Source organism: Paraburkholderia domus, from assembly GCF_905220705.1.
GTDB classification, from domain to species: domain Bacteria; phylum Pseudomonadota; class Gammaproteobacteria; order Burkholderiales; family Burkholderiaceae; genus Paraburkholderia; species Paraburkholderia domus.
Genome location: NZ_CAJNAT010000006.1, coordinates 57,672 through 288,357 on the forward strand (window position 1 = coordinate 57,672; position 230,686 = coordinate 288,357).

Below are 230,686 nucleotides of genomic sequence, written 5' to 3' on the forward strand. Positions count from 1 at the left end.
AAAAATTGAATGGCGAATAACGAAAAGCACAAATAAAAAAAGCGCTGTTGGATATCAATCCAACAGCGCTTTCGTCTGGGCACTTAGTGCCTCATGTCTCCTCGTTCTCCACCTGCAAAATTCGTGGTGCATCAGAACTGCATGAAGATTAAACGAGCACCTAACTGCTTACAACTAGCAATTACCCTAGTGGTGCACTGCGGCACAAAATTGGGGCACGTTTGTGTGGCTTGGGTTGTACAGCCCGTCGCAACGCACAAAGCAGGATCCAGTGTGATCGACTTCAAAACCGCCGAATTGTATCGGATGCCGAAGCAATTTAAAAATACGCGGCGCTTCAGGCCCGCAACGGCCTCACTCTCGCCACGATCTCACCGACAATGCCGCGCCGGAACGCCAGCACGCAAGCGATGAAAATCACGCCAGTAACGATGGTCACGGATTCGCCCAGCGACCGGAACCAATCGACGCCCGTCGACGAAGCGAGCGCCGTGCCGATATCGCCCAAACGGTCTTCGAGCGCAACGATCAGCGCCGCGCCGAGCAGCGGCCCGAACAGCGTGCCCATGCCGCCGACGAGCGTCATCAGGATCACGAGGCCCGACATCGTCCAGTACGCGTCGCTCAGCGTCTCGAAGCCTTGCACCAGCACCTTGAGAGAGCCCGCCAGACCAGCGAGCCCCGCAGACAGAATGAACGCCAGCAGCTTGAAGCGATCGGTGTCGTAACCGAGCGATACGGCGCGCGGCTCGTTCTCCTTGATCGCCACCAGCACCTGCCCGAACGGCGAGTGCACGATCCGCACGATCAGCAGGAACGCCAGCACCATCACCGCCAGCACCACAAAATACAGCGTCACATCCGACGAGAGATCCAGCAAGCCGAACAGCTTCCCGCGCGGCACGCCTTGCAGGCCGTCCTCACCGTGCGTGAACGGCGCCTGCAGGAACACGAAGTAGACCATTTGCGCGAGCGCCAGCGTCACCATCGCAAAGTAGATGCCCTGCCGACGGATCGCAAACAGCCCGACCACCAGCCCGAGCAGCGTTGCCGCAGCGGTGCCGGCCAGCACGCCCAGTTCCGGAGAGAAGCCTAGCGTCTGCATCGCATAGCCGGTGACGTAACCGGCCGAAGCGAGAAACATCGCATGACCGAACGAGAGCAAGCCGGTGTAGCCGATCAGCAGATTGAAGGCCGCCGCGAACAAGGCGAAGCACAGCACCTTCATGACGAATAGCGGATAGATGCCGAGCACGGGCACCGCGAGAAGCGCGATCAACAGCAGACCGTAGAGCACTTTTCTCTGCATCATTTTTCCTTGCCGAAGAGACCCGCCGGGCGCACCAGCAGCACGAGCGCCATGATCACGAAGACGACGGTCGCGGACGCTTCCGGGTAAAACACACGCGTCAGCCCTTCGATCACCCCAAGCAACAGGCCGGTAAGAATCGAGCCCATGATCGAACCCATGCCGCCGATCACGACCACTGCGAACACCGTGATGATCATCGGCTGGCCCATTAGCGGCGAGACCTGAATCACCGGCGCGGCGAGCACGCCGGCGAACGCCGCCAGCGCGACACCAAAGCCATACGTGAGCGTGATCATCAGCGGCACGTTGACACCGAACGCCTCGACCAGCTTCGGGTTTTCGGTGCCCGCGCGCAGATAGGCGCCGAGGCGCGTTTTTTCGATCACAAACCACGTTGCGAAGCAGACCGTGAGCGACGCCACCACCACCCACGCCCGATAGTTCGGCAGGAACATGAAGCCGAGATCGGTCGCACCGGAGAGTGCCGACGGCACGTCGTACGGTTGCCCAGACGAACCGTAGATCGAACGGAACACGCCTTCGACAACCAGCGTGAGTCCGAAGGTGAGCAGCAGCCCGTACAGGTGATCGAGCTTGTACAGCCAGCGCAGCATCGAGCGTTCGATCAGGATGCCGAACACGCCGACGATCAGCGGCGCGAGCACCAGCATCACCCAATACGGCAGACCGAAATACGAGAAGCCCATCCACGCGAGCATCGCGCCGAGCATGAACAGCGCGCCATGCGCGAAGTTGATCACGTTGAGCAAGCCGAAGATCACCGCAAGGCCCAGGCTCAGAATCGCGTAGAACGAGCCGTTCACGAGCCCCAGCAACAGCTGGCTCAGCATTGCCGGTAGCGGAACGCCAAAGATTTCCATTGAAGCCTTAATCCCTTAAGCCATCGCCAGGGTGAGATCGCTTACGCACGATCCAGCCGGCGTGCGACCGGCGAGCCATCCGCACGATCGCAAACGGCATGTGAAGCGGTTCGCCGTCAGTCTGTGTACCATCGAGGCGCTATGCATCGCCCACCAGGTATAGCAGACAGACGGTCATGTGGTTATCAGCCTGCCCTTATTTCCACAACGCGCAGCGCGTTTCAGCCTTGGTCGTGAACGCCTGCTCGCCGGGGATCGTCGCAGTGATCTTGTAGTAGTCCCACGGCTCTTTGGATTCGGCCGGCGTCTTCACCTGCATCAGGTACATATCGTGGATCATGCTGCCGTCCTGACGGATGTAGCCCTTCGCGTAGAAGTCGTCGATCTTGGCCTTCTTCAGTTGCGCCATCACCTTGTCGGAATCGGTCGAACCGACCGCCTGCACGGCCTTCAGGTAAGTCATGGTCGCCGAGTAGTCGGCGGCCTGCAGGCTCGACGGCATCTTCTTCATCTTGTCGAAGTAGCGCCGCGCCCACGCGCGCGTGGTGGCGTCCTTGTTCCAATACCAACTGTCTGTCAGCACCAGGCCTTGGGTCGTTTCCAGACCCAGACTGTGGACATCGTCGATAAACATCAGTAGTGCGGCCAGTTTCATCGTCTTCGTGATGCCGAATTCCTTGGCAGCCTTGATCGAGTTGATCGTGTCGCCGCCCGCGTTGGCGAGGCCGAGAATTTGCGCCTTCGACGCTTGCGCCTGCAACAGGAACGACGAGAAGTCCGATGCCGACAGCGGGTGACGCACGGCGCCCAGTACCTGACCACCGTTGGCCTTCACCACGTCCGACGTATTCTTTTCGAGCGCCTTGCCGAACGCGTAGTCAGCCGTCAGGAAGTACCACGTCTTGCCACCCTGCTTCGTCACCGCCGAACCCGTGCCCTTGGCGAGCGCCGTCGTGTCGTATGCATAGTGGATCGTGTACGGCGTGCATTGCTCGTTGGTCAGGGTGTCGGCGCCCGCGCCGATGCTGATATAGACCTTGTGCTTCTCACCGGCCACCGTATTCATCGACAGCCCGGTTGCCGAATTCGTGCCGCCGATCAGCAGATCGACGCCGTCGCGATCGAACCATTCGCGCGCCCGCGACGCAGCGATGTCCGCCTTGTTCTGGTGATCGGCATAAACCACCGAGATCGGCTTGCCATTGACCTTGCCGCCGAAGTCGGCCACGGCCATGCGGATCGCCTCGAGACCGCCCTGGCCGTCAATATCCGCATACAGACCCGACATGTCGGTGATGAAGCCGATCTTCACGGCATCGTCAGCGGCCTGCGCGCTGCCCATCGTCAACGCGGCGCCGGCGGCAACCGCAAAACACAGTGTGGCAAGTCGCGCGAGTGGGTTCTTTTTCATTCCTGTCTCCTTGATTCTTCGCTTGTGGTTATCAGAGGCAATCGGACGCTTTTTTATACGCCCAGTAGGTCGTGCAGTATCGGCATCTTGCTTTCGAGTTCACTGGATTCGAAGTGTTCGACGATGCCGCCGTGCTCCATCACGTAGAAGCGATCGGCGAGCGGCGCGGCAAAGCGGAAATTCTGTTCGACCATCACGACGGTGTAGCCGCGCGCCTTGAGCGTCATGATCATGCGGGCGAGCGCCTGCACGATCACCGGCGCAAGGCCTTCCGAGATTTCGTCGAGTAGCAGCAAACTCGCGCCGGTGCGCAGAATCCGCGCGACGGCCAGCATCTGCTGTTCGCCGCCCGAGAGCCGCGTGCCTTGGCTCATGCGGCGTTCCTGCAGATTCGGAAACATCGAATAGATTTCTTCGAGCGACATCATGTGCGCCTTGTCGCCGACGGGTGGCGGCAACAGCAGATTTTCCTCACACGAGAGGCTCGAAAAAATCCCCCGCTCTTCCGGGCAATAACCGATGCCGCAATGGGCGATGCGATGGGTGGGCAGGTTGATGGTCTCGCGCCCGCCGATGCGGATCGAACCGGTGCGCCGGCCGGTCAGCCCCATGATCGCGCGCAGTGTGGTGGTGCGCCCCGCGCCGTTACGGCCCAACAGCGTGACGACTTCGCCGCGGTTTACCGTCAAATCGACGCCATGCAGGATATGGGACTCCCCGTACCATGCCTGCAAACCCGCGATCTCCAGCGCGGGGGCACCGCCAGCCGTACCGCTCACTTCGAGGCTTTCACGCTCGGCAATCGTATTCATGCGTGGGCTCCGGCGAGCGCCGCATCGGCGCTGCCCATATAGGCTTGCATCACGAGCGGATTTTTCGACACCTCGGCGTAGCTGCCTTCGGCGAGCACTTCACCCCGTTGCAGCACGGTAATGGTGTCGGAGATGCCGGCGATCACGTTCATGTTGTGCTCGACCATCAGAATCGTGCGTCCGCTCGATACTTTTTTGATCAACGCGGTAACGCGATCGACGTCTTCATGGCCCATGCCTTGCGTCGGTTCGTCGAGCAGCATCAGCTCCGGCTCCATGGCGAGCGTGGTGGCAATTTCCAGCGCGCGTTTGCGGCCGTATGAAAGCTCGACGGTCAAAACATCGGCGAAATCGGTCAAGCCCACCTGGGTAAGCAAATCCATCGCGCGGTCGTCAAGCTGACGCAGCGTGCGTTCGCTCTTCCAGAAATGAAATGCTGTGCCGAGCACGCGCTGCAAACCGATACGCACATTCTGCAATGCTGTCAGATGCGGAAATACAGCAGAGATCTGAAACGAGCGGATGATGCCGCGCCGCGCGATTTGCGCCGGCCGTTCGTTGGTGATGTCGATACCGTTAAAGACGATCTGGCCCGCCGTCGGCTCGAGGAATTTGGTGAGCAGATTGAAGCAGGTGGTCTTGCCTGCCCCATTAGGGCCGATCAGCGCATGGATCGAGCCACGGCGCACGCGCAGGTTCACACCGTTCACGGCGATGAAGCCTTTGAACTCGCGGGTGAGGCCGCGCGTTTCGAGAATCGTATCGCCGAGAATCATGTTCCCTTCCATACGGAGTAAGGCGAAGCATTACGATCTTTCGCGCAAACGGCTGCGCGACTTTGTGTGACGGCGGCACCCCCGTGCCGCTCGTTGGCGTGCTGCACCAATCCGGACGGTAGTCCATGGGGCGGCACGCAGCATGGCTGCCATTGTCGCGCCAATGATGCAGCGCATTCATCGGGATTTGCACTTAGTGGATGACAACTGCCTGAGGCAGGCTCGCCGCATGCTCAAACGGCATCCGCACCTTGCTCGGGGGCGTGCATGAGGATGGTCGAACAGTGCTTCGACCCTGCTCAAGGCACGCCAGGGGGAAGTCCGAGGCACGCGTCGCAGCCTCGGCTTCCACTGTCATACGGTGTGTCACACGGCGGACATGGACGACGCAGCGCTCGTCTGGACCAGAACGCTGCCGGCCAGGCGTGCGCGGCGGTCTTCACGGATCATGTCGCTGGCGCGTTCAGCGATCATCAGCGTCGGCGAATTGGTGTTGCCCGAGGTGATGGACGGCATGACGGAAGCATCGACGACGCGCAGACCGTCAACTCCGATAACTCGTAGGCGGTTGTCGACTACCGCGCCGGGATCGTCGACGGCACCCATTCGGCAGGTGCCCACCGGATGAAAGATGGTGGTGCCGACCGCGCCTGCGGCCTGCTGAAGTTCTTCTTCGGTCTGGTACTGAACCCCGGGCAGAATCTCTTGCGGCCGATAGCGCGCGAGCGCGGGCGCTGCGGCAATACGGCGCGTGAGACGCAGTGCGTTGGCCGCGACGTGCCGGTCGTAGTCCGTCGACAGATAATTCGGCGCGATCAACGGTGGCGCCGAGGCATCGGTCGAATCGATGTGAATGCTGCCGCGCGAGGTCGGGCGCAACTGACACACCGACGCCGTGAACGCATTGAAACGATGCAGCGGCTCACCGAAGCGGTCGAGCGAGAGCGGTTGCACGTGATACTCGAGGTCTGGGCGAGTGAGTGAGCGATCATCCGGATCCGATTTGGCGAAGGCGCCGAGTTGCGACGGCGACATCGACATGGGACCACTTTGAAAGAGTGCGTACTGCATGCCAATCATCAGCTTGCCCCACCAATGGGCGGAGGCAGTATTGAGCGTGCGCACGCCGTCTACTTTGTAGGCCATGCGCAATTGCAGATGGTCCTGCAGATTTTCGCCAACGCCGGGCAGATCCTTCACGACCTCGATGCCGAGATTTTGCAACCGTGTGCCGTTGCCGATGCCGGACAGTTCGAGCAATTGCGGCGAGTTGACTGCGCCCGAACTGAGGATCACTTCGCAACGGGCTTTGGCGAGATAGTCGGTGTTATCGCCGCGATACTCGACACCGGTGCAGCGGCGTCCTTCGAACACGACGCGCTGGGTGTGCGCACCGGTGATGACGGTGAGATTCGGGCGCTTGAGCGCTGGACGCAAGAATGCTTTCGACGCGTTCCAACGGATACCGCGTTTCTGATTGACGTCGAAGTAGCCAACGCCGGTGTTGTCGCCGCGGTTGAAGTCGTCGGTGGCGGGTATGCCGGCTTGTTGTGCGGCTTGTGAAAACTCTTCGAGGATCTTCCATTTCAGGCGCTGCTTTTCGACGCGCCATGGGCCGCCTGCGCCATGCGATTCGGACGCGCCGGCGTGATGATCTTCGCTGCGTTTGAAGATGGGCAGGACCGAGTTCCAGGACCAGGAGGCGTCGTTGGTGACGCGGGCCCATTCATCATAGTCCTCGCGCTGGCCGCGCATGTAGATCATGCCGTTGATTGATGAGCTGCCGCCTAATACTCTGCCCCGTGGGTATGAGAGGGAGCGGCCGTTCAGGCCGGGTTCTGATTGGGTTTTGTAAAGCCAATCCGTACGGGGATTGCCAATGCAGTAGAGATAGCCTACAGGCACGTGGATCCAGTGGTAGTCGTCTTTGCCGCCGGCTTCTAACAGTAGGACTTGTGTTTCTGGATCTTCGGTCAGGCGGTTGGCCAGGACGCAGCCTGCCGTGCCGGCGCCGACTATGATGTAGTCGAATTCGCCTTCCAGGCGGGGGGGCGCCAGTGGCGTTTTTTCGGTGTTGCTCATTGTTTCGTCTCCTAAGCTTTTTTGCCTGCTCGGCGGTTTTTTCTGTGCGCTTACGGTGTTGGCCTTTCCTTGTTTTCTTAGTGGTCTATTAGTGTTGCCCCTGTGCGGGGCGGCACTTACTTTCTTTGCCGCCGCAAAGAAAGATAAGCAAAGAAAGCGGCTCAACCCGCCAATTCTTATGCGGGTCCCCCGCGCAGTCGCGGTAGTGGAGCATCTGGAATCTGTGTTCTCGCAAATTCAGCTCTGGTGACAAGGCAATCATTCTTCCGGCGACGCTGCGCGCGCCGAACAGCACTTCATAAAAACGTTGGTTCACTTGGCGCCCACTCCGTTCACGTATGTCAGCTGCCCGATGCTTCACTCAGCACCCCGTACCCACACTTGCTCGCTGTCAACTGCATCCGCTTGCGCAACGTACCACCAAGCGATCAGGCGCCTCGCCGAGGCGAAGCCGATGGCCCCACCACACCCAACCAAAGCCCCAGGTCTCCCTGGCAGACCCATCCGCGACGCACGTAGTGCGGAGTGGGAGCTGATGAATCCTTTGTCACTCACGCTGAAGGCGCGAGGGCTCGGATTCCAGATGCACCACTGCCTCCTCCAAGCCAAGGGACCCGCTTATGAGCTGGCGGGTTGAGCCGCTTTCTTTGCTTATCTTTCTTTGCGGCGGCAAAGAAAGTAAGTGCCGCCCCGCACAGGGGCAACGCTAATAGACCATTAACAAATCAAGGAAAGGCCAACGCCGTAGGCAAACAACCCCAAAGCGCCCCGCAGGCAAAAAAAACCCTATTTCGCCACAGGCATAGTGAACTCAGCCCCCTTGGCGATGCTATCCGGCCACCGCTGCATGATGCTCTTATACCGCGTATAAAACCGAACACCCTCCTCCCCATAGGCATGGTGATCACCAAAAAGAGACCTCTTCCACCCACCAAAAGAATGCCAGGCCATAGGCACAGGAATCGGCACATTAATGCCAACCATCCCAATCTGGATCTGCCGCGAAAAAGCCCGAGCCACCCCACCGTCGGAGGTAAACAACGACACCCCATTAGCAAACTCGTTAGCGTTAATCAGCCCGACAGCAGAAGCAAAATCCGGCACCCGCACGACACACAGCACCGGACCAAAAATCTCTTCGCGATAAATCTTCATCTCGGTCGAGACGTCGTCGAACAAAGTGCCACCGAGAAAGAACCCCTTCTCATGCCCAGCCACCTGATGGCCGCGCCCATCGACAACCAGCTTCGCACCAGCCGCAACGCCGGCATCGATATAACCCGTCACTTTCTCGCGATGCGCCGCCGTCACCAACGGCCCCATCTCGGCTTCCGATTCCATCCCGTTGAGAATCTTCAGGCTCTTCACCCGCGGTGTCAGTCGCTCGATCAATTCATCGGCAATATGCCCCACCGCAACCGCCACCGAAATCGCCATGCACCGCTCGCCCGCGGAACCATAGGCAGCGCCGATCAACGCATCGACAGCCTGATCGAGGTCCGCGTCCGGCATCACCACGAGGTGGTTCTTCGCACCGCCCAAAGCCTGCACGCGCTTGCCGTGCTTGGTGCCTTCCGTATAGATGTACTCGGCAATCGGCGTCGAACCGACAAACGACAACGCGCTCACCTCGGGATGCACAAGCAATGCATCAACCGCCACCTTGTCGCCATGCACGACATTGAACACGCCATCCGGCAAACCCGCTTCTTTCAGCAGTTCAGCCAATCGGTTCGAGACAGACGGATCACGCTCCGACGGCTTCAGCACGAACGTGTTGCCGCAGGCAATCGCCACCGGGAACATCCAGCACGGCACCATCATCGGGAAATTGAACGGCGTAATGCCGGCCACCACACCCAGCGGTTGACGCAAATTCCAGTTGTCGATGCCGCCGCCAATCTGGTCGGTAAAGTCGGTCTTCAGCAAATTCGGAATGCCGCACGCGAACTCGACGATCTCAATGCCGCGCATCACCTCGCCCTTCGCATCCGAAAACACCTTGCCGTGCTCGCGGGTGATCAACTCCGCCAGTTCGTCATGGTGACGGTCGAGCAATTCCTTGAACTTGAACAGCACGCGCGCCCGCTTGATCGGCGCGGTTTCGCTCCATGCCGGAAACGCAGCACCGGCGGCGGCGACCGCCGCGTCGACTTCAGCGACGCTCGCCAGCGGCACGCGGGCGCTCACGCTGCCAAGCGCAGGATTGAAGACGTCACCAAAGCGGCCGCTCGTGCCCTCGACTTTCTTGCCATTGATGAAATGGGTTAGCGCGCGTGCACTCGTCTCGCTCCGGACAGCATCGTCCTGATATGTCTCGCTCATCTTCGTGTCCTCTTTCTGTGAATGTCTTCCGCCACCGCAAACGGCGTGATGAACGCAAGCGTACGGCGCTTCGGGGCGACAAATCCAATGAGTAATGCTCAACAGCGCTATAAGCCGAGCTAATATCAGGATATGGATCTGACTCTGCTACGGGCGTTCGTTACCGTCGCACGCGAGGGCAATCTCACGCGTGCCGCGGTCCACCTTCACCTGACCCAACCTGCCGTCAGCCTGCAAATCAAGCACTTGCAGGAGACGCTCGGCGTGACGCTGTTCACGCGGACGTCGCACGGGCTTTCGCTGACACGCGACGGCCAGGCCCTGTTGCCCCATGCGGAACGCGCGCTGGGCGCCGCGAGCGACGTGCAGCGCGCGGCGGCGGCGCTGCGCCACGAAGTGCGCGGTCGCTTGCGGATCGGCACGATTCTCGACCCGGCTTTTCTGCGCCTCGGCGGATTTCTCAAGCAACTGGTGGAAACCTGGCCGCACATCGAAACGGCGCTGCGCCACGGCATGTCGGGCTGGGTGCTGGAGCAGGTGCGCGCGGGCGAGTTGGATGTCGGCTACTACATCGGCTTGCCGTCCGACGACGATACGCGTGACGTCGCCGCCTTCCACGCCGTCACGCTCACCCACTTCCAGTACCGCGTGCTGGCGCCGGCCGGCTGGAAAGACCGCGTGAAAGGCGCGCGCGACTGGCGTTCGCTCGCCGCACTGCCCTGGATCTGGACGCCGCCCGCATCTGCGCACAATAGATTGTTGTCGCGCTGCTTTGGTGAAGCCGGCGTAAAACCGGTTAAGGTAGCGGAAGTGGACCAGGAGCCGTCGATGCTCGATCTGGTCAAATCAGGTGTCGGTCTTACGCTCGCGCGTGATGCCACGGCGATCGCCGAAGCTCACGCGCACGCGTTGACCATCGTAGAAGGTGTCACCGTGCCGACCCAGCTCAGCTTTATTACGCTAGCGGAGCGCAAAGACGAACCGGTGATTGCCGCAGCATTGAAGTTGATCGAGCAGCAGTGGGCGGTATGACCGCGGCATGAGGGCCGGTCTGAGTGCACAACCGAAGCGATATGAGCCACTCTCATGACAGCCGCTCACCGTGCGGCCGCTGGTCTGGCCCACAGGCTCGTCCGTGCTGACCGCCCCTGGCGGTCGTACGTGCTGCTCACATTGGCAGGCCATTCTCGTCGGCCCCGGCATCTGAAACGACACCGTCACGCGCTTTTTGTTAGATTGGGGGTTCGCGCTCACGCGCCGGCTCCGCATCGTTTTGTTCCGCCTGATTTTGTCCTTCCCGGCAGCTTCGCCCCGGCAACACCGGAAGCCGCCGACCACTCCATCCTTCGACAGGAGCCTGACATGGCACGCAACATTGAAATCAAAGCCCGCGCCCAGCATTTCGAGCAACTGCGCGAACGCGCCGCGAAGCTCGCGCCGGACGCGCCGCTGATCTTCCGCCAGCAGGACTTTTTCTACGATGTGCCGCGCGGGCGCCTGAAGCTGCGCCAGTTCGACGACGGCACGCCGGCCGAACTGATCTTCTATCAGCGCGACGACCGCGACGGCCCGAAGGCGTCGTATTACACGCGTAGCCCGGTGACCAACCCTGAAGCGATGCACGCGTTGCTCGCCACGGCACTGACCACGCGCGGCATCGTGACGAAGGAACGTCACGTTTATCTGACGGGCCGTACGCGGATTCATCTGGACCGCGTCGATGGTCTCGGCGACTTCATCGAGCTCGAAGTCCTGCTGGCTCAAGAGGACGACGAAGAAGGCGGCCACGCCGAAGCGCACGCGATGTTCGCGACCCTCGGCGTGCCGGAATCGGACCTGGTGGCGGTGGCCTACGTCGATTTGCTGAACCCGGACAGCGAACCGAAGCAAGCTGCGTAAAACTGATGCATCGCGGGTCGCGGCAGAATCAATCCGGGAACAGCGGCCCCCAAAGACCCAAAACGCCAGAAAGGCGGGAAGCTGCCGCATCAAGCGGCGGCGGCCCCCGGCGACAGATGGCCGAGCGGCAACGGTCCATTGCGCTTGAACGTGGTCAACACGATATTGGAGCGCACGCTGTCGACGCCCGGCACACGCATCAACTTCTTCATCACGAACGTCGAGAGGTAATTCAGATCGGGGGCCACGATGCGCAGCAGATAATCGGCGTCGCCGACCACCGCGTGGCATTCCAGAACTTCCGGTAGCACCTCGATCTGCTGCTGGAATTGCTCGATGATCGAGTCGCCGTGATGCTTCAACTTCAGGCTCGTAAAAGCCGTCACGCCGAGCCCGAGTTTTTCCGGACGCAGCACGACGCGATAACCGTCCACCACACCGACCTGCTCCAACCGCTGCAAGCGCCGCCCGATCTGCGACGGCGACAGCGGTACCTGCTCAGCCAATTGCTGATGGGTGGCCCGGCCAAAGCGCTGTAGAACGTCCAGCAGCGCGAGATCGAAGTGATCGAGTTCTAACATGATCGATATCCGCATTTAGACCGTGATTAATGCACGATTATTGCATATCAAAGCACCATAGCGCTGTCATTGCGCCCTTTCCGCACGTCTGCCGCTCTACACTTGCATCACCGTTTCAACCCGCAGTCACCGTAGAGCGCGCAGCAATATGTCCACAGCCAACACCGCCAAACTCAAAGAGCAATTCGATGCCGGTCTCGAAACCCGCGCCGATTTCACCATCGACCAGCCAACCGAACGATACGGCGCAGTCGACCACGCTGTATGGCAACAGCTTTATGCACGCCAGACCGCGCTGCTCAAGGGTCGTGTGTGCGATGAGTTTCTGGCAGGCGTCGACTGTATCGGCATGCCGCCCGACCGGGTGCCCTTCTTCGACGAAATCAACGCAAAACTAACGCCCGCAACGGGTTGGCAAATCGTCGCCGTGCCCGGACTCGTGCCCGACCAGGTGTTCTTCGAACATCTGGCGAACCGCCGCTTTCCCGTGACATGGTGGATGCGCCGCCCCGACCAGCTCGATTATCTGCAGGAGCCGGACTGTTTTCACGATCTGTTCGGCCACGTGCCGCTGCTAATCAATCCGGTGTTTGCAAACTACATGCACGCGTATGGCCGCGCCGCGCTCGCCGCTAATGATGCCGGCGCGCTGCCACTGCTCGCGCGGCTCTATTGGTACACAGTCGAGTTCGGCCTGATCCGCGACGCGGCGAGTCCGAACGGCGTGAAGATCTACGGTGCAGGCATCGTCTCGAGCAAAGGCGAGACGCTCTACAGCCAGCAGAGCGCGGCACCGAACCGGCTCGGCTTCGATCTCGAACGGGTGATGCGCACGCGCTACCGCATCGACACGTTCCAGAAAACCTACTTCGTGATCGACGACTTCACACAATTGTTCGGCGTCACGCAAACCGACTTCGCGCCGCTACTGGCGAAGCTGGCCGCAGAGCCGGCGTTCGCGGCAGGCGACGTGCTCAAGCGCGATCGCGTCATCACGCGCGGCACGCAGGAAGGCTGGCAAACCGACGGCGATATCTGACGACCCAAGCTGAACAGGCCGACAGCAGGCTAATGGCATCCGTGAAAAAATAGCGGATGCGCACGCCCACCGGCGCGCCTGTTCAGATCAACGAGGTAGCACCATGATTAACAAACTGACTTCCGAAGAACGCGCAACGCAGGTCGCGGAACTGCACGGCTGGCAAGCCGTGGCGGGACGCGACGCGATCCAGCGCCATTTCAAATTCGCCGACTTCAACGAAGCATTCGGCTTCATGACGCGCGTGGCGATCAAGGCTCAGGAGATGGACCACCACCCGGAATGGTTCAACGTGTACAACAAGGTGGAGATCACGCTGTCGACGCACGAAGCCAATGGTTTGACCGAGCGGGACATCAAATTGGCACGATTTATCGACACTATTACAGTGTAATACAAGCGCTCAGGTGCACTAATGCACCCCGAATCGAATGATTTGACGGAAATGAAAGGACATTGCAGGCAATTCGACGCCCAAACCTTCAGTTCTACAGGCTATTATTAAGGCGCACGTAAGAATCCCACGCAAGCCTTGCAATCCCGTCCAAACGATCCGGCGATAGCGTCTGCTGACGCTGTACAATCATCAGCGCATACGGCTTGGAGAGCGCGCTTGCCTCCTTGCACAGAACGAGTTCGTCGCCGCTCGAAGGTGAGCGGGCGCGCCAGAAGTTGATCGCGGCTTCCAGTTCGTGAATCGTTATCTCGGACATGACTTCGTGATCGCTCGTTGGCCGCATTAACGCTGCTCGATAGCTGCTTCGTGGTCACTTCGTGCCAGTTCGGCATGGCCATGCCGCACGCTGCCTGTGCAGCAGGCGCCCCGGCGAACCGCTTGCCCAGACGCCTAAACCCATTGTACTTGAGCGAAATCCATGCGACTCCTTCTGATCGAAGATGACCGCCCCATCGCACGCGGCATCCAAAGCAGTCTCGAACAAGCCGGCTTCACCGTCGACATGGTCCATGACGGCATTTTCGCCGAACAGGCCCTCACCCAAAACCGCCACGAACTGGTGATCCTCGATCTGGGCCTGCCCGGTATCGACGGTATGACACTGCTCGCGCGCTTCCGTCAGAGCAATCGTCACACGCCGGTGATCATCCTCACCGCGCGCGACGAGTTGAACGACCGCGTGCAAGGTCTGAATTCCGGCGCGGACGACTACATGCTGAAGCCGTTCGAACCCACCGAACTCGAAGCGCGCATTCGTGCGGTCATGCGCCGCAGTGGCCCGCACGGCGATATGCCGCGTCCGGAAGTCTCGCTGGGCGGTGTGCGCCTGTCGGGCGTCGATCGCCGTATTTTCAACGACGACAAGCCGCTCGAACTGTCGCCGCGCGAATTCGCGGTGCTCGAAATGCTGCTGCTGCGCCACGGCCGCGTGGTTAGCAAGGCTCAGTTGCAAGACCATCTGACGCACTTCGGCGGCGATCTCGGCGATACCGCGATTGAAGTCTATGTGCACCGGGTGCGTAAAAAGCTCGAGAACTGCCGTGTCGAAATCGTCACGGTGCGCGGCTTCGGTTACCTGTTGCAGGAAATCCGCCAGGCCGCATAATCGTCGCAAGGGCCGCGATCTGTGTTGCGGCCTGACAGCGCCGGGCCGGCGCCGCGCACACGGTGCGTAAATCGCCGGCATCCGGCGAATTTTCACGGCGCCACGGTGCTTTTCGCCGTTGCCTCTTTCCCGCGCGTTCGATCATGCCCCAGCCGGCCGCCAATAGTCTGCGCCGCACGCTGCTGCGGCGCCTCGCTGCTCCCCTTTCGCTGCTCGCACTGATGAGCGGCCTGATCGCTTACTGGCTGGCGTGGCAGTACACGCAGCACGTGGTCGACCGCTCGCTCGCCGATCTCGCCACCGCGATCTCCAAACAGATCCAGATTGCCGGCCCCGACGCCAAGGTGACGGTGCCGCCGCTCGCGCAGGCCATGTTCTCCGATCCGGTCGAACAACTCGTCTATCGGATCAGCAACGGCGACACCGAAATCGCCGGCGACCACAATCTGCCGCTGCAGGGCACTAGCGTGCGACGTATGCATTACGCGTACGTATTCGAAACACAGCACGACGGTGTGACGGTGCGCGTGGCGCAAGTACGCGTCGACCAGCCCACCGGCAATCCGATCGTCGTCGAAGTGGGTCAGCCGGTGCATCACCGTTTTCGCATCGCTGCCGAGTTTCTGGTCGCGATCATGATGCCGCTGCTGTTGCTACTGCTGGCGGGCTGGGTCATCGTGTGGCGCGTCGTCAATCAACAGCTCAATCCACTGACCGACCTCGCGGATTCGTTGAATCGGCAAACCCACACATCGCTCGAACCGGTGGACGAGACCTATGTTCCAGTCGAGATCCGGCCGCTCACCGGCGCGTTGAACGCGCTGCTCGATCGTCTGAAAACCGCCCTCGACGGCCAGCGCAAATTTATCGCCGACGCCGCGCATCAGCTGCGCACGCCACTCACCGCTGTCAAGCTGCATGCGGAACAGGCCGCGGTCGCACGCGACCCGCAGCAGACGCTTGCCGCGGTCCGTGAACTGCGCGCTGCGGCCGATCGCGCCGTGCGGCTGTCGAATCAGTTGCTTTCGCTGGCGCGCGCGGAGCCGGGCGAACAGGCGGCACGTTTCGTCAACGTGGATATGGCCGCGCTCGCTTTCGATACCGGTGCGGAATGGGTGCCTCGTGCGTTGACTTTCCACGTCGACCTGGGCTTCCAGCGCCTCGACGATCCTGCCAACGATCACCCGTTAATGGCGCGCGGCAATCCGGTGCTGCTGCACGAAGTCATCGCCAATCTGCTGGATAACGCGCTCAAGTACGTGCCGCCATCGCGCTTCGATGGCGGTCGCATTACCGTGACGGTCTCGCAAACGGTGATAGACGATCGGCGCATGGCCGAGATCGCCGTCGAAGACAATGGGCCAGGTGTGCCGCTTACGCAGCAAGCCGATCTGTTCAAACGGTTCTTCCGTGGCGACGGTCAGAGTGAGGCCGGCGTGGATAGCGGTGCCGGTCTCGGTCTCGCGATTGTCCACGACATCATGGTGCTGCATCACGGCAGCGTGCATTACGAGGATGCGCCGGAAGGCGGTGCGCGCTTCATCGTGCGTATTCCGCTGATAGCGGCCAGCGTTCAACGCGACGTCGATCCCGAGGCGCGGCGCCCGGCAAAAAAATCGGCGCACTCGGCGCCGATCGATATCTGACTCTGCAGTGGTTCGAAGTCCTGCCGCGGGCTGCCTTGAGTTCACTTACGTTCAACTCAGGCAACCCGCGTTTCATTTCTTCTTCGTTTTTTTCGCCGACGTCTTCACTTTGCTGGCCAATTTGTCGGACTTGGAAGCGCCCTTTTCTTTCTCGGCCGGTGCCAGCATCGTGCCGCGGCACTTACGAGCGCCGCAACGGCATTCGTATTCCTTCTTGAGCTTCTTGGTCTGGCGCGCGTCGATGACGAGACCGTAGTCGTAAAAGATCTCCTCACCTTCAGCGATGTCGCGCAATGCATGCACGTACACGTGACCGTCGATCTCTTCGGCTTCGCAGTTCGGCGCGCATGAATGGTTGATCCAGCGCGCGCTGTTGCCGTCCACTTTACCGTCGATCACCTTGCCGCTATCGAGCGCGAAGTAGAACGTGTGATTCGGTTCGTCCGGATTATGCGGATGACGGCGCAATGCTTCCTTCCAGGAGATCCGCTCACCCTTGTATTCGATCAGCCGTTCGCCGGCCGCAATCGGCTCGGTGGCAAACACGCCTTTGCCGTGCACACCCGAACGGCGCACGGCGATCCTGCGTGAACTCATTGAATGAATCCTTGTGAAGAACTGGGGGTGAAGATCCGGCAGCCGCCAGAAATGCCCGCGTCTAACGCGCTGCTTTTTCTGACGCGGATAGCAAACGCGGCGCCTTGCGAGCGCCGCGTCGACCTGTGACGCTCATGCGCCACATCCGGCATCCTACACGCTCAAGATGGCTTCGTTCAACCATCAATAAGACGTACGCGCTCAAGGCGCATTGGCAGGTTCACCGTTGTCCGAAGGAAATGTCGCCGAACAGTGCTTTTTGCTCGCGCGGCTGTGAACGCCAGTACTGCGGCGGCGCTACGACAGTCGCGCCGAGTTGCGCCGCGGCATGCCACGGCCAGCGCGGGTTGTACAACAGCGCGCGAGCCAGCGCGATCAGATCAGCATCGCCCTCTTCGATCAGTTGTTCAGCATGCAGCGGATCGGTAATCAGGCCCACGCCGATGGTAGTGAGGCCCGTCGCCTGTTTGACGGCTCTCGCGAACGGGATCTGGTAGCCCGGCTCAAGCGGAATCTTCTGCAACGGCGAGACACCGCCGGACGATACGTCGATCCAGTCGCAGCCGCGCTTTTTCAACTCCTGCGCGAACGCGATCGTGTCCTCGAGCGTCCAGCCGCCTTCGACCCAGTCGGTCGCCGAGACACGCACGCCAACCGGTTTGTCGGCGGGAAACGCTGCGCGCACGACGTCGAAGATCTCGAGTGGAAAGCGCATGCGGTTCTCGAGCGAACCGCCATATTCGTCGCTGCGTTGATTGGCGATCGGCGACAGGAACTGATGCAGCAAATAGCCGTGTGCCGCGTGCACTTCCAGTGCGTCGACGCCGAGGCGCGCGGCGCGGCGCGCAGAGGCCGCGAAGGCTTCGCGGATCCGGTTCAATGCGGGCGTGTCGAGTGCAAGCGGGGGCTCTTCACCCGCTTTGTGCGGCAACGCTGACGGCGCATGTGGCAGCCAGCCGCCTTGCGAGACCGGAATCAGCTGGCCGCCTTCCCAAGGTGCCTGACTCGACGCCTTGCGCCCCGCATGCGCCAACTGTATCGCGACGCGAATAGGCGAATGCTTGCGGATTGCGGCGAGAACGGGCACAAGTGCGGCTTCGGTGGCGTCGTCCCACAGTCCGAGATCGCCCGGCGTGATGCGGCCATCCGGTTCAACGGAGGTCGCCTCGATGCACAACAGGCCGGCGCCGGATAACGCGAGACTGCCAAGATGGATCATGTGCCACGCCGTCGCCTCGCCACGTTCGGCGGAATACTGGCACATCGGAGAGACGACGATACGATTAGGAAGCGTCACGCTACGCAGCGTGAGCGGAGAAAAGAGCGCGCTCATGGATTACGCCTAGTAAATACCAAAGAGCGAACGAGCATAGCACCGCGGATGATTGTCTGCAGGTGCCCGCAGATCAGGGTTTCGGCTCAACCTGATCGAGCCACTCGCTGAACATCCGGCGCGCGGCGGCTTCCAGCGTCGGACCGAACTGCGCAGTCTCGGCCCGCAACTGACGCGCATCGATACCGTGGCCGGCAATCTCACCGGCGTTACCGATCAACCAGGGCTCGAACCGGTCGGCGCGAATCTCCGGATGACATTGCAGGCCCAGCACGTGACCGCCCCAGGCGAACGCCTGGTTTTCGCACGCAGGCGTCGAGGCGAGACGCGTGGCGTTGTCGGGAAGATCGAACGTGTCGCCGTGCCAATGCAGCATCGATGTGTGCGCGCCGTCCAGATGACGCACCGGTGAAACACGGCCCGCATCGGTGAGCGTAAGCGGTGTCCAGCCGAGTTCGGTATGGCCTGCGGGATAGACGCGCGCACCGAGCGCACGCGCGATCAATTGCGCGCCGAGGCAGATGCCGAGCGTCGGCAAACCGGCGGCAATCCGCCTTTCGATCATGGAAAGCAACGGTACGAGCGTCGGGTAAAGCGCGTCGTCGGTTGCACTGATCGGGCCGCCGAGTACGACCATGAGCGATGCGGCAACCGGGTTCGGTGCTTCGATACGGGCAAAGCCGACGTCGAGATAGCGCACCGGGCGACCACGTTCGCCGAGCTCCAGCTCAAGACTGCCCAGATCCTCGAAGTGCACGTGGCGAATGGCCAGAACTTCGCGATTCATCAGCCTGTCCCACCTTCAGGTTGACTAAAGACTTGCCGCTACACGGCGCGAACCGGCCAGCGGACGGCAATCGCCGCCCGCCGGAACCCGGCTTGGCAGTGTAGCGGATTGTCCCGGAAGAAGCCGCCTTATTGGGCGAAGATCTTCCAGGTCTTCTTCTGGGTGGCAACGTCGGCCGCTTCGTACACCGAGCAATCGAGACGCAGATCCGTGTCCGACATATTCATGTCGAGCAGCCCGCAGTGATGCGGCGTCTTCTTCGGATTCTTGCTCGGCTCGAAGTGCGTGCAGCTCAGGCACATGCGGTGCGGCGGAATGGTGCCCTGCGCTTCCAGCTGGTGGATGGTCTTGAGCAGCGTGCGATAGAACAGCGTCTGCTCTTCGTCGCGCAGCGTGCCGACCGCTTTGGCCAAGAAGTCCGGCCATTGCGCAGCGCGCTTGGCGGCGGTGCGGCCGCGCGCCGTCAGACGGACCGCGAGGGCGCGACCGTCGTCGAGGGCACGGCGCTTTTCGACCAAGCCCTTGGTCTCGAGCGTGCTCACGGCATCGCTGGTGGTCGCGGCCGTCAGGGCCGTTTCACGGGCGATTTCGCCAAGACGCATCGGGCCCTTGCGCTGCATCAGCAAGACCAGAATTTCGCCTTGGGTCGGCGTAAGGCCTGCGCCCTCCGCCCATTCCCAAGCCTGGCTCCGCATCGCCGTGCTCAATCGCAATAGGCTGTGGGTCACTCGCCCGGTTGCCTTTTCTCCGTATACGCCTTCGCTCATAATCTTCGTTTGGTTTATTAAAGCTTGCGTGCGATGCCGGCAGAACCTCTGCCAAGCACACCCGTAGCCTGTGTGGGGTAGCCTCGCCCAAAAGCAGACGAGACGGTTTCTACTATCTCAAAAATTTACCGCCTTGCAAGCCAAAGGCAGCGAAAACGACATTCTATGCGAGACCGGCCAATCGTACAGCTAAGTTATCCAACACAAGCTGTGGATAACCATGGGAAAACACAGGGGATGGCGTGTGTGCCGATTCTTGATAAGCCACGTGCCACCTCTGCCCTTACAAAAGTTGTCCTCGTTTACCGGCACCGATGCGCCTCGGATCAGCCCAGTTATAGTTTACATAGCGCGTTGACTTTTCAGGGAATTATTCAGTTGTCCACAGGCAGATGCAATGCTTGTTAACTACTACTACGTTTGTATACGTAAACTTTAGAAAAACCTAAAGCCCCGCGAGCTGGAAATTTATTTACGAAAAAAAACCCGCACGAAGCGGGTCTTCCTTACGGTTTAACGTAAGCAATCCTGTATCTGGCTAGGCTCGCCACTGCAGACACTGCTGCCTTACAGCTTCGTGCAAGGATTTTTCCTGGTCGAAGACGCCGCGTAGCCACGTCGCGTCATTCACCTGCCCACGCGCGATCGCACCGATTTCGGCAAGCGCTTTGCCCGAACCCAATGCTTCGGCGTGCGGCGCAATCAGATCCAGCGTTTCGAGGATGTCTTCGGAAATCGTCTTGCGTTCGCTCGTTTGCGGATTGATGCAGTTGCCGGCCAGACCGAAGCGACATGCTTCAAAACGGTTGAACGTGTAGACAAGGTAATCGTCTTCCTTCGGCGTGATCGGCTTGTCGAGCAGCAAATGCCGTGCAAGCGTCTGGATGTAGCAGGCAATCGCCGCGGCGCGATCCACTGAAAACGGCGTATCCATCACGCGCACTTCGATCGTCCCGAAACCCGGCTTCGGCCGGATGTCCCAGTAAAAATCCTTCATGCTGTTGACCACGCCGGTGTGAACCATCTTCGAGAAATACTCTTCGAAGCTGTCCCACGTCAGCACGAACGGCGCTCGGCCGGACAGCGGAAACGCGAACACGGAATTCAGGCGTGCCGAATGAAAACCGGTGTCCACACCTTGCACGAACGGGGATGAAGCCGACAATGCGATGAAATGCGGAATGAAGCGCGACATGGAATGCAGCAGATACAGCGCGCTATTCGGATTCGGACAGCCGATGTGCACGTGCTGGCCGAACACCGTAAATTGCTTGGCAAGGTAACCGTACAACTCCGAAAGATACTGAAAGCGCGGTGTATCGACGATCTGCCGTTCGCTCCATTGCTGGAACGCATGTGTGCCGCCGCCGCACAAGCCGACGTTCAGGTGATCGGCCGCGGAAACCAGCGTGTCGCGGATCTTACGCAAATCGGTGACGGCCTGTTCGTGCGTCGTGCAAATACCAGTCGACAACTCGATCATGCTTTCGGTTATTTCCGGCGTGATGTTGCCGGGAATTTTTTCGTCCTTGATGAGGCGCATCAGATCCGAGCCGGCTTTGGTCAGATCATAGTCGTGCGTATTGACGATCTGCATTTCGAGTTCGACACCGAATGTGAACGGTTTCGAATCGATGAAGGGTTCGAGTGACATGGCGTCCCCTAAGTCAGGTCGGCCGGTGTGTGTCACATGCGTGTGTCACACACCGGCCGTTTTTTAAGCGAATAAGCTGGATAAAGCGCGCAAATCACGCGCCTGAAGAATCGAGTGGCGGTGCGCGCTTACTCTTCGCGCCGTTCGGCCACCAGTGCAAGGCTGCGGTACACGAGCCACGGGCCGAGAATCTGCAGCACGAAGATCGAACACATCACGATGGCCCGCAATTGCGGATCGAAATTCGGATAAAGGTTGTACGTATCGTCGACGAGCAGGTACGCGAGCGCCGACATGGGCGATAACGACAGACCGAGCGCCATGCCCTGCTTCCAGTTCAAGCCGCTCGGCTTGGCGAATGCCATCACGCCCACCAGTTTCGCAACCAGACGCGCAACAATCAGACCCAGCGCCGCGACACCGCCGAGCGCGATGTCTTTCCATTCGAATGAAGTTAGCGTCAACACGAACAGAATCACGGTCAACAACCAGCCGGCCGTGCCGAAATGTTCCGGCCACAACTGCGGACGCGCTTCAAGATTCTTCACGATGATGCCTGCGGCCAGCAATGCAAGAATGGTGGAAAGCTTGAACACATGCGCCACCGCAATGGCCAGCAGCACGAGGCCGAACAGCGCGACGAACGAATGCTCGTCCTGCATGTTCAGGCGTCGATAAAAAAACGTGCAGGTGCGTGCCAACAGATAGGCCAGCACGAGCGAGCCGACCAGCAGATAGAGCGGCTGCAGAATCGTGGCGTATACGTTGCCATAAACCTCCTGATGCAACCAGCTGGAGACAAGCTTTTCGATCACCACCGCATACATGCTGTTCAGCGCGGTAAGGGTCAACAAACGTTGGGTCACCTGGCCTTCCGCACGCAACTCGGTTTTGAGCTGGATCACCATCGCCGGCGAAGTCGCCATGGCAATCGCGGCGAGCACCGTTGCCACGATCAGCGGCACCTTCAGGAACAACAAAACCGGCAAAACCAGCGCGAATGTCAGCGTGGCTTCGGCGATGCTCGACAGGATCAGCCAGGGATTGCGGCGAATCCAGCGCAGATCGAGCCGGCTGCCAAGTTCGAATAACAACAAACCCAGTGCGACATCAAGCAACGGCCGCGCGGCGCTTGCGGAATCCGCGTCGATCACGCCGAAACCCGCTGCGCCTGCTACCAGACCGATGACTGCATAGCCGGAAATGCGCGGCAAACGCCATGCGCGATAGCAGAGTTCGCCGCACAGACCCGCGGCGAGCAATGCAAGACCAGCCCAAAAAATGGCGTCAGGAGTGAGGGGCCAGGCTGGAAAAAATGAAAACGCCGACTTCATTGTGATGGGTTCTCCTTGGCAGCAACGGCAGACGACACGAACCGGTGCAAACACCGGCGAGCGGATGGGCGCATGAGGCGCTCACTGTCGCGATCGCTTCGCGTGATCAGCGTTGCGAGTTTTCAATGATCGGAAGATCTGAATGCGCAGCAGCCGCAGGGAGCGCGGCGCATTCTGGGGTGCGGCCGCAGCAACCGGCACGGCACGGTGAAAGAACGCCGTCGACTTTGAATCAGATTCTGATTGAGCGGCACCGTTCCATTGCAGCATGTGCCGCCAGAGGCGAAGCACGACGCGAAAAGAACGGCGATTGTGCCATAGCTTTTTCAGGCTTGACCGAAAACACAGGAACATGCAGGCAAAACGGTAAAAACGTACGTTATCTTCGTGCGATGAGGAAAAAGCGACCGTTTTAAAAACGGGTCTGGCTCCCATAGGGTACACAGTCGACGTGGCAGATGTGTTTTTTGGGGCACAGACGGAGGTGTTTTTCAGCGATTTTTGACGCTTCTGATTCGACGATCACGCTCGATCTCGCGATGGCCTTTCTGTTTACAGGTTTACTGTATGTATACGTAGTAACAGTTAACAAGGTGCCTCGTTTTCTGTGGATAACCCCAGTTTACCGAATCAATTCATGAGGTTGCCGCTCGCATAACAGGATGCACAGCGTGTGCGGCAGCGGCGGGTATACAAGGGTAACTTTTCGGGATTTTCGGCGGCACCAAAGTTACCCCGTTTACGTCCACAACGGTTCCACATGAGTTGCGTCGGTAAACGGTGCGGTTATCCACAAGTTTCAGTGGATAACTTTTTTGGCCGCCGATGTTCAGCGCGCGAGGTTAACTCGCTGTGCCTTGACGCAACGCGCGTAAGAGGAAGCGAGCAGGATCGATGTCTTCGGCCAAATCCCGTTCGAGCGGCCATGGTTCGCCTTCAATCTGCGAGGCGATCAACTCGGCTCCCAGCGCTGCCCATACCAGGCCACGCGAACCGAAAGCGAATGCGCCATACAAGCCGTCGACGCGTGGCAAATCGAGCGGCCATGCGCCACGTAGGCGTTGGGCGTCGCGCGTCGATGCGGCTTCGTCTGCGAAGTTGCCGATCATCGGCATCCGGTCGCTCGTGACGCAGCGAAACGCTACGCGCCCGGCGAGCGCCGCCGCCTGCGCCGAATCGACGATGCCGTCAAAAGCCGGCAGCATCTGCGCGACACGCTCGAGGTTTTCCAGATGGCCATCCGGCCGCAGCGAGGTGTCGGGGTCGTCGAGTTCGTAGGTGGCGCCGGTCAGCGTGACGCCGTTGGGAAGTGGGACGGCGTAACCAACGCCCATCACCGGCATCCCGAGCGGCGGCACAGTGCCCGGCGGCAGCAAAGTCAGCTGGCCGCGGATGCTGCGGGTTGGCGCGTGCTGCAAACCGGCGAGGCGTGCGGCGTCGTGTGCGCTCGCGACAATGACCACCGGCGCGCGCGCGATGGCCTGCCCTGCTGCGTCGAAGACGGTCCATTGATTGCCGGAGCGCTCGAGGCGCGCCACATCGACGCCGAAGCGGCGTTCGAGCAGCCCGCCCGCCGCTGCACACTGCGCGGCGCAAAGCGATGCCGGATCGATCCAGCCCCCATGCGGAAAAAACCAGCCGGTACGCGTGAGTGGCATACCGGCGAGCCTTTGTGCTTCGCTCAGCGAGACGGGCGTCACATATTCCGAGGGGTAACCGAACGCCGCGATTGCCTCGCTTATCGAGCGTGCTTCTTCGTCGTCCGAGGCGATCTGCAACAGCCCTGGCGCGCCGCGCAATGGATGGTGGCCAAGCCGCTCGAGCGCAGCCCAGTGTCTCAGCGTGTAGAGAAAGCCCGCACGCGTGACGCGCGAAGCAACGCTGTCGTCGCGCGAGATCATGGGATGAAACACGCCGGCCGGATTACCTGAGGCGTCCTGCGCCACCGATGCGTGGCGCTCCAACGACGTAACGCGCCAACCGCGCGAGGCCAGCCGTTCGATTGTCGCGCAGCCCGCGAGCCCGGTGCCGATCACGATCGCATGCCGTTCTTCGACCTCAAGCGGCGCGGGCGGCTCATAGCGGCGCACGCGCCAGCGTGGCGCGAAATGGCCAACCAGCATCGCGCGTTTCCAGCCGAAACCGTCAATTTTTTGGTACACAAAGCCGTTTTGCGTCAACGCGCGTTTGATGTCGCCGGCGCTGCTATAGGTCGAGAATGTGGCACCCTCACCGGCCAGCCGAGCGAGCGCTTTGAAGATCGCAGGCGTCCACATTTCCGGATTTCTGGCGGGCGCGAAGCCGTCGAGATAGAACGCATCGGCGCGCAACCTCAACGCCGGCAAGCTGTCCACGGCATCGGCAAACACGAGCGTCAGCGTGACCCGTCCGCCCTCGAATTCGAGCCGGTGCGTGCCGGGGACGAGTATCGGCCATTCAGCGGCCAGCGTTTCTGCCAGCGCGGCAATTTCCGGATCTGAAATCGTTGCCGCATTGACGCTGCGTAAATCGGCTTGAGTAAACGGATGCTTCTCGGTCGAGACGAAGTGCAACCGCTCGCAGCGCGCCGGATCGGCGCGCCAGGCGGCCCAGGTTGTCAGGAAGTTGATGCCCATGCCGAAGCCGGTTTCGAGCACAGTGAAGACGCGGCGGCGTTGCCATCGCTCCGGCAGCGCATTGCCGCGGAGGAACACGTATTCAGCCTGCTCGAGACCGCCGACGGCACTGTGATAGATGTCGTCGTAGAGCGGCGAAAAAAGTGTGCCGTTGTCGCGAAACGCGAGGACGGCGGGGATTAGCGGATCGGTCATGCGCGGCGATAAATAACGCTCGAAAGAGCGAATCAGACGTTACCGCCAGCGCGCGCAGCTCGCCGGGCGGCGAAAAAGACGCGCGGCAACGTTGGCAAAAACCAACGCTAAGCCCCGTCCCTACTGGGTTTCAGCCTTCAATTGAGGCTCGCGAAGAGGAAAAAGAAGGGTTTCCCTCTATATCTGCCCCCGGAACCGCTTAATTCTTCGAAACCCTTATCCTGATTGGGTTTGCGCTGCGCTATCATAGCAAGCGCCGCGAAGGGAGCGGCAGCACGGCCGACGGGCAGTCAACTGCCCGGCGCTATGTCCGGAGGGGATCCGGCGCCGCAGCTGCTCGACGGCGCGGCCCGCGCACGTATAATCGGCGCGTTCGCGCTGTTCGTGTCAACCTAAACTCAGAAAGGAACCTTAATGAACAAACAGGAACTGATCGACGCCGTCGCAGGACAGACCGGCGCCAGCAAGGCTCAAACCGGTGAGACGCTGGACACGTTGCTTGAAGTGATCAAGAAGTCTGTGTCGAAGGGTGACGCGGTCCAGTTGATCGGCTTCGGCAGCTTCGGTTCGGGCAAGCGCGCAGCACGTACGGGTCGTAACCCCAAGACCGGCGAAACTATCAAGATCCCGGCCGCCAAGACCGTCAAGTTCACGGCTGGTAAGGCGTTCAAGGACGCAGTCAACAAGCGCTAAGCAGATTACTGCCTGGCAGTTGACACCCGCCAACGGCGGGTTTTTTTTCGCCTGCGATTTTTGTTCTGGCCGCGACGAGCGTCGCAGCCAAACCATCAGCGCCAGGCGGAAAGGCCGCTCAGTCGTGGCGATGCACGATTTCACCGTGGCCATGGTCGTCGTGGTCGTGACCATGATGATCGTGGTCATGGTCGTCTTCGTCGAAGTCCCATGCCGGGAACGGATCGGCGAATTGTTGCCACGCTTGCGGGCCCGCCGCATATTCCTCATCGGTCACGAGGCACGCGTCGAACTTCGCTTGCCAGACAACCGGGTCGATGCCGACGCCGATCATCACCAGTTCCTGGCGACGATCGCCGATGCTCAGGTCGTCCGGATCGCCGTACCAGTCGGCGGCGATTTCGGCGGCCAGCTCATCATCGCCGTCCGGCCATTCACTGCGATCCTGAGCGGCCCACCACATGCCCGCCGGACCGTGCCGGCAAGCGCCGCCCGCCTGTGACAGCGAACCGGCGATGTCGTTACGCGTTGCCAGCCAGAAGAAACCCTTGCTGCGCAAGACGCCCTTCCACTCCTGATGCAGCAGTGCCCACAGGCGCTCAGGGTGAAACGGCCGCCGCGCACGGTAAATGAAATTGCCGATGCCGAATTCGTCCGCTTCGCCGTGATGGGCATGACCGTGTTCATGTTGGTGATTAAGCGACGCGAGCCAGCCCGGTGCGCTCGACGCCTCGTCGAAATCGAAACGCCCGGTATTCAGCACTTCGGCAAGCGGCACCTCGCCAAAACGGCTCAACACTTGCACTGCACGCGGATTGATGCGGGCGAGGATGCGCTGCAAACGCGTGAGTTCATCGGTGCTCACCAGATCGGCCTTGTTCACCACCAGTACGTCGCAGAATTCGATCTGCTCGATCAGCAATTCGACCAGCGTCCGATCGTCCTCCTCGGTGGCGGCGATGCCCCGTTCGGAGAGCGCGTCGGCCGAACCATAGTCGCGCAGGAAGTTGAACGCATCGACCACCGTCACCATCGTATCGAGCCGGGCGACGTCGGACAGCGACGCGCCGTCGTCGTCGACGAAGGTGAACGTTTCGGCAATCGGCATCGGTTCGGCCACCCCGGTCGACTCGATCAGGATCGCGTCGAAGCGCTTTTCGCCCGCAAGCCGCTTGATCTCGATCAACAAGTCGTCGCGCAACGTGCAGCAGATGCAACCGTTCGACAATTCGACGAGCTGCTCTTCGACATGCGAGAGCGCCGCGGCATCGCGCACGAGGGTTGCGTCGATATTGATCGCGGCCAGATCGTTGACGATCACGGCGACGCGCAAACCGGCACGATTCGCGAGGATATGGTTCAGGAGCGTGGTCTTGCCGGCGCCCAGAAAACCGGAGAGCACGGTGACGGGCAGTAGCGGCTGGTTCATCGCAGTACGGAAAGACAAGAGGATTGGAAAGCGCGCCGGGCTTGGGGTCGCATGACCCCGGGACCAGAAGATGGCCGAATGCCGACGGCAGCACGAAGCCGCATTGTGCATCAAAACGGGTGATGGCCGGGCGACGGGCCGGATCGGGAAGCGCGGGAGTCGGTGCGTGAGCTTAGTGCGCAGCCGGCATCAGATTCCACTTGCGCAGGATCGCGGCGATCTGCATCGCGTACTTATCACGCAGCGCCGGTGTCTCGGAGTGATATGCGCCGACCGCTTGCCAGGTATTGCCGTACTTGTTCATCTGGCGGCGCAGATGCCACGCCGCGATATAGACGTTCTTGCAGGGCTCCATCAGCGTGCCTTGCGAGATGCCGTATTGCGCGAGTACCGGCAGATGGACCGAGTTGATCTGCATGACGCCGTAGTCGGTCGAGCCGTTGGCGTTCTTATGCAACGCGTCTGGACGATTGTGTGACTCTTGCCACGCAATTGCGCGCAGAATCAAGGGGTTGACCTTCTGATACTTCGCCGCTTCGTCAAAGCAATCGGCGCGCGCGGACCCTGCTGCGATCAGCACGGCAAGTCCTGCGGCGGCGGTGACGAAGGTTCGTTTCATCGGTCAAGACGACTAAACAAATCGCAAGGGTAAGGTTTGGTAAGCCAATGCATCGGCCATAGTTCAGTCCCTGGAAGCCGGTGAGGCTCACTGGCTGGGCCTTTGTCGGGCATCGGGGAAAACCCGTGTTCGTAAGTCGCTTCCGGCACCTCGAACGGCTCGTATCATACCGGCAGACCTACATGCGTCAAGTTGGCTAACCGACATAGTCACGCGGAAAACGAAGCGCTTCTGTGGTTCCGCGCACAGAAGCTTATTTGCTTTCAATTACTTGACAGTTTGTGACGGTCTTTAGAGTAATCGCACCGGGCCGTTTGTTTTGTGACAAATCCGACATGAAAAACTGTTACTGTTCATTTTTTTCGGACATTGGATGGTCGGCATCCGCGGCGTTGATCGCCTGTGAGGCCGGCTGGCAGACCGACAGGGCGGCGGCCTGCTCAAATGTTCGCACTGCATGACCGTCGGCGGCTACGGCCGTCGGCATCGATCCCACATTCCATGAGAAGAAATCGTATGGCATTGCGTCGCGTCGCAACGGCGCTGCTGGTGGCTGGATTGATCACCGCGCAGACAGCACAGGCTCAGGTGACACTCAACTTCGTGAACGCCGATATCGACCAGGTGGCCAAGGCGATCGGCGCCGCAACCGGCAAAACGATCATCGTCGACCCGCGTGTGAAGGGTCAACTGAACCTCGTGTCGGAAAATGCGGTGCCTGAAGATCAGGCACTCAAGACCTTGCAGTCCGCTTTGCGGATGCAGGGTTTCGCGCTGGTGCAGGATCACGGCGTGCTGAAAGTCGTGCCCGAGGCCGATGCCAAGCTGCAAGGCGTGCCGACCTACGTCGGCAATACGCCGGTTGCGCGTGGCGATCAGGTGGTCACCCAGGTTTTTGTGCTGAAGAATGAATCGGCCAATAATCTGCTGCCGGTCTTGCGTCCGCTGATCTCGCCGAACAATACCGTGGCGGCCTACCCGGCCAACAACACGATTGTCGTGACCGATTACGCCGACAACGTGCGGCGTATCGCGCAGATCATCGCGGGTGTCGATACGGCCGCGGGCCAGTCGGTGTCGGTGGTGCCGCTGAAGAACGCGAATGCGATTGATATCGCCCAGCAACTGACCAAGATGCTTGACCCGGGGTCGATCGGCAGTACCGACGCGACGCTGAAGGTGTCGGTCACCGCGGATCCGCGTACCAACTCGTTGCTGATTCGTGCGTCGAACGTCGCGCGTCTGGCGGCGGCAAAGCAGTTGGCGAAGGAGCTCGACGCACCGACCACCATACCCGGCAACATGCACGTCGTGGCGCTGCGCAACGCGGACGCGACGAAGCTCGCGAAGACCCTGCGCGGGATGCTCGGCAAAGGCAGTGACACAGGCTCGTCGGGCGGCTCGAGCGAAGCGAATTCGTTCAACCAGAACGGCGGTGGAGGTGGTGGGTTGGGTAGCAATTCGACGGGCGCGTCGGGTACGCCGCCGCTGCCGTCGGGTGGACTCGGAAGCAGCTCGACGGCGTCGCCGATGGGCGGCAGCGGGGGAGGATACGGCTCGAACAGCGGTTCCGGCGACCAGATCGGCAGCGACAAGAGCAAGAGCGACGACAATCAGCCAGGCGGCATGATCCAGGCGGACGCTGCCACCAACTCACTGATCATCACGGCGGCCGAGCCGGTGTACCGCAACCTGCGGGCGGTGATCGACCAGCTCGATGCGCGGCGCGCACAGGTCTATATCGAGGCGCTGATCGTCGAGTTGAACTCCACTACGAACGCGAATCTCGGCATTCAGTGGCAGGTGGCAAACGGTTCGGTCTTTGCCGGCACCAACCTCTCGACCGGCTCCAGCAACAGCATCATCAATCTGACCGCGGCGGCGGCGGTGACGGCGACGAACCCTGTGGGTCTGGCGGGAGCGCTCACGGGTCTCCAGCAGGGGCTCAACGTCGGCTGGGTGCACAACATTTTCGGTGTGCAGGGACTCGGCGCGCTGTTGCAGGCGTTGTCGCAGACCGCCGACGCGAACGTGCTGTCAACACCTAACCTCATCACGCTCGACAACGAGGAAGCCAAGATCGTTGTCGGTACGAACGTGCCGATCCAGACCGGCTCGTATTCGAACCTCACGAGCGCCACTGCGACCTCGGCGTTCAATACCTACGACCGCGTCGACGTGGGTCTGACGCTGCACATCAAACCGCAGATCACCGACGGTGGGATTCTCAAGCTGCAGCTCTACACGGAAGACTCGGCGATCGTGAACGGCACGACCAACGCGACGACCAACCCGGCCGGCCCGGAGTTCACCAAGCGTTCGATCCAGTCGACGGTGCTTGCCGACAACGGCGAGATCATCGTGCTGGGCGGCCTGATGCAGGACAACTACCAGGTCAGCAACAGCAAGGTGCCGCTGCTGGGCGATATTCCGTGGCTCGGCCAGTTGTTTCGCTCGGAACAAAAGACCCGCCAGAAGACCAACCTGATGGTGTTCCTGCGCCCCGTGATCATCACCGATCGCGATACCGCACAGGCCGTGACGTCGAACCGTTACGACTACGTGCAGGGCGTGACGGGCGCGTACAAGTCGGACAACAATCTGATCAAGGACAAGGACGATCCGGTGGTTCCGCCGATGCCGCTCGGCCCGAGCCAGGGTGGTTCGCCGGCGATGAATCTGTTCAATCTCGACCAGATGCGCCGTCAGCAGATGGCGCCGCCGCAGAGTGGCTCTCCTGTTCCGGTCACGAACGGTGGCGCTGTGCAGACGAACCCTGCTGGACAGTCGAACCCGGTCACGAACGGCGGCGCTGTGCAGACAAATCCCGCTGTGCAGACAAACCCGGTACCGGTGGGGCCATCCACCGCATCACCTGGAGTGCAGCCGTGAGCACGCCGTCCACGCCGCCGTCAGTTTCAGGATCGTCGGCAGCGGCGCAAGCCTCGGCGATTCCGCCTGCAGTCGTGACGGAACATGCCGAGCGCAGCGCGCCGTCGGCGGTCGCCGCGAGGCTCGTGCCCTACGGCTTCGCCCGCAGCGGCCAGATTCTGGTCGCACATCAGCACGCCGACGGTCTCGAAGTCTGGATCAGCGAACGCACCAGCGATGCTGCGCTGGCCGAGGTCGCGCGTAACTTCGGCGCGTTGTCCGTTGTCCGTTTGCCCGCCGACGAACTCGCGCAGGCGATCAACCAGGCGTATGCGCGTCAGGACGGCAGCGCGGCGCAAGTGGTCGGCGAGGTGGAAGGCGAAGTCGATCTGTCGCGATTGATGCAGGACATCCCCGAGGTCGAGGATCTGCTCGAATCGGAAGACGACGCGCCGATCATCCGCATGATCAACGCGCTGCTTACGCAAGCGGCGCGTGAACAGGCCTCGGATATTCACATTGAGCCGTTCGAGACGTCTTCTGTGGTGCGCTTCCGTGTCGACGGCACGCTGCGCGATGTGGTGCGGCCGAAGAAGGCGTTGCACGGCGCGCTGATCTCGCGGATCAAGATCATGGCGCAGCTCGACATTGCCGAGAAGCGCCTGCCGCAAGACGGCCGTATCACGCTGCGTGTCGGCGGACGTCCGGTCGACGTGCGTGTCTCGACGCTGCCCACCGGTCACGGCGAGCGCGCGGTGCTGCGTCTGCTGGAAAAGGACGCATCGCGCCTGAATCTCGAAGCGCTCGGCATGGCGCCCGACACGCTCGTCAAATTCGACAAGCTGATCGGCAAACCGCACGGCATCGTGCTGGTAACAGGCCCGACCGGCTCGGGTAAGACGACCACGCTGTATGCGTCGATGTCGCGGCTCGAAACCGCGACGACCAACATTATGACGGTCGAAGATCCGATCGAATACGACCTCTCCGGCATCGGCCAGACACAGGTCAACGAGCGGATCGGCATGACCTTCGCGCGGGCGCTGCGTTCGATTCTGCGGCAGGACCCGGACGTCATCATGATCGGTGAAATCCGTGATCTGGAAACCGCGCAGATCGCGGTGCAGGCATCGCTCACCGGTCACCTTGTGTTGGCGACGTTGCACACGAACGACGCGGCGTCCGCCGTCACGCGTTTGACCGACATGGGTGTTGAGCCGTATCTGCTGGCGTCGTCGCTGCTCGGTGTGCTGGCGCAGCGGCTGGTGCGGCGGCTGTGCCCGGTGTGCCGCGAAGAGCGCGTCGAAGAGGATGGCAGCGTGCGCTGGCATCCGGTCGGCTGCGACAGGTGCGGCCAGTCCGGCTATGCGGGCCGGCGCGGCGTATACGAACTGCTTTTGATCGACGACGAAATCCGCGCGCTGGTTCACCGCAATGCATCCGATGCGGAAATTCTTGCTTCGGGCCGTGCGCAAGGCATGCGTACGCTGCGCGAAGACGCGGACCGCTGGCTCGCATCCGGGCTGACGTCGCTCGAAGAAGTGATCCGTGTAACGGGCGGAGCATAAGCGCATGCCGGCATTTCGTTTCGAAGCGATCGACGCGGCGGGCAAAGCGCAAAAAGGCGTGCTCGACGCGGACAGCGCGCGCGGCGCGCGGACCAATCTGCGTTCGCAAGGACTGACGCCACTCGTCGTCGAACCGGCTGCGACGCGCACACGCGGCGAGCGCAATCAACGCCTGTCGATGGGACGGCGTTTGTCGCAGCGCGAGCAGGCGATTCTCACGCGGCAACTGGCCAGCCTGCTAATCGCCGGCTTGCCGCTCGACGAAGCGCTTTCGGTGCTGACCGAGCAATCGGAGCGCGACTACATTCGCGAGCTGATGGCGTCGATTCGCGCCGAAGTGCTTGGCGGCCATTCGCTCGCGAATGCGTTGACGCAACATCCTAAAGACTTCCCCGAGATCTATCGCGCGCTGGTGGCTGCCGGTGAACATACCGGCAAGCTCGGTCTCGTGCTCTCGCGTCTGGCTGATTACATCGAGCAACGCAACGCGCTCAAGCAGAAGATCGTGCTCGCGTTCACCTACCCGGCGATCGTGACGCTCATCGCCTTCGGCATCGTCACGTTTCTATTGAGCTACGTGGTGCCGCAAGTGGTGAACGTGTTCGCCAGCACCAAACAGCAGCTGCCGATTCTCACCATCATGATGATGGCGCTGTCCGGTTTCGTGCGGCACTGGTGGTGGGCGATGCTGCTCGGCGTGGCCGTGCTGGTGTATCTGGTGCGCTCGATCCTGAAGCAGCCCGGCCCGCGCCTCGCCTTCGACCGCTGGCTGTTGACCGCCCCGCTGCTTGGCAAACTCGTGCGTGGCTACAACACGGTCCGCTTTGCCAGCACGCTAGGCATTCTGACGGCAGCAGGCGTGCCGATTCTGCGCGCGCTGCAAGCCGCCGCCGAGACGCTCAGCAACAACGCGATGCGCGAGAACATCGACGATGCGATCGTGCGTGTGCGCGAAGGCACGTCCTTGTCGCGCGCGCTCGGCAATACGAAGACATTTCCGCCGGTGCTGGTTCACCTGATCCGTTCGGGTGAAGCGACCGGCGACGTGACGACCATGCTCGACCGCGCAGCTGACGGCGAAGCACGCGAGCTGGAGCGTCGCACGATGTTCCTGACGAGCCTGCTCGAGCCGTTGCTGATTCTGGCGATGGGAGGGGTGGTGCTGGTGATCGTGCTGGCGGTGATGCTGCCGATCATCGAGTTGAACAACCTGGTGCAGTAAAGCGGAGAGGTTTTTCGATTGCGCGGCTGCGGCGGTTAATGTGGGAGCCGCTGTGGGAGCCGCCGCGGCCGTTACGCAATCAGCTGACGCGAGGGAGAACGCCTGGGTCAGCGTACGTAGATCGTGGGACCTGCCGGATTGGCTGGCAGGAACACTTCGGAATGCGCGCCATTGCGGTCGATGATGATCGAGCGGGCGCGGACTTCGGAGAGCTTGGCGCCTTGCATGAGCGCGCTGCCGAGCGATACCGCATGCGGCGGTTCGCCGCCGACGCTGACGATGGCTGCGGCCCCTTCCCGCAAAGCAAGGATGCCGAACAGATGCACGTCCTGGTTGGCGCTGCGGGTGAGCTGCCCGCCGAACAGCGTGGCGGCCTGTTCGGTCGAGACCTGCGCGTGCGCGGCGGCAGCGGGCAACGGCGCGCCCGACGTCGTGGAGATCGTGATGACCCAGTAGGTCAGCGTCGCGCAGAATACGGCGAACAGCGCGAGCGACAGAAGGCGGATTTGGATGGCGTTCATGCGCATATTGTACGGACTATTGTGAAAATTGCGTTGTGGGAAAGTGCCCCTAACTTGGCGCTTCGCACCAGGTTCCCCCGAGGGGAGGCGAGAAACTTGGGGTGGCCCGGCGTTTTCTCGCAACCCTTCAACTGCATGACATTAAAATGACCGGCCGGGCGCGTTCAATGGCACCGTGATTGCCTGCCGCGCACATCCCGCCCGATCGAAATTTCACCTGAAAAGAGGTAGCAACTTATGCAACTGTCGACCACTCGCCGTACCGAAATCGCGGGTCCGCGCAGCCGTCGTCAACGCGGTTTCACGCTGATTGAAATCATGGTCGTGATCGCGATTCTGGGCATTCTGGCGGCGTTGATCGTGCCGAAAATCATGAGTCGTCCGGACGAAGCGCGGCGCGTGGCCGCCAAGCAGGACATTGGCACCGTGATGCAGGCGCTGAAACTCTACCGTCTCGACAACGGCCGTTATCCGACTCAGGAGCAAGGCCTGCGCGCGCTGATCGAAAAGCCGAGCACAGACCCCGTGCCGAATAACTGGAAGGACGGCGGCTACCTCGAACGTCTGCCGAACGATCCGTGGGGCAATACCTATCAGTATCTGAACCCGGGCGTGCATGGCGAAATCGACGTATTCAGTTACGGCGCGGACGGCAAACCGGGCGGCGAAGGCAACGACGCCGACATAGGTTCGTGGCAGTAGTCCGGTAGTTCAATGGTTTATTGAGCGCAGTTGATTGTCAGGCGCGCCGGATCGCCCTGCTCTTTGGCGATCCACCGCGCGTTTTATCGACGCATTGTTTTTCTGATCTTTAGTTGATCGTTCGTGGCCGGCACTATGCGACTGTCCGCTTGCAAGTCCTCTGTGGACACTTCGTGTACGGCATCACTGCCGGGCACGGCGTGCGTCGGCGCGCGCGTGCACGGCCCGCGTGGCGCACGCCGTTTCAGCGCAGGCGGCCCGAAGCGTGCGGCAGGTTTCACGCTGCTGGAAATGATGGTGGTGCTGGTCATCGCGGGCATTCTGGTATCGCTGACCGCGCTGACGATGACGCGCAACCCGCGCACCGATCTGAACGAAGAAGCGCAGCGTCTCGCGCTGCTGTTCGAGTCGGCCGGCGACGAAGCCCAGGTGCGCGCACGGCCGATCGCGTGGCAGCCGCTCGATGGCGGTTTCCGCTTCGATCAACGTACCGAAGACGGCTGGCGTCCGCTGCGTGACGACCTGCTCGGGCCGCGCAACTGGGAAGGTGGTGTGACCGGCGTAACGATCAGCTACCCAGGGTCGGATTCGCACCCGAGCCGTGTCGTGTTCGGCACCGAAGCGATCGACGTGCCCGTGCAGATCACGCTGTTTTCGGCGGCGGGGCGCGCGACGATCGTCGGCACCGGCAACGGCCGCTATGAGGTGCACTGAGATGCGTCGTTGCAGGGACATGGGAGCGCGCGTATCGCAGTGTGATTCGCAGCGCGGGTTTACGATGATCGAAGTGCTGGTGGCGCTGGCGATCATCGCGATTGCGTTGGCGGCATCGTTGCGCGCGGTCGGGAGTCTGGCGAGCGGCGAAGCCGATCTGCATCAACGGCTATTGGCGGGATGGAGTGCGGACAATACGTTGGCGCAATTGCATTTGACGCATGGCTGGCCAAACGTCGGCTCGACGAGTTTTGACTGTTCGCAGGGCAATTTGCAGCTGATTTGCACCGAGCATGTGACGGCGACGCCGAATCCGGTGTTTCGTCGAGTGGAAGTGATGGTGACGATGCCGGGGCGTTCCGGCAATCTTGCCCAGATGGTGACGGTGGTCGCGAATGAAAACAACCGTTCCCTCTAAGCGCCGCGGCCGATCGGGCGCGCGTGGTTTCACGCTGATCGAGTTGCTGGTTGCGATTGCGATCATGGCGGTGATTGCCGTGTTGTCGTGGCGCGGCTTGGACCAGATCATTCGTGGCCGGCAGACGATTACGAACGCGATGGAAGACGAGCGCGTTTTTGCGCAGTTGTTCGACCAGATGCGAATCGATGCGCGGCAGGCCGCGTCGGATGATGAGTCAGGACAGGCGGCCGTGTCGGTGTCAGGCAGCGTGTTGCAGATCGTGCGCGAGATGGTGCTGCCGGGCACGGCACCGCGTTTGCAGGTGGTGAGGTATCGCGTGTCTGAGGGGCGCGTGGTCCGGTACGCATCGCCGCCGTTGGGGAATGTGGGCGAGCTGCGGCGCGCGCTGCGCGGTGGCGAGGGAGAGGGCTGGACGGCGGTACCGCTGATGGGGGGCGTCGGTGCTATTTCTGCTCGCCTTTATGTGCCCAAGGTTGGCTGGACCACCCAGATGAAGGATGTGCAGAGTGCTATTACGGAGAACGACAATAATTTGAAGGTGCCCCAGTTGGGGAATGCGCCGCTGCCGCGGTCGGTGACTGGGCTGGAAGTGAGTGTTGGGGCTAAGTCGTTGGCGCAGCCTGTTACGCGGGTTTTTCTCGTCGGAGAATGAGATGAAGGTTTTTTTGTTGTCTCCGCGACGCTCTGGGTCTTCGGTGTTTTTATTGTCTTCGCGACGCGCTGTGTCTGTGCGCCTGCGGCGGTGGCTTTCGTTCTGTTCTTTGCCTGTTCGGCGTTTTTTTCTGTGCGCTTATGGGGTTGGCCTTTCCTTGTTTTGTTATCGGTCTATTGGCGTCGCCCCTGTGCGGGGCGGGCACCTACTTTTCTTTGCCGCCGCAAAGAAAAGTAGGCAAAAGAAAGCGGCTCAAACCGCTAATGCTAAGCGGGTCCCCCGCGCAGCTAACGGCAGTGGTGCATCTGGAATCCGTGCCCTCGCACATTCAGCTTTCGTGACAAGGCAGTCATCCGTTCCGGTGAGCGCGCAGCGCGAGGCGGGAAGTATGACTGCCTTGTCACTCCGGGTTGAGGGTACGGGGGCACAGATTCCAGATGTACCACTACCCCCTCCAAGCCAGGGGACCCGCTTAAGAGCTAGCGGTTTGAGCTGCTTTCTTTTGCCTACTTTTCTTTGCAGCAGGCAAAGAAAAGTAGGTGCCCCCCCGCACAGGGGGAACGCCAATAGACCGATAAGAAAACAAGGAAAGGCCAACGCCGTAAGCGCACAGGCAGGAAAGCTGCCGCGGCCAGTACAAGGAAAGGCCAGCCCCGCAGGCACACAGGCAAAAAGGCAGCCGCAGGCAAAACAACAAGGCGTAGCAATCATCAGCGCCCTACTAGTAGTCGCGCTATCAGCGATCTTAGTATCGGGCATGCTCTGGCGCCAGCAAGTCCAAATCCGAAGGATAGAAAACCAGCGCCTCCTATCCCAGGCGCTATGGGTCTCACGAGGCGCACTGGACTGGACGCGCCTGATCCTCCGCTCGGAGGGCGACACCTCGGCAGGCATCACCTACCTAGGTGGCTTATGGGGCGTCCCCATCGCCAAAACGCGCCTGTCGGATTTCCTCGGGCAAATAGGTGAAGTCAGAGCCGAGCAAGGCCAGGAAACCTATCTCTCAGGTTCAATCGAAGACGCCCAGGCAAAATTCAACCTCCGCAACCTGGTCTCGAGCCCAGCGCCCGGCGTCATGCAGCTGGACACGGAGCAGATCGGCGCCTATCAGCGTCTGCTCGTATCCCTGGGTGTGAACAGCCAACTGGCGAAAGCCACCGCCCTGCAGGTACGCGCAAGTCTCGCTCAATCGGCGACACGTTTTCAGCAGGTCACGTCCACCGCCGGGACAACGACGGCCCCGGTCACCGCGGGCGGCGGCGCCACCGGCGGCAGCTTCACCGACAAACCCGGTATGGAAGACGGCGACGACAACGCGGCGGTCGCGCCGCTGCAAATGATCAGCGTCGATTCGCTGCTCGATATCCCCGGCTATACGCCGGAAATGGTCGCGCGCTTGCGGCCGTTCGTCACCGTGCTGCCGACGGTATCGGCAGTCAACATGAATACGGCCTCCGCCGAAGTGATCGCGGCGATCGTGCCGGGGATGAGTCTGTCCTCCGCGCAAGCCTTCGTCGCGCGTCGGCAGACAGTGTTTTTCCATAACGTCAGCGATGTGCAACTCGCCTTGCGCGGCGCGGGCGTACAGACGGTCGAGATCGATCCGGGCGAAATGGACGTCAACTCGAACTACTTTCTGATCCACGGCCGCGTGCAGCACGAACGCGCGGAAGTGGACCGCACGACCCTCGTCTATCGCGACGCATTGACTCACACTACGCGTATCGTGCGGATACAAGACCAATTATGAATAACGCCTTTCCCAGAGAGAGTGGCCTTTGAGCACGCTGATCGTCCTATTGCCGCCGCGTGACCCGGCGGTGCCGTCGCAGGAATGGCAACTGCCGGACTTGCCGTTCCTGTTGCTCGACAAATCGGGCCGCACCCAACGCGCAGGCCGCTCGGCGCTTGCGCTGCTGCCGCGCGCTTCGTCGACGGTGCTGATGGTCGCCGCCCGCGACCTGCTGATGATGCCCGCCAAGCTGCCGCCATTGCGCGGTCCGAGGTTGCGTCAGGCATTGCCGAATATCGTCGAGGATCAGTTGATCCAGGACCCGCAAACCTGCCACATCGCCGTCGACCCGCAACCGGTGGCCGGCGGCCGGCAGTTGCTCGCGATCATCGACCGCGGCTGGTTCCGCTTTATCTGCGAGGGCTTTGCCGCAGCCGGCCACCGCAGCTTGCGCGCCGTGCCGGTCACGCGTTGCCTGCCGCAAGCAGTCGCGCTCGATACACCCGCCGAAGTTGCGGAAATGGTCAACGCGGGTGAGCCGGTCATAGCGGGCTCGGCGAGCGTCGCGACGTCGTTGCCAGGCGTGGCGCCGATTGTCGCGCCGGGCGTCGCGTCGGCGGTGCCGATGGTGGCAGCCGTGCTCGGTGCCGTCGTCCAGACCGCGCCCGCATTGCTGCTCGAAGGCGCGATCGAAAGCGCGATGAGCAACGGTGCGCCACGCGTCGAACTGGCTATCGCGCGCGGCGTGCAAGGCGAAGGGCTGGCGGTGCCGGCTAGCGCCGTGAACGCGACGCTCAGCGCGCTCGCCGGCGCCGCGCCGGTCTCGCTGTACATGCTGACCGAGGTGCCGGGCAACGAGCCGAGTCTCGCAGCAACCAGCCCGGCAAAGCTGGCTGCCTACGTGCACGGGGCGAGCCCGTTGCCGTTCGAACAACTCGCGCGCCGCGCGCTGACGTGCCGCTTCGACCTGTGTCAGTTCGAGTTCGCCTCGCAGCCGTGGCGGCTCGACCGCGCGACGCTGCGGCGTCTGCGCCTGCCGGTCATGCTGGCGGTCGGCGCGCTGGTGATCGCGATTGTCGGCGCGAATGTGCAATGGTTGATGCTCTCGCGCCAACGCGACGCGATCAACACGCAGATGACCGAGCAGCTCCTCAACGCCTTCCCCAAGACGACGGTCGTGCTGGATGCGCCCGATCAGATGTCGCGCCAGTTGCAGCAGTTGCGCGTGGCGGCGGGCGAATTGTCGCCAGACGATTTTCTATCGCTCGCCGATGGCCTGGCGCGTTCGTTGGCGCCGGTGCCGGTCAACGGCATCGCCGCGCTTGATTATCACGATCGGCGGCTCGATGTGACCTTCAAGCCCGAAGTGAAACTCGATGCCGATTTCACCAAGCGCCTCGCGCGCAACGGCCTGACCGGCGCGATCGACAGCAACACCGGCAAGTGGACCATCAGGAACGGACAATGAAAGCTGAACTCGCCCAAAGCTGGGCTGGATTCTGGGACCAGCGCACCGAGCGCGAAAAAACGCTGCTGACATGGGGCGGCGGGGTGCTGGCCGTGGTGATCGCGTGGTCGGTGCTGTGGGCGCCGGCCCAAGACGGCCGCGCGCGTCTGCATGAATCGCTGCCCACCTTGCAGCGTCAGTTGGCACAGATGACCGCGCAGTCGAATGAAGCGCGCCAGCTCTCCGCGGCGGCTCAAGGTGTCGCGCCGACCGGCGCTGCGCTAAAGGACGCGCTCACCGCCTCGCTCAGCGATCACGGTCTTGCCGCGACCCAGGTGCAGGTGATCGGTAACGCCGTGCAGATCCAGATGAAGAACGTGTCGTTCCCCCTGTGGACGAGCTGGGTCGACGACGCGCGCAAGCAGTTCAAGGTGCAGGTCGCCGAGGCGCACGTGACTGCGCTCAAGGAAGACGGCCAGGTGGATCTGACGGCATCGTTGCAGCCGTCTACCGCGAAATGACCGCGCCGTTACAGGATCTCGCATGACTTACTGGATGCGGCGCCTACGCGTCGCGCTACCCTGGCTGGTGGTCGCCGTGCTGGCGAGCGCGGCCGTGATGCTCGCGTTGTTGCCGGCCGCCTGGATCACGCCGCAGTTCGCCAAACAGACCCGTGGTCACGTCAATCTCGTCGACCCGGCCGGCTCGCTGTGGCACGGCTCGGCCACGCTGATGCTCGCCGCCGGTTCCGACATGAGCGCGGCGACCCTGCTGCCGGGGCGCATCGAATGGCACACCGCTTTCTGGCCGCTCTTCACCGGCCGTGTGCGGATGATCATGCGGCACAGCGAAGCAATGCCCGACCCGATCACCGTCGACGCGACCCTGCGCAGCGCGACCGTCACGCCGGGCGCGATGGCGGTGCCGGCTTCGCTGCTGAGCGGCCTCGGCGCGCCGTTCAATACGCTCGATCTGCAAGGTGACGTGCGCCTGGCATGGTCGGATTGGCGCAGCTTCAATCAGGAAGCCTTCGGCCAGCTGACTGTGACCCTGAACGACGTCAGTTCTCGCGTCTCGCTGGTCAAGCCGCTGGGTTCTTATCGGCTGCTGTTCCAGGCGCAGGGTGCGTCGTCCACGCTGGATCTGACGACGCTCAAGGGGCCGCTGATGCTGACCGGCAACGGCAGCGTGTCGTCAGCCTCGACATCGTTTCATGGGACGGCCAGCTCCGCCCCGGAAGCGCGCGACAACCTCGCGGGACTCCTGAATCTGTTGGGCCGGCCAAGCGGACCGGATACGGTCGCGCTGACGTTCGCACACTAAGGTTCGTTCATTGAGGCGCGGGTTGTAAAAAAAGAGGCATGGCCGCATTGCGCGGCCATGCCTCTTTTGCTTTCCTTTGGCGAATCGCGCGCCTAGTTGCTCTGCGCCGGTTGCGGCGTGGCCCCGCTTTGCGCCACAGGCGTCGCCGACGCTGCCGGCAGCGGCGCGGGCGCCGCCATGTCGCCCGTTTCGCGGTTCATTTGCGACGCATCCCAGCCGCCGCCGAGTGCCTTCACCAGACCCACCGACGACACCATCCGCTGCCCTGCGAGGCTCTCCAGCTTTTGCTCAGCCAGGAAAGCCGTGGTTTGCGCGGTCAGCACGTTGACGTAGCCGACAGTGCCCGCCTTGTACTCGTTCGTGACGATGGCAAGCGCCTGACGCGCTGAATCCACTGCTTGCCGCTGCACGACGATCTCCTGTTCGAGGATGCGCTGCGAGGCAAGATTGTCCTCGACGTCCTGGAACGCAGCCAGAATCGTTTGACGGTAGGTGGCGACGTCCTGATCGTAGGCAGCGCGAGCGGCTTCGGTCTTGGCCTCGCGCAAGCCGGCGTCGAAGATCGTGCCGGCGAGTTGCGGGCCGAGTGTCCAGAACCGCGACGGCAAGGTCAGCAGCTGCGAGAACACCGAATTCTGGAACCCGCCGGTGGCCGACAGCGTGAGCGACGGGAAGAACGCCGCGATCGCGACGCCGATCTGTTCGTTCGCCGCTGCCGCCTTGCGCTCGGCTGACGCGATATCCGGACGCCGCTCGAGCAGCGCCGACGGCATCTGCGCGGGCACGGCAGGCGGCGTGGCGGCCAACGGCATTGGGGGAATCGAGAAGGTCGAGGCCGGTTCGCCGACGAGGACGGCGATCGCATGTTCGTCCTGAGCGCGCTGCACGCCATTGTCGATCGCGGCGGCTTGTGCCGATTGCAACTGCGTTTGCGCCTGAATCACGTCGGAGCGCGCGGCGACGCCTGCCGCGTACTGGTTCTGCGTGAGCTGCAGCGAGCGCTGATAGGCCGCGACGGTGTCGTCCAGCAGCTTCTGCGTGGAGTCGAGCGAGCGCAGTGAGAAATAGGTTTGCGCGAGCGTGGCCTGGGCGGAGAGCCGCGCGTTCGCCAGATCGGCAGCGGCGCCCTGCTGGCCGGCTTTCTGCGAATTCACCGAGCGTGTGACCGAACCCCACAGGTCCGGCTCCCAACTTGCGTCGAGTTGCACGTTGTAGCTGTTGCTGATGCCGGAGCGGCTCGAGGTGGTAGTCGAGTTGCTACTGGACGACGCGCCATAGCCGGAACGCGTAACGCCCGCCGATGCACCGACGGTCGGGAAATACGCCGCGCGCGCCTCGCCGACCAGCGCGCGAGCCTGCCGGTAGGCGGCGGCAAATTGGGCGATGGTCTGGTTCGACGCGTTCAGCTTGTCTTCGAGCGCGTTGAGTTGCGGGTCCTGGTAGATGGTCCACCAGTCGCCGCGGTCTTGCTGATCGGCCGGCTGGGCGACTTTCCAGCCAGGCGCGGCTTCCTTGTAGGAAGCGGGAATCTCGGCTGCGGGCCGTTTGTAGTCAGGGCCGACCGCGCAACTGGCCAGCAAGGTGGCGAGGGCCGCCGCCACGGCGATAGTCAGGGCGCGCGGCGCGAGCGCCCGCGCGCGCGCGATTCGTTCAAACTGCATGCAATGGATTCCTTCTGGACGCCGCAGTGCGGCCAATGGCGGCACTCCTGGCCGGGCGAGATCATGGCTCTGCCGGAATGTTAGCGTATGGACCGCTTGGACGCGGGAAACTGAAAGGGTAATGCGGGGGGAGGCGGAGGTGTGTTACTTAGGGCGGCGGAATGGTTACGCGCTGTTACCGGCTTCATTGCCTGTGGCGACGCAAAACGCCGCGCAGGCAACGAACGCCGGTGCTGTGCGAGGGAATTAAACCCGCGAATCCGAGGACGTAGTCTGCCGACAGGCCAGCTTGCCAGCCGCAGCCCGGCACGGCGCACCTGAGCGCGCCTGGCAAGCGCTCCCTGGGTTTGCGTCAGTGACTGTAGCGGCACTGGCCACTGCCATAGCGGACCCCGCCAATTTCACGGGGGCGGCCTTAACCCCCTTCTGCCCTCGCCGATGTTCCACCCATGCAAACACCGCGACCCCCACCGATCCACCGGGCAGCACGAACAGCACGGCGAACAACGCGAGTTTCCACCAGCGATGCGGCCCTTGAAAGCTGTTCAGCGCGGAATCGGTCAGGGAGCGGCTCAGGCCGCCAAGGGTGTTTTTGAGGTACAGCATCGGGAAAATCCTTTTCGCACGGCGCCATTGCGACGTGCAGACAATCGGTCAGAACATGGTCTCGGGTGGCGCGGGTCGCGCGTAACTCGTTGCCTACAATAATATTGACTATGCAATTAAATTTCAAGATACTTTGGCACGCGCGCAGTCGCGGTGTTGTTTTTGCGCTGTTCGCGCTACGCGAAATGGAGTTTGACTTGTCTGCCTAGGCAGCTAGAATCCATTCTGCTTGACGATGTTCCCGGATACACGATGACTGAAGGCCCTTACAACGCGGACGAGATTCACCTCGAATCGAGTCTTGGCTATTACCTGACGAAAGCGCGAAACGTGCTTGTCGAGCGGATGGACCGTGCGGTCAAACCGTTAGGACTGACCGCCCAGCAGATTGGCGTGATTCTGGTGTTGTCGGCACAACGTGCGAGCACGCCGTTCGAGTTGTCGCGCGTCATGTCATACGACAGCGGATCGATGACGCGCCTGCTCGATCGCCTTGAAAAGAAAGGCTTTATAGTGCGCACGCGCAGCGACGCCGACCGTCGGATGGTCAAGCTGCAACTGACGCCGCAGGGCCACGAAGCCGCGCAGCAATTGCCCAGTCTGGGCGCCGTCGTGCTGAATGAGCAATTGCGCGGATTTTCTGCCGCGGACCACGCCGCCTTGCTCGACCTGCTCGGCCGTTTCATTGCAAACGGCATCGGCGAGGGAGCAAGCGCGTGTTGCGGCCTCGGGCCCCCGCAGGAATCGCTGGAAGACTCACCCGAAGTGCCGCCGCCAGATCACGGCGAGCAGTAACCAGGAGGCGTTTTTAGAAGCGCCGTTGTTTGAAAATGTCTGTCTGGGCAGAGGGTGATCCGGCATGTAAGAGCGCCATTTGGAGGGTGCGATAAAGCTGCCGCGACAAGCTTTCCCAGCTGAGGAGAAACACACATGGCTGCCACGGCTCCCGCCGAAGCCCCACCTGCCGCCGGACTGGCCCCGCTCAAAGGCGGGGCGCTGGCATTGCTCACCGTCGGCCTCGCGCTCGGCACGTTCATGGAAGTGCTCGACACATCGATCGCGAACGTCGCTGTGCCGACCATTTCCGGCAGCCTCGGCGTGGCGACCAGTCAGGGCACCTGGGTCATCTCATCGTATTCGGTAGCTTCGGCTATTGCGGTGCCGCTGACCGGGTGGCTTGCGCGGCGCGTCGGCGAAGTGCGGTTGTTCACGCTGTCCGTTCTACTGTTCACGATCGCCTCGGCGCTGTGCGGCTTCGCGCACAACTTCGAGTCGCTGATCGCGTTCCGGCTCCTGCAAGGGCTCGTTTCCGGACCGATGGTTCCGCTCTCGCAGACGATTCTGATGCGCTCGTACCCACCGGAGAAGCGCGGGCTCGCGCTTGGCCTCTGGGCGATGACTGTGATTTGCGCGCCGATTTTCGGACCCGTGATGGGCGGCTATATCACGGACAACTACACGTGGCCGTGGATCTTCTATATCAACGTACCGATCGGGGTGTTCTCAGCGGTGTGCGCGTTTCTGCTGCTGCGCGGCCGCGAGACCAAGGTCACCAAACAGCGTATCGACGCGGTCGGACTCACGTTGCTTGTGATCGGCGTGTCGTGCCTGCAGATGGTTCTAGACCTCGGCAAGGATCGCGACTGGTTCAACTCAACGTTTATCGTCGTGCTGGCGATCATCGCGGTTGTGTCGATTGCGTTCATGCTGGCGTGGGAGACGACGGAGAAGGAGCCCGTTGTCGATCTCTCGCTATTCAAGGATCGGAACTTCGCGCTTGGCGTGGTGATTATTTCGTTCGGGTTTATGGCGTTCTTCGGGTCGGTGGTGATTTTCCCGCTCTGGCTGCAAACAGTGATGGGTTACACCGCTGGGCTCGCCGGTTTGGCGACGGCACCGGTCGGTATTCTTGCGCTGTTTTTGTCGCCGATGATCGGCAAGAACATGCATCGGCTAAACCTTCGCGTAGTGGCGAGTTTTGCGTTCATCGTGTTTGCGTTTGTGTCGTTCTGGAACTCGACTTTTACGCTCGATGTGCCGTTCAATCATGTGATCTGGCCGCGGTTGGTGCAAGGGATTGGGGTCGCCTGTTTCTTTGTGCCGATGACGACTATCACGCTGTCCAGCGTGTCGGATGAGCGGCTCGCCAGTGCTTCCGGGTTGTCGAACTTTTTTCGGACTCTGTCCGGGGCTATTGGGACGGCTATTAGTACGACTTACTGGGAGAACGACACGATTTACCATCATGCGATGTTGACCGATTCGGTGAACGTCTATGCGGCTAATACCAATGCTTATACCAATGCGTTGGCCGGGCTTGGGCTCTCTGGGGATAGCCTCACCGCTCAGTTGAATCAGGTCGTTACGGCGCAGGCTTATATGATGGCCACTAATGATTTTTTCCGCATCTCTTGTGCGGCGTTTCTTGTGTTGGCTGTGCTTGTTTGGGTTACTAAACCCAGGAAGGGGGTTGGGGCTTCTATGGGGCATTGAGGTTTGGGTTTTTGCCTGCTCGGCGCTTTTGTCTGTTTGCCTGTGGCGTTGGCCTTTCCTTGTTTTCTTAGTGGTCTATTAGCGTCGCCCCTGTGCGGGGCGGGCACCTACTTTTCTTTGCATGCCGCAAAGAAAAGTAGGCAAAAGAAAGCGGGTCACACCGCCAATTCTTAAGCGGGTCCCCCGCACAGTTGCGGTAGTGGTGCATCTGGAATCTGTGTTCTCGCACATTCGGCGTCAGTGACACAGCAGTCATTCTTCCGGCGGCGCTGCGCGCGCCGACGCGTCGTTCTTAAAAACGGTCGCGGCGTTTTTTTGTGGCGAGTTTCTCAGTACTACGCTCGCGTTTGGTGCGTGAGCGCTTTCTCCTCGCCGACTGCGTTACCGGTTTTCTCCCTCCCTCACTGGGTTACCTCTTCCCCTCTCGTTCCCGGGACCGATTGTCCCCGCGATGCGTCCGAGGGCGTCGCTGCCGGCGCAGGTTGCGACGGGTTCCCGCCGCTCTGCGGCGCGCCCGGGGAGGTGCCTCGTACGTATTCCTTGAAGTCGGCGCCCGCCTCCCATGGGTTCGGTTTGCAACCCATCGCGCCATCACAATGTGCCGCAAATCCAATCGTCGCAGTGCCGTCCGGGTTCGGTGTGCGCGTGATCTGATACGCCAAGGCGCGCTTGCCACCCTCCGGGCCCGCAGTCTGGATCAGCGTGTCAGTCGCGGACTCGATCTTGTACTTCGAATGACTCGTTACCCACGTCTGCGCACGCTGCCACCAGACGTCACACTCGGTTTTTGTCGAACACGTCAACGGCGTTGTCGCAATCTGCATGACGTCCGGATCGACCTGCCCCTGCGTCGAACATCCCGCCGCCCCCACCAGGCACAGTACGGCCAATAGACCTTTTTTCATCACGTTGAAGCCTCCCTCTCTCGAGCGGGTCATCCAAGTTGGACCGCATCCCGAGCAGGGTGTTTCATAGGCATCGACGAATCGCCAAACAAGTGGAGATTTTGCCGGTGTGGTCGGAGGTCCGGCTCGGCTTTCCGTAGACGTTACCTATGCGCAATGAAAAAGCGGCCTCCAAGGCCGCTTCCTGTTTCACAAATGAAAATGCCGTTCAGTGTTAACCGAACGGCATTAGCCTACTTCCTGCTTCGTCGTTTAGACGCTAAACCGGTTCAACGTGTACGCGCGGTATGCCGCGACGAATGCGTCGAATGAACCCACCTCTTCATGTTCAAGTTTGGCCTGCTCTGCAAGCGACTGCGCAGCAAGGTCGGTGAACTCCTTGGTCTGCGCAGCATCCAGCGGACGCGAGCGGAAATAGGCGGCGTGCGCTTCGCTTTGCTCGAGGCCGAACTCGAGGAAGCTCTGCTGTTTGTCGCGCATCGTCTGCATTACGCGTGCAGACGGCGTCAGCGATGCATCCGCCAATTTCGCGCGCTGAACCGCTACGGCGCGCGCGTGCTCGTCGCCACCGTGCAATGCGTCGAGCGTGGCCGCAGCTGCGTCGATCTTGACGAGCAATTCGTTCGACCAATCGATCATCGCGATCGGGCTGCCGTCGCGCGTCAGTTCGAGGCCCGGCTTGCGGCCTTCCATCGTTACGCGGCCAAAGTTCTGATTTGCCTCCGCATACGCTTCCGGTGGCAGCGGCGCGCTGTCGTCGAGCGCACAGACCAGCAGGTAAGCGTCCAGAAAACGAGACGTCTCCAGCGAAATGCCAATCGGCTCGAATGGATCGATGTCCATGCAGCGTACTTCGACGTACTGCACGCCGCGCGCAGCCAACGCATGCAGCGGACGCTCGCCCGGATGCGTGACGCGCTTCGGACGGATCGTCGAATAGAACTCGTTCTCGATCTGTAGCACGTTCGTGTTGATCTGCACCCACTCGCCGTCGCGCTGTGTGCCGATCGCTTCATACGCGGGATACGGCTGGCTCACGGCCTTCGAGAGCGCGTCGAGGTAGCCCGGTAGTGTGTTGTAGTCGGCGTGCAGCGCGGCTTGCGCGGTCGTGTTCGAGTAGCCGAGATCGCTCATGCGCAAGCTGGTCGCGTACGGGCGATACAGCGTGTCGGCGTCGAACGTGTCGAGCGTGTGTTTGCGATCGCGGAGGAATCGGCGATCCAGCGCCGGCGACGCACCGAACAGGTACATCAGCAGCCAGTTTGTGCGGCGGAAATTGCGGATCAGCGCAAGGTAACGGTCGGACTGGTAATCGACGGCGTTTGCCGTGGATTGCTGGTCGGCATGCAATACCCGCCACACTTCTTCGTTCAGCGAATAGTTGTAGTGGATGCCTGCAATGCACTGCATTGTGCGGCCGTAACGGAGCGCCAGGCCAATGCGGTACACGTACTTCAGTTTGCCGATATTCGAGGTGCCGTAATGCGCGATCGGAATACCGTCGTCCGTTTCGGGCAGCAGGCCCGGCATCGAGTTGTTCCACAAGATCTCGTCGCCGAGTTCGGCGTAGACGAAACGATGCAGCGTATCGAGCTTCTCAAGCGTGGTCGCGACGTCGTGCTCAGCCGGCGTGATCAGTTCGAGCAGCGCTTCGGAATAATCGGTGGTGAGCGACGGATGCGTGAGCGCGGACCCAAGCGTGCGCGGATGCGGCGTCATGGCGAGCCCGCCGTCATGCGTCACGCGCAGGCTTTCCTTTTCGATGCCGCGCAGGCCGCGTATCAGCGCGTCGCGCTGCGGGCCTGAGGTCAGCACGGACAGGCGGTGCGATAACGCGTCGTTCGTACGGGAAGGTGTCGTGTTTGGCATTGATGCAAGTCGGGCGTTGTCGGCCGCCATGTGCCGCTTCACTGCATACATGCAGCACTGCGCGGTTGACAACGTTCGGCGGAATTTTCGGGTAGCGGGCACTTTAACATCTCGCCACGACGGCTGCTTGAGGCCGCTTCGGCGGGCCCTCGGACGACACAACCCGGCCTATTTTCAGGACGAAACGGCCGGCCCTGCTCCCCCGAGTACCACGCGCGCTCAGCCGCCGCGCGCGGCGCCGGCCCGATCCGCCACCTCATTCCATAGATGCATAGCCGCATACGCACGCCACGGCCGCCACGCGTCGGTGCGAGTGCGTTGCTGCGTGGGTCGCACGAGCGAGGGGTCGCGCGCGCAGATCGACTGCATCAGCACGAGATCCCATGCAGGCCAGGCGTCAGCGTCACGCCATGCACGCATGGCCACATACTCGACTGTCCACGGACCGATGCCAGGCAGTGCGAGCAACGCTGCGCGCAGGCTGTCGGCATCGGCGACGTTGCTATCGAGCGGTACGTCGCCCGAAGCAACCGCCTGGGCGAAGCCTTGCAAGGCCGCTACGCGTTTACCCGGCATGCCGATCTTTTCCAGATCCACAGCCGCCAGTGCGGCAGGCGTCGGAAAGCGCCACGCGGTGTTCTCATGCGGATGACCTTCAATGCGCTCGCCGGCACGCTGCACGAGCCGTCCGATGATGGTCGTCGCCGCCTTCACGCTGACCTGTTGCCCGACGATAGCGCGCACCACCAGCTCGAAGCCGGACCACGCGCCCGGTACGCGCAAGCCCGGCACGGCTTCGATCAACGGCGCGAGCCATGGGTCGGCGGCCAGTTCGTTGCCGATCTTCTTCGGGTCGGCGCGCAGGTCGAACATCCTCGCGATCGGCGCGGCGAGCGCGTCGGCATGACGGCTCGCGGGACCTTCGATGTCCGCGACGATGCAGCGCTTGCGCGGATGCAGGCGCACGCTCAGCGTGCCGCTGTCGCCGGCCCAGTCGATTGCGCGGCGGTAGGCGCCGTCTTCGACCGCTTCGACGCCCGGCGTCGCGCGGCCGCCGAAAAAGCGCAGCAGGCGCGGCCAGTCGAAGGGTGGTTTGAACGGCAGTTCGAGTGTTGCGACGTCGTCAAGCGTACTCACGCGGCGTGGTCCAGGTTGGTGGTGGTGGCAATGGCCGCGTGCTCGCGGCGCTTGGATTCATCGCGCGAAACGTCGCCTGCGTGCTGGGCTTCGTTGTCGAGCAACGCGGCCTTGCGCGGCAGGCCCCAGCGATACCCCGCCAGCGCCCCGCCCTTTTGCACGACGCGATGGCATGGAATCGCCAACGCGACCGGATTCGTCGCGCATGCGCTTGCCACAGCGCGCACCGCCCGGGGTGAGCCGACGGCTTCCGCGATCTGGGAATAGCTGCGCGTCTCACCGTAGGGAATGCGCCGCAGCGCGTCCCATACGCGCTGCCGGAACGCGGTGGCGGCGATATCCAGAGGCAGGTCGAAGTCCTGGCGAGTGCCGCGTAGATAAGCGTCGATCTGCGCGATAAACGGTGCAAGCCGCGCCGCGTCTTCGACCAGATCGGCGTTGATGAACTCGCCGCGCAAATCGTTGGCGAGTATCGCGGCATCGTCGCCGAAACCGATTTTGCAGATGCCTTTGTCGGTTGCGGCGACCAGCACGAAGCCGAGGGAGGTCGGCGCGCTGGCGTAGCGCACGGTGAGTCCGGCGCCTTTGCGGCGAAACGCGGACGGCGCCATGCCCAATTCCGCCGAGGCGCTGTCGTACATCCGCGACGGTGAGCCAAAACCGGCGTCCAGCGTGGCGCGCGTCACGTCAGACCCGCTGTGCAGCGCATCGCGTAACGCGGCGCCGCGCTGCGCGGCTTGATACTGCCGGGGCGACACGCCCACCACGCGCTTGAACAGGCGTTGCAGGTGGAACGGGCTGACGTGCACCGCGTCGCTCAATTGCGCGAGCGTGAGGCGTTGCTGCGGATCGGCATCCAGTGCGGCACACGCGCGATTGACGATTTCCAGCTCACGCGGCAGGCCGCCGGGCTGGCAACGCTTGCAATCGCGATAGCCCGCGGCGCGCGCGGCGTTTGCATCGGTGAAGAAAGCGACGTTTTCGCGGCGCGGCTGGCGCGACGCGCACGACGGGCGGCAAAACACGCCCGTCGTTTTGACGGCGTAGAAGAACGCGCCGTCGGCCTGCGGCTCGCGGCGGGTGACGGCTTCCCAACGTTCGGCGTCGGTGGTCCAGCTAGTGGTGCCGACGGCGGTTTCGCTGCCGGTGTCGATAGGGTCGGTGCGGTTCATGATGGTCCCGGAAAGGCGGTGTCGATGCTCACCAATGTAGGCCGCATGCCAACACACTACGCTCCGGTTCTTGCTCTGTCATTGCGCTTCCTCGTAGACCCGAAGCCCCGCCAGGCGCTCGTTTCGCCTCAAACTGCGACAATTTGGCACGATATCGGGTTTTCCCTTAAAAAGTTATTGCGTCGCACCAACCTCATGTGTATATTAGTCCTTGTCTCCTCCATGTCTCCTCCTGATATGGATTCAGCCCGCTCCACATAGAGCGGGCTTTTTTTCGTCTGAACATCTGATCCGGCCCTCCGCGGTCGGCTCATGCCCGCTCTCGCTGCGCCGCCCTTTCTTCTACACTGGTGGCTAATCACCCGTTCTGCGAACCAGCCAAGGGGCGTTCGACATGAAAATCCACATTCGCGAAATCGATCACATCGTCATTCGGGCGTCGAACGTTCCGGAAATGACGCGCTTTTATTGCGAGGTGCTCGGTTGCAGCGTCGAGAAGGAGCAGCCTGATCTGGGCTTGACGCAATTGCGCGCGGGGCGCTCGCTGATCGATCTGTTAAAGGTCGGCGGGAAGCTCGATCATCCCGAAAACGGTGTGCCCGGCGCGGGGCGGAATATGGACCACGTGTGTTTGCGCGTTGACCCGTTCGACGCCGAGGCGCTCACGGCGCATCTGGCCGAACACGGCGCGCGGCCGGGCGAGGCGGCGTTGCGCTATGGCGCGGATGGGTTTGGTCAGTCGCTGTATCTGTTCGACCCGGAAGGCAATATGGTCGAACTCAAAGGGCCGCCCGAAGCGGCGCGCGTGACGTCCTTATAGCAACGGGCGTGGCCGCCGCCCACCGGCCGGTGCAATACGCTGGCGTCAAGGCAGACACGCGCCTACCGGCGTAGACAAACCCACGCGGTACTTGCGACGGCGGTACCAGCGCTACTTGCCTTGTCAGGCAATATCAGGCGTTGGCGGGCGCCTTCAACACCGTCCACTCGATCTTCACCGCATCAGCGTCGGCACTGCCGAGCCATGCTTCGCCGTCCTGCACGGTGCACTGCAGACGCATGGTTCGCTCGGCCAGCTTGCCGAGCGCGGCGGCGATGTCTTCGCCGAGCGTCCATACCGTCACATTGCGCATGCGTTCGACCTTGCTACGCACCCCTTGCCACCAGATGTCCGACGTGCGGCCGCCATAGGCGATCACGATCACTTCGTTCGAGCGGCCACTCGCCTTGGCGATGCGCCGTTCGTCCGGCTGCCCGACTTCGATCCATGTTTCGATCGCGCCGGTGAGGTCCTTCTGCCAGAGGTCCGGTTCGTCGACGTCCGACAAACCTTTGCAGAATTCGAGGCGTTCCTGCGCGAACAGCGCAAACGCGGCGACGCGGACCATCATCCGTTCGTCGGTTTCCGAGGGATGGCGGGCGATCGTCAGGGAATGGTCGGCGTAGTAGTGCCGGTCCATGTTGGCGATCTGAAGTTCCGCCTTGTAAATCGTCGATTTGAGAGCCATGCCGTTACTAAACCAGGCGCTCGCTCCACCGGAGCGAACAGAAAAAGAGTCGTCGACGGCGCGTTGCCGTTTTCCGTGTTTGTTATACATCGCATGTTCCTCCCGAGCCGAACGTCGGCTGCTATTGCAACTATCGCAATAGGAGAAGCATTTATCGCGCCACTACCGGCTCGAAAGCAGTGCCATAGACCTCGGCAGCGGCCTCCCGCAAGGCTTCGAGCACGACCGAGGCCGCCGGCGAAAGCAGATGCGACTGGCGCGTGATGATACCGAATGTATCCATTCTGCACGGTAAATCGATCGGTACCTGTTTGAGAACACCGTACTGTTGGTACTGGCGCGCCACTTCAACAGGTAAAACCGCCAACATGTCGCTTTGAAGTAATAAGCTTGAAATCGCCAGAAAATTGTTCGTATTGACTACATTCTGGGGTGGATTGAGTCCGATCTGCGAAAACATCAGATCAAAACGATGACGCAGAACACTGCCCGGTGGGTGCAAAACCCAGCTCGCATTGACGATGCCCCGCAGTGTCAAACCTGTTTCATTTTCGAGAGGATGGCCGGGACGCGCCACCACACACAGGGGCTCGTCGGCGAGCGGTTCGTAGCGGACTTCGTCATTGAACTGGTTTTGCCGTTCCAATACCCGGCCGATCATGATATCCAGTTCGCCCTCGGCGAGCCTCGGCAGCATGACGTCTGACGTTTCCACCTCCGCCCAGATCTGCAACTGGGGATACCGTTCCTTCACGCTGGCGATGGCGCGCGGCACCATCGTCGCGGCGGCCGCGGCGATCACGCCAATGCGCACCTGGCCGGCCAGACCGGCGCGCAGTGCCGAGATTTCCTCGTGCGCGTGGCTGAGATTCGAGAGCACCATGCGCGCGTGACGGATCATCACCTCGCCGTACAACGTGGCGCGCATACCATGCGGCGTGCGGTCGAACAGACTGACCTCCAGCATGTCCTCCAGCTCTTTCAGGAGCCGTGACGCGGCGGGCTGGGTCATGCCGAGCACGTCGGCGGCACGCCGGACATTACCCTCCTCTTCCATCGCCGCGAGCAGCTGCAACTGTCGCGTCTTCAGCCTCGCTCGCACGAACCAGTTCGAGTAGCTACGCGTCATGGCCAGTCTCCCTATGCGGCTTGAAACTGTCTCTCGGACGATTTGCCGTCCTTAAGTCTCCATCATGCCATATCGGAATTGATATCGGTATGGCCTAAAAAGGGATTGGAAAGTTATTGGGGCGGCTCATACCATTCGTGGGCTTTCTCACCACTCACCCCGACGCTCATCCACGCCCCGGCTGACGCCGCCGTGAATCCCCGTGCTGCAAATAAACGAAACCAACGCAGCCTTTAAACCTCAGCAACTACGTTGCATGGGACCGGAGTAAGCGCTAAAGCGCTAACTCCGGATCGACAGGAGACAAGTATGACCAGCAAGCTTCGCCGTTTGACGCTATCCGCGATCGCCGCCGCGGCGCTCGCCGCACCCTTTGCCGCGCAATTCTCCGCGCACGCGGATCAGCCGCTCAAAGTCGGCTTCCTCGTGAAGATGCCGGAACAGGCCTGGTTCATCAACGAACAGAAAGCCGCCACCGCGCTCGGCCAGAAGGACGGCTTCTCGGTGGTCAACATCGGCACGCCGGACGGCGAAAAAGTGCTGGCCGCAATCGATAACCTCGGCGCTCAAGGCGCCAAAGGCTTCGTGATCTGCGCGCCCGACGTGCGACTCGGACCGGCGATCGAGGCGCGCGCGAAGCGCTACAACATGAAGTTCGTCACCGTCGACGATCAACTGGTCGACTCCACCGGCAAGCCGCTGCCGAACGTGCCGCATCTGGGCATGTCCGCGTTCAAGATCGGCAATCAGGTCGGCACCGCGATCTCCGAAGAGATGAAGCGCCGCGGCTGGAAGCCGGAAGAAGTCGGCGCGCTGCGCATCACGAACTACGAACTGCCGACCGCCAAACTGCGCACCGACGGCGCAACGGAATCGCTGTTGGCCGGCGGCTTCAAGAAGGAAAACATCTTCGACGCCCCGCAAAAGACCACCGATGACGAAGGCGGTTTCAACGCGTCGTCGCCGGTGCTCGCACAGCATCCGAACATCAAGAAGTGGGTGATCTTCGCGCTCAACGAGGAAAGCGTGCTGGGCGGCGTTCGCGCGACTGAACAACTGCACATTCCGGCGGCGGATGTGATCGGCGTCGGCATCAACGGCGCGGGCGAAGCGTTTGCCGAGTTCCAGAAGAAGGAACCGACTGGCTTCTACGGCACGATCGCCGTGAGCTCGACGATGCACGGCAAGGAGAGCACGGAGAACCTCGTCGAGTGGATCAAGGACGGTAAGCAGCCGCCCGCCGACACGCAAACGACCGGCAAGCTGATGGTGCGCAGCAACTGGCAGGACGTGCGTAAAGAGCTCGGAATTTAAGGGGTATTCGAGTCTGCACGCTGCGGGCCGTATCACGCTAAGGCTATAACGCTATCGCGAGAGCGGCCCGCACAGATTGTCCACCCGCTAGAGGCTTTCGATGACGGTTTCTCACACTGGCGAAACGGCGCCGCCCGCGCAAGCGCCCTCGCCTACCCTTACGCCGGCTGATCCGTATCTGCGACTCGACGGCATCACCGTGCGCTTTCCCGGCGTGCTCGCGCTCGACCAGGTATCGCTCGACGTGCGGCGCGGCGAAGTACACGGCTTGATGGGCGAAAACGGCGCCGGCAAATCCACGTTGCTCAAGGTGCTGTCCGGTGTGAATCAGCCGGCGGCGGGCACGCTGTCGCTCGATGGCGTCGAGCAGCAGTTCGTCACCACCAGGGCGGCCATCGCGGCGGGCGTCGCGATCATCTATCAGGAACTGCATCTGGTGCCCGAACTGACAGTTGCTGAAAACCTGATGCTCGGTGCCCTGCCCAACCGCTTCGGCGTGCTCGATGAGAAGGCGCTCGTTGCACGTGCGGTGCGTGAGTTGGAACGACTCGGCGAAACAATCGATCCATCGCAGCAAGTGAAGAATCTCTCGATCGGTCAGCGGCAGATGATCGAGATCGGCAAGGCGCTCATGCGCGATGCGCGAGTGATCGCATTCGACGAACCGACCAGTTCGTTGTCGTCACGCGAAACCACGCAGCTGTTTCGGATCATCCGTGCATTGAAGGCCGAGGGCCGCGCGATCATCTACGTCACGCATCGCATGGACGAAGTCTACGAACTGTGCGACCGCGTGACCGTGTTTCGCGACGGCCGCCACATCGACACGATCGAAGCCGGCGGCGGACTCGATCGCGATCGTCTGATCAGCTGCATGGTGGGCCGTTCGATCGCCGATGTGTACGGCTACCGCTCACGCGAACTCGGTGGCGTGCAACTCGACGTCAAGGACTTGATGGGACGTGGCTTACGTGAACCGGCTTCGTTCAACGCACGTAAAGGCGAAATCCTCGGCTTCTTCGGTTTGGTCGGCGCGGGACGATCCGAGTTGATGAAGCTCATCTACGGCGCGGTCAAACCGGCTTCCGGCGAGATCATGCTCAAAGGCAAGCGCGTGCGCTTCGCCACGCCGCGCGATGCCGTGCGTGCCGGCGTCGCACTGTGTCCGGAAGATCGCAAGCAGGAAGGCATTGTCTCGATCGCCTCGGTGTCGGACAACCTCAACATCAGTTGCCGTCGCCACTTCAGTCGCTTCAGCGTGCTCAACGGCCGCAAGGAAGCACAGACCACCCGGGAGTTCATCGGCAAGCTAGCGATCAAGACACGCAACGGCGACACGCCAATCGGCACGCTCTCCGGCGGCAATCAGCAGAAGGTCATCCTGTCGCGCTGGCTCGCTGAAGACATCGACGTGTTCCTGATGGACGAGCCCACGCGTGGCATCGACGTCGGCGCGCGCAGCGAGATTTACGGCTTGCTGTATGGGCTGGCCGAAGCCGGACGCACGGTCATCGTCGTATCGAGTGATCTGGCCGAAGTGATCGGCGTAGCGGATCGCGTGATCGTGATGAAGGAAGGCCGCATTGTCGGCAATCTGCCGAAGGCGCAGGCCACGCCCGATGCGCTGATCAAGCTCGCGCTGCCTCGCTAGGAATGCCGCGCTCATCAGGCAACTCAAGGCAACTCAAGGCAACCGACGGCAACTGAATCGCGCCATTGAAAACGGAATAGACATTATGCACACACCCTCAACCGAACCTTCTACGCCAGCCGTCGCTTCCGCGGGCCTAGGCGCGCGCGCCGCGCGCACCTGGGACCTGATCAACAAGTCCGGCATCGTGATGGTGTTCGTCATCCTGTTTGCGGTTTTGTCGTTCACCGTGCCGGATTTTTTAAGCTCGCGAAACATTCAGGGCTTGCTGCTTTCCGTCACGCTGATCGGTTCGATCTCCGTGACGATGATGTTCGTGCTCGCGCTGGGCGAAGTGGATCTGTCGGTGGCGTCGATCGTTGCGTTCGCGGGTGTGGTTGCGTCCACCTTGATCACCGCGACGCATAGCGTGACGCTCGGCATCGCCGCCGGGGTGCTCGCGGGTGGCGCGGTCGGGCTGGTCAACGGCGTGCTGGTCGCGCGCTACAAGATCAACTCGCTGATCGTCACGCTAGCGATGATGGAGGTCGTGCGCGGTCTCGCCTACATCACGTCGAACGGCGACGCGGTGATGATTTCAGAGGAGCGTTTCTTCGACCTCGGCGGTGGCGCATTCCTCGGCATTTCGTATCCGATCTGGAGCAACATTGTCGGCTTCGTGCTGTTCGGCTTTCTGCTGAAGAAAACCGTATTCGGCAAGAACGTGCTGGCCGTTGGCGGCAATAGCGAGGCCGCTTTGCTGGCGGGCTTGCCGGTCACGCGTATCAAGATCACAGTGTTCGTATTGCAAGGCCTCGTAACGGGGTTTGCGGGCGTGATGCTGGCGTCGCGCATGAGTCTCGGCGACCCGAAAACGTCGGTTGGTCTCGAACTCGGCGTGATCTCCGCATGCGTGCTCGGCGGCGTCTCGCTGACTGGCGGCGTCGCAACGATTTCCGGTGTGCTGGTCGGCGTGTTGATCATGGGCTCCGTGCAGGACGCAATGAGCCTGATGAATGTGCCGACCTTTTACCAATACCTGATTCGCGGCGGGATTCTGCTGCTCGCAGTGCTGTTCGATCAGTACCGCCGCAGCAAGCGCGTGCACTGACGCTGACGCACGCCCCGAGCTAGGCGCCCCCCTACATGCTTGCCAACAGGAGATTTCATGGCTGATTCCAACCAGACTAAAAAGCCGCTGCGCAGCCAGGCGTGGTTTGGCCTCAAAGACCGCGACGGCTTTCTGCATCGCTCGTGGATGAAGAACCAGGGCATTCCGCACGACGAATTCGACGGACGCCCGGTGATCGGCATCTGCAATACGTGGTCCGAACTGACGCCTTGCAACGCGCATTTTCGCGAGCTCGCCGAGTACGTGAAAAAAGGCGTGCACGAAGCGGGTGGCTTGCCGCTCGAGTTTCCGGTGATGTCGCTCGGCGAAACCAATTTGCGGCCTACGGCCATGCTGTTCCGCAATCTCGCTTCAATGGATGTCGAGGAGTCGATTCGCGGCAATCCGATGGACGGCGTGATCCTGCTGGTCGGTTGCGATAAGACGACGCCCGCGCTGCTGATGGGCGCGGCGTCGTGCAACCTGCCTGCGCTTGCCGTTTCCGGTGGCCCCATGCTCAATGGCCGCTTTCGAGGCAAGAACATCGGCTCGGGCACGGGTGTCTGGCAGATGTCCGAGGAAGTGCGCGCCGGCACGATGACGCAGGAAGAATTCACCGAAGCCGAGTCATGCATGAACCGCTCGCGCGGCCACTGCATGACGATGGGCACGGCGTCGACGATGGCCTCGATGGTCGAATCGCTCGGCATGGGCTTGCCGCACAACGCGGCGATTCCCGCGGTCGATGCGCGCCGGCAGGTGCTCGCGCATCTGGCTGGCCGGCGCATCGTCGATATGGTCCGCGAGGATCTGACGATGGACAAGATCCTCACGCGCCAGGCGTTCGAAAACGCGATCCGCACGAACGCGGCGATCGGCGGCTCGACCAATGCGGTTGTGCATCTGATTGCGCTGGCCAAGCGCATTGGCGTGGAGCTTTCGCTGGAAGACTGGGAGCTCGGCTCGAACGTGCCGTGCCTGGTGAATCTGCAGCCGTCGGGCGAATACCTGATGGAAGACTTTTACTATGCCGGCGGCCTGCCTGCGGTGCTCAAGCAACTCGGCGAGCAAGGCCTGCTGCATCGTGAAGCGCTGACGGTGAACGGCAAGACGATCTGGGACAACGTGCGCAATGCGCCGAATCACGATGAGAAGGTCATCACGACGTTCGCCGAGCCGTTCAAGCCGAAGGCCGGCATTGCGGTGCTCAAGGGCAACCTGGCGCCGAACGGCGCGGTGATCAAGCCGTCGGCCGCGACGCCAAAGCTGCTGAAGCATCGCGGCCGTGCGGTGGTGTTCGAGAATATCGAGGAATTCCACGCGAAGATCGACGACGAATCGCTCGACATCGACGAGCACTGCATCATGGTGCTCAAAGGCGCGGGGCCGAAGGGTTATCCGGGCTTTGCGGAAGTCGGCAACATGCCGCTGCCGAAGAAGGTGCTGCAAAAGGGCATCACGGACATGGTGCGCATTTCGGACGGCCGCATGAGCGGCACCGCCTATGGCTCGGTGGTGCTGCATGTATCGCCGGAAGCGGCCGCAGGCGGGCCGCTTGCGTTCGTGCAAACCGGCGACATGATCGAACTCGACGTCGATGCCCGCCGTCTTCATCTGGATGTCACCGACGAAGAACTCGCGCGTCGCCGCGCTGCCTGGCAGCCACCTGCGCCGCCCGCACGCGGTTACTACAAGCTCTACGTCGAACATGTGCTGCAAGCGGACCAGGGCGCGGATCTCGACTTCCTGGTCGGATCGAGCGGCGCGCCGGTGCCGCGCGACTCGCATTGATCGCCGTTTGAGCGGCTGGACGGTTCTCCCTGCGCTTTGCGAGAAGGCGTATTGCCGATGCGGATCGAAAGCCCGCATCGGTTTTTTTATCTGCATCACGTCACAGAAAAAGCGGGCGGAAATAAAAATGGCCGGGCAATCGATGCCCAGCCGATTTTTAACTCACAGGTTCACCACCCCCGGCTTTTTTAGTCAGAGGGTTTATGGCGTAACTCAAAACCCGTCAAACCCCGGCGTTTAGCCGGGGCGTTGGCGTTTAGCTTATTGTTTGATAAATCGATCGTTTGCCCAGAGGCCTTGCGTATCGCTATTGGCAGAATTCACGAATTCGACATCATGGCCGACCACACGCACAACGCGGAAACTCGAGTTTTCCGGCGTGGAAACGCACTGATATCCGGAGAAGAATTCCTGCATCTTTTGCTGTTCACCGGCTTGCGCATGTTGGTCGGCGGCGTCGAGTTTATCCTTCGACAGACAGCCATAAGCGTTGGCCTTGAACTGGATCGTTTGCTGCGGCTTGACCATGGCGTCTTGCGCCTGAACAGAAGCGGCAGCCAATCCCGCAATGGCGAAAACAAGGGCGATTCGCATTTTCATATTTTCCTCCGGTGCGGGTTGAATTACTCAGGTTAGCTATGTATTTAACTTTAACGTCGAACCCGCACCTTGCACTCTAGGAGAACGCGAGAGAACGACAAGCACATCTTGTGTGCGGTCGCAACAGCGGCGAATTGTCGCACCACCTGTCGCACCTGCTTAAACCTTAAGCAGCAGCTTAAACAGGGCGGATTGAAACGGATAACTAAAAGATGGGCAGGGCGCACCGCTTTAACCAGTAAAGCTTTGCGGCGCGTATTGGCGTAAACGAGAGGCATCAATTAAGTGATTTACTACAATTAGCGGATGCATTTGGTGCATTGCACACAAAGTCATTCACCCGACTAATCAAAAATCACGAAATAACGGTGTATGTGCAGAAGAGAAACGGTGCCAGGTGTGCCAAGCGACGCAGCGCGGCGTCTCTGGATGGTGCAGCTTGAGGTCACTCGCCGTGCTGGGTGGCCTTGAAGAACTCGGACTGGAACATGCACATGCGCAACGCATTGTGATAGCGGCCATTGCCGAAAAACTCCTCGATCAACTCGGCCTCGTGCCGGAAACCGCACTTCTCGTAGACGTGGATGGCAGCCGTATTCGACTTGTCGACGATCAGGTAGACCTTGCGCAGATTCAGCACCGAAAACGCATAGTCGATCGCGAGCTGCGTGGCGACGGTGGCATAGCCGCGGCCCTGCGCATGCGGCGCGATGATGATCTGGAACTCACCACGCCGGTGGATATAGTCCAGCTCGATCAACTCGACGACGCCCACGGTTTCGCCCGCGTTATCGATCGCCACGAAACGGCGCTCGCGCAGATCGTGCACGTGCTGGTCGTACAGCTGGGTCAGTTCAGAGAACGTTTCATAGGGCTCTTCGAACCAGTAACGCATGATCTTTGCGTTGTTGTTCACTTCATGGACGAAGCGCAGATCGGTGCGCTCGAGCGGGCGGAGGGTCAGTTCGCTGCTGCGTTCGATAGTCATTGGATTCCCCTTGAGAATTATTGATTTGAGTGCGCAAGCTCCATGTGAGCGATCGAGCTTGCGTGTCCTGTTAGTCCAGGCCCAACGCAGGGAGTTCTTGCAACGTCTGGCTCCGGCGCTGCGCGTTCTTGCAACGCGCGAGGCGCCGCGCGGGTTCGGCAAGGGTGGGGCGTCGCGTTGTCGCAGGCCGGTTATCGCAAATTTGTGAGGGGCTCGGCACCGTGTGGGCACATGCGGTGCTCTACAATGAATTCAGGCTCTTGCGATGGAGGCTACCGTGATCGAGCACTTGATATTAGGCGCCTTTCTGGTCATCCCGCTGCTTATCGTCGCGTTTCTTTTCTCTGACGAATTGTGGCAAGAACATCGGCATCTGCACGAGATGGATCCCATGCCCGCGAAATCCCGCCGTATCGACTGGCGGCATCCGCTGCGCCGCTCGCGGCATCGGCTTTGAGCCGGTTAACCCGCCGCGTGGGTGAGTGCCCTGCAAACGTCGCTGCGAGACGGGGCCGGCTCGCGAATTCGACCCGCACATAAAAAAGCCTGCCGTTTCGGGCAGGCTAAAAAGAGATCCACACTCAATGCCTTGCGGGTACAAGGCATTCGCCAGTCTAGCCGCACGGCGGGTCCCGCTGGTTTCACCGGCCATTACACATATTACGGGGTGTGACCAGTTGCGCCGCGCCCGCTCTCAGTGGGCGCGCCAATGGTCGCGGATGCGCTTGGCCAGCGCTTCGAGCGTGGCTGCATCGGCGACCTCGCGTGCGTGCATGCGCAGCGGCTGTCCTTCCCAGCGCGGGATCACGTGAAAATGCACATGCGGCACCGTTTGCCCCGCTGCGGCGCCGTTGAACTGTCCGATGAACACGCCGTCGGGGCGCAAGGCCGCGCGAACGGCAATGGCGAGCTTCTGCGCCATGCGCATGCAGGCTACCGTCGAGGCATCCGACAGGTCGAAAATCTCGACCGCCGCTTCCTTCGGCACGACCAGCACGTGACCGTCGGCTTGCGGCATCAGGTCCATGAAGGCCAGCGCAGCGTCGCTTTCCGCCACTTTGATGCAGGGTAGTTCGCCGCGCAGAATTTTCGCGAAGGGATTGCTGTCGTCGTAGTTCATCACGCGTCCTCTAGGTTGCCGGATGTATCAAGGTGGAGATGCTGTCGGCGATATTGTCCACCACCTCTGTTACAACGTGCAGTTACAGCGCGCGCGCTGCGCGTTTGATTGCTTGAGGCGGCTGACCGAATGCGCGCAGAAAGGCGCGCCGCATCCGTTCGGTATCGATGAAACCGGTTTCGGCAGCGACGGCTTCCATTGAGTGACGACCCGCTTCGAGCATGGCGCGCGCGGCTTCCACGCGCAGCGCCTCGATGGCCTTGGCAGGCGACTGGCGCGTTTCGTCGCGAAAGGCGCGGCTGAACTGACGTGGACTCAGATGCGCGACATCGGCGAGCTGTTCGACCGTCAACGGCTCGCGCAGATGGTTCTTTGCGTACGAAAGCGCGTCCTGAATGCGGTCGGACTTCGGTTCCAGATCGAGCATGGCCGAGAACTGTGACTGGCCGCCGGTGCGCCGGTGATAGACCACGAGCTTCTTGGCGATGGCGCGCGAGACTTCGACGCCAAGATCGCTTTCGACCAGCGCCAGACACAGATCGATACACGCGGTCATGCCGGCCGAGGTCCACACCGAGCCATCGACGATAAAGATGCGGTCTTCGTCAATCCGCGTATCGGGGAAGCGCCGCTGCAATTCGCGGGCGTGGTACCAGTGAGTCGTGGCATGCCGGCCGTCGAGGATGCCTGCTTCGGCCAGCACGAAGGCGCCGGTGCAGATGCTGGTGGTACGGCGCGAGGCGGCGAGGGCGTCGTTCAGAAACGCCCGCAATGCCGCTGAGGACGGCTCGATCTGCATCGCGCCCGTGACGACCACCGTGTCATACGCCGGATCGCCTAACGGTTGTGTTGCGATCTCGACGCCCGACGAACTGCGCACCATCCCGCCCTGTTCGGAGATGACTTCCACCGCGTATTCCGGTTGCCCGGCCTCGAGGTTCGCCAACTCGAACACGGAGATCGCCACCATATCGAGGATCTGGAAACCGGGAAAAACCACCACGCCGATGCGTTTCATCGCAATGTCTCAAAACGAGGTAAATACGACATTTGAGACAAGAGGCTACGCGCCTAGACTTGCCTCGTCAACACCGCGATGCCCACAAAAAAGGCACAGCGGCGGAAATTCCAGGTTTTCCCCATTCATCGATCAGGCCTCAGGCGTGACGCGCAAAGCCCGCAAGGAGAGCTTCACATGGCAACGCAAGCAAACAAGGGTACGGCATTGATCACGGGCGCATCGTCGGGCATCGGCGCGGTTTATGCGGACCGCCTCGCGCGCCGCGGTTACGACCTGATTCTGGTGGCGCGCGACGTCAAACGTCTGACCGGCGTGGCCGAGCGCCTTGCCGGCGAAACCGGCCGGCATGTCGATATCGTTGCCGCCGATCTCACCGAAAAAGCCGACACGCGCCGCATCGAAGAGCGTCTGCGGACCGACCGCAAAATCACGATGCTGGTCAACAACGCGGGCGTCGGCGCGACGGCTTCGCTGATCGACTCGGACGTGGATCAGCTCGAAAGCATGATCGACCTGAATGTGACGGCACTGACGCGCCTGACGGCAGCGGTCGTGCCGGGTTTCGTGGAACGGGGCAACGGTATCGTGATCAATATCTCGTCGATCGTCGCGCTGTCGCCGGAGACGCTGAACGGCACCTACAGCGGCACCAAGTGCTACGTGTTGAACCTGACGCAGTCGCTGCATCATGAAGTGGGCGGCAAGGGCGTGCAGCTGCAGGCTGTGCTGCCGGGCGCCACCAGCACCGCGTTCTGGGATCGCGCGGGTCTTGCGGTCGAACATCTGCCGACGCAGATCGTGATGACCGCCGAGGACATGGTTGACGCCGCGCTCGTGGGCCTCGACCAGCATGAACTCGTGACGATCCCGTCCTTGCCGGACGCGGCCGATTGGGAGCGCTTCAACACCGCTCGCCAGCATCTCGGGCCGAACCTGTCGCATAAGCTGCCGGCTGCACGTTATGCGCGCGGATCAGCGGCGGCTTAGTGAGCGCTTGAGGCTGCGTGGAGTGAGTGCGCTTCGCGCAGCCAACCGGTCAAAAATGGCGGCGAAGCGCGTGTGGGTGTGGTCTTGTGGCAAGGCGGGTCAACTGCTCACCGCCACCTGATTCTTCCCATCCCGTTTCGCCCGATACAGCCCCACATCGGCGGCTTCGATCAGCGTCGTCACCGGTTCAGTTGCGGACGGCACGATCGTCGCCGCGCCGATGCTGATCGTCACGACGCCGCTCGTCGAACCTGCATGCGGAATGGCGAGTCCTTCGATTGCAATGCGGATTTTTTCAGCGAGCAAGCGCAATCCACCTGACGACGCACCCGGCAACACCACCGCGAACTCTTCACCGCCGAACCGCGCCGCGAGGTCGGGCGAGCGTCCGAGGCACGACTCGACAGTGTGCGCGACGCGTTTAAGCACTTCGTCGCCGGCAACGTGTCCATAGGTGTCGTTGTAGGCCTTGAAGTTATCCACATCGATCATTAGAAAGCCAAGGCCGGTTTTGTCGCGCGTGCCGCGACGCCATTCGGCGGCCAGATACTGATCGAGGTAACGTCGATTCGACAAACCCGTCAAACCATCCGAATGCGTGAGCCGCTGCAATTCCAGATTGGTCGCGAGCAATTGCTGTTGCGACTGACGTAGCGCCTGATAGGCCTCGTCGCGCTGCAACAGATTCAGATACGAGCGTGAGTGGTAGCGAATCCGCGCGATCAACTCGATGCGATCCGGCAGCTTGACCAGATAGTCGTTGGCGCCTGCCGCGAAGGCCGCGCTCTTCACCAGCGGCTCTTCCTTGGTCGACAGCACGATGATCGGAATATCGCGCGTTGCCGGATTCTGCCGGTATTGCCGCACGAGAGTGAGGCCGTCGGTGCCGGGCATCACAAGGTCTTGCAGAATCACCGTCGCGCGCGTTTCCTCGGCGCAGCGCACCGCCTCTTCAGGCGACGCGCAGTAGTGGAAGTCGACGCTCCCTTCGCCGGCCAGCGCCTGGCGAATCGCCTCGGCGATGATCGCCTGATCGTCGACCAGCAACACCATAATCGGGCACTCGGCCGCGGGCGGATTGCCGAGGATGCGCGCCAACGCGTCATCGATGGCGCTATTCGGCGCGTCCTCCGCATACGCCTGCGCATTCGCGTCGTGTTCAGCGAAGGCCGGCGCGGTGCCGTTCTGATGCGGTTTGGAAGTGTCCATGTTGGTCAGCCAGAATAAATGTCAATGAATCGTAGCGGGCTAAGGTGCGGGTAGTGTGCGCCTACCTGGCCTTAGCGTGCACCGACGGCAGCGACGAGCGCAGCGGCAATGCGGGGCAGAGGCAGGATCGCGGCGGCGGCGTCGAGCGCTGCGGCCGCCTTCGGCATGCCGTACACGGCAGAGGTTGCCTCGTCCTGCGCGATCGTGTGATAGCCCTTGGTCCGCATTGCCTTGAGGCCGATCGCTCCATCGCGCCCCATGCCGGTCAGCAGCACACCGAATGCCCGCGCTTGCCAGCGCGCCACGACACTATGAAAAAATACGTCGACGGAAGGCCGGTAGGGCGTCTCGGCCGGCTCCTTCGTATAGCCGAGCACGTTCGGCAGCTTCAGGTGCAGATGATCGTCGGTGGCGGCGAGCAGCGCCACGCCGGCTTGCGGCCGGTCGCCGTCGCTGGCGATTCGCACGGGCAGCGCCGATTGCTGGTTGAGCCAGTCGGCCATGCCGGCGGCGAACGCCGCGTCGACGTGCTGGACGATGACGATTGCGGCCGGAAAATCCTTCGGCAAGCCGGCGAGCAAAGTGGCGAGTGCCGCCGGCCCGCCCGCCGAGGCACCGATCGCAACCAGCGGCGTGTCGCGATTCGTCACGCTTTGGGGCCCCGCCGCAGCTGCGGCGCCAGGCGCGTTGCGCTCGGTGACCAGCGCGGCGATGCGGTCGATCTTCGCGATCAGGGTGGCGATGCTCTTGTGCGCGTCCGGACCGCTCAGCGAGGGCGTATCCACCGCATCGAGCGCGCCCGCGCCCATCGCTTCGTAGACCCGCCACGCGTTCGCGCCCACGTCGACGGTGACGATCAGGATGGCGCACGGCGCGTGCGCCATGATGCGGCGCGTGGCTTCGATGCCGTCGACATTCGGCATCACCAGGTCCATCAACACGATGTCGGGCCGCTGCGCGGTGCAGAAATCGACCGCCTGCTGGCCGTCCTGCGCAACCCACAGCACCTCGTAGTCGTGGCGCGCCGCAAGCGCGCGGCGCAGCGCCTCGACGGCGAGCGGCAGGTCGTTGACGATTCCGATTTTCATCCGTTGTACCCGTGGGTTTAACCGTAAGCTTCGCCGATCAGATCACGCACTGCATCGAGCAGTGCTTCGTCGTGGAAACTGCCTTTCGCCAAATAGTAGTCCGCGCCTGCGTTCAGGCCGGCACGGCGGTCCTCTTCACGATCCTTGTACGAGACGATCATCACAGGTAGCGCTTGCAGTTGCGGATCGCGCTTGATGAGCGTGACGAGTTCGATGCCGTCCATCCGCGGCATGTCGATGTCGGTAATCACAAGGTCGAAGGGCTCGCTGCGCACCGCGTTCCAGCCGTCCATGCCGTCGACGGCGATTGTGACGTCGTAGCCGCGTGTGGCCAGCAACTTGCGTTCGAGTTCGCGCACGGTGAGCGAATCGTCGACCACCAGCACGCGCCGCGTAGCGCGCCGTGCGGCGAGGGCAGCGCCGTGCTGCGTGTGTTTCAGATCGCCGCCCGCCACAAGCCGTTCGACCGAGCGCAACCAGTCGTCGACGTCGGCGATCAGCACCGGGTCGCCGTTTTCCATCAATGCGCCGGCGGTGATGTTCCTGATCTTGCCGAGACGCGGGTCGAGCGGCTGCACGACCAGCATCCGCTCGCCAAGAAAGCGATCGACCACCACGCCGTAGGTCGCCTCGCCGTCGCCGATCACGATCATGCTGACGGTGTCGGCTTCGTTGACGGGTGGTGCGGTGTCGAGAATCTGATGCGCGGTGACGACCCCGATACGGCGGCCGTCGAAGGCGATGTGCTGATGGCCTTCGAGCAATTCGATCTCCGCACGGCTTACGTGCAGCGTGCGGTTCACATGCGCGAGCGGCACGGCGTACGGCTCGCCCGCGACTTCAACAAGGAGGCTGCGAATCACCGAAAGCGTGAGCGGCAATTGCAACTGCACGCGCGTGCCGACGCCAGGTTCGTGCGTGATACGCACCGTGCCGCGCACGCGCTTGACGACGTTATGCACCGCATCGAGTCCGACGCCACGGCCCGAGACATCGGTGACCTGATCGCGCAGCGAGAAGCCGGGCAGGAAGAGGAATTCGAGCAGTTCGGTCTCGGACAGGCGCGCGGCTGTTTCCGCGCTCGCCAGATTTTTGCGGACGATCGAGCTGCGCAATGCTTCGAGGTCGATGCCCGCGCCGTCGTCGGTGACGCTGATGAGCAGTGAGCCGGCGGTGTGGCGGGCGTCGAGCGTGAGTGTGCCTTCTTCGGACTTGCCCCGTGCGAGGCGTACCGCGGGCGCTTCGATGCCGTGGTCGATCGCGTTGCGCAGCATGTGGCCGAGCGGCGCTTCGAGCAGATCGAGAATGTCGCGGTCCACCTGAGTCGATTCGCCGACCAGTTGCCAGCGCACCTTCTTGCCGAGCGAACGCGCGACGTCGCGCACCATGCGCGCGAGACCGCCGGTGCCGTCGCCGAAGGGGCGCATCCGGCATTGCAGTGCGGCGTCGTAAAGCTGCTGCGACAGATGAGTCGAGCGGCGGTCGAAGCTCTCCAGATCGGCCAGACGCTCGGCGAGCAGATGCTGCGATTCCGCCGTGAGGCGGCGCAGTTCTTCGAGCGCGGCGTACGCACGCGGGTCGAGCTTCAGGTCGGCGAGCGTTTCGTGCAACTGATCCAGCGCGCGCGAGCCGTCACGTTGGACGCGCTTGACGCGCAGCATCGATTGCGCGAAGGGTTTGAGCCAGCGGGATTCGACCAACGATTCACCGGATAGGGACAACAGCCGGTCGAGGTTGTCGGCGCGGACGCGCAGCATGCGGCCGGGGTCTGTTGCCGGGGCGCTTGCTTCGTTCGGGGTGGATGCGGTTGCGGCGGCGGACTCAGAAGCGGACGACGTTGCAGAGGCGAACGCGGACGCATCTGCAGTCTTACTGGCCGGTGCGGCTGCCCCTTCGGCGCGCAGAGCATTGGCTAGCAGATTGAATGCGGCGTCGGCGTCCGCGTCGTGGTCAGCGCCGGTAGGCATTACAGCATCCCGCCGCATTGCCGCGCCATGCGGCACGACACCCGCCATACGCGCTTGCAACGACGCTACGCATGCGCTGACGGCGTCACGCGCCGACTCATCCTCGTCGTTGCCGATGCGAGCAACGATATCGACGCCGCGCAGCAACGCATCAATCCAGGTAGCATCGAGCAACGCACGCCCGTCCTGCGCCGCGACGAAACAATCTTCCATCGCGTGCGCGAGTTCGACACCGACCTGCACGCCGACGATACGCGCTGCGCCCTTCAGCGAATGAGCCGCACGCATGCACGCTTCGAGCGCGGCGGCGTCGCGCGGCGCGCGGTCGAGGGCGAGCAGGCCGTCGTTGAGCACGCGCGCCTGGGTCCGCGCTTCTTCGCGGAAGAGATCGATTAGCGACGGCCGGCGCGGGTCGTCCGTCATCCGAGACTCCGGTTCAAGGTATCGAACAATGCGTCGGCGTCGAGCAGGCCGACCGTCATGCCGCGCCACGGGGCCACGGCGCGCGTATGCGAGGCGGCAGCGTGGGACAGCGTAGCGGGCGGCGGGCAGAAGGTGGAGACCGCGATCCGATGCACGCCATCGACCTCATCGACGGGCAACACCGCGTGCTCTTCGGCGCGTGAGACCACCAGCAAACGCGGCAGGTCGTGACGTGCTTTATCGTCGCCCGCGCGGGTGTCGGCCTCGAAACCCAGCAGATGCGCCAGCGACAGACACACCAGCAAGTCGCCCTGCACATTCACCACGCCCAGCACCGCGCGATGCTGCCGATGCGGCAATGTATGAATCGGCCGCGTCTGCACGATGCGCTTGAATATCGGCGTAGGCAGCCCGAGCCATTCACCGCCGATACGGAAAATGAGGAACGACTCACTCGCACCTTGCGGATCATGTCGTTGCTGTTGCGCCGGCGTGCGGGCGTCATGCAGCGAGAGATCCACGAGCGGAATTGGCCGCTCGAGCAATTTGGCCGCAGCCGCTTCGAATACAGGGCAATTCAGGCAGCGCACGTATTCGACCAGGCGCTCGCACGACGAATCGCCGCGCACGCCGATGCGGTTCCAGCAATCGTCGAAGGTCACCGTGCGGTCTTCAACCACGTTGCGCTCCCTGTGCGCGCGCCGCGCGATCCATCAACAGACGCGCACCGTTGCGATCGCCTTCGAGTGCGAGCAGCGTCGCCAGATGCGCAAGCGCTTCGCCATGCTGCGGGTCGAGATAGAGCGCCTTGCGATACTGGCCGCGTGCCAGGTTGGTATCGCCGCCGGCGTCGGCCAGCACACCGAGCAGGTAGAACGCATCGGCTTGCGGCGCGTGATGTTCCAGATAAGCGTTGATCGCGTTCGCGGCTTCCACCAGACGGCCCGCGTCGGCTAACGCGTGCGCGGCTTGCAGCGTGTCGCGTGCGGCGTTGGTCGGCGAGGCGACCGGCGGTGACATGAACTCGTGCGGCTGCGGGACGGTCGTGGACAGCTTCGGCGTGCGCTGCGAAATACCGTTAAACGGCGTCTGCGGCGAACCATCGCCGAACGGCGTTCGCGCAACCGGATCGGGCCACGCGAAAGGCTCTGCTGAGAAGACTTGCAGCGGCGCGAGCGCGGGCATTGGCGAATGCGTCATTGCGAGTGCAGCGGCGGCGGTGGCGAGCGGCGCGGTGTGCCAGCCATTGAGTCGCGCTTCAGCGGGCGTGGCGCGGTGGAATGCAAATGCCAAAGGAATCTTTGCCGACTGCATGCCATAACGCATCAACAGCCCGGTTTCCGCAGGGCCGACGAACAGCGTGCCGTTTTCAGCCAGCACGCCGTTGAGCGCATGCAAGGCCGTCTGCTGCGCTTCGCGGTCGAAGTAAATCAGCACGTTGCGGCAGAACACGAAGTCGTAGACGCCGAGCGCCGTGGCATCGAGTTGCATCAGGTTGGCGCGCGAAAACCTGACCGTGTCGGCAATACGCGGCGCGAGACGCCAACCGTCTTCGGTGCGCGTGAAGTGGGCGTCGCGAAATGGGAACGCATTGCCGCGAAACGAGTTGCGGGTGTACACGGCGCGCTGCGCGAAGGCCAGTGAGCGCTCGCTGATATCCATGGCGTCGATGCGCATATGCGCGGCGTCGATGCCGGCGTCGAGCAGCGTCATCGCGATCGTGTACGGCTCTTCGCCGGTCGAGCAGGGCAGGCTCAGAATCCGCAGCGGCAGCGCGGTGCCGCGCTCGTCAAGGCGTTCGTGCGCGAGACGCGCGAGCGCCCTGAACGCGTCGGCGTCGCGGTAGAACCAGGTCTCCGGCACGACCACGGTTTCGACCAGCGCCTGCACCAGGGAGGGCGACGCTTGTGCGGCTTCCCAGTAGTCGGCGAGCGTGGCATCGGCGTGACCGTCCGCGTACCAGGCGGCGGCGCGCTGGTCGACCGCGCGTTCGATCGTGCTATGACCGAGCGACGCTGCATCGAGCCCGATGGTTCGATGCAACAGATCGACGAAGCGTCGATAGAGCGGCGCGTTGTCGTGATGCGCGTTCATGCGTGCGCCTCGGGAAACAGCAGAGCTTTGACATCGTCCGGCAGCAGATGCTCGACGCGAATCCATTGCACCTGGCCGCCTGCCTCGCTCGCGACCGGACCGAGATAGCGCGCGTGCGGCATGTCGATGCCGGCATCGTGAAACGCGTCGGGGTTCAGGCGGATGGTGCGCGTCGCACCTTCGAGCAGCAGCGCGAGCAGGCGTACCGTGCCCGCATGCGGATAGCGCACCAGCACGACGCGCGTCGACATCAACTGTGCGGCGGGGCGGCCGAGCGCGAGCGCCGGCAGATCGATCACCGGCAGCGGTGCGCCTTCGTGATCGAGCACGCCCGCGACCCACGACGGCGCACCGGGGATCGTCTTCGGCGGCGACTGCGGCGTGAGCGGCATCAAGCGCTCCACCTGCGTCGCATCGATCACGTAGCGTTCGCTATCGAGCGTGAAGAGGATGAAGAGCATCGGCGTGGGCGTGGGCGTGGGCTGAGGTGGAGAGGCGTGCGGGTGTTTTGCTTCAGCGTGCGTGCCTGAATGAGCCCGCCGCGGCGCGTCAGGCAACCACCTTGAAGCGCGATACACCGGTGCGCAAACTATTGGCGACGTGCGTCAGATCGTCGATGGCCTGAGTCGATTGGCGCAGCGATTCCGCTGTCTGCTGCGCGGCCTCCGAGAGCTGCGTCAGCGCCTGGGTGATCTGTTCGGCGCCGGTGGCTTGCGTCTGCATGCCTTCGTTGACCATCGAGAAGCGCGGCGCGAGCGCCTGCACCTGCTGGATGATCTGCGTGAGATGGCCGCCCACGTTCTGCACGTCGAGCATGCCGCGCCGCACTTCTTCGGAGAACTTGTCCATGCCCATCACGCCCGCGGCCACCGCCGACTGGATCTCCTTGACCATCTGTTCGATGTCGTAGGTCGCCACGGCCGTTTGATCGGCGAGGCGGCGAATCTCGGTTGCGACAACCGCGAAGCCGCGGCCGTATTCACCGGCCTTTTCTGCTTCGATCGCCGCGTTCAGCGAGAGCAGGTTGGTCTGATCCGCGACCTTGGTAATGGTGGCGACAACCTGGTTGATGTTACTGGCCTTCTCGTTGAGGATCGCGAGCTTCGCGTTGACCGAGCCTGCCGCTTCCATCACGAGGCGCATCGTCTCTTCCATGCGCGCGAGACCGGCGTGACCGGTGCCGGCAAGCGCCGCCGATTGGCCGGCCACTTCGGAGACTTCGTTCATCGTGCGCAGCAGATCGCGCGAGGTCGCGAAGATTTCGCGCGACGTGGCGCCGATCTCGGTGGTGGTCGCCGCGGTTTCGTTCGCGGTGGCTTGCTGTTCACGCGAGGTCGCGGCGATTTCCGTCACCGACGTGGTGACCTGAACCGCCGACTTCTGCGCTTGGCCGACCAGTGCGGTGAGCTCGTCGGTCATGCGGTTAAAGCCTGCTTCGAGTGCGCCGATTTCATCCGCGCGGTTCAGTTGCAGACGCTGCGTGAGGTCGCCCGTGCGCATGACGTCGACCACTTGCAGCACCTTCGCCATGGGCGTGGTGACCGCGCGCAGGAGCCAATAACCCGCCAGCACGGCGGCGACGGCGGCGAGCAGCAGCATCACCAGCAGCACGATACGGGTCGTCTCGACCGACCTGCGAATGCTTTCGGCGGACTGATCTGCGTTGGTCTTGTTGTCGTCCACCAGCTTGCGCACGGAGAGCCGGCCCGTTTCCCAGACCGGCGTGAGTTGCGTGTTGAAGATACGCGTGGCGTTCTCTTTCGAGTTTGACAGAGCGTTTATCAGCGACGTCTGGATAGGCAGATATTGCGTGTGTTGCTGGCGAAAGTCGTTGAAGAGGTCACGGTCGTCCTGACGGAAGATGGTGCCGCCGTAATCGTTGAGCAGCTTCTGCAGGGTTTGCTGCGTCTCAAGGAGGCGCGCGGTGTCGCGCTTGACGGAATCGGGATCCGCATCGACATAGATGAGACGCTGCGTGACGGTGTAGTTCTCGAACCAGGCCGCGCGCATCGCGGTCGCGTAGTAGAGGCCGGGCATCGAGTCTTGCTGCTGGCTCTTCGCGTCGCGGTCGATGCCGCCGAGTTGCTCGAAGGTGACGATTGCCATCGCCAGCATCACGATCAGCACGATCCCGAAGCTGCACAGAATCCGTTGCCGGATGGTCCATTGTTTCACGCGCACGTCCCTTAACTTTTTGGCTTGGTCTCGACGCCCGATGTCGACTTGTAAGTCTCGGGGTCGACGGATCGGAAAGCTTTACGGGTCGTCGGATTTGTCCGACGGGCCATGCGGCGGATTCTACATTGATCGTGGGAATGGATGGCGGTCGAACAGGCGGCATTTTGCGGTGTTGGGTGGGCGTGGCGTTGCATCTCGGACGGAACCCCACGTGGGAAAAAATGGTGAGCGAGGACGCTCGCGCGCCGTTACACCCGTAATGGCCAGTTACCAACTGCAGCATCTATTTCTGCGCGCGCCCCACACAATCTGTTCCATGCCTGAACGGCGGGAGCGAAACATGAAAAAGATTGCGGTGGCGTTGTTGATGGTTGGGAGCCTGAGCGTGGCGGGGCAAGCGTCGGCGCATGGCAATGGCGGCGATGTGGTCGGTGCGCTGATCGGCGGGGCCGTGCTGGGCGCGGTGGTGACGTCCGCGCTGAATCCGGCGCCTGTGGTCGCTTACCAGCAGCCGGTCTATGCGCAGCCGGTGTATCAGCCGGCGCCCGTGTATGCGGGGCCGCCGCCGGGATACTGCTATGACCAGTACCAGCGCGCGTACGTCGCGTGCGGTGCACCGCCGCCCGCGCAATACGGGTATCCGCAGGAGCCTCAACCGGGCTGGTAAATGAAATGCTTGGGCGCGCGCAGTCTCAACGCTCGCGCGCCGCAGAGAAAAAGGCCGTCGCGCATTGCGACGGCCTTTTTTGTTGGGTATCCCTGCTCAGTGCTTGTGATGCAGCCACTCCGCATAATGCGTGTCGAGCCAGCGCTCGAGGCGTTCCGGCTTCGTCTTGGCGCGATAGTGCGACGCAGCCCAGATCGCCAGTCCGACCACTAGCATCACCATAGGTCCCAGCAAATAAGCCATTAACGATTCAGACATGGGGAGCCTCCATCCCGGCTTGCATCCGTCCTCTTAGTTTAGGCGATGATCGGCGGGAAAAAAGGACGCTGTGATGGGTTGGCCGGCTGCGCGGCGGGATGGACGTAGTTGCACTGGCGACGGTGCAGAAGATGGTGATTTAGAACCTAGCGAAGAAGTTATTTTTCTTTTTATTGTTAGGCATTTGCAGTCGATGATTCTTTGTCTGTGTACCATAAAATGCACTGCTGGCGTGATGGTGAGACGAGCTGCGGCACCCTGCTTGGCACCTGCCGCATCTGTTGCACTTAGCCGATCACGCCTTGTCGGCCGCTCTCGATCTGGGCGTCGACGAAATCAGCCCACTGTTGCAAGGTTCGACGTCGTTCTGCGGCATGCTCGGCGTGGTCGTCTCCGTCTGGGATGTCTTTGACGGTATGCGCCAGTGCATTTTCAATCGCGTCCGAAGGCTGCCCCATCTCGCGCAAGTGGGTCGCGGCGGTGCGTCGAAAGTCATGTAGGACGAAATGCTCGACGTCGAGCCCGATCGATTTGACGGCTTGATTGAGCGTGCTCTTCGCGATTGGCCGATCGTCGCCCCTGACGCTCGGGAACACGAAATTCCGGCTGGTCTTCGTTTCCTGAAGCTCGCGAAGCAGGGCGACCGCCTGATCCGAGAGATACACCACGTGCTCGCGGCCCTTGTTCATTCGCACGGCGGGGATCGTCCATCGCGCGGCGTTGAGCTTGAATTCGGACCAGGCCGCCTCGACGATGTCCGATTTCCGCACCATCGTCAGCACAAGCAAATGCAAGGCCAATTTCAGCGGACGGCGAATGTTCGATGCGTAGATCGCTCGAAGCATTGCGCCGATTTCGTCTGGAGCGAGCACGCGGGTGCGGCTGTCCGGCGTCGCGATAAAGCGTGCCGGAATGAGCTCCGCTGGATTGTCCGTGGCGAGTTGCCGGGCGATCAGGTACTCGTAGAGCCGCTTGACCGCGTTGCGCGTGTGCAGCGCCATTTTGGGCGAGCCACGGCTTTTGATCTGGTCGCATATCGCGCGGATGTCGTCGTCCGTCACGGCTTTGATCGGCTTGGCGCCGATGGCGGGGAGGACGTCTTTTTCGAGCGCGCGCCGCGTGGTGCGCTGATACTCCGCCGACTTGCCGGCCATCTCCGTCGCGAGATAGAGCTCCACGCCTTCGCGCAGCACCTCGGCCTTGCTCTCCGCCCCGCGGTCGCGGCGCGCCGTCGCCACCGGCGAAACGCCGTTCGCGACCATCTCCGCATACTTCTGCGCCTTGGCGCGCGCGACCCGCAGCGAAATCATCCGGTAGTCGCCGATCGTGGCGAGCGGCTGGCGCTTGCCGTTCAGTGAATAGCGGAAGCGCCAGACCTTGGTGCCCGTCGTCATGATTTCGATGACGAGGCCGTTGCCGTCTGCGACGCAATACCGGGTAGCGCGGGGTTCAAGCGCGCGGATCTGCGTTTCGGTGAGGGGGGCGGCTAGTTTTGGCATGGCGGATCGTTGATACACGGACAGCGGGGATTTTAAACCGGTTGTCTTTTGTGTACCAAAGAAATGTGCGGATTTAGGTCAACAGAGGAGGTTCGACACGCGGCTCGAAGGCTGGGCAGAAAGGCTGTGTGAAGCCTTGCAGATAAGCCTTTTGCGCGAATCTGGCCAGATCACTCACTTGCCAATACAAAACCGACTGAAAATCACGCCGAGCAAGTCGTCAGAACTGAATTCTCCGGTGATGGAGTTCAGTTGATCCTGCCCGAGGCGCAGTTCTTCCGCAAACAGATCGAGTGCTTGAGCATTCTGATCGGCGTGCGCCGCAGCCGTCGCCAGATGCTCCTGGGCCGCGCGCAACGCAATCAGATGCCGCTCGCGCGCGAGGTAGACACTCTCCGCGCCGGCCTGCCAGCCGGCGATTCGCAGCAGCTCCTCACGCAGCAACGCCACGCCATCGCCTTGTTTCGCCGACAGCCGCACTTCGCTGAGATCGAGATCCGCGTCCAGCGGCGTCACGGTCGGCGCGAGTCCGGTCAGATCCGTCTTGTTCAGCACGCGCACCACTGGCACGCCGTTCGGGAAACGACCGGAGATCGTTTCGTCTTCTGCGGTCATGCCGGTCCGCGCATCGAGCAGATGCAGCACCACGTCCGCGCGCTCGATCTCGCTCCATGTGCGCGCAATGCCGATCTTCTCCACCTCGTCTTCGGTATCGCGCAGGCCCGCCGTGTCGATCACATGCAGCGGAATGCCTTCGATCTGGATGGTCTGCGCGACCTTGTCGCGCGTCGTACCGGCGATCGGCGTGACGATGGCCAACTCCGCGCCGGCCAGCGCGTTCAGCAACGACGATTTGCCGACGTTCGGCTGTCCCGCCAGCACGACCGACAAACCCTCGCGCAGCAATGCCCCTTGACGCGCTTCGCTCAGCACGTGCGCGAGGCGCTCGCGAATCCGCGTGAGCTTGCCGCGGGCGTCGGCGGCTTCGAGAAAGTCGATTTCTTCTTCCGGGAAATCGAGCGTCGCTTCGACCAGCATCCGCAGCGTGATGACTTCTTCGACCAACGCGTGGATGTCGCGCGAAAACGCGCCGTCGAGCGAGCGGCCCGCCGAGCGTGCCGCCGCCTCGGTGCTGGCCTCGATCAGATCGGCGACGGCTTCGGCTTGCGCCAGATCCAGCTTGTCGTTGAGAAACGCGCGCCGCGTGAACTCGCCCGGCTCGGCCAGACGCAGACCGAATGCACGGCCCGCGTCGATGCAACGCTGCAGCACCAGTTGCAGCACGACCGGACCGCCGTGGCCTTGCAACTCAAGCACATGCTCGCCGGTGTAGGAGTGCGGCGCGGGAAAGTACAGCGCGATGCCGCGGTCGAGCGCGTTGCCGGCGTCATCCAGGAACGGCACATAGCTCGCATGACGCGGCGCGAGTGGCTGGCCGGTGAGCGCTTGCATCAATGCCTGTGCGGCGGCCTCCCCGGTACGGCCGAACGAAATCCGTACGACCCCAATTCCGCCTCGGCCGGGTGCGGTGGCAATGGCGACGATCGGATCGGAATCGGTGGCGAGCATGGAAAAGAGGCTATCAGAAGGGATGGAATGCGCAGGAGCGGGCGCCGGGCATTGTAACGCGGGCATCCGCCGGCTCTGGACCCGGGGCGGATTCCTAACGTGCCCCGATTTTCATAAGACAAACGGGGATTTATCTCACGCAAGCTAAGATAGCTTAAGACACACTTGCGACAGATGGACGCGCCGGAGTGCCTAAAACGCGTGCCCCACAAGGAAAAGACGATATTCGATTAAATCGTGAAACACGTTATTAGGTGGCGATTTCAGGCTAAAAATAGCTTATTTGAGCTATAAAGTAGCGCAGTTGGTTGTCCACTGATTATGCGCTGAATTGCACAATCGGGCCCATGCCGACCTCCAAAGAAAAAGCAGCTTTCGCCAAACGGCTGAAAGACTCACTCCCCAAAGACATTAAGGGTGGGACCGATTTAGCCAGGGAATTCAATCTGCTTTATAGCAATGGCCCTGCCGTTTCACCACAAACTGCGCACAAATGGCTCGCAGGTACGACGATTCCAAAGCGCGATAAGTTGCAGGTTTTAGCGACATGGTTGCAAAAAGACGTTCACTGGCTGCACTACGGGCCGACGCCATCCGGCAAGGCTAAACCGCTTGGCCGTGGCGAGAAATATCCCATGACACCGGAAACGGTCGAGTTGGTTACGCAGATGGCGAACCGGTTCGCGGGTTTGTCGCCGCGTCAGCGCAATCTGGTGGAAGAACTGATTACTGAATTTGACGGCGGCACGCAACAGGAAACCGGTACCGCGCCTGAGGACGCGTCGAAAGATAAGGGCCCATCGGCCGAGTCATAAAAAAAGCCGCCCGGTGTAAAACCGGGCGGCTTTTTTGACAGCTAGTTTCTGCTTCTGTCTGCCAGTCAGCGGGCGCTACCACCACCCGCTTCAGCGCAAGACATCAATATCAATCAGGCTGCTTTCGTCTTCGACTGGCCCATCATCCGCGTGATGTAGTACTGCTGGGCGATCGACAGCACGTTGTTCACCACGTAGTACAGCACCAGACCGGCCGGGAAGAAGAAGAACATGACCGAGAACGCGATCGGCATGAACATCATCATCTTGGCTTGAACCGGGTCCGGCGGCGTCGGGTTCAGCCGGGTCTGCAGGAACATCGAAACGGCCATCAGCACCGGCAGGATAAAGAACGGATCTTGCTGCGACAGATCGTGAATCCAGAGAATCCACGGCGCGCCGCGCATTTCAACCGACGACAGCAGCACCCAGTACAGCGAGATGAACACCGGAATCTGAATCACGACCGGCAGACAGCCGCCGAACGGATTGACTTTCTCGGTCTTGTACAACTCCATCAACGCCGAGTTCATCTTCTGCGGATCGCCCTTGAAGCGTTCGCGCAGGGCTTGCATACGCGGCGTGATCGCCTTCATGCGCGCCATCGACTTGTAGCTGGCGGCAGACAGCGGGAAGAACACAGCCTTGATCAGCAGCGTGAGCAGTACGATCGACCAGCCCCAGTTGCCGACATAGCTGTGGATCTTCTCGAGCAGCCAGAACAGCGGCTTCGCGATGATCGTGACCCAGCCATAGTCCTTCACCAGTTCCAGACCCGGCGCGATGCCTTCGAGCATGCGCTCTTCTTCCGGACCGGCGAACAGGCGCGCGGACACATCAGCCGATTGGCCCGGAGCGATCGTCGCCACCGGTTGCTTCACGCCGACGCGATACAGCGTCGGGTCGATCTTCTCGACGTAGATGTCGCGCTTCGCACCTTGCTGCGGAATCCATGCCGACGCGAAGTAATGCTGCACCATCGCGATCCAGCCGTTGTCGGCCGAATTGACGAAGTCTTCCTTGTTCTTGTCGATGTCGCTGAACGTCATCTTCTGGAAGTGGTGCTGCTCGGTGTAGACAGCCGGTCCGATGAACGTGTGCGAGAAGCGCGGCGTTTCCACCGGCGTATCGTCGCGCACCAATTCCATGTAGACCGACGGCGTGACCGGAACCGTACCGACGTTCTCGATCTTCGTGTCGACACCGATCACATAGCTGCCGCGCGTGAACGTGTAGGTCTTGATGACCTTCACGCCACCCTTGACCGGCGACTCGAAGCTGAGCTGGAACGACTTGGCGTCGCCCGTCAGATCGTGCGGCTGGTTCGGGACCGGCGTGTAGATGTCGGTATGGTTCGGGAAATCGCCGCCGAGCAGACCGGTGCGCGCCAGATACGTATGGTTCGCGGTGCGGTCGAACAGCGTGATGACCAGATCGGGCGTCTTGCCGTCGCCTTGCTTGACGAGCGACAGCTTCGACAGCGTGCCGCCGCGAGTGTCGATCTCACCGTTATAGACGTCGGTGCTGAAGCTGATCAGTTGGCCTTGGGCCGCAGCAGCCGGCGCATTGCCCGGCGCAGCTGCGTTGGTGGCCGGCAGATCGGCGGACTGGGTTCCCGGCGTCGTGGTTCCCGGTGCTGCGCCGCCGACGGTCTTGGTCGGGTTGGCGCTCGGGAAGAACATCGACGGGCGTCCGTGGTCGCGTTGCCAGTTGTCGAACAGCATGACAGCTGACATGAAAAAGATGACCCATAGGACGGTGCGTTTGATATCCATGCGTTGTCTCAGTGTCGATGGAACGGCGCGTCAGCGCTTTTCAGAAGTGGGAGGCGGGACGAGATCGATGCCGCCCGCGGAAAACGGGTGGCAGCGGCAAATACGCCTGGCGGCGAGATAAGTCCCGCGCGCGGCGCCATGATACTGGATTGCTTCGCGCGCGTAATCAGAACAGGAAGGGTAAAAACGGCACCGGTTGCCGAGCATAGGGCTCACAGCAACCTTGTAGAAACGCAGTAAAGCGATGAGTACCGTTTGCATGACTGGTGCGGCCTAACTGCGCCGCGCAACGTGGAGTACCGGGCGACGCCCGCGCAGCGTGGCTGCTATAGCTGCAAAGCGGGCGGTCACTTGAGCGTCATTCCGTCTTGGGCGCTTCCGCGGGCGGCGCCTCGCGACGGACAATTTCGCGCGCTGCCTTGTCGAGCAACGCCTCTATCTCGCTGCGGCACAGCGCCCTCAACGGCGGCGACGAGGCGCTCGGCAAAGCTTTCTTGTCGAAGCGCGTGTGCAGACGCAGCAGCACATCCCAACCGCCGAATTCCGCGCGACGCAGCCGGAAGGCTTCACGCGCGAGTCGACGTACCAGATTACGCGTGGCCGCGCGCGGCGCATACTTCTTGCCGATCACGAGGCCTAAGCGAGCGTCGTTGCCGGTGGGCCGGCCGTACACCACAAAGTGCGCGGTGCGGCGCCACGGGCGCAAACGAAAAACGGATGAAAATTCATCCGTTTTCAGTAGCCTTGCGGCTTTGGGGAAGGCGGCTTGCGCTCGCAACGGAACCGAGCCCAGTTGCGGCGCCCCAGCCGTTCCCGCTTCACCGCGGGCTTCGGTCATGACGCGCAATCCGCTCGCCTGCCTTAGATGGCGAGGCGCTTGCGGCCCTTCGCGCGACGTGCGTTGATGACCTTGCGGCCACCTGCGGTCTTCATGCGAACGCGGAAGCCGTGGGTGCGCTTGCGACGGGTGACGGAAGGTTGGTAAGTACGTTTCATGTTGCTCTCACTTGATCGACTGATCGAAAAATAACCGCACGATCATCGCTGAAGCGGCAATGGCCGGAGGTTGTACTGAATTGGTTTTCGCGGAACCCGCTATTTAAACCGGTTTTCCGTTGGCCGTCAATAGTTTAGCCAGATCTGGCCGCGCGCCTTGGGGACTTCCCCTAATGATCAGTCCCTGTGGATAACTCCCTTTCGGGCCCGTTTTGGCGTTAGAATCTCGCCTTACTTCCCAAAAATCTTGCACGCTGCTCCGGCTCGCTTGCCCCGCAAACCCTTGTGGCACAAGCGCCTGGAGCCATCGCGCCTGGTTCGGCCTGGCTGCTCAGGGCCTTGTTGCGTGCGCGCGACAAGGGCAGCGGCGAACCGCCGTGCACACCATAACGACAGCAACTCGATGAACGATTTCTGGCAACACTGTTCCGCATTGCTGGAGCGTGAGCTTACGCCCCAGCAGTACGTGACGTGGATCAAACCGTTGGCCCCGGTCGCCTTCGACGCCGCTGCGAACACGCTTAGCATCGCTGCGCCGAACCGCTTCAAGCTCGACTGGGTCAAGAGCCAGTTCTCCGGCCGCATTTCCGATATGGCCCGCGATTTCTGGCAGACGCCGGTCGATGTGCAATTTGTGTTGGACCCGAAAGCCGGCATGCGCGCGCCGGCGGCGAGTTCGTCGCCGGCTCCGTCGCGTCCGTCGTCCGCAGCGGGGTCGATGGGCGGTGGACATTCGTCCTCTGGCGCGAACGGCGGTGGGGCCGCCGTGGACGCAGCCGTCGGCGCGGTGCAAGCGTCGCAGGCCGCGCGCGCCAACGGCGCGAACAGCGCGATGGCGACCCTCAACGCGAATGCACGCGCTGCGGCTGACCACAACGCAAATGCCCGAGCGGCAGATGAAGATGCCGCCGACCTCGACCTGCCCAGCCTCGACGCGAACGAAGCCGCGGCCGCACGCCGCACGTGGCGTCCGGGCCAAAGTGCCAACTCGAACGGCAACGGCGAAAACGACTCGATGTACGAGCGTTCGAAGCTCAACCCCGTGCTGACCTTCGACAACTTCGTGACCGGTAAGGCCAACCAGTTGGCGCGCGCCGCGGCGATTCAGGTCGCGGACAACCCCGGCATCTCGTACAACCCGCTGTTTCTGTACGGCGGCGTGGGTCTGGGCAAGACCCACTTGATCCACGCGATCGGCAACCAGCTTCTGATGGACAAGGCCGGCGCGCGGATTCGCTACATCCACGCGGAGCAGTACGTGTCCGACGTGGTGAAGGCCTACCAGCGCAAGGCGTTCGACGACTTCAAGCGCTACTACCACTCGCTCGACCTGCTGCTGATCGACGATATTCAATTTTTCTCCGGCAAGTCGCGTACACAAGAGGAATTCTTCTACGCGTTCGAGGCGTTGGTCGCGAACAAGGCGCAGGTGATCATCACCAGCGACACGTATCCGAAGGAAATCTCGGGTATCGACGACCGCCTGATCTCGCGCTTCGACTCCGGCCTGACAGTGGCGATCGAGCCGCCCGAGCTGGAAATGCGCGTCGCGATTCTGATGCGCAAGGCGCAATCCGAGTTCGTGAGCCTGAATGAAGACGTCGCGTTCTTCGTCGCCAAGCATCTGCGCTCGAACGTGCGTGAACTGGAAGGCGCGCTGCGCAAGATCCTCGCGTATTCGAAGTTCCACGGCCGCGAAATCACGATTGAAGTGACAAAAGAAGCGCTGAAAGACCTGCTGACGGTACAGAATCGGCAGATTTCGGTGGAAAACATCCAGAAGACCACGGCTGACTTCTACAGCATCAAGGTCGCGGACATGTATTCGAAGAAGCGCCCGGCGAACATCGCGCGGCCGCGGCAGATCGCGATGTATCTGGCGAAGGAGCTGACGCAGAAGAGTTTGCCGGAAATCGGCGAGCTGTTCGGCGGGCGCGATCACACCACCGTGCTGCACGCGGTGCGCAAGATTGCTGCCGAGCGCAGCACGGACGCGCAGCTGAACCACGAACTGCACGTGCTCGAGCAAACGCTTAAGGGTTAAGCAAGCCGGACGTAAAAATCGACCTGTTTATTTCGGAACTCGCCCCCATTTTAGGGGAGCGGTTCTGTTTTCAGGCACAATACAGGTTTAACCGCCCGGCGGCCGCGGGCGGAATTCACGCCGTGACAGGCGCTGCGTGGCGCCGGCGGGGAGCCGCGGTTGCGCGCTGTAAGGCTGGCAAGTCAGGCGCGCAGGCCGTTATATCAACGAAGGAACTCTATGCAACTGGTCAAGACCGAACGCGATAACCTCCTCAGGCCGCTGCAAACCGTGAGCGGCATCGTCGAACGCCGCCATACGTTGCCGATCCTCGCCAATTTGCTGATTACCAAGAACGGCCCTGACGTGTCGTTCCTGTCGACCGACCTCGAGTTGCAGATAACCACGCGTGCCGATTTTGGCGTGGGCGGCGATTCGGTCGCGACCACGGTGGCAGCAAGAAAGCTCCTCGACATTCTGCGCGCCATGCCCGACGGGCAAGTCACGCTGACCTTGAACGACAAGCGTTTGACCGTGCAATCCGGCAAGAGCCGCTTTGCGCTGCAAACCCTGGCGGCCGACGAGTTCCCGACCGTCGCTCAAGCTAAAGACTACGGCGCGAACCTGGTGGTTCCCCAGAAAACGTTCCGCCAGTTGCTCGGCATGGTCCATTTTTCGATGGCCCAGCAGGACATCCGCTACTACCTGAACGGCATGCTGCTGGTGGTAGATGGTGACCAGCTGATGGCGGTTGCGACCGACGGCCACCGTCTGGCGTTCTCGTCGATGAAGATCGAAGGTTCGTTTGCGCGTCAGGAAGTGATCATTCCGCGCAAGACGATTCTGGAATTGCAGCGTCTGCTGGAAGACATCGACGACACGCTGAAGATCGACATCGCCGCGACGCAGGTGAAGTTCACCTTCGGCCAGGTGGAACTGGTGTCGAAGCTGGTGGAAGGCAAATTCCCCGACTTCCAGCGCGTGATTCCGAAGTCGCACAAGAATCAGTTCTTGATCGGCCGTGAAGAACTGCAGCGTTCGCTGCAACGCGCCGCGATTCTGACGTCGGACAAATTCAAGGGCGTGCGCTGCATCATCGAGCCGGGCCAGTTGAAGATCATGTCGACCAACGCCGATCAGGAAGAGGCGCAGGAAGAACTGGAAATCGCGTACGACGGCGACAGCGTCGATATCGGGTTCAACGTCACGTATCTGCTCGACGTGCTCGCGAACCTGAAGGTCGACATGTTGCAAGTGAGCCTTGGCGACGCCAGCTCCAGCGCGTTGATCACGATTCCCGAGAACGACGAATTCAAATACGTCGTGATGCCGATGCGCATCTAACGCGTCCAAAAACCAAGAACACACCAAGGGGCGCAGCGCCCCTTTGGCGTTTTTATGGTGTTTTGAAAAGTCCCGAGCAGCAACCTTGCAGTAACGCAGAACCGGAAAAAATCCATGACTGAAACGAACAATTCGCAACCCGACAATAGCGGCTATGGCGCCTCGTCCATTCAGATCCTTGAAGGTCTGGAGGCTGTGCGCAAGCGTCCCGGGATGTATATCGGCGATACATCGGACGGCACCGGCCTGCATCACCTCGTGTTCGAAGTGCTCGACAACTCGATCGACGAAGCGTTGGCCGGGTACTGTAACGACATCCAGGTCACCATCCACGCGGACAACTCGATTTCGATCACCGACAACGGCCGCGGTGTGCCGACCGGTCTCAAGATGGATGACAAGCACGATCCGAAGCGCAGTGCCGCTGAAATCGTGATGACCGAGCTGCACGCCGGCGGCAAGTTCGACCAGAACAGCTACAAGGTGTCCGGCGGCCTGCACGGCGTGGGTGTGTCGTGCGTGAACGCGCTGTCGTCGTGGCTGCGCCTTGTGGTGCGCCGTGACGGCAAGAAGCACTTCATGGAATTCCACCGTGGCGTGCCGCAGAACCGCGTGATCGAAGAGATCGACGGCGTGGCTGTGTCGCCGATTCAGGTGGTTGGCGACACCGAAAACCGCGGCACCGAAGTGCACTTCATGGCCGACGAGACGATCTTCGGCAATGTCGAATATCACTACGACATTCTGGCCAAGCGGATTCGCGAACTGTCGTTCCTGAATAACGGCGTGCGGATTCGCCTGCACGACTTGCGCAGCGGCAAGGAAGAAGATTTCGCGTTTGTGGGCGGTGTGAAGGGTTTTGTTGAGTACATCAACAAGAACAAGGCCGTCCTGCACCCGAACATTTTCCACGTCGCCGGCGAGAAGGACGGCATTGCCGTCGAAGTCGCGATGCAGTGGAACGACAGCTACAACGAAAACGTGCTGTGCTTCACGAACAACATTCCGCAGCGCGACGGCGGCTCGCACTTGACCGGTTTGCGTGCGGCGATGACGCGCGTGTTGAACAAGTACATCACCGATCACGAAGTCGCGAAGAAAGCGAAGGTTGAGACGGCCGGCGACGACATGCGCGAAGGGCTCTCGTGCGTACTGTCGGTGAAGGTGCCGGAGCCGAAGTTCAGCGCGCAGACCAAGGACAAGCTGGTGTCGTCGGAAGTGCGCGCGCCGGTGGAGGATGTGGTCGCGAAGGCGCTCGAAGAATTCCTGCTGGAAACGCCGAACGACGCGAAGATCATTTGCGGCAAGATTGTCGATGCGGCGCGGGCGCGCGATGCGGCTCGGAAGGCGCGTGAAATGACGCGTCGTAAGGGCGTGCTGGATGGCGTGGGTTTGCCTGGGAAGCTGGCGGATTGCCAGGAGAAAGACCCGGCGAAGTCAGAAATTTATATCGTCGAGGGCGACTCGGCAGGCGGCTCGGCGAAGCAGGGGCGTGACCGGAAGTTTCAGGCGATCTTGCCGCTGCGCGGCAAGGTGCTCAACGTGGAGAAGGCGCGCTATGACAAGCTGCTTTCTTCGGAACAGATTGTGACGCTGATTACTGCTTTGGGCTGCGGTATTGGCAAAGAGGATTACAACCTCGACAAGCTGCGTTATCACCGCATCATCATCATGACCGATGCTGACGTGGACGGCGCGCACATCCGCACGCTGCTGCTGACGTTCTTCTATCGTCAGATGCCGGACATGATCGAGCGTGGGTATATCTATATCGCGCAGCCGCCGCTGTTCAAGATCAAGGCGGGTAAGGATGAGCGGTATTTGAAGGATGAGGCTGAGGTTAATGCTCACATCCTGAAGCTGGCGCTGCAGGGGTCGGAGTTGTTGGCTTCGGAAGGGGCTACGCCTATCACCGGCGATGCGTTGGGTGAGTTGGCTCGGGCTTATTTGCTGGCTCAGGCTGTTGTGAACCGACTGAGCCGGTTGTACGACGCTGGGGCGCTTGAGGCTGTGATGGATGGGGTTGTAATTGACCTGTCTAGCGAGGAAGCGGCTGCAGTGTCGGCGGCGGCTCTCGAAGCCAAGCTGCGTGATGATGCGTTGAAGCCTGAGGTTAAGGTCACGACGATGTATGACCCGGTGCGTGAACTGCGCTCGCTGCGCGTTGCGCGGACTCATCACGGCAATCAGAAGATTTCTGTGCTGGATCAGGATTTTCAGCTGACCGCTGATTACCAACAGCTGATCAATACCGCTAATACGTTTAAGGGGTTGATTGGGACGGGTGCTGTCATTAAGCGCGGTGAGCGGAGTATGGCTGTTACCGACTTCAAGAGCGCTATGAAGTGGTTGCTGGCTGATGCTGAACGCAATATCTCGAAGCAACGCTATAAGGGTCTCGGTGAGATGAACCCTGGGCAGCTTTGGGAGACGACGATGGATCCGACCGTGCGTCGCTTGCTTCGTGTGCAGATTGAGGATGCTATTGCGGCTGATGGCATCTTTACGACGTTAATGGGGGATGATGTGGAGCCGCGTCGGGCGTTTATTGAGTCGAACGCATTGCGGGCGGGGAATATTGACGTTTGAGTATGTAGGTTGTCAGAGATAGTGAAAAGCGAGTCACTGAGATGAAAAAATCTCTCAGTGTTTGTGGAAAATTAAGTCATTGTTGTAGCCCGGTCGACGACCCATGTCTTCCGGGCTTTTTTATTTTCCGACGCCACAAATTCCACCTTAGAAAAACCAACAGGTTTTAATGCAATAAATATTGCCCATTGCGCCAGTGAAAATAACTTGTACTCTGGGAATGGCCACACCTGCGCGTGCAAAGATGCGTTTCGGAGACTTATAATTGGCGTAGCCGGCGGCACTCGGACGGGGTAGTAGGAGCAGTGAAACCGAAATGCAGTCCATTCAATTGACGACAAGGTGTGGCGCTCGTCGTAACTACGAATGCATTTTCCGATTGAAATAGCGTTCAATGCGGAAGCACTTTCCTGCCACGCGCAAAGAAAGCTCGTTCCGCATCATGGGTTGACTTTGCTGCTTGGATCCAACCGTGCAGGCGAGACACAACCTACGAAAAGCATGAAAGCGGCGATACAGCTGTACGCGGCAAACAAGCAGACCCGGTACGCAGTCAACGGTAGTGAGCGCTTTGTTGATTTGATTGATTGTGCGCCGCTATCAGATGGCCTGAAGAACTATATCCATGTACTGCGCAGGTACCGCAATCGCTGGGTACATGTGGATGATCCTCGGAATGATTCGAGTCTGATCGATAAGCCAGAAGAAGCGGAACGTGAGCCTGAAGGCATGGCGTTCTTTGCTGCGCGTGCCCAGCAAAGGATCATTTATGAAAACCACTGAGCGTGGAACGGCAGCTACCGTCCCGTCAAACTGGCATTGTCAAGTCGCGCTTGGGTTTGCCGCCGATATCAAGCAACATACGCTAGGCACACCCGTTTGCATGTTCGTCGGAGGGTAGCTGTCCGCGCCACACCCACGTTACGCTCACCCAAATCGACATAGTATCGCCACTGGGCTCGGCATGATCTAACTGAATCCTAGGGAAAATCTTGAAGCTCGAACTAACGAAACGTGTTTGGAACGCCTTCGGGCAGATGCTGGAGTTAACCCCGCAGCTGCGGGGATAGCTCTCTGGATCATGTCGACTTTTCCAGCAGAGTGCGCACAAAAAATTGCGGATAGCTTGGTTACCACAACCGATGACCCGCCTTGCGCGACACCGCCAGCGTCGCATTTAAAGTATTCTCCCGCTAGCCGTCGCTAATGTGGCTGCAGTCCACCCTCTGTGCCGGCGTATCTAATAATCTTGAGAGCAAGACATGAGCCGATACTGCGGGGACGACGATTCAAAATTTATCCTAGAGGCGGCCACCCATTGGCGCGATGCAGCTCTACTAGGCAGCGGTTCCGTCCTCACAAGCACGCAGCTATGGACGTCATCGGCGCTGGAACTACTCGATGAGTACTTCGTGAGAAGACCCGATCTTGGCGACGGCACGTTCCTAGAGAAGCTGAAGCACCAACTCGAGCCTGTTGAGGGCACCGCCAAGCAATTGGTAGCGGAGATGATGTGGCTGCTGTACCTCTGCCCGAGCAGCCTGACCGCAGCCCACAAGCGGAAGACTGTGCAAACCGTTTGGGCCTGGTCGGGTGAACCATCGCCGACGGACTCGCGTTGGCTGGATGACGACGTTCTTGCTGGTGTTGGTAGTGCGGGCCCGGGCTTCAATCAGAACCAATGGCGTGAGCTCGTATTCCTCATCAACTTCCTCCGCCGCTTTCGTGAGCTGAGTGCTGATGACCAGCGTGCGCTGACGGATGACGGTTGGAAGTTCGATGAATGGTTGCGCCAAGTCCCGGATTGGGATGCAAGGCAGTTTCGTCACATGCTTCTGTTCCTCCTTTTTCCAGACGACTTCGAGCGCATCTTTGGGAAGAACGACCGCAAGACCGTCGCCCGACACTATACGCAACGCGAGCGGCGCGAAGTCAACCGGATGGACGCGGTCCAACTAGATCGGGAACTGCACGCCATCCGCAAACGCCTCGAGGTAGAGCGAGGGACGACACAACTGGATTACTACGTACCGCCGTTGAAGGGCGAATGGCGGAGTGAAACGTTCGCAGCTGCAACGGAGGGCGTAACGGACGAGCACGTCCGGCAAGCGTTGAGCGAAATCGATCAAGAAGGCGTGCCGCAGGATGCCGAATCCACGGGCTACGATCTGTTCTACGAGGGCAAGCGGTACCCGCCGAAGTTGGTAGTGTCGCTAGCAGTCAAGTACGCCACGGGGGAGCCACTCGATCGCGCTGCATTTTCTGGAGGGGAGGCCTCCTCGGCTTTTCGTCTGCTGCGACGTCTCGGTTTTGATGTTAGCGCGAAGGAGGAGTTTGTTGGAGGAATTCCCGAGTTGTTGGAGCGGTTTCTCAAGCAGGCAAAAGACGGGAAGGAACTGAGTACTCGAGGATATATGAGCGAGTATCGTGGCCTCAAAGTTCGCGTTAGCGTTGGCAAGGGCGACTTTGCCCGCATTCCTTGGATCGCCTTTCTTGGTGAGGGACAGTTGGTCTCCGAGGGCATTTACCCCGTACTGCTTTTCTATCAGGAGCAGCAACAACTGCTGTTGTGCTACGGAGTGAGCGAGGATGGAGCAGCACGTTTGACTTGGGGCGAGCTCGGCGGCGTACAGACTGTCAGAGATTGGTTCAAGGGACGATATGGTCGGACGCCGGGCCGCTATGGCGCTTCCTTTGTCCGCGCGGCTTATGACCTAACGCAGCCATTACCTACGGCGGAACTGCAGCAAGACTTGGACGACGTCATCGACATCTTCAACAGAGTGCTTGCCGTCCGTAGTGACGACACACTGCCCGAGACTGCAGAGCCAGAGCAATCCGATGCACCTCTCGCGGTCAGGGTCAGTCTTCGGGAAGCGGTCGAGGCATTCGGCAATGCTCTGCGCGCTAGCGGTGTACAGTTCGGCGAGCAGCATGATGGGCTTGTTTCTGCCTTCGTCTCTAGTCTAGTCACCAAGCCGCTCGTCATACTGACGGGCCTGTCCGGCTCTGGCAAAACGCAAATTGCTATCCGTTTCGGGGAGTGGCTGGGCAAGGAGCGACTACACGTTGCGGCCGTGCGTCCCGACTGGACCGGTGCAGAGGTCTTATTCGGCTACGAAGATGCGCTCAAGCGGGAGCTCGACGGGCGCCCTGCCTGGGCAGTTCCTGCTCCGCTGGAATTCATCTTGAAGGCGGTTGCGGACCCGCAGCATCCCTATGTGCTACTGCTGGATGAAATGAACTTGGCGCACGTTGAGCGCTACTTTGCAGATGTGCTATCGGGTATGGAGTCTGGGCAGCCATGTATTCCGAATCTCCATAAGGGTGCAGACGGCTGTTGGCGACTGCGTGCCGGCGCGGACTCAAGAGTTCCCTTCCCGAGGAATCTATGGATTGTCGGCACGGTCAACATTGACGAGACAACTTACATGTTTTCGCCAAAGGTACTTGACCGCGCTAACACCTTCGAGTTTCGCGTGCATTCGAACGATCTGTTGATCGAAGTCGTCAAGCCCCAGCCGTGTGAGCCTGGTGATCAGGAACTGGTGAGAGGGCTCCTGAGCATTGCTCGGGACGATAGCTGGCATCGGGATCGTCCAAACGTGGTGACCGGCGAGCTACCCGTTCGCTTGCGGCAGCTGCATGAACTGTTGAGCCGATATAACTTCGAGTTCGGCCACCGCGTGTTCTACGAGGCAATGCGATTCGCGGTCCTCGCGGAAGAAGCAGGAATTGGTGGGCTTAGAGCGATCATGGACCGAATAATCATGCAGAAGATACTGCCAAGATTGCATGGTTCGCGCAGACGTTTGGAGTTGCCTCTGCTAGCGCTCGCGCAGTTCTGTCGAGACTTGCCCGACGCGGTTGCGAGCAACGACTTGCTGCCAACCGCTGCGGTGGAAGAGGCGCCTGAGCAGGGCGCCGCTCTACCGATCGCCTACGCGAAGACCATCCGCATGCTTCGAAGCTTGCGCGCCAATCAGTTCGCCAGCTTTACGGAATAGTCCGTGCGTGCCGTTTCAGAAGCATCCGCTCCTCTCTACGGCCCGACTGGGCAAGTCGTCGCCCTGCTACGCATTGCGGTGCTACCGCGCAGGGGGGCGTCTCCCGGTGCCACCCTTTGGTCCTCCGCCAGTACAGCAGTCTCGATTGCTTCAGCGAGCGGTGTCGAACTGTTGGAGGGCATGGAGTATCGATATTCTTGGGAAGACATTCAAGCAGACATCGACAGTCTGATTGTCGATCCCGAGGAAATCTTCCAACCGGATACCTTAGAGGGAAAATCTGGTCGTCTACGTCCCGGACTGGCAACAGGCACCATACGCGTTGTGCTACGCGCCGACGCCCGCACCATAGGTGAATTGGAGCTCGAAGTTCGGTCCCGTAAGCTCTCGTACCCATCGGAATACCGCTGGATGCTTCGCGATATCGCGGAACAAATGACGGAGCTAGTGATGGACCGCTTCGCGGTCAGCGAAGCGCGCTTTGATCTCGACGACACGCGCGACGCGGTTACCCTCTATCAGCGCTTCACCTTCCTGCGCGCCTTGTTTGAAAGCGAAAGATTTCAGGGCGCGCTTCGCGAAATCATGCGCCGCCCGCACACTGCCTGGGAAACCACGAATGAGATAGTGCGGCCTGGGGCGGGGATGCGGGCGGACTCACACGTACTTCGGCAATTCGCGAGGGGCGGACCTCGATCGGCTTGGCCTGGAGGGCCGATTTCTTCCGTCCCGTCCCACCTAGCGCGTACGCGGACCGAGGCGACACGCGATACACCGCCCAACCGCTTCGTTAAGTTTGCCTTAGAGCACTGGCGCCAGATGCTCGGCGATATTGATCGAGGTCTTGCCGAGACGCAGGCCACGCCCGCTACGACACGTGGGCGCAGGGAAATCGCAGCTGTGACGTCGCAGTTGGAAGAAGTACTTCATCACGACCTGTTTGCTGAAGTCGGCAGGCTTTCACGATTCCCTGCGGATGACCAAGCCCTCCAAAAACGCGAAGGCTACCGGGACATCTTTAAGGCCTATGTGGAGACTGAGTTTGCGGCTCGTCTTTCCTGGCAGTCTTCGCCTGAGGACTATGGCGCAGGGCAGCGCGATGTTGCCACGCTTTACGAGTATTGGGGATTCATTCAGCTGTCGCAGGTGGTGGCCACGCTGGTTGGACAAACCTTCGATATGAGCCCGCTGGTGCAGTCCAGATCGAACGGCCTGACGGTTGGTATCCGTACCGGGGTGGAGACGGTTCTAGCTGGCGTAGTCGAACGCTTTGATCGGCGCATGAAGGTAGAGCTCTGCTTTAATCGAACATATCGCCGTGGCGCAGCGCGCAATGCATCATGGACCAGGCCAATGCGTCCGGACTATTCCTTGCTGATCAGCCCGGCTGAAGGAGAACCAGCAACCTTCGAACCAATCGCTCTTCATTTTGATGCGAAGTATCGGGTCGAGTTCGTCAAAGAGATCTTCGGCGTGGATGACGCGGGAGAGGAGGCCGACACCTTGCAGGCGCCGGTAGGTCTAGAGCGCGGCGGAGCCTTGCGAGCAGACTTGCTCAAGATGCATGCGTACCGTGATGCTATCCGTCGAACAGCGGGTGCGTACGTGCTGTATCCCGGTGGCGACAGAGAAGACATTGGCCTTCAGTATCCGGAATACCATGAACTTCTTCCAGGGTTAGGGGCCTTCGTATTGCGGCCAACTGACAGTGGGAACGCGAGCGGCGTGCCGGCGCTAAGGTGGTTCATCAGCGAAGTGCTGGATCATGTCGCAACCCGCCTGACTAAGCATGAGCGCGGCCGGTATTGGCTGGAAGACGCATATAGCCAGTTCCAGTCAGGTCGGCTGACTCGTGCGCTCGCACCGCCGCTGCCGGATACAAACGTGCTCTTGGGATTCGTGAAGAGCAGCGAGCACTGGAATTGGATTCGGGAACGTAAGGCATACAACGTGAGAGCCGAAGGAAGACGCGGCGGCGTTCATGCTGGTGCGGCGCTTCTGCAAAGCCAACTGTTGCTTCTCTACTGCCCGGCAATGGACGAGGTTGCACTTGCGCGTATTGTTTCTGATGCGGAAAGTGTTTCGATGACCGGCATGGCTGCAATGGGGTATCCGGATCCGCGTGGAAACTACTGGTGCGTCCAATTACAGTGGTTGGAGCAGTCGCAGTGGACTCGGGGACTCTCGTCTTGCGCGATTGACGCGTATGTTCGAAGTCTGGGGTTGGCGTATGGCGAGCCAGCAGGCGCGTTATGGGGCCAAGTTTCGTCGTTCACTAGCGTTGCCGAGTAACGTGTGATTGGGATGGTCTTGCTTAACCCGTAAAGGTGTACGACGGCTCTGCGGAAGGGAAGAGCCGCCGACTAGTGATGAGCGACTAAGCAGATTTAGACTTGGGAATCGCGACTGCGCTTTGAAGTTAGGTCAGCGCTCGAGTGTTCTCGTCTCACACCGGCGTGATAGTCAGCCTACCTTTCTCAACTTCAACCCGAATCTGCCCGCTAATCTCAAACCCCGCCTCCTCCAACCACCTGCCCGAAAGCCGAATCCAAGGCGCCGGCGGCAAGTCTGGAAAAAATTTGACATGAGCGGGTGCGAATGTTTTCATTGGCCGCGGGCGTCTTTGTGCCGAAATGGTCAAGACGCGTTGGGTTACAGGCGTAACTGCTTTATGATTGGCATCAGCCATGATCAACTCCTGTGTTGAGTTGTTTGTGGTCAGCGGGTCGTGTGGGTGGCAGCCCATGCGTCCCGCGCTTCATCTCCTTCCTCGTTCTCCTTGATGCTTGGCTCGGCGCTTTCGCGTCCTCGTCTTTCCTCCAACGAGCCGATCGTTCGGTGATGCTTTATGAACGTAACGCATCGTGATCGTGGGTTATGTTATTAGGCATCCGATGTATTTTCGCGCATTGTCGGTGATTGTGCAACAGCGTCGAATGCTCAATGAACAACAAAACCGGGTGCACATTTTATCGCTAGATTTACGGCAGACTCGCCGTGACAGACGTAGCATGAGATCGAGGATGTCGACGCCCGACCGACGCCCCCGCGAGCCAGTCGGGAGAGACGCCTGCGAACTACCAGGTAAGGATGCGCGATGCGTTATCGGCGCTGGGGAGACGAACGGAGCCCAACCTGGTTAATCCCGTTCGGGTGATACGCCCAAAGCGACGATTTCGGAATGCCGGCAGCAAGCCGCCCCGAATCGGGCCTTGCGTTCCACGGACGGCTGAAGTTTCCGAGCACGACGTCGGCCTGAAGCGTCCCGTCCTTGTTCGGATCGGACCAAGGCCAACAGAAGCCGGCCGTCAACCGGCCCGTCGCGCCCGCTTGCACCTTATCCTTGATCGCATTCTCCAACGCTTCCAGAGACTGAAAAATCCGGAAATCGAAAGCGTCGTGATCGTTCCATTCGAAGCGCGGACGGTCATCGATGCCCAACATCGTGTTTCTCCAGCGAACAAACGCATCTGAGCCGTTGCAGCGGAACTGTGTCTCGAGTTCAGATTCGTACACCGCACACTTGTGCTTCTCCGCGTACTCCCGAATGTAGGCGACGGAGCCGATTTCCCCCGGGCGTACGACCTGATGATCGTCAATGAAAAATACCGAAACACGTGCGGCCGCGATCAATTCCTCCAGTTGCTTCAGGCCGGATTTCTTGTTCGCCGGCGTGAAGCGATTGCTGCTCACGTCCCGGATACGATGTGCTTCGTCAGTGACCAGCACGTCCACCGAATCAGCCTGCGCGTCTACGTAGCCGTTCGTGTACGTAAACAGCTCCTGACCTCGTGCACCAATGATCTTTCGCAGCGTTTCAGTGAACGCTTTGGAGCCGGTCACGTAGTGCGTCGAGTAGTGACTTGATAACAAACTCGCTACGAGGTTGATCGCCAGCACAGACTTGCCGGTGCCTGGGCCACCCTTGATGATGATGATCTGCTTCTGACGGTCATGCACCCCGCGACGCGCAGCGGTCATCACGGCGTCGAATGCCACCTGCTGCTCGTCAAGCAGCGTGTATTCCGGGTTGTTCTTGATCACGGACGCTATCGAAGCCTGAGCAACCCGCCGCACTTTCCACTAAGACAGACGCAACCGCGTCTCAATAAAACCCATCCGGGTTCACCTAAGGTGTGTATCTAAGGACTATTTAACATTCGTAAACAATTCAATTTGCGCCATCCGGTATGTGCTTCGTAAAATCACCCGATTCAGCGGGGCCGCGTGAAAAAACAATTGCGTGCATCCAGCGCCGTTGAAGACGTCCCTAGTCGCGGCCGCGCAGAAGAGCGTCATCACGAGTGGCAGAGCCCGCATCACGATCGAGGACGTCGATGTGGAAATGCGCTGTCCCGGCAAGCCAACAGCTAAAGCTGGACCGCATTAATTCGAAGAGCCTGCAAGCCTCGAGAACCCATTGCCGACCACCTCGCAAGGCAAATCGACAATCAACAACGTGTACAACCGGTCGCGCAAATTTCGATGATTATCAGCCCTCCTTTCTTGCCGACATCTGGCGCGACGTCCAGCAACAGGGACGTCGTCGATCCAATGATGGACGCCGTTGACCAATTCGAGTTGGCGCATGGGATTTACCCGATCGCATTTGATCGGCGCTGGCATACCGGTGTCCATCTGATGCCCGCGACACAAAGCGAACGCGTGCGTGCGATTGCTGACGGCGAAGTAGTTGCGTACCGGGTGTGCCAATCAGCCGTCGCCGGTGGCGAAGGCAACTTGGATAGCAATCCTGGGTTTGTGCTTCTCAAGCATTCAACCGAAACAGGCGATGACCGTTCGATAACCTTCTATTCGCTGTACATGCATTTGCTCGAGCTCGACAAGTATCTAAGCCTCGGCGTGGATGGCAGCACTTTGCCGGAATTCCTGCGGATGCCAACCGCACGTGAAGGACAAGAGGGCGGAGGCAAGAAAGTCTATCGGAAAGACGTTCTGGGATTGTCAGGTCGGTGCCATGGACAGCGTCACATCCACTTCGAAATTTTCATGCTGCCGGATGATTTCAATGCGTACTTCGGCAGTACCCGACTCGACAATAAGCAGCCCACAACTCCGACAAGCAAAGACTACTGGGGGCATAGCCATTACGTTATTCCCGCAGATCAAACTTTTCTCTCTAGACCGCCAGGAGCGGATGCGAACAACAAGCTCAAAGATGTCGAATTCGATGTGCTCCAAGGCGGCACAAACGCGGGTTATGCCTTGCACGTGGAAACGTACTTCCATCACGGCAACAAGTACACGAACGCGTGGAGCGTGGGACAAGACGGCACGCGTACGCTGCTAACGCCTCAGCCGGTGAAGGAATCTGGCTATGAATACGATCTATACGCCCGTGCCACCAAGCTCTACCCGGGCTGCCCGAGCGATGGGCTTGAGCTGCTGCGTTTTGGCAGGATTCTGACGGAACATCCCGTCTTGCAAAACGGCGCAATGAATACGCCAGCCGGCATAGCACCCGGGATAGCCGGCAATCCTCATCCGATCGAGCAGACGAACCCTCGCATAACCTGGATGCGGGTAACGTATGCGCAAGGGCAAGAAGGCTATATCGACGCGGCCAACAGCCGCATCGTCAAGTTGTCTGACGCCGACTTCCCGTACTCAATGGGTTGGACCAAGATCAGCGAGGGAAACACGCCCTACGGTGACGACGGACTGTGCGACATCGATGACCTCAAGAAGCTCATCGGAGAGGTTGCGGTCACATCGCCCGATGCCAAAGAGTACGAGGACGAGGACGCACTAAGCAATTGGGTCAAAAACAATGACGTAGTCCGAGGGAAATTGAAGGGCTTCATCTGCGAGGCACCAACCGCATGGAGCAGCGCGCATAACGATACGCGGTACGCAGCGCTGAACGAACCGGACGGTTTTTATGGCAAGCAGAAACAAACCAACCCAAACGGATACCGTGATTTCCTTAATCTGCTGAAAAAATTCCAGTTTTGGGACAAAACGGGCTTGCCGGACGGAAAGCTTTGGTTTTTTCATCCGCTGCAATTTGTTCGACACTTCAGAAAATGCGGATGGTTGAGCGCCAACGAATTCAAGCAACTTCTGCCTACAGAAGTGTTGCGCGAAGCCTCAGGTCAAACCATGTATTACGAGTCGATTCCCAATTCTTATGCTGTCGGCCCGATCGCGAAGAATCATCGGATTCCTTTAAACAAAGCGTTTCGAAAATATAATATCGTTTCGCCGAGTCGCATGTCCGCCTTATTGGGAAACGCCTTGCAAGAAACGCAATGGCTCAGCAAGCTTCACGAAAGCAATTCCGGCATGTGGTATTACCCGTGGGACGGCCGCGGTTTTTTGCAACTTACCCACCCGGATAACTACATTAAATATTGGGATTTTCGAGGAAAAAAATCGCAAATTTCTCAAGCGACGCGGGACGCAATGGCAATGGCGAAAAACCAGGCGAATGCCAATCGCCCTCACGCGCAGGATTACATCGCCGACGCAGTGAGCGGCGTAACGTTGCCGATGATTCAATGGCGCGAGGACGTTGGAGATAACACGAACATCACCAGGGATCTACTGTCTCCTACGGATAGCGCTGGGTTCTATTGGTCTATGACGGGCATGGCACGCCATGCGGATAAAGACGTCAATCTTCAACGAAGAACAGTCGCGGCAAGGCGTCCGCCTGATCCCCATCACCCAAATGTGCCGAACCCTCCCGTGCAGAAAATCTTTTATCACAGCATGGCGTTTCGCGATGCGTCGGCTGCTGTTAACTTGCCGAGCGCCGTTGGCAACCCCAACATGCATTTCAATGGCTACATCGCTCGCTGCGTGGCTTATGCTCATGCGCTGGCGGTATTGGGGGACATTCTTTTCCCCGACGCGTCAGGCGAACTGCTGCTATTTCCAGAGGGCCGCACGCCGCGGAGAACGTGAATATGAAATCGAAAAACACCGTTGCGGTTTTTTCAATCGTATTCTTTGTGGCTTTGAGCAGTTTTGCTAACGAAAAACTCAAGGCTGCCAGCGAAAGAATTGAAATAGAAGTTCAAGCTTGCAAATTTTCCATCACACCAAGCGCGCATGGAGAAGTGACGATACCGAGGGAAGAAAATGATTATAAATTTGCGGGATACAGCGAAGCCCTTGATTCTAACGGAGTGAGCCAGCGGTTCGGGTTCTCGATTGGATGTGTCGACCGCGTGACGGATAGAAATGACGTGGCTAAAGAACACGGCGGATACTTTGATCCAGAAAAGAAGGCGTGGGTTGCGTACTTTCTTGATGAACAGGACAAGGGCAGTCTCGCCCCTGCAACGCACATTTATGCGGTTCACACTTCCAACGCTAGCGGATTCGCACGCACGACCGATGACGTGATTGGGGATCCGCGTCAGCGTGCGCGTGCATTGTCATACTGTCTGTTTCACGACGCGAAGGCGATTTGCGGAGATGGGCAAGTTATGAACTTATCCGATCAAAAGGCAAACTTTCTCCCGACTGCGCTGAAAATTTTACGCAGCGTGGAGTTTGTCGATGTTAAGCCTTACGATCGGTCCGCCTCGGGCGCCACGGGTACGGTGGCGCCGGTTGGCAAATCTACTCACAAAAAATAGGCGAACAAACGCATCTGAGCCGTTGCAGCGGAACGGTGCCTCGAGTTCAAATTCGTGCACCGTGCACTTGTACTTCTCCGCGTACTCCCGAATACAAGCGGCGGAGCCGATCTCGTCGGGGCGTGCGATCTGATGGTCGTCGATGAGAAATACCAGGACACGTGCGGCCGCGATCAATTCCTCCAGTTGCTTCAGACCAGATTTCTTGTTCGCCGGCGTGAAGCGGTTGCTGCTCACGTCTCGGATACGATGTGCTTCGTCAGTGACCAGCACGTCCACCGAATCAGCCTGCGCGTCTACGCAGCCGTTCGTGTACGTAAACAGCTCCTGACCTCGTGAATCAATGATCTTCCGCAGCGTTTCAGTGAACGCTTTGGAGCCGGTCACGTAGTGCGTCGAATAGTGACTTGATAACAAACTCGCGACGAGGTTGATCGCCAGCACAGACTTGCCGGTGCCTGGGCCACCCTTGATGATGATGATCTGCTTCTGACGGTCATGCACCCCGCGACGCGCAGCGGTCATCACGGCGTCGAATGCCACCTGCTGCTCGTCAAGCAGCGTGTACTCCGGGTTGTTATTGATCACGGACGCCACATAGTCCATCAGCTTCTTGCTAGGGCGATAGCGATTTTCTTCCATACGACGCAGCACTTCCAGACCGTCGCCACCTCCAACCCGATCCACCAGAAACTGGACGAACTCGTCTATGTCGTCGGCGCTGAACGTCGGTGCCGTCTCCAGCAACGCCGAGAATTTAGGCGCCCGGAGCGGATCAGCTGGGTGCGAATGGTAGTTGTGTAAATAGTGTTAGCGGCGGTGTAAAAGCGTCATTAGATGGTATCCGTCAGCGGAACCCGTCGGCGTAGTTCTCCGCGGCTAGATGTCGACGATTTTTCGCAGTAAGGCGTAGGAAACACGCCAGTGACCATCGGTGTCATTGACGGCAATCGAGGCGGTCTTCGCATTCAGCCGAACGATGATGCCGACGCGCTCGCTCAGGTGCTTGTCGGTGAAGCCGACTGTGTCGCCGATGAAGAACTCTTCGCGCTGTGTTCTCGACGGCGGTGTTGGTTCGACGTGCGGCTGAGCACTCGAAGTTTGTGGGATGATCGCCGCATAGAGCACGCCCCAACGGCGTCGAGTTGCGCTGTCCTGAATCACCGCCTGTGTCTGCCGAAGTTCAACGATCGTGCCTTGTGCCGGCGGCCCGAGCGGGTTGTCACCGATGTAGTTGACGGACATCCCCAGATGCAGGCGGTGACGTATTTCGAGAATACGTCTCGGGTCATCAAGCATCTTGCCGATAGCAAGATAGAGACGATACAACTCGGCGCTAGGCGCCTGTCGAAGGGAATCTAGAATATCCATGGTGTCGAGGTGTTCTAACGGGCGAGCGGCAAGAGCTCGTGCACGCGATTGACGGGATACGACGGCAATTGCTCAAGCGTTCGTTCGAGCCACGCGTAGGGCTCTATACCGTTGAGGCGAACCGTCCCGATGAGTGAATACATCGTTGCTGCTGCACGGGCGCCTCGTGGTGAACCTGCAAACATCCAGTTCGACCGGCCCAGGGCAATCGGCCTGATTTGTCTTTCAAGAGCATTGTTGTCCGGCAGGAGGACGCCGCTCTCGGTATATCGGATCAGCGCCTTCCAATGTCGCAACGCATAACCGAAGGCCTTGGCGAGCGGCGCTTGCGGGAGCAAACCGATGCTGTTTGCCTCCAGCCATCGACGAAATTGCGCAAGCACTGGCAATGCCTCGGTTTGCCGGGCCGCAAGTTTGATGTCTGGCGTTTGATCTTTAACCCGCGACTCAATTGCATACAGCCTGGCGATCCACTGCAGGGCTTGCGCTGCGAGCCTCGGGCCTTTCTGAGCCTTGGCAATCTCGAAGAACCGTCGGCGGCAATGCGCCCAACATCCGACCTCGATGATATCGCCTCGCTCGTAAAGCGCACCATGGCCGCTATACGCGTCGGCTTGCAAATAGCCTTTGTATTCGTTCAGGTACAGCAGCGGATGTGCTCCCGCACGTGACTCAGCGAACTCGAACACGACCGCCGGCGGGTGGTCGACCCAGACGCCGTTCTCATTTCTCTGGCCCGCGCCAAGGTAGCCCCATAATCGCGCTGTACGCGTTGACGGGTGGCCTCGCTCGAGCAAAGGCAGTGTCGTGTCGTCCACGTGCATTCGCGGCGCCTTCAACTGGTGGGTGCGCAACCCGGGCATCAGTACCGAGAGTAGCTCGGCCGATGCCAGCTTCCATTCGCACAGCGTGGCGCGTGGCAAGTACACGCCACGGCGCGCGTAGCGGATTTCCTGGCGATTCAACGGCAGATGATCGACATAGGTGTTGACCAGCACATTGGCGAGCAGGCTCGCGCTGGCATTGCTCTTCGGTAGCGGCGACGGCTGCGCGCTTGCAGTCACGATGGTCGACTCGCCATCCTTCTTCACCACGTATTTGAAGCGGATGTGCTCAATGACGGTGAGCCTGGACGGCTCGTAATGCAGTGTCTCGCTGCGTTCTTCGCCGATCCGTTCGAGCGTATCGAACGCCATCTTCTGTTCATCGCTGAGATCGTATTCGATGCATGTGCGGGGCAGCTCCTTCGGCAAAGCAGGACGCCCTTTGCGAGTGTGGCCCGCTACAGGTACTGCGTCGGGCACGGGCGGCACCGGGATATCCGTGGCAGCATCAAACAGTTCGGCCTGGCCGGCCAGGCGCTCGGAACTCACGCCGAAGCGCGCCCGGTTCAGCTGTGCAATCTGATGCTGGAGGATTTCCAGCTGCTCCCACAACGCCCGTGCAAGCCGGTTCTGTTCCAGCGCGAATGCTTGCAGCGCATCGGGCTCGACGGGAAGATCCGCGACAGTGACGGCGGTGGGTGGCATGTGCCCATGATGCCTAACTCGAGCGACGTTTACAAGCTCGGGCTCCCGCTGGAGCACATCACGTCACACGCGTCACCGCCACGGTGCGGTGTGGCTCTCGCGCCGGAATCTCGATGCCTTCTAGCCATGCGTTGAGCTCGGCAAGGGTGAAGCCGCGCTGAGCGAGTAACGAGGGTGACGGGAAACGGCCTCGTTCAAGCCGCTTATACCAAAGAGCGAAGCCAGTGCGGTCCCAATAAAGAATCTTCACCTTGGAGCGGTCGCGCGCCACGAAGACGAACAGGTTGCCCGATGCGGGCTTCTGGGCAAGTAGCGGCTCGACGAGATAAGACAGGCCATCGATCGCCTTGCGCATGTCGACCGGGTCGCGACAGATGTAAGCGCGAACGTCCGAGGCAATCAGCACCGGCCACCTCCGAGTTGTCCAAGCACGAAGCGCACAATGCGCTCGGCGTGAACGCCGGTTAGTTCGATGCGAACGCCGGCGAGCGAGAGCGTCACCCGGTCACGCGAGGGCGATGCCTCAGCCGCTGGCGTTGCTACGGACGGGCCCCGGGGCCCGAGTTCAACATCCGGATTGGCAACGATGAATGCCGCGTCTGCAGTAACCGCGAGCGGCTGTTTGATCTCTTTGACCGGACTTGAGAGTTTCTTGCGCCACAGGCTGAATGTACTTACCGCAAGACCCTGTTCTCGGCAAAACCGCCGAGCGCCAATCCCACTCGCTTTCCACGCCGTAACCATTTCGCACCAGAACGCTTCCCCTTGCCGTGGGCGACGTGTGCCCATTGCCGTTGCAGCCTTAATGTTCTCGTCTTCCATCGCATTGCTCCATTCTCACGAAAGCAATACGTTCGCACTCGAGGGTGCGAGATTCAAGACGGGATCCGTTGACGCTTACGATAAAGCCAGATCATCCGCATATCGCGTATACGTCGCGCCGAGAGACCGCGCCAACCCAGCCAGCCTCAGATCCAACCGAAACGCACACAAATTCGCCAACGCCGACGAAGTCGGCACCCCTTGCGGCAAATGCCGGTTCCGATAAGCGACGCACCTAAGTCTTGTCAACGCATTGGCAGTACGAAACACTTTTGCAACAAAGTACTGGCGAAGAATTCGATTGATAGAGAAGACAACTGCAACTCATCGTTGATGATGTACGGCGGAAAGATCTGAAACAGGACACGACGCTGTCCCACCCGCGCAGAGACGGTATCTGATCGGGACGACAACAACTCTGGTTTGACGCTGCGAAAGCGATCACAACTTTTGCAGCGCTGCCTCCACCCACCCAAACCCGATCTTCTCCTGCTCCAACCTCAAATTTTTTCGCAACCGGTTATCGCGCAGATCGTCGTATAGCATCTGTTCACCTTGAGTAAGGCGCGGCAAATCCCGCAACGTCTGCTTGTCCTCACGATCCCATTGCGATTCGAACGCCATCAGCGTTTGCCGGTCCATCAAAAACGATTCAACGTGAGCGAATTGACGGCGCAATTGATCGAGAATCGCAAACCCATGCGTGTCGATGTCGCCCCAGTAACAAATGCGTCGATACGAAAGCCACGTGGCGTCAGCGAGCATTTCAAAGCCATATCCGGCACCGAAGACAACCATGCTGTCGTCAACTGGCGGAAATGCCAGAAAATTAATTTCGTTTTCCGTGATAAAAATGCGGCTAACGTCGAGCTCCAGGCGAGCAAAACTGGCGGCATCCAGCGTAACGTCCTGCTCAGTGCTGGCGGGCTGAAACAGGGCCTTCTTCGCATCCAGCACACGGAAGCGGATACGCAACGGCTTCTCTCGCAATCCATAGCGCGCGGCGAACTGGCTGAGGCCGGATCGTGCAGGGTCCACCGCTTGCGCGGGCAATACGCAATCCAGCAACTCCGCAAATACACCGCGATGGGTCTCAATGAATTTGGTGTGTACGTCCGCGATATCGATTTGCCGTAGATATATCCCCGGCCGCGGATGCGCCTCCAGCCACACGCACACGTCCACCAGTCGCCCCCAAACATCAGCGAGCTCAAGCGCCCTTAGCGGCCTTTTCGCGAGCCACGGAACAAGCCGTGGCTCACGCGTACGGGTCACATCCAGCAACAATGCGAAACGAGCGGCATCGCGTTGCTTTCCAATCAACGCGACGGCGTCCTCGAAGGAGTCGATCCAGACTTCAACGGGCAGCGCATTGGCGCCGAAGACTCGATGCCGAAACTCCCGCATCTCAAGGCGGCAATGTGCGATTGCCCTGAGCGAACTACTCCATTGGCGAATGTCCTCGAAGCGTTCCGTGATCTCAGCGGACGTAGGACTTTTCAGCACGAGGCGCTTTGGAAACAACGATGCGCCCGTTGCGACACCGGCGAGTAGTTCACCTCGTTCCCAGAGCCTGCTGACCTGCATGCGCAGATCGGCCGGTGTGGTCCAATTCACGTTGCGCTCCTGCCTTTTTCCTCGCGGTACTCTTCGATCGAGAGGTTACGAAGCCTCGATTCGCGTCCCTCCTTGTTGTCGACAAATCCAACGCTGGCAACAAATGGCTCGATGATATAAATCTTCTGCAACGGGGTGACGATCAGCAACTGCAAGTTCAACTGGGCAAACAGCCGCAGACCGTATTGTGCGGACTCGTCGGATCCGCGGCCAAATGCTTCGTCAATAACGACGAAGCGGAACGAGCGCGAGCGCACAGCGCCCCATTCGAGACCGAATTGGTAAGCAAGGCTCGCGGCCAGGATCGTATAGGCGAGTTTTTCCTTTTGCCCGCCTGACTTGCCGCCCGAGTCGGAATAATGTTCGTGTTCGCTATCATCTTCGCGCCAACGTTCGCTGGCGGCGAACACGAACCAGTTGCGCACGTCAGTGACTTTCACCGACCAGCGACGATCCTGCTCCGTCAACCCTTCCCGCCCGCGGAATCGCTCGATGATCTGTTTGACCTGCAGAAACTTTGCTTCGGAATATTGCACGTCTTCCGAGCCGGTGAGCGTGCCTTCGGTACACGAACGCAAGTCGCTCTGAAAGTCACGAATCTCCGCATCCTGGCTCAACTGCGCTTCCAGGACGATATAGCGGCCGGCGTTGTAGTCGATCTGCGTCAGCGACTCGTTGATCAACGCGATCCGTTCTCTGATCGTCTCGCGCTCGCGAGCCAGTTGCGACTGGAAATTGGCCACTTCACGAATGGTGTTCTCATTGAGCAAATCTTTGAAGCGCGCTTCGAAGCGCGGCAGATCATCTGCTTTCAATGTGTCCAGCATGGCGTGATATTCGGCCGCCGCTTCAACGGCGACATCCACTTCCTGCGTCTCAAGCGGGAAAGCAGTGCAATACGCTCGCATGGCGTCGATGATCTTGTCGCGCTGACGTGAAACCTTCTTTTCTTCAGCGTCGATATTGTCCTGCAGCCATTTGCGCATATCGCTCTCGCGATTGTCACAGGATTCGACCGTCAACTGGTGTTTGCCGAGTACCTCGGACCATAACTCGGCGAGTCGAGCGAAGTAAGCCGTATGAGCCGCGTAACCCGGATCGTCAAGAATCGCCCGGGTGTACGCGTGTAGATCATGGGCTATACGCTGCCGTTCTTCCGTGCGCGTGCGTTCCGCTTTGTGCCCATCGAGCTGCGTCTCGATGTCGGCGAGCGCGGCGCTGACCTGATTCAGACGTTGGGTCAGTTCCTGCAACAGGTCTGAAGCCGACTCCAGCCGTGCTTTCTCTTCGCGCAATCCGGCGATTGCTACCGCGACGGCATGCCAGTCAAGTTCGCGGTAGTCCCCATGTTCGTTGAGCAGCGAGAGCGCGTTCAGGCGCGTCTTCAATTCGCTTTGCTCCGCCTGAATCCTGCCGATCAGCGCACCTAATTCGCTCAGTTGTGCCGCCAATTGTCCGGATTGTGCTTCGAGCGCCTGAATTTTTGCGGTATTGGTCCACCCCAGCACGTAGCGCCGGCGGTCGTCCAGTCGATGGCGATCGTCTTTCTCATGCCGTTCGCCCGGCGCCTTGATCTGACCGGCGCGTGTAATGGCGCGTGTCTCGCGGCGGAATTGCTCCTGGGTGTCGCAGCAGACAACATTGAAGCGCTGCGTCACTTCGTACTCGAGCCAGTCATAAAACGGCGAGTCGGGTTTCACCGAAAGCTTTCGGGCCAGCGAGTCGCGATGCAGTTCGGCGCGCTCACGTCTTGCCGATTGCCGCACCCGAAAATAAACGAGCCGCCCCTTGAGGTGGGTCTTGTCAACCCATTCGGTGACAGCAGCGTAATGTTCATCGGATACCAGAAGTGACAGGCCGAAACTACGTAGCAGGCGCTCGGCGGCGCCCTCCCAATCGCGCTCGTCTTCGCGCACCTGCAGCAACTCGCCGGCGAAGCATAGGTCTGCTTCGGGTAGCGCAAGGGCGTTGCATAACGCAGTGCGCATCGCGATCTGTTCCGCCGGGATATTGCTGCGCCGGCTCTTCAGACTATCGATCTCCGCCGCCAGCGCGTCGTGCTCCTGCTTGCCTGCGCGAAAACTCACGCCATGTTCGGTCAGATCGTTTTGCAGATGTGCTTCGTCTTGCTGCGCGGCTTCGATACGCTCGGAGAGACGACGGCGTAGCGCAAGAAACGCAGGTTCATCCCCCGGTACTGGCTCGCCGGCCACCTGCGCGAGATCGTCAAAGCGCTGTGCTTTCTGCTTGCGGCGGGCGCACTCCGCGTCCTTCGATTGAATCTCCCCCTCAAGCCGCTCAAGCCGGTCTCCGCCATTCTCGGCAATATTGCGCCGCAGTTCGCCTTCCTCGATACGTTGCGCGGAGCGCATTGCGTCGAGTCGCTTGACATGCGCATCCTGTCGCTCCCATTCCGCAGCGAGATTCTCAATTCGTCGGTCGAGCAAACTGACCTTGAGATCAGCGGCATAGGATTTAAGCGCCTCCCGACAGGCCCGCAGATCGTCGACCTGCGATACAAGCAGCGCGTGCCGCTCGCAATCCTCGACGAGGGGGCCCAGCCGTTCCATCTGCCGCTTGGCTTTTAACACCGCTTCATGGGCGCGGTTCAGATCGTCAAAGTGACCAATCAACGCAGTCATGCGCGGCGCGACGTCGAACGGTTCGAGCATGTGGCTACGGACAAAATCCGTCAGATTGCCGACCGACTTCATCGAAACCGTTTGATGAAACAACTCCAGCGCCTGCTCGTTCTCGATCCCGAAGCGCCGACGGAACCATGCACCGTATGGCGGAAAACTGTCGAACAACTCCGCGCCAAGCGCACGCAACTTTTTGCGCAGGCCGGCGATGTCCGGTCCGAAGTCGGCAAAGTCTGCTGCGATCGACAGCGCTCGTTCCGCACCGACGAATAGCCGCGCCGGTTGGCCGTGCGCGTCTTTCATCCAGAACACCTGGGCGAGCGTGACGGTTTGGTCATAGCCCGCGTTGTGGAAGCGACCCAGAATGACCGAATAGCTGTTGTGGTCCCGCAAAGCCACGGGTTTGGCGGTGCCGCTGGTCTCGTTGCGTTCCGACTTGTAATGGCCGAGCACGTACGAGCGCAGCGTGCGCTCCTTGCTGTCAGCACCCGCGGCCTTGTTGTAGGCGATACGATGCGCGGGAACCAGCAACGTCGTCACGGCATCGACGAGTGTCGATTTGCCGGAACCGATGTCGCCCGTCAACAGCGCGTTCTTGCCGTCGGGATTCAGCGTCCACACGCGGCGGTCAAAGGTCCCCCAATTGAAGACCTCGAGTTGATGCAGGCGAAAGCCGGATAGTGCGTCGTCGGCAACGAAATCGAGTCCGGGCAGTTGCATGTCAGTCATCGGTGTTCCTTGATGCTCCTGTGCCGAGTTGCGCCTGATACGCCGCGAGCCGTGCGTCGAAATCGGCGAGCCACTGGGCGTCGACAAACGCTTTGAGAATTCGTTGGACTTCAAACGCGGCGGCTTGGCCTTCGCGCTTGCTGGCGACTGGCTTCAGCTTGCGTAAGAAGCCAAGTTCAACGATCTTGTTGACATGCGTGTCGATCTGGTCGATCAGTTTGGCCTCATTGCTGCCTGCGGGTAGAAACACGCGGATCATTTCCACAATCTGCTCGCGCGTGAGAATGAGGCGCGTGTCTCCACCGCCCGCGTCGGACTCGGCGAGCTTCTTGCGCAGCAATGCCAGCATGAGGCTCACCGGAAAAGACAACGGGCGTCTCGCGACAAGACGGGGCAACGCAGGCGCATCGTCATCGCCGTTATCAGGGCGGGAGCGCAGGAACGCGTAGCCCTCTGCTTCGTCGAGCACCAACTCGAGATTCAGCACGGTGACGTAGTCCCTCACGCGAGACTGCAAGTCGAGCAGCGCGCTCCAAAGCGCCGTATCCGCATCCCGGTAAATCACGCCTTTAAGCAACGGAATCAGCAGGCTCGACAGATCGTGCGTCGAGGTTGTTGCGTCTTGTTCCTGTTCCAAAGTCTTTATCTCACGAAAATGACGCGTGGCAAGCTCGCCTGCCGGGTCAGTTGGCTGCCACTGTCGTTCTGGGTACACCAAACGATGGTGTCGCTGACCTGCTCGTCCACCACCGTGCTGAACGTGTCGCCGGCAAGTTGCAGGTAGGCGACCAATTCGGCTAAACCTTGCTGCAGAGGCTGAATGTCGCAAAGCTCGCGCAGCGTTACTTGCGAACGGTCCTGCAGAATATGACGGATATGCCATACCAGTCTGGCTTTGTCGACTACGATCTGGGAGTACAACGCTGCGGCGTCGATGTCGCCATCGCCGGCTTCGATGGTGATGGCGGCGATACGCGGTTTGAGGCTGGGGGCATAGAGTGGACGCTCCATCGGCAGTTCAATTTCCGCCGCCGTGTCAGCGATAGTCATGACCTCACCGGCTGGCGGCGTGTCTCGCAAGACCAGCGCTTTAGCTTCTACACCATGGAGGATATCCATGATGCGGCGGTTTTCGAGCCATGCCTGATCGTCGAGAAAGCGCCGCAACTGTTGCGATAGAAACGCGACGGTGCGCTGCGTATGCTCGCCGGCTTCCAGCCAGTCATAGTGAACCCGCCGCGTGCGCGCATCGGGTTTGAGTTCGGCCACGGGCGGGAGCGCCAGCACGCGGTCGAGCAACTGGGTCAGTTCTTCCTGGCGACTGCTTGACATCAGAAAGTCCCAGAACGCCCTGAAACTGCGTCCCTGGTCCGAATCGGCGATCGCATCGCGCTCGCCCATGATTTCCTCTAGCAGTTCGCCTTTTGCTCCATCCCACAACGCAATGCGCTCTCGCACCCGACGGTCGAGGCCGCGAAAATTGTGCTCGACTTCGCGAAAATCGGTCAGCAATTCACGCGCAATCGCGGTGAATTGCTGGAAGCGATCTTTCAGCGCCGTGTCATCCAGAATCGAAATGTCTCCGGCCTCTGCACGGGCGATTTCCGCATCGATCTCGGCGCGGCGCTTATGGAGTTCGGCGAGACGCGTCTCGGGGTTGCTTTCGCTACCCTCACTCATCTGTTTGAGCAATTCGAATAGAGTCAGCAAGCGCGATTCAGTACCGACGAAACTACGTTCGGTCAATGTGCCGAGCCACGCAATGGCCTTTTCCGTAGCAGGCGTGAGATCGAACTGTGGTTCGTCCGAATTCTGACGATAGAACTTGCGCAGCCAGCCTTTATCGTTGGCGGCCCAGTCGTTTAGATAGTCGGAAGCTGCTTTCGGAAAGGCAGCGGGACCGAGTCGCTCGCGCAATGCATACAGTTCGTCTTCCAGCGCTTCGGCCAGGTCCGCTTGCGATATCACGCGGACATTGGGTGCCACGAATGTTCGATTCAGAAAGCTCGCCACGAGCGGCGCGTGGTCCGAGCGCAGCAACCGCCATGCCGGATGGTTCTGGCGTAAGGCGTCGAGCGTGGAATAGTCGAAGTTCATGGTGCAAGGTGGGAAAGCGGGCGGGCAGCGATCGGGGCACGCGAAACGCGAATGATAGTCTAGCTGTTTCACCGCCGATGCTTTGCGAGTCTCGGCGGGCGCCTGCGTTGAAGACTTTGCCGCATATAAAGCTATCCCCCAACTTCGCCACCTCAAGCCCCCTAATCTGCTTGAGAAATCGGTTGCGCAGGAAGAGCCGACGGCCCCAAGCAGCGAATAGCGTCATTATTAACCGCAATTTTTGCGGAGAATAATTTGAATCTGCGGAGAAAATGGATCATAATCTCCGCATGAATCGCGGAGATTGGTTGTACATCTGGGAATCCCCCGAATGGCCCGCATGGCGCTATGACTTGTCACGCCTTGCGGCTCCGCTCGCGCAGGTGTCCCGAGCTCAAGGGCTACTGTTCGGGCGTCTTGCGGATGTGGGCCTGACGTTGCGCAGCGAGGCCAGTCTTGTCGCGCTTACCGAAGACGTCGTCAAAACCAGCGAAATAGAGGGCGAGCAGCTCAATGTCGCGTCGGTGCGGTCGTCAATAGCACGCAAGCTCGGTGTCGATATTGGCGCGCTCGCGCCAGTCGACCGCCACGTTGAAGGCGTTGTCGAAATGGTGCTCGACGCCACCCTGAATTGCTCCGCTGAGGTGTCGAAAGAGCGCCTGTTTGGATGGCACGCTGCGCTTTTTCCGACCGGGTTCAGCGGTATGTCCCGGATCAGCATTGCCAACTGGCGCGACGATTCAAAAGGGCCTATGCAAGTTGTTTCCGGTCCGATCGGGCGTCAGAAAGTCCATTTCGAGGCGCCCCCCGCAGCACGGCTGGAAATGGAGGCGGATCGATTTCTAGCCTGGCTGAATGCCGATACGGCCGATCAACCGGTGCTCAAGGCGGGGCTCGCTCACCTCTGGTTCGTTACGCTGCATCCTTTCGACGATGGCAATGGCCGCATTGCACGGGCCATTGGCGATCTGCTTCTGGCGCGCGCTGACGGCAGCCCAGAACGCTTCTACAGTTTGTCGGCACAGATCCAGCGTGAGCGGAAAGACTACTACGACATTCTCGAGCGCACGCAAAAGGGCACACTCGATATCACCGAGTGGCTGGCGTGGTTCCTCGATGCATTGCATCGAGCAATCGATCACGCCCAACTCACGCTGAACGTTGTGTTGTCCAAGGCGCGCTTCTGGCAGCGCTGGGCGAGCACGCCGTTCAACGAGCGGCAAGTCAAACTGCTGAGTGGTCTGCTCGACGGTTTTGACGGCAAGTTGACCAGCAGCAAGTGGGCAGCGATTGCAAAGTGTTCGCCTGATACTGCATTGCGCGATATCAGCGAACTAGTCGCATTCGGGGTGTTGAAAAAATCAGCAGCAGGGGGCCGCAGCACGTCGTACGAGTTAGCGGATTGAGCGGATTGAGCGCTACGCAAATAGCCCCACTTATCCACAGCCCCCTCTGGACAACTTTTGTACAACCCACCTGACACGTTGTGGGCGAAACTTTGATAAGACGGCGACCTCATCGAGCCGCTCAAAAGTTTTCCCTGGCTCCTTGCTCCTGTTCGCCCACGCTCCGCAGGGTTATCGATTCCGCAGTCCCTTGATCCGTAAACGAAGATTCAAGTTATCCACAGCCAGGTGCGAGGCTTGTTAACTATTACTACGTATACATATACAAAGACTATAAAAACCAGAGAGGCAACCGCGAACTGCGCTGCACAAGCAAGCACAAAGCAGGCAGAACAAACAGAACCAAGCCAAAACCATCAAACCAACGGCAAACAAATCTCCGTCAGCAACTCAGCCGGCGCAGTCTCCTTCGGGCTATTCAGATACTCTTCGAACACCGGCGCATCCGCCGCTTCACGCCCCGACTGTACGAGCCACGTCCCATACAACCACTCATACGCCGCACGCATATCGCTGTACGGCCCCTTGTGCCGCAACACTGCGTACTCACCGCCTTTCACATGCGCGACCGAAACCGGCGGACTCACCGTCACCGAAGCCTGAACCGGATGCGGCAACAACACCCCAGCCTTCGACCGCAACGCATTCTCTGCAACAACACCCGGATCGTCATAGTAAATCCCGATCATGCGCATCTGCCCAGCCAGCAAATTGTGTTTCGCCATCGAGCCATTCGCCAGATATCCCGCCGCCCGATGCAGTCGCAAGCGTCGCACGGTCGTCGCAACCGTCTCGCCGTACATCGCCTGAAAGATGCGATGCCAGTGATACGGCGACATGCAGGCAATTTCCGCTAGACGATCGATATCCAGCGGTTCGTCGAGGTGATCGTAAATATGGTCCAGCACGCGGCCCAGTCGAGTTTCGTAGCGAGCCCGATTGTCCGATAGGTTCATGATTGAGTAACTGACCTGTGAAAGATTGCCGAATTGACACGAACCAAAGTAACACGTCCCCATTTACCAAATCCTGCGAACTTCGCCCAAACGCGCTCGAACGGAGTTAAGCGTTCACTGACAGACCCACCCTCGAACTTTGCCGAATTTCGATAACACCTCGAATAATGGCTCACTACCATCGGCTGAAGCCTGTCCGCCCATGCACCGCAAAGCCTTGCGGCGTCGAGCAAGCGGCAACATCAGGAGAGCCCGATGAAATCAGAATCCAAAAGTCAGCACGTCGGTAAAGTCACGCATCACGAGTTGAAGCAGACGCTGGGCACGTGGCAGCTGTGGGGGATCGCGGTCGGTCTGGTCATTTCCGGCGAGTATTTCGGCTGGAGCTACGGCTGGGCGAGCGCCGGAACGCTTGGCTTCGTCATCACGGCGGTTTTCATTGCCGCGATGTACACCACCTTCATTTTCAGCTTCACCGAACTCACCACGTCGATTCCGCATGCGGGTGGGCCGTTCGCCTATGCGCGTCACGCTTTCGGTCCGACGGGCGGTTATCTTGCTGGCGCGGCGACGTTAGTCGAATTCGTCTTTGCGCCACCCGCGATTGCACTCGCGATCGGCGCCTATCTGCATGTGCAATTTCCCGGTCTCGAACCGAAACATGCTGCGATGGGCGCGTATCTCGTCTTTATGGCGTTGAATATCGTCGGCGTGCAGATTGCCGCGGCTTTCGAGTTGTGCGTGACGCTGCTCGCGATCTTCGAATTGCTGGTGTTCATGGGCGTCGTTTCGCCAGGCTTCCAGTGGTCGAATTTCACGAAAGGCGGCTGGTCCGGTTCGGACACCTTCAGCATGGGCTCGTTCCACGGCATGTTCGCGGCGATTCCCTTTGCCATCTGGTTTTTCCTCGCGATCGAAGGCGTCGCGATGGCTGCCGAAGAAGCGATGAATCCGAAGCGTTCGATTCCGATCGCCTATGTCGTTGGCATTCTGACGCTGGTACTGCTAGCCATCGGCGTAATGGTGTTCGCAGGGGCTGCTGGCGACTGGACCAAGCTCGCGAACATCAACGATCCGCTGCCGCAAGCCATGAAATTCATCGTCGGTGAACATAGCGGCTGGATGCATATGCTGGTGTGGCTCGGCCTGTTCGGGCTCGTCGCGTCGTTTCACGGCATCATCCTCGGCTACTCGCGGCAGATCTTCGCGCTGGCTCGCGCGGGGTATCTGCCGGAATGGCTCTCCAAGGTGCATCCGCGCTTCAAGACCCCGCATCGCGCGATCATCGCGGGTGGCGTGGTCGGCATTGCCGCGATCTACAGCGACGAGCTGATTCAGTTCGGCGGTCAGACGCTGACGGCGAACATCGTGACGATGTCCGTATTTGGCGCTATCGTGATGTATATCATCAGCATGTTGTCGTTGTTCAAGCTGCGCCGCTCGGACCCGAACATGGAACGCCCGTTCCGCGCGCCGCTGTTTCCGTTCTTTCCGGCGTTCGCGCTGGTGGCCGCGGTGATTTGTCTGGCAACGATGGTCTACTTTAATTTTCTGGTGGCCATCGTGTTCGCGATCTTCCTCGCGCTCGGCTACGTCTACTTCCTGTTGACGCGCCATCAACGCGAAGCGGCGCCGTCGGACGCTTTGCTCGAAGAGTGACGGATCGAGCCGCTGCGCAAGCAGCGGCGATGGAGTCTTAGAGATGAGCTACACCGAGACAATCGGCAGCCGCACTTACCGTTTCGCGGACCTGAAAACCTTGATGGCGAAAGCCAGTCCGCAACGCTCGGGCGACCAGCTCGCGGGCGTTGCGGCGGCGAGCGAAGAAGAGCGCGTCGCGGCCAAGATGGCGCTCGCCCAAGTGCCGCTGCGCACGTTTCTCAACGAAGCGCTGATCCCGTATGAAAGCGACGAGGTCACGCGTCTGGTGATCGACGATCACTCGCCGCGAGCGTTCGCTGAGATTTCGCATCTGACGGTCGGCGATTTCCGCAACTGGCTGCTGAGCAGCACGACCGATACCGACGCGCTCACGCGCATTACCGCCGGCCTCATGCCGGAGATGGTGGCGGCGGTCTCGAAGCTAATGCGCAATCAGGATCTGATCGCGGCGGCGCGTAAACGTCCGGTGATTACGCGGTTTCGCAATACGGTCGGCTTGCCGGGCCGCATGTCGGTGCGTCTGCAACCGAATCATCCGACTGACGACGTCAAAGGCATCGCAGCATCGATGCTCGACGGCCTGATGTACGGCTGCGGCGACGCGATGATCGGCATCAACCCGGCCAGCGACAATCTCGCCGCGATCACCAAGCTGTTGCTGATGATCGATGACTTCCGCCAGCGCTATCAGGTGCCGACGCAGTCGTGCGTGCTGACCCACGTCACCAACACGATTTCGGCGATTGAGAAGGGCGCGCCGGTCGATCTGGTGTTTCAGTCGGTTGCGGGTACGGAGAAGGCGAACGCGGGTTTCGGTATTTCGCTCGCGTTGTTGCAGGAAGCGTATGAAGCCGGGCTGTCGCTGAAACGCGGCACCGTCGGCAATAACCTGATGTATTTCGAAACCGGGCAGGGCAGTGCCTTGTCGGCCGATGCGCATTTCGGCGTCGATCAACAGACGTGCGAAGTGCGTGCCTATGCGGTCGCGCGCAAGTTCAATCCGTTTCTGGTAAACACAGTGGTCGGCTTCATCGGACCGGAGTATCTGTACGACGGCAAGCAGATCACGCGCGCAGGTCTTGAAGATCACTTCTGCGGGAAGCTGCTTGGCGTACCGATGGGCTGCGACATCTGCTATACGAATCACGCCGAAGCCGATCAGGACGATATGGATAATCTGCTCACGCTATTGGGCGTGGCCGGCATCAACTTCATCATGGGCATTCCAGGCGCGGACGATGTGATGCTCAACTATCAAAGCACATCCTTCCACGACGCGCTTTATGTGCGCGACGTGCTCGGCCTGCGCCGTGCACCGGAGTTCGAAGAATGGCTGGAGTCGATGCAGATCACCGACGCGCGCGGCGCGTTGCTCAGTGCATCGCTACAGCAACCGCTGCTGGAAGGTGCGAATGACTGGATGGGGATCGCATGAGCGACTTCCTCGAAAAGAACCCATGGAACGCGCTGCGGCAGTTCACCAATGCGCGCATCGCGTTGGGCCGCGCGGGTAACAGCTTGCCGACGGCGCCGTTGCTGGCGTTCAACCTGTCGCATGCGCAGGCGCGCGACGCCGTGCATCATCCGCTCGATACGGACGTGCTGCATGAACAACTACGCGCACAAAGTTTCAGCACGCTGGATGTGCATAGCGCCGCGCCTGATCGCGAGCATTATTTGCGGCGTCCGGATCTCGGCAGGCGTTTAAGCGATGAGAGCCGCGAAGCGCTCGGGCAACTCACGGTCGATTCACCCGAAGTGGTTTTCGTCATCGCCGATGGTCTCTCTGCATTCGCTGCGTCGAAGCAATCCATCCCGCTGCTGCAGGCCGTTTGCGCAAAACTCGGGGATTGGAAGATCGGTCCAGTTGTGGTCGCACGCCAGGCTCGCGTCGCGCTCGGTGACGAGATCGGCGAACTGCTCAATGCCAAACTGGTGGTGATGCTGATCGGCGAGCGTCCAGGTTTGAGTTCACCCGATAGCCTTGGCATCTATCTGACGTACGCGCCGAAAGTCGGCTGCAGTGACGCCCAACGCAACTGTATTTCGAACGTGCGTCCTGAAGGTCTGGACTATCCTGCCGCCGCGCACAAATTGCATTACCTGCTCACGCATGCGAGGCGTTTGGGCCTCACTGGCGTTGGATTGAAGGACGACAGCGATGCATTACTGACGGGTGCACCAGTAACGCCCGCAGTCAGCGACGATTCAGACTAGACATGCGTGGCTGGCGAGAGCGCGCCGGTAACGCCAGCAATTGGTAGCGATTCAACTAGCGACGCGCAGCTAACGAACCCGCGCGCCATCAACGACGACTCGAGTTCGTGCGCGACAAAGACACGCTACCTAAGCATCCGCCCGTTCTACCGGATGCGCTTCCAACCACGCGTTCTCCTCATCCTCAAACAGTCGCGAGCGCGTCAAGAACCGCAATCCGCTCGGCCGTTCCAAAGAAAACATCCCGCCATTACCCGGCACCACGTCGATGATCAACTGCGTGTGCTGCCAGTATTCGAACTGCGATTCGCTCATGTAGAACGGCACACCAGCAATCGTGCCGAGTTTCACGTCGGACGAGCCGACCATGAACTCACTCTGAGGAAACATCATTGGCGCGCTGCCGTCGCAGCATCCACCGGATTGGTGAAACAGCACGGCCCCGTGATCGGCGCACAACTTATCGATCAAATCGACCGCAGCAGGTGTGGCGATCACGCGGGCCACTTCCTTTTCATCAGCCATCACATGCCCTCGCTGAAAAAAAGCGAGCCGCGCAAAGCGGCCCGCTCGAACAGAATCGCTTACCTCATAAAGCTTAGAAGAAACCGAGCGGCTTATCGCTATAGCTGACGAGCATGTTCTTGGTCTGCTGATAGTGGTCGAGCATCATCTTGTGATTTTCTCGGCCAATGCCCGATTGCTTGTAACCACCGAACGCAGCATGTGCCGGATACGCGTGATAGCAGTTGGTCCACACGCGGCCCGCCTGGATTTCCCGGCCGAAGCGATAGGCGCGCGTACCGTCGCGTGTCCATACACCGGCACCCAGACCGTAGAGCGTATCGTTGGCGATCTCGAGCGCTTCGTCTTCGTTCTTGAAGGTCGTCACGGAAACAACCGGGCCGAAGATTTCCTCCTGGAAGATGCGCATCTTGTTGTGGCCGCGGAATACGGTCGGCTTCACGTAGTAGCCCTTGCTCAGCTCCCCACCGAGCGTGTTGCGCTCACCACCGATGAGACACTCAGCGCCTTCCTGCTTGCCGAGATCGACGTACGAGAGAATTTTTTCCAGCTGTTCCTGCGAGGCCTGCGCGCCGATCATCGTCTTCGTATCGAGCGGGTGGCCTTGCGTGATGGCAGCCACACGCTTCAACGCGCGCTCCATGAAGCGGTCGTAAATCTTCTCGTCGATCAGCACACGCGACGGGCACGTGCATACTTCACCCTGATTCAGCGCGAACATTGTGAAACCTTCGAGCGCCTTGTCGAAATAGCTGTCGTCCTCGTTCATCACGTCGGCGAAGAAAATGTTCGGGCTCTTGCCACCGAGTTCGAGCGTCACCGGAATGATGTTCTGGCTCGCGTACTGCATGATCAGGCGACCCGTCGTCGTCTCGCCCGTGAACGCGATCTTCGCAATGCGCTTGCTCGACGCGAGCGGTTTGCCGGCTTCGAGACCGAAACCGTTCACCACGTTCAGCACACCCGGCGGCAGCAAATCCTGGATCAGTTCGAGCAGGACGAGAATCGACGCAGGCGTTTGCTCGGCCGGCTTCAGCACGACGCAATTGCCGGCAGCCAATGCCGGTGCGAGCTTCCACACCGCCATCAGGATCGGGAAATTCCAGGGAATGATCTGGCCGACCACGCCGAGCGGTTCGTGAAAGTGGTACGCGACGGTGTCGTGGTCGATCTCGGAGATCGAACCTTCCTGCGCACGCACGGCGCCGGCGAAATAGCGGAAATGATCGATGGCTAGCGGGATATCCGCAGCCATGGTTTCGCGCAGCGGCTTGCCGTTGTCGATCGTTTCAGCCACGGCGATACGTTGCAGATTCGCTTCCATCCGGTCGGCGATACGGTTAAGGATGTTCGCGCGATCGGTGGTCGAGGTCTTGCCCCACGCTACCTTCGCGCGATGCGCGGCGTCGAGCGCGAGTTCGATATCGGCTTCGCGTGAACGCGGGATCGACGTGAACGGCTCGCCGGTGATCGGCGACACGTTGTCGAAGTACTCGCCGCCCACGGGCTTGACCCATTCGCCGCCGATAAAATTCGCATACTGCTTTTTGTACGGAAATTCGGTGGTTAGAAACTGCATCTCTGCGTGATTCATCTGTGTGCTCCTCACATGTATGAATGGGCTATATTCGGCGCGATATTTCGCTTGGCCGCGAAAGGCTAGAGCCAGAACTGTGCCAATGCACCGCCCTGGTGAGTTGTGCACGTGCAGCAGGCACGCCTGCCAAGCAGGGCGCGTGACACTGTTCAACTTGCCGAGGAATGAACGTCTCGTTTCTGATCAGTGTGTGCAGACTTGTTCACGAATTGAACAGGGTGTGAGCATGTGCCGCCGCGATCAAAGCAACGTAAGCCGCGAATCGATTCGGCATGAGAATTGCGTTCCGTGTCTCCTCGACAACCCGTTTTTGCAGATCCGGTATGACGATTGAATTCCGAAACGACAGCCTGACAGCACCGACGCCCGCGCAACAGCCGAGCTTTTGCGTGCAGACCTGCGTTGCCTACGACGCCGACGAGCAGGCGCGCAATCTTCACGGCTGGAGCCAGACCTACGACCAGCTGACCGCGGGCCGTTTTGTCGGCGGCCTGACGGAGTTGTGCCTCGACCACATGCAGGTGTTCGTCGAAACGACCAGCCACACGCTGAGGCAGACCTGCGAGGTACAGGAGGACGCTTACTGGTTTGGCATTCCGACTTGCCCCGAAGGGTCCGGTCGTATCGACGCCCAGGTAATCGCGGGCGATGCGCTCGCATTTCGTCCGGGCGGGATCGAATTCGAATTGCTGACCTCGGCGGGCTACGAGATTTTCGGCGTGGTGGTGAAGGGGGACGTCCTGCGCCGATATGCGGCCGAAGTGGAGCGGGTCGGTTTGGCCGACCATCTGCCGAACACGGAAGTCGTGTCGATCGGCACGGATCGCAAGGCGCGCTTGTGCGCATCGCTGCGGCAGCTTCTCGGTGACGGCGCGGCGAACGGCACGCCGCTGTCCGCGTTCGCACGCAACAATTTGCAGGCGTCGGTGCTGGCGTCGCTATTCGACGTGGGCGCGTTGGCGGCGGGGGAGCCGGTTGCAATGCCGGCGCGTGGGCGCCGTCAGTCGATCGTGGCTGAAGCGCGCGAGTACGTCCTGACTAATCGCGAGCGCGCGGTTAACGTGCCGGAGTTGTGCGAGCGACTGCATGTGAGCCGGCGCACGCTGCAATATTGCTTTCAGGACGTGCTTGGGATGGCGCCCGCCACCTATCTGCGGGCGATCCGGTTGAACGGCGCGCGACGCGATCTGTGCAATGCGGCGCCCGCGTCACGCTCGGTTCAGGACGTTGCCGCGGCGTGGGGCTTCTGGCATTTGAGCCAGTTTGCGACCGATTACAGGAAGCTGTTCGGCATGCTGCCTTCCGATACGTTGAAGGCTGGGATCAACGGCCGCGCGCAAACGGACGGCTATTCATTCGCGCATTAAGTGCATGGGGTATTGATGCGCTGAAGTGAAGCGACAAAAAAAGGGCGGCCTGCGGGCCGCCCTGTCTTTTGCCAGTTGTAGTTCCGCGAATGCGTACTACTTGCGCAACAGCCGCAAGCCGTTCGCCACCACCAACAGACTCGCGCCGACATCGGCGAATACGGCCATCCACATCGTGCCGAGACCCATCAACGTCAGCACGAGGAAGACGCTCTTGATGCCCAGCGCCAGTGTGATGTTCTGTACCAGCACCGAATGCGTCGCCTTCGACAGGCGGATGAACTGTGGAATCTTGCGCAGATCGTCGTCCATCAACGCGACGTCGGCGGTTTCGATTGCAGTATCGGTGCCCATCGCGCCCATCGCAAAGCCGATGTCTGCGCGCGCCAATGCAGGGGCGTCGTTGATGCCGTCGCCGACCATGCCCACCGTCGCACCGTCTTTCGACCAGCCGTCCACCGCGTTGAGCTTGTCCTCTGGCAACTGATTGCCGCGCGCTTCGTCAATGCCGACTTGCTGCGCGATCGCGGCTGCCGTGTGCGGGTTGTCGCCGGTGAGCATGGCGGCCCGCACGCCGAGGAGGTGCAACTCGGCGATGGCGGCGCGGCTCGTGTCCTTCACCGTATCGGCGACGGCGAACAGCGCGAGCACGCGTTCGGCATCCACCAGCATCACGACGGTTTTGCCTTGCCCCTCGAGTGTGTCCAGCCGCGCTTCGAGCGACGCCGTGCAGCGTCCGAGCTCTTCGACCAGCCGATGATTGCCGAGCCAATACGGCAGGCCGTCGACTTCGCCGCGTACGCCGCGTCCCGGCAAGGCCTCGAATGCATCGACCGTGACGTTCGACATGCCTTCGGCTTGAGCCGCCGCCGCAATCGCCATCGACACCGGATGATCCGAACGACCCGCAAGGCTCGCTGCGAGTGTCTTGCTACGAACCACATCGACGTCAGCCAGCATTTCAAACTCGGTTTGCACCGGCTTGCCGTGCGTGATCGTGCCGGTCTTGTCGAGCGCGAGCCAGCTCAGCTTGCGGCCCTGTTCAAGGTAGGCGCCGCCCTTGATCAGGATGCCCTTGCGGGCGGCAGCCGCGAGACCGCTGACGATCGTCACCGGCGTCGAGATCACCAGCGCGCACGGACAGGCGATCACCAGCATCACCAGCGCCTTGTAAACCCACTCGTGCCACAACCCGCCGAACAGCAGCGGCGGCAGCACCGCCACGGCCAGCGCGACGGCGAACACGATTGGCGTATAGACCCGCGCGAACTGGTCGACGAAACGCTGCGTCGGCGCTTTGGTGCCTTGCGCTTCTTCGACCGCGTGAATGATGCGCGCGAGCGTCGTGTTGCTGGCTGCGGCCGTCACGCGATAGTCGAACGAACCGGCCTGGTTGATCGTGCCGGCGAACACCGCGTCGCCCACGGTCTTGTCGACCGGCAGGCTTTCGCCGGTGATCGGCGCCTGATCGACGCTCGAGCGGCCCGTGACGATTTCGCCGTCGAGCGCAATTCTCTCGCCCGGCTTCACGCGCACCACCGTGCCCAGCGCGATCGCTTTGAGGTCCGTGAGTTGCCAACCGCCGTCCGCTTGCTGCACGTTCGCCTGTTCGGGCGTGAGTTGCATCAAGCCCTGGATGGCATTGCGGGCGCGGTCGAGCGACTTCGCTTCGATCAGTTCGGCGATCGTGAAGAGCACCATCACCATGGCGGCTTCCGGCCACTGCTGCAGGACCAGCGCGCCGGTGACTGCAATGCTCATCAGCGCGTTGATGTTGAGATTGCCGTTGCGAATCGCGAGCCAGCCCTTTCTGTATGTCGTGAGACCACAGGAGGCGATGGCGAGGACCGCCAGACCCGCAGCCAGCCAGACAGGGGCGCCAAGCCAGCCGGCGGCCTCTGAGCCCACCGCAGCAATGCCTGCGAGCGCCAGCGGCCACCACGGCTTGGCCGGCGCTTGAGGGGCGGCTGCCGCGTCCGGGTTCGCATCGGCCAGTTCCGGCGTGAAGTCGAGCGAACGGATCGCAGCGAGTATCGAGTCGAGGGCATCCGGCGCGTGGACGACGGTCAGCACGCGCTGCATCAGGTTGAAGTCCATGCTGCGCACGTACGGCATGCGGCTGAATTTCTTGCGAATCAGCGCTTCTTCGGTCGGACAGTCCATCTGCATGATGCGGATCGCGGTGCGCACGTCATTGCCGATGGCTTCCGATTGCGGCAGCTTGACCGGCGCGGCTGCGGCGTGCGGCGTTCCGCAGCAGCCTGCCTCGGCGTGGCTGTGCCCAGGGGCATCGCTATGGGTGTGGCCGTGCGCTTTGTGGTCATGGCCGCAACTGTCGTCGTGAGCGTGCGCATGCCCAAGTTCGCGAACACGTGCTTTGGCGCTATGACTGCAGCTTTCGCCGTGCTCATGAGCGTCTTCCTGAGCATGCGCCTGGTGGCCGTGGCCGCAGCTTTCACCATGCCCGTGGGTGTGAGCGTCATCTTCGGCATGCACGTGGACATGCCCTTCATGCCCGTGGGCACGGGCTTTGGCCTGTTCCGGGCGGTCCGCTTCGGCGAGGTTGGCTTGAGGCATGGGTGGCTTCCTGGTTCGATTTGTGGTCTAGTAAACACCTTGAAGCCACTACAAGGTCAAGGCCGCAATCCGGAGGGTCCATGAAAATTGGCGAATTGGCGAAAATCGCCCATTGCACGACCGAAACCATCCGTTTCTACGAAAAAGAGGGGCTGTTGCCCGAAGCGGAGCGCACCGAGGCCAATTACCGCAGCTACACGGCGAGGCACGTCGAACGCCTGCGCTTCATTCGCAATTGCCGTGCGCTCGATATGACCCACGACGAAATCCGTGCGCTGCTGCGTCTAACGGACGCGCCGGCGGACGGCTGCGGCGGCATCAATGCCCTGATTGACGAGCACATTGCGCACGTCGACACGCGCATCGAGGAATTGAAGCAACTGAAAGTGCAACTGACCACGCTGCGCGAGCAATGCCATGGCGAACAGGCCGTCGAAGACTGCGGCATCGTCCAGGGCCTCACCGACATGGACGTCAGCGCGACGCGTGCGCGGCATACGCATCTGGGTTGACGCGTTCCGCCCCTATTGACGGCGGCGCCGATCGCGGCAGTGACGGCATTTACGGCTGGGCCGCGTCGACGGCCCACCCAATCAACAATCGAATCCAGTTGGAGAATCAACGTGTTTACCTGTAGAAACCAGCCCTGCGGCGAGCAGTGGGAAATGTCGGACGTCGTCATCAAGAATGAAGGGCAGGGGCTTCTGTTCCGTTGCCCGATGTGTGGCGCGCGCAATTACGTCGAGCGTTTCGACGGGGAAGATGGCTCCGTGCTGTACGAGCAGATCGAAGGTCGCCCCGCCACCGGCCCCATGGCCGAGTAGTCCCTAGCCTTCAGCCTCTTCAGTCGATAGCGAGCCATCACTCTATGAACAGTCCCACACAAGCCGGCGCGCCGTTTAGCCAGCTACCGCTACCGCCCGCCACGCTCGCCAATCTGACGCAGCTCGGCTATGTCGAGATGACGCCGATTCAGGCAGCCAGTCTGCCGATCGCACTGGCCGGCAACGATCTGATCGCCCAGGCGAAAACCGGCAGCGGCAAGACCGCGGCGTTTTCGCTGGCGCTGCTTAACCGCCTCGACGTGCGCAACTTCGCCGTGCAGGCGATGGTGCTGTGCCCGACACGCGAACTCGCCGACCAGGTCACGCAGGAAATCCGCCGTCTGGCGCGCGCTGAAGAAAACATCAAGGTGCTGACGCTGTGCGGCGGTACGCCGATGCGTCCGCAAACCGCCAGCCTCGAACACGGTGCGCATATCGTGGTCGGCACGCCGGGCCGGATCATGGATCACCTCGAGCGGGGCAGCCTGCCGTTGCAGTCGCTCAATACGCTGGTGCTCGACGAAGCCGACCGCATGCTCGACATGGGTTTCTTCGACGACATCGCCACGGTCGTGAAGCAATGCCCGAAAGAGCGCCAAACACTGCTGTTTTCCGCGACGTACCCCGAAGGGATCGCCAAACTCAGCCAGCAATTCCTGCGCAATCCGAAGGAAGTGAAGCTCGCCGAGCGGCACGACAACACCAAGATTCGTCAGCGCTTCTATGAAGTGACCGAAGACCAGCGTCTGCATGCCGTCGGTCTGCTGCTGAACCACTATCGTCCGGTGAGCACGCTGGCGTTCTGCAACACCAAGCAGCAATGCCGCGATCTGCTCGACGTGCTGCGCGCGCAGGGTTTTCATGCGCTCGCGCTGCATGGCGAACTCGATCAGCGTGAACGCGATCAGGTGCTGATCCAGTTCGCGAACCGCAGTTGCTCGGTGCTGGTCGCCACCGACGTTGCTTCGCGTGGTCTCGACATCGCCGAGCTCGAAGCGGTGATCAACGTCGACGTGACGCCGGACCCGGAAGTGCACGTGCACCGCATCGGCCGCACGGGTCGCGCCGATCAGGAAGGCTGGGCGCTCAGTCTCGCGAGCATGAACGAGATGGGTCGCGTGGGCAGTCTCGAACAGGCGCAAAAGCGTGAAGTCGAGTGGCACAAGCTGGCTGATCTCAAGCCGGCGAGCAACGAACGGCTGCTGCCGCCGATGGAAACGCTGCAGATTCTCGGCGGCCGTAAGGAAAAAATCCGTCCGGGCGACGTGCTCGGCGCGCTCACTGGCGAGGCAGGTTTCGCTGGTTCGCAGATCGGCAAGATCAACGTGACCGAAATGTCGACCTATGTGGCCGTGGAACGCAGCATCGCGCGCGAGGCAATGCGCAAGCTCAGCGGCGGCAAGGTGAAGGGCAAGAAGGTCAAAGTCCGCATGATGGACGACGCCTGATCGTCCACTGGTCGATTAACCGGCTGATAACGGCTGCGATCGCGCGATCGCAGCCGTCCTGCCCGCATCACATTACGTCATACCTCGGCTGTTTTCCGCGCGCCCCGCGCGGCTGCATTTCTTCCGCTAAACCCCCGATTTCATTGCCTTAGCCCGCCCCAGCACGGCATTGCGCGAGCCATGACGTAAACGCATGCCGCGCATGACAAAGTTTCGATTGTGACCGTTCTTTGGCTGATGCCTAATTCATCAAACCGGATGGGACCGCCACGCCGTTGGCAGTTCGCGAATCCGCTGCCGGATGGAGAAAGGGAGAAAAGCCTTATGCAGAGCGCCATGCAAGCCCGCTCGAAACTGCCTGACGTAGGCACGACAATTTTTACCGTGATTGGCCAACTGGCCGCCCAACACGATGCGCTGAACCTGTCGCAAGGTGCGCCGAATTTCGCGCCCGACGCGAAACTGATCGACGGTGTCGCGCAAGCCATGCGCGCCGGTCATAACCAGTACGCGCCGATGGCCGGCATCGCCGCCCTGCGCGAAGCGCTCGCCGACAAGGTCGAGACGCTGTATGGCGTGCGCTACGACCCGTCGAGCGAAGTCACCGTGATCGCCAGTGCCAGCGAAGGCCTGTATTCGACGATCAGCGCATTGGTGCATCCCGGCGATGAAGTGATTTACTTCGAGCCGTCATTCGATAGCTACGGCCCAATCGTTCGCCTGCAAGGCGCGACGCCGATTCCGATCAAATTGTCGCTGACCGATTTCCGCGTGGACTGGGACGAGGTCGCCGCCGCGATCACGCCGAAGACGCGCATGATCATCATCAACACGCCGCACAACCCGACCGCGACCGTGTTCAGCGAGGCCGACATCGCGCGTCTGAAGGCCGTGACGCGCAATACCGACATCGTGATTCTGGCCGACGAAGTCTACGAACACGTGGTGTTCGACGGCGCCGAACATCAGAGCATGGCCTGCGATTCCGAACTCGCGGAGCGCAGCGTGATCGTGTCGTCGTTCGGTAAGTCGTATCACGTGACCGGTTGGCGCGTGGGCTATTGCCTCGCCCCCGCGGCGCTCATGGACGAGATTCGCAAAGTCCATCAGTTCATGGTGTTTTCTGCCGATACGCCGATGCAGTACGCGTTTGTCGATGCGTTGGCCAATCGCGAGAGCTATCTCGGTCTGTCCGCGTTCTATCAGAAGAAGCGTGATCTGCTGGCCCACGCGCTGCGCGAGTCGCGTTTCGAGTTACTGCCGAGCGAAGGCAGCTTCTTCATGCTCGCGCGTTTCCGTGGTTTCTCCGAGGAAAGCGATAGCGATTTCGTGCTGCGCCTGATTCGCGATGCGCGCGTCGCGACGATTCCGTTGTCGGCGTTTTATACCGACGGCACGGACTCCGGTTTGATCCGCCTGAGCTTCTCGAAGGACGACGCGACCTTGATCGAAGGCGCGCGGCGGTTGTGCGAAATCTGATCAACAATATCGAAGAAAAAGGGACCCGTTATGAAGTTGCTCAAGCCTCTATTGGCGCTGGCCTGCGCATTCACGTCGATCGCTGCATCGTCTGCCGCGATCGCCGCCGACACATCGACGCTGCGTTTCGGACTCGAGGCGCAGTATCCGCCGTTTGAGTCGAAAGGGCCGAACGGCGAACTGCAGGGTCTCGACGTCGACGTCGGCAACGCCGTTTGCGCTGCTGCGCATGTGACGTGCAAATGGGTTGAAACCTCGTTCGACGGCTTGATTCCTGCGCTGCAGGGCCGCAAGTTCGACGCGATCAATTCGGCGATGAACGCGACAGAACAGCGCCGCCAGGCGATCGACTTCACGACCGTGGTGTATCGCGTGCCGACGCAGTTGATCGCGAAGCGCGACAGCGGTTTGCTGCCGACACCGGCATCGTTGAAAGGCAAACGCGTCGGCGTGTTGCAGGCATCGATTCAGGAAACCTACGCGAAGACGCATTGGGAACCGGCTGGCGTGACCATCGTGCCGTATCAGGATCAGAACCAGGTTTATACGGATCTCGTGGCGGGGCGCCTCGACGCGACACTCGTTCTCGCGCCGGCCGGTCAGACGGGTTTTCTGTCGAAGCCTAGTGGCAAGGACTATGCGTTCGTCGGGCAGCCGGTGCGCGATGACAAGATCCTCGGCAGCGGTATTGCGTATGGGATTCGCAAAGGCGACACCGCGCTGCGTGACCAACTGAACGCGGCGATCGCGAAGGTCCAGGCCGACGGCACGGTCAAGACGCTGGCGGCGAAGTACCTCGGCAATATCGACGTCACAGCGAAGTAACCTATTGACCGTGCGCGGCGGGCGCCGCATTGCGATCGACGCCGCGAAATTCGTTCTCGGCGTTGACCATGCGGCGCTTGAGCATCGGCACGTTGTTCACGACTCGCAAGCTGGTACGCATGGCACTCAACGCCATTCTTCCAACCACCGGCCGATGTAGCGCACTGCTCGCATCGAACTGCTTGCGCGACTCGGCGACCGCGTGAAAGCCGTAGCGGCGCATTTCCTCCTCGTAACCCGCGACGGCGTCGTGGCCCGACAGCTTGCCCTGCTGTGCATCGGCGAGACGCGTGGCGAGTAGCGCGGCATCGCGCAGCGCGGTGTTCGCACCGACGCCGCGTCCCGGCGTCATCAGATGCACCGCGTCACCCAGGACTGTGACGTTGGTGGTCGGCCACGCATCGACCGGAACCGACGTGCGCACGTCGACGCTGAAGGCGGTGGACGGATCCGATGCGCGAATCAGCGCGCGCAGATTGGGATGCCAGCCATCGGTGATCTGCGTGGCGAGCGCGAGTAACGCGGCTTGTCCGAGCGATTTGGGATCGGCAGGCAAGTTGTGCAATGCGCCCCAGACACCCCACATCAGATAGTCGCGCGTGTTGTCGTAGAGCAATCCAGGCCAATTCGAAAGCAACTCGGCGTCGTTGTTGCCAATGCCGTCCTTCATTCCGTCGCCGTCAGCGCGCCACGGAAATTCCATCACATGCACGATGCCACCAAAGCCCTTCGGCGCGTTGATCAGCGTGATGCCGTCGAGCACCTTCGGCGGCAACAGCGCGCGTGACGTTTCGTCCATGGGCACCTTCGCGCCGATGCTGACGATGCCGGTGTTTTCCAGCCGTGCGTGCGGCAGCAATTGGCGGCGCACCTTCGAGCGCGCGCCGTCCGCACCGATCAGCAGATCCGCCGTGGCGTGGGTGCCGTCCTCGAAATGCGCGGTGACACTGCCGTCGGCGTTCTGCTCGTACGACGTGAAGGTCTTGTCGAAATGCACGTGCGCTTCGAGGCCCGTGAGCAGCACTTGCCGAAGCGTCATCCGGCTGACCGATTTGCCGCCGCTCATCGATTCGTCTTCGAGCGGCACTGTGAGTAATTCGGTCATGCGCTCGGTCAGGATGTTGAAGTGGCCGGGCGTGCGTGCGCAGGTCGCCAGAAACGTCGCATAGAGTTCCGGCGCAAGGCATGCTTTGAGCGACGCGAGCCCGTGCGGATTGATGCCGACGCGATAGCCCTGCAAACCGTCCGCGCGCGTGCGGTCGCGTTCGTAGACATTCACGTTGATGCCGGCGCGCTTCAACCCGTGCGCAAGACAGAGGCCGCCTGTGCCGGCCCCGATCACGATCACCTCCATGGGTTCACGACTCATGACTTCGCCTCCTTTTTTGCGGCAGGTTGGGCCGGCCTGTACTTGGTTTCGCCGGCCGGCAGCGTGAAGCGTTGCGCAATTTCTTCAAGCCATTCCGGACTCCAGGTCAGCGTGCCGGCCTTCAGATCGGCCACTACGCTGCGAACCCAGTTCAGCTCGACAACCAGTTGCGCGCGCACCAGTTCGCCTTCGAGCAGGAAAAGCCGCGGCACCTGGATCTGGGTGGCTTGTTCAGTGGCGTCGTCGAATCGGGTCAATTCCCGTTCAAGTGCGCCGATGCGGGTCTCGAGCTGACGGCACACATCTTCTGGCGAGAGCAGCGGCAGGAAAGAGAGTGCGGCCGGAAACGCCGGGAAATCGCGGGCGGGCTGCGCAAGCTGCTCGCGCAGCCACAGACGGGCAGTGTCGCGGCCGGCTTCGGTAATTTCATAGACCGTGCGCTCGGGGAACGCGCCGTCGCGTTCCGTTTCGCGGATGGCGATCAGGTCGCCGCGCACCAGGCGATCGATCGTTTGGTACAGGCTGTTTCGCTGACCGACATTGATGACCTCGTCCTTGCCGCGCGCTTTGATCAGCTGTTGCATTCGGTATGGATGCATCGGCGCTTCGGTGAGCATGGCGAGGACGGCGAGAGCGAGCGGAGAGTGGCGGACCATGTTCAATATGTCGGGAAGCTAGTCTTTGTTGATCTAGTCATAATATAACTATATTTCTGAGACTGGCAAGCGCGGATTTTCGGAGGATTCGACGAGACGCAATCTCTTCCGCACTGGTCGGCGGCGGATGGCACCGTTACGATGTGGTTCGCGCCGACGTGCTGAGGCGGCGAAGTTGCGATGGGACCGAGCGGATGACCGAGGAGTGCGCGATGAGCGGGACGAATGGCCGGAGTGATTCTGCGGTGACAGTGGCGGCGCCGAAGTTCTGGCGAGATGATGCGTTGCCGTTCATCGAGGCGCGTTCAATCGAAGATGGCCGCGAGGTCTGCTATGCCAAACACTCGCACGAGACGTTCTCGATTGGCGCTGTCATTGGCGGGCGCAGCGTTTATCTGAATCGCCACGCGCGTGAAAGGATCGGCACCGGTGCTGTCGTGCTGATGAATCCGGACGACGTGCACGCGTGCAACCCGGTTGCCGAAGAGCGCTGGTCGTATCGGATGCTGCATGTCGATGTCGCATGGCTCACGGGTTTGCAACACGACCTGGGGTTCAGCGACAACCACGCGTTTCGCGCGTTCTCGCAGACCATGACGACGGACGCCGCGTTGTTCGAGGGTTTGAACCGTCTATACGCGGCTCTCGTCGATGACGATAACGAGCCTATGCGCAAGGAAAGCGCTGCACTCACTTTCTTCTCGGAAGTGCAGCAGAAGTTGAATCCAGCGCCCTTGCCGGATCACGATGCGAGCGGCCAGCTCGCGCGGGCTGCGGAATTCATCGCCGAAAACTGCACACGTCCGCTGAAGGTGGAGGACGTCTGCAAGGTGGCTGAGCTTTCTCCTTCGCATTTGATCCGCGCTTTCAAACAGCGTTATGGCATGACGCCGCACGCCTATCTGATCAATCGACGCATCCAGTACAGCCGCGCACAACTCAGGCGCGGTTACCCGATTGCGGACGTCGCGCTCGATGCGGGTTTTGCCGATCAGGCGCATTTGCAGCGGACCTTCAAGCGGCTGGTCGCGGCGACGCCGGGGCAGTATCGCAGTTGAATGAGTGTGTTCCGCGTTCGCGTCACGCGATCAGCAGATACAGCGCGCTAACCGCGAGCAAAGCCGCCATCACGCGATTGAATAACCTCACGCGCTTCGGCTCCTGCAGGTATCGACGCAGGAACGTGCCGGCATACGCCCAGCTGGCAATCGACAGATAGCAGACCACAAAGTACACGACGGTGAATTGCCAGACGAGCCGGCCGTCGCCATCGGCTGCGTAGGCGCCCATGCCGGCCAATGAAGCGAGCCATGCTTTCGGATTGAGCCATTGCATCGCCGCGCCGTATGCGAAGGATGGCCCGCGGGTGGGCTTGTCCGCGCCGAGCTTGCCGTCATCGACGGCGAGTTTGTAAGCCATGTAAAGCAGGAACCCAACGCCGGCCCATTTGACGATGTCGATCAGATTGGGGAAATGCGCGAGCAACGCATGCAGACCCAAGCCGATGAGCAACAACAGCAGCGTGAATCCGATGGTCGCACCGGTCACATGGCGCATGCTCGCGGCGAATCCATGTTGTGCGCCGGCGCTCAGCGCGACGACATTGACCGGTCCGGGAGAAATCGACGAGGCCAACGCGAAGGCGGCCATGGAGAGTAAGACGGTCATCTGATGCCTCGATACGTGAGTGCGCAGGATTTGCGACGCTCAGCGGTATCGGACGGAAGGGTGGGGCGTATTGAAGGAAATGACTTTCAGTGAACCGTATCCGCGGCGCCGCAGCACTTCTTGAATTTCTTGCCGCTACCACAAGGACACGGGTCGTTGCGGCCGACTTTGGGTTCGGTGCGCTGGATGGTGGCGTCGTGAACGGCCTGGCGATAGGGGAGCCAGAAACGATAGATCGCGGCGATGCTGGCGGGGATCTGTTTGGTGAGGGCTTCGTCCTGTTCCGGCGTGCCGACCAATTCTTCCTCTTCCCGTGTGAGATCCCGGGCGCCCATCAGGCGTATCGGATTCAGCGATTCCCGGCCCTGCTCGCTATCGAACAGCGCTTGCCAATCCGCCCGAACGAGCGTGAGACCTTGCATGAAGCCCACCGCCCACGCTTCGCCGTCGATGTATTCGCGGTCGCTGTCGTCAATGCGGTAAAAGCCAAACACCGGTTCGAACTCATCGGGATCATCCTCCAGGCAGGCGATGATGCCGTTCATGTTCCGCAAGATCAGCCCGAGAATGTGCTGCGCCTGATCCATTGATTCGAATGCCGGAGCGTCATTCTCGCTGGGGCCCCAGACGCCCGGCAGCCAGTAACTGGGCGGTACTGTATTCGGACCGATGGCCATCGCGGTCAGATAACCGTCGAGCCCCTCGATCGTCAGTGTCTCTTCCGACGTCAGGTCGGAAATCAGAAACTCATCGAGTTCGTCGAACTCTTCTTCGGAGAGCGGGGTGGCCAGATTGGCGGGGCTTAACTTTGACTTGGACATAGTGAGGCTCCGGCGCTTCGAATCGTGGGTCCCGATGGCGGGCGGGGATGCAGAGTCGGCGTGCTCGTATGGCACCCGTGCCGCAAAGCGCAAAGCAAAAAGCCCAGTCGCAAGGACCGGGCTTTTTATTGAATCTTTGGTGGGGCGTGACAGATTCGAACTGTCGACCTACGGATTAAGAGTCCGCTGCTCTACCAGCTGAGCTAACGCCCCAAACAGAAGCGAAATTATGCAGTAACTTTCCGAGATTGCCAAGTCCCTTTAGCAGATTTCTTATAAAAATCTTGACCGAGCGCCCCGGCGCGTGCGCTGCCTGCCGTCAGCACCGGAAAGGCGCACGGTTCGCCGTCCCGGTATCATGTCGCGGACACCTGCCGCTCGAAGCCTCGCGCGGCTTTCGACCGGGAACCGCCATGGATGACAAAGAAATTATCGAGCTGCTCGACCGCATCCTCGCGCCTTGGGTCCGCGCGCTCGCGCTGACGCCGGTCAAGGTCGACGAAGAAAGTGCGACTTTGCGCCTGCCGTTTTCCGGTGGGCTGCGCCATTCCGGCGGTGTGATCTCCGGGCAGGTCTTCATGGCGGCCGCCGATACGGCGATGATCGTCGCGATTTCGGCCGCACTCGGTGGCTTCAAGCCGATGAGCACGGTGTCGCTCAACATCAGTTTCATGCGCGCGGTCCGCAACGGCGACGTGCTGATCACCGCGCGCGTGCTGCGCATGGGCCGCAATCTCGTGTTCGGCGAAGTCGAGTTATTCGACGAAGCCGGCAACATGGCCGTCCATGCCACCACCACCTACGCGCTGCTCGACTGACACTGACACCTGAAACGGGTCCGCAAGCCGTATTAGAGGAAAAAGCCAAGATGTTCGATCAGGTCGTATTCGCCGGTGGCGGCAATCGCTGCTGGTGGCAGGCGGGTTTCTGGGACGTGGTGCAGCCGGAGTTGGATATCCGTCCGCGCGTCATCACCGGCATTTCGGCCGGCGCCGCCACCGCGTGCATGCTCTACACGCGCGATTCCGACTGGGTCATGCGCTATTACGAAGACGCGCTGCGGCACAACACCCGTAACGCCTATTGGGGCAACCTGCTGCGTGGCGAATCGGTGTTTCCGCATTACCGGATTTATCGCAAGGCCTTGCTCGATATCTACAGCGACAAGTTTTCGACGCTCGCCGACGCCCCCGAAATCCGTATTGGCGTGTCGCACCTGCCGCGCTGGCTCGGCGCGCGCAGCGCCGTCGCCGCTGGGCTGATCGCGTACAACATCGAGAAATACGTGCGCAAGACGCTGCATCCGACGCTCGGCCAGACGCTCGGCTTTCATCCGGAATTCGTGCGCGCGCAGGATTGCGCGACGGTCGAAGAGCTCGCCGATCTGATTCTGCAGTCGTCGAGTACGCCGCCGTTCACACCGGTTTTGCGGCGCAATGGCCGGCCGGTGCTCGACGGTGGAATGGTCGACAACGTGCCGGTCGGCGCGCTCGACGCCGACGCGCCCGGCAACGTGCTGGTAATGGTCACGCGTCTTTATCCGCGTCCGCAGATGTTCGTCGTGCCGCACGGCGTGCAGCAACGCTTCTACGTGCAACCGTCGCGCAAGGTGCCGATTTCGAGTTGGGATTACACGAGCCCGTCGCAAATGGTGCACGCGTACAACCTCGGCCGTGTCGACGGTGAGGCCTTTCTGGAACGCGTGCCCGATCTGCTGGAAGTCGGCGCGCACGAAGCGCGCTGAGGTGAGCGCTTAGCGGCGCCGCCCGCCCTGCAACGCCTCCGGATTCGCCACGCTGGACGTATCGCCGGCGTCGAAAGCGAGAATGTTCTGGAACGCCGCGGTGAAGTACAACTCGTAGCTCTCGCGTTCCACGTAGCCGATGTGCGGCGTGCAGATCACGTTCTCCATGCGCAGCAGGCTATAGCCCTGCAGAATCGGCTCGCTTTCGTAGACATCGATCGCGACCATCCCCGGACGGTTGTGCGACAGTGCGTTCACCAGCGCGTTTTCGTCGAGCAGTTCGGCCCGGCTCGTGTTCACGAGCAACGCGGTCGGCTTCATCCGCATCAGGTCTTCCTGCTTGACGATGCCGCGCGTGTCGTCATGCAGACGCAGGTGCAACGACAGCACATCGCTCTGCTCGAACAGCGCTTCGCGGCTTTCGGCCACGCCATATCCGTCCGCGCGAGCCGCTTCGCGCGAATGCTCGCGACCCCAGATCAGCACATTCATGCCGAAGGCCTTGCCGTATCCGGCAAGCAGGCGGCCGATCTTGCCGTAACCCCAAATCCCCAGCGTCTGACCGCGCAACACCTGGCCCAAACCGAAGTTCGGCGGCAGCGCCGACGTCTTCAATCCGGACTGCTGCCAGGCCCCTTGCTTAAGGTTTGCTACGTATTGCGGAATCCGCCGTTGAGCCGCCATGATGAGGGCCCAGGTCAGTTCGGCCGGCGCGATCGGCGAGCCGCTGCCTTCCAGCACGGCGATGCCGCGCTCGGTACAGGCTGCCAGATCGATATGGCTTGAGACTTTGCCGGTTTGACTGATCATGCGCAAACGCGGCAACTTATCGAGTAGTTGCGAGCTGATGCGGGTGCGTTCGCGAATCAGGACCAAGGCGTCGACTTCGGAAAGCCGGCTCGCCAGTTGGCCGAGGCCGCGGACAGTGTTGTTGAAAACTTTGACCTCATGGTCGGCCAGCAGTTGAAAGCAGTCGAGCTTGCGGACGGCGTCCTGGTAATCGTCGAGGATTGCGATCTTCATGGTATGTGTCTTGCGGCGCACCGTAGAGGTGCGAAACGGAGTGTTATGCTGACTGTCCCACCATGTGACCTAGGTCACATGCCGGTCTGGCTGAATGCCTTACCGTAGAAGCTGCCGCGTAGAACGGCAGCGCCACGGCAAGGTCGATTGACATCGTTTTTAACAGTTTGTTGCGTGTTGATGCAAGTCGCTTTACAGACGGTTGCAGACGGCCGTGTACAGGCGCCTCCGCGCAACAGGCCGTGTGGCCCACGATGACCTGCACAATTGTGCGTCGGCTTGCGGGAAAGTCGATGCATTGAATTGAACGCCTCTCGCATGCAGCGTCACTGGGCTTGTACCGTTTTTCTATTGCTTTCAAAACGGAGACAAGTCGATGAATCATCCCTCATTTGAAGGACAGCCCACCAACGAGGCGTCCGCAGGGGCGCCCGAGTGGGTCAAACACCGAAAACTGATCGAGTGGGTCCAGCGCGTTGCCGCCATGACCAAGCCCGATCGAATCGTCTGGTGCGACGGCTCGCAGGAGGAGTACGACCGCCTATGTGCCCAGATGGTCGAAGCCGGCACCCTCAAGAAACTCAATCCCGCCAAACGTCCCAATTCCTATCTGGCATGGTCCGATCCGTCGGACGTCGCGCGTGTCGAAGACCGCACGTTCATCTGCTCCAAGCGCCGGGAAGATGCCGGGCCGACCAACAACTGGATCGAACCGGCTGAGATGCGCTCGACGCTCGACGGCCTGTTCGACGGTGCCATGCGCGGTCGAACGATGTATGTGGTGCCGTTCTCGATGGGGCCGCTCGGTTCGCCGATCGCGCACATCGGCGTCGAACTTAGCGATAGCCCATACGTCGTGACTAACATGCGCATCATGACGCGCATGGGCCGCAAGGTGTACGAGGTGCTGGGCGAAGACGGCGCGTTCGTGCCGTGTGTGCATTCGGTCGGCGCGCCGCTCGCAGCGGGCGCGAAAGACGTTCCGTGGCCGTGCAACGACACCAAATACATCGTCCATTTCCCCGAATCGCGTGAAATCTGGAGCTATGGCTCGGGCTACGGCGGCAATGCCCTGCTGGGCAAGAAGTGCTTCGCGCTGCGCATCGCGTCCACGATGGGCCGCGACGAAGGCTGGCTCGCCGAACACATGCTGGTTCTCGGTGTGACGTCGCCGGAAGGGCGCAAGCACCACGTCGCGGCGGCGTTTCCGTCGGCTTGCGGCAAGACCAACTTCGCAATGCTGATTCCGCCGGAAGGTCTGAACGGCTGGAAAATCTCCACGATCGGCGACGATATTGCGTGGATCAAACCGGGTAAGGACGGCCGTCTCTACGCGATCAACCCGGAAGCGGGGTATTTCGGCGTCGCGCCGGGCACGAGTGAAAAGACCAACTTCAACGCGATGGCCACGCTGAAGGAAAACGTCATTTTCACGAACGTCGCGCTGACGGACGACGGCGACGTCTGGTGGGAAGGCATGACCGACGAACCGCCCGCCCACCTGATCGACTGGCAAGGCAAGGATTGGACGCCGGCGAGCGCGAAGGAGAGCGGGCGCAAGGCCGCGCACCCGAACGCGCGCTTCACGGCGCCGGCTTCGCAATGTCCGTCGATCGATGCCGACTGGGAGAACCCGGCGGGTGTCGCGATTGACGCGTTCATTTTCGGCGGCCGGCGTTCCACCACCGTGCCGCTCGTTACCGAAGCGCGCAACTGGGTAGAAGGCGTCTACATGGCGGCGACCATGGGCTCCGAAACCACCGCGGCGGCGGCAGGGCAGCAGGGCGTGGTGCGCCGCGACCCGTTCGCGATGCTGCCATTCTGCGGCTACAACATGAGCGACTACTTCGGGCACTGGCTGAAAACCGGGGAGCGTCTTGAGAAGCTAAACGCGAAGTTGCCGAAAATCTTCTGCGTGAACTGGTTCCGCAAGGGCGCGGACGGCAAGTTCGTCTGGCCGGGCTTCGGCGAGAACATGCGTGTGTTGAGCTGGATGGTCGGGCGCATCGAAGGCAAGGCGCAAGGTGAAGAACATACGTTCGGCATATCGCCGCACTATGAAGACATCGACTGGAGCGGTCTGGATTTCAGCCCCGAGCAATTCCAGCAGGTGATTTCCGTCGACGACGCGGCTTGGCGCGACGAACTTGCGCTGCATGCCAAACTGTTTGACACATTGCAGCAAGGGCTGCCGCCGGCTTTGGCGCAGACCAAGCTCGCCCTTGAAGGAAAACTCGCTGCCTGATTAGGTGAGTATTCACTTCGCCTAGAAGCCGCCTTCGGGCGGTTTTTCTTTTCCGGTCGGACCCCGCATCGCGACTTTTTCCGATTTCGCAATGCTGGGGCGACCTTTGCATCTGTTCGAACAAAAAAGACAGTGCAAGCTGCAGTGCAGCAGATTGTTGCTCATGACGGAACAATCGAGGTTCGTGCGCCACATTGAGGGACGCAGTCGCACAAATATCGACAATATTTCCGCTTTGGCGGGCAACTTCTGCACGATTTTACGAGTCGTAGGAGAATTCTAAGTTCGCTTCACTGGTTTTCACTAATTGTCAGGAAGCTGTAACACGGCAGGAGTTGTCCTATGGATCATTTGCAGTCGATGCGAGTTTTCGTCAAAGTGGCGGATCTCGGCAGTTTTGCCCGCGCTGCGAGCGCGATGGATATTTCCAACGCAGTTGCCACCCGTCACGTTGCCGATCTGGAAGGCCGTCTTGGTACGCGGCTGCTCAATCGCACAACCCGCAGCTTGTCCCTGACCGAATCCGGCCAGGTTTATCTTGAGCGTGCGCGCCAGATTCTCGACGAACTGGAAGACGTCGAGCAGATGGTGGTCGCGCGGAATCACGAACCCGTCGGCACGTTGCGAATCGTCGCACCGGTCGTGTTCGGGTTGCATAACCTCGCGCCCGTGCTGCAAACGTACGCAGAGCGCTATCCGAAAGTCATTCCCGACGTCACGCTGGTTGATCGTCAGGTCGATCTGGTCGAAGAAGGTTTCGACGTGGGCGTGGTGGTCACACGGCAGATGCGTAGTGCAAGCATTGTCACGCGGCGTTTGACCACCGGTTGTATGACAGTGTGCGCAACGCCCGCATATCTGGAAAAGCACGGCACGCCCACGCGTCCCGAGCATCTGCTCGAGCACCCGTGCCTGAGCTTGCCGTCCGAGTATTGGGGCGACGAACGTGTATTCACGGGCTCGGAAGGCGAAGTACGGGTGCGTCCGTCCAACGTGATCGTGGCCAACAACACGGAAATGCTGCGACAGTTCGCGTTGCTCGGCATGGGCATCGCGATTCTGCCGAGCTATCTGATCGGCCGCGACATGACGCGCGGCAGGCTCGTGCGTTTGCTCGGCGATTTCCGTTTGCCGCAGGTCGAGATCAACATCGCGTATCCGAGCCGTCGTCACTTGCCGGCAAAGGTGCGAACGTTCATCGATCATCTGGTCGAGCATTTCAGCCAGACGCCGAACAGTCAGCTCGGTGAGCAATGGATCAAGGACGGCCTTGAGAGGCCTGCCACGTCCGCCGCGCTCGATGCAGTGAATCACATGCCGCCGGAAGCGTTTGATGGCGCTGAGCCGCTGTCACGGCTGCTGGACAGCGAGTTATCGCCGGTGCCGAAGACCTTGGCAAAGACGACGAATCGTCCACGGCCCACTGCTATGTCGCCGCTGTAACGAGTCGGGCGACGGTGCCGGCAGCGCTTGAAGTAAAGCGCAGTCTGGCCGGCAAATAAAAAAGCGCAGTCACGAAAGTGACTGCGCTTTTTTTCAGGCAAGTTCGACGCTGGCCGGAAGTTGAAGACCCTTCCGGCCCACGCGCCCGATTTACGAGCCCGTCTTACGTGCGACCGTTTTCTTGGCCGGCGCCTTCTTGGCAGCAGCGGTCTTCTTCGCAGCCGCAGTCTTCGTAGCGGGCGCTTTCTTGGCTGCGGCCTTTTTGGCGGGTGCCGCCTTCACTGCGACCGGTGCATCTTCGTCATCCGACTCCGGCGCAGCCTTGGCGGCCGCCTTAGCCGCCGCAGTCTTCGCCGCCGTCTTGGCTGACGGCTCTTTCTTCTCGAATTCGAAGCCGATCTTGCCGTCGTTCTGCTTGACGAGGAACGCCTTGAAGTTGCGGCCGGTACGCGACGACTTGAAGTTCGTCAGCAGGTCGGTGCGTCCTTCCTCGAGCAATTTCCCCATCTGCTCGCGCGCGATTTCCTGCTGCAGAATCACCTTGCCCGAGCGGAAGTCGCACGTTTTCGGATTCGCAACCGAGTTCTCGCAGACATAGCTCATGCCGTGTTCGAACACGCGGCCCTTGCACTTCGGGCACGCGCCGACCGCCTGCTGGTCGGAGAAGTCAGGCGGTTCGCCGTCTTCGCCGCCCGAGTCCTGACCGAAGTCGAATTCGAGCTTGTAGTTCTTGATCTCGTCGTCGAGCGAGAGCTTCAGGATCGCCGAGAACGGGCGGCCCATCTTGCTGCGGAAACCCGACAGCGGTCCGATCGTCTTGTTCTGCAATAGCTCTTCAACTTCCGGAATTTCGAACTGACGTCCGCCCGGAATCTTTGAGATCGAGAACTCGCACTTCGAGCACGCGAAGCGACGGTAGTTTTCCTTCACCTGACCGCCGCAATTCGGACACGGCGTCTGCAACGTCGCGTAATCGCCCGGGATCGTGTCGGAATCGTACTCTTTCGCGCGCTTGACGATGGTCTGCGTCATGCGGGCAATTTCCTGCATGAACGCGTCGCGCGGCAGGTTGCCCCGCTCCATCTGCGAGAGTTTGTACTCCCACTCGCCGGTCAATTCCGGTGCGGTCAATTCCTTAACGCCGAGGCCGCGCAGCAGCGTCATCAACTGGAATGCCTTCGCGGTCGGAATCAGATCGCGGCCTTCGCGGATCAGATACTTTTCGCCGAGCAGCCCTTCGATGATGGCGGCGCGCGTGGCCGGCGTGCCGAGCCCCTTGGCCGCCATCGCTTCGCGCAATTCGTCGTCTTCGACCAGCTTGCCCGCGCCTTCCATGGCCGACAGCAAGGTTGCTTCGTTGTAGCGTGCGGGCGGTTTCGTCACCAGTTGCTGGGCGGCGATCTTGTCCGTCTTGACCTTCTCATCCTTCTGCACCGGCACGAGGTTCGCGTCTTCGCCGCTGATTTCGCGGCCATAGACCTGCAACCAGCCCGGTTCGACCAGCACCTTGCCTTCAGTCTTGAAGTGATGGCCGACCACTTCCGTAATCCGCGTCGTCACCCGATATTCGGCGGCCGGGAAGAACACCGACAGGAAGCGCTTCACGACCAGGTCGTAGAGCTTCTGTTCCGGCTCGGACAGATTCTTCGGCGCTTGCGCCGTCGGGATGATTGCGAAGTGGTCGCTGATCTTCGAGTTATCGAAGATGCGCTTGTTCGGCTTCACCCAGCCTTTGTCCAACACCTGCTTGGCGTACGGGAGATAGTTGTTGCTCTCCTTGAGCATGCCCAGCGTTTCCTTGACCGTATCCATATAGTCTTCCGGCAACGCGCGCGCGTCGGTCCGGGGATACGTCAGCACCTTGTGCTTTTCGTACAGCGCCTGAGCGAGACCCAGCGTGTTCTTCGCCGAGAAGCCAAAGCGGCCGTTGGCCTCACGCTGCAAGCTGGTCAGGTCGAACAGCGCCGGCGACAGTTGCGTGGACGGTTTCGATTCTTCCGTCACCGTGCCGATCTGGCCACGGCAGGCAGCAACGATCGTCTCAGCCGCGGGCAGCGCCCACAGACGCGAATCGCGTTTTTCAGGATCGAACTCGTCGCGCTTGAATTTCGGATCGAACCAACGGCCTTCGTAGAAGCCGCCCGCGCAGACGAAGTCCGCCTTCACTTCCCAATAATCGCGCGGCACGAAGCGGCGAATCTTTTCTTCGCGCTCGACGACGATCGACAGCGTCGGCGTCTGTACCCGCCCGACCGTGGTCAGGAAGAAGCCGCCGCCCTTGCTGTTGAACGCGGTCATGGCCCGCGTGCCGTTGATGCCGACCAGCCAGTCCGCTTCCGAGCGGCAGCGCGCCGCATCGGCGAGCGGTTGCATTTCCTCGTCGCTACGCAAACGGGCAAAACCGTCGCGGATCGAACCGGCTGTCATCGACTGCAGCCACAGGCGCTGCACCGGTTGCTTGGCTTTCGCGTGCTGCGCGATCAGGCGGAAAATCAGCTCGCCCTCGCGCCCCGCGTCACATGCGTTGATCAGGCGGTCGATGTCTTTACGCTTGAGCAGTTTGGTCAGCACCTTCAGGCGCGACTCGCTCTTGGCGATCGGATTCAGATCGAAATGCGGCGGAATGACGGGCAAGTTGGCGAAACTCCACTTGCCGCGTTTGACTTCATAATCTTCGGGCGCGGCAATTTCCAGCAAGTGGCCGACTGCCGAGGAAAGGACGTAGTCGTCGCTTTCGTAGTATTCGTCATGCTTGGTAAAGCCGCCCAAAGCGCGCGCGATGTCGTTCGCGACGGAAGGCTTTTCGGCGATGATCAGTGCTTTGGACATGACTCGATGTGAGGTTGGTAGATCCGGGTTGATGGCCTTGAGTGCGCTTAAATTAGCGCCACCCTCGTTTGCGACCTTTGCGACCCAATAACGACCGCTTTATAGCACACGCCGCGAGAGCGACGTGTCAAGTGCCATAAAAAGCGCGCCATGATAATTGCGCGCTCAGCAATTGGGCAAGCTGCGGAAAACGCGGCGTGTATCGCTCGCAACGCCTGTGCCGCAAGGTTCAGCGGCTGGTGGCCACAGTCACGCGACGGCCAGCGCGGGCCGCAATTTGGGCGCTCCGCTGACACCGGGCACGGCCGTCAGATCAGACAACATCCGTTCCACAATCGCCGCCTGCGGTAAAACCGTGCCAAAAAAACGTGTCGTTACCGAGTCTTCGATCAGGATGGTCGGGAAATTTTCGACATCCAGATCGTCGAAGCGGTCCGCATGGGTTTCGATGTCGATCCATGCGAAACAGATCTCCGGATGCTTGTCCGCCAGCCGGTCGAAGGCATCCCGATACTCACGGCAGGTCCCGCACCACTCCGCGCACAGGCAGGCAACGAACAGCGTGTCAGGTTCGTTGACGCGCTCGGCAATCCGGTCTGGGTCGGTGTCGAGATTCAGCGCGGGCATGGTGGTTCCTTGCGTACTTTTGTCAGGTGCTTTGGCGCGAATGTAGCATGGCCGATCCCGAACTGTGGTCAACCCTGATCAATGCGGGGTCAGCCGTGGGTCGCTCGCGTGAAGCGGCCGCCGGGCAGCGCGGTCACCTGGCCGGCGAGTTCGAGTTGCAGCAGCGTGTTTTGCAACGCCGCGTCCCCCATCTCGGTGCGGGTGGCAAGAATTTCAAGCGTGGCGGGGGCATGGCCGAGTGCCTCGAGGAGTTGCAGCGCTTCGGCGCTCATGGCCGGCGGGGCAGTGGGTGATGCGGACGCCCCTGTCAATTCGGTCTGAGCCGCGTCTGATGTTGGTGCGGCTGCCGAGTCCGGTTGATTTGCCACCGAAGCCAGCCCCGCTGAGGGATCCCGCGCGCCCGCGCCGTCCCAAAGAGCCGCCTGCTTGCTGGCGGCCTTCGTTGCCACGGGCTTGGCGAAACCCAGTTCCTCCAGCACCTCATCGGGTGTTTCCACCAGCTTGGCGCCTTGCTTGATGATTCGATGACAACCGCGCGACAACGGCGCGTGGATCGAGCCGGGCAGCGCGAAGATATCGCGCCCCATTTCATTGGCGAGCCGAGCCGTGATCAGCGAGCCCGAGCGCATGGCAGCCTCGACGATCACAACCCCGCTGACGAGGCCGGCGATCAGACGGTTACGTTGCGGGAAATTGGCGGCGCGCGCCGGGGTGCCGAGCGGCCACTCCGAAATGATTGCGCCGTGTGCCGCAATCTTCCGCGCCAGCGCGTGATGCGAGGCCGGATACACGAGGTCCGCGCCGGTGCCGATCACGGCGACCGTGCTGCCGACGCCTTCCAGCCCGCCCCGATGCGCGGCACCGTCGATACCTAGCGCCAGCCCCGACACGATCGTGACGCTGGCTTGTGAAAGCTCACGAGCAAAACGCTCCGCGTCTTCAACGCCCTGTGGTGTCGCGCTGCGGCTCCCCACCAGGGCGACCGCCCTCGTGTGCAACAGATCCAGCCGGCCCTTTATATATAGTAGCGGTGGCGGATCGAGCATGGTTAGCAGCGCGGGCGGGTAGGCAGGATCGTCGAGCGTCACCACGTGGTTGCCGGGCAGCTCGGACCATGCAATTACCGCGTCGAGTTGCGCATTGAAGTCTGGAATGGGCGGCGCCAGCGCAGCGCGAGCCGCAGCTTCGCCCGCGATCCCGGCGAGCGCCTCGGGCGACTGATTGAAAATCGCTTCCGGCAGTCCAAAAGCGCTCAGCAGTAAACGCAGGGCGGCGGGTTTCAGCCCCGGCGCAAACGAAAGCCGCAGCCAGGCGGCGAGTTCAATATTGGTTGCGGGCAAGGTACGCATTGACAGTCGATCCTCTTACAGGGCCAGCGGGCAGGCGGGCGCCATGCTAAAATTTTCATCATCCGAAATAACTACAGCGCCGCGCCCACCCGAGCGGGCTCGTCGTTTAGCGCACGTGGCGCGTTGAATCGAACCGGTTCGACACCATCTATCCTCTGCGTAACGCGATGCGCCCACAACCTGGCCGAATGGCCAACGCTAGCCTTCCACCGGTCAGCGGCGCCGAAAAAACACACTCAAGATCATGGCTTTACTGAACATTCTCAATTACCCGGACAAGCGGCTGCACAAGATTGCGAAGCCGGTCGAAGTGGTCAACGACCGCATCCGCCGTCTCGTCGCCGACATGGCCGAAACGATGTACGCCGCGCCCGGCGTCGGCCTCGCGGCGACCCAGGTGGACGTGCATGAACGCGTGGTCGTGATCGACGTGTCGGAAACGCACGACGAGCTGCTCGCTTTCATCAACCCGGAAATCATTTGGTCGAGCAACGAAAAGAAGCTCTCGGAAGAGGGCTGCCTCTCGGTGCCGGGCATTTACGACAATGTCGAGCGCGCCGAGAAAGTGCGTGTGCGGGCGCTGAACGAGAAGGGTGAAACCTTCGAGCTGGATTGCGAAGGGTTGCTGGCCGTGTGCATCCAGCACGAAATGGATCACCTGATGGGCCGCGTGTTCGTCGAGTACCTGTCGTCGCTCAAGCAGACGCGCATCAAGAGCAAGATGAAGAAGCTCGCCCACGCGATGTAATGCGCGTCCACCTCGTCTACCGCACCCCTTCATGAGTCATTCGCTGCGCGTCATCTTTGCCGGTACGCCGGAGTTCGCCGCGGCCGCGCTGGCCGCGATTCACAGCGCCGGTTTTCCGGTGCCGCTCGTGCTGACCCAGCCCGACCGGCCCGCCGGACGCGGGATGAAATTGCAGGCGAGTCCCGTCAAGCGTTATGCGCAAGAGCATGAGCTGGCCGTCGCGCAACCGACCTCGCTGCGCCGCGCCGGCAAATATCCCGCCGAAGCCGCTGCCGCGATCGACCAATTGCGCGCCACGCCTCACGACGTGATGGTGGTGGCTGCCTATGGTCTGATCCTGCCGCAGGAAGTGCTCGATATTCCGCCGCTGGGTTGCATCAACATTCACGCGTCGTTGTTGCCGCGCTGGCGCGGCGCCGCGCCGATCCACCGCGCAATCGAGGCGGGCGACGCTGAAACCGGCATCACGCTGATGCAGATGGACGTTGGCCTCGACACAGGCGCGATGATCTCCGAAGTACGCACGCCGATTTCCGACGACGACACGACGGCCACCCTGCACGATCGCCTCGCACACGACGGCGCGAAACTGATCGTCGAAGCGCTGATCGAACTTGAGCGCAGCGGTAAGTTGCTGGCAACGCCGCAGCCTGCGGACGGTGTGACTTACGCGGAAAAGATTGGCAAGCACGAGGCCGCGCTCGACTGGCGTAAGCCAGCTGCAATCCTGGCGCGTCAGGTGCGCGCGTTCGATCCGTTCCCCGGCGGCGTGGGCACGTTGGAAGACGGCACGTCGATCAAAATCTGGGCCGCCGTCCCGGTCGAGGCGCAAGGCGACAAGGCGCCAGGCACGATCGCGGAGGTCTCGCAAGAAGGTGTTGTGGTCGCCTGTGGCGAAGGCGCACTGCGCCTCACGCAATTGCAGAAACCCGGCGGCAAGCGCTTGCCGGTGCGCGAATTTTTGGCCGGGGCAACGCTGGCCGCGGGTCAGCGTTTCCTGCTTCCCGAAGCAAAATAACCGCCTTGCGCATACCTTGAACATCGACCGGTCGACTGATGTTCAATAGTTCCGCCGTGGGCCTGCGGCGCGCATAGAATCCTCTATGCAGCGGCCCGCGTTTAGAGGATCCCCATGTTTGGCATCACCCATTTCGAGTTTTTCGTCGTCGCGGTCTTTCTGCTGAACGTGACGCCCGGTCCCGATACGGCTTACATCGTCGGGCGCAGCGTCGCGCAGGGCCGTGGCGCGGGCCTGATGTCCGCGCTCGGCATTTCCGCCGGGTGCTGCGTTCATTCGCTTGCTTGTGCGTTCGGCCTGACGGCGCTGCTGGCCGCTTCGGCCACCGCGTTCACTGTCATCAAGTTCGTCGGCGCTATTTATCTGATCTATCTCGGCGTGCGCCTGATTTTCGCGAAGCCGGAGGTAGACCAGGCGGTGGGCGAAGCGCGCGCGTCCGGCGCGCCGAAATCGCTGCGTCAGCTTTTCCTGCAAGGCTTCTGGACCAATGTGCTGAATCCCAAGGTCGTGCTGTTCTTCGTGTCGTTCTTTCCGCAATTCGTCACGGCGGGCAGCGACCATAAGACGCTGGCGTTCCTTGCGCTCGGCGCGGTGTTCGTCGTGATGAGCATGATCTGGAACAGTTTTGTCGCGTGGATTGCCGGCAGTGTGACCCGGCGTTTCTCGGGCAAGCCATCGGTGAAGAGGTGGCTGGATCGCGGCGTTGGCAGCGCATTCGTCGGCTTGGGCATCAAGCTCGCCACCGCGTCAAGATGATTGAATTTTCCTCACGCGCCCATATCTAACATTTAGCTTACAATCAGCCGCCGCGATCATGCGGCGCAGATATGAACCCGCGTTAGGGCAAGGAGTAGCAGACATGTTCAATTGGGTCAAAACCGCGATGTTGATGGCCGCGATCACGGCCCTTTTCATCGTGATCGGCGGGATGATCGGCGGGTCGCGCGGCATGATGATCGCGCTCGTGATCGCCCTTGGGATGAATTTCTTTTCGTACTGGTTCTCGGACAAGATGGTCCTGCGCATGTATAACGCGCAGGAAGTCGACGAAAGCAGTGCGCCGCAGTTCTACCGCATGGTGCGCGAGCTCGCCACCCGCGCCAATCTGCCGATGCCGCGCGTCTACCTGATCAACGAAGACGCGCCGAACGCGTTCGCCACTGGCCGTAATCCGGAGCATGCCGCCGTCGCGGCCACCACCGGCATCTTGCGCGTGCTATCTGAGCGCGAAATGCGCGGCGTGATGGCGCACGAACTGGCGCATGTGAAGCACCGCGACATTCTGATTTCCACGGTTTCGGCGACCATGGCCGGCGCCATTTCCGCACTGGCGAACTTCGCGATGTTCTTCGGCAGCCGTGACGAAAACGGCCGTCCGACGAACCCGATCGCGGGTATCGCTGTCGCGTTGCTCGCACCGATCGCCGGTGCGTTGATTCAGATGGCGATCTCGCGTGCGTGTGAATTCGAAGCGGACCGCGGCGGCGCGCAGATTTCCGGCGACCCGCAGGCGCTCGCCTCGGCGCTCGACAAGATCCATCGCTACGCGAGCGGGATTCCGTTCCCTACGGCCGAGCAGCATCCGGCCACCGCCCAGATGATGATCATGAATCCGCTCTCGGGCGGCGGCATTGCGAATCTGTTCTCGACGCACCCGGCCACTGAGGAACGCATTGCGCGTTTGATGGAGATGGCGCGTACGGGGCGCTTCGAGTAACGGGCGCACTGACTCGGTGTGACGAAAGGCGAGCCAGCGGGCTCGCCTTTTTTTGTTCGAACCCCACCGCCGGCCTGACCTCGGCGGCCCCCGCCCCGCGCCACGCTACAATGCGTGTTGTTTGCGTCGCGCGCACCGCGTGGCCTGCCTTTGCCGCTTTCATGACTCCAAAGCCTTCTTCGCGTTCTGCTTCCCCATCGGCGCGTCCGCGCGAATCCCGTCTGACGATGCTGCATCTTGCGCCGGAATCGCTCGGTTTCGCGCTCGACTGCGCGGGCCAGGCCGTCGGCGCCGTGCGCCTAGGCGCGGCTTTGCCGGCCGCGCTGCAATCCGTATTCGTACCCGCGCCTGAAGGCAGTGCCGCCGCTGCGCGCGGCGCAGTGCAGGACATCGCGTACCGCACCCTGCGGCGTCTGGCGACCGTGGAGTGGCTGATCGCGAAGCTGGTGAAGAAGGCGCCGCCGCCGCACGTCGGTCATGTGCTCGCCTGCGCGCTCGCCTTGCTCGTGGACGATGAAGCAAACGCCGCTTATGCGCCGTTCACGGTCGTCGATCAGGCGGTGAGCGCAATCGCCGCGCGTCGTGAATTCGCGTTCGCAAAGGGCCTCGTCAATGCCGTGCTACGCAATTTCCTGCGCGAGCGCGAGGCGCTGCTGAGCGCAGCGCAAGCCGACGAAGTCGCGCGCTGGAACTACCCGGCGTGGTGGATCAATGCGGTCAAAGCCGCGTGGCCCGACGCATGGCAAGCGGTGCTCGCTTCGGGCAATACGCAAGGTCCGCTGACGCTGCGCGTGAACGCACGCCGCTCGACTGTCGATGCCTATTTGCAAGTGCTGCAGGACCATCACATCGCCGCGAGCAAAGTCAGCGAATACGCCGTCAAGCTCGCCACGCCGATGGCGGTCGATCGCATCCCCGGCTTCAACGACGGCGTTGTGTCGGTGCAAGACGCCGGCGCACAGCTCGCCGCGCAGCTGCTCGGCGTGCGTGACGGCATGCGGGTGCTCGACGCGTGCGCGGCGCCTGGCGGTAAAACCGGCCACCTGCTCGAACTCGCCAATCTGCAGCTTGTGGCGCTCGAAAGCGATGCATCGCGCGCGCGTCGCATCGGCGAAAACTTGCAGCGGCTCAAGCTCGAAGCGGAAGTGCGTATCGGCGACGCGGGGGCGCCCGCAAAATGGCATGACGACATCGACCAGCCGTTCGATCGCATTCTCGCCGACGTGCCATGTTCGGCCTCGGGCATCGTACGGCGTCATCCCGATATTCGCTGGCTGCGCCGCGCGTCCGATATCCCCGCGCTGGTCACCGAGCAGCGCCGCATTCTCGACGCGCTATGGCCGCTCGTGAAACCAGGCGGCGAGTTGCTCTACGTTACGTGTTCGATCTTCCCCGAAGAAGGCGAGTTGCAGGCGCAGTGGTTTGGAAACAAGTACCAGGATGCTGTACGATTGGACGCGCCGGGGCAGCTTTTGCCCTCAGTTGCCCGCGCGCCCGCCGACACATCGGCCGGTTCCCATGCCGGACACGCCACTGAAGATAGCACCGGCTCGAACTCAGACCACGACGGATTTTTCTACGCGCGCTTTCAGAAACGGTGACCATCAAACGCTTCTTCCCGCTTCGGCTCGCTGCCGTGCTCTGGATCGTGCTGGCCGTATGGCTTGCCGCACCGGGCGCGGCGTATGCCGATTCGATCGCGGTGCAGCGCGCCTCGCTGCAATCGGACAACACCGGCTGGAGCATCGACGCGCGTTTCGACTTCGACCTGAACAGCAATCTCGAAGACGCCGTCAACAAAGGCATTCCGCTGTATTTCACGACGGACTTCGAACTGAGCCGGCCGCGTTGGTACTGGTTCGACGAACAACCGGTGAGCGTGTCGCAGAGCATCCGCCTGTCGTTCCAGCCGCTCACGCGTGAGTACCGGGTGTCGAGCGTGTCGTCGGGTGGATTGCAGCTCGGCTTCACTACGCTGAAAGATGCGCTCGCCGTGATCAAGCACATCACGTCGTGGCACGTGATCGACCGCAGTCAGGTGCATGTGGGGGAGACGTACAACGCATCGGTGCGCATGCAACTCGACATCGCGCTGATGCCCAAGCCGTTCCAGATCGACGCGGTGAACAACCGCGACTGGAGCCTTTCGTCGGAGTGGAAGCGCTTTACCTTCACGGTGACCGAACGTGCTAAATAGAGTGCGCCGAACCACCAGTGTCAGCAGCATCGTCGTGCGCGTGCTGGTGACCACGGTCGCCGTGACGGCCGTACTGCTGCTCGTGCTGCTTGCAGCGGCGAGCGCGAATACCGAATTTTTCGACCGCTATTACCAGTGGCTGTACGCGGCCAACCTCGTGGTCGCGATGATTTTTTTGCTGGTGGTGGCGACGCTCCTCATCATCATCATTGCGCGGCTTAGAAAGGGTAAGTTCGGCACGCGGCTGTTAGCGAAACTCGCGTTCTTCATGGCGCTGGTCGGCGTGGTGCCAGGCGGCATCATTTACGTCGTCTCGTACCAGTTCGTGTCGCGCAGTATCGAGTCGTGGTTCGACGTCAATGTCGAAACCGCGTTGACCTCGGGCCTGAATCTCGGCCGCGGCATGCTCGACGCGTCGCTGTCCGATCTGCAGACCAAGGGCCGCTTGATGTCCGAGCAGCTCGCGAGCGCCGATGCCGCCGGCACCACGCTCACGCTGCTGCGCTTGCGCGACCAGTTTGGCGTGCAGGACGCGACGATCGTCGAACCCACGCGCAGCATGTCGGGCGCGACACCGGACATGCACGTGGTTGCGCAGGCATCCGGCAATTACGCGACGCTCTTGACGAGTGACTTGCCCACGCCGTTGATGATCGATCAGGCGCGTGGCCGCGGCTATGCGGCGATCGAGGGCGAAGTGGACGGCGATCCGAACGCGCATGGCGGCAAGGGTGCGCTGCGGCTGCGCGTCGTGCAGCGCATCCCCGATTCGAACGCGTCGCTGCTGCAGCCCACCGAACGCTTCCTGCAACTCACGCAGCCGGTGTCGCCCTCGCTCGCGCGCAATGCCGATGCGGTGCAGCGCGCGTATCGCGAGTATCAGGAGAAGGCGCTGGGCCGCACCGGCTTGCGCAAGATGTATATCGGCACGCTGACGCTTGCGCTGTTCCTCGCCACCTTCATTGCGATGATGCTGGCGCTTGCGCTAGGCAATCAGCTTGCGCGGCCGTTGTTCCTGCTCGCGCAGGGCACCAAGGAAGTGACCGAGGGTGACTACACACCAAAGCGCGAAATCAAATCGCGCGACGAACTCGGCTTCCTCACGCAGTCGTTCAACGCGATGACGCGGCAGTTGTCCGAAGCGCGCGCGGCGGTCGAGAACAACCGCATCGCCCTCGAGCATTCCAAGGCTTATCTGGAAAGCATTCTCGCGAACCTGACCGCGGGCGTGTTCGTATTCGACCGGCAGTTCCGCCTCACCACCGCGAACCGCGGCGCTGAGCGCATCTTCCGTCAGCAGTTCCAGGAGGTGCTGGGTTCGGCGCTTGAGCAGATCGGCGTGTTGAGCGAATTCGGTGGGATGGTGCGCAAGGCCTTCGCCGATCGCGAGGCCGCGAGCGGCGACGGTCACGACGATCGCGGCCACTGGCAGCAGCAGTTTTCGGTGCCGGTGCCGGGCGAGTCCGAGCCGCTTACCTTGCTCGTGCGCGGCGCGCGTCTTGTGTCGGCCACTGACCGCGATGCGGAAGACATGCAGACCTCCGGCTACGTCGTTGTGTTCGACGATATTTCGGACGTGATCTCCGCGCAGCGTTCGATCGCCTGGGGCGAAGTCGCGCGGCGTCTCGCGCACGAGATCAAGAATCCGCTCACGCCGATTCAGCTGTCCGCCGAGCGTTTGCAGATGAAGCTCGCCGACAAGCTGTCGCCGTCCGATGCCGATGTGCTGAAGCGCGGCGCGACCACCATCGTCAATCAGGTCGCGGCGATGAAGCAGATGGTCGACAATTTCCGCGACTATGCGCGCACGCCCCCGGCGGTGCTCGCGCATCTGCAGTTGAACGAACTGGTCAGCGAAGTCCTCACCTTGTACGGTATCGAGGAAGGCAAGGGCGCGATTCAAGTGGAACTCTCGGACTTGCCGGCGATTCGCGGCGACGCGACACAATTGCGACAGGTGATTCACAACCTGCTGCAGAATGCGCAGGATGCCGTGGCCGACGTCGAACAACCGCGTGTGTTGCTCGAGACGAGGACAGTAGAATACGGAGACCCCGACGCGGAAGGCAAAGTCCACGTCGCGGTGCGTTTGACGGTATCGGATAACGGATCGGGCTTCCCCGCGCGTATCCTCACACGTGCATTCGAACCTTACGTGACGACCAAGGCCAAAGGGACAGGTCTCGGTCTTGCGATGGTCAAGAAGATCGTCGACGAACACGGCGCGCGCATCGACATTCGCAACCGCATGAAAGCGGGCGATGTGATCGAAGGCGCGCAGATTTCGATCCTCTTCCTTCAACTGGCAGACGATGCCGCGGCCCCTGGAGCAGGGGTGCGGCCGGCGCATGGCAATGCGTCGCAGGGAACGACAAAAGCAACAGTGCAGACAAGGGCAGCGTAAATGGCAACCATCCTGGTGGTAGATGATGAAATGGGCATCCGGGAATTGCTCTCGGAGATCCTGAGCGACGAGGGGCATGTCGTGGAGGCTGCGGAAAACGCGCAGGAAGCGCGCGAGTTCCGTTTGCGCCAGGCGCCGGACCTGGTGCTGCTCGACATCTGGATGCCCGATACCGACGGCGTGACCTTGCTGAAGGAGTGGGCGGCGCAAGGGCAACTGACCATGCCGGTGATCATGATGTCCGGTCACGCAACCATCGATACAGCGGTCGAAGCGACGAAGATCGGCGCACTTAACTTCCTTGAGAAGCCGATTGCCTTGCAGAAGCTGCTGAAGGCAGTCGAGCAAGGCCTCGCCCGCGGCAATGCAGCGGGTGCGCCGGGTGGCGCGGTCGCCAAGCCGGTATTGCCGATCAGCGCTTCCACAGTGGCATCGGCGGCTGCGTTGCCGATGCTGTCGTCGGATGGTATGGGCAGCGGCGCGTTGGCCGCGCAAACGGCGTCGATCTCGTTCGACATCCCGTTGCGCGATGCGCGCGATGCGTTCGAGCGCGCTTACTTCGAATATCACCTCGCGCGTGAGAATGGCAGCATGACGCGCGTCGCGGAGAAGACCGGTCTGGAGCGCACGCACCTGTATCGCAAGCTCAAGCAGCTCGGTGTCGATCTCGGTAAGAACAAAGGGGAGTGAACGGCCGCGCAACGCGCGCAGGTTCGGCCCGGCAGATTTTTTCGAGAAGGGGCTTGCCGTGCTGCTGACCCTTTGATATCATTTCGTTCTTCGTTGGCCCGGTAGCTCAGTTGGTAGAGCAGCGGATTGAAAATCCGCGTGTCGATGGTTCGATTCCGTCCCAGGCCACCAGGATTCAGCCCCAGGAAATCGCAAGATTCCTGGGGCTTTTCCTTTTCTGATAGGCATTCGTTGCGGCATGGCTTGCTTGCCGCTGCGGCGGGGCGTGCTCGGCGGCATTGGGCATCGCGTGATAAAATCGCGCCAGTTCAAGGACTTGCATGCGAGCGCGCAGTCGGCGTTCCACTGGCGCGTCACCGCTCCAAACACGTCTTTTCGTATTCTGAAGCGGGGCTTTTTGCACACTCTGCCGCAATACGGCAAGGTCGCAACAGGTGCCGAACCCTTCGCCCGACGATTAACGGTATAAGCGCCCAGCGACTCTGCATGCGGAAGGCGCGGCCTATACTGCTTTGGGCTGGCAGCAATGCCGGCACGCGTCGCGCCGCGTTGCTTGCATGGCGCACCTCGCGCAGCGCGACGTGACACTCATCATTCACGGAGTTTCACGGTGATCCGCAAAGACGCTAAACGTAGCGCTCTGGTGCTGTTTTCCGGCGGCCAGGATTCCGCCACGTGCCTTGCCTGGGCGCTCGAACGTTACGAAACGGTTGAGACGTTAGGCTTCGATTACGGTCAGCGGCACCGGGTCGAACTCGAGTGCCGCGAAGGGTTTCGCCACGCTGTGACGCGGGCATTTCCGGCGTGGGCCGATCGCCTCGGCGAAGATCACATGATCGATCTGTCCGTGCTCGGCTCGATCAGCGATACCGCGATGACGCGCGAAATCGAGATCCACGCCACGGCGAACGGTTTGCCGAATACGTTCGTGCCAGGCCGCAATCTGATGTTCATGACGATCGCGGCAGCCATCGCCTATCGGCGCGGATTGCAGGTGCTGGTCGGCGGCATGTGCGAGACGGACTTCTCGGGCTACCCCGATTGCCGCGACGACACGATGAAGGCATTACAGGTCGCGCTGAACCTCGGCATGGACACGCGCTTCCTGCTCGAAACGCCGCTGATGTGGCTCGACAAGGCCGACACGTGGCGTCTCGCGCACGAGTTGGGCGGCGACGAACTGGTTGAACTGGTGCGCGTCGAAACGCACACCTGCTATGTTGGCGAGCGCGCCGAACTGCATTCATGGGGTTTCGGTTGTGGCGAATGCCCGGCGTGCCGCTTGCGTAAGCGGGGTTATGAAGCGTATCTGGTCGGCGAAAAGGTGATCGAACCGGTCTGATGCTTATGGCCGTTTTACGCCGCTGGCGCACCGTGCGAACGGGCGCAGCACAGGCATTTATTTTCAGGAACACAAGGCAGAAAGCAGCATGACTTACGCGGTCAAGGAAATCTTCTACACATTGCAGGGCGAGGGCGCGAATGCCGGGCGTCCGGCCGTGTTCTGCCGGTTCGCCGGCTGCAATCTGTGGTCGGGCCGCGAAGAAGATCGTGCGGAAGCTGTCTGCCAGTTCTGCGACACGGATTTTGTCGGGACTGACGGCGAGAACGGCGGCAAGTACCGCACGCCTGAAGAACTGGTGCAGATGATCGCGTCGCAATGGCCGGAAGGCGAGGGCGAGCGCTTCGTGGTGTGCACGGGTGGCGAACCGATGCTGCAAATCGACCAGCCGTTTGTCGACGCGCTGCATGCCGCCGGTTTCGAAATCGCCATCGAAACCAACGGCTCGCTCCCGGTGCTCGAGACGATCGACTGGATCTGCGTGAGCCCGAAGGCCGACGCGCCGCTCGTCGTCACCAAGGGCAACGAACTGAAGGTCGTGATTCCGCAGGACAACCAGCGTTTGTCCGAGTATGCGAAGCTCGACTTCGAGTATTTCCTCGTCCAGCCGATGGACGGCCCGTCGCGCGACCTCAACACGAAGCTCGCGATCGACTGGTGCAAACGCCATCCGCAATGGCGCCTGTCGATGCAGACCCACAAGTATCTGAACATTCCCTGATTTGCCGTGCTGACGATTACACGAAAACTCGAATTCGACGCGGGCCACCGCATCCCCGATCACCGCAGCCAGTGCCGTAATCTGCATGGCCATCGCTATGTGCTCGAAATCACGCTGCAAGGCGACCTGGTCGACACCGAAGGCGCGCCGGATCGCGGCATGGTGATGGACTTTGCCGACGTGAAGTCGCTCGCGGTCGAGCATCTGGTCGACAAGTGGGACCACGCGTTCCTCGTCTACGAAGGTGACACGCAGGTGCGCGGCTTTCTGGAAACCATGGCCGGCCACAAGACGGTCGTGCTCGATCGCATCCCCACCGTTGAGAATCTCGCCGCCGTTGCGTTCGATATTCTTGCGAACGTTTACGACGCGCATTACGGCGTGAATCTGCGTCTGCACAAGGTGCGTCTGTTCGAGACGCCGAACTGCTGGGCCGACGTGGTCCGCGACTAAACTCAGCGCCGCGCGACTCAATCCAGTCAACCAACCGCGCGGCCCAACCCCCGCGTTATTGTCACGGTATGATCGCTCCGATAACCACATGGAGCGAGACATGCCGGTCACCGCATTGCGTCGCAGCAAGCATTCAGGCCGTCACGGCCCAGGCGTTGGTCTGTTCCGCCGCGCCAGCGTCCTCAACCGTGTTTCAGGCGATGGTTCCCATCGTCAGGGAGCGCGGCTGTGAGCACCTTCACGAATCCCCTCAAGCAACGTCTGAAAGAAGCCGATCCGCTGTTCGGCCTGTGGCTTTCGCTCGGCAGCGATTCTGCAGCCGAGGCGCTCGCGCACGCCGGTTTCGACTGGCTCCTGATTGACATGGAGCATGCGCCGAACGATAGCGGCGATGTCACGTCGCAATTGCGTGCGATTGCCGCCGCGCATCTGCCGAGCGAGCCGGTCGTGCGCGTGCCCGCCAGCGAGGCATGGCTCGTCAAGCGCGTACTGGACGCCGGCGCCCGAACGCTAATGTTCCCGAACATCGAAAGCGCGGAAGAGGCGGCACATGCCGTGCGTCTGACGCAGTATCCGACCGCTGAGTCGCTCGACGGCGAGCGCGGTGTCGCCGGCGCGGTGCGGGCGGCTTCGTACGGCATGCGGCGCGACTACGTGCAGACCGCCAACGCGCAAATCGCGACCATCGTGCAGATCGAGTCGGCGCGCGGCTTGCAGGAAGTCGAGAAGATCGCGGCGACGCCGGGCGTCGATTGCCTGTTCGTCGGACCGGCCGATCTGGCCGCGAGCCTTGGTCACCTCGGCGATTCGAAGCACGCCGATGTGCAAGCGGCAATGGCGCGCATTGTCAGCGCCGCCGACAAGGCCGGTATCGCCACCGGAATTTTTGCTATGGATGTCGCGAACGCAAAGCAGTCTCGCGATGCCGGTTTTCGTTTTATCGCCCTGGCCGCCGACGTCATGTGGATGTTGCGCGCAACCCGCCAGGCGTTGCAGGAGGTTAGAGCATGAAGGGGATGGTGCAGTGCGTCGCGGTGCGTCTGGCGGTCGCGGCGGTTTTGATGGCGAATGTGACGGCGTATGCGCAGGACAACCGGGCCGCGAAGTCGAACGATCCGGAGACACAAACCGCAGTCGCCGATTACAACGCCGGCAATCTGGGCGCGGCGCTTGCCGAGTTCCGTAAAGCCGCAGAGCACGGCAGCCGGCTTGCCGAGTTCAACTACGCGATGATGCTGCTCAACGGTGAAGGCACCACAGCCAATGTCGACGAAGGCAAGAAGTGGCTGCGCAAAGCCGCCGACGCCAACATGTCGCACGCGCAGTATGTGTACGGCAAGATGTATGACGACGGTGAGTTCGTTGGGCGTGATCCGGTCGAGGCGCACCGGTGGTTCCTGAAGGCCGCGCAGCAGGGGCATGTGCAGGCGGAACTCGCGCTGGCCAACCAGTTCCTCGATGGTCGCGGCACGGCTCGCGATAACCAGCAGGCTTTCGTCTGGTACAAGAAGGCCGCGCAAGGCGGCGACATGACCGCGCAGTACGTGACCGGCTCGTTCTATGAGCGCGGTGGCGACGGCGTGGACAAGAACCTGAACGTGGCGCGCGCGTACTACGCGGCAGCGGCGGCACAGGGCGATCCGGCGGCAAAACTCAAGTATCAGCAACTGAGCGCGCAATTGCGGGATCAGAAGGAAGTGAAACCGCAGTAAACGAAAAAGGGGCGCTCCCGACGGTGCGCCCCTTTTGCTTAGCCTCAGCTTCGTTCTGTTGCCAGCGTTGATTTTGCGCTCCAGGTGCTGCTGCGTTCACCTGCACGGCCTGAGCGCTCCGCTGCGCTAACTCTGCATCAACCGCTTCTGCCGCGCGACGTTCATGATGAGGCCGATTGCGACCCCCAGCGTAGTTAGCGCAGTGCCGCCGTAACTCATGAATGGCAGCGGCACGCCCACCACCGGCAAGATCCCGCTCACCATGCCGATGTTGACGAACGCGTAGGTGAAGAACGCCATTGTCAACGATCCGGCCAGCAGCCGCCCAAACAGCGTCGCCCCATTCGCCGCGATAAACAGTCCGCGCGCGATCAGCAGCATATAGAGCGTGAGCAGAACGATCCCGCCCGCCAGCCCGAATTCTTCGGAAAACACCGCGAAGATGAAATCGGTGTGCTTCTCAGGGATGAATTCCAGATGCGCCTGTGTACCCTTGAGCCAACCCTTGCCGAGTGGGCCGCCCGAGCCGATTGCAATCACCGCCTGAATCGTATGGAAACCCTTGCCGAGCGGATCGGACGTCGGATCGAGCAGCGTACAGATACGGTGCTTCTGATAATCGTGCATCAGCGGCCACTGCACTTCCGGCTGACAGATCTTGTCCTGGAACGCCGCGATTGAAGCGACAGCGATCACACCGGCAATCAGCACCGGCACGATCAGCTTGAAGCTGAGTCCAGCGAAATAAATCACGAAAAAGCCGGCCGCGAACACCAGCACGGCGGTGCCGAGGTCAGGCTGTTTGGCGATCAAACCGACCGGCACAATCAGAATCAGGAAGCCGACCAGAAAGTCGTACCAGCGCATCACGCCTTCGCGGCGCTGGTAGTACCAGGCCAGCATCAGCGGTGTGGCGATCTTCAGAATCTCCGACGGCTGGATCACCACGCCGACGTTGATCCAGCGCTTCGCACCCTTACGCGTGAGGCCGAACATCGCCACGGCAACCAGCAACGCGATCCCGAATGTATAGAGCGGGACCGCGAAGCGCATCAGCGTGGTGGGCGGCACATTGGCCAGCGCCCACATCAGCACGAACGTCAGCATGATGTTGCGCAGTTGGTCTTCCACCCGGCCGGGCATGTCCAGCGTTGCGCTGTATAGCGTGACGATGCCGACGCACAGCAGCAGGAACACGATCAGGGCGAGCGGCCGGTCGAAGCCCACGAACATCCGCTTGATGCGGTCGAGCCAGGCGCGCTTGTCGAATTGCATGCCTTTCTCCTTACTCGTCGATGCCGCCGGAAACCGGCTGGCGTGGCGACGTAGGCTGAATGCTGTCATCCCGCGACGGGGCGGCGGCGGTCGGTGCCGGCTCGCTGCTCGGACGGGGTTTGTGCGGGACGCCGGATTTACGCGGCGCCGGGTTCTTTGCGGTGGCAGACGCGGATGCCGATGAGGCAACGGCCGCCGATGCGCCGGATGCGGCAGCCGCCGCCGCGGCGGTCGATGCACTGGCCGTAGCCGATGCAGCCGCCGCAGCAGAAGCCGCCGCTGCGGCCGAAGCCGCACCCGGCATCGGCAGTGCCGTGAAGCCCGCCGCGACCTTGACCGGCTGCGCTGCGTCCTGCGGCGTCGGCGCGTCACCTACTTGAGGCGCCGACGCATCCTGCGTCGCCGAGGCCGCTGCCGCGACAGCCGCCGCCTCAGCGCCGGGCTTGTTCTTCCCAACCAGGTAGTAGTCGAGCACACGCCGCGCGATCGGGCCGGCCGCTTCCGCACCCCAGCCACCGTTTTCGACGATCAGCGCGAGCGCGATCTTCGGTTGCTCGGCAGGCGCGAAGGCGATGAAGAGCGCGTGGTCGCGCAGGTGTTCGGCGATCGCATGGCCTTTGTAGTTCGCGCCTTGCAGCGAGTAGACCTGTGCCGTACCGGTCTTGGCGGCCGCCTGATACGGTGCCCCGATGAACACCTTCGACGCCGTACCGTTGGTTACGACGCCTTCCATCGCGCGCTTGATGATGTCGATGTCCGATTGCTTCACGGCGATCTTGTCGCTCGGGTCACGCACGACCGGGCGCGTATCTTTCGTGATCGGATTTTCGATGTCGCGCACGAGGTGCGGCTTCATCACGACGCCATTGTTGGCGAGCGTGGCGGTGGCATGGGCGAGCTGGAGAATGGTGAACGAGTTGTAGCCCTGGCCGATGCCCAGACTGATCGTTTCGCCTTCATACCAGCGCTGCTGCTCGGGCTTGCGGTACGCCTTGCGCTTCCAGTCCGTCGACGGCAGGATACCGCGCGCTTCGCCAGAAATGTCGATGCCGGTGATCTGCCCGAAGCCCCATGGCTTCATGAAGCCGGCGATCGCGTTGACGCCGAGATCGTGCGCGAGCATGTAGAAATACGTGTCGTTCGACACCACGATCGCGCGATTCATGTCGACCCAGCCCTGGCCGGAGCGCACGTCGTTGCGGAACGTATGGCCGCCGAAAGTGTACGAACCCGGATCCTGGAAGCCCCAACCCGGCGTGCGCTTATGCAGCGTCAGCGCGGCGAGCGCCATGAACGGCTTGTAGGTCGAGCCCGGCGGATAGGTGCCGTGCAACGGGCGGTTCAGGAGCGGATGGTCGGGCGAGTTGTTGAGCTCGTCCCAGGTCTGCTGATCGATGCCGTCGACAAACGAATTCGGATCGAAGCTCGGCGCCGACACGAAGGCGAGCACGTCGCCGGTTGCCGGTTCGATCGCGACCAGCGCCCCACGGCGGCCCGCAAAGGCCTGCTCGGCGACCTGCTGCAGGCCGATGTCGATCGACAGTTGGAGGTTATTGCCCGGCGTTGCCTGGGTGCGCGACAGCGTGCGCACGGGCCGCCCGCCGGCGGTCACTTCGACTTCCTCAAAACCGGTCTGGCCGTGCAGTTCCGTCTCGTAGCTCTGCTCGACGCCGATCTTGCCGATGTAGTCGGTGCCCTTGTAGTTGTTCGCGTCAAGGCGCGGATCGTAGTGGTCCGGATCGCTGTCGTTCTGATCGCTGGCGTCGTCGATGCGGTCCTGATCGCGCTGCGAAATCCGGCCGATATAGCCAATCACATGCGCTGCGGTCGGTCCGAGCGGGTACTGGCGGAACAGGCGCGCGCGCACTTCCACGCCCGGGAAGCGGAAGCGTTGCGCGGTGAAGCGCGCGACTTCGTCGTCGGTGAGGCGGGTGCGGATCGGCAGGCTCTCGAAGTTCTTCGAGTCTTCCTGCAGCTTCTTGAAGCGGCGCCGGTCGCGTGCGTCGATCGAGACCACGGTGGCCAGGTTGTCGATTACGTTTTCGAGCGTATCGTTCAGCTTCGACGGTGTGAGTTCGAGCGTGTACGCTGAGTAGTTCTTGGCCAGCACCACGCCGTTGCGGTCGGTGATGATGCCTCGGTTCGGCACGATCGGGGCGACCGAGATGCGGTTTTCATCGGCTTGCAGCGAATACTTGCTGTAGTGCCAGACCTGCAGGACCAGGAAACGGAAGCCGATCAGCCCGAAGCAGACGAACACGAACACGCCCGCCGCCGCGACGCGCAGGCGGAACTTCGAGAGCTGTTGCTGAGTGTCCTTGAATTCGGTCATGCGATTCTGCAAAAGGCCACGTGACGGCCATCATGAGTGTGCGCCCAAACCGGCCGGAGCCGGGAGGCATGAACAGCGATGCGTATCGAGCGGGCCGGGTGGCTGGGTTCCATCGGAACGGCCGACGGGCTCGAAGCGTCTTTAAATCGGCCGCGTGTCGTCCGGATCAGCCGGACGGCGCTGCGGCATCAGCAGCAGCATGCTGGCGATCGGCCACAGTGCGGCTTCGACGAAGCCGTCGATCAGGTAACCCCAGCCCGGAAACGCCGCGCCCGTCAGCAGACGGATCACGAACGGCGCCACTTGCGCGACGACCAGCAGCGGCATGACCGCGAAGGTCTGCACACCGATCGACATCCACAGCACGCGGCGATGGATCGTAATCGCGCCGTACGACAACAACGTATACGCCAGCGCGTGCTCGCCGAGCAGGCTGGCGTTGTGCACGTCCATCAGCAAGCCGAGGAAGAACGCGATGCCCATGCCGACCTTGCGCGGCTGGTGCACGTTCCAGAACAGCAGCACGAGCGCCACGAAGTCCGGTACGCCGGCAAGGCGCCCCCACGGCATCAGATTCAGCAAGAACGCCGCAGCGAGGCTGAACGAGATGAAGTACGGATTGACCGGCTGCAGGATGTATTGCGGACGGTTCATGGCTGGGCCCCCGGCGTGGTTTGCGGCTTCGCGCTCTTGTCGGCGGCCGGTTTCTTTTCGGTAGCGGCTTTCTTCTCCGTGGCCGTGGTTTTGGCCGGCGGTTTTTCAGCGGGCTTGGCAGCAGCGACCGGCTTTTCAGCAGGCTTCGCAGCGGTTTTATCCGCCGCGGGCTTGCTATCCGTGGGCTTGCCGCCCTTCTTCGCTTTCGCGTCCTTGGCGGTTGTAGCCGCATCGGGCTCTTCCGCAGGACGCGGCGGCACGTTATTCAGGTAGTGCAGCACCAGTAACTGACGCGCGCCACGCACGGGAGCAACCGGCAAGCAGATCACGCGCGCGAACGCCGTATCGGCCTGTTTGTCGACCCGCACGACCTTGGCGACCGGCAAGCCCGGCGGATAAACGCCGTCGAGCCCGCTGGTGACGAGTTCGTCGCCGGTCTGAACGTCGGCGCTGATCGGCACGAAGCGCAGGTCGAGCGTATCGCCCTTCGGCGTGCCGTAAATCACGCTGCGCAAGCCGGTGCGCACGATTTGCACAGGCACGGCCTGATCCTTGTCGGTGAGCAGCGTCACTTCGGCTTGCAGCGGGAACACACGCGTCACCTGACCGATCACGCCATCTTCATTGACGACGGGCGAACCGTCCTGGACGCCTTGCTGCGCGCCGCGGCCGATCACGACCTTCTGCGTGAACGGATCGCGCGTGTCGTACTGAATTTCGGCGGGCAGCGATTGCGTGGTCGAGCGCTGCGAGAGTTGCAGCAGCGCGCGCAAATGGGTGTTTTCAGCGGCCAGTTCGGCGGCCGTATTGGCTTGCTGCGAGAGCTGGAGATCTTTGGTGCGCAGCTTATCGTTCTCCTGGCGCAGCGTGGCGCTGGTCACGGCCAGGTCGGCAGCGCCCATGAAGATGTCGCGCGGCACCAGGGCTGCGCGTTGCAACGGATAAAGACCCGCGCCGAGCACGCCACGAACGATTTCGAGCGTTTTGAAGCGTGCATCGGAGATCAGCAGGGCGAGCGCCAGCAAGACAAAAAACACCAGCCGTGCGAGAGCGGACGGGCCTTGCTTGAACAGGGGCGGCGGACTGTATTCCATGGTCGGCGCCGGGGGCGTGAGCGGTTGGGTGAGACGGCGGCGCGCGAGGGACGCGCGTTCAGCGCGCGGAGGCTGGCAGGCCCAGCCAACGGCAAACCGGCCCGCAAGGGGCCGTTTGCCTGATCCGCGCTACTGACATGGAGACGGGCTCGCTTACTCGTACGAGAAGATGCTGCCCAGCTTGTCCATGCGTTCGAGCGCCATGCCCGAGCCGCGCACAACGCAGGTCAGCGGGTCTTCGGCGACGAGCACCGGCAGGCCGGTTTCTTCGGCGAGCAGGCGGTCCAGATCGCGCAGCAGGGCGCCACCACCCGTGAGCATCATGCCGCGCTCGGCGATGTCGGCGCCCAGTTCCGGCGGCGTTTGTTCGAGCGCGATCTTCACCGACGACACGATCTGGTTCAGCGGATCGGTGAGGGCTTCAAGAATTTCGTTGCTGGAGATCGTGAAGCTGCGCGGAATGCCTTCCGACAGATTGCGGCCCTTCACTTCCATTTCCTTGACTTCGGAACCCGGGAACGCGGAGCCGATTTCTTTCTTGATGGCTTCAGCGGTTTGTTCGCCGATCAGCATGCCGTAGTTGCGGCGGATGTAGTTGACGATGGCTTCGTCGAACTTGTCGCCGCCTACGCGCACCGAACCCTTGTACACGATGCCGCCGAGCGAGATCACGCCGACTTCGGTCGTGCCGCCGCCGATGTCGACAACCATCGAACCCGTTGCTTCCGATACCGGCAGGCCTGCGCCGATTGCCGCTGCCATGGGTTCTTCAATGAGATAAACCTGCGAAGCGCCCGCACCGTGCGCGGCTTCTTTGATGGCGCGGCGCTCGACCTGGGTCGAGCCGCACGGCACGCAGATGATGATGCGCGGCGAAGGCGAGAACATGCGCGATTCGTGAGCAGTTTTGATGAACTGCTTGATCATCTGCTCGGTGACGGTGAAGTCGGCGATCACGCCGTCTTTCATCGGGCGGATCGCCTCGATGTTGCCCGGCACCTTACCAAGCATCTGCTTGGCTTCCTTGCCGACTGCCTGAATGGTTTTCTTACCGTTGGGACCGCCTTCCTGGCGGATCGAGACCACCGACGGTTCATCAAGAACGATACCCTTGCCACGCATGTAAATGAGCGTGTTGGCAGTGCCAAGGTCAATCGCCAGATCGTTGGAGAAGTAGCTGCGAAGAAAACCGAACATTCAAAATCCTGTCTCGCTTGGGGCCAGCCCTCGCAACGGTTGCGCAGGGCGGCAGCGGAAAAAATAACAGCTTCAACCGGGCGGAAGCGGCGCCACAGGAACTTGAAGCTGCGAGGGAGTCTACCGGAGGCCGGTGCAAGGCCAAGTCAGAAAAATCCGAACTATCTTTGGGAATTGTTCAGAAAGGCCTTGGTAAGTCGGTCCGGGTTTGGGTCGAACGCGTAATGATACCTTATAATTTTGGATGTTTTGAAGGAAACGGACGGCACTTTTTGCCGCCGCTGGCCCCTTTTTCGAGGTCTTCCTCCAGTGTCGTAACCCGCTGTCGCAGCATCGTTTTTCCCGCGCTGCGGCGGTCCACCACATTTTCCGGTGACTGCATGGCTCTGACCCTGACCGATGTTAAACGCATCGCGCACCTCGCGCGGCTCGAACTGGCTGACGCCGACGCTGAGCACACGCTCGTCCAGCTCAATGATTTCTTTGGCCTCGTCGAGCAAATGCAGGCGGTCGATACCACCGGCATCGCTCCGCTTGCCCATCCGATCGAGCAGATCGAAGACGTCGCGTTGCGTCTGCGTGACGACGCGGTGACCGAAACGGTCGACCGTGAAGCCTTCCAGCGCCCGGCGCCGGCCGTTCAGGACGGCCTGTACCTCGTGCCGAAGGTGATCGAGTAAGTGATCGACCAAGACTCGCGAATCAAGCCCAGGATAAAACGCAATGCATGAAAAAAGCTTGACCGAACTGCGCGCCGCATTGGCAGCCAAGGAATGCTCGGCAGTCGAACTGGCGCAGCTCTATCTGAAGCGGATCGACGCGGCAAATAGCCTGAACGCCTTCATTCAGGTCGACGCCGATCTGACGCTCGCGCAGGCGAAAGCGGCCGACGCGCTGCTTCACGCCGGCCACGCCGGCCCGCTGGTCGGCCTGCCGATCGCGCACAAGGACGTGTTCGTCACCAAGGGTTGGCGCTCCACGGCCGGCTCGAAGATGCTGTCGAACTACGAAAGTCCGTTCGATGCGACGGTGGTCGCGCGTCTGCAGAACGCCGGCATGGTGTGCGTGGGCAAGACCAATATGGACGAGTTCGCGATGGGCTCGTCCAACGAGAATTCGTACTTTGGTCCCGTGGAGAATCCGTGGGATCGTAAGGCTGTGCCGGGCGGTTCGTCGGGTGGTTCGGCTGCGGCTGTGGCGGCGCGTCTCGCGCCCGCTGCCACCGGCACCGATACCGGCGGCTCGATCCGTCAGCCGGCGTCGTTCTCCGGCATCACCGGCATCAAGCCGACGTACGGCCGCGTGTCGCGCTACGGGATGATCGCGTTCGCGTCGTCGCTGGATCAGGGCGGCCCGATGGCCCAGACCGCCGCGGATTGCGCGACGCTGCTCAACGCCATGGCCGGTTTCGACGAGCGCGATTCGACCAGCCTCACGCGCGAAGACGAAGACTTCACGCGTTACATCGGCAAGACGTGGAAAGACGACGGCGCGGACAAACCGCTCGCCGGCCTGCGCATCGGCCTGCCGAAAGAGTACTTCGGCGCAGGCTTGGCCGACGACGTGCGCGCCTCGATCGACGCAGCTTTGAAGCAATACGAAGCGCTCGGCGCGACGCTGGTGGAAGTCTCGCTGCCGAAAACCGAACTGTCGATCCCGGTGTACTACGTGATCGCGCCGGCGGAAGCTTCGTCGAACCTGTCGCGTTTCGACGGTGTGCGCTTCGGCCATCGCGCCGCGGAGTATCGCGATCTGCTCGACATGTACAAGAAGTCACGTGCCGAGGGCTTCGGTCCGGAAGTGAAGCGCCGCATTCTGGTGGGCGCGTATGTGCTGTCGCATGGCTATTACGACGCGTACTACCTGCAAGCCCAAAAGATCCGCCGGATCATCGCGCAAGACTTCCAGGAAGCGTTCAAGCAGTGCGACGTGATCATGGGACCGGTCGCGCCGTCGGTGGCGTGGGACCTCGGCGCAAAGGGCGACGATCCGGTGCAGATGTATCTGGCCGACATCTACACGCTGTCGGTGAGCCTCGCCGGTTTGCCTGGCATGAGCGTGCCGTGCGGTTTCGGTGCGGGCGCGAACGCGCAGCGTCCGGTGGGTCTGCAGATCATCGGCAACTATTTCAATGAAGCCCGGATGCTGCAAGTGGCCGACGCGTTCCAGCGCGCGACCGACTGGCACCGCAAAGCACCGGCAGGAGTGTGAGCACCATGGCCAAGCAATGGGAAGTCGTGATCGGTCTGGAGACCCACGCGCAACTGTCGACTCAATCGAAGATTTTCTCGGGCGCCGCCACGCAATTCGGCGCTGCGCCTAATACGCAGGCCTGCCCCGTCGATCTGGCATTGCCGGGTTCGCTGCCGGTGATGAACCGCGGCGCCGTGGAGCGCGCGATTCAGTTTGGCCTCGCAATCGGCTCGACGATTGCGCCGCGCAGCATCTTCGCGCGCAAGAATTATTTCTACCCCGATCTGCCGAAGGGCTATCAGATCAGCCAGTACGAAATCCCCGTCGTGCAGGGCGGCCAGGTGACGATTCAGGTTCCGGCTAACGAAAAGGCGGGCAAGGAAGCGTACGAGAAGGTCGTCAACCTGACGCGCGCTCACCTCGAAGAAGACGCGGGCAAGTCGCTGCACGAAGACTTCGCGGGCATGACCGGTATCGACCTGAATCGCGCCGGCACGCCGCTGCTCGAAATCGTCACCGAACCGGAAATGCGCAGCGCGGCTGAAGCGGTCGCGTATGCCAAGACGTTGCACACGCTGGTCACATGGCTCGGCATCTGCGACGGCAACATGCAGGAAGGCTCGTTCCGTTGCGACGCGAACGTGTCGGTGCGCCCGGTCGGTCAGGCGGAATTCGGCACGCGTGCCGAGATCAAGAACCTGAACTCGTTCCGCTTCCTCGAAGAAGCGATCCAGTACGAAGTGCGCCGTCAGATCGAATTGATCGAGGACGGCGGCACGGTGGTGCAGGAAACGCGTCTGTACGATCCGGACAAGCGCGAAACGCGCTCGATGCGCAGCAAGGAAGACGCGCACGACTACCGCTATTTCCCCGATCCCGATCTGATGCCGCTCGTGATCGACTCGGCGTGGGTCGAGCGCGTGAAGAGCGAGATGCCGGAACTGCCGGTCGCGATTCAACAGCGCTTCGTCACGCAATACGGCCTGACGCCGTACGACGCGAACGTGCTGACGTCGAGCAAGGCTATGGCTGCATATTACGAAGCGGTCGTCCTCAAGGTCGGTCCGTCGAACGCCAAGGTCGCGGCTAACTGGCTGATGGGCGAAGTGTCGTCACAACTGAATCGCGAAGACCTGGACATCGCCGAGAGCCCGGTTTCGTCCGTGCAACTCGCGCTGTTGCTGCAACGTATCGCCGACGGCACGATCTCGAACAAGATTGCCAAGGAAATTTTCCTCGCGATCTGGGAAGAGAAGGCTACCGACGAAGGCGCTGCCGATCGCATCATCGAAGCGAAGGGTTTGAAGCAGATTTCGGACACCGGCGCGCTGGAAGCGATCATCGACGAAGTGCTCGCCGCGAACCCGAAGTCGGTTGAGGAATTCCGCGCGGGCAAGGAAAAGGCATTCAACGCACTGATTGGTCAGGCGATGAAAGCGACCAAGGGCAAGGCTAATCCGGCTCAGGTGAACGAACTGCTGAAGAAGAAGCTGTCCTGAGTTGACCCTCAATTGAAGAGCCATGGCTGAAGCGCGAGCTTTAGCTGTCACGGGCTGTTGCCGGAAACGAAAGTGGGGCAGCGGCCCGTTTCATTTTGCGGGCCCGTTTAAACGCAGATCACGGAGTGTGAATGGCGAAGCAACCCGAACTCGACGACTTCCGCGTACCGTATTTCGACGACGGCAAGAAGAGCATCAAATTCTCGCTTGAGGCTTTCGACCCGGCCGCGAAGCCTTTCTCGACCGGTTCGAAAGATTCCGACCGGGCGCGTTTGTCGGAGATCGGCGCGAAACTCGACACACTGCAGGAGTGCCTGCACGCGCAGCAGCAGCGTCGGGTGTTGCTGGTGCTGCAGGGCATGGACACGAGCGGCAAGGACGGCACGATCCGCGCGGTGTTTCATGACGTCGATCCGCTCGGTTTGCGCATCGTGCCGTTCAAAGCGCCGACGCCCGTCGAACTGGCGCACGATTTCCTGTGGCGCGTGCATGCCCAGGCACCCGCTGCCGGCGAACTGACCATCTTCAATCGCAGTCACTACGAAGATTTGCTGGTGCCGACCGTGCTCGGCAATCTGGATGCCGAAGCATTCGAACGGCGCTGTTGTCACATTCGCCAATTTGAATCGCTGCTGGCCGACAGCGGTACGACTATCGTCAAGTGCATGCTGCACATTTCAAAAGAAGAGCAGCGTCAGCGTCTGCAGGCGCGTATTGACGATCCGAGCAAGCACTGGAAATTCGACGTCTCCGATCTCGAAGCACGCAAGCAGTGGGACAAATATCAGGCGGCTTATCGCGACGCACTGGACGCGACGTCGACCGACTACGCGCCCTGGTACGTGGTTCCGGCCGATTCGAAGACCCACCGCAATGTGATGGTCGCCGAATTGTTGTTGCGCACGTTCGAAGCGCTGAAGCTCGAATATCCGCCTGCCAAAGAATCGCTGAAGGGTATCAAGGTCGAATGACCGTATGCTTTTTGCCCTTTGATCTAACAACGAATCGAACATAAAAGGAACGACATGTTGCGTGTGATTACCGCCAACCTGAACGGCATCCGCTCCGCGGCGAAGAAGGGCTTCTTCGACTGGTTCGGCGAACAGAAAGCCGATGTGCTGTGCGTGCAGGAAATCAAATGCTCGCAGGACGACTTGACGCCGGAATTCATGTCGCCGCACGGTTTCACCGGCTATTTCCAGCATGCGGTGAAGAAGGGCTATAGCGGCGCGGGCGTGTACACGCGTCATGAGCCGGACGAAGTCATTATCGGGTTCGGCAGCGAGGAATTCGATCCTGAAGGGCGCTATGTCGAATTGCGCTTCGGCAAGCTATCGGTGATCTCGGTGTACGTGCCGTCGGGGTCAAGTGGGGAAGATCGCCAGCAGGCCAAGTTCCGCTTCATGGACGAGTTCATGCCGCATCTCGCGGAACTGGCGCAGGAACGCGAAGTGATCGTGTGCGGCGACGTGAACATCGTCCACAAAGAGATCGACATCAAGAACTGGAAGAGCAACCAGAAGAATTCAGGCTGCCTGCCGGAAGAGCGCGAGTGGCTCACCAAGCTGTTCGACGAAGTCGGTTACGTCGACGTGTTCCGCACGCTCGATCAGCGGCCGGAACAGTACACGTGGTGGAGCAATCGCGGTCAGGCGTACGCGAAGAACGTGGGGTGGCGGATCGATTATCAGATCGCGACGCAGGGGATCGCCGGCAAAGCGAAACGTACCGACGTGTTCCGCGATATCAAGTTCAGCGACCACGCACCGCTGACCGTCGATTACGACCACAAGCTCAAGAAGTAAGCCGGTCCCGGACTGTAACGAAACCGCGTGAGCCACGAGCAGGCCCTTGCCTGCAAGCCGCAAGCGTCGCGGTCCACGCAACTCACTCGCTGATCGGTTTGCGACGCGGGCGGCCCATGCCAGCGTAGTCCGGCAGCGCATCGACGCTCTTGCCGATAGCTTTCGCGTATAGCGGCAGCATATCCGGCAGACGCTTGATGATGTCCTGGCGTCGCGCCGGCGTGTAGGGGTGCACGTAGATATAGCCCTGGTCGCGATTGCTGCGCGTCGCCGTAGCCAGCTTGTCCCATAGCGTGACCGCCGCGCGCGGATCGAAGCCGGCGCGCGAAGCGATATCACTGCCGATCACGTCGGCTTCGGTTTCGTCGGTGCCCTCGTACTTCATCTCCAGCAACCGTGAACCGATGCCAAGCGGGGCGGCGCCCAGATCGGCGAGCCCGAATAGCTGCGGGATTGTGCCGGAAGAGTCGAGCTGGCTGGACTGCAATTCGCCGAGCCGCTCGCGTGCATGCTCGCGCAGTGCGTGCGCGATCTCATGGCCGATCAGCATGCCGAGTTCGTTGTCGTTCAGACGCGCGCGGTCGAGCAGGCCGCTGTACACGACAATCTTGCCGCCCGGCAGGCAGTACATGCGGATGTCGGGCGAGCGCACCACGGCCACATCCCACTTCCAGCCCTTCGCCCGCTCGTTCCACTTCAGCGAATAGGGAATCAGCTTGTCGACGATTGAACGAACCCGTGTGACGTGGGCGTCGGTGTCGCCGTACAGGCGGTTCGCGTGGTCTGCGCCGTACACGATCTGGCCGAACTCTTCAGTGGCTTGTGCCTCGAGCATTGGCGACGGGATCAGGTTACGAAACACGAGGTAACCGCCGTAGCGCAACTGCGTGTTTGGAGCACTGTAAGCCGGGAGCGTGGGGGCGTTTGCCGTTGCGGCGGGCGTTGAAGTCGCAGCAGGCGCTTTTGCGGCCGCGGCCGGAGCCGAGGTGGCTGCGGGCGTTTTGGCCGTTACAGGCGCCGGTGGTGACTGCGTTGAAGCGGGCGGCGTGGCGGGCGCGGGTGCGCTGCCGGCGTTCGTGGCGCTGGTCGCGCCGGCTGCCGACGATGTCGCGCTTTCCGGGCTCGCCGTGCTCGGCGCCAATTTTGCCGTCGGCGCTGGAGCATTCGTGGTGGTGGTGGTGGTGGTGGCCGGTGCCGATGCACCGGTGCCGACCGCGGGCATAGCGGTCGCGTAGGCGCTCAACGGCGCCGCCAACGCGAGGCTCGCGTAACCGAAAAGCGCCAATGCCGCACGCAGCACCCCGCGGGACGCGTTGCGCGAAGGAATCCCGGAGACATCCGATCCCGGGCGCACCGCATGCTTTGACTGAAGCACCGTCACGACCGGGTTCTCCAGGGCGCGATGCGCAGCAGAAGCAGCATGCCGGGCAGCCCCAGCGCCGTACACACGATGAAATAGTCGAACCAGCCGATTTTTGCGACCACATAGCCGCTTGCTGCCGATGCCAACGTGCGCGGCACGGAAGCCAGACTCGTGAAAAGTGCGAACTGCGTAGCGGTGTAGCGCGGATCGGTGGTGCTGGCGATGTAAGCGGTGAAGGCCGCCATCGTCAGACCCGTCGCGAAGGTTTCCAGGCCGTAGACCAATGCCAGTGCGACTGAGCGCGGATCGAGCTGCACGGTCCAGTCGATGCCGACCAGCGCGAGCAGCTTCGAGGTGCCTTGGCTCAGCCAGACGGCGATGTCGTAAATCACGGCAAGACCGGGCGATGCCGGTCCGAGATGCGCAAGCCATGCAAAGCCGAGCGTCGACACCATCTGCAGGATGCCGAAGATCCAGAGCCCGCGGCCGATGCCAACCCTCATCAGCCAGATCCCGCCGACGATCCCGCCCGCGAGACTCGCACCGAACGCGGTGGTCTTGGCGATCACACCAATCTGCGTGCGTGAAAAGCCGATGTCGAGGAAGAACGACGTGGACAGCGTGGTCGCCATCGTGTCGCCGAGCTTGTAAAGAAAGATGAAACCGAGCACGAACAGCGCGCCACGCCAGCCGTCGCGTTGAATGAATTCGCTGAACGGCTGCACGATCGCTTCGCGCAGATTCTTTGGCGGCGTGCCGTGCACCTGGGGCTCGCGCACCACCAGCGTCATGATCATGCCTGGCAGCATGAAGGCGGCGGTGACGATAAAAACGGTGGTCCACGGTAAGTGGTCAGACAGAATCAGCGCAAGCGAACCCGGCACCAGCGCGGCGATTTTGTACGCATTCACGTGCACCGCATTGCCGAGACCTTGCTGCGTGTCGCTCAGCAACTCACGCCGGTAGGCGTCGATCACGATGTCCTGGCTCGCGCCGAAGAACGCGACCAGTGCCGTCAACGCCGCCACCGTCCAGATCGAATCTTTCGGCGACACGAAACCTAGCGCAGCGATCGCGCCGGCAACCAGGATTTGCGTGACCAGCATCCAGCCGCGCCGTCTTCCCGGACGCCAGCCCGGAAAACGCGGCACGTAGCGGTCCATCAGCGGCGCCCAGATGAATTTCCAGGTGTACGGAAACTGAATCAGCGCAAAGAGGCCGATTTCCTTCAGATTGACGCCTTCGGAGCGTAGCCACGCCTGCACCAGATAGACGAGCGTGAACAGCGGCAGTCCCGACGTAAAGCCGAGAAAGACGCAGATCAGCATGCGCGTATTCAGAAACGCGCGCCAGCCGGGATGTTCTTCGTGAGCGGTAAGTGCAGGCGCCTCGTGCGGCGGGTTCGACATGTGGATAACTGGGGTTAGCTTTTCTTGACGCGATAGACCGCAAGACTACCACGCCAGTTCACGCCCCATCGCACCACCTGGCCATCGTGAAGCACCACGCGGTCGAGGATCTCGATGCCGACTTCCGGCGCCAACGCCTCGAAATCCTCGATCGTCAGTACCCGGACGTTCGGCGTGTTGTGCCACTGGTAAGGCAGCGACTTCGACACCGGCATGCGGCCTTGCAACACCGAAAGCCGGTGCGCCCAGTAGCCGAAATTCGGGAACGAGACGATGCATTCCTTGCCCACCCGCACCGTCTCGCGCAGGATCGCGGCCGTCTGATGGATGGTTTGCAGCGTCTGCGACAGAATCGCGAAATCGAAGCTGCCGTCTTCGAACAGGCGCAGGCCGTCTTCCAGATTCTGCTGGATCACGTTGACGCCGTTCTGCGTCGACGCCAATACCCCAGCGTCGTTGATTTCGATGCCATAACCCTGCACGTCCAGCTCTTCGGTCAAGAGCGACAGCAGCGAGCCGTCGCCGCAGCCGAGATCGAGCACGCTGGCGCCCGGTTCGACCCAGCGGGCGATCGCGCGGAAGTCCGGGCGCAGAGCCAGATAATCGAGTGCTCGCTGGTTCATGCGTTCACCTCGTTCGCAATACGTTCGTAATAGGCACGCATCAGGTTGTGGTAGCGCGCGTCGTCTAGCAGGAAGGCGTCGTGGCCGTGCGGCGCGTCGATCTCCGCGTAGGTCACCGTGCGCTTGTGGTCGAGCAGCGCCTTCACCAGTTCGCGCGAGCGGGCCGGCGCGAAACGCCAGTCGGTCGAGAAACTGGCGATCAGGTATTTCGCCGTGGTGTGGGCGACGGCGGCGGTCAGGTCGCCGTCGAAGGCTTTGGCCGGGTCGAAATAGTCGAGCGCGCGGGTGATCAGCAGGTAGGTGTTCGCGTCGAAGTAGTCGGCAAATTTGTCGCCCTGGTAGCGCAGGTACGATTCCACTTCGAATTCGACATCAAAGTTGAAGTTGTACGCATCCACCGCGCCTTCCGCGCGCCGCAACGAACGGCCGAATTTCTCAGCCATGTCGTCGTCCGACAGATACGTGATGTGGCCGATCATCCGCGCGACGCGCAAGCCGCGCTTCGGCTTCACGTTGTGCGCGTAGTAGTTGCCGCCATGAAAATCCGGGTCCGACAGGATCGCCGAGCGAGCCACCTCGTTGAACGCGATGTTCTGCGCGGACAGCTTCGGTGTGGACGCAACCACGATGCAATGGCCCACGCGTTCCGGATACATCATGCTCCACGCGAGCGCCTGCATGCCGCCGAGGCTGCCACCCATCACAGCCGCGAAGCGCGTGATGCCGAACTCATCGGCGACGCGCGCCTGGGCGTTCACCCAGTCTTCGACCGTTACGACAGGAAAGGTCGCGCCGTAGGGATTGCCGGTGGCCGGATCGATGCTCATCGGCCCGGTCGAGCCGAAGCATGAGCCCAGGTTGTTCACGCCGATCACGAAGAACTTGTTGGTGTCGAGTGGTTTGCCCGGGCCGACCATGTTGTCCCACCAGCCGATGTCCTTCGGATTGTCCGCGTACACGCCCGCTACGTGGTGCGACGCGTTGAGCGCGTGACACACCAGCACGGCATTGCTGCGCGCGGCGTTGAGCGTGCCGTAGGTCTCGACCATCAGGTCGTAACCGGCCAGCGAGCTGCCGTTCTGCATGAGCAGCGGCTCGGTGAAATGCATTTTTTGGGGAGCGACGATACCGATCGATTCCATTCATTCCGCCATTTAACAAATACAGGGCGGCTAGATTGGCGTCGGCGAGGCACGGAGGAGGAACGATGTGCACGGCTGACGACCTCTTTAGCCGCATTTATAGTGAACCGCGGGAAACGTTCCCGGCAGTTCGCGCGCCCGCAATCGAGTCAGCAAATCGGCGCGTGATAGGTGTTCAGGGTGCTGCGGATTGCGGCCTCGGGTGCATCCAGTGCCGCAGTCAGGCGCAAAGTATAGCGGAAAATTTCATGCGGCAGCGTCGCGGGCGCTGCTGTGCCGCCGCATGTGCCGCGCGGACTACTGAAGAATCAGCAGCAGTTGCGCGTCGGCGTGTTCGGCGGGCGGCCGCGCAAAGCCGCTGCGCACATACCGATGCCATCGGCCGATGATGTAGCTCAGCAGCAGGCTCGCGCGGATCGCCGGATCATAGGCTGCAGGCAGCGGCACGGCGGTCTGCGCGTTTGCGTCGGCGTTGGTGTTTTCGCTCGCGTGTGCGTTTGCCTCCATTTGCGCCAGCCGCAAACACTGCTTCAACGATGCCTCGACCCGCTCCAGCATCTGATTGACGCGTTCAGTCAGCCGCTCATGCTCGCCGACCAGCGCCTCGCAGGTCAGCACGCGCGTCATGCCAGGATTCTTCGCGGGGAAGTTGAGCAGCATCAGCGCAATCGCACGGGCTTGCAGCACGCCGTTGCTTTCTTTGTCGGCAATCTGGTTGATCAGGCCGAAGAGGGTTTGCTCGATGAACTCGATGAGCCCTTCGAACATTTGGGCCTTGCTGGCGAAATGGCGGTACAGCGCGGCTTCCGAGACGCCGAGCCGGGCGGCGAGTGCCGCCGTGGTGATCTTTTCGCTCTTTGGCGCTTCCAGCATCGCGGCGAGCGTCTGCAGGATGTGCACGCGACGCTCGCCCGGCTTCAGGCGCGGCGTCCGCGGCGCGGCCGGCGGGGTGGGTTCGTGTTCGGCTACGGCTTCGTCAGGCTTGTCGATCGGCTGCATGGCTGCGTCCCGTCTGCTGTCCCTTCAATCGAACCGAGCGGGTGCCCAGTCTTAGCGATTTTAACGAACGAATGCAGCGATCGACATAGTGCGGCCGGCCGGTGCCTGGCAGACGCGTCGGTATGCCGTCCGCGTGCGGCTTGCGCGGCAGATGGCCGGTGATCCACACCGTGCGGATGCCGAGTCGCCGGTAGTTTTTCAGATGCGAGCGCGTGTCTTCCACGAGGATCGCATCTTTGAGCGAGACGTGCGCGTCGCGCATCGCGCGGCGCAGCATCGAATGGTCAGGTTTAGCGCGCCAGGTGCGGCGATCGCGCATGTGCTCGATTGCAATCACCTGTTCGAACAGACGCTCGATGCGCAACTCCGCAAGCACCGCGCGTGCATAGGCCTCGGGCGCGTTGGTCAGCACGATCTTGCGACCGGGCAGCGACGCGACGAGCCGCGCGACACCGCGTTCGTGACGGATCATCGAGCCGAGATCGGGGAACGTGTGGACGACTTTCAGAAAGTCGTTGGGATCGAGCGGATGGTGCCGTGTCAGACCGAGCAGCGCTGCGCCGTAGCGTTGCGTGTAGCCGGTGCGCAGACGGTTGGCTTCGTCGATATCGACTCCCAGCGCGTCGATGATGTATTGCGTCATCCCCTGATTGATCGCCGGGAAAATCGCATGCGAAGCGTGATGCAGCGTGTTGTCGAGATCGAACAGCCAGACCGGACTGCCACCTGCGATGTGCGGACGACGGCGTCGGAAAGTGGGGGTGCGCATGATGAAGGCGCCGTTCAGGCGCAGGCAGTCGCTTCACGCAGTGAACGCGGACGACGGTTCGCGAGGCGGAAGGCGATAAAAGAGGGGAGAGTGTTGTTGCGCCGGAGGGCGGCGCGTTGTGTACCGCTGGGTCCAGCGGCAGCGCAACTGCACGGCACACATGGCACGCAGGATAAGCGTGCCGTGTGTGCCGGGTTTGAGGCAGGAATCAATGCGAGCGGATCATCGTGCCGAACGGCTGTTCGGTGAGAATTTCCAGCAGCACCGAATGTTCGATGCGGCCGTCGATGATGTGTACCGAACGCACGCCACTCTTTGCGGCATCCAGCGCCGACGAGATTTTCGGCAGCATGCCGCCGGAGATCGTGCCGTCTGCGAACAGGCCGTCGATCTCTCGCGCCGACAGATCGGTCAGCAGATTGCCTTCCTTATCCATCACGCCCGGGATGTTGGTCATGATCACGAGCTTTTCGGCGTTCAGCACGACCGCCAGTTTGCCCGCGACCAGATCCGCGTTGATGTTGTACGACAGACCGTCTTCGCCGAAGCCGATCGGCGAGATCACCGGAATGAACGCGTCGTCTTGCAGCGCTTTCACGACCGCAGGATTGATTGCCTCGACTTCGCCCACCTGACCGATATCGACGTACTGGCCCGGATTGTCGCGATCCGGCATCTGCATCTTGCGTGCGTGGATCAGGCCGCCGTCTTTGCCGGTCAGGCCAACCGCGTGACCGCCGAAATGGTTGATCAGCGTGACGATGTCCTGCTGCACTTCGCCGCCGAGCACCCATTCGACGACTTCCATCGTCTCTTCGTCGGTGACGCGCATGCCCTGGATGAACGTGCCCTGTTTACCGATTTTCTTCAGCGCCTGGTCGATTTGCGGACCACCGCCGTGCACGATCACCGGATTGATACCGACCAGCTTCAGCAGGATCACGTCGCGCGCGAAGCCTTGCTTCAGCCGCTCTTCGGTCATGGCGTTGCCGCCGTATTTGATGACCACGGTCTTACCGTGATACTGGCGAATGTAAGGCAGCGCCTCGGCCAGAATTTCAGCCTTCAGGGTGGGCGCGATCTGCGAAAGGTCAGGGATCTCGGACATGGCGGCAGGCTCAGGCACGGAACAGTTAAAACAGGGCGAATTGTACAGGACTGGCGCGCTGCAACAGGGTTTTCGATAGCGGCGCCGGTGACGGGCGGCGCGGGCTTTGCGCACTGCGCAATGGACGGCCCGAAGCGGCAGCCGACAATCAAGCTTACCGTCGTTCAGATAGGTCTGTGAATCGGCCGAATGGCCGATGGTCGACTGACGGCGGCGCGCCACTCGTGGCATCATTTCCTGATTCAGGCTGTAGCGAGACCATCCGGCCCGTTATGAAATCGTCAGCTTCCCGCTCCGGAAGCAGCGCGCTTTGTCCGCGCTGCGGTCATGCATTCGATTGCGCCATGCATGGCGTGCCGTTCGACTGCTGGTGCCGTGAAATGCCGGCCCTGCCGGCGGACCGGCTCGATCCGTCCGGCCGCTGCCTGTGTCCTGAATGTCTCGCTGCGGAGATCGCGAGAGCCGTGCAACCGGCGCCGGGAGCCGGTTCACCTTGAAGGTGGCGCGGCTCTGGCGGCCGCGTTGTCCGTTCTATGCCGCGCGGTGCCGGGCCGCGAGCACGCTCAGATCGCGTGCAACAGCCTCCAGCGCCGGATCCCATTGGCCGAACTGCCGCTGCCTGTAGAGCGTCGCGCTCGGATACCACGGGCTGTCGGACCGGTCGAGCAGCCAGACCCAATGCGGATTGACGTCGAGCAGTACCCATGTGCGCTGGCCAAGCGCGCCGCTCAGATGCGCCACGGACGTGCAAACCGTGATGACGAGATCGAGCGCGCTGACAAACGCCGCTGTGTCGTCGAAGCTGGCGAATTCGGCGGTGTAGTCAGACATCGGCAGACCCGCCGCCCGGGCAGCCGCGACGTCCACCTCGGCACCCGGTTGCAGCGAATAGAACGCAACGTCTTGCATACCGCGGAAATGAGTCGAATAGCGTTCCCAACCCACCCGACGGAATGGATTGCGCTGATGGCCAGGGCTGCCGGTCCACGCCAGTCCGACTTTGAGCCTCGTTTCGCCGGCAAGCCTCTTTCGCCACGACTCGCCGGCTGCGGCGTCCGCATACAAGTACGGAATCGCAGCGGGGATCGTTTCTTCGCGCGTGTCGAAGATTAAAGGCAAGCTGAGTAACGGAATTTCGTAGTCGAACGGTGGCAAAGATTCGACGCCACCACCGGCCGAATAGTCGTCTGCATGATCGCCGAGGCTGCGAGCGAGCAGCGCACCCATCTGCGGAAATGAATTCCAGACGAGGCGGCCGCCCTCGCGATGAACACGCTCGCCCAACACGGGGATATAGCGGCTGAATTGCAAGACATCGCCCATGCCCTGTTCACCCCACACCAGCAGCGTTTTGCCGGCAAGCGATTCACCTTGCCAGGTTGGCGCGGGCATCGCGGGACGGTTGCCGCCCAATTCAAATGAGCCATCCCAGCGTGCTTCGTGGGCTTGCCATCCGTGCGTGTAATCGCCGCGCATGAGCTGCAGCATGCCGAGATTCGAGCGCATGGTCGCGTCGTTGGGCGCTAATGCACAGGCAGTTCTTTCGGCGTGCTCCGCTTCGTCCCAGCGTTGCGCTTCACGCAGCGCCAGCGCATAGTTGTTATGCGCCAGCGGGCTATGCGGCGCGCATTGCACGGCTCTTGCGCCTGCTTCGAGCGCGCGCGGAAGATTCAAATTGACGCGGCTTACATGACTGAGATTGGTCCATGTGTCGCCATGGCCGGGGTCGTCATGAACTGCACTTTCCAGTAGTGCGAGTTGCTCGTTCAGGTCGCCACCTGTGAGCGTAAGGGCGCCAGCGAGATTGTTGCGCAACTGCGGCAGTTTCGGATCGATGGCGAGCGCGCGACGATAGGGTGCGATTGCTTCGCTATGCCGGTTCGCCATCTGCAGTGCGTAGCCGAAACGGAAGTGGGCAAGAGCGCGGTGCGGATCGAGTTGGGCAATAATGGCGGCGAGTTCGATCACGTCGTCGTGACGATGTTGCTCTAGCAGCGCGGTGATGAGCGAGTCGATCGACGCGTCGTCGAGCGGATGGCGTTGCGCAGCGGCATCGAGCCAGTTGGCCTCGGCTTCTGCGGTGCCGTTTTGCCGGGCTGTAGCGGCATGTCGCAGGAAAGTCAGGAAAGCTGATGAGGCGGGGGTCTCGCTATCAGGGATAGGCAGCATGGATGAGTTTGGGTGGCGCGAGAACGGATGATGAGCAATCGGTTCGCACAACGCTGTCGCAAAAATCCCATGTTACCGGCGCAAGGCCGTGCGGTAAGTCAGACTAGTCCGAACCGTTAAACTAAAGTCATGCATCGTATAACTAACACCGGCCGGGTCAACCTCGGTCATCTGTTCTGGCTGCGCAGCCTCGCTATCATCGGCCAGCTGATGACGATTGCATTCGTGCAGACCTTCTTCGGCGTGCACTTGCCGTTGCCCGCGATGTTGCTCGTGATCGCCCTCGAAGTGATCTTCAACGGACTGACGTGGTGGCGCGTCTCTCAGCAGCGGCCCGAGTCCAATCTCGAACTGTTCGGCCAGATCTGGGTCGATCTCGGCGCATTGTCGGCGCTGCTGTTCCTTTCCGGCGGCACCACCAACCCATTCGTTTCGCTGTACCTGCCATCGCTCGCGATTGCCGCAGCCGTGTTGCCGTGGTATCTGATGGCGTGGCTCGCCGCGTTCGCCGTGGCCTGTTATGCCGTGCTCGGTTTCGATTCCGTGCCGCTGAATCTCGACAACCCAGCGAACCTGTTCGACTACTTTCGCGCCGGCATGTGGGTGAACTTCATGGTCAGCGTCGGCCTGATTGCGTGGTTCGTCGCGCGCATGTCACGCGCTCTGCGACTACGTGACGCAGCGCTCGGAGAGGCGCAGCAGCGCTTGCTTCATGATGAGCGCGCCGTCGCGCTGGGCGTCCAGGCTGCCACTGTCGCGCACGAAATCGGCACGCCGCTGTCTACAATTGCAATGTTGTCCGAAGAATTGCGCGACGCCGCGCGAACCGATAAGGGGCTCGCGCCGTACAGCGCCGATCTGGAGCTGCTCGAACAGCAAATGACGCTCTGCACTTCTGCGCTTGCACGGCTGCGCAGCCGTGCAACGACCGCGACCAACCGGCAGATGGTCAGCGAGTGGCTAGAGTCGTTCGGCGAGCAATGGCGCTTGCGTCATCCGCATGTGAAGTTCGAGCGGATCGGAGTGCCGCCTGAGGGAGTCAGCCTTGACGATACGGTTGCCGTCAGTCAGATTCTTACGATTCTGCTCGACAACGCCGCGCGTGCGAGCCGCGACCACGTGACGCTGTCGTGCGCGCTTGCGGCTCGCGGCGATCAGATCGTATTCGAAGTATGCGACACGGGCCCGGGTATTCCGGCCGCATTGCGCGGGTCGATCGGCACGATGCCGGTCGACAGCACACAGGGCGGACACGGCGTCGGGCTGTATCTGGCATTTTCAGCGGCGGCGCGTCTGAAGGGATCGATCGAACTGACCGATGTCAGCGAAATCAAGCCGCGCGGCACGCGTGCAGTGTTGAGACTGCCGCTTGGCGCGCGCAAATTATCAGGTGCGGGCCGTCAGGGCGCCACGCCATCCAACACGGAGAAACAGGCATGAGCGATATGAATTTTCTGGTGATCGACGACGATGAGGTGTTCTCCGGCATCCTCGCCCGCGGTCTGACGCGGCGCGGTTATACGGTGGCCGAAGCGCACAACGCGGATGAGGCGATCAAGTTGGCGAACCAGCAGAAGTTCAGCCAGATCACGGTAGACCTGCATCTCGGCAACGATTCCGGTCTTACGCTCGTCGCCCCTTTGCGTGATTTGCAGCCGGACGCGCGCATGCTGGTGTTGACCGGCTACGCCAGTATCGCCACAGCTGTGCAGGCTGTGAAAGACGGCGCCGACAACTATCTGGCGAAGCCCGCCAACGTGGAGACGATCTTGTCGGCGCTGCAAAGCGAGGCGAGTGCGCTGCAAGCTGAAGAGGCGATTGAGCATCCCACGCCGTTGTCGGTTGCGCGTCTGGAGTGGGAGCATATTCAACGTGTGCTCGCGGAGCACGGCGGCAATATTTCAGCCACTGCGCGCGCGTTGAACATGCACCGCCGAACGCTGCAACGCAAGCTGGCGAAGCGGCCGGTCAAGCAGTAAGCGTTGAGGCGTGCCCGCGCTTGCGGGCCGCCAAGAAAAACGGGCTGTCTTTCACAAGACAGCCCGTTTTTTTGTGCCTCACACATGATCGACCGCGCGTGTGGCGCGCGGCTTTAGCGCGGCATCAGTATCAGCATCGACATCAAAGCACGTAGCGTGACAGATCCTCGTCTTCCGCCACTTCGTTCAGCGCGCGATCGACATACGCCGCGTCGATCTGCACCGTCTTGCCCGAGTGATTGCCGGCTGCGAACGAGACATCTTCGAGCAGCTTTTCAATTACCGTGTACAGGCGGCGTGCGCCGATGTTCTCAGTCTTCTCGTTGACCGAGTACGCGATTTCGGCCATGCGGCGAATGCCGTCCTCGGCGAATTCCAGGTGCACGTCTTCCGTGGCCAGCAGTGCCTGGTATTGCTTGACGAGGCTCGCGTCGGTCGACACCAGGATCGATTCGAAATCGCCCACCGACAGCGAATCCAGTTCGACCCGAATCGGGAAGCGGCCTTGCAGTTCCGGAATCAGATCGCTCGGCTTGGCCAGATGAAACGCGCCGCTGGCGATGAACAAAATGTGGTCGGTCTTCACCATGCCGTACTTGGTGTTGATCGTGGTGCCCTCGACGAGCGGCAGCAGATCGCGCTGCACGCCCTGACGCGACACTTCACCGCCGCCCGCTTCGCTACGCGACGCGATCTTGTCGATTTCGTCGAGGAACACGATGCCGTTCTGCTCGACATTCTGTACCGCCTTGGCTTTCACCTCTTCGTCGTTGAGCATCTTGCCGGCTTCTTCGTCGGTGAGGACCTTGAGCGCTTCCTTCACCTTCAGCTTGCGGCGCGTTTTCTTGCCGCCGCCGATATTCGCGAACATCGAACGGATCTGCTCGGTCATGTCTTCCATGCCCGGCGGCCCCATGATGTCCATGCCGACTTGCGGCTGTTCGACGTCGAGTTCGATTTCCTTGTCGTCGAGCAAGCCCTCGCGCAGACGCTTGCGGAAGGTCTGGCGCGTGGGGCTGCTTTCGTCGACGGTATCCGCGGCGCTCGAACTTGCGCCGAAACCGACCGGGCGTGCTGTGGGCAGCAGGATGTCGAGAATGCGGTCTTCGGCCTGGTCTTCAGCCTTGGTCCGCACCTTGCGCATTTCCGTTTCGCGCGTCTGCTTGATCGAGATCTCCATCAGATCGCGCACGATGCTGTCCACATCGCGGCCTACGTAGCCGACTTCGGTAAACTTCGTGGCTTCGATCTTGATGAACGGTGCGTCGGCCAGTTTCGCCAGGCGCCGCGCGATTTCCGTTTTACCGACACCGGTCGGTCCAATCATCAAAATGTTCTTCGGCGTGATTTCCTGACGCAGCGGATCTTCAACCTGCTGACGGCGCCAGCGATTGCGCAGCGCCACGGCAACCGCTTTCTTCGCGCGGCCTTGGCCGATGATGTGTTTGTCGAGTTCCGAGACGATCTCGGCAGGGGTCATGGTGCTCATCGTGTGTCCTTACTCGATCGTCTCGATGACGCGGTTATGGTTCGTATAGATGCACATGTCGCCGGCAATCTCCAGCGACTTCTCCACGATCTCGCGCGGCGACAGCTCGGTGTTGTCAACGAGCGCCTTCGCGGCGGCTTGCGCGTAAGCGCCGCCCGAACCGATCGCGCAGATACCGCCTTCCGGATCGAGCACGTCGCCGTTACCGGTAATGACGAGGGTGGTGGTGGCATCCGCGGCGATCAGCATGGCTTCGAGGCGGCGCAGCATGCGGTCGGTGCGCCAGTCTTTGGCGAGTTCGACGGCGGCGCGGGTCAGATTGCCCTGATGTTTTTCCAGCTTCGCTTCGAAGCGGTCGAGCAGCGAGAAGGCGTCGGCCGTGCCGCCGGCGAAGCCGACCATCACCTTGCCGTTATAGATGCGCCGGACTTTCTTCGCCCCGCCTTTCATGACGATGTTGCCAAGCGTCACCTGGCCGTCGCCGCCAAGCGCGACCTTGTCGCCGCGGCGCACGGAAACGATCGTTGTGCCGTGAAATTGCTCCATATGCGTTCCTCTTTGCAAAACGGGTAGGACGCGGTGGCGCAGCACCACCGCATGAATCCGGGAAGCGGACGGCGCGCAACGCTGAAACGGTCAACTGGCCGGCGCGCGCTCGTGCAACGCATGTCGAGGTTATTTTAGGGCGTGCGCGGTCATATCAAGAGCCGGCAAACGGCATAAGACAAAAACACGGGATTCAGGGCGAGGAATGTGGGGAGGGACACACAAAAGAAAAAAGGCGCACAGATCACCGTGCGCCTCTCGACGAAGCAGCTTAAAAGGGCGCGGAGCCGAAGCCGCGCCGCAGGCGTTCAGTCGCCGAACAGCTTCTGGCGCAGTTCGCGGCGTTCCTGCGCTTCGAGCGACAGGGTAGCCGTGGGCCGTGCGAGCAGACGCGGAATGCCGATCGGCTCGCCGGTTTCTTCGCACCAGCCATAATCGCCCGAATCGATGCGCGCGATCGATTGCTGCACCTTCTTCAGCAGCTTGCGCTCGCGGTCGCGCGTGCGTAGTTCGAGCGCATGCTCTTCCTCGATCGTTGCACGATCGGCCGGGTCCGGCACGATTACTGTTTCGCGCAGGTTCTCGGTCGTCTGGCCGGCATTGCGGAGAATGTCCGCCTGCAGCTGTTCAAGCTTGTTCTTGAAGAAAGCGAGCTGATCCTCATTCATGTAATCCTTGTCGCTCATCTTCAGGATTTCGGCTTCAGTCAAGAGTCGTTTCGTCGTCATCTGGCTTGCTTCTTCAATGTGAGGCAAAACTCTTACATAGTGCCCGCACTTTCGTATTGCCCACAAAGGCGCCACGAGGACGCTGAGCGCTGGGCGGGCACGGACGGTGGACTGTCGGTGACGCCGAAGCGCCTTGCGCCCACGCGCCGGGCGCGCTACGCCAATGCGGGGCCGAACTCCTCTGGAAACCGATTCTCAATTGTTCCTGAGGTATTGCTTGCCGGCAGCGAGCCTTGTCTGCTGTGCCAGCCGGCATTATCGGCGTGATTTCCGGACAAGATTTTCCGGCGCCGTTTCAGGCCCGGCGCGGAGTACGCGCTGACCGGGCAATTCGTTGTCATTCTCCAGTGGGCACGTATTGTAACTGAATCACAATCCAGCACCGCAACTGGTGAAAATCCCCCGGCGGCGCACTGATATCCCGAAAATATAACGCGCGCACGATCAAAAAGCGATGGTCGTGAACGGTTTAATACAGCAGGGTTTTCACGTGCTTTTCACACAGCCGACATTTCAGCTGGCTTTCGGCTGCTGGTTCTGCGTATTCTGTAGACGATTACCCCGTCCCAGTAGGGCGCGGGCCCGTGATCGGCGTGCGTCAGGACGTCGGCGGTGCCGTGCCGCGCCACCTGCACGGGCACCGCCGACGTGACGCTTACGCCAGACAGGCGTCCAGGCCGTCGGTGATCAGGTCTTGCGGCAGTTCGATGCCGATGAACACCATCTTGTTGGTCTTCTTCTCGATCGGCTGCCATTTCGCGGCCAGATCGCTGCCCATCATCTGATGTACGCCCTGGAACACCACCTTACGGTCGACGCCCTTCATATACAGCACACCCTTATAGCGCAGCAGGCGCTCGCCGTAGATCTGCAGAATGCCGCCGAGGAAGTCCTCGAGCTTGTTCGGGTCGAACGGACGGTCGCTGCGGTAGACGAACGACTTGATCTTGTCGTCATGGTGCGCGTGATGGTGATGCGCGTGGTCGTGACCTTCGTGGTCGCACTTGCCGTGGTCGTGATCGCAGTTTTCGTGATCGGCATGGGTGTGGCCGTGCTCGTCATGCGCGTGAGCGTGGTTGTGCGCATGTTCGTCTTCAGCGAGAAAGTCAGGGTCGATTTCGAGCTTCGAATTCAGGTTGAAGCCGCGCAGATCGAAAATTTCCTTGATGTCTGCTTCGCCGAAATTGACGACCTTGATCGCCGCCCGCGGATTCATGTGCAGCAGGCGGTGGCGCAGATCGTCCATGTGCTTTTCATCGACCAGATCGGCCTTGGTGATGAACAGGCGATCGGCGAAACCGACCTGGCGCTGCACCACTTCATGCTCGTCCAGTTGATGGTTCGCGTGCTTCGCGTCGACCAGCGTGATGATTGCGTCGAGCAGGAATTCGTTGGCGATCTGGTCGTCCATGAAAAACGTCTGCGCGACCGGGCCCGGATTGGCGAGACCCGTGGTTTCGATCACGACGCGGTCGAAATCCAGTTCGCCGGACTGCTTCTTCGCCGCCAGATCGCCCAGCACGCGCGACAGGTCGCCACGGATCGTGCAGCAGATGCAGCCGTTGCTCATCTGGATGATCTGCTCGCTCGTGTCCTGCACGAGGATTTCGTTATCGATGTTCTCTTCGCCGAACTCGTTCTCGATCACGGCGATCTTCATGCCGTGCTTTTCGTTCAGGATGCGCTTGAGCAGGGTGGTTTTGCCGCTGCCGAGAAAGCCGGTCAGGATGGTGACTGGGATCATGTTGGTCGCCTGTAAGTACGTGAGTCTGTGCGTAATCGAAATGTGCAGCGCGCAAGCTGCCGCAAATGCGTCTGCGAATCCGGTTTGCCGGGGGTGGCAGCCTGACGGCGCGCGACCCGATCTAGCCGGATATTGAAACATATCTGTCAAGCCGGCGCTGGCGGCGGGAGCGGACCCCTTGCGCGGCGCGCGGGAAATAGCCCTGAAACTATGGGCGATCAGGCGATTTGCAACAGCAGGCCTTTCAGGTATTCACCTTCCGGGAAGGCGGTGAGCAACGGGTGGTCGACCCCAGCGCCGAGGCGCTTGAGAATCCGCGCATCGACGCGCGCATCGGCCGCCGCACCGGACACGATCTTCTGGAACAGTTCGGAATCGATCGCGCCGGAACATGAATAGGTGAACAGCAGGCCGCCCGGGCGCAGCAACTTGAGGCCGGTCAGGTTGATGTCCTTATAGGCGCGCGAGGCGCGGTCCACGTGTTCACGCGACGGCGCGAACTTCGGCGGATCGAGCACGATCAGGTCGAAGCGCTCGCCTTCGTCGTAGAGGCGGCGCAGGGTTTTGAACGCGTCGGCGTCGAGCCAGGTGGCGCGCTCGGCGTCGAAACCGTTGGCGGCCACGTTCTGTTGAGCGATCGCGAGCGCGTCGCCTGACGAATCGATCGACACCACGCGTTTGGCGCCGCCTTTCAACGCCGCGAGCGAAAAGCCGCCGGTGTAGCAGAAGCAGTTCAACACATCGCGATCTTTCGCCAGTTCCTGCACCAGCAGGCGGTTGTCGCGTTGGTCGACGTAGAAGCCGGTTTTGTGGCCGTTGCGCACGTCGACGTGATAGCGCACGCCGTTTTCGCTCGCGATCAGCGCTTCCGACGGTGCTTCGCCTGCCAGTACGCCGGTGATCTGCTCAAGCCCTTCCTTCTGGCGGATCGACACGTCCGAGCGTTCGTAGACGTTCGGGCAGCCGGTCGCGTCGGTTAGCGCGGCGACGATTGCTTCCTTCCACGCTTCGACGCCCGTCGCCATGAACTGGCACACGAGCTGGCTGCGCTGGCCTTCGTCCTCGGCAACGTAATGATCGACGATCAGACCGGGTAGGCCGTCCGCTTCGCCGAAAATCAGCCGCACGGCGCCGGTGTTGTGCACCATCGTTTGACGATGCGCCAACGCGCGCTGCACGCGGCGCTTGAAGAACGCGTGATCGATCGGCTCGGTTTCGTCGAAGCTCCACACGCGGGCGCGAATCTGCGAATGCGGGCTGTAGGCGGCGCGGGCGAGGAAGCGGCCGTCATGCGCGCGCACCAGCACGGTTGCGCCGGGCGCGGGATTGCCGTCGACGCGATCGATCGCGTTGGCGTAGACCCACGGGTGGCGGCGCAGCAGCGATTTTTCTTTCGACGGTTTGAGCGTAACGGTATTCATCAGGGTGTCAGCAGGAGCAATAGGCTGTGTGGAGAAAGAGGCACACGGCAGGTGAAGCGAAGGCGGAGACCGCAAACCGCGAAAAGCCAAACAAAAAGCCAATAGCGGAATCAGTCGCGTTTTTTGGCGCGCGGATGCGCCTGATCGTAGACGTGCGCGAGATGCTGGAAATCGAGCGCGGTGTAGACCTGCGTGGCGGTGATGCTGGCGTGTCCGAGCAGTTCCTGCACGGCCCGCAGATCGCCGCTCGACTGCAGCACGTGCGTGGCGAACGAATGCCGCAATACGTGCGGATGCACATTGGCGGGAATGCCGGCGACCAGCGCCGCGCGCTTGACACGCTCACGTACGACATTCGGCGAAAGGCGATTGCCGCGCGCCGACAGAAACAGCGGATGCGGGTCGTGTTTGACCATCTGGTCGCGCACTTCGAGCCACGCTTTCAAAGCGACGAGCGCCTTGCTGCCGACCGGCACGATGCGGCGCCGGTTGCCCTTGCCGAGTACTTCGACTTCGGCGGAGTCGAGTTTGAGCCAGCCCGCGGAGCGGTAGCCGTCGGCATCGGCAAAACGGGCGTCGAGGCCGACCAGTTCGGACAGCCGCAGGCCCGACGAATAGAACAGTTCGAGCATCGCGTGATCGCGCAAACCTTCGGGCGTCGCGGCGGGCGGGCTCTCCATCAGGCGCGTGGCGTCGTCGACGGAAAGCGCTTTCGGCAGTGCTTTGGCCTGCTTCGGTGCCCGCACCGTGGCGACCGGGTTGGCCGGCAGATCGACGCGTCCCGCGAACCAGCGGTAAAACGCCCGCCAGCACGACAGCCGATGGCTGATCGAGCGCGCTGTCAGGCCGCCGGCGTGCGCCCGCGAAACCGCACCGCGCATATCGACAGCGGTGAGGCTTTCGAGCGGCCGGCCTTTGGCCAGCAGCTTGAGCTCGTCGAGTTCGTGGGTATAGCCGCGCAGCGTATGCGCCGACAGTCGCCGCTCATGCTCGAGATTCGACAGATAGGCGGCGATCGGGTCGGCTTCGGTCACGATGGCCTTTTGCGGGATCGGCGGATCAGCGCGGCAGCAGGCGGCTGAGCGCCGCGCTCGCCAACGCGCCGATCTGCGTCAGGAAATCGGTCGCCATGCCGTCATGGAAGCGGCGCGCGTCAGCGGAACCCATCACCAGCAGGCCGAAGGTGGGCGCCTCTTCCTTGCCTTCGGGGTCGCGCAGCGCGAGCAACGCAATCGATTCAGTGGCGTGCGCGGACTCGCTTGCGCCGCCTGCAGCCCCATCGTCGCTCACGGCCGACACCGCCGGCACGAGCCACTGCGCTGCTTCGAAGCCGGTGTTCGCGCCGCAGTACGGCGTGGTGAGGCTGTTCGCGAAGATTCGCACTTCCTCGCCGACATGGCGCGCGAACTCGGCCTGCGAATACGGCTCGGAGACGTCCCATACGCGCAGTGCCGCTTGCGGCACGTCGAAAATATCGCGCAAACCGGTGGCGATCGTGCGCGGCAGCGCGTACGGATCGCGCTCGGACATTACACGGATGGTCCAGCGATTGAATTTCGACGCGATGCTGTCGTTCTCGTGACCGTAGCGCAGCAGTTCAGCCAGACGCCGTTCGAGATGCTTGTTCTTGTCGCGCAGCATTTCCATCTGCCGCTCCTGCAGCGACACCGCGGCTTTGCCATGCGGGTTCGCAAGCCGGATTGTCGCGAGCATTTCCGCGTGTTCGGCGAAGAATTCGGGGTTGGCGAGCAGATATTCGGCGACTTCGCGATCGTTCATGGTTTCGGCTAAAGGACTACGGGACGACGCCTTCAGGGCGGCGCATCGGTCATGCGTTCGGTCGGCCGGCGAAAGAGCCGCGTGGTCCGGCGCTTCATCGGCCTCTTCATCGGCCTGTTCGAGGCCACGTGTCGGGTACTTCGTGGGCCGATCGCTCGGCCGCTGAATCGGATACTGCGCTGGCGCGGATCAGTCGGCCAGTTCGATCTCGCCTTCGAAGACGGTTGCCGCAGGGCCGGCCATTAGCAGCGGCGCGCCTTCTTGCACGCTGTCCCACGTGATGGTCAGCTTGCCGCCGTGCGTATGCACGAGTACCGGCGCATCCAGCAGTCCACGGCGAATGCCGGCAGCGACTGCCGCGCACGCGCCCGTGCCGCACGCCAGCGTTTCGCCGGCGCCGCGTTCGTAGACCCGCAGCTTGATCTCGCTACGGCCGACGATCTGCATGAAGCCCGCGTTCACCCGCTGCGGGAAGCGCGCATGCCGCTCGATCACCGGTCCTTCGACGAGCACCGGAAATTCTTCGACGTTGTCGACCACTTGCACCGCGTGCGGATTGCCCATCGATGCCACCGAAATCCAGCGCGTCACACCGTTCACGTCGAGCGGCCAGAGCGTGTCGGCGCTCTCGCGGCGGCCTTCGAGACCTTTGGTGGCGAACGGCACGCGCTCAGGTTCGAACACGGGCGCGCCCATGTCGACCAGCACTTCGCCGTTCTCCTGCATGGTCAGCAGGAGGGTGCCGTTCTGCACTTGCACGCGCACGCTGCGTTTGTCGGTCAGACCGCTGTCGCGCACGAACTTGACGAAGCAGCGCGCGCCGTTGCCGCAGTGCTCGACCTCGCCGCCGTCGCAATTGAAGATGCGATATCTGAAATCGACGCCGTCCACGGTAGGTTTCTCGACCAGCAGCAACTGGTCGGCGCCGACGCCGAAATGCCGGTCCGCGAGGGCGCGCACCTGCGCCGGCGTCAGGTTGACCGGTTGGGTGTAGCCGTCGAGCACGACGAAGTCGTTACCCGCGCCGTGCATTTTGGTGAATTTCAGTTTCATCACGCTATTGTAAGTGACGCGCCTGCAGGTGGGCCGAACGCCGCCTTATTTGTCACCTTATTTCCGCGTTCCGGCACTTTTTGAAAACCGGGTCAGTACACGCTCGGCTCGCCAGGTGGACGGGTTTTGAAGCGCTTGTGCACCCAGTAGTACTGCTCGGGGATCAGCGGAATCTGCTCTTCAAGGAAGGCATTCATGCGGCGCGCGTCGGCGTCGTCGTCGCCGGTGGGGTAGTTGTCCCACGGCTTGAAGACCTTCAGCCGGTAGCCCTTGTAGTTCGGCAGCACCTCGCCGATGAACGGCACCACTTGCGCATGGCCGACCCCGGCGAGCCGTCCGACGGCCGTCAGCGTACATGCCGGTACGCCAAAGAATGGTACGAACGTCGAGTTGCGCGCGCCATAGTCCATATCGGCGCCGAGCATGACGGGCTTGCGGTCGCGCAACCAGCGCAGCACGATGCGTGCGCTGTCGGCGCGGCTTGCCATATCCGCGCCGAAGCGGCCGCGCGCGGCTATCGCCACGTCGTCGAGCACCTTGTTGGACATGGGTTGGTAGAGCGCGCCGCACTGCCGGCGCAGTGCGTGATTGATGAACACGGAGCCTGCCTCAATGCCGACGAAATGAGCACCGAGCAACAGGGTGGGCGGCATGTCGGGATCCAGGAGGTCGATCTCGCTATCCACCTGCACCAGCTTTTCGAGCTTCTTTGCCGAGCCGAACCACTGGACGCTGCGCTCAACATAGCTGCGGATCGCGTGGCGGAAGTGTTTCTGCGCGATCTCCTCGCGGTGCTCGGCGCTCCACTCAGGGAAGCACAGGCTCAGATTGATGTGGACGATGCGCTTACGGCTGCTGGGGATCTGATAGAGCAGCCAGCCCAGCCCGTCGCCCAGTCGCGCAACGAAACCATATGGCAGCAATGCCAGAAATTTCAGCAGTCCAATGGCGAGGTGAGCACCAAGACGACTCAGCATGCCGCCCCTCCGTGTAGGGCGTCGAGCGACGCTTTGCTCAAGAAACCTGAAGACGGGTTGAAATACAGCACGAGTGATGACTCTGTGACAATCAAAGGAAGTCGCTATAATAAGGGCTTCGCCGAGTTAATAGACAACTTGCGGGGCGAAGCTGGCGGGTGCGATCCATGGGATAGGCGCTCGCCAGAAAGGTAATCCGCTAAAGCGTCGCCGCTTCAGACTCTCGAAGTTGGCTACGTGAAACTCAACCGTAACCACACAACAGGAGTCCGCAACGTGGCAAACGACTATCTCTTCACCTCCGAATCCGTTTCCGAAGGCCATCCCGACAAAGTCGCGGATCAGATTTCGGACGCCATTCTCGACGCCATCCTGGCACAAGACAAGTACTCGCGTGTCGCAGCCGAAACGCTGTGCAACACGGGTCTCGTCGTGCTGGCCGGTGAAATCACCACCACCGCGAACGTCGACTACATCCAGGTCGCGCGCAACACGATCAAGCGCATCGGCTACGACAACACCGAATACGGTATCGACTACCGCGGTTGCGCAGTGCTGGTGGCGTACGACAAGCAATCGCCGGACATCGCCCAGGGCGTGGACCGCGCACACGACAACAACCTCGATCAAGGCGCCGGCGACCAGGGCCTGATGTTCGGTTACGCGTGTGAAGAAACCCCGGAACTGATGCCGCTGCCGATCCACCTGTCGCACCGTCTGGTGGAGCGTCAGGCGAATCTGCGCCGCGACGGCCGCCTGCCCTGGCTGCGTCCGGATGCGAAGTCGCAGGTTACCGTGCGTTATGTCGACGGCAAGCCGCATGCGATCGACACCGTCGTGCTGTCCACGCAGCATTCGCCGGATATCGATCTGGGCACGCTGCGCGAAGCCGTGATCGAAGAAGTCATCAAGCCGACGCTGCCGGCTGACCTGATCAAGGGCGACATCAAGTTCCTGGTGAACCCGACCGGCCGGTTCGTGATTGGCGGTCCGCAAGGCGATTGCGGTCTGACGGGCCGCAAGATCATCGTTGATACGTACGGCGGCGCGGCTCCGCACGGCGGTGGCGCGTTTTCGGGCAAGGACCCGTCGAAGGTCGACCGTTCAGCGGCTTATGCCGGCCGTTACGTGGCGAAGAACATCGTGGCGGCTGGTTTGGCGTCGCGCTGCCTGATTCAGGTGTCGTACGCGATCGGCGTCGCTCAGCCGACTTCGGTGATGGTCAATACGTTCGGCACGGGCCGCGTATCGGATGCGACGATCACGCGTCTGGTGCAGGAGCATTTCGACCTGCGTCCGAAGGGCATCATCCAGATGCTCGACCTGCTGCGTCCGATCTACGAGAAGAGCGCGGCCTACGGTCACTTCGGCCGCGAAGAGCCGGAATTCACATGGGAAGCCACGGACAAGGCTCTGGCGCTCGCCGAAGCAGCCGGCACCGAACCGGTCGCCGCGCTCGCCTGATAAGCAGGCACGCAGTCCACTTCAGCAAAAAACCCCGCCGGCGCAAGCCGGGCGGGGTTTTTTTATTGCCTTCGAATACGCTGCGCGGTGGGGCGATGACTGCGTCAAGACCGCAACGGCATGTGCTCGCCGCAACCAGACTGCGGACGTGGGACCGTGCGAGACGGACTTGGTGCCTCGCTCAACGGTTCAATTGGCGGTTCATCCGTGGCTTATTCCACTGCTCATTCAGCGGCTCGCAAACGCGAATGCAAACCAGCCGGAGCTGCCGCTCGTCGACATACGGCGCGGGCGTCGGCTCGTGCTCTGCGGCGTGGCGACCGTTGCATTGCGCGGGGCGCTCAAGCGCAGCGGCGTTGGTTTGCGCAGCAGCGTACGCAGCGAAAAACGGCGCGAACTGCCTTGCAGGCGCAGCGCGGAGAAGAAGGTGTGGAACCACGTGCGAATGCCGTCGACCGCTTTGGCTTCGCGCCATTGTTCGCCTAATGCGCGAGTGCGAGTGGCATGGTGACGCAATGCGCGCACAACATGGCGGCGCGCCGGACGCGCCGCTTTCAATGCGGCGCGGGTAAGGCGGGTGCTCAGAAGAGTATGCATGGCTTCACAAGTAGGCAACGTGTCGCGCGACGGAGGGTACGCCAGAAAGAGCACCAAATGTGCCAATGGCGGTGTCGCGATGGACGGCGCGAAAGCCTGGAATTCGAGGGAAAAGGGCACGGAGGACGGCGGAGCCGGTCATAGCGGCCTGTGCGCGCCGCAAAAGTGCGGGAGGAGCAATCAACATGTGTGCAGGCTACACGCGATTCATGACGTCAGAAAGTCGGTTTTTACCCTGCGAATACGGGTTTTTACCGGGTAAGAGCGATGTGCATATTTGCGGGGTCGCGCCCTTTGCGGTCGATTTTCGTGCGTGCTTGCCCTGACAGCGTGCTGTGCAATTCGCCATTTCGCGTGAAAGTAGTGCGTCGTGCCCCAGCTTCTCGAAAGGCGAAACAGCGCGCAGTCTGATCGCGCCCGTTTTACAATCGAGCATCAGCCAGTCGAAAGTAACGGAACACCATGTCACTTCACTCGAAGAAAGAGCAGATTCAAACGTTGCGGGAGCAAGGATTTGTCGTTGTGCCCGGCTTGGTGTCGCCCGAGCGTTGCGGCGAATTGAAGCAGATTGCAGAGCGCCAATTGCAGGAAGCGGCGGCGCCGATCGAGTTCGAAGCGGATCTGCGGTATCCGGGCGCACCGGAATCCAAACATGCGCCGGGCGGCCATACGGTTCGTCGTTTGCTGGATGCGTACGGGCGCCATCCGCATTTTGCGCAATGGGCGACCGCGCCGGAAATTCGCGGCTGGATGGAGTTGTACTTCGGTGAGGAGCCGCGCTTATCGCGGGCCCATCACAATTGCATGATGACCAAGCATCCGGCTTATGGCAGCTTGACCGGCTGGCATCGTGACGTGAGGTATTGGTCGTTCGAACGTGACGACCTGGTGTCGGTGTGGCTCGCGGTCGGGTCGGAGACGGTCGATAACGGCGCGTTGTGGCTTGTACCGAAGTCGCACAACGCTCCCTTTACGTCAGAGCGGTTCGACGAGGCCAAGTTTTTCCGTTCCGATCTGGAAGAGAATCAGGCGCTGATTCGCACCGCGGTTTCGCCCGAGCTCAAGGCCGGGGACGTGGTGTTCTTTCATTGCAACACGCTGCATTCGGCGGGCAAGAACCTCAGCGATCAGGTGAAATTTTCTTTGGTGTTTACCTATCACGGGGCGAGCAATGTGCCCCTGCCGGGATCCCGCTCGGCGGCCAAGCCTGAAATTGCTTTTTAAGTTTTTGCCCTGTGCGGCGCGGATGTTCATCAGTCTCGCGCCGCGTAGGTAATCAACGCGTTACCGCTTGCGCCCGGAAAGCGCCACCCCGGTCAGGCCGGCAATCGTGACGACAACGCCGGCCACAATCAGCATGATCGCCTTGTTGGTCGGCGATCCGGTAAACACGCGAGACACCTCGCTGCTGACCGAGTTGAACGCCTGCCCGCCGAAATACAACAACACGATACCGCCGACAATCAGCGCGATTGAAATCGCCTTTGTCATGAACGCACCTCTCCAATAAGCTTTTGTGATCGGCCAAAGTGTAGGGGAGCCGCAAGCAGCCGTCCATCCCGCATAGTGGGCCTCTGCACGCATCACGTCGATTGGCTACCATAGCGGTCTAGCCTCACCCAACCACAAACATAAAACCTGCACGCCTCCCGCAGCACGTGATTTCCTCACGCCCGTGATCGCCGGGCGACTTCAACATCAAGGACACTAGCAATGGCTTACGAAGCAGCTTCAGAACGCTATTCGGACATGCAATACCGCGTCTGCGGCAAGTCGGGTCTCAAACTGCCGGCACTGTCGCTGGGCCTGTGGCACAACTTCGGCGATACCACGCCGATTTCCACGCAGCGCGATATCCTGCGCACGGCCTTCGACCTCGGCATCACGCACTTCGATCTCGCCAACAACTACGGCCCCCCGTACGGCAGTGCCGAAACCAATTTCGGCCGGCTCTTCAAAGACGACTTCAAGCCGTATCGCGACGAACTCCTGATCTCGTCGAAAGCCGGTTGGGACATGTGGCCGGGTCCGTACGGCCAGGGCGGCGGCTCGCGTAAGTACGTACTCGCGAGTCTCGATCAGAGCCTGCAGCGCATGGGCCTGGACTACGTCGATATCTTCTATTCGCATCGTTTCGATGCCGACACGCCGCTCGAAGAAACCGCGGGTGCATTGGCGAGCGCCGTGCAACAAGGCAAGGCGCTGTACATCGGTATTTCGTCATATTCGGCAACCAAGACACTCGAAATGGCGAAGCTGCTCGCCGAGTACAAGGTTCCGCTGCTGATCCATCAGCCTGCGTACAACATGCTCAATCGTTGGATCGAGCACGAACTGCTGGATACGCTCGAAAAGGTCGGCGCGGGCGCCATCGCGTTCACACCGCTCGCGCAGGGCTTGCTCACCGGCAAGTATCTGAACGGCGTGCCGGAAGACGCACGCGTCAACAAGCCGGGCGGCGGTTCGTTGAAGCAGGAGCATCTGAGCCCGCAAAACATCGAGCACGTGCGCAAGCTCAACGACATCGCGCAGCGTCGCGGGCAAAGCCTCGCGCAAATGGCGCTCGCCTGGGCACTGCGCGATCCACGTGTCACGTCCGTGCTGATCGGCGCAAGCCGCGCAGAACAGGTGCGTGAGAACGTCGGTGCGCTGAAAAATCTCGCGTTCTCGAACGAAGAGTTGGCGGAAATCGACCGCTACGCGACTGAAGGCGGCATCAACCTGTGGGAAAAACCGTCGACGGATCAGGCGATCTGATCGCGCACAGTTTCATGTCGTAGTGTCGTAGAAACAGAAAAAGCCGCCCGTGATGGGGCGGCTTTTTATCGACGCGTTCAAGCGCACACGCTTCCCGCGCAGTGGCAGAAGCGACTGCGTTCAGTCGAATGAACCATCGGCGAAGCGTCCAGGCCGTCTTCGCCAGACCCCGCTACACCAGCGCAGGCAAGCCTTCGACCAGCACGACCGCGAACACCACGCCGATCAGCGCGCCGACCACGCGTAGCGCGTTGTGTCGAAATTCCGTCTTGCAGGGCAGCGCGCCGACAAACAGGGCGCCGGCCAGCGCCATCGGAATGACCAGGATGAAATCGCCAATCGTGAAGTAGGTCGTCATACCCGTCTCCTTTTCTAGTTCCGGCGCGGGCAGTGGCTCTATTTCTGGAGTCATGCACTGCCAACGCTCGATTCGAGATTCGAGTATAGGTGACGCTTAGATCAACATAACAACGCCTTGCGGCGCTGCAGCGCATCTTCGCAGGCTGCCGAACCCAGTGCCGCAAGGGCCGCCGCGATTGTCGCATTGCAGCAAAAATGCAGTGAAAAATGAAGCATTCGCTTACACCGGCCTTACTTTCCGGGTCTGTTTGACGCGCAATGGATTGTTCTCGCCTGACGGAGGTACATCCCCTGCAAGCCCGGTTCCGTACGACGTCCAAGCTCGGTTTCCTCAAAGCCGATCAGCAGAGTCCTCTCATGGCGCGGTCCGTTCGCGCTGACTCAGGCGTGCGGCCGCAACGATGCCGATGACGAGCAGCGCGGCTACCAGTCCAGCGACACCATTCCAGCCATAACCGGCCCATACGTGTCCGCCATAAGAGCCGATCACGCTCGAGCCGACGTAATACGCGAGCAAATAAAGCGCGGCCGCCTGCCCCTTGGCTTCTTTCGCGAGGCGTCCGACCCAGCCGCTCGCCACCGAGTGCCCTGCGAAGAAGCCGAACGTCACGCAGGCGATGCCGGTCGCAATTGCCGCAAGCGGATGCAGCATCGTGAGTGCGAGCCCCAGCGCCATCAGCAGCAAGCTGCCGGTCAACACGCGCGCGCGGCCGAACGTATCGGCCAGACGGCCCGACCACGGCGAGGCGACCACGCCCGTCAGATACACAACGAAAATCGCGCCGATCTCCGTCTGACTCAACAGGTAAGGCGGCGCGAGCAGCCGGTAGCCGATGTAGTTGTACAGCGTGACGAAGCTGCCCATCAGTACGAAGCCGAGCAGAAACAGCAGAGGTAATCCAGGCCGCGTGAATTGCTTCAACAGTGCGGTGCGGCGATGTGCAAAGCCGAGCCCGCGACGCGGTACGAAATGGCGCGACGGCGGCAGCAATGCGCGAAACGCCAGCATCGACAGAATGCCGAGCACGCCGATTGTGCCGATTGCCACGCGCCACGAAAACAGATCCGCGACGACACCCGTAATCACGCGCCCAGCCATCCCGCCGATCGCCGTGCCGCCGACGTACAGCCCCATCGCCAGCCCGAGGCCATCCGGGTGTACTTCTTCCGCGAGGTACGCCATTGCCACGGCGGGCACGCCACCGAGCGCGAGTCCTTCGAGCGTACGCAGCACTAGCAATTGATGCCAGTGCGGCGCGATCGACACGCCGATCGTCAGCAGCGCCGACAGTGTGAGCGACATCGTCATCAGCTTATGACGGCTCCAGCCTTCCGAGACGAAGCCGGCCACGAAGATGGCGAGCGCGAGCGCGGCGGTAGTCAGCGAGAGCGACAAGCTGCTCTGCGCCGGCGTCACGCTGAACGCCGTCGAGAATGCCGGCAGCAATGGCTGGACGCAATACAGCAGTGAGAAGGTGGCGTAACCGGCGAACAGCAGCGCGATGCTGGCGCGCCAATAGGTACGCGTGCCGCGTTCGAGGTAGGGGATGCCGGGGACGTCAGGCGCGGCAGCGGAGGTGGAAGAAGCAGACGAAGCAGGAACAGCCGATGCAGCAGTCCGGCGACATTCCGGCGATGCGGTCACGAAAAAATCTCCTTGGGGAGCGTAAATTACTCAAAGGAGTTAAGGATACGCTGAAAAGGCTGGGCGAGTGCGCGCGACGCGCAGCGAGGCGTTGTCACGACGTGCGCAGACCGGATGTCCGCCGCGGTTCTCGCATCACTGTGGGAATCGCCGTTAACCGTGCGCCGCTGCCTCGCTCGCAGGCGCTGCGGGATGCACGATCTGTTCGTCGGTCGGCAACGCGGACGCGTCCCAACCGCCGCCCAATGCCTTGATTAACGCGACACTCGCAGCCATGCGACGGCGGGCGATCGACACCGCATTCCGTTCGTTGGAGAGCGCGGTGGTTTGCGCGACCACGACATCGAGATACGTGATCGCGCCGTTTTTATAGCGGTTCGACACGACCGCCAGCGAGCGCTGCGCGGCGGCCACTGCGTCGTCCTGCGCGGCGGCTTCCTGTTCGAGCACGCGCAACGCGGCGAGGTTGTCTTCGACCTCGCCGAACGCGGTCAGCACCGTTTGGCGGTACTGCGCGACGCTTTCGTCGTAGTGCGCGCGGGCTTGTTCTTTCACCGATGCACGTCCGCCGAAGTCGAGCAGCGTGCCAGCCAGCGCCGGCCCGAGCGACCACAGACGGCTCGGCGCCATGAGCCATTGGCTGTAGTTGGTCGCCTCGAGCCCACCCGTCACCGACAGGATCAGGCTCGGAAAGAAGGCAGCGGTGGCCACGCCGATCTGCGCGTTCATATCGGCAATGTGGCGCTCTGCCGACGCGATGTCGGGCCGTCGTTCGAGCAAGGCGGATGGCACGCCCGCTTCCGCGACCACCGGCACGGCGATGAGCGGTGCAACCGGCAGGGAAAATGTCGAGGGCGTCTGGCCGATCAGGATCGCGATCGCGTGTTCGAGTTGCGCGCGTTGCACGCCGAGGTCGAGCGCTTGGGCCTGAGTGGTTTGCAACTGCGTCTGCGCCTGTGCGACATCGGCGTCGGTGGCGATGCCGCCCGCGTAGCGGTGTTGCGTCAGTTCGAGTGCTTCCTTGTAGGCCTTGATCGTGTCGTCGAGAAGTTGTCGCTCCTGATCGAGACCGCGGAGTTCGAAGTAGTCCGTCGCCAGTTCGGCCTGCATCGACAGGAGCGCGGCTTGCGCATCGGCGGCGCTCGCCTGTGCTTCGGCCTTCGCGCCTTCGACGCTGCGCGACACGCGGCCCCACAAGTCCGGTTCCCACGAAGCATCGGCTTGCACGAGGTAATCGTTCAGCGTGAGACCGGCGGTCGATTTGTGCAGCACATTCTCCGATGTCCGCGCGCGTGAGTAATCACCGTTCGCGGTGACGACAGGGAAGAAGCTCGAGCGGTATTGCGCGACTGTTGCGCGGGCAGCGCGAAAGCGCGCCTCGGCGGCCTGCACGTTCTGATTCGCGCCGGCGACCTGCTGCTCGAGCGCGTCGAGTGACAGGTCCGCGTAAACGCTCCACCACGCACCGCGCGTGATGGTATCGGCGGGTTGCGCGGGCTTCCAGCCGGTGCCTTCGAGTTCCTTGTAGGTCGCAGCGGTGGTGGCCGGCGGCTTGACGTAGTCGGGGCCAACGGTACACGCGGTGAGTGTGCAGATCGACGCCGCGGCAAGCAGGGCGATACGAAATGCAGAGGTGGGCGTGTTCACGATGCACCACCCTCACTAACGGCCGCCTTCCCTGGCACGATCCGCACTGACGCGCCATTTACGATCGAATCCTGCGGATTCAGAATCACCTGTTCATCGCCTTGCAAACCGGATGCGATTGCCACGCGCGTGCCGAAGTCCGTGCCGAGCGAAACCGGCAGCAGCTTCACTTTGTGCTGCGGATCCACGGTGGCCACTTTCACGCCGTCCGGCCGGAACAGCAACGCGTTGCCAGGCAGCGTGAACGGCGCCGCGCCTGCGCCTAAAGCGAAATGCACTTGCGCGTAAGCGCCTGGCAGCAGGTCGCCATTGCGATTGTCGACGTCGACTTCGACGAGCATGGTCCGCTGTTGCGGATCGACGGCGCCCGCGGTGCGCGCCACGGTCCCTGGATAGTGTTTGGACGGGGTCTCGGTCAGCGTCAGAAACGCCGTCTGCTGCGCGCGGATCTGCTGAGCGTAGGCCTGCGGCACGTTCACATACACGCGCAATCTGTCCGACTGCGCGACGTGGAATAGTTCCTTTGCCGGTCCGCCGGAACTCCCCGCATCGATCAGCGCGCCCACGTCGACATTGCGCGCGGTCACCGTGCCGTCGAACGGCGCGTAGACCTTCTGGAACGATTGTGTCTTCTCCAGTCGCGCGACGTTGAAGCGCGCGGCATCTAGCGTGCCTTTCTTCGCGAGCATGTCGCCGACCTTCTCGTCGGTTTCCTGCTTCGAGACCGATTTGCTTGTCAGCATGTCGGTCCAGCGATCGGCGGTGCTTTTCGCGAGCGCGTAGTTGGCTTCGGCGTTCGCCAGATCGGCGCGGGCGGCGCGCAGTTGATCGTCCACTTCGGGCGTATCGATTTCCGCCAGCAACTGGCCGCTCTTCACATGTGCGCCGATGTCCGCATACCACTTCTTCAGATAGCCATTGGTGCGTGCGTAAATCGGTGTATCGAGAAATGCCTGCACGTTGCCGGGCAGCACGAGGTCGAGCCCCGCCGTCGATTTCTGCGGACGCACGACTTCGACGCTCGTCTGGCTGGCATGCCCGGCATCGCGTTCGAGCGCGGCATGCGCCTCATGGCGCGACCAGATGCCTTGCGCAGCGAGTGCGAGGATCAACACGGCCACTGCCACGATCACCCAGCGCGCGCGCCTTCCTTTCGCCTGGTTGAACGTAGTGTTGGCCTCGTCTGGACGTTTTCCTTCCATCAAGCTTCCCCTGTCAGAATGCCTGGGCGGTCGAAGCCGCCTCTTGTGCTTCGTGTTGTGCGCGTTGCGCCGGTCGTCATGGCTTTTGCACCACATGCTCGGCCGCACGTTGACGCCGCGCCGCGAGCCGCCGGTAGATCATCGAAAACACGACGGGCACGAAGATCAGCGTAGCCAGAGTGCCGACCGTCAAACCGCCGATCACCGCACGCCCGAGCGGCGCATTCTGCTCGCCGCCTTCGCCGAGACCGATTGCCATCGGCACCATGCCGATCACCATCGCGAGCGCTGTCATCAGCACCGGACGGAAACGCGTGAAGCCCGCCTCGATCGCCGCGCGCGTCGCGTCGCCGTGTTCGAGCAGCTGTTCGCGTGCGAAGCTGATCACGAGAATCGAGTTCGCGGTGGCGATGCCGATACACATGATCGCGCCGGTCAGCGCCGGAATCGACAGCGTGGTGTGCGTGAGAAACAGCATCCACACGATGCCCGCCAGCGCGCCCGGCAGTGCCGTGATGATGATGAAGGGATCGAGCCACGACTGGAAATTCACCACGATCAGCAGATACACCAGCAGGATCGCGAACACCAGACCGGCGAAGAGACCAGAGAACGAATCGTTCATGGTCTGCACCTGGCCGCGTACTTCGATGGTGGAGGTTTTGGGGAGGTCGGCTTTGGCGTCGTTGATGATCTTGCTGATGTCGTCGGACACGGCGCCGAGATCGCGGCCGTCGGCGGTGCCGAAAATGTCGATGGTGGTTTGGGCGTTGTAGTGCGTGAGCACCGCGTTGCCCGCTTCGCGTTTCATCGAGGCGAGCGCGCCGAGGATATTGCTGTGGCCGTTCGCATTCAACGGAATGTTCGCGAGCGATTGCAGCGAATCGATCGTGTATTGCGGCGCTTCCGTGATCACGTTGTAGCTGACGCCGTTGCGCGGATTGAGCCAGAACGTCGGCGTGGTTTGCTGGCTGCCGGACAGCGTAATCAGCAGATCGCTCGCGATGTCTCGTTGCGAGAAGCCTGCTTGCTGTGCGCGCGTGCGGTCCACGTCGATAAAGATGCGCGGCAAATCGGCGGGCTGCTGGATGCGCGCGTCGGCGAGACCTGGCACCGTGCGCAGGCGATTCAGCAACTGCGCGGCGAAGGCGCGATTGCCGGCTACCTCTCGCCCGACGATTTGAATATCGATCGGCGAGGGCAATCCGAAGTTGAGTGTCTGACTGACGATATCCGCAGGCAGGAAGGCGAACTGCACGCCGGGGAATTCGTCGGTGAGCGTTCGGCGCAGCGTGCGCACATAGTCGGCGCTCGGATGATGATCGGGGTTCAGCGTAATCAGCACATCCGAATCCGAGGTGCCGATCGTGCCGGTGTTGCTGTACGAGAGATTGATGCCCGAGACAGGCAGGCCGATATTGTCGATGAGCGAATGCAACTCGCCCGGCGGTATCAGCTGGCGAATCCGCGTATCGACGCGATCGGTCACCACGGCGGTTTCCTCGACCCGCATGCCGGTTTTGGCTCGCAGATGCAATGCGATAGTGCCAGCATCGACTTGCGGGAAAAAGTCACGGCCGAGAAACGGCATCAGCAGCATGGACACGCCACAGCAGACCAGAAACAGCGTCACGAACAGACCCGGCCGCGCAACCCGCGCTTCAAGAAACACGCGATAGCGCTCGCGAAAACGTGCGAAGCCACGCTCGAAGGAATAGTGCACACGCATGAACGGATTGCGCGTTTGCTCGGGCGCGTGATGCAGGTCCGCGGGCTTGTGATGATGTCGCAGCAGATACTTGGCAAGCGTCGGCACGAGCGTACGCGAGAAGAAGTAGGACGCCAGCATCGCGAACACCACTGCTTCGGCGAGAGGAATGAACAGATAGTGCGCGACGCCCGTCAACAGAAACATCGGCACGAACACGATGCAGATGGATAAAGTCGAGACCAAAGTCGGAATCGCGATCTGGTGTGCACCGTCGAGAATCGCCTGTTCGAGCGTCTTGCCTTGTTCGAGTTGATGGCTGATGTTTTCGATTGCCACGGTCGCGTCGTCGACCAGGATGCCGACCGCGAGTGCGAGCCCGCCCAAGGTCATGATGTTGATGGTTTCACCGAGCATCGACAGCGCAATGATCGACGTGATCATCGACAGCGGAATCGACACGGCGATGATCAGCGTCGCGCGCCAGTTGCCGAGAAACAGCAGAATCATCAGGCCGGTGAGACACGCCGCGATCAGTGCCTCGCGCAGCACCCCCTGCACGGAGGCGCGTACGAACAGCGACTGATCGGCCACCGGATCGATATTCAGCGAAGCGGGTACGAGATTGCGCAGCGCCGGCATCATCTTCTTGATGCGGTCGACGATTTCGAGCGTCGACGTGTTGCCGCTTTTGTTGATGGTCAGCAAGGCGGCGCGCTGGCCGTTCACGCGCACAATGTTGGTCTGCGGCTGGAAGCCGTCACGCACATGCGCGACGTCGCGGATATAGACGGTGCCGTTAGCGGTGGACTTGACCGGAATGTTATTGAGGCCGGCGAGCGAGTCCGGGCTGGCGTTCAGTTCCACCGAGTATTCCGTCGAACCAATTTTTGCGGTGCCTGAGGGCAGGATCAGATTTTGCGAGGTGACCGCGTTGACCACGTCCATCGGCGACAGATTGCGCTCCTGCAACTTGCGCGAATCGATATCGACCATGATCTGCCGCTGCTTGCCGCCGTACGGCAGCGGCGCGGAGGCGCCGGGTACGGTGGCGAGCTGCGTCTTCAGGAAGTTGTTGCCGAAGTCGAATAATTCCTGCTCGGTGAGCGAAGCCGACGACAACGCGAGGCGCAGGATCGGCACCGTCGAAGCGTTGTAGCGCAGGATGAATGGCGGCGTGATGCCAGGCGGCAGCGAACGCAATTGCGTCTGCGACAGCGCGGTGACTTCGGCGAGCGCTTCATCGATATTCGCGTGCGGCTGAAAGAAGATCTTGATCACCGCGATGCCGTTCAGCGAGGTCGATTCCGTGTGCTCGATATCGTTGACCGCAACCGATAACCCGCGCTCGTAATTGAGCACGATGCGCTTTTCCATCTCGTCGGCGGGCAGGCCGTTATACGTCCAGATCACCGACAGCACCGGAATGTCGATATTTGGGAAAATGTCTGTCGGTGTGCGCAGGATCGTCAGCGGGCCGACGATCAGCAAAAGCAGGGCCAGCACGACAAAGGTGTAAGGGCGCCGCAGCGCCAGACGAACAATCCACATGGCTAGTAAAGTCGATGAAAGCCGGCGCCGCACGTACAGCGACCATGGCGCATGCCGCGGCGCGGGCCAGCGGGCGCAATGGGCGGATTAAGCGGATCGTTCTGGCGGTGCATGATTTTGATATATCACCCCAGCTGGGTTTATGATGATCTCGTTACGACGCTTTACGCCCAGATCATCGGCCCGGCGCGCTGTAATGGGAATAGGGCGAAACGACGGGTGAACAGCCTTGAGTTCGCGCTTTCCATGGCCCCGCAAATCGGGAACAATGACTCGAACCTCTCACGCGTCTTACGCGCAGCAGATTGGGTGCGTACGCAACGTTTTTGGCGAAGCGGCGCTTTTATCATTACCTTGACCGGCGCGGAAACCATAAAGCCGGCTATGGGAGAAACGGGGAAACATCATGCAAATCGGTTCCATTGTCCGCTCGGTGCATATCGCTGTGCCGAAAGACGCACGTGGGATTGTCATGCGCATTCTTGGCGACATGGCGATGGTGGCCTGGTATGCCGGCGAACCCGGCACATCTGAGCATCTGAACACTGAACCCTTTTTCCTTGAAGATCTGATTGATACTGGCGAACAGGTGCGGCCGTCTAGCGCGCAGGTGCATTGACGCTGGTTTGATTCCGATTCATGGTGGTTGCAGGTGGCTGTAAGCCGCAAGGTGAGCCGACGCCCTCGTCTTTGACGGCGGCGCGGCGCACAATGCGGGCATGAACGACGACAATCTCGATCCACAGGACGGCGCCAACAGCGCCGTGCCTTTCGCCCGGCTCAAGCCGGAAATCGTGCTCGACGCGCTCGACAGCGTGCTCAGCAGCGTCGGCGTGTACACCGACGGCCGCATGCTGCCGCTCAACAGCTACGAGAACCGCGTCTACCAGGTGGGGGTGGAAGACGGGCCGCCCGTGGTCGCCAAGTTCTACCGTCCCGAGCGTTGGACCGACGCCGCCATTCTCGAAGAACATGCCTTTGTCGCCGATCTCGCCGCGCGCGAGATTCCGGCGGTGCCCGCACGTGTTTTCGACGGCCGCACGCTGCATACCTTCGACGGTTTCCGTTTCTCGATCTTCGAACGCCGCGGCGGCCGCGCGCCCGATCTGGACCGGCGCGATACGCTCGAATGGCTGGGGCGTTTTATCGGCCGCATTCATGCGGTTGGGCAGACCCAGAACTACACCGAACGTCCCACGCTCGATATCAACACGTTCGGCTACGAGCCGCGCGACTTCCTGCTGTCGCACCGCTTCGTGCCTGACGACGTGCGGCCCGCGTGGGAAGCCGTGGTGAATCTCGCGATTGAAGGTGTCGAACGCGCATTCGAGCGTGCCGGCGATATTCGCATGCTGCGAATGCACGGCGATTGTCATCCGAGCAATGTGTTGTGGACCGACGCGGGCCCGCATTTCGTCGACTTCGACGATAGCCGTATGGGTCCGGCAGTCCAGGATTTGTGGCTGTTGTTGCCGGGCGAACGCGTCGAAGCTTCGCGTGCGCTCGCCGATCTGCTCGCCGGTTATGAAGACTTCTGCGACTTCGAGCCGCGCGAACTGTATCTCGTCGAAGCTTTGCGCACGCTGCGGCTGATTCACTACCAGGCGTGGCTCGCGCGCCGCTGGGACGACCCGGCGTTTCCAGCGGCGTTTCCGTGGTTCAACACGCAACGCTATTGGGAAGACCGCATCCTCGAATTGCGCGAGCAGCTTGGCGCGATGCAGGAAGGGCCGCTCTGGCCGGTTTGAGCGGTCGCTGTTCCGATGGAGCCGGAGGTGATGCGGTGGCGGCCATGCAGCGGCAAGTCATCGCAATGACCGCTGGCGGGGTCGTCCTGGCGCATTGCATCGGCGCTGCCAGGCGCACCGATTTCCCCACGTGCTCAAGCGTCCTTGACGTCTCACGGCGCCTGCGACGCCACACTCGACGATTGCACCAGCGTCGATTTGACGATCACTTCGGCGCGCACGTCGCGCCCGATCGCTTCGATCGCGGGACGCATCTGCGCGAAGTCGCCGGGCGTGCAGACCTCGCTGTCGAAATGGGTGGTGCCGTCGCGTGCCATTGTCACGACGTTGCTGAGCGGATCTAACGTGTACTGCGACTGAAAATCGACGAAGCGGTCCTGGGTTTGCTTGGCTTCCGGCATGTCGAGCACGTGGAAATTCGCCGGTAATTCAATCCGTGCGCGCTCATGCAGCGTGAGGTTGTGGCAGACGAACGGCTGCGTGCGCTGCCGTTCGCCGAGCCAGTAGCGGGTGTCCGCCGCGAGGCCGCCGGCCAGACTCGTCAGCGCTGGAATCGATGCCGCCGCACCCGGCACCACGAGACTTTCGAGCGTGCCTTTCATCGTGATCGTCAGCGGGCCGCCGGCAACGGTGAGGTCGCTGGTGGTCAGCGTGGCAGTGCCGCGCAGATTGGCGCTGCGTAATTCCGCCTGGATCGATTCCTCACGTTGCGCGGGCGTTTGCGTGCGCAACATCGCGCGCGCCTGTTCAGCCGAGGCGCCCGATGCTTCCAGCCGATAGGTGAAGCTTGCCGAACCATCCGGTTCGACCTTGATCGACAGGTCGGTGCTGCGCGTCATCAACTCAGTGGCCGGCGTTTGCGCGATTACGCCCTGATTCACGAGGACGGTAGGCCGGTTCATATCCGACGACGGCAGAAAACCGAATTCGACGTTCGACGCTGTCGAGTCGGCGTATTGCTGCAAATCCGGCAGCCACGTGATGGCGTGATTGATGACGCCGTAGCCCGGCACGCTGGGCAGCGTATAGATCGAGCCGCTGCTGATCAAGGCCGGCTCGTTGCGGACGCCGACCGCGTCAAGCAGCGCGCCATATAACGCCACGTGATCCTTGCAGTCGCCGTAGCGGTTCGCGAGGATCTCGCTTGCACTGTGCGGCACCACCGCGCCGCGCCCGACATAGATCGCCACATAGCGGACGTTGCGGCGGACCCAATCGTACAGCGTCTTGGCTTTGTCGCGCGGGGTACGGTCACGCGCGGTGAGCTTTTGCGCGAAACGCGTGACGGTGACGTCGTGCGCGCTCGGGTCGGCGGCGGACATTCTGTAGCTGGTGGCGAACGTGGCGTAGTCGGGAAAGGTCGAGACCATCAGCCGGTCGCCATACGATACGTACGCGATCGAGCCGCGCTCGAGCCGGCTGAAATGCGCCTTGTCGTAACGATATTCATAGCGAGTGCGGCCGTCTCGCGTGACCGGTTGCAGCGCGGTGAAGCCGCGCGCATCGGCATAAAGCGGCTTGTCGGCGGGCAGGTCGTAGATGAGGTGGAAGTTGTGGGTCGGCGCAAGATCGGGCGGCGTGAAGTCGCTGAACTCGCCCGGCACGATCGGCTGTTTTTGCGTCTTGCGATAGGTGAGGTGCACGCGCGCGCCGGGCTCGACGGCCGGGAACACGATCACCTTTTCGAGGATGTCCTGAAACATCGGCGCGCCGAACGAGCGAGCTTCCTGCACGTCGCGAATCTGATCGGGTTGCACGTCGTGACGCACCCCATCGGCGGTGGTCGTGTACGCCTCAAGGATCTGCACGTCCGCCATGTTGCGATTGAACCAGACGTATTGCTGCGCCACCCGTGCGACGCCTGCTTCGTTGTTCACGTGCAGCGTCATCGAATCGAGCTTCGAGAAGGAACCGTCGGCGTTGACCGTGAAGGTCTGCGTTTCGCCTTCGTTGGTATAGGGGTCGTCCAGTTTGGCCGCAATGCTCGCGCTCGCGGCGTGGAAGCTGGCAAGCCAGCCGAAGGAGGCAAGACAGACCAAAGAGGCGAGGCGCATGGCAGGCAGGTATCCGGAACGGCAACGTTGACGGGATCGCAAGCTAGAGTCTATTTGCGCCGCCTGGATGTCAAGCGGATGCCACGCATTGCGATTGAGCAAATGCCCTAATTGTGTAATGATATCCATTCTCAATTGAAAGGCATCGCCAGCTTTCTGTCACATCTCTCATCCTCTGTGACTGCCAGCCAGCCTCTCAGCCGGACGGCCTGGACCGCAAGCCGGGTTGTCCGGCCTTTCCTTTCGATACCTCTTTTACTGCTGGTGTGAGCGCGCGCCTCGTCGCCTCTTCGCTCTACGCCGGGGATGGCTTAACTTGCTGCGCCTGGAGCTTTGAAGTGAACGCGCCTGACTCGATCGATATGAAGCCTGCTGCTGGTGGCGGCACGCAATACACCGCCCATACGCCGGAGCGCGGTCATCACCTGATGGATGACGCCGAGCAGGCGGCGCGGCGCCAGCGTTCGCGGCGGGCGAACTTCATCAAGTGGTTGCGCAAAGTGCATGGCTGGGTTGGTTTATGGGGCGCGGTGCTGGGGTTGATGTTCGGCGCGACTGGCTTTTTGCTGAACCATCGGGGCGGGCCGTTGAAGGTGTCGTCTGGCGAGCCGCAGGTCGAGGAGATGCAGATTTCCGTGCCGCAAGGGCGGTTGAAGTCGCCGATGGAGATGGCGAAATGGCTCAAGGGCGAGTTGAAGATAGACGGCAAGCCGGGGCGGGTGAAGCGCGAGCCGGCGCATCCGGTGGCTTGGGGGGATCGCAGCACGATGCAGCCGGAGTTCTGGCAAGTCGGAATTTTGGGGCCTACTCAGAATGTGCAGGCCGAGTACTGGGTTGGGAATGGGTTTGTTGCGGTGAAACGGACGCAGAACTCGTTTCTTACGACGATGAATAATCTGCACCGCGGTGTGGGGTTGAGTGTTGGGTGGGTTTTGTTGATCGATACGATCGCTGGCGGGATGATTTTGCTTTCTTTGACTGGCGTCCTGCTTTGGACCGAGTTGAATAAGCGGCGCGTTGTCGGTGTAGTGTTGGTTGGCGGCTCGGTGGTTGCCGCGGTGGTTTGTGGATTGATGTGAGGTTTTTGCCTGTTCGGCGTTTGTTGTCTGTATGCCTGTGGTGTTGGCCTTTCCTTGATTTGTTATTGGTCTATTAGCGTCGCCCCTGTGCGGGGCAGGCACCTACTTTTCTTTGCCTGCTGCAAAGAAAAGTAGGCAAAAGAAAGCAGCTCAAACCGCTAACTCTTAAGTGGGTCCCCTGGCTTGGAGGGGGTAGTGGTGCATCTGGAATCGGTGTTCTCGCACATTCGGCGTGAGTGACAAAGCCGTCATACTTCCGGCGGCGCTGCGCGCGCCGAAGGGGACTCCTCAAAACCGTCGGCTTGTTTTCGCGCGCGAGCTTCACTCGACGCCGTGGCGAAGCCATCGGCTCCCGCCGCGCCCAACCAAAGCCCTGGGTTTCCCTCGCAGACCCATCCGCGACGCACGAGTGCGGAGTGGGAGCTGATGAGCCCTTAGTCACTTACGTCGAATGTGCGAGGGCACGGATTCCAGATGCACCACTACCGCAACTGTGCGGGGGACCCGCTTATGAGCTGGCGGTTTGAGCTGCTTTCTTTTGCCTACTTTTCTTTGCAGCATGCAAAGAAAAGTAGGTGCCTGCCCCGCACAGGGGCGACGCTAGTAGACCACTAAGAAATCAAGGAAAGGCCAACGCCGCAGGCACACAGACGAACAAGCGCCGAGCAGGCAATCAAACCAAGCAAAGCCCAACGCCGCAGGCACACAGACGAACAAGCGCCGCGCAGGCAAAAAAAAGCACCTAAACACTACAAGCAGTCCCCCCCGAAGCCGCAATCTCCCGCGCGGCCTTAGCCCCCTCAACCTGCAACAAAGTCGGCAACGAAACGCCATTCTTTGCAGCCGTGACCTCGGCGAGAATCGAAACAGCAATTTCAGGCGGCGTGCGGCTGCCAATATAAATCCCGACCGGCCCATGCAGCCGGGCCAACTCGGCATCGTTCAGATCGAACTCTTTCAGCCGCTCGCGCCGCGCCTGATTATTCCTTCTCGACCCCAAAGCGCCGACATAAAAAGCCGGTGTCTTCAACGCCTCCATCAAAGCGAGATCATCCAGCTTCGGATCATGCGTCAGCGCAATCACCGCGCACCGTTCATCAAGCTTCATCTCGATGACCGTATCGTCCGGCATCGTCCGCACGATCTTCGTGCCGGGAATACTCCACTCCTCGGTGTACTCCTCGCGCGGATCGCACACGGTGACCTGGTAATCGAGCCCGACAGCGATGTTGCATAGATAGCGCGACAGCTGCCCCGCGCCGATCACGAGCATCCGGTAACGCGGTCCGTGAATCGTCAGCAGACGCTCGCCGTCGAAATGCACGCCGTCTGTCGCCTGCGCCGCGTCGAGCCGCACCGCGCCCGTCACCATGTCGACTTCGCGTGCCACCAGACGGCCGTCCTCTACGGCATGGCACAACTCGGCAATGCCGCTTTGCGGCGTCAAAGGCTCCAGCACGAGTTGGATCGTGCCGCCGCAAGGCAGGCCGAAGCGATGCGCTTCTTCAGCCGTAATGCCGTACTTCACCGCCTCCGGGCGTGTCTGCTCGATGCCCTTCTGCCGCACGCGCTCGATCAGGTCGTCTTCGATGCAGCCGCCCGATACCGAACCCACTACGAGTCCGTCGTCTCGCACCGCGAGCATCGCGCCCTCCGGACGCGGCGACGAGCCCCAGGTCTTCACCACCGTTACCAGTAGCGCGCGATGTCCCTCGTCCAGCCAACGTGCACTGGACTTCAGAACTTCGAGATCCACGCTTTCCATGATTTCTTCCTTTTTGTTCCGTCACCGCCGGACTCAGTGTCCGCAGCTTCATCCAATTCCGTATTTTGCGCCGCCGCTTCAGTTGCTGCAGTGACCCCGTCATCCGCGGCCGTTGCGCCGTCTGTGTCGCCGCCGACCTGCGCGATAAAGCGCTTGAAAAATTCGCCCGCGAGTTTACGCGCCGCACCGTCGACCAGCCGGGAACCGATCTGTGCGAGCTTGCCACCGACCTGGGCAGTTGCCGTGTACGTGAGCCTAGTTGCGGCCTCGCCTTCTGGTTCGAGCGTGACGTGCGTGTTGCCCTTGCCGAAGCCTGCTGCGCCACCCTGACCTTCGAAAACGATGGTGTAGGTGTTCGGCGCCTCGATGTCGGTCAGCAGCATACGCCCTTTGAAGCGCGCCTTCACCGGACCGACCGATGCGCTCAGCACCACCGCGTACGCATTTTCGCCATCCGCGTCGATGCTTTCGCAGCCGGGAATGCAAGCACGCAGGATTCCAGTATCGTTCAGCGCGTCCCATGCGCGCTGCTGCGAAACCGGCAGCATATGGGTTTCACTCAATTCCATGGCATTGCTCCTGCGCGCGTCGTGGCAGATACGGCGAGACGAGGCGCGCGCGTGAGTTGCGCGAGATCGCGGCCGAACGCTGCCAGACTGTCCAGATTATGAACGGGGCGATGCGCGTCGACATACGGCAGGATTGCCTGCACGCCGCGCGCTTTCGGTGAAAAACCGCTGAAACGCAGCAGCGGGTTGAGCCACACGATACGGTGTGCGAAGCGGCGCAGGCGGGCCATTTCGGTGTCGAGCACGTCGATCGCTTCGTGATCGAGGCCGTCGGTGACGAGCAGCACTGTGGCTCTGCCGCTCAGCACGCGACGTGCCCAGCGTCGGTTGAATTCGGCGAGCGCTGCGCCGATTCGTGTGCCGCCTGACCAGTCGACCACCTGTTCGGTGAGCGTCGCGATCGCCACGTCGGGATCGCGCTCGCGCAGCGCGCGCGTCGCGTTCGTCAGGCGCGTGCCGAAAAGGAACACTTGCAGGCGCTCGCGCGATTGCAGAAGCGCGTGGCAGAAGTACAGCACCGCGCGCGAATAGTTGCTCATCGAGCCGGAGATATCGAGCAGCAGCACCAATGGCGGTTTACGTTCCACTACCGCGCGATACTTCCACACGGTCCAGTCGCCACCCGCGCGCACAGCGTGCCGGGCGCTTGCGCGTAAATCCGCATGCGTGCCGTGCGAGGCTGCCTTCAGGCGGCGTGTCGGTTCAGTGGCAAGCCGCAGACGCTGGCCGCGGATCAGATGCCGCAACGTGCGCCATTCGTCAGCGGAAAGCGTGTCGAAATCGCGATGACGCAGCCGTTCTTCGGCACTGAAGGTGACGTGCGCGTGCAGTTCGTGTTGTTCGGTTTCCTGTGGCGCCTTGCTGTGCGGCGAGGGCGGCGTGCGTACGGCAAGTGCGTCGGCGAGACGGTTGTTGCGTTTGGGCGGCGGCAGACCATCGCGGACTTTCGGCAGCAGCAGCGCGCGCAGCTTGCCTTCCCAATCCGGGTCGCGCCAGAACAGATCGAAGGCGGCGTTGAAGAGGTCACGTTCGTCCGGCGCACAGACCAATAGCGCGGCCAGCGCGGCGCGTACATCGTCGCGGCGGCCGAGGTCGACCCAGTGCAGTGCGGCGAGTGCATCGACGGCTTGTGCCGGCGACATCGGCAAGCCCGCGCCGCGCAGCACGCGTACAAAGTGCACGACGTTGCGAGCCAGTGTGGGCGTATCGTTCGGTGCGGCCAACGTGTCGACGGAGGTGGTCATCGCTGTTATCCCGGCACCGCGAGACATTGTGCGATCTGCGCGGCATCGACGCGCGCCAGATCGTCCTGATACTTGAGCAGCACACCCAGGGTGTTTTGCACAGATTGCGGATCGAGTTCCGTCACCGATAGCGCTTCCAAAGCGCGACACCAGTCGATCGTTTCGGCGATGCCGGGTGCCTTGAACAGATCCATGCCGCGTAGCCGATGCACGAAATCGACCGCGCGCCGTTGCAATTCTGCCGATGTTTGCGGCGCACGCGCGGCGACGATTTCCAGTTCACGATCGCGCTCGGGATAGCCGATCCATTGATACAGACAACGGCGCTTCAACGCGTCGTGTACTTCGCGTGTCCGGTTCGACGTCATCACAACCAGCGGCGGCCGCGCCGCACGAACTGTGCCGTACTCGGGAATCGATACCTGGAAGTCCGAAAGCAGCTCCAGCAGAAAGGCTTCGAACGGTTCATCGGCGCGGTCGATCTCGTCGATCAGCAGCACGCGCTGTGCGCCCGGATGATTTTCATCGGGCATCAGCGCTTGCAGCAGCGGACGCTTCAGCAGGAATTCGCTGCGATAGAGCGTGTCGTTGCCGGGCCGCTCGCCAGCGGCTTCAGCCAGACGCAGCGCCATGATCTGACGTGGGTAGTCCCATTCGTAAAGCGCGCTGGCCGTATCGAGTCCTTCGTAGCATTGCAGCCGCAGCATCGACGTGCCGAGCATGCCCGCCGCAGCTTTGGCGAGTTCGGTCTTGCCGACGCCCGGCTCGCCTTCGACAAACAACGGCCGCTCCATGCGCAGTGCGAGATACAACGCGGTCGCGAGCTCGCGGCTTGCGAAGTAGTTTTGGGCGGCGAGTTGCGCGAGGGTGTCGTCGATTGAAGCAGGCTGCATGGCGTTCCTGAATCTGCACGGTGAAACGAGTGAGGCGCGAGACGGCGCGGCCGCGGCGCGACGGATGAAAAAACCATGACCGCGGCGGGCCGGGAACGCGGCTGACGTGCCACGCCGAGGCATGTCATGTCAGCCGCTAACCGCAAGCATCGCTAACCGTTTGCTTTCGTCACCGCGCGCGCGGTCAGCACCGGAATCAGATGCGCGCGATATTCGGCGCTCGCGTGCATGTCGGTGTTCAGGTCGGAGTCGGATACGGTCACCGCCCGCGCGGCCTCGGGCGTGAAATTCGCCGATAGCGCGCTTTCCAGTTCCGGCACGCGAAATACCGAAGACGCCGCACCTGTCACCGCGACGCGCACACCGCTCGCGAACTTCGCGACGAAGACGCCGACCAACGCAAAGTGCGACGCCGGATTCTCGAATTTCACGTAGGCCGCGCGTTCGGGCACCGGAAACTCGACGGCCACGATCAGCTCGTCAGGCGCCAACGCGGTCTCATACATGCCGACGAAGAAATCCTTCGACGAAATCCGTCGCCGATCGGTGACGATGGTCGCGTCCAAGGCCATCGCCGCAGACGGATAGCAGGCGGCCGGATCGTTGTTCGCGAGCGAGCCGCCGATGGTGCCGAGCGCGCGCACCTGGCGATCGCCGATGTGTCCGGCGAGATCCGCGAGCGCCGGCAGCGCGCGACGAACCTCGGCATGATCGGCGACGTCCGCATGGCAAACGGCGGCGCCGATTGTCACCTTGCCGGCATCGACGGCGATCGACTTGAGCGCCGGAATCCGCGTCACGTCGATCAGCTGCGACGGCTGTGCGAGCCGCAGGCGCATGGTCGGTAGAAGGCTTTGTCCGCCGGCAAGAAACTTCGCGTTGCTGTCGGCAGCGATGGCTGCGGCGGCCGCTTTCGGATCCGTCGCGCGTTGATACTCGAATGAATACATGTCGAATGCTCCGCTCAGGATCTCAGTGGGGTTGCTTGGCAGCATGGATCGCGGACCACACGCGATGCGGCGTCGCCGGCATTTGCAGGTCGGTCACGCCGAGCGGCGCGAGCGCGTCGAGGATCGCGTTGATGACCGCCGGTGGCGAGCCGATCGCGCCTGCCTCGCCGCAGCCTTTAACGCCGAGCGGATTGTGCGTGCACGGCGTGCCCTTCGCGGTTTCGACGGTGAAGTTCGGCAGATCGGACGCATGCGGCATTGCGTAGTCCATATAAGAGCCGGACAGCAACTGGCCGCTTTCATTGTCGTACACGCAGCGCTCCAGCATGGCCTGCCCGATACCCTGAGCGAGCCCGCCATGCACCTGGCCTTCGACGATCATCGGATTGATCACGTTGCCGAAATCGTCGACCGCCGTGAACTGCTGGATGCGGCACACGCCAGTTTCCGGATCGACCTCGACTTCGCAGATGTACGAACCCGCCGGATAGGTGAAGTTGCTTGGATCGTAGAACGCGCTTTCTTCGAGACCCGGTTCGAGCACGTCGAGCGGATAGTTGTGCGGCACATACGCGGCGAGCGAGATGTCGGCGAAGGCCTTGGTGCGGTCGGTGCCGGCGACGCGGAACACGCCGTCCTTGAACTCGATGTCTTCCGCTGCGGCTTCCAGCAGATGCGCGGCGATTTTCTTCGCCTTGGCTTCGATCTTGTCGAGCGCCTTCATGATCGCCGAGCCGCCGACCGCGATCGAGCGCGAGCCGTAGGTGCCCATACCGAACGGAATGCGGCCGGTGTCGCCGTGAACGATTTCCACGCTTTCCAGCGCAATGCCGAGCCGGTCCGCGACGACTTGCGCGAAGGTTGTCTCATGCCCCTGGCCGTGACTGTGCGAGCCGGTGAACACGGTGACGGAACCCGTCGGATGCACGCGAATCTGGCCGACTTCGAAAAGCCCGGCTCGGGCGCCGAGCGCACCCGCGATGTTCGACGGCGCCAGACCACAGGCTTCGATGTAGCACGAGTAGCCGAGGCCGCGCAGCTTGCCGTTCTTTTCGGATTCCTGCTTGCGCGCAGCAAAGCCTTTGACGTCGGCGAGTTCGAGCGCACGGCTTAGCGTGGCCTCGTAGTCGCCGGTATCGTAGGTGAGGCCGACCGGCGTGGCATACGGAAACGTGCGGATGAAATTGCGGCGGCGGATTTCGGCCGGATCGAGCTTCATCTCGCGCGCGGCGGTTTCGACCAGACGCTCGACGACATACGTCGCTTCCGGACGGCCTGCGCCGCGGTAGGCGTCAACCGGGACGGTGTTGGTGAAGACCGCTTTCACCTCGGCGTAGATGGCGGGCGTCGCGTATTGGCCGGCGAGCAGCGTCGCGTACAGGATGGTGGGCACGCTCGACGCGAAGGTCGACAGATACGCGCCCATGTTGGCGGTCGTATGAATGCGCATCGCGAGGAACTTGCCGTCGGCGTCCATGGCCAGTTCGGCCTTGGTGACGTGGTCGCGGCCGTGCGCGTCGGACACGAAGGCTTCCGAGCGCTCCGCTGTCCATTTGATCGGACGGCGAATTTTCTTCGATGCCCACGTCAGCGCAACGTCTTCGGCGTACAGGAAAATCTTCGACCCGAAGCCGCCGCCGACATCCGGCGCGATGACACGCAGTTTCGATTCCGGCAGCGACAGCACGAAAGCGGCCATCAACAGGCGCTCCACGTGCGGATTCTGATTCGCGACGTAGAGCGTGTAGCTGTCGTCCTGCACCGAGTAGCTCGCGTTGACCGCGCGCGGTTCGATCGCGTTCGGGATCAGGCGGTTGTTGACGATGTCCAGCGTGGTGACGTGCGCGGCTTTCGCGAAGGCGGCGTCGGTCGCGGCTTTGTCGCCGTGGCCCCAGTTGTAGCAGACGTTGTCCGGCACTTCGTCGTGAACCGCGGCCTGGCCCGGATCGGCGGCGTGCGCGGTGTCGACCACGGCCGGCAGCACGTCGTAATCGACCTCGATCAGTTCGGCGGCGTCTTTCGCGGCCTTGATCGAATCGGCGATGACGAGCGCGACCTGATCGCCGACGTGGCGCGCTTTCGTGTGCGCGATGATCGGGTGCGGCGGCTCGTTCATCGGCTTGCCGTCGGTGCTGTGGATCAGCCAGCCGCACGGCAGTCCGCCGACGTTGTCCGCGGCCATGTCCGCGCCGGTGAAGATTGCGACGACGCCTGGCGACTGTTTGGCCGCAGTGGTGTCGATGCTGTTGATTTTTGCGTGCGCGTGCGGCGAACGCAGGAAGACCGCGTAGGTTTGCTGCGGCAGGACGATGTCGTCGGTGTACTGACCGTTGCCGGTGAGGAAGCGATAGTCTTCCTTACGTTCGACGGACGTGCCGATGAGGTGGGTGTCGGGTGCGTTCATCGTCGTCTCCTCAGGCAGTGGCTGGCGCAGTGGCCGCGGCGTTGGCGTTGGCCGTGCCGGCGGACTTCATGCCTTCGGCGCCTTCGAGCACTGCTTTGACGATGTTGTGATATCCCGTACAGCGGCACAGATTGCCGTCGAGTTGGGCGCGCACGTCGTCGCCGGTGAGATTGGGCTGACGCTCGACGAGCGAGATTGCGCTCATCACCATGCCAGGCGTACAGAAACCACATTGCAGGCCGTGGCAGTGTTTGAAGGCGGCTTGCATCGGGTGCAGGGCGCCGTCTTTGGCGATCCCTTCGATGGTAGTGATGTCTGCGCCTTCGGCCTGGACGGCGAGAATGTTGCAGGATTTGATCGCGCGGCCGTTCAGATGGACGGTGCACGCGCCGCACTGGGCGGTGTCGCAGCCGACGTGCGTGCCGGTGAGGCGCAGCTGATCGCGAAGGAACTGAACCAGCAGGGTGTTAGGGTCGATTGAGGCGCTGATGGGCGCGCCGTTCACCGTCAGACTGATGCTGATCGCCATGAAGTTGTCTCCTTATGGGGTGAAACCGGACCTTTGTTTTTTCCTGCCTTCAGCTGTCTGTTCGTGGGGTCCGATGAGGGGGCTGCGGTTTTTTGCGGTTTTGCGGCTTTTTTATGGGTCTGCCGAAAAGTAAAGCACAAATTGTCTGGGGGCGCTATTGGGTTGTGTGCCTGCGGCGGTTGTTCGTTTGTTTGCCTATGGCGTTGGGCTTTGCTTGGTTTGGTTGCCTGCTCGGCGCTTTTTTCTGTATGCCTACGGCGTTGGCCTTTCCTTGATTTCTTATCGGTCTATTGGCGTCGCCCCTGTGCGGGGCAGGCACCTACTTTTCTTTGCCTGCTGCAAAGAAAAGTAGGCAAAAGAAAGCAGCTCAAACCGCTAACTCTTAAGCGGGTCCCCCGCGCAGTTGCGGCAGTGGTGCATCTGGAATCCGTGCCCTCGCACTCTCAACGTCAGTGACAAAGGGCTCATCAGCTCCCACTCCGCACTGCGTGCGTCGCGGATGGGCCTGCATGGGAAACCTGGGGTTTCGGTCAAGAGCGGTGGGGCCATCGGCTTCGCCTCGGCGTGGAGGGACAGCAAAGGAAACCCGGGGCTTTGGTTGGGCGCGGTGGGAGTCATCGGCTTCGCCTCGGCGTGGAGAGGGCAGCAAAGGAAACTCGGGACTTCAGTTGAGAGCCGCGGTGGTCGTTGGCTTTACCGCGGCGGTATGCCGAAAAAGATATCGGTTTCGCGAAGTGCCACTTGGCGCTCCGGGCGGCTACCAAGCCGCAAAGGATTACGTGCAGGTGTGAATTCGCACTTCGAATGAAGCGCCGACGCATGGCGGAACCGTTGGTGACGCGACGGCGAGCCACCGCGTCGAGTGAAGCCCGCGCGCGAACCCGCAGATGGCGCCAGGAAGTACCCTTCGGCGCGCGCAGCGCCGCCGGAAGTATGACGGCCTTGTCACCAGGGCGGAATGTGCGAGGGCACGGATTCCAGATGCACCACTGCCCCCTCCGAGCCAGGGGACCCGCTTAAGAGTTGGCGGTTTGAGCTGCTTTCTTTTGCCTACTTTTCTTTGCAGCAGGCAAAGAAAAGTAGGTGCCTGCCCCGCACAGGGGCGACGCTAATAGACCACTAACAATTCAAGGAAAGGCCAACACCGCAAGCGCACAGACAAAACGCGCCCCGCAGGCAAAAAACCTCAAATTTTCATTTGGCCAACTTGGAATGCCGCCGCGAATAGCCAAAATAAATAACCATCCCAATCAGCAACCAGACCACAAACGCCACCCAGGTCACAGCCTGAAGATTAACCATCAAAAACAGACACGAGGCGACAGCCAACACCGGCACCACCGGCACACCAGGGCACCGGAATGCCCGCGGCAACTCAGGATGCGTTTTCCGCAAAACAAGAACCGCAATCGACACCATCGAAAACGCAGCCAACGTGCCGATATTGATCAACTCAGCCAGCACATTCAACGGCACCAGCGCGCCAATCAGCCCGAAGAAAATCCCCACGAGCCACGTCGTAAAGAACGGTGTAGCAAACTTCGGATGCACCTTCGAAAGCTTCGCAGGCAACAATCCATCCCGCGACATCGCGAAAATCACCCGCGTCTGGCCATAAGCCATCACCAGAATCACCGTCAACATGCCCAGCACAGCGCCGAGATCGATAAAACCGGCGACCCATTTCTGACCGGCTACCTGCAGCGCATACGACACCGGATGCGAAATGTTCGCAAACTGCGCCGACGGCACAATACCGGTGACCACGGCCGCCACGGCCACGTACAGCACGGCGCACACGCCCAGCGACGCAATGATCCCAATCGGCAGATCGCGTTTCGGATCCTTGACTTCTTCCGCCGCGGAAGACACCGAATCGAATCCAATAAAAGCGAAGAACATCACCGCAGCCGCGCCGAAGACGCCATTCCAGCCGTTCGGCATGAACGGATGCCAGTTCGCCGGCGTCACGTGGAAAACGCCCACGCCGATCACCAGCAGCACTACGATCACCTTGATCCCCACCATGATGTTGTTGATCCGCGCGGATTCACGCACGCCAAGCGACAGCAGTGCGGTGATCGCCATCATCACCAGGAACGCGGGCAGGTTGAACCACGTCTCGTGACCCGGCAAGGCGCCGGGGGCCGCCGTCAGCACGACCGGCAAGCTCACGCCGAAGCCCGACAGCAGCGATTGCAGATAACCCGACCAGCCGACCGACACCGCTGACGTTGCCAGCCCATATTCGAGCATCAAGTCCCAGCCGATGATCCACGCGGCCAGTTCGCCGAGTGTCGCGTACGAATACGTGTAGATGGACCCCGCAACCGGAATCGTCGAAGCGAACTCGGCATAGGCAAGCGCGGCGAAACCGCAGGCAATCGCCGCGATCAGGAACGAGACCATCAGCGCCGGGCCGGCCTGAACGGCGCCCGTGCCGGTCAGCACGAAAATGCCGGTGCCGATAATCGCGCCGACACCGAGGAAAGTCAGATCGAGCGCGCCGAGCGCCTTCTTCAGCCCGGCGTTCTGGGCGCTCGCGGCGATCATGTGCTCGACGCTTTTTTTGCGAAACAGGGACATTGGCGGTGGGTCTCCAGTTGTGCACGCATCTTGCGCGCCGAATGTCGGGGAAACCCTGGATTTTAACGGAACCGCGCCTCTGCACCATTTTGGGACGATGTGTTTACCGTCCGTTGGGAGGGCGGGAAATGCCGGGCGGGGGAGATTCGGGCGTGACGTTTGTCTGCGGATTCGCCGCGGGCAGCGGAGCCTTCGCCCGCAGCGCGCTCAATCTGGGTGGGGATCGCTTTCGTGCGATCGCCTCCGCGACGATCGGCCGCTATTCGGCGATCGCAGAAAAGATGGCTTTAACCGGCCATCGCCGGATTCAGATCGACGAGGCGGTTGCTCATCACATAAAAGGTCAGCTCGGCGTTATTGCGCAGCTTCATTTTTTCGAGCAGCCGGGTGCGGTAGACACTGACCGTCTTCACGGATAGCGATAACGCCAGGGCGATATCCGTCAGCCGCTTGCCGGACGCGAGCATGCATAGCGTCTGGTATTCGCGGTCCGAGAGCTTTTCGTGCGGCAATTGTTCGCCGTCGAACGAGACGTAATCCGCCAGCGCTTCGGCCATGGCCGGGCTGACGTATTTACGGCCCGCCGCGACCTGCTGGATCGCGCCTATCATCTGCGCGGCGTCGACGGTTTTCGACAGGTAGCCGGCGGCGCCTGCCTTGAGCGCGCGGACGGCGTATTGGTCTTCGCGGTACATCGAGAACATCAGTACAGCCACGCGCGGCGCTTTGCGCTTCAGACGCTTGAGCACTTCGACGCCATTCATGTCGGGCAGCGAAATGTCGAGCAACACCACGTCATAGCTGTGCAGGGCGACGGCCTCGAGCGCTTCGGCGCCGCTTTGCGCTTCGGTGACTTCGCGCGCCACGCCGCGGTCGAGCAGCAACTGGCGGACGCCTTGGCGAACCACCGCGTGGTCGTCGGCGAGCAGGATGCGCAGGCTCACGATTGCAGCGCGCGACGTTTGGCGCCCAGTGCGCTCGCCAGCATCGCATCCCACGCAAAGCGTGCACGCACGAGCGTGCCGCGCGACTCCTTGCTGCCCTCGCCGCGGCATGAACCGACCCGCCGTGCGCTGACGTGCAGCGTGCCGCCGAAGGCGGCGCAGCGCGCCTGCATGCCGCTCAGGCCGAAATGGCCACGACGGCTGCGGGCGTTGCGCGCCATACCGATGCCGTCGTCGCTGACGATCAGGGTCAGGTGACGGCGGCCGGTTTCGATCCGCACGTCGGCGGATTCGGCGCGCGCGTGCTTGGCAATATTGTTCAGCGCTTCCTGGGCAACCCGGAACACGGCTAGCGCCGCGTCGGCGGGCAGGCGGGTGAGCCGCGCGTCGGCGGCGCAGACAAAACTCGTGCGCAGGTTCGTGCGCGCGGCGAAGTCGCTGGTCCAATGCCCCAGCGCGCCGACGATGCCCGCCTCAAGCGATGGCGCATGCAGTTCCGCGACGGCCTGGCGGCTTGCAGCGCACACGGCGTCGAGCGAGCGATTCGCGACGGCGAGCGCGGCGGCGCAATGCGGCGGCGCATCGGCGGGCAGCCAGGTTTCGACACCGGCAAGGGCGAAACGCGTCGCGGTGAGCTCGGCGCCGACGCCGTCGTGCAGCTCGCGCGCCACATGCCGGCAGGCAGCTTCCCGCGCCTGCACGAGTTCAGCCGACAGTTCACGCACGCGAGCGCGCAGTTGCGCGAGTTCGCGCTCGGCGGCGGATTGCGGCGCGGCGTGTGCAAGTGAGGGCGGAGTGTGGGTGCCAAACGGGACGACAATCGACGTATCCATGAGTTTCCCTCTCAGGAAGCAGTGTGGACAGCGAAGCGGGTGCGCATCGGCGGCGCGAAGACAAAAGAACGCATGCGAGTCTCTGGCCTCCAGTGGTGTCCTTTACGCGTGGTGCGCGACAGACAAATTGCTACGGTACGACGTAACGAAATTTACATTCTGTAACATGCCGGCCGTGCCACGGTGGGCATGTAAACCGACCGATCGTGCGCCGCGATGATATCTTAAAAAAAGAAAAAATGCAGGCATACCAAGGGTTAGCGCGTACATTTCACGCAATGGTTGATGTTGTGCAATGCTGGGTTTGTAGGAAGAATGCTGACGCTAAATGTCAGGACGATGGCGCCGATTTGTAACTGAGCAACAAAAAAGGAGCCCGAAGGCTCCTTTCTGCTGAGTAAGCGGCGCTAGCCGCTCAATCTGGGCGTCCGTTTAACCCACGAACGCCTTTTCGACCACGTAGTGACCCGGCGCGTTGTTGCTGCCTTCCTGGAAGCCCAGGTCGTCGAGCAGTTTGCGCGTGTCGCGCAGCATGTGCGGGCTGCCGCACAGCATCACACGGTCATTTTCGAGCGAGAAGCCCGGCACGCCGAGGTCGGCGAACAGCTTGTCGGTTTCGATCAGTTCGGTGATGCGGCCGCGGTTCTGGAACGGTTCGCGCGTCACCGTCGGGTAGTACAACAGCTTTTCCTGCACTAGTTCGCCGAGATGCTCATGTGCCGGCAGGTGATCCGTGATGTATTCCTTGTACGCCAGTTCGTCGACGAAACGGCAGGTATGCGTCAGGACCACGCGCTCGTAGCGGTCGTAAATGTCCGGATCTTTGATGATCGACATGAACGGCGCGAGACCCGTGCCGGTGGACAGCAGCCACAGCGTCTTGCCCGGCAGCAGGTTGTCGGCCATCAGTGTGCCGACCGGCTTCTTGCCGATCAGGACTTCGTCGCCGACCTTCAAATGCTGCAAACGCGACGTGAGCGGGCCGTCCTGCACCTTGATGCTCAGGAATTCGAGGTGCTCTTCGTAGTTCGCGCTCGCGAGGCTATAGGCGCGGATCAGCGGCTTGCCGTCGACTTCGAGGCCCACCATCGTGAATTGACCGTTTTCGAAACGGAACGACGGATCGCGCGTGCAGGTGAAGCTGAAAAGCGTATCGGTCCAGTGATGGACGCTCAGGACGGTTTGTGAATTCAGGTTGCTCATGGCTTCTTGGATAGTGCGAAAACAAAGGCGGCCAGTCGTTTGAGCCGGCCGGCACGGCAAGGGCGATGCTGCGCTAACCCGAGCTCGGGAATCACGCGCAATCCGCTATTTTACCGCGCCCGCTGCCAGAGGGCTGCGACGCGGAGGTTGAGCGTGGTGAAGCGGGTTACCGGACCTGGAAGCGTCGGCGCCGGTTAGGGATACGATCGGCGCCGTGAAGTACGTTGGCGTGGTTGCGACCGCGCTTCAGCAAGGGTACGGCGATGGGCGAAAACCGCGCAGGGCGGTTGCCATCGGTTGTCCGGCATGCGCCGGATAGGCGCGGCACACGGGCAACATTTTCAAGATCATACCGAAACCCGCCGTGCGCCGCAGCATTGACCCTGCTGATAAAACTGGCAAAAGCAGCGGGAATGGGTACGAAAGGTCGGGAAATCGGGCCGCCGAGGCGCGATGCGCAGAGTGGGCGGGTTCACTATTGCGTATGCCGTCTCACCGTGCATTGTTGGTACACAAAGGTGACGTGGCGATCGATAAAATAGCCTGAAATCGTTGCGGGACAGGACTCATGGTGTTTTGTGCCTTGATTACGCCAGTGCGCGAAGACCAGGTGGCAGTCGCTTTAACCGCCGCCCCTCATTGCTGTATAAGACTCGCCGCACTTCCTGCTTTGATTACGCCGGGGCCGCCACACGCTTCTTGCCACGCTGCTTCAACACTCTCGCCTGCAACACGATCACAAGCAGCAGAAACACCCCGCGAATCACCGACTGCCAGTACGCCGAGAGGCTAATGAACCCCAGTCCGTTTTCGAAATTCAGCAGATTGAACACCAGTCCGAGCAGCAGCACGCCGGCAATCGTCATCGCGATCGAGCCTTCGCCGCCGGTCAGCAGGGTGCCGCCCAGCACCACCGCCGAGATCGCGAACAGCTCCCAGCCGACGCCTTCGTTCGGTTGACCCGCGCCGAACTGCGCGGCCAGGATCACGCCCGCCATGCCGGCGAGCAGGCCGCTTACCGCGTAAGCCATCACCAGTGTCCGGTCGACGTTCAGGCCCATCAGCCGCGCTGCTTCCTCGCTGCCGCCGATGGCCAGCGAATGCCGTCCGAAGCGCGTGCTGCGCAGCGCTAGCCAGCCGGCTACCGCAGCGACTACCGCGACGATTCCTGGGATCGGCAGGCCGAACAGATCGCCTTGACCGAAGTTGCCGAAGTTCGAGTCGGCGGCAATCGACACAGCGTCGTTCTTGCCGAGCAGCAGCGCGACGCCGTGCGCGCCGAGGCTGGTCGCGAGCGTCACGATGAAGGGCAGGATTTTCAGCCGCGTGATGATCAGGCCGTTGAGCGCGCCGACGGCCATGCCCGCCGCGCAGCCGGCCACGACTGCGACCCAGCCGCCGTAAGCGCTGGTCAATGCGGCGACGACGCTTGCCAACGCAGCCACCGTGCCGACCGACAAGTCGATTCCGCCCGTGATGATCACGAAGGCCATGCCGATCGAGATCAGCGCGAACATCGAGTTATAGCGCCAGAACGAGGTGATGTTGTAGGCCGAGCCGAAATGGTCGTAGCGCACGAGGCCGAGCACGATCAGCGCGACGAGAGCAAGGAGGATAGGAAGGTTCTTTTTCATCGCATCGAGTCCGAAGTATCCCTGAGGCGCTAGCGCGAGCGCCGCTGCACATAAACCGCCGCGACGATGATGCCGGCCTTCACCACCAACGCCGCCGCGTCGGGAATGCCGTGCGCGAGCAGCGTATAACGCAGCAACTGGATGATCAGCGCGCCGATCAGCGTGCCGCCGATATATGCCTTGCCGCCCGTGAGGGCCGTGCCGCCGACCGCCACCGCAGCGATCGCATCGAGTTCGACGCCGAGCCCCACCACGTTTGCATCCGACGACGAATTCACCGAGATCGAGATCAGGCCTGCCAGTCCCGCGAGCGCGGCGCACAGCGTGTAAGCGATCAGCTTCACGGCGGCCGTGGGCACACCGCACAGATAGGCGGCCTTTTCGTTGCCGCCGGTGATCAGCAGATACTGGCCGAACAGGGTCTTGCGCACGACCCACGCGAACACGGCGACCAGCGCAAGCATCAGCAGCACCTGAAACGGCACACCGGCGACCTTGCCCAGTGCAATCCACTGGAACGCGGGGGTGTTGAACGCCTGCAGGCTGCCGTCAGTGACCACCTGGGCGATGCCGCGCCCGGCGATGAACAGTACCAGCGTCGCGACAATTGGCTGGACGGATAGCCTCGTCACCAGCAAGCCGTTGAAGACGCCGCACGCGGCGGCGGCCAGCACTGGCAGCACGAACGCGAGCGCAATGCCGCCGGGCCCCGAAATGTTCAGGAACAGCATGGGCGCGAGCGCGCCCGAGATCGCCATTGACGCGCCGACCGACAGATCGATGCCGCCCGTCGCCACCACCAGCGTCATGCCGATGCCGACTATCACGATCGTCACCACCTGCGTCATGTTGACGTTGAAGGTTTGCAGCGACCAGAAGTGGGGGGTGAAGATCAGGTTGAAGAGCACCATCGCGAGCAACACGATCACTTCGCGTTGCATGGCCAGGTGCCGCCATTTCTTCACTGCCGATGCGGCCGTGGCGCGCGGCGCGGTTGCGTCCGGCCTCTGCGGCGCGGTTTGGGGTTGCGGCGGTTCGGTGTGCAACGACTCAGTGTGCAACTTAAGCGCCATGACGGTCGCCCTCCAACGCGTCTTCGATATGTGCGGTCTGGGCGGCTTCGGCCAGTTGCGACTGGCCTTCGCTGCCGTAGGCGATGGCGTCCATTATCGCTGTCTCGCTCATGTCCGCGCCGTTCAGTTCGGCGACCGTGCGGCCGTCGCGGATCACCACCGCGCGGTCGGCCACCGCCGTCAGTTCCTCGAGTTCGGATGCGGACAGCAGCACTGCGAGGCCTGCATCGCGCAGTTCGCGCACGATCTTCGCCACGTCGGCTTTGGCGCCGACGTCGATGCCGCGCGTCGGTTCGTCGAGCAGCAGCAGAGACGGCTCGGCGGCGAGCCAGCGCGCGAGCAGGACCTTCTGCTGATTGCCGCCCGAGAGTTCGCGAATCGGCTGGTCGGCCGAACGCAGCTTGATACCGAGCGACGCAATGAAACGGTCGACAATTGCCTGCTGTTTCTTCACATCGACCACGCCGTTCTTCGCCAGCGTGCGCAGGCAGACGAGCGTGAGGTTGTCGCGCACCGAGAGTTCGGGGACGATGCCTTCGGCTTTTCGGTCCTCGGTGAGGTAAGCGAGGCCGCGCGCGATGGCGTCCTGCGGCGACTTCAATGCCACCGCCTCTCCGCCAATCGTCAATGACCCTTGTTCGAGAGGATCGGCGCCGAACATCAGGCGCATGGTCTCGGTCCGGCCCGAACCGAGCAGGCCCGCGAGACCCACGGCTTCGCCCGCATGCACGTCGAGCGACACGTCGCTCACCCTCGGATGGGTGCCCAGATGCGTCGCGACGATGGCCTGCTTGCCGCGCCGAGCGAGGTTCGCCTCACGCGCCGCGGCGTCTTCCTGCACGACGGCGGCAAGCGTGCGGCCGAGCATCGTCGTGACGAGTTGAAGTTTGTCCATCTCCCCCATCGTGCTTTGCGCGACCGTCTGGCCGTCGCGCATCACGGTAACGCGGTCGCACAGCGCATACAGTTCGTCGAGCCGGTGCGAGACGAAGATCACCGCGCGGCCGTCGTCGCGCAGTTTGCGCACCACGGTGAAGAGCAATTCCACTTCGCGTTCATCGAGCGACGAGGTGGACTCGTCCATGATGACCATCTTCGTGTCCGACGAGACGGCGCGCGCGAGCGCCACCATCTGCTGGATCGCGGTCGAATAGCGGCTGACCGGCTTCTTCACATCGATCTGCAAACCGAACGATTCGAGCAGGGCGGCGGCGCGTTGCTGCACCGCGCGCCAGTCGATCAGGCCGAAGCGGCGTGGCTCGCGGCCGAGGAAAATGTTCTCCGCCACCGAGCGGAACGGCACCAGGTTGATCTCCTGATAGATCGTGCTGATGCCGGCTTCACGCGCCTGCTTCGGCGTGCGGAAATCGACTTCGCGGCCTTCGAATCGCACGCTGCCCGAGCCGCGCCGATACGCGCCGGTCAGGATCTTGATCATGGTCGATTTGCCGGCGCCGTTCTGGCCGATCAGCGCGTGCACTTCGCCGGCTGCCACGCTCAGGTTGGCGCTGCGCAACGCGGGTACGCCGCCGAAGCTGATGCCGATGTCCTGCATCTCGAGCAGCGGCGGACGGGTAAGGGGAGAGTGTGGCGTCTCTTTGCCGGATTCCGTCACGGGTGTCCTCCTGATGCGTGTGCTGCATGCGTTGCACGTCCGAGCCGCTGTGGCCATTCGTTCGGGCTCTGTTCAGGCAGTGTCGCCGAACCATGTTACGCCGCATAAAAGCGAAGCGACGGCCCGTGCTGCCACGAACGCGTCGCTCCGAACCCTTCCCGTCACCTGCCCCCCGAGGAGAGTGATTCGGGGCGGGGACGTCCTGCGGGCACTGCCCCCAAAGAGGCTTTCTTCGAGGAATGGCGCGTGGACACTCCGCTAAAGCACTGCCCTCAAGCTACAAAAACCGCACGCTCGGCTGCAGCTGTCGATCAATAGCCGTACTGCATGCTCTGCTGCACGTTGCTCTTGTCGTAGAAGCGGTCGGACACCTTGACCCACGTCGGGATCTTTTCGCCCTTGGCGTAGCGCTGGGCGACGTCGCAGGCGAGCGGGCCGAAGAACGGGCTCGACTGCACGCTCGCGCCGAGTTCGCCGGCGGCGATCGCGTCCATGCCGCCCTTGGTGCCGTCGATCGTGACGATCTGGATGTCTTTGCCCGGTTGCTTGCCGGCCGCCTTGATCGCGGCGATCGCGCCAAGCGCCATCTCGTCGTTATGCGCGTAGACGGCGGTCACGTCCGGATGCGCCTGCAACAACGTTTCCATCACCTGACGGCCCTTGTCGCGCGCGAAGTCGCCGCTTTGCGACGCAATGATCGTCATGCCCGGATTCTTCGCGATGATTTCGTCGAAGCCCTTCTTGCGATCGTTCGCCGCGGATGCACCGGTGGTGCCCTCGAGTTCGATGATCTTCGCCTTGCCGCCGGTCGCCTTGACCAGCCAGTCAGCGGCACGATGGCCCTGATCGATGAAGTCGGAGCCGATGAAGGTGATGTAGTCGCGACCCGCCTTGGCCACCGACTGATCGACGTCGCGGTCGACCAGGATCACCGGAATGCCGGCCTTTTTAGCTTGCAGCACGACCGGCGCAAGCGGTTTTTCTTCGCGTGGCGGGAACACCAGCAGATCGACGTGCTGCGCGATCATGCTTTGAATGTCCGAGACCTGTTTGGAGTTGGAGCCGTTGGCGTCGGTCATCACGATCTGCCAGCCGCACTTTGCGGCGACGTCCTTGAAGCTTTTGGTTTCCGCGAGACGCCACGGATTGTTGCTTTCAGTCTGCGCGAAGCCGACTTTCATCGGCGTCTTGTTGACTAGCTTCGGCAGCGCGTCGTCGGCGTGCGCCGTGGCGACGCCGAAACCGATTGCCAGAGCCAGCAGCGAACCTGCCAGCGGACGAATCTGTTGCTTGCGCGCGTGCTTGCGCGACTGCGTGTTGAGCGACGCCATTGTCTTCCTCCAGTACCTGGTGAGGTGTATTTGCTTTTTAGTGTTTCTCCTGCCGGCCGAGCGCTTTCACCCTGACCGGACGTGCCGATTATTTCACCGAGAATTATTATCGGTCAATCACTAATAATATTAATTATTGGCTTTTTTGCCTCGGTAATTACCCTGACCGAGCCGCGTTCGACGAGCGGTCCGTCGAGTTTTACGAGCCGATGCCGAACCGGTGCGCCGGCTTCGCGGTTGTGTTCTTCCTGAAGCAAGGTTTCGACGGCCCAGCGTCCCAGTTCGTAGTTCGGCAGCACCACCGTCGACAGCGGCGGATGCGTGTGACGGGCAATTTCCTGGTCGTCGTAGCCGAGCACGGAAATGTCTTCGGGCACGCGCAGGCCGAGTTGCTTCAAGGCCTCGATCGCGCCGAGCGCGGTCAGGTCGTTGGCGCAGAAGATGGCGGTCGGCGGATGAGTCTCGCGCATCAAGGAGAGTGTCATTTCGAAGCCGACGCCCGAACTCCAGTCGCCGTCGCGTACCAATTCCGGTGCGTACGGCAGGTCGGCGGTGACGAGCGCGGTGCGATAGCCCTTGAGGCGGTCTTTCGAGGCATCCTGCCACGGCTCGCCGTTGATGTAGCCGATCCGCCGATGCCCCGACTGCAGCAGATAGTCGGTCGCCAGATGGCCGCCCGCGACCTCGGCGGGCACCACCGATGAAAACCCGCCTTCGCTCGTGTAGCAGTTCAGCAGCACGGTGGGCACCTTCGAGAGCGCCGCCGGCGGGGTGACCTTGCGGGTGTAGACGGTCGCGTAGATCACGCCGAATACGTGCGGGTTCGACAACGTCGCGTCGAGCACCTGCTTTTCGATGTCGGCGTTGCCGTGCGTCGAGTAGACGGCGAGCATCTTGCCGCTCGCATAGGCCGCGTCGCGCGCGCCATCGATGTTGACCACCGGATGCGGACTGGTGGAAATCTCGTCGGCCAGATAGACGATCAGATTGCGCTCATCGTCCGAAACCGATACCGGTTCGCGCAGCGAAAGCCGGTAGCCGAGATCGTGCGCGGCCTTCAGCACCTTGTTGCGGGTGGTCTCGGAGAATTTTGCGCCGGTCGCGTTGTTCAGAACGAGCGAGACGGTGGATTGCGACACGCCGGTGAGCTTGGCGATATCGGTCATGGTCGGACGGCGTTGAGTCGATTTTTTCATTGTGTGAGCCGCGCTGCAGCGGCGCGAAAGCAGGAGCATGCCGGTGGCATGTGTGGTGCTGACGGTACCACTAATAATATGTGTGCGACAACGCGCGCTAACCCGTCATTTGGGAGTTTTGATAAGACACGGGATGGCTTGTTTAGATCATTTTATTACTAATAATATTGACCGATCCACTTTGGCGTGCGATTCTCGGTCGCGCGGACCCTGACGGTTCGCCGGCCGCGCGCTGTGCGTGGCACGTCATAGGAGACATCGATGCGCGTTCATGCAGCCATCCGCCTGAGGCCCGGCCTTTTCTGACCATGCGCGACGTTTCCTTGAACCCGGTCCGGCCCTTCGTCACTGAGCTCACCGAGCTCACATGGCTCGACGACCCCGTGATCGCCCCGACGCTTGTCACGCTCGCGGCGGGCGCCTTGCGGGTGGTGATCGCGCCTGAAGTAGGCGGCGCGCTGGCGGCTTACTACGAGTCGACGCCTGAAGGCCCGCTGCACTGGCTGCGGCCGGCCACGCAAGCGGCGTTCGATGAACGCGATCCGCTGCGGATGGCGAGCTTTCCGCTCTTTCCCTACTGCAACCGGATTCGCGACGCACGCTTCCAGTTCGACGGCGGCACGGTCGATCTGAGCGGCAATGATCTGCGTTTTGCGCACGCGCTGCATGGCAATGCGTGGCGGCATCCGTGGCGGGTGCGGGCACGCGCGGAAAGTTCGGTGGAATTGCACTTCGAACACGAACCGGATTCGCAGCAGCCCGGGGACTGGCCGTTTCGCTATCGCGCGCAGCAACGCATCGAGTTGATCGGCGGCGCGCTGCGCATCACGTTGTCCGCGCAGAATCTCGGTGACCGGCCGATGCCCTTCGGCATGGGCCATCACCCGTACTATCCGCGCACCGCACAGACCCGCGTCTACGCGGACGTGCAAGCCATGTGGCATGCCGACGCTGACGTGCTGCCCACGCATCTCGGCCCACACCCCGCGATCGAGGCGCTGCGCGACGGCATGTCGCCGGACGCATTCGAGCTCGACAACAACTTTGCTAACTGGTCGCACGAGGCGACGATTGCATGGCCCGACGAACACCGTCAACTGACGATGACCGCCGATGCGCCCTTCGATCACTTGGTGGTATTCGCGCCGGCGAACGATGCGCAACTGTGCGTGGAACCGGTGACGAACACCACCGATTGTTTCAACGCAGTCGGCATGCAGGAACAGGTGGGTGGATGCGTGTTGCTGCCGGGCGAGGAAATCGCCGCGACGCTGGTATGGACGCCGCGAAGAGGCTAGCTCACTCCACCCGCAACCGCGCCATATAGGGCAAGTGATCTGACAGCCACGCGGTTTCCTGCGTCGGCTGGATCCATTCGATCGGCTGCATGCCACGCACGAACATCTTGTCGAGTGCGAGCGCCGGCGAGAAGGCGGGGAATGTGCGGCCCGATTCGCCGAGCAGCGTCGCCACTTCCTGCAAGCCATGTTCCGCGAAGAGCGGCACCGAGTCGTTACGCCAGTCGTTGAAGTCGCCTGCCAGCACCAGCGGACCTTCCGGTGCTTCCTTCGCAATCCAGTGTGCGATCCAGTTCATCTGCCGCAAGCGCGCCGAGCGCGTGAGCGCGAGATGCGCGCACAACAGCGTGACCGAATGACCGCCGAAGGTTGCCCGCGCCACCAGCAAGCCGCGCTTTTCGAAGCGATGCGCGGAGATGTCCCAGCGCCCGCCGAGATCGAGTGGATGTGGCGACAAAATCGCATTGCCATGCCGCCATGACGGCTTGAACACGTTCGGCCCAAGTGCGATTTCGAGTTCGGCGGCGCGTGCGATCTCAGTAGCCTGGCAATGCCAGACATCGCTTAACGGATCGGCGAGCGGCGAGCCGAAGCTACTTGCCAGGATCGGCGAGGGCATGCGCCGCGCCATCGCTTCCTGCAAAAAATACGCGTCCGCATGGGTCGACTGAACCCAGCGCTGCATCGCCTGCCAGGCTTGAAAACCGAGCGGTGTGCGGCCTTTGTGCAGATTCCAGCTCACCGCAATGAAATCCTTGGGCGCTACGCTCTCGCGGATCAATTCTTCGGGGTTTCGCATGCCGCATTGTCCACGTGTTCTGTTGGGGCTTCAGTTATTCGCTTGAGTTCACTTTGAGTCGCGCTGGATTGCCGCCTGTTTGCCTCAATTCGGGCTGTTCGCGAGACTCGCACGCACGCGATAGACCAGGTTCGGATTCTTGTCGACGATCGTCCAGCTGGCCCATTGGCCTGCCGGCACCTTCAGGCCGGGATGGCTCGCGTTCACCTGACGCGGTTGCGGCGGCAGCTTGCAGCCGGTATCGGTTTGCTGCGCGGCGTCTTCCTCGAACGTTTCCTGGGCTTCGATCGACAGGGTGACCGCGTTCGCATTCGCCTGCAGCGGCGAGACCGTCAGCGTGCGCGCCAGATCGATGCTGCCGCCAGGCTGATCTTTACAGCCGACGTTATGCTGCACCACCTTGTGATGCGTGTCCGTGCGCGCCTGGCCGACGGTGGTGGTGCCGTCGAATGAATCGATCTGCTGGCCGTCGCGCATGACCTGCAATTGCCATTGCACGGCCTGCTGGGCCGACCCTTGCGCATTCGCAAGCAGCGAGGTGCCGAACAATGCGGCGGCCAGCACGGCGGCGATACTGTTTTTCCACATAAAAAGAGTCTCCGGTCACTGCATCCGGCAGAGTAGTCAGAGGGCCATCTTACGCCTGATGGGCTGAACGCTTTTCTGACACTTCAAACAGGGCCGGGTTCAGCAACACACTATTTCAGGTGAGGTGGGGCGCCCCCGAAAACAAGCTGTTGTTAGCAGCAGAGCCGCACGACTGCTGGCTTGCACACGAATATGGCCTCGTTACACTGGACTTGAAACGGCGCCCACCAGGTGCCGCAGCAGCAGGACCAGTCAGACGGGGTGAGCCATGACAACAGCAATGGTCAAACAGGAAATCGCCGTGGCGTCTTTCAGCCGGGTATACGACCTCGATCAGGTCGAACACGCGCTGAACGATCTCGGCGAGGGCGCGAACGAGGCGCTGCGCGCCACTTACGAAAAGATGCTGAAAACCGGCAATCTGCGCTTCTGCGTCAAGCCGAACCGGATGCCCTCGATCGACGACCTGATCGAGGCGCTGCCCAACTTTTCAGAGCCGCTCGACGATATCCGCAAGCAGGTCGCCTTGTGTCTCGAGACCGAAGACCGGCTCGAACTGATGCCGATCCTGCTGCTTGGCGACCCGGGCATCGGCAAGACGCACTTCGCCAAGCAGTTGGCGCGCCTGCTCGGCACCGCCTATCAATACGTGGCGATGAGTTCGCTGACGGCGGGGTGGATTCTGTCGGGAGCCTCGTCGCAGTGGAAGAACGCGAAGCCCGGCAAGGTGTTCGATGCGCTCGTGAACGGCAGCTACGCGAACCCCGTGATCGCCGTCGATGAAATCGACAAGTGCACCGGCGATTCGCAATACGATCCGCTCGGCGCGCTGTACGCGCTGCTTGAGCACGACACGGCACAGACCTTTATCGACGAATTCGCCGAGATTCCGATCAACGCCGGCCACGTGATCTGGATCGCCACGGCGAACG

At 61.5% G+C, this 230,686-nt stretch carries 199 protein-coding genes, 2 tRNA genes and 1 pseudogene (1 of these 202 running past the window's edge); 82 read left to right on the forward strand and 120 right to left on the reverse strand.

Going from position 1 to position 230,686, the window contains the following annotated elements; genetic code table 11:
- Window positions 1-337 precede the first annotated feature (337 nt).
- The 7 genes from KHO31_RS13610 to KHO31_RS13640 all read right to left on the reverse strand — a co-directional run bounded on the left by KHO31_RS13610 (window position 338) and on the right by KHO31_RS13640 (window position 9,599).
- On the reverse strand, window positions 338-1,309 hold the full coding sequence (locus KHO31_RS13610) for a branched-chain amino acid ABC transporter permease (RefSeq protein ID WP_201072414.1): 972 nt from the start codon (window positions 1,307-1,309) through the stop codon (window positions 338-340).
- Window positions 1,309-2,193 carry a branched-chain amino acid ABC transporter permease gene (locus KHO31_RS13615; protein WP_201071537.1) on the reverse strand — a complete coding sequence of 295 codons (885 nt, stop codon included), beginning with the start codon at window positions 2,191-2,193 and terminating at the stop codon, window positions 1,309-1,311. The genes KHO31_RS13610 and KHO31_RS13615 overlap by 1 nt, the downstream gene beginning before the upstream one ends.
- A gap of 196 nt (window positions 2,194-2,389) precedes the next feature.
- Entirely contained in the window at window positions 2,390-3,604 is a 1,215-nt protein-coding gene (locus KHO31_RS13620) for an ABC transporter substrate-binding protein (RefSeq protein WP_201071539.1), read from the reverse strand.
- Window positions 3,605-3,657: 53 nt separating this feature from the next.
- Entirely contained in the window at window positions 3,658-4,416 is a 759-nt protein-coding gene (locus KHO31_RS13625; protein WP_201071542.1) for an ABC transporter ATP-binding protein, read from the reverse strand.
- A complete protein-coding gene (locus KHO31_RS13630; protein ID WP_097390772.1) occupies window positions 4,413-5,192 on the reverse strand; it encodes an ABC transporter ATP-binding protein in 780 nt (259 codons plus the stop codon). Before KHO31_RS13630 ends, KHO31_RS13625 begins: the two co-directional genes overlap by 4 nt.
- Window positions 5,193-5,558: 366 nt before the next feature.
- The gene (locus KHO31_RS13635; RefSeq protein WP_211623626.1) at window positions 5,559-7,274 is read right to left on the reverse strand and encodes a GMC family oxidoreductase; all 1,716 of its coding nucleotides are present in this window, start codon (window positions 7,272-7,274) and stop codon (window positions 5,559-5,561) included.
- 786 nt (window positions 7,275-8,060) lie between these two features.
- Window positions 8,061-9,599, reverse strand: a complete 1,539-nt coding sequence (locus KHO31_RS13640; RefSeq protein WP_201071548.1) for a CoA-acylating methylmalonate-semialdehyde dehydrogenase — start codon at window positions 9,597-9,599, stop codon at window positions 8,061-8,063.
- A gap of 132 nt (window positions 9,600-9,731) precedes the next feature.
- Here KHO31_RS13640 and KHO31_RS13645 point away from each other — a divergent pair, with 132 nt between their 5' ends.
- Both KHO31_RS13645 and KHO31_RS13650 read left to right on the forward strand, forming a co-directional pair.
- Entirely contained in the window at window positions 9,732-10,631 is a 900-nt protein-coding gene (locus KHO31_RS13645; protein ID WP_201071550.1) for a LysR family transcriptional regulator, read from the forward strand.
- A gap of 330 nt (window positions 10,632-10,961) precedes the next feature.
- Window positions 10,962-11,498, forward strand: coding sequence for a class IV adenylate cyclase (locus KHO31_RS13650; RefSeq protein WP_201071552.1), 537 nt, complete (start codon window positions 10,962-10,964; stop codon window positions 11,496-11,498).
- Between the two features lie 89 nt (window positions 11,499-11,587).
- On the opposite strand, the gene KHO31_RS13655 is transcribed toward KHO31_RS13650, so the two are convergent.
- Window positions 11,588-12,079, reverse strand: a complete 492-nt coding sequence (locus KHO31_RS13655; RefSeq protein WP_054042727.1) for an Lrp/AsnC family transcriptional regulator — start codon at window positions 12,077-12,079, stop codon at window positions 11,588-11,590.
- 148 nt (window positions 12,080-12,227) lie between these two features.
- Here KHO31_RS13655 and phhA point away from each other — a divergent pair, with 148 nt between their 5' ends.
- Window positions 12,228-13,118: a phenylalanine 4-monooxygenase gene (gene phhA, locus KHO31_RS13660; protein WP_236061277.1), complete on the forward strand. Its 891-nt coding sequence runs from the start codon at window positions 12,228-12,230 to the stop codon at window positions 13,116-13,118.
- A 49-nt stretch (window positions 13,119-13,167) separates the two neighbouring features.
- On the forward strand, window positions 13,168-13,512 hold the full coding sequence (locus KHO31_RS13665) for a 4a-hydroxytetrahydrobiopterin dehydratase (RefSeq protein WP_268961903.1): 345 nt from the start codon (window positions 13,168-13,170) through the stop codon (window positions 13,510-13,512).
- Between the two features lie 94 nt (window positions 13,513-13,606).
- Here the strand turns inward: KHO31_RS13665 and KHO31_RS13670 are convergent, their stop codons facing one another.
- Window positions 13,607-13,831, reverse strand: coding sequence for a DUF3717 domain-containing protein (locus tag KHO31_RS13670; protein WP_063498128.1), 225 nt, complete (start codon window positions 13,829-13,831; stop codon window positions 13,607-13,609).
- 162 nt (window positions 13,832-13,993) lie between these two features.
- On the opposite strand from KHO31_RS13670, the gene KHO31_RS13675 reads away from it, so the two are divergent.
- On the forward strand, window positions 13,994-14,680 hold the full coding sequence (locus KHO31_RS13675; RefSeq protein ID WP_028197606.1) for a response regulator transcription factor: 687 nt from the start codon (window positions 13,994-13,996) through the stop codon (window positions 14,678-14,680).
- A gap of 143 nt (window positions 14,681-14,823) precedes the next feature.
- A complete protein-coding gene (locus KHO31_RS13680; RefSeq protein WP_201071556.1) occupies window positions 14,824-16,326 on the forward strand; it encodes a sensor histidine kinase in 1,503 nt (500 codons plus the stop codon).
- A gap of 72 nt (window positions 16,327-16,398) precedes the next feature.
- On the opposite strand, the gene KHO31_RS13685 is transcribed toward KHO31_RS13680, so the two are convergent.
- From KHO31_RS13685 to mnmC, 8 genes are all read right to left on the reverse strand, one after another.
- Window positions 16,399-16,923 (reverse strand): SET domain-containing protein, encoded by a 525-nt coding sequence (locus tag KHO31_RS13685; protein ID WP_201071569.1) that lies wholly within the window; start codon window positions 16,921-16,923, stop codon window positions 16,399-16,401.
- A 220-nt stretch (window positions 16,924-17,143) separates the two neighbouring features.
- A complete protein-coding gene (locus tag KHO31_RS13690) occupies window positions 17,144-18,256 on the reverse strand; it encodes an NADH:flavin oxidoreductase/NADH oxidase (protein WP_201071571.1) in 1,113 nt (370 codons plus the stop codon).
- Between the two features lie 73 nt (window positions 18,257-18,329).
- Entirely contained in the window at window positions 18,330-19,043 is a 714-nt protein-coding gene (locus KHO31_RS13695; protein ID WP_201085779.1) for a glutamine amidotransferase, read from the reverse strand.
- A gap of 128 nt (window positions 19,044-19,171) precedes the next feature.
- Window positions 19,172-19,810, reverse strand: coding sequence for a MarR family winged helix-turn-helix transcriptional regulator (locus KHO31_RS13700; RefSeq protein WP_201071575.1), 639 nt, complete (start codon window positions 19,808-19,810; stop codon window positions 19,172-19,174).
- Between the two features lie 538 nt (window positions 19,811-20,348).
- Window positions 20,349-21,464 (reverse strand): YbdK family carboxylate-amine ligase, encoded by a 1,116-nt coding sequence (locus tag KHO31_RS13705; RefSeq protein ID WP_201071577.1) that lies wholly within the window; start codon window positions 21,462-21,464, stop codon window positions 20,349-20,351.
- A 128-nt stretch (window positions 21,465-21,592) separates the two neighbouring features.
- On the reverse strand, window positions 21,593-22,798 hold the full coding sequence (locus KHO31_RS13710) for a cation:proton antiporter (RefSeq protein WP_201071579.1): 1,206 nt from the start codon (window positions 22,796-22,798) through the stop codon (window positions 21,593-21,595).
- 81 nt (window positions 22,799-22,879) lie between these two features.
- Window positions 22,880-23,233, reverse strand: coding sequence for a hypothetical protein (locus tag KHO31_RS13715; RefSeq protein ID WP_201122022.1), 354 nt, complete (start codon window positions 23,231-23,233; stop codon window positions 22,880-22,882).
- Between the two features lie 407 nt (window positions 23,234-23,640).
- The gene (mnmC, locus tag KHO31_RS13720) at window positions 23,641-25,608 is read right to left on the reverse strand and encodes a bifunctional tRNA (5-methylaminomethyl-2-thiouridine)(34)-methyltransferase MnmD/FAD-dependent 5-carboxymethylaminomethyl-2-thiouridine(34) oxidoreductase MnmC (protein WP_211623554.1); all 1,968 of its coding nucleotides are present in this window, start codon (window positions 25,606-25,608) and stop codon (window positions 23,641-23,643) included.
- A 414-nt stretch (window positions 25,609-26,022) separates the two neighbouring features.
- Between mnmC and KHO31_RS13725 the strand changes: the two genes are divergently transcribed.
- Window positions 26,023-26,301, forward strand: coding sequence for an HU family DNA-binding protein (locus KHO31_RS13725; protein WP_006050811.1), 279 nt, complete (start codon window positions 26,023-26,025; stop codon window positions 26,299-26,301).
- A gap of 118 nt (window positions 26,302-26,419) precedes the next feature.
- Here the strand turns inward: KHO31_RS13725 and KHO31_RS13730 are convergent, their stop codons facing one another.
- From KHO31_RS13730 to KHO31_RS13740, 3 genes are all read right to left on the reverse strand, one after another.
- Window positions 26,420-27,730, reverse strand: coding sequence for a GTP-binding protein (locus KHO31_RS13730; protein WP_211623556.1), 1,311 nt, complete (start codon window positions 27,728-27,730; stop codon window positions 26,420-26,422).
- Between the two features lie 172 nt (window positions 27,731-27,902).
- The gene (locus tag KHO31_RS13735) at window positions 27,903-28,349 is read right to left on the reverse strand and encodes a lytic transglycosylase domain-containing protein (protein WP_201071588.1); all 447 of its coding nucleotides are present in this window, start codon (window positions 28,347-28,349) and stop codon (window positions 27,903-27,905) included.
- A 346-nt stretch (window positions 28,350-28,695) separates the two neighbouring features.
- Window positions 28,696-28,872 carry a hypothetical protein gene (locus tag KHO31_RS13740; RefSeq protein ID WP_201071590.1) on the reverse strand — a complete coding sequence of 59 codons (177 nt, stop codon included), beginning with the start codon at window positions 28,870-28,872 and terminating at the stop codon, window positions 28,696-28,698.
- Here KHO31_RS13740 and gspD point away from each other — a divergent pair.
- The 3 genes from gspD to gspF are packed head-to-tail and all read left to right on the forward strand — an operon-like array spanning window position 28,866 to window position 34,010.
- Window positions 28,866-31,241: a type II secretion system secretin GspD gene (gene gspD, locus KHO31_RS13745; protein ID WP_211623558.1), complete on the forward strand. Its 2,376-nt coding sequence runs from the start codon at window positions 28,866-28,868 to the stop codon at window positions 31,239-31,241. The genes KHO31_RS13740 and gspD overlap by 7 nt on opposite strands.
- A complete protein-coding gene (gene gspE, locus KHO31_RS13750) occupies window positions 31,238-32,788 on the forward strand; it encodes a type II secretion system ATPase GspE (protein ID WP_321207296.1) in 1,551 nt (516 codons plus the stop codon). Before gspD ends, gspE begins: the two co-directional genes overlap by 4 nt.
- Window positions 32,789-32,792: 4 nt before the next feature.
- The gene (gene gspF, locus KHO31_RS13755; protein ID WP_201071605.1) at window positions 32,793-34,010 is read left to right on the forward strand and encodes a type II secretion system inner membrane protein GspF; all 1,218 of its coding nucleotides are present in this window, start codon (window positions 32,793-32,795) and stop codon (window positions 34,008-34,010) included.
- Window positions 34,011-34,117: 107 nt separating this feature from the next.
- On the opposite strand, the gene KHO31_RS13760 is transcribed toward gspF, so the two are convergent.
- The gene (locus KHO31_RS13760; protein ID WP_201071607.1) at window positions 34,118-34,531 is read right to left on the reverse strand and encodes a type II secretion system protein N; all 414 of its coding nucleotides are present in this window, start codon (window positions 34,529-34,531) and stop codon (window positions 34,118-34,120) included.
- Window positions 34,532-34,768: 237 nt separating this feature from the next.
- Between KHO31_RS13760 and gspG the strand changes: the two genes are divergently transcribed.
- The 8 genes from gspG to KHO31_RS13800 all read left to right on the forward strand — a co-directional run bounded on the left by gspG (window position 34,769) and on the right by KHO31_RS13800 (window position 41,522).
- Window positions 34,769-35,233, forward strand: coding sequence for a type II secretion system major pseudopilin GspG (gspG, locus tag KHO31_RS13765; RefSeq protein WP_201071610.1), 465 nt, complete (start codon window positions 34,769-34,771; stop codon window positions 35,231-35,233).
- 135 nt (window positions 35,234-35,368) lie between these two features.
- Window positions 35,369-35,947: a GspH/FimT family pseudopilin gene (locus KHO31_RS13770; RefSeq protein WP_201138674.1), complete on the forward strand. Its 579-nt coding sequence runs from the start codon at window positions 35,369-35,371 to the stop codon at window positions 35,945-35,947.
- A 1-nt stretch (window position 35,948) separates the two neighbouring features.
- Complete coding sequence (gene gspI / locus KHO31_RS13775; RefSeq protein WP_407945935.1) at window positions 35,949-36,365, forward strand: type II secretion system minor pseudopilin GspI; 417 nt, start codon at window positions 35,949-35,951, stop codon at window positions 36,363-36,365.
- Window positions 36,343-37,020, forward strand: a complete 678-nt coding sequence (locus tag KHO31_RS13780) for a PulJ/GspJ family protein (protein ID WP_211623560.1) — start codon at window positions 36,343-36,345, stop codon at window positions 37,018-37,020. Before gspI ends, KHO31_RS13780 begins: the two co-directional genes overlap by 23 nt.
- A gap of 706 nt (window positions 37,021-37,726) precedes the next feature.
- On the forward strand, window positions 37,727-38,770 hold the full coding sequence (gene gspK, locus KHO31_RS13785; RefSeq protein WP_407945936.1) for a type II secretion system minor pseudopilin GspK: 1,044 nt from the start codon (window positions 37,727-37,729) through the stop codon (window positions 38,768-38,770).
- Window positions 38,771-38,798: 28 nt separating this feature from the next.
- Complete coding sequence (gene gspL, locus KHO31_RS13790) at window positions 38,799-40,220, forward strand: type II secretion system protein GspL (protein WP_201071621.1); 1,422 nt, start codon at window positions 38,799-38,801, stop codon at window positions 40,218-40,220.
- A complete protein-coding gene (locus KHO31_RS13795) occupies window positions 40,217-40,720 on the forward strand; it encodes a type II secretion system protein M (RefSeq protein WP_201071623.1) in 504 nt (167 codons plus the stop codon). Before gspL ends, KHO31_RS13795 begins: the two co-directional genes overlap by 4 nt.
- A 22-nt stretch (window positions 40,721-40,742) precedes the next feature.
- Window positions 40,743-41,522: a type II secretion system protein N gene (locus KHO31_RS13800; protein WP_201071625.1), complete on the forward strand. Its 780-nt coding sequence runs from the start codon at window positions 40,743-40,745 to the stop codon at window positions 41,520-41,522.
- Between the two features lie 92 nt (window positions 41,523-41,614).
- On the opposite strand, the gene KHO31_RS13805 is transcribed toward KHO31_RS13800, so the two are convergent.
- Together KHO31_RS13805 and KHO31_RS13810 are read right to left on the reverse strand one after the other, a co-directional pair.
- Window positions 41,615-43,183: an efflux transporter outer membrane subunit gene (locus tag KHO31_RS13805; RefSeq protein ID WP_201138671.1), complete on the reverse strand. Its 1,569-nt coding sequence runs from the start codon at window positions 43,181-43,183 to the stop codon at window positions 41,615-41,617.
- A 246-nt stretch (window positions 43,184-43,429) separates the two neighbouring features.
- Window positions 43,430-43,789: a hypothetical protein gene (locus KHO31_RS13810; protein ID WP_201071631.1), complete on the reverse strand. Its 360-nt coding sequence runs from the start codon at window positions 43,787-43,789 to the stop codon at window positions 43,430-43,432.
- 252 nt (window positions 43,790-44,041) lie between these two features.
- On the opposite strand from KHO31_RS13810, the gene KHO31_RS13815 reads away from it, so the two are divergent.
- Both KHO31_RS13815 and KHO31_RS13820 read left to right on the forward strand, forming a co-directional pair.
- Window positions 44,042-44,584, forward strand: coding sequence for a MarR family winged helix-turn-helix transcriptional regulator (locus KHO31_RS13815; RefSeq protein ID WP_201071634.1), 543 nt, complete (start codon window positions 44,042-44,044; stop codon window positions 44,582-44,584).
- Window positions 44,585-44,719: 135 nt separating this feature from the next.
- Window positions 44,720-46,282, forward strand: a complete 1,563-nt coding sequence (locus KHO31_RS13820) for a DHA2 family efflux MFS transporter permease subunit (protein ID WP_201071637.1) — start codon at window positions 44,720-44,722, stop codon at window positions 46,280-46,282.
- A 401-nt stretch (window positions 46,283-46,683) separates the two neighbouring features.
- Here KHO31_RS13820 and KHO31_RS13825 read toward each other — a convergent pair whose 3' ends face one another.
- From KHO31_RS13825 to ada, 4 genes are all read right to left on the reverse strand, one after another.
- Entirely contained in the window at window positions 46,684-47,187 is a 504-nt protein-coding gene (locus KHO31_RS13825; protein WP_201071640.1) for a hypothetical protein, read from the reverse strand.
- A 252-nt stretch (window positions 47,188-47,439) separates the two neighbouring features.
- On the reverse strand, window positions 47,440-49,056 hold the full coding sequence (gene gshA, locus KHO31_RS13830; RefSeq protein WP_211623561.1) for a glutamate--cysteine ligase: 1,617 nt from the start codon (window positions 49,054-49,056) through the stop codon (window positions 47,440-47,442).
- A gap of 219 nt (window positions 49,057-49,275) precedes the next feature.
- Complete coding sequence (locus tag KHO31_RS13835; RefSeq protein WP_201071643.1) at window positions 49,276-50,193, reverse strand: DNA-3-methyladenine glycosylase family protein; 918 nt, start codon at window positions 50,191-50,193, stop codon at window positions 49,276-49,278.
- Entirely contained in the window at window positions 50,190-51,365 is a 1,176-nt protein-coding gene (ada, locus tag KHO31_RS13840) for a bifunctional DNA-binding transcriptional regulator/O6-methylguanine-DNA methyltransferase Ada (protein ID WP_201071644.1), read from the reverse strand. The genes KHO31_RS13835 and ada overlap by 4 nt, the downstream gene beginning before the upstream one ends.
- A gap of 394 nt (window positions 51,366-51,759) precedes the next feature.
- Between ada and KHO31_RS13845 the strand changes: the two genes are divergently transcribed.
- Window positions 51,760-52,185, forward strand: coding sequence for a VOC family protein (locus KHO31_RS13845; protein WP_201071647.1), 426 nt, complete (start codon window positions 51,760-51,762; stop codon window positions 52,183-52,185).
- Window positions 52,186-52,318: 133 nt separating this feature from the next.
- On the opposite strand, the gene KHO31_RS13850 is transcribed toward KHO31_RS13845, so the two are convergent.
- The gene (locus KHO31_RS13850; protein ID WP_201071649.1) at window positions 52,319-52,873 is read right to left on the reverse strand and encodes a YaeQ family protein; all 555 of its coding nucleotides are present in this window, start codon (window positions 52,871-52,873) and stop codon (window positions 52,319-52,321) included.
- Window positions 52,874-53,024: 151 nt separating this feature from the next.
- Complete coding sequence (locus KHO31_RS13855; RefSeq protein ID WP_201071651.1) at window positions 53,025-54,002, reverse strand: LysR family transcriptional regulator; 978 nt, start codon at window positions 54,000-54,002, stop codon at window positions 53,025-53,027.
- Window positions 54,003-54,311: 309 nt separating this feature from the next.
- On the opposite strand from KHO31_RS13855, the gene KHO31_RS13860 reads away from it, so the two are divergent.
- From KHO31_RS13860 to KHO31_RS13875, 4 genes are all read left to right on the forward strand, one after another.
- Complete coding sequence (locus tag KHO31_RS13860; protein WP_201071653.1) at window positions 54,312-55,316, forward strand: arabinose ABC transporter substrate-binding protein; 1,005 nt, start codon at window positions 54,312-54,314, stop codon at window positions 55,314-55,316.
- Between the two features lie 100 nt (window positions 55,317-55,416).
- Window positions 55,417-56,967 carry an L-arabinose ABC transporter ATP-binding protein AraG gene (gene araG / locus KHO31_RS13865; RefSeq protein ID WP_201071655.1) on the forward strand — a complete coding sequence of 517 codons (1,551 nt, stop codon included), beginning with the start codon at window positions 55,417-55,419 and terminating at the stop codon, window positions 56,965-56,967.
- Between the two features lie 85 nt (window positions 56,968-57,052).
- Entirely contained in the window at window positions 57,053-58,057 is a 1,005-nt protein-coding gene (gene araH, locus KHO31_RS13870) for an L-arabinose ABC transporter permease AraH (RefSeq protein WP_211623563.1), read from the forward strand.
- A 57-nt stretch (window positions 58,058-58,114) separates the two neighbouring features.
- On the forward strand, window positions 58,115-59,848 hold the full coding sequence (locus tag KHO31_RS13875) for an IlvD/Edd family dehydratase (protein ID WP_201071659.1): 1,734 nt from the start codon (window positions 58,115-58,117) through the stop codon (window positions 59,846-59,848).
- A 261-nt stretch (window positions 59,849-60,109) separates the two neighbouring features.
- On the opposite strand, the gene sap1 is transcribed toward KHO31_RS13875, so the two are convergent.
- Both sap1 and speG read right to left on the reverse strand, forming a co-directional pair.
- Window positions 60,110-60,448 (reverse strand): surface attachment protein Sap1, encoded by a 339-nt coding sequence (sap1, locus tag KHO31_RS13880; protein ID WP_201071662.1) that lies wholly within the window; start codon window positions 60,446-60,448, stop codon window positions 60,110-60,112.
- Window positions 60,449-60,893: 445 nt separating this feature from the next.
- On the reverse strand, window positions 60,894-61,436 hold the full coding sequence (speG, locus tag KHO31_RS13885) for a spermidine N1-acetyltransferase (RefSeq protein WP_201071664.1): 543 nt from the start codon (window positions 61,434-61,436) through the stop codon (window positions 60,894-60,896).
- A gap of 277 nt (window positions 61,437-61,713) precedes the next feature.
- Here speG and KHO31_RS13890 point away from each other — a divergent pair, with 277 nt between their 5' ends.
- A complete protein-coding gene (locus KHO31_RS13890; protein ID WP_201071666.1) occupies window positions 61,714-61,893 on the forward strand; it encodes a hypothetical protein in 180 nt (59 codons plus the stop codon).
- Between the two features lie 237 nt (window positions 61,894-62,130).
- Here KHO31_RS13890 and KHO31_RS13895 read toward each other — a convergent pair whose 3' ends face one another.
- The gene (locus KHO31_RS13895) at window positions 62,131-62,556 is read right to left on the reverse strand and encodes an HIT family protein (protein ID WP_201071668.1); all 426 of its coding nucleotides are present in this window, start codon (window positions 62,554-62,556) and stop codon (window positions 62,131-62,133) included.
- Between the two features lie 82 nt (window positions 62,557-62,638).
- Window positions 62,639-63,574, reverse strand: a complete 936-nt coding sequence (locus KHO31_RS13900; RefSeq protein ID WP_201071670.1) for a GlxA family transcriptional regulator — start codon at window positions 63,572-63,574, stop codon at window positions 62,639-62,641.
- A 177-nt stretch (window positions 63,575-63,751) separates the two neighbouring features.
- Here KHO31_RS13900 and KHO31_RS13905 point away from each other — a divergent pair, with 177 nt between their 5' ends.
- Window positions 63,752-64,564, forward strand: coding sequence for an SDR family NAD(P)-dependent oxidoreductase (locus tag KHO31_RS13905; RefSeq protein ID WP_211623565.1), 813 nt, complete (start codon window positions 63,752-63,754; stop codon window positions 64,562-64,564).
- Between the two features lie 99 nt (window positions 64,565-64,663).
- Here the strand turns inward: KHO31_RS13905 and KHO31_RS13910 are convergent, their stop codons facing one another.
- From KHO31_RS13910 to KHO31_RS13940, 7 genes are all read right to left on the reverse strand, one after another.
- Window positions 64,664-65,773, reverse strand: a complete 1,110-nt coding sequence (locus tag KHO31_RS13910; RefSeq protein WP_321207295.1) for a diguanylate cyclase — start codon at window positions 65,771-65,773, stop codon at window positions 64,664-64,666.
- Window positions 65,774-65,844: 71 nt separating this feature from the next.
- The gene (gene cheB / locus KHO31_RS13915; RefSeq protein WP_201071673.1) at window positions 65,845-66,861 is read right to left on the reverse strand and encodes a chemotaxis response regulator protein-glutamate methylesterase; all 1,017 of its coding nucleotides are present in this window, start codon (window positions 66,859-66,861) and stop codon (window positions 65,845-65,847) included.
- 17 nt (window positions 66,862-66,878) lie between these two features.
- A complete protein-coding gene (locus KHO31_RS13920) occupies window positions 66,879-69,251 on the reverse strand; it encodes a hybrid sensor histidine kinase/response regulator (protein ID WP_211623566.1) in 2,373 nt (790 codons plus the stop codon).
- Window positions 69,248-69,931 (reverse strand): chemotaxis protein CheW, encoded by a 684-nt coding sequence (locus KHO31_RS13925; protein ID WP_201071679.1) that lies wholly within the window; start codon window positions 69,929-69,931, stop codon window positions 69,248-69,250. The genes KHO31_RS13920 and KHO31_RS13925 overlap by 4 nt, the downstream gene beginning before the upstream one ends.
- Window positions 69,924-71,345: a CheR family methyltransferase gene (locus KHO31_RS13930; protein WP_201085774.1), complete on the reverse strand. Its 1,422-nt coding sequence runs from the start codon at window positions 71,343-71,345 to the stop codon at window positions 69,924-69,926. Before KHO31_RS13930 ends, KHO31_RS13925 begins: the two co-directional genes overlap by 8 nt.
- Window positions 71,342-71,806, reverse strand: coding sequence for a chemotaxis protein CheW (locus KHO31_RS13935; RefSeq protein ID WP_201071685.1), 465 nt, complete (start codon window positions 71,804-71,806; stop codon window positions 71,342-71,344). Before KHO31_RS13935 ends, KHO31_RS13930 begins: the two co-directional genes overlap by 4 nt.
- Before the next feature lie 88 nt (window positions 71,807-71,894).
- A complete protein-coding gene (locus KHO31_RS13940) occupies window positions 71,895-73,520 on the reverse strand; it encodes a methyl-accepting chemotaxis protein (protein WP_201071688.1) in 1,626 nt (541 codons plus the stop codon).
- Between the two features lie 343 nt (window positions 73,521-73,863).
- On the opposite strand from KHO31_RS13940, the gene KHO31_RS13945 reads away from it, so the two are divergent.
- Complete coding sequence (locus KHO31_RS13945) at window positions 73,864-74,190, forward strand: ecotin precursor (RefSeq protein ID WP_201071691.1); 327 nt, start codon at window positions 73,864-73,866, stop codon at window positions 74,188-74,190.
- 96 nt (window positions 74,191-74,286) lie between these two features.
- Here the strand turns inward: KHO31_RS13945 and KHO31_RS13950 are convergent, their stop codons facing one another.
- From KHO31_RS13950 to mnmE, 3 genes are all read right to left on the reverse strand, one after another.
- On the reverse strand, window positions 74,287-74,448 hold the full coding sequence (locus tag KHO31_RS13950) for a hypothetical protein (RefSeq protein ID WP_201071694.1): 162 nt from the start codon (window positions 74,446-74,448) through the stop codon (window positions 74,287-74,289).
- A 287-nt stretch (window positions 74,449-74,735) separates the two neighbouring features.
- Entirely contained in the window at window positions 74,736-75,947 is a 1,212-nt protein-coding gene (locus KHO31_RS13955) for a tyrosine-type recombinase/integrase (RefSeq protein WP_201071697.1), read from the reverse strand.
- A gap of 174 nt (window positions 75,948-76,121) precedes the next feature.
- Window positions 76,122-77,516: a tRNA uridine-5-carboxymethylaminomethyl(34) synthesis GTPase MnmE gene (mnmE, locus tag KHO31_RS13960; protein WP_211623568.1), complete on the reverse strand. Its 1,395-nt coding sequence runs from the start codon at window positions 77,514-77,516 to the stop codon at window positions 76,122-76,124.
- A 347-nt stretch (window positions 77,517-77,863) separates the two neighbouring features.
- Between mnmE and KHO31_RS13965 the strand changes: the two genes are divergently transcribed.
- A complete protein-coding gene (locus tag KHO31_RS13965) occupies window positions 77,864-78,331 on the forward strand; it encodes an XRE family transcriptional regulator (protein WP_201071704.1) in 468 nt (155 codons plus the stop codon).
- A gap of 113 nt (window positions 78,332-78,444) precedes the next feature.
- On the opposite strand, the gene yidC is transcribed toward KHO31_RS13965, so the two are convergent.
- The 4 genes from yidC to rpmH all read right to left on the reverse strand — a co-directional run bounded on the left by yidC (window position 78,445) and on the right by rpmH (window position 81,102).
- Window positions 78,445-80,106 carry a membrane protein insertase YidC gene (gene yidC, locus KHO31_RS13970; protein ID WP_201071707.1) on the reverse strand — a complete coding sequence of 554 codons (1,662 nt, stop codon included), beginning with the start codon at window positions 80,104-80,106 and terminating at the stop codon, window positions 78,445-78,447.
- Window positions 80,107-80,136: 30 nt separating this feature from the next.
- The gene (gene yidD / locus KHO31_RS13975; RefSeq protein WP_007180115.1) at window positions 80,137-80,367 is read right to left on the reverse strand and encodes a membrane protein insertion efficiency factor YidD; all 231 of its coding nucleotides are present in this window, start codon (window positions 80,365-80,367) and stop codon (window positions 80,137-80,139) included.
- 97 nt (window positions 80,368-80,464) lie between these two features.
- Window positions 80,465-80,944 (reverse strand): ribonuclease P protein component, encoded by a 480-nt coding sequence (gene rnpA / locus KHO31_RS13980; RefSeq protein ID WP_120304991.1) that lies wholly within the window; start codon window positions 80,942-80,944, stop codon window positions 80,465-80,467.
- A gap of 23 nt (window positions 80,945-80,967) precedes the next feature.
- Window positions 80,968-81,102, reverse strand: coding sequence for a 50S ribosomal protein L34 (gene rpmH, locus KHO31_RS13985; RefSeq protein ID WP_004198824.1), 135 nt, complete (start codon window positions 81,100-81,102; stop codon window positions 80,968-80,970).
- A gap of 403 nt (window positions 81,103-81,505) precedes the next feature.
- Here rpmH and dnaA point away from each other — a divergent pair, with 403 nt between their 5' ends.
- From dnaA to KHO31_RS14015, 6 genes are all read left to right on the forward strand, one after another.
- On the forward strand, window positions 81,506-83,146 hold the full coding sequence (gene dnaA / locus KHO31_RS13990; RefSeq protein ID WP_236071252.1) for a chromosomal replication initiator protein DnaA: 1,641 nt from the start codon (window positions 81,506-81,508) through the stop codon (window positions 83,144-83,146).
- A gap of 219 nt (window positions 83,147-83,365) precedes the next feature.
- Window positions 83,366-84,469 carry a DNA polymerase III subunit beta gene (gene dnaN / locus KHO31_RS13995; protein WP_074281733.1) on the forward strand — a complete coding sequence of 368 codons (1,104 nt, stop codon included), beginning with the start codon at window positions 83,366-83,368 and terminating at the stop codon, window positions 84,467-84,469.
- Between the two features lie 114 nt (window positions 84,470-84,583).
- The gene (gene gyrB / locus KHO31_RS14000) at window positions 84,584-87,058 is read left to right on the forward strand and encodes a DNA topoisomerase (ATP-hydrolyzing) subunit B (RefSeq protein WP_211620965.1); all 2,475 of its coding nucleotides are present in this window, start codon (window positions 84,584-84,586) and stop codon (window positions 87,056-87,058) included.
- Between the two features lie 366 nt (window positions 87,059-87,424).
- The gene (locus KHO31_RS14005) at window positions 87,425-87,841 is read left to right on the forward strand and encodes a hypothetical protein (protein WP_211623570.1); all 417 of its coding nucleotides are present in this window, start codon (window positions 87,425-87,427) and stop codon (window positions 87,839-87,841) included.
- A 479-nt stretch (window positions 87,842-88,320) separates the two neighbouring features.
- Window positions 88,321-91,065: an McrB family protein gene (locus tag KHO31_RS14010; RefSeq protein ID WP_211623572.1), complete on the forward strand. Its 2,745-nt coding sequence runs from the start codon at window positions 88,321-88,323 to the stop codon at window positions 91,063-91,065.
- A gap of 180 nt (window positions 91,066-91,245) precedes the next feature.
- Entirely contained in the window at window positions 91,246-93,357 is a 2,112-nt protein-coding gene (locus tag KHO31_RS14015) for a DUF2357 domain-containing protein (RefSeq protein WP_236071254.1), read from the forward strand.
- 154 nt (window positions 93,358-93,511) lie between these two features.
- On the opposite strand, the gene KHO31_RS39840 is transcribed toward KHO31_RS14015, so the two are convergent.
- Both KHO31_RS39840 and KHO31_RS14025 read right to left on the reverse strand, forming a co-directional pair.
- Window positions 93,512-93,811 (reverse strand): SymE family type I addiction module toxin, encoded by a 300-nt coding sequence (locus KHO31_RS39840; RefSeq protein WP_328822720.1) that lies wholly within the window; start codon window positions 93,809-93,811, stop codon window positions 93,512-93,514.
- Window positions 93,812-94,167: 356 nt separating this feature from the next.
- A complete protein-coding gene (locus KHO31_RS14025) occupies window positions 94,168-95,109 on the reverse strand; it encodes a DNA/RNA helicase domain-containing protein (protein ID WP_211623577.1) in 942 nt (313 codons plus the stop codon).
- Window positions 95,110-95,550: 441 nt separating this feature from the next.
- On the opposite strand from KHO31_RS14025, the gene KHO31_RS14030 reads away from it, so the two are divergent.
- Window positions 95,551-97,995, forward strand: a complete 2,445-nt coding sequence (locus KHO31_RS14030) for a M23 family metallopeptidase (RefSeq protein WP_211623579.1) — start codon at window positions 95,551-95,553, stop codon at window positions 97,993-97,995.
- Between the two features lie 2 nt (window positions 97,996-97,997).
- A complete protein-coding gene (locus KHO31_RS14035) occupies window positions 97,998-98,675 on the forward strand; it encodes a hypothetical protein (RefSeq protein ID WP_211623581.1) in 678 nt (225 codons plus the stop codon).
- Here the strand turns inward: KHO31_RS14035 and KHO31_RS14040 are convergent.
- From KHO31_RS14040 to KHO31_RS14085, 10 genes and pseudogenes are all read right to left on the reverse strand, one after another.
- Window positions 98,574-99,422, reverse strand: coding sequence for a DNA/RNA helicase domain-containing protein (locus tag KHO31_RS14040; RefSeq protein WP_201071735.1), 849 nt, complete (start codon window positions 99,420-99,422; stop codon window positions 98,574-98,576). The two genes, KHO31_RS14035 and KHO31_RS14040, sit on opposite strands and share 102 nt — an antisense overlap.
- A gap of 132 nt (window positions 99,423-99,554) precedes the next feature.
- Window positions 99,555-100,046: a hypothetical protein gene (locus KHO31_RS14045; protein WP_201071737.1), complete on the reverse strand. Its 492-nt coding sequence runs from the start codon at window positions 100,044-100,046 to the stop codon at window positions 99,555-99,557.
- A gap of 14 nt (window positions 100,047-100,060) precedes the next feature.
- A complete protein-coding gene (tnpC, locus tag KHO31_RS14050; protein WP_201107638.1) occupies window positions 100,061-101,575 on the reverse strand; it encodes an IS66 family transposase in 1,515 nt (504 codons plus the stop codon).
- Window positions 101,576-101,633: 58 nt separating this feature from the next.
- The gene (gene tnpB / locus KHO31_RS14055; RefSeq protein ID WP_201085929.1) at window positions 101,634-101,981 is read right to left on the reverse strand and encodes an IS66 family insertion sequence element accessory protein TnpB; all 348 of its coding nucleotides are present in this window, start codon (window positions 101,979-101,981) and stop codon (window positions 101,634-101,636) included.
- Window positions 101,975-102,397, reverse strand: coding sequence for an IS66 family insertion sequence element accessory protein TnpA (tnpA, locus tag KHO31_RS14060; protein WP_201085928.1), 423 nt, complete (start codon window positions 102,395-102,397; stop codon window positions 101,975-101,977). Before tnpA ends, tnpB begins: the two co-directional genes overlap by 7 nt.
- A gap of 78 nt (window positions 102,398-102,475) precedes the next feature.
- A pseudogene (locus KHO31_RS14065) lies at window positions 102,476-102,703 on the reverse strand (hypothetical protein); the annotation flags it as partial.
- Between the two features lie 135 nt (window positions 102,704-102,838).
- Window positions 102,839-104,014: a Wadjet anti-phage system protein JetD domain-containing protein gene (locus KHO31_RS14070; protein ID WP_201071746.1), complete on the reverse strand. Its 1,176-nt coding sequence runs from the start codon at window positions 104,012-104,014 to the stop codon at window positions 102,839-102,841.
- Window positions 104,011-107,385 carry an ATP-binding protein gene (locus KHO31_RS14075; RefSeq protein ID WP_201107637.1) on the reverse strand — a complete coding sequence of 1,125 codons (3,375 nt, stop codon included), beginning with the start codon at window positions 107,383-107,385 and terminating at the stop codon, window positions 104,011-104,013. The genes KHO31_RS14070 and KHO31_RS14075 overlap by 4 nt, the downstream gene beginning before the upstream one ends.
- The gene (locus KHO31_RS14080; RefSeq protein WP_201071749.1) at window positions 107,378-108,022 is read right to left on the reverse strand and encodes a DUF4194 domain-containing protein; all 645 of its coding nucleotides are present in this window, start codon (window positions 108,020-108,022) and stop codon (window positions 107,378-107,380) included. Before KHO31_RS14080 ends, KHO31_RS14075 begins: the two co-directional genes overlap by 8 nt.
- Before the next feature lie 5 nt (window positions 108,023-108,027).
- The gene (locus KHO31_RS14085) at window positions 108,028-109,482 is read right to left on the reverse strand and encodes a DUF3375 domain-containing protein (protein ID WP_211623582.1); all 1,455 of its coding nucleotides are present in this window, start codon (window positions 109,480-109,482) and stop codon (window positions 108,028-108,030) included.
- Between the two features lie 290 nt (window positions 109,483-109,772).
- Between KHO31_RS14085 and KHO31_RS14090 the strand changes: the two genes are divergently transcribed.
- Complete coding sequence (locus KHO31_RS14090; protein ID WP_211623632.1) at window positions 109,773-110,888, forward strand: Fic family protein; 1,116 nt, start codon at window positions 109,773-109,775, stop codon at window positions 110,886-110,888.
- 356 nt (window positions 110,889-111,244) lie between these two features.
- Here the strand turns inward: KHO31_RS14090 and KHO31_RS14095 are convergent, their stop codons facing one another.
- On the reverse strand, window positions 111,245-111,844 hold the full coding sequence (locus KHO31_RS14095; RefSeq protein ID WP_211623583.1) for an AraC family transcriptional regulator: 600 nt from the start codon (window positions 111,842-111,844) through the stop codon (window positions 111,245-111,247).
- 255 nt (window positions 111,845-112,099) lie between these two features.
- On the opposite strand from KHO31_RS14095, the gene eat reads away from it, so the two are divergent.
- Genes eat through eutC form a run of 3 tightly spaced genes read left to right on the forward strand, consistent with a single transcriptional unit; the run spans window position 112,100 to window position 115,723 of the window.
- Window positions 112,100-113,503 (forward strand): ethanolamine permease, encoded by a 1,404-nt coding sequence (gene eat / locus KHO31_RS14100; protein ID WP_211623584.1) that lies wholly within the window; start codon window positions 112,100-112,102, stop codon window positions 113,501-113,503.
- Window positions 113,504-113,546: 43 nt separating this feature from the next.
- Window positions 113,547-114,941 carry an ethanolamine ammonia-lyase subunit EutB gene (locus KHO31_RS14105; RefSeq protein WP_211623585.1) on the forward strand — a complete coding sequence of 465 codons (1,395 nt, stop codon included), beginning with the start codon at window positions 113,547-113,549 and terminating at the stop codon, window positions 114,939-114,941.
- The gene (gene eutC / locus KHO31_RS14110; protein ID WP_201071757.1) at window positions 114,938-115,723 is read left to right on the forward strand and encodes an ethanolamine ammonia-lyase subunit EutC; all 786 of its coding nucleotides are present in this window, start codon (window positions 114,938-114,940) and stop codon (window positions 115,721-115,723) included. Before KHO31_RS14105 ends, eutC begins: the two co-directional genes overlap by 4 nt.
- A gap of 129 nt (window positions 115,724-115,852) precedes the next feature.
- Here eutC and KHO31_RS14115 read toward each other — a convergent pair whose 3' ends face one another.
- Window positions 115,853-116,248 (reverse strand): DUF779 domain-containing protein, encoded by a 396-nt coding sequence (locus tag KHO31_RS14115; RefSeq protein ID WP_211623586.1) that lies wholly within the window; start codon window positions 116,246-116,248, stop codon window positions 115,853-115,855.
- A gap of 73 nt (window positions 116,249-116,321) precedes the next feature.
- Window positions 116,322-117,842 carry an aldehyde dehydrogenase gene (gene adh, locus KHO31_RS14120; RefSeq protein WP_201071761.1) on the reverse strand — a complete coding sequence of 507 codons (1,521 nt, stop codon included), beginning with the start codon at window positions 117,840-117,842 and terminating at the stop codon, window positions 116,322-116,324.
- Between the two features lie 326 nt (window positions 117,843-118,168).
- Between adh and KHO31_RS14125 the strand changes: the two genes are divergently transcribed.
- A complete protein-coding gene (locus tag KHO31_RS14125) occupies window positions 118,169-119,212 on the forward strand; it encodes a helix-turn-helix domain-containing protein (protein ID WP_211623587.1) in 1,044 nt (347 codons plus the stop codon).
- 96 nt (window positions 119,213-119,308) lie between these two features.
- On the opposite strand, the gene KHO31_RS14130 is transcribed toward KHO31_RS14125, so the two are convergent.
- A complete protein-coding gene (locus KHO31_RS14130; protein ID WP_211623589.1) occupies window positions 119,309-121,789 on the reverse strand; it encodes a heavy metal translocating P-type ATPase in 2,481 nt (826 codons plus the stop codon).
- Between the two features lie 80 nt (window positions 121,790-121,869).
- On the opposite strand from KHO31_RS14130, the gene cadR reads away from it, so the two are divergent.
- The 5 genes from cadR (at window position 121,870) to KHO31_RS14155 (ending at window position 126,365) form a co-directional block, all read left to right on the forward strand.
- Window positions 121,870-122,301 carry a Cd(II)/Pb(II)-responsive transcriptional regulator gene (cadR, locus tag KHO31_RS14135; protein WP_201071767.1) on the forward strand — a complete coding sequence of 144 codons (432 nt, stop codon included), beginning with the start codon at window positions 121,870-121,872 and terminating at the stop codon, window positions 122,299-122,301.
- A 111-nt stretch (window positions 122,302-122,412) separates the two neighbouring features.
- Window positions 122,413-122,613 (forward strand): hypothetical protein, encoded by a 201-nt coding sequence (locus KHO31_RS14140; RefSeq protein WP_028197690.1) that lies wholly within the window; start codon window positions 122,413-122,415, stop codon window positions 122,611-122,613.
- Window positions 122,614-122,657: 44 nt separating this feature from the next.
- Window positions 122,658-124,061 carry an ATP-dependent RNA helicase DbpA gene (gene dbpA, locus KHO31_RS14145; protein ID WP_074285770.1) on the forward strand — a complete coding sequence of 468 codons (1,404 nt, stop codon included), beginning with the start codon at window positions 122,658-122,660 and terminating at the stop codon, window positions 124,059-124,061.
- Window positions 124,062-124,385: 324 nt separating this feature from the next.
- The gene (locus tag KHO31_RS14150) at window positions 124,386-125,540 is read left to right on the forward strand and encodes a pyridoxal phosphate-dependent aminotransferase (protein ID WP_201071773.1); all 1,155 of its coding nucleotides are present in this window, start codon (window positions 124,386-124,388) and stop codon (window positions 125,538-125,540) included.
- 30 nt (window positions 125,541-125,570) lie between these two features.
- Window positions 125,571-126,365, forward strand: coding sequence for an ABC transporter substrate-binding protein (locus tag KHO31_RS14155; RefSeq protein WP_201085921.1), 795 nt, complete (start codon window positions 125,571-125,573; stop codon window positions 126,363-126,365).
- 1 nt (window position 126,366) lies between these two features.
- Here the strand turns inward: KHO31_RS14155 and KHO31_RS14160 are convergent, their stop codons facing one another.
- Both KHO31_RS14160 and KHO31_RS14165 read right to left on the reverse strand, forming a co-directional pair.
- Window positions 126,367-127,734, reverse strand: coding sequence for an FAD-dependent oxidoreductase (locus KHO31_RS14160; protein ID WP_201085920.1), 1,368 nt, complete (start codon window positions 127,732-127,734; stop codon window positions 126,367-126,369).
- Window positions 127,731-128,390, reverse strand: a complete 660-nt coding sequence (locus KHO31_RS14165) for a PadR family transcriptional regulator (RefSeq protein ID WP_201071779.1) — start codon at window positions 128,388-128,390, stop codon at window positions 127,731-127,733. The genes KHO31_RS14160 and KHO31_RS14165 overlap by 4 nt, the downstream gene beginning before the upstream one ends.
- Before the next feature lie 212 nt (window positions 128,391-128,602).
- Here KHO31_RS14165 and KHO31_RS14170 point away from each other — a divergent pair, with 212 nt between their 5' ends.
- Window positions 128,603-129,448 carry a helix-turn-helix transcriptional regulator gene (locus KHO31_RS14170; protein WP_201071780.1) on the forward strand — a complete coding sequence of 282 codons (846 nt, stop codon included), beginning with the start codon at window positions 128,603-128,605 and terminating at the stop codon, window positions 129,446-129,448.
- Window positions 129,449-129,470: 22 nt separating this feature from the next.
- Here KHO31_RS14170 and KHO31_RS14175 read toward each other — a convergent pair whose 3' ends face one another.
- From KHO31_RS14175 to KHO31_RS14185, 3 genes are all read right to left on the reverse strand, one after another.
- Window positions 129,471-130,058: a LysE family translocator gene (locus KHO31_RS14175; RefSeq protein ID WP_201071781.1), complete on the reverse strand. Its 588-nt coding sequence runs from the start codon at window positions 130,056-130,058 to the stop codon at window positions 129,471-129,473.
- Window positions 130,059-130,144: 86 nt separating this feature from the next.
- Window positions 130,145-130,879 carry a UPF0149 family protein gene (locus KHO31_RS14180; RefSeq protein ID WP_201071782.1) on the reverse strand — a complete coding sequence of 245 codons (735 nt, stop codon included), beginning with the start codon at window positions 130,877-130,879 and terminating at the stop codon, window positions 130,145-130,147.
- A 137-nt stretch (window positions 130,880-131,016) separates the two neighbouring features.
- A tRNA-Lys gene (locus KHO31_RS14185) sits at window positions 131,017-131,092 on the reverse strand.
- A gap of 200 nt (window positions 131,093-131,292) precedes the next feature.
- Here KHO31_RS14185 and KHO31_RS14190 point away from each other — a divergent pair.
- Together KHO31_RS14190 and KHO31_RS14195 are read left to right on the forward strand one after the other, a co-directional pair.
- On the forward strand, window positions 131,293-131,697 hold the full coding sequence (locus tag KHO31_RS14190; RefSeq protein WP_201072428.1) for a PaaI family thioesterase: 405 nt from the start codon (window positions 131,293-131,295) through the stop codon (window positions 131,695-131,697).
- Between the two features lie 50 nt (window positions 131,698-131,747).
- Entirely contained in the window at window positions 131,748-132,623 is an 876-nt protein-coding gene (locus KHO31_RS14195) for a patatin-like phospholipase family protein (protein ID WP_201071783.1), read from the forward strand.
- A gap of 9 nt (window positions 132,624-132,632) precedes the next feature.
- On the opposite strand, the gene KHO31_RS14200 is transcribed toward KHO31_RS14195, so the two are convergent.
- Window positions 132,633-133,646, reverse strand: coding sequence for a D-2-hydroxyacid dehydrogenase family protein (locus KHO31_RS14200; RefSeq protein WP_201071785.1), 1,014 nt, complete (start codon window positions 133,644-133,646; stop codon window positions 132,633-132,635).
- 376 nt (window positions 133,647-134,022) lie between these two features.
- Between KHO31_RS14200 and KHO31_RS14205 the strand changes: the two genes are divergently transcribed.
- Window positions 134,023-135,891: a phosphoenolpyruvate carboxykinase (GTP) gene (locus tag KHO31_RS14205; RefSeq protein WP_201085916.1), complete on the forward strand. Its 1,869-nt coding sequence runs from the start codon at window positions 134,023-134,025 to the stop codon at window positions 135,889-135,891.
- 342 nt (window positions 135,892-136,233) lie between these two features.
- The gene (locus KHO31_RS14210; RefSeq protein WP_201071791.1) at window positions 136,234-137,334 is read left to right on the forward strand and encodes a LysR family transcriptional regulator; all 1,101 of its coding nucleotides are present in this window, start codon (window positions 136,234-136,236) and stop codon (window positions 137,332-137,334) included.
- A gap of 150 nt (window positions 137,335-137,484) precedes the next feature.
- Here the strand turns inward: KHO31_RS14210 and KHO31_RS14215 are convergent, their stop codons facing one another.
- The 3 genes from KHO31_RS14215 to dprA all read right to left on the reverse strand — a co-directional run bounded on the left by KHO31_RS14215 (window position 137,485) and on the right by dprA (window position 142,139).
- The gene (locus tag KHO31_RS14215) at window positions 137,485-140,163 is read right to left on the reverse strand and encodes a DNA topoisomerase III (RefSeq protein WP_201071794.1); all 2,679 of its coding nucleotides are present in this window, start codon (window positions 140,161-140,163) and stop codon (window positions 137,485-137,487) included.
- A gap of 249 nt (window positions 140,164-140,412) precedes the next feature.
- Entirely contained in the window at window positions 140,413-140,790 is a 378-nt protein-coding gene (locus tag KHO31_RS14220; protein WP_201071797.1) for a thioredoxin family protein, read from the reverse strand.
- An 89-nt stretch (window positions 140,791-140,879) separates the two neighbouring features.
- Window positions 140,880-142,139, reverse strand: coding sequence for a DNA-processing protein DprA (gene dprA / locus KHO31_RS14225; protein WP_211623591.1), 1,260 nt, complete (start codon window positions 142,137-142,139; stop codon window positions 140,880-140,882).
- Between the two features lie 244 nt (window positions 142,140-142,383).
- Between dprA and def the strand changes: the two genes are divergently transcribed.
- From def to KHO31_RS14295, 14 genes are all read left to right on the forward strand, one after another.
- Window positions 142,384-142,887: a peptide deformylase gene (gene def, locus KHO31_RS14230; RefSeq protein ID WP_201071802.1), complete on the forward strand. Its 504-nt coding sequence runs from the start codon at window positions 142,384-142,386 to the stop codon at window positions 142,885-142,887.
- A 31-nt stretch (window positions 142,888-142,918) separates the two neighbouring features.
- Window positions 142,919-143,905 (forward strand): methionyl-tRNA formyltransferase, encoded by a 987-nt coding sequence (fmt, locus tag KHO31_RS14235; RefSeq protein ID WP_201107629.1) that lies wholly within the window; start codon window positions 142,919-142,921, stop codon window positions 143,903-143,905.
- A gap of 114 nt (window positions 143,906-144,019) precedes the next feature.
- A complete protein-coding gene (locus tag KHO31_RS14240; RefSeq protein WP_211623592.1) occupies window positions 144,020-144,661 on the forward strand; it encodes a LysE family translocator in 642 nt (213 codons plus the stop codon).
- A 103-nt stretch (window positions 144,662-144,764) separates the two neighbouring features.
- Complete coding sequence (gene htpX, locus KHO31_RS14245; RefSeq protein WP_211623593.1) at window positions 144,765-145,622, forward strand: zinc metalloprotease HtpX; 858 nt, start codon at window positions 144,765-144,767, stop codon at window positions 145,620-145,622.
- A 161-nt stretch (window positions 145,623-145,783) separates the two neighbouring features.
- Entirely contained in the window at window positions 145,784-147,223 is a 1,440-nt protein-coding gene (gene rsmB, locus KHO31_RS14250) for a 16S rRNA (cytosine(967)-C(5))-methyltransferase RsmB (RefSeq protein WP_211623594.1), read from the forward strand.
- Window positions 147,220-147,819 carry a DUF4390 domain-containing protein gene (locus KHO31_RS14255; RefSeq protein ID WP_201071816.1) on the forward strand — a complete coding sequence of 200 codons (600 nt, stop codon included), beginning with the start codon at window positions 147,220-147,222 and terminating at the stop codon, window positions 147,817-147,819. Before rsmB ends, KHO31_RS14255 begins: the two co-directional genes overlap by 4 nt.
- Complete coding sequence (locus KHO31_RS14260; protein WP_201071819.1) at window positions 147,809-150,223, forward strand: sensor histidine kinase; 2,415 nt, start codon at window positions 147,809-147,811, stop codon at window positions 150,221-150,223. The genes KHO31_RS14255 and KHO31_RS14260 overlap by 11 nt, the downstream gene beginning before the upstream one ends.
- Window positions 150,224-150,913, forward strand: a complete 690-nt coding sequence (gene esaR, locus KHO31_RS14265; RefSeq protein WP_201071821.1) for a response regulator transcription factor EsaR — start codon at window positions 150,224-150,226, stop codon at window positions 150,911-150,913.
- Between the two features lie 95 nt (window positions 150,914-151,008).
- Window positions 151,009-151,084, forward strand: a tRNA-Phe gene (locus tag KHO31_RS14270).
- Window positions 151,085-151,523: 439 nt separating this feature from the next.
- Window positions 151,524-152,255, forward strand: coding sequence for a 7-cyano-7-deazaguanine synthase QueC (gene queC, locus KHO31_RS14275; RefSeq protein ID WP_201071823.1), 732 nt, complete (start codon window positions 151,524-151,526; stop codon window positions 152,253-152,255).
- 88 nt (window positions 152,256-152,343) lie between these two features.
- Window positions 152,344-152,976 carry a 7-carboxy-7-deazaguanine synthase gene (queE, locus tag KHO31_RS14280; protein WP_201071825.1) on the forward strand — a complete coding sequence of 211 codons (633 nt, stop codon included), beginning with the start codon at window positions 152,344-152,346 and terminating at the stop codon, window positions 152,974-152,976.
- Between the two features lie 9 nt (window positions 152,977-152,985).
- Entirely contained in the window at window positions 152,986-153,429 is a 444-nt protein-coding gene (gene queD / locus KHO31_RS14285; protein WP_093634683.1) for a 6-carboxytetrahydropterin synthase QueD, read from the forward strand.
- 228 nt (window positions 153,430-153,657) lie between these two features.
- A complete protein-coding gene (locus KHO31_RS14290) occupies window positions 153,658-154,440 on the forward strand; it encodes an HpcH/HpaI aldolase family protein (RefSeq protein ID WP_201071827.1) in 783 nt (260 codons plus the stop codon).
- On the forward strand, window positions 154,437-155,141 hold the full coding sequence (locus KHO31_RS14295; RefSeq protein WP_201071829.1) for a tetratricopeptide repeat protein: 705 nt from the start codon (window positions 154,437-154,439) through the stop codon (window positions 155,139-155,141). Before KHO31_RS14290 ends, KHO31_RS14295 begins: the two co-directional genes overlap by 4 nt.
- 126 nt (window positions 155,142-155,267) lie before the next feature.
- Here KHO31_RS14295 and rodA read toward each other — a convergent pair whose 3' ends face one another.
- The 5 genes from rodA to KHO31_RS14320 all read right to left on the reverse strand — a co-directional run bounded on the left by rodA (window position 155,268) and on the right by KHO31_RS14320 (window position 161,693).
- A complete protein-coding gene (gene rodA / locus KHO31_RS14300) occupies window positions 155,268-156,416 on the reverse strand; it encodes a rod shape-determining protein RodA (RefSeq protein WP_201071831.1) in 1,149 nt (382 codons plus the stop codon).
- Between the two features lie 10 nt (window positions 156,417-156,426).
- A complete protein-coding gene (gene mrdA, locus KHO31_RS14305) occupies window positions 156,427-158,748 on the reverse strand; it encodes a penicillin-binding protein 2 (RefSeq protein WP_201107628.1) in 2,322 nt (773 codons plus the stop codon).
- Between the two features lie 141 nt (window positions 158,749-158,889).
- Window positions 158,890-159,402: a rod shape-determining protein MreD gene (mreD, locus tag KHO31_RS14310; protein WP_211623595.1), complete on the reverse strand. Its 513-nt coding sequence runs from the start codon at window positions 159,400-159,402 to the stop codon at window positions 158,890-158,892.
- On the reverse strand, window positions 159,399-160,496 hold the full coding sequence (gene mreC / locus KHO31_RS14315) for a rod shape-determining protein MreC (RefSeq protein ID WP_201071840.1): 1,098 nt from the start codon (window positions 160,494-160,496) through the stop codon (window positions 159,399-159,401). Before mreC ends, mreD begins: the two co-directional genes overlap by 4 nt.
- A 153-nt stretch (window positions 160,497-160,649) precedes the next feature.
- Window positions 160,650-161,693 (reverse strand): rod shape-determining protein, encoded by a 1,044-nt coding sequence (locus KHO31_RS14320; protein WP_004189550.1) that lies wholly within the window; start codon window positions 161,691-161,693, stop codon window positions 160,650-160,652.
- A gap of 380 nt (window positions 161,694-162,073) precedes the next feature.
- Here KHO31_RS14320 and gatC point away from each other — a divergent pair, with 380 nt between their 5' ends.
- The 5 genes from gatC to KHO31_RS14345 all read left to right on the forward strand — a co-directional run bounded on the left by gatC (window position 162,074) and on the right by KHO31_RS14345 (window position 167,190).
- On the forward strand, window positions 162,074-162,373 hold the full coding sequence (gatC, locus tag KHO31_RS14325; RefSeq protein ID WP_201071841.1) for an Asp-tRNA(Asn)/Glu-tRNA(Gln) amidotransferase subunit GatC: 300 nt from the start codon (window positions 162,074-162,076) through the stop codon (window positions 162,371-162,373).
- A 43-nt stretch (window positions 162,374-162,416) separates the two neighbouring features.
- Window positions 162,417-163,904, forward strand: coding sequence for an Asp-tRNA(Asn)/Glu-tRNA(Gln) amidotransferase subunit GatA (gatA, locus tag KHO31_RS14330; RefSeq protein WP_201071843.1), 1,488 nt, complete (start codon window positions 162,417-162,419; stop codon window positions 163,902-163,904).
- A gap of 5 nt (window positions 163,905-163,909) precedes the next feature.
- Complete coding sequence (gatB, locus tag KHO31_RS14335; protein ID WP_201071845.1) at window positions 163,910-165,385, forward strand: Asp-tRNA(Asn)/Glu-tRNA(Gln) amidotransferase subunit GatB; 1,476 nt, start codon at window positions 163,910-163,912, stop codon at window positions 165,383-165,385.
- 131 nt (window positions 165,386-165,516) lie between these two features.
- Window positions 165,517-166,356, forward strand: coding sequence for a PPK2 family polyphosphate kinase (locus KHO31_RS14340; protein WP_211623596.1), 840 nt, complete (start codon window positions 165,517-165,519; stop codon window positions 166,354-166,356).
- Window positions 166,357-166,410: 54 nt separating this feature from the next.
- Entirely contained in the window at window positions 166,411-167,190 is a 780-nt protein-coding gene (locus tag KHO31_RS14345) for an exodeoxyribonuclease III (protein WP_201071848.1), read from the forward strand.
- Between the two features lie 82 nt (window positions 167,191-167,272).
- On the opposite strand, the gene KHO31_RS14350 is transcribed toward KHO31_RS14345, so the two are convergent.
- The 7 genes from KHO31_RS14350 to argB all read right to left on the reverse strand — a co-directional run bounded on the left by KHO31_RS14350 (window position 167,273) and on the right by argB (window position 174,603).
- Window positions 167,273-168,544 (reverse strand): M48 family metallopeptidase, encoded by a 1,272-nt coding sequence (locus tag KHO31_RS14350; RefSeq protein WP_407945937.1) that lies wholly within the window; start codon window positions 168,542-168,544, stop codon window positions 167,273-167,275.
- Window positions 168,545-168,567: 23 nt separating this feature from the next.
- Window positions 168,568-169,962, reverse strand: coding sequence for an AmpG family muropeptide MFS transporter (locus KHO31_RS14355; protein WP_201071850.1), 1,395 nt, complete (start codon window positions 169,960-169,962; stop codon window positions 168,568-168,570).
- A 14-nt stretch (window positions 169,963-169,976) separates the two neighbouring features.
- Entirely contained in the window at window positions 169,977-170,585 is a 609-nt protein-coding gene (gene metW, locus KHO31_RS14360; protein ID WP_201071852.1) for a methionine biosynthesis protein MetW, read from the reverse strand.
- Complete coding sequence (gene metX, locus KHO31_RS14365; RefSeq protein ID WP_211623597.1) at window positions 170,582-171,727, reverse strand: homoserine O-succinyltransferase MetX; 1,146 nt, start codon at window positions 171,725-171,727, stop codon at window positions 170,582-170,584. Before metX ends, metW begins: the two co-directional genes overlap by 4 nt.
- A 297-nt stretch (window positions 171,728-172,024) precedes the next feature.
- Complete coding sequence (gene slmA / locus KHO31_RS14370) at window positions 172,025-172,726, reverse strand: nucleoid occlusion factor SlmA (protein ID WP_201071856.1); 702 nt, start codon at window positions 172,724-172,726, stop codon at window positions 172,025-172,027.
- A complete protein-coding gene (locus KHO31_RS14375) occupies window positions 172,704-173,495 on the reverse strand; it encodes a pyrimidine 5'-nucleotidase (RefSeq protein WP_201071858.1) in 792 nt (263 codons plus the stop codon). Before KHO31_RS14375 ends, slmA begins: the two co-directional genes overlap by 23 nt.
- Window positions 173,496-173,703: 208 nt before the next feature.
- Window positions 173,704-174,603, reverse strand: coding sequence for an acetylglutamate kinase (gene argB, locus KHO31_RS14380; protein ID WP_063494482.1), 900 nt, complete (start codon window positions 174,601-174,603; stop codon window positions 173,704-173,706).
- Between the two features lie 272 nt (window positions 174,604-174,875).
- Between argB and KHO31_RS14385 the strand changes: the two genes are divergently transcribed.
- A complete protein-coding gene (locus KHO31_RS14385) occupies window positions 174,876-175,100 on the forward strand; it encodes a cysteine-rich CWC family protein (protein ID WP_201071860.1) in 225 nt (74 codons plus the stop codon).
- Between the two features lie 34 nt (window positions 175,101-175,134).
- On the opposite strand, the gene KHO31_RS14390 is transcribed toward KHO31_RS14385, so the two are convergent.
- Entirely contained in the window at window positions 175,135-176,772 is a 1,638-nt protein-coding gene (locus KHO31_RS14390) for a tetratricopeptide repeat protein (RefSeq protein ID WP_201071863.1), read from the reverse strand.
- 129 nt (window positions 176,773-176,901) lie between these two features.
- Between KHO31_RS14390 and KHO31_RS14395 the strand changes: the two genes are divergently transcribed.
- Window positions 176,902-178,212, forward strand: a complete 1,311-nt coding sequence (locus KHO31_RS14395; protein ID WP_201071866.1) for an ATP-binding protein — start codon at window positions 176,902-176,904, stop codon at window positions 178,210-178,212.
- On the forward strand, window positions 178,209-178,751 hold the full coding sequence (locus KHO31_RS14400; RefSeq protein WP_028197735.1) for a response regulator transcription factor: 543 nt from the start codon (window positions 178,209-178,211) through the stop codon (window positions 178,749-178,751). Before KHO31_RS14395 ends, KHO31_RS14400 begins: the two co-directional genes overlap by 4 nt.
- A 142-nt stretch (window positions 178,752-178,893) precedes the next feature.
- On the opposite strand, the gene hslU is transcribed toward KHO31_RS14400, so the two are convergent.
- From hslU to KHO31_RS14445, 9 genes are all read right to left on the reverse strand, one after another.
- Window positions 178,894-180,240, reverse strand: coding sequence for an ATP-dependent protease ATPase subunit HslU (gene hslU, locus KHO31_RS14405; RefSeq protein WP_201071869.1), 1,347 nt, complete (start codon window positions 180,238-180,240; stop codon window positions 178,894-178,896).
- Between the two features lie 9 nt (window positions 180,241-180,249).
- Entirely contained in the window at window positions 180,250-180,786 is a 537-nt protein-coding gene (gene hslV / locus KHO31_RS14410; protein ID WP_028197737.1) for an ATP-dependent protease subunit HslV, read from the reverse strand.
- A 308-nt stretch (window positions 180,787-181,094) separates the two neighbouring features.
- A complete protein-coding gene (gene dksA / locus KHO31_RS14415; protein WP_012431412.1) occupies window positions 181,095-181,514 on the reverse strand; it encodes an RNA polymerase-binding protein DksA in 420 nt (139 codons plus the stop codon).
- Window positions 181,515-182,169: 655 nt separating this feature from the next.
- On the reverse strand, window positions 182,170-183,258 hold the full coding sequence (locus KHO31_RS14420) for a CobW family GTP-binding protein (RefSeq protein WP_201071872.1): 1,089 nt from the start codon (window positions 183,256-183,258) through the stop codon (window positions 182,170-182,172).
- A gap of 218 nt (window positions 183,259-183,476) precedes the next feature.
- Window positions 183,477-184,679, reverse strand: a complete 1,203-nt coding sequence (locus tag KHO31_RS14425; RefSeq protein ID WP_211623599.1) for a class I SAM-dependent rRNA methyltransferase — start codon at window positions 184,677-184,679, stop codon at window positions 183,477-183,479.
- A 110-nt stretch (window positions 184,680-184,789) separates the two neighbouring features.
- Entirely contained in the window at window positions 184,790-185,713 is a 924-nt protein-coding gene (xerC, locus tag KHO31_RS14430) for a tyrosine recombinase XerC (RefSeq protein ID WP_201138638.1), read from the reverse strand.
- 25 nt (window positions 185,714-185,738) lie between these two features.
- Window positions 185,739-186,458, reverse strand: a complete 720-nt coding sequence (locus tag KHO31_RS14435) for a DUF484 family protein (protein ID WP_201071878.1) — start codon at window positions 186,456-186,458, stop codon at window positions 185,739-185,741.
- Window positions 186,459-186,647: 189 nt separating this feature from the next.
- Complete coding sequence (dapF, locus tag KHO31_RS14440) at window positions 186,648-187,511, reverse strand: diaminopimelate epimerase (protein WP_201071879.1); 864 nt, start codon at window positions 187,509-187,511, stop codon at window positions 186,648-186,650.
- Between the two features lie 92 nt (window positions 187,512-187,603).
- The gene (locus KHO31_RS14445) at window positions 187,604-188,488 is read right to left on the reverse strand and encodes a lipid A biosynthesis lauroyl acyltransferase (RefSeq protein WP_201071881.1); all 885 of its coding nucleotides are present in this window, start codon (window positions 188,486-188,488) and stop codon (window positions 187,604-187,606) included.
- Window positions 188,489-188,764: 276 nt separating this feature from the next.
- Between KHO31_RS14445 and metK the strand changes: the two genes are divergently transcribed.
- Complete coding sequence (gene metK / locus KHO31_RS14450; protein WP_201071883.1) at window positions 188,765-189,952, forward strand: methionine adenosyltransferase; 1,188 nt, start codon at window positions 188,765-188,767, stop codon at window positions 189,950-189,952.
- Window positions 189,953-190,180: 228 nt separating this feature from the next.
- Here the strand turns inward: metK and KHO31_RS14455 are convergent, their stop codons facing one another.
- The gene (locus tag KHO31_RS14455; protein WP_201071886.1) at window positions 190,181-190,549 is read right to left on the reverse strand and encodes a hypothetical protein; all 369 of its coding nucleotides are present in this window, start codon (window positions 190,547-190,549) and stop codon (window positions 190,181-190,183) included.
- Window positions 190,550-191,011: 462 nt separating this feature from the next.
- On the opposite strand from KHO31_RS14455, the gene KHO31_RS14460 reads away from it, so the two are divergent.
- Window positions 191,012-191,773, forward strand: coding sequence for a phytanoyl-CoA dioxygenase family protein (locus KHO31_RS14460; protein WP_201071889.1), 762 nt, complete (start codon window positions 191,012-191,014; stop codon window positions 191,771-191,773).
- 60 nt (window positions 191,774-191,833) lie between these two features.
- Here the strand turns inward: KHO31_RS14460 and KHO31_RS14465 are convergent, their stop codons facing one another.
- Window positions 191,834-192,040 (reverse strand): DUF3185 family protein, encoded by a 207-nt coding sequence (locus KHO31_RS14465; RefSeq protein WP_201071892.1) that lies wholly within the window; start codon window positions 192,038-192,040, stop codon window positions 191,834-191,836.
- Window positions 192,041-192,262: 222 nt separating this feature from the next.
- Here KHO31_RS14465 and mgrA point away from each other — a divergent pair, with 222 nt between their 5' ends.
- The gene (gene mgrA, locus KHO31_RS14470; protein ID WP_201085910.1) at window positions 192,263-193,306 is read left to right on the forward strand and encodes an L-glyceraldehyde 3-phosphate reductase; all 1,044 of its coding nucleotides are present in this window, start codon (window positions 192,263-192,265) and stop codon (window positions 193,304-193,306) included.
- A 172-nt stretch (window positions 193,307-193,478) separates the two neighbouring features.
- Here mgrA and KHO31_RS14475 read toward each other — a convergent pair whose 3' ends face one another.
- The 5 genes from KHO31_RS14475 to KHO31_RS14495 all read right to left on the reverse strand — a co-directional run bounded on the left by KHO31_RS14475 (window position 193,479) and on the right by KHO31_RS14495 (window position 201,419).
- Window positions 193,479-193,664 carry a hypothetical protein gene (locus tag KHO31_RS14475; protein WP_211623601.1) on the reverse strand — a complete coding sequence of 62 codons (186 nt, stop codon included), beginning with the start codon at window positions 193,662-193,664 and terminating at the stop codon, window positions 193,479-193,481.
- A 357-nt stretch (window positions 193,665-194,021) separates the two neighbouring features.
- The gene (locus KHO31_RS14480; protein ID WP_201071897.1) at window positions 194,022-195,311 is read right to left on the reverse strand and encodes an MFS transporter; all 1,290 of its coding nucleotides are present in this window, start codon (window positions 195,309-195,311) and stop codon (window positions 194,022-194,024) included.
- 153 nt (window positions 195,312-195,464) lie between these two features.
- Complete coding sequence (locus KHO31_RS14485) at window positions 195,465-196,958, reverse strand: efflux transporter outer membrane subunit (RefSeq protein WP_236060848.1); 1,494 nt, start codon at window positions 196,956-196,958, stop codon at window positions 195,465-195,467.
- Entirely contained in the window at window positions 196,955-198,160 is a 1,206-nt protein-coding gene (locus tag KHO31_RS14490) for an efflux RND transporter periplasmic adaptor subunit (RefSeq protein WP_201071900.1), read from the reverse strand. Before KHO31_RS14490 ends, KHO31_RS14485 begins: the two co-directional genes overlap by 4 nt.
- Window positions 198,161-198,236: 76 nt before the next feature.
- Window positions 198,237-201,419, reverse strand: a complete 3,183-nt coding sequence (locus tag KHO31_RS14495; RefSeq protein ID WP_201071902.1) for an efflux RND transporter permease subunit — start codon at window positions 201,417-201,419, stop codon at window positions 198,237-198,239.
- 406 nt (window positions 201,420-201,825) lie between these two features.
- Between KHO31_RS14495 and KHO31_RS14500 the strand changes: the two genes are divergently transcribed.
- On the forward strand, window positions 201,826-202,038 hold the full coding sequence (locus KHO31_RS14500) for a hypothetical protein (RefSeq protein ID WP_097390926.1): 213 nt from the start codon (window positions 201,826-201,828) through the stop codon (window positions 202,036-202,038).
- A gap of 100 nt (window positions 202,039-202,138) precedes the next feature.
- On the forward strand, window positions 202,139-203,167 hold the full coding sequence (locus KHO31_RS14505; protein WP_211623602.1) for a serine/threonine protein kinase: 1,029 nt from the start codon (window positions 202,139-202,141) through the stop codon (window positions 203,165-203,167).
- 152 nt (window positions 203,168-203,319) lie between these two features.
- On the opposite strand, the gene KHO31_RS14510 is transcribed toward KHO31_RS14505, so the two are convergent.
- Window positions 203,320-205,221, reverse strand: coding sequence for a DUF3857 domain-containing transglutaminase family protein (locus tag KHO31_RS14510; protein WP_201071906.1), 1,902 nt, complete (start codon window positions 205,219-205,221; stop codon window positions 203,320-203,322).
- A gap of 338 nt (window positions 205,222-205,559) precedes the next feature.
- Here KHO31_RS14510 and KHO31_RS14515 point away from each other — a divergent pair, with 338 nt between their 5' ends.
- The gene (locus tag KHO31_RS14515) at window positions 205,560-206,300 is read left to right on the forward strand and encodes a PepSY-associated TM helix domain-containing protein (RefSeq protein ID WP_201072434.1); all 741 of its coding nucleotides are present in this window, start codon (window positions 205,560-205,562) and stop codon (window positions 206,298-206,300) included.
- Between the two features lie 742 nt (window positions 206,301-207,042).
- On the opposite strand, the gene KHO31_RS14520 is transcribed toward KHO31_RS14515, so the two are convergent.
- The 16 genes from KHO31_RS14520 to KHO31_RS14595 all read right to left on the reverse strand — a co-directional run bounded on the left by KHO31_RS14520 (window position 207,043) and on the right by KHO31_RS14595 (window position 227,069).
- Window positions 207,043-208,065, reverse strand: a complete 1,023-nt coding sequence (locus tag KHO31_RS14520; RefSeq protein WP_201071908.1) for an XdhC family protein — start codon at window positions 208,063-208,065, stop codon at window positions 207,043-207,045.
- Window positions 208,038-208,634: a CoxG family protein gene (locus tag KHO31_RS14525; protein WP_201071910.1), complete on the reverse strand. Its 597-nt coding sequence runs from the start codon at window positions 208,632-208,634 to the stop codon at window positions 208,038-208,040. The genes KHO31_RS14520 and KHO31_RS14525 overlap by 28 nt, the downstream gene beginning before the upstream one ends.
- Window positions 208,625-209,878, reverse strand: a complete 1,254-nt coding sequence (locus KHO31_RS14530; RefSeq protein WP_201071913.1) for a vWA domain-containing protein — start codon at window positions 209,876-209,878, stop codon at window positions 208,625-208,627. The genes KHO31_RS14525 and KHO31_RS14530 overlap by 10 nt, the downstream gene beginning before the upstream one ends.
- Before the next feature lie 5 nt (window positions 209,879-209,883).
- The gene (locus KHO31_RS14535) at window positions 209,884-210,771 is read right to left on the reverse strand and encodes an AAA family ATPase (protein ID WP_201071916.1); all 888 of its coding nucleotides are present in this window, start codon (window positions 210,769-210,771) and stop codon (window positions 209,884-209,886) included.
- Window positions 210,772-210,923: 152 nt separating this feature from the next.
- The gene (locus KHO31_RS14540) at window positions 210,924-211,721 is read right to left on the reverse strand and encodes an FAD binding domain-containing protein (protein WP_211623604.1); all 798 of its coding nucleotides are present in this window, start codon (window positions 211,719-211,721) and stop codon (window positions 210,924-210,926) included.
- Between the two features lie 22 nt (window positions 211,722-211,743).
- Window positions 211,744-214,125, reverse strand: a complete 2,382-nt coding sequence (locus KHO31_RS14545) for a xanthine dehydrogenase family protein molybdopterin-binding subunit (protein ID WP_201071922.1) — start codon at window positions 214,123-214,125, stop codon at window positions 211,744-211,746.
- A gap of 10 nt (window positions 214,126-214,135) precedes the next feature.
- Window positions 214,136-214,654: a (2Fe-2S)-binding protein gene (locus tag KHO31_RS14550; protein WP_201071925.1), complete on the reverse strand. Its 519-nt coding sequence runs from the start codon at window positions 214,652-214,654 to the stop codon at window positions 214,136-214,138.
- A 1,194-nt stretch (window positions 214,655-215,848) separates the two neighbouring features.
- The gene (locus KHO31_RS14555; RefSeq protein ID WP_201071928.1) at window positions 215,849-217,240 is read right to left on the reverse strand and encodes an amino acid permease; all 1,392 of its coding nucleotides are present in this window, start codon (window positions 217,238-217,240) and stop codon (window positions 215,849-215,851) included.
- Window positions 217,241-217,527: 287 nt separating this feature from the next.
- On the reverse strand, window positions 217,528-218,184 hold the full coding sequence (gene rqpR / locus KHO31_RS14560) for a response regulator transcription factor RqpR (protein ID WP_201071932.1): 657 nt from the start codon (window positions 218,182-218,184) through the stop codon (window positions 217,528-217,530).
- A complete protein-coding gene (locus tag KHO31_RS14565; RefSeq protein WP_201071936.1) occupies window positions 218,181-219,017 on the reverse strand; it encodes a sensor histidine kinase in 837 nt (278 codons plus the stop codon). Before KHO31_RS14565 ends, rqpR begins: the two co-directional genes overlap by 4 nt.
- 432 nt (window positions 219,018-219,449) lie before the next feature.
- Window positions 219,450-220,220: a ferredoxin--NADP reductase gene (locus tag KHO31_RS14570; protein WP_201071939.1), complete on the reverse strand. Its 771-nt coding sequence runs from the start codon at window positions 220,218-220,220 to the stop codon at window positions 219,450-219,452.
- 674 nt (window positions 220,221-220,894) lie between these two features.
- Window positions 220,895-221,854, reverse strand: coding sequence for an ABC transporter permease (locus KHO31_RS14575; protein WP_201071942.1), 960 nt, complete (start codon window positions 221,852-221,854; stop codon window positions 220,895-220,897).
- A 29-nt stretch (window positions 221,855-221,883) separates the two neighbouring features.
- Window positions 221,884-222,795: an ABC transporter permease gene (locus KHO31_RS14580; protein WP_407945939.1), complete on the reverse strand. Its 912-nt coding sequence runs from the start codon at window positions 222,793-222,795 to the stop codon at window positions 221,884-221,886.
- A gap of 121 nt (window positions 222,796-222,916) precedes the next feature.
- Entirely contained in the window at window positions 222,917-224,482 is a 1,566-nt protein-coding gene (locus tag KHO31_RS14585) for a sugar ABC transporter ATP-binding protein (protein WP_236060860.1), read from the reverse strand.
- 371 nt (window positions 224,483-224,853) lie between these two features.
- Window positions 224,854-225,873 carry an ABC transporter substrate-binding protein gene (locus KHO31_RS14590; protein ID WP_201071950.1) on the reverse strand — a complete coding sequence of 340 codons (1,020 nt, stop codon included), beginning with the start codon at window positions 225,871-225,873 and terminating at the stop codon, window positions 224,854-224,856.
- A gap of 113 nt (window positions 225,874-225,986) precedes the next feature.
- Window positions 225,987-227,069 carry a LacI family DNA-binding transcriptional regulator gene (locus KHO31_RS14595; RefSeq protein ID WP_211623606.1) on the reverse strand — a complete coding sequence of 361 codons (1,083 nt, stop codon included), beginning with the start codon at window positions 227,067-227,069 and terminating at the stop codon, window positions 225,987-225,989.
- Between the two features lie 308 nt (window positions 227,070-227,377).
- On the opposite strand from KHO31_RS14595, the gene KHO31_RS14600 reads away from it, so the two are divergent.
- The gene (locus KHO31_RS14600) at window positions 227,378-228,367 is read left to right on the forward strand and encodes an aldose 1-epimerase (RefSeq protein ID WP_201071957.1); all 990 of its coding nucleotides are present in this window, start codon (window positions 227,378-227,380) and stop codon (window positions 228,365-228,367) included.
- 1 nt (window position 228,368) lies between these two features.
- Here the strand turns inward: KHO31_RS14600 and KHO31_RS14605 are convergent, their stop codons facing one another.
- On the reverse strand, window positions 228,369-229,166 hold the full coding sequence (locus KHO31_RS14605) for an endonuclease/exonuclease/phosphatase family protein (RefSeq protein ID WP_201071960.1): 798 nt from the start codon (window positions 229,164-229,166) through the stop codon (window positions 228,369-228,371).
- An 84-nt stretch (window positions 229,167-229,250) separates the two neighbouring features.
- On the reverse strand, window positions 229,251-229,754 hold the full coding sequence (locus KHO31_RS14610) for a hypothetical protein (RefSeq protein ID WP_201071963.1): 504 nt from the start codon (window positions 229,752-229,754) through the stop codon (window positions 229,251-229,253).
- 268 nt (window positions 229,755-230,022) lie between these two features.
- Between KHO31_RS14610 and KHO31_RS14615 the strand changes: the two genes are divergently transcribed.
- Window positions 230,023-230,686, forward strand: the 5' portion of a protein-coding gene (locus KHO31_RS14615; RefSeq protein ID WP_201071966.1) for an AAA family ATPase. Its footprint extends 314 nt past the window's final position; 664 of the gene's 978 nt are visible here — the first part of the coding sequence; its start codon is at window positions 230,023-230,025; its stop codon lies off the right edge, out of view.

What these genes read in the sequence shown, in the direction of transcription:
- KHO31_RS13610 (WP_201072414.1), bottom strand. Translation starts at nt 1,309, where the DNA reads ATGCAGAGAAAAGTGCTCTACGGTCTGCTGTTGATCGCGCTTCTCGCG.
- KHO31_RS13615 (WP_201071537.1), bottom strand. Translation starts at nt 2,193, where the DNA reads ATGGAAATCTTTGGCGTTCCGCTACCGGCAATGCTGAGCCAGCTGTTG.
- KHO31_RS13620 (WP_201071539.1), bottom strand. Translation starts at nt 3,604, where the DNA reads ATGAAAAAGAACCCACTCGCGCGACTTGCCACACTGTGTTTTGCGGTT.
- KHO31_RS13625 (WP_201071542.1), bottom strand. Translation starts at nt 4,416, where the DNA reads ATGAATACGATTGCCGAGCGTGAAAGCCTCGAAGTGAGCGGTACGGCT.
- KHO31_RS13630 (WP_097390772.1), bottom strand. Translation starts at nt 5,192, where the DNA reads ATGATTCTCGGCGATACGATTCTCGAAACGCGCGGCCTCACCCGCGAG.
- KHO31_RS13635 (WP_211623626.1), bottom strand. Translation starts at nt 7,274, where the DNA reads ATGAGCAACACCGAAAAAACGCCACTGGCGCCCCCCCGCCTGGAAGGC.
- KHO31_RS13640 (WP_201071548.1), bottom strand. Translation starts at nt 9,599, where the DNA reads ATGAGCGAGACATATCAGGACGATGCTGTCCGGAGCGAGACGAGTGCA.
- KHO31_RS13645 (WP_201071550.1), top strand. Translation starts at nt 9,732, where the DNA reads ATGGATCTGACTCTGCTACGGGCGTTCGTTACCGTCGCACGCGAGGGC.
- KHO31_RS13650 (WP_201071552.1), top strand. Translation starts at nt 10,962, where the DNA reads ATGGCACGCAACATTGAAATCAAAGCCCGCGCCCAGCATTTCGAGCAA.
- KHO31_RS13655 (WP_054042727.1), bottom strand. Translation starts at nt 12,079, where the DNA reads ATGTTAGAACTCGATCACTTCGATCTCGCGCTGCTGGACGTTCTACAG.
- phhA (WP_236061277.1), top strand. Translation starts at nt 12,228, where the DNA reads ATGTCCACAGCCAACACCGCCAAACTCAAAGAGCAATTCGATGCCGGT.
- KHO31_RS13670 (WP_063498128.1), bottom strand. Translation starts at nt 13,831, where the DNA reads ATGTCCGAGATAACGATTCACGAACTGGAAGCCGCGATCAACTTCTGG.
- KHO31_RS13675 (WP_028197606.1), top strand. Translation starts at nt 13,994, where the DNA reads ATGCGACTCCTTCTGATCGAAGATGACCGCCCCATCGCACGCGGCATC.
- KHO31_RS13680 (WP_201071556.1), top strand. Translation starts at nt 14,824, where the DNA reads ATGCCCCAGCCGGCCGCCAATAGTCTGCGCCGCACGCTGCTGCGGCGC.
- KHO31_RS13685 (WP_201071569.1), bottom strand. Translation starts at nt 16,923, where the DNA reads ATGAGTTCACGCAGGATCGCCGTGCGCCGTTCGGGTGTGCACGGCAAA.
- KHO31_RS13690 (WP_201071571.1), bottom strand. Translation starts at nt 18,256, where the DNA reads ATGAGCGCGCTCTTTTCTCCGCTCACGCTGCGTAGCGTGACGCTTCCT.
- KHO31_RS13695 (WP_201085779.1), bottom strand. Translation starts at nt 19,043, where the DNA reads ATGAATCGCGAAGTTCTGGCCATTCGCCACGTGCACTTCGAGGATCTG.
- KHO31_RS13700 (WP_201071575.1), bottom strand. Translation starts at nt 19,810, where the DNA reads ATGAGCGAAGGCGTATACGGAGAAAAGGCAACCGGGCGAGTGACCCAC.
- KHO31_RS13705 (WP_201071577.1), bottom strand. Translation starts at nt 21,464, where the DNA reads ATGTCACTCGAACCCTTCATCGATTCGAAACCGTTCACATTCGGTGTC.
- KHO31_RS13710 (WP_201071579.1), bottom strand. Translation starts at nt 22,798, where the DNA reads ATGAAGTCGGCGTTTTCATTTTTTCCAGCCTGGCCCCTCACTCCTGAC.
- KHO31_RS13715 (WP_201122022.1), bottom strand. Translation starts at nt 23,233, where the DNA reads ATGGGAGCCAGACCCGTTTTTAAAACGGTCGCTTTTTCCTCATCGCAC.
- mnmC (WP_211623554.1), bottom strand. Translation starts at nt 25,608, where the DNA reads ATGACCGATCCGCTAATCCCCGCCGTCCTCGCGTTTCGCGACAACGGC.
- KHO31_RS13725 (WP_006050811.1), top strand. Translation starts at nt 26,023, where the DNA reads ATGAACAAACAGGAACTGATCGACGCCGTCGCAGGACAGACCGGCGCC.
- KHO31_RS13730 (WP_211623556.1), bottom strand. Translation starts at nt 27,730, where the DNA reads ATGAACCAGCCGCTACTGCCCGTCACCGTGCTCTCCGGTTTTCTGGGC.
- KHO31_RS13735 (WP_201071588.1), bottom strand. Translation starts at nt 28,349, where the DNA reads ATGAAACGAACCTTCGTCACCGCCGCCGCAGGACTTGCCGTGCTGATC.
- gspD (WP_211623558.1), top strand. Translation starts at nt 28,866, where the DNA reads ATGGCATTGCGTCGCGTCGCAACGGCGCTGCTGGTGGCTGGATTGATC.
- KHO31_RS13740 (WP_201071590.1), bottom strand. Translation starts at nt 28,872, where the DNA reads ATGCCATACGATTTCTTCTCATGGAATGTGGGATCGATGCCGACGGCC.
- gspF (WP_201071605.1), top strand. Translation starts at nt 32,793, where the DNA reads ATGCCGGCATTTCGTTTCGAAGCGATCGACGCGGCGGGCAAAGCGCAA.
- KHO31_RS13760 (WP_201071607.1), bottom strand. Translation starts at nt 34,531, where the DNA reads ATGAACGCCATCCAAATCCGCCTTCTGTCGCTCGCGCTGTTCGCCGTA.
- gspG (WP_201071610.1), top strand. Translation starts at nt 34,769, where the DNA reads ATGCAACTGTCGACCACTCGCCGTACCGAAATCGCGGGTCCGCGCAGC.
- KHO31_RS13770 (WP_201138674.1), top strand. Translation starts at nt 35,369, where the DNA reads ATGCGACTGTCCGCTTGCAAGTCCTCTGTGGACACTTCGTGTACGGCA.
- gspI (WP_407945935.1), top strand. Translation starts at nt 35,949, where the DNA reads ATGCGTCGTTGCAGGGACATGGGAGCGCGCGTATCGCAGTGTGATTCG.
- KHO31_RS13780 (WP_211623560.1), top strand. Translation starts at nt 36,343, where the DNA reads ATGAAAACAACCGTTCCCTCTAAGCGCCGCGGCCGATCGGGCGCGCGT.
- KHO31_RS13795 (WP_201071623.1), top strand. Translation starts at nt 40,217, where the DNA reads ATGAAAGCTGAACTCGCCCAAAGCTGGGCTGGATTCTGGGACCAGCGC.
- KHO31_RS13800 (WP_201071625.1), top strand. Translation starts at nt 40,743, where the DNA reads ATGACTTACTGGATGCGGCGCCTACGCGTCGCGCTACCCTGGCTGGTG.
- KHO31_RS13805 (WP_201138671.1), bottom strand. Translation starts at nt 43,183, where the DNA reads ATGCAGTTTGAACGAATCGCGCGCGCGCGGGCGCTCGCGCCGCGCGCC.
- KHO31_RS13810 (WP_201071631.1), bottom strand. Translation starts at nt 43,789, where the DNA reads ATGCTGTACCTCAAAAACACCCTTGGCGGCCTGAGCCGCTCCCTGACC.
- KHO31_RS13815 (WP_201071634.1), top strand. Translation starts at nt 44,042, where the DNA reads ATGACTGAAGGCCCTTACAACGCGGACGAGATTCACCTCGAATCGAGT.
- KHO31_RS13820 (WP_201071637.1), top strand. Translation starts at nt 44,720, where the DNA reads ATGGCTGCCACGGCTCCCGCCGAAGCCCCACCTGCCGCCGGACTGGCC.
- KHO31_RS13825 (WP_201071640.1), bottom strand. Translation starts at nt 47,187, where the DNA reads ATGAAAAAAGGTCTATTGGCCGTACTGTGCCTGGTGGGGGCGGCGGGA.
- gshA (WP_211623561.1), bottom strand. Translation starts at nt 49,056, where the DNA reads ATGCCAAACACGACACCTTCCCGTACGAACGACGCGTTATCGCACCGC.
- ada (WP_201071644.1), bottom strand. Translation starts at nt 51,365, where the DNA reads ATGAACCGCACCGACCCTATCGACACCGGCAGCGAAACCGCCGTCGGC.
- KHO31_RS13845 (WP_201071647.1), top strand. Translation starts at nt 51,760, where the DNA reads ATGAAAATCCACATTCGCGAAATCGATCACATCGTCATTCGGGCGTCG.
- KHO31_RS13850 (WP_201071649.1), bottom strand. Translation starts at nt 52,873, where the DNA reads ATGGCTCTCAAATCGACGATTTACAAGGCGGAACTTCAGATCGCCAAC.
- KHO31_RS13855 (WP_201071651.1), bottom strand. Translation starts at nt 54,002, where the DNA reads ATGACGCGTAGCTACTCGAACTGGTTCGTGCGAGCGAGGCTGAAGACG.
- KHO31_RS13860 (WP_201071653.1), top strand. Translation starts at nt 54,312, where the DNA reads ATGACCAGCAAGCTTCGCCGTTTGACGCTATCCGCGATCGCCGCCGCG.
- araG (WP_201071655.1), top strand. Translation starts at nt 55,417, where the DNA reads ATGACGGTTTCTCACACTGGCGAAACGGCGCCGCCCGCGCAAGCGCCC.
- araH (WP_211623563.1), top strand. Translation starts at nt 57,053, where the DNA reads ATGCACACACCCTCAACCGAACCTTCTACGCCAGCCGTCGCTTCCGCG.
- KHO31_RS13875 (WP_201071659.1), top strand. Translation starts at nt 58,115, where the DNA reads ATGGCTGATTCCAACCAGACTAAAAAGCCGCTGCGCAGCCAGGCGTGG.
- sap1 (WP_201071662.1), bottom strand. Translation starts at nt 60,448, where the DNA reads ATGAAAATGCGAATCGCCCTTGTTTTCGCCATTGCGGGATTGGCTGCC.
- speG (WP_201071664.1), bottom strand. Translation starts at nt 61,436, where the DNA reads ATGACTATCGAACGCAGCAGCGAACTGACCCTCCGCCCGCTCGAGCGC.
- KHO31_RS13895 (WP_201071668.1), bottom strand. Translation starts at nt 62,556, where the DNA reads ATGAACTACGACGACAGCAATCCCTTCGCGAAAATTCTGCGCGGCGAA.
- KHO31_RS13900 (WP_201071670.1), bottom strand. Translation starts at nt 63,574, where the DNA reads ATGAAACGCATCGGCGTGGTGGTTTTTCCCGGTTTCCAGATCCTCGAT.
- KHO31_RS13905 (WP_211623565.1), top strand. Translation starts at nt 63,752, where the DNA reads ATGGCAACGCAAGCAAACAAGGGTACGGCATTGATCACGGGCGCATCG.
- KHO31_RS13910 (WP_321207295.1), bottom strand. Translation starts at nt 65,773, where the DNA reads ATGGACACTTCCAAACCGCATCAGAACGGCACCGCGCCGGCCTTCGCT.
- cheB (WP_201071673.1), bottom strand. Translation starts at nt 66,861, where the DNA reads ATGAAAATCGGAATCGTCAACGACCTGCCGCTCGCCGTCGAGGCGCTG.
- KHO31_RS13920 (WP_211623566.1), bottom strand. Translation starts at nt 69,251, where the DNA reads ATGACGGACGACCCGCGCCGGCCGTCGCTAATCGATCTCTTCCGCGAA.
- KHO31_RS13930 (WP_201085774.1), bottom strand. Translation starts at nt 71,345, where the DNA reads ATGAACGCGCATCACGACAACGCGCCGCTCTATCGACGCTTCGTCGAT.
- KHO31_RS13935 (WP_201071685.1), bottom strand. Translation starts at nt 71,806, where the DNA reads ATGCTCTTCATCCTCTTCACGCTCGATAGCGAACGCTACGTGATCGAT.
- KHO31_RS13945 (WP_201071691.1), top strand. Translation starts at nt 73,864, where the DNA reads ATGAAAAAGATTGCGGTGGCGTTGTTGATGGTTGGGAGCCTGAGCGTG.
- KHO31_RS13950 (WP_201071694.1), bottom strand. Translation starts at nt 74,448, where the DNA reads ATGTCTGAATCGTTAATGGCTTATTTGCTGGGACCTATGGTGATGCTA.
- KHO31_RS13955 (WP_201071697.1), bottom strand. Translation starts at nt 75,947, where the DNA reads ATGCCAAAACTAGCCGCCCCCCTCACCGAAACGCAGATCCGCGCGCTT.
- mnmE (WP_211623568.1), bottom strand. Translation starts at nt 77,516, where the DNA reads ATGCTCGCCACCGATTCCGATCCGATCGTCGCCATTGCCACCGCACCC.
- KHO31_RS13965 (WP_201071704.1), top strand. Translation starts at nt 77,864, where the DNA reads ATGCCGACCTCCAAAGAAAAAGCAGCTTTCGCCAAACGGCTGAAAGAC.
- yidC (WP_201071707.1), bottom strand. Translation starts at nt 80,106, where the DNA reads ATGGATATCAAACGCACCGTCCTATGGGTCATCTTTTTCATGTCAGCT.
- yidD (WP_007180115.1), bottom strand. Translation starts at nt 80,367, where the DNA reads ATGCAAACGGTACTCATCGCTTTACTGCGTTTCTACAAGGTTGCTGTG.
- rnpA (WP_120304991.1), bottom strand. Translation starts at nt 80,944, where the DNA reads ATGACCGAAGCCCGCGGTGAAGCGGGAACGGCTGGGGCGCCGCAACTG.
- rpmH (WP_004198824.1), bottom strand. Translation starts at nt 81,102, where the DNA reads ATGAAACGTACTTACCAACCTTCCGTCACCCGTCGCAAGCGCACCCAC.
- dnaA (WP_236071252.1), top strand. Translation starts at nt 81,506, where the DNA reads ATGAACGATTTCTGGCAACACTGTTCCGCATTGCTGGAGCGTGAGCTT.
- dnaN (WP_074281733.1), top strand. Translation starts at nt 83,366, where the DNA reads ATGCAACTGGTCAAGACCGAACGCGATAACCTCCTCAGGCCGCTGCAA.
- gyrB (WP_211620965.1), top strand. Translation starts at nt 84,584, where the DNA reads ATGACTGAAACGAACAATTCGCAACCCGACAATAGCGGCTATGGCGCC.
- KHO31_RS14005 (WP_211623570.1), top strand. Translation starts at nt 87,425, where the DNA reads ATGCATTTTCCGATTGAAATAGCGTTCAATGCGGAAGCACTTTCCTGC.
- KHO31_RS14010 (WP_211623572.1), top strand. Translation starts at nt 88,321, where the DNA reads ATGAGCCGATACTGCGGGGACGACGATTCAAAATTTATCCTAGAGGCG.
- KHO31_RS14015 (WP_236071254.1), top strand. Translation starts at nt 91,246, where the DNA reads ATGGAGTATCGATATTCTTGGGAAGACATTCAAGCAGACATCGACAGT.
- KHO31_RS39840 (WP_328822720.1), bottom strand. Translation starts at nt 93,811, where the DNA reads ATGGGCTGCCACCCACACGACCCGCTGACCACAAACAACTCAACACAG.
- KHO31_RS14030 (WP_211623579.1), top strand. Translation starts at nt 95,551, where the DNA reads ATGATTATCAGCCCTCCTTTCTTGCCGACATCTGGCGCGACGTCCAGC.
- KHO31_RS14035 (WP_211623581.1), top strand. Translation starts at nt 97,998, where the DNA reads ATGAAATCGAAAAACACCGTTGCGGTTTTTTCAATCGTATTCTTTGTG.
- KHO31_RS14045 (WP_201071737.1), bottom strand. Translation starts at nt 100,046, where the DNA reads ATGGATATTCTAGATTCCCTTCGACAGGCGCCTAGCGCCGAGTTGTAT.
- tnpC (WP_201107638.1), bottom strand. Translation starts at nt 101,575, where the DNA reads ATGCCACCCACCGCCGTCACTGTCGCGGATCTTCCCGTCGAGCCCGAT.
- tnpA (WP_201085928.1), bottom strand. Translation starts at nt 102,397, where the DNA reads ATGGAAGACGAGAACATTAAGGCTGCAACGGCAATGGGCACACGTCGC.
- KHO31_RS14075 (WP_201107637.1), bottom strand. Translation starts at nt 107,385, where the DNA reads ATGACTGACATGCAACTGCCCGGACTCGATTTCGTTGCCGACGACGCA.
- KHO31_RS14085 (WP_211623582.1), bottom strand. Translation starts at nt 109,482, where the DNA reads ATGAACTTCGACTATTCCACGCTCGACGCCTTACGCCAGAACCATCCG.
- KHO31_RS14090 (WP_211623632.1), top strand. Translation starts at nt 109,773, where the DNA reads ATGAATCGCGGAGATTGGTTGTACATCTGGGAATCCCCCGAATGGCCC.
- KHO31_RS14095 (WP_211623583.1), bottom strand. Translation starts at nt 111,844, where the DNA reads ATGAACCTATCGGACAATCGGGCTCGCTACGAAACTCGACTGGGCCGC.
- eat (WP_211623584.1), top strand. Translation starts at nt 112,100, where the DNA reads ATGAAATCAGAATCCAAAAGTCAGCACGTCGGTAAAGTCACGCATCAC.
- KHO31_RS14105 (WP_211623585.1), top strand. Translation starts at nt 113,547, where the DNA reads ATGAGCTACACCGAGACAATCGGCAGCCGCACTTACCGTTTCGCGGAC.
- eutC (WP_201071757.1), top strand. Translation starts at nt 114,938, where the DNA reads ATGAGCGACTTCCTCGAAAAGAACCCATGGAACGCGCTGCGGCAGTTC.
- KHO31_RS14115 (WP_211623586.1), bottom strand. Translation starts at nt 116,248, where the DNA reads ATGGCTGATGAAAAGGAAGTGGCCCGCGTGATCGCCACACCTGCTGCG.
- adh (WP_201071761.1), bottom strand. Translation starts at nt 117,842, where the DNA reads ATGAATCACGCAGAGATGCAGTTTCTAACCACCGAATTTCCGTACAAA.
- KHO31_RS14125 (WP_211623587.1), top strand. Translation starts at nt 118,169, where the DNA reads ATGACGATTGAATTCCGAAACGACAGCCTGACAGCACCGACGCCCGCG.
- KHO31_RS14130 (WP_211623589.1), bottom strand. Translation starts at nt 121,789, where the DNA reads ATGCCTCAAGCCAACCTCGCCGAAGCGGACCGCCCGGAACAGGCCAAA.
- cadR (WP_201071767.1), top strand. Translation starts at nt 121,870, where the DNA reads ATGAAAATTGGCGAATTGGCGAAAATCGCCCATTGCACGACCGAAACC.
- dbpA (WP_074285770.1), top strand. Translation starts at nt 122,658, where the DNA reads ATGAACAGTCCCACACAAGCCGGCGCGCCGTTTAGCCAGCTACCGCTA.
- KHO31_RS14150 (WP_201071773.1), top strand. Translation starts at nt 124,386, where the DNA reads ATGCAGAGCGCCATGCAAGCCCGCTCGAAACTGCCTGACGTAGGCACG.
- KHO31_RS14155 (WP_201085921.1), top strand. Translation starts at nt 125,571, where the DNA reads ATGAAGTTGCTCAAGCCTCTATTGGCGCTGGCCTGCGCATTCACGTCG.
- KHO31_RS14160 (WP_201085920.1), bottom strand. Translation starts at nt 127,734, where the DNA reads ATGAGTCGTGAACCCATGGAGGTGATCGTGATCGGGGCCGGCACAGGC.
- KHO31_RS14165 (WP_201071779.1), bottom strand. Translation starts at nt 128,390, where the DNA reads ATGGTCCGCCACTCTCCGCTCGCTCTCGCCGTCCTCGCCATGCTCACC.
- KHO31_RS14170 (WP_201071780.1), top strand. Translation starts at nt 128,603, where the DNA reads ATGAGCGGGACGAATGGCCGGAGTGATTCTGCGGTGACAGTGGCGGCG.
- KHO31_RS14175 (WP_201071781.1), bottom strand. Translation starts at nt 130,058, where the DNA reads ATGACCGTCTTACTCTCCATGGCCGCCTTCGCGTTGGCCTCGTCGATT.
- KHO31_RS14180 (WP_201071782.1), bottom strand. Translation starts at nt 130,879, where the DNA reads ATGTCCAAGTCAAAGTTAAGCCCCGCCAATCTGGCCACCCCGCTCTCC.
- KHO31_RS14190 (WP_201072428.1), top strand. Translation starts at nt 131,293, where the DNA reads ATGGATGACAAAGAAATTATCGAGCTGCTCGACCGCATCCTCGCGCCT.
- KHO31_RS14195 (WP_201071783.1), top strand. Translation starts at nt 131,748, where the DNA reads ATGTTCGATCAGGTCGTATTCGCCGGTGGCGGCAATCGCTGCTGGTGG.
- KHO31_RS14200 (WP_201071785.1), bottom strand. Translation starts at nt 133,646, where the DNA reads ATGAAGATCGCAATCCTCGACGATTACCAGGACGCCGTCCGCAAGCTC.
- KHO31_RS14205 (WP_201085916.1), top strand. Translation starts at nt 134,023, where the DNA reads ATGAATCATCCCTCATTTGAAGGACAGCCCACCAACGAGGCGTCCGCA.
- KHO31_RS14210 (WP_201071791.1), top strand. Translation starts at nt 136,234, where the DNA reads ATGGATCATTTGCAGTCGATGCGAGTTTTCGTCAAAGTGGCGGATCTC.
- KHO31_RS14215 (WP_201071794.1), bottom strand. Translation starts at nt 140,163, where the DNA reads ATGTCCAAAGCACTGATCATCGCCGAAAAGCCTTCCGTCGCGAACGAC.
- KHO31_RS14220 (WP_201071797.1), bottom strand. Translation starts at nt 140,790, where the DNA reads ATGCCCGCGCTGAATCTCGACACCGACCCAGACCGGATTGCCGAGCGC.
- dprA (WP_211623591.1), bottom strand. Translation starts at nt 142,139, where the DNA reads ATGCGTACCTTGCCCGCAACCAATATTGAACTCGCCGCCTGGCTGCGG.
- def (WP_201071802.1), top strand. Translation starts at nt 142,384, where the DNA reads ATGGCTTTACTGAACATTCTCAATTACCCGGACAAGCGGCTGCACAAG.
- fmt (WP_201107629.1), top strand. Translation starts at nt 142,919, where the DNA reads ATGAGTCATTCGCTGCGCGTCATCTTTGCCGGTACGCCGGAGTTCGCC.
- KHO31_RS14240 (WP_211623592.1), top strand. Translation starts at nt 144,020, where the DNA reads ATGTTTGGCATCACCCATTTCGAGTTTTTCGTCGTCGCGGTCTTTCTG.
- htpX (WP_211623593.1), top strand. Translation starts at nt 144,765, where the DNA reads ATGTTCAATTGGGTCAAAACCGCGATGTTGATGGCCGCGATCACGGCC.
- rsmB (WP_211623594.1), top strand. Translation starts at nt 145,784, where the DNA reads ATGACTCCAAAGCCTTCTTCGCGTTCTGCTTCCCCATCGGCGCGTCCG.
- esaR (WP_201071821.1), top strand. Translation starts at nt 150,224, where the DNA reads ATGGCAACCATCCTGGTGGTAGATGATGAAATGGGCATCCGGGAATTG.
- queE (WP_201071825.1), top strand. Translation starts at nt 152,344, where the DNA reads ATGACTTACGCGGTCAAGGAAATCTTCTACACATTGCAGGGCGAGGGC.
- KHO31_RS14295 (WP_201071829.1), top strand. Translation starts at nt 154,437, where the DNA reads ATGAAGGGGATGGTGCAGTGCGTCGCGGTGCGTCTGGCGGTCGCGGCG.
- rodA (WP_201071831.1), bottom strand. Translation starts at nt 156,416, where the DNA reads ATGCAATTCGACAAGCGCGCCTGGCTCGACCGCATCAAGCGGATGTTC.
- mrdA (WP_201107628.1), bottom strand. Translation starts at nt 158,748, where the DNA reads ATGACCGAATTCAAGGACACTCAGCAACAGCTCTCGAAGTTCCGCCTG.
- mreD (WP_211623595.1), bottom strand. Translation starts at nt 159,402, where the DNA reads ATGAACCGTCCGCAATACATCCTGCAGCCGGTCAATCCGTACTTCATC.
- mreC (WP_201071840.1), bottom strand. Translation starts at nt 160,496, where the DNA reads ATGGAATACAGTCCGCCGCCCCTGTTCAAGCAAGGCCCGTCCGCTCTC.
- KHO31_RS14320 (WP_004189550.1), bottom strand. Translation starts at nt 161,693, where the DNA reads ATGTTCGGTTTTCTTCGCAGCTACTTCTCCAACGATCTGGCGATTGAC.
- gatC (WP_201071841.1), top strand. Translation starts at nt 162,074, where the DNA reads ATGGCTCTGACCCTGACCGATGTTAAACGCATCGCGCACCTCGCGCGG.
- gatA (WP_201071843.1), top strand. Translation starts at nt 162,417, where the DNA reads ATGCATGAAAAAAGCTTGACCGAACTGCGCGCCGCATTGGCAGCCAAG.
- gatB (WP_201071845.1), top strand. Translation starts at nt 163,910, where the DNA reads ATGGCCAAGCAATGGGAAGTCGTGATCGGTCTGGAGACCCACGCGCAA.
- KHO31_RS14340 (WP_211623596.1), top strand. Translation starts at nt 165,517, where the DNA reads ATGGCGAAGCAACCCGAACTCGACGACTTCCGCGTACCGTATTTCGAC.
- KHO31_RS14345 (WP_201071848.1), top strand. Translation starts at nt 166,411, where the DNA reads ATGTTGCGTGTGATTACCGCCAACCTGAACGGCATCCGCTCCGCGGCG.
- KHO31_RS14355 (WP_201071850.1), bottom strand. Translation starts at nt 169,962, where the DNA reads ATGTCGAACCCGCCGCACGAGGCGCCTGCACTTACCGCTCACGAAGAA.
- metW (WP_201071852.1), bottom strand. Translation starts at nt 170,585, where the DNA reads ATGAACCAGCGAGCACTCGATTATCTGGCTCTGCGCCCGGACTTCCGC.
- metX (WP_211623597.1), bottom strand. Translation starts at nt 171,727, where the DNA reads ATGGAATCGATCGGTATCGTCGCTCCCCAAAAAATGCATTTCACCGAG.
- slmA (WP_201071856.1), bottom strand. Translation starts at nt 172,726, where the DNA reads ATGCAGCCGATCGACAAGCCTGACGAAGCCGTAGCCGAACACGAACCC.
- KHO31_RS14375 (WP_201071858.1), bottom strand. Translation starts at nt 173,495, where the DNA reads ATGCGCACCCCCACTTTCCGACGCCGTCGTCCGCACATCGCAGGTGGC.
- argB (WP_063494482.1), bottom strand. Translation starts at nt 174,603, where the DNA reads ATGTCCGAGATCCCTGACCTTTCGCAGATCGCGCCCACCCTGAAGGCT.
- KHO31_RS14385 (WP_201071860.1), top strand. Translation starts at nt 174,876, where the DNA reads ATGAAATCGTCAGCTTCCCGCTCCGGAAGCAGCGCGCTTTGTCCGCGC.
- KHO31_RS14390 (WP_201071863.1), bottom strand. Translation starts at nt 176,772, where the DNA reads ATGCTGCCTATCCCTGATAGCGAGACCCCCGCCTCATCAGCTTTCCTG.
- KHO31_RS14395 (WP_201071866.1), top strand. Translation starts at nt 176,902, where the DNA reads ATGCATCGTATAACTAACACCGGCCGGGTCAACCTCGGTCATCTGTTC.
- KHO31_RS14400 (WP_028197735.1), top strand. Translation starts at nt 178,209, where the DNA reads ATGAGCGATATGAATTTTCTGGTGATCGACGACGATGAGGTGTTCTCC.
- hslU (WP_201071869.1), bottom strand. Translation starts at nt 180,240, where the DNA reads ATGAGCACCATGACCCCTGCCGAGATCGTCTCGGAACTCGACAAACAC.
- hslV (WP_028197737.1), bottom strand. Translation starts at nt 180,786, where the DNA reads ATGGAGCAATTTCACGGCACAACGATCGTTTCCGTGCGCCGCGGCGAC.
- dksA (WP_012431412.1), bottom strand. Translation starts at nt 181,514, where the DNA reads ATGACGACGAAACGACTCTTGACTGAAGCCGAAATCCTGAAGATGAGC.
- KHO31_RS14420 (WP_201071872.1), bottom strand. Translation starts at nt 183,258, where the DNA reads ATGATCCCAGTCACCATCCTGACCGGCTTTCTCGGCAGCGGCAAAACC.
- KHO31_RS14425 (WP_211623599.1), bottom strand. Translation starts at nt 184,679, where the DNA reads ATGAATACCGTTACGCTCAAACCGTCGAAAGAAAAATCGCTGCTGCGC.
- KHO31_RS14435 (WP_201071878.1), bottom strand. Translation starts at nt 186,458, where the DNA reads ATGAACGATCGCGAAGTCGCCGAATATCTGCTCGCCAACCCCGAATTC.
- dapF (WP_201071879.1), bottom strand. Translation starts at nt 187,511, where the DNA reads ATGAAACTGAAATTCACCAAAATGCACGGCGCGGGTAACGACTTCGTC.
- KHO31_RS14445 (WP_201071881.1), bottom strand. Translation starts at nt 188,488, where the DNA reads ATGCTGAGTCGTCTTGGTGCTCACCTCGCCATTGGACTGCTGAAATTT.
- KHO31_RS14455 (WP_201071886.1), bottom strand. Translation starts at nt 190,549, where the DNA reads ATGCATACTCTTCTGAGCACCCGCCTTACCCGCGCCGCATTGAAAGCG.
- KHO31_RS14460 (WP_201071889.1), top strand. Translation starts at nt 191,012, where the DNA reads ATGTCACTTCACTCGAAGAAAGAGCAGATTCAAACGTTGCGGGAGCAA.
- KHO31_RS14465 (WP_201071892.1), bottom strand. Translation starts at nt 192,040, where the DNA reads ATGACAAAGGCGATTTCAATCGCGCTGATTGTCGGCGGTATCGTGTTG.
- mgrA (WP_201085910.1), top strand. Translation starts at nt 192,263, where the DNA reads ATGGCTTACGAAGCAGCTTCAGAACGCTATTCGGACATGCAATACCGC.
- KHO31_RS14475 (WP_211623601.1), bottom strand. Translation starts at nt 193,664, where the DNA reads ATGACGACCTACTTCACGATTGGCGATTTCATCCTGGTCATTCCGATG.
- KHO31_RS14490 (WP_201071900.1), bottom strand. Translation starts at nt 198,160, where the DNA reads ATGGAAGGAAAACGTCCAGACGAGGCCAACACTACGTTCAACCAGGCG.
- KHO31_RS14495 (WP_201071902.1), bottom strand. Translation starts at nt 201,419, where the DNA reads ATGTGGATTGTTCGTCTGGCGCTGCGGCGCCCTTACACCTTTGTCGTG.
- KHO31_RS14500 (WP_097390926.1), top strand. Translation starts at nt 201,826, where the DNA reads ATGCAAATCGGTTCCATTGTCCGCTCGGTGCATATCGCTGTGCCGAAA.
- KHO31_RS14505 (WP_211623602.1), top strand. Translation starts at nt 202,139, where the DNA reads ATGAACGACGACAATCTCGATCCACAGGACGGCGCCAACAGCGCCGTG.
- KHO31_RS14510 (WP_201071906.1), bottom strand. Translation starts at nt 205,221, where the DNA reads ATGCGCCTCGCCTCTTTGGTCTGTCTTGCCTCCTTCGGCTGGCTTGCC.
- KHO31_RS14520 (WP_201071908.1), bottom strand. Translation starts at nt 208,065, where the DNA reads ATGGAAAGCGTGGATCTCGAAGTTCTGAAGTCCAGTGCACGTTGGCTG.
- KHO31_RS14525 (WP_201071910.1), bottom strand. Translation starts at nt 208,634, where the DNA reads ATGGAATTGAGTGAAACCCATATGCTGCCGGTTTCGCAGCAGCGCGCA.
- KHO31_RS14530 (WP_201071913.1), bottom strand. Translation starts at nt 209,878, where the DNA reads ATGACCACCTCCGTCGACACGTTGGCCGCACCGAACGATACGCCCACA.
- KHO31_RS14535 (WP_201071916.1), bottom strand. Translation starts at nt 210,771, where the DNA reads ATGCAGCCTGCTTCAATCGACGACACCCTCGCGCAACTCGCCGCCCAA.
- KHO31_RS14540 (WP_211623604.1), bottom strand. Translation starts at nt 211,721, where the DNA reads ATGTATTCATTCGAGTATCAACGCGCGACGGATCCGAAAGCGGCCGCC.
- KHO31_RS14545 (WP_201071922.1), bottom strand. Translation starts at nt 214,125, where the DNA reads ATGAACGCACCCGACACCCACCTCATCGGCACGTCCGTCGAACGTAAG.
- KHO31_RS14550 (WP_201071925.1), bottom strand. Translation starts at nt 214,654, where the DNA reads ATGGCGATCAGCATCAGTCTGACGGTGAACGGCGCGCCCATCAGCGCC.
- KHO31_RS14555 (WP_201071928.1), bottom strand. Translation starts at nt 217,240, where the DNA reads ATGTCCCTGTTTCGCAAAAAAAGCGTCGAGCACATGATCGCCGCGAGC.
- KHO31_RS14565 (WP_201071936.1), bottom strand. Translation starts at nt 219,017, where the DNA reads ATGGATACGTCGATTGTCGTCCCGTTTGGCACCCACACTCCGCCCTCA.
- KHO31_RS14570 (WP_201071939.1), bottom strand. Translation starts at nt 220,220, where the DNA reads ATGAGCAACCTGAATTCACAAACCGTCCTGAGCGTCCATCACTGGACC.
- KHO31_RS14575 (WP_201071942.1), bottom strand. Translation starts at nt 221,854, where the DNA reads ATGAAAAAGAACCTTCCTATCCTCCTTGCTCTCGTCGCGCTGATCGTG.
- KHO31_RS14580 (WP_407945939.1), bottom strand. Translation starts at nt 222,795, where the DNA reads ATGCAACGCGAAGTGATCGTGTTGCTCGCGATGGTGCTCTTCAACCTG.
- KHO31_RS14585 (WP_236060860.1), bottom strand. Translation starts at nt 224,482, where the DNA reads ATGCAGGACATCGGCATCAGCTTCGGCGGCGTACCCGCGTTGCGCAGC.
- KHO31_RS14590 (WP_201071950.1), bottom strand. Translation starts at nt 225,873, where the DNA reads ATGGCGTCGCTCAACACGCAGTCGCGCAAGCACGCGCGCAAGCAACAG.
- KHO31_RS14595 (WP_211623606.1), bottom strand. Translation starts at nt 227,069, where the DNA reads ATGAAAAAATCGACTCAACGCCGTCCGACCATGACCGATATCGCCAAG.
- KHO31_RS14600 (WP_201071957.1), top strand. Translation starts at nt 227,378, where the DNA reads ATGCGCGACGTTTCCTTGAACCCGGTCCGGCCCTTCGTCACTGAGCTC.
- KHO31_RS14605 (WP_201071960.1), bottom strand. Translation starts at nt 229,166, where the DNA reads ATGCGAAACCCCGAAGAATTGATCCGCGAGAGCGTAGCGCCCAAGGAT.
- KHO31_RS14610 (WP_201071963.1), bottom strand. Translation starts at nt 229,754, where the DNA reads ATGTGGAAAAACAGTATCGCCGCCGTGCTGGCCGCCGCATTGTTCGGC.